Below are 171998 nucleotides of genomic sequence, written 5' to 3' on the forward strand. Positions count from 1 at the left end.
CCAGCCCGCGGTTTTTACGGACGCCAGGCCGCCGCAAAATACAGACTCTTACTAGTACAATCGGGGGGGGGGGGGGGGGGGGGGGGGGGGGCGGCCCCCCCCCCCCCCCCGCGACCCGTGGTTCGTCGGCGCCGCTCGCGCTATTCGACCCTCCGGATCTCGGTGAGCATGCGGACCGCGCCGAGGCCCCACATCTCGTTCCAGAAGGAGGGGTAGATGCCGGGTTCGCCCTCGTTGCCGGTGGGCCAGCCGGTCCAGACGGCGTTGGAGGCCTGGGACCAGGCGCCGTTGTACCAGACCGGGATGGCGGGGAGGTCGCGCATGGCGATGCGCTGGAGCTCGGCGATGACCTCGGGGTAGTGCAGGTCGTCGGCGGCGAGAGTGGCGAGCTCCTGGGTGAGCTCCCAGGCGGTCTCGTCCTCCCAGCGGGAGAAGTTCGAGAGGCGCTGGGTGTCGCGGACCGGGAGCTCGAAGAGGTGCCGGAAGTGGCTCCACGGCGAGTTGGTGAGGCCGCTGCGGTTGTTGATCTGCAGGTCGAAGTCGCCGCTCTCGCGGGCGGCGTCGACCTCGGCGGCGTCGAGGAAGACCGCGGTGGTGTTGATGCCGACGTCGCTGAGGTCGCGGGCCATGGCGAGCGCGGCCGCCTCCCAGTCGGTCCAGCCGGCCGGGACGACGAGCTGCAGGTCGAACGCCTCGCCGTCGCGGTCCTCGACGAAGCCGTCGCCGTCCTCGTCCTGGTAACCGGCGGCGGTCAGGATCTCGACGGCGCTGGAGGGCTCGAACACGAAGCCGTGCTCGCTCACCGCCCCGGCGTCGTAGTAGCGCTCCCAGATCGGGAGAAGTCCGGTCGGGTGGGCCTCGCTCACCATGGCGGCGTAGACGGAGTCGACGATCTCGCCCGGGCTGATCGCGTAGGCCATGGCCCGGCGGAACTCGGGGTCGTCGAGCGGCTCGCGCGTCGTGTTGGGAATGAGCATGGCGGTGTTCACCGGCGCCATGAACGGCGGCTTGTCGTAGAAGGTGGTGATCTCCGGTTCGCCGGTGAGGAAGTCGGCGATGCCCGGCATGAAGTTGTTGGCGAGGTCGAGGCGGCCTTCGATGAGCATGTTGAGGATCTCGTCGTTGCCGAGGGTCACGAGGTCCACGATGTACTTCGGCTTCACCTCGAGGCCGAGCGCCTCGGTGGCCCACCAGGACTCTCGCTTGACCCACGCGACCTGCCTCTCGTCGAAGCCGTGCACCGAGTACGGGCCGGTGACGACGGGGTTCGCGTCGAGGGGGCCGCTCAGCAGCTCTTCGGCGGTGTACGCCTCGAAGACGTGCTTCGGCACGATCACGTGCGTGTACAGGAAGTTGTCCCATTCCTGCTGCCGCGCCTCGGAGAAGCGGAACTCGACGGTGCGCTCGTCGACGACCTCGGCCGCGTCCAGCCAGTCCCACACGTTCGCGTAGGGCACGCCCTCGATCTTCCCGAGTTCGAAGGTGAACGCCACGTCCTCGGCCGTGAACGGCTTGCCGTCGCTCCACTTCACGCCTTGGCGCAGGCGCACCTCGAATTCGCGCGCGCCGGTCCATTCCCCGGATTCGGCGAGCCAGGGGGCGAGCCGCTGCTCGACGGTGTCGAACACGAACAGGTGCTCGTAGCCGAGGCCGTTGAGGCCGGTGACCCCGCCGGCGGAGATCGGGTTGAAGTCGCCGGGCGGGCCCCAGGCGGTGCCGGTCGAGTAGAGGGTCTTGGCGCGGGGGAACTCGCCGTTCGCGTCGCCGTTCACCGGGTTCTCGTCGTCGGTGCAGGCGGCGGTGGCCAGTGCTGCCGTGGCGAAGAGCGCGGGCAGGTGTCGCCTCTTGGTCATGTTCAGACTGCTTTCGATTCGAGGGATGACGCGCCTCGTCGAATGCTGGAGCAGGGATCGAAGGCCGGGAGGGACGGCATTCGCGTCCAGTCAGCGACGCCAAGGAGGCGCGGTCATTCTGGCCGGTCCTGGGCAGTCGGGTTCCGACCACGGACCGTGAGGAGCCTTCCCAGCGAGAACGCTCCGGATGCCGGTGCGCGAGGACGCGAGTGCGTACGGGGTCGCCGCGCTGCAGTGCGCGGCCTCGCATGGAATCAAGCTATCGCAGCCGGCCGGGGTGCGCAGAACACCGATTTCCGGCATGAGCGCCCAAGGCGCCCTTGCAAAAGCCAGATAACGCGCACAGCGGTGGAATCGCTCCCTCTCATCCGCGAACTTCGATATGAAATTGAGACAGTGGACGGTTTTCGCGACGGTCGCGGTTCGCCGTGAATGTTAGGGAACGCCCTGGTATGCGAGTGGGGTCCGCGCCGTTCGGCGCGGACCCCTTTCCTGTTTCCCGCAGGATCTAGCGGCCGAGGTTCTTGAACTTGCGCACGGCCAGCGGCAGGAAGATCGCCGTGATGATCACCGGCCAGATGACGGCGGCGGCGATCGCGTGCTGCTCGGGCCAGGAGGTGCCGGCCGAACTCGGGTTCCCGAAGAGTTCGCGGATCGCGGTCGCGGTGGCGGACACGGGGTTCCATGCGGCGATCGCGCCGAGCCAGCCGGGCATGAGCTCGGGCGGGGTGAACACGGAGGAGACCATGCCGAACGGGAACGCGACGGCGAAGAGGTTTCCGGCCTGCTCGACGCTCTTGACGAGGAGCCCCATCCAGACGCCGACCCAGATGAGCGCGAAGCGGAGCCACAGCAGGAGGGCGAACGCGCCCAGCGTCTCGCCGAAGGTGCCGCCGGAGCGCCAGCCGATCGCGAGGGCGATGAGGACCAGGACGAACAGGTCGACCGCCGCGTGCATGGTGTCGGCGATGTTGCGGCCCACCACGACCGCGGAGGAGGCCATGGGCATGGAGCGGACCCGGTCGATGAACCCCTTCTGCTTGGCCTCGGCGACGGCCCAGGCGGTGTTGGTGAAGCCGAAGGCCATGGTCATGGCGAACATGCCGGGCATGGCGTAGGCGACGTAGTCGACGCCGGCGCCCTCGCCGGTGACGTCCATGGCGGAGCCGAAGACGTACACGAACAGCAGCACCATGACGATCGGGAACCCCAGGCCCCAGGCGAAGTTGGCGGGCTGGCGCACGAGATGGGTGAACTCCTGGCCGACGATGGCGCGGTAGTCGTGGAGCGTCCACTTGACGCGACCGGCGAGGGTCTCGTCGGGGAGCGGGGCGATCGTGGTCACTGGTCCTCCTTGGCGATGAGTTCGAGGAAGGCCTCGTCGAGGGTGGGGCGGCGCAGGCCGATGTCGGCGACGGTGAGGCGCTTGTCCTGCACCGCGGTCGCGGCGGCGGTGAGGGCCGCGACGGGTTCCTTGACGCGCGCGGAGACGCTGGAGGCGCCTTCGTCGACGGCGGTCTCGCCGTCGGCGACCACCGCGATGATCTCCCGCAGGACGGGGAGGTCGGACTGGTCGGCGGCGATGATCTCGAGCCGGTCGGCGCCCATGCGGCGCTTGAGTCCGGCGGGGGTGTCGTCGACGAGGTTGCGGCCGTGGTCGATCACGGCGATGCGGTCGCAGAGGCGGTCGGCCTCGTCGAGGTAGTGGGTGGTGAGCACGACGGTGGTGCCGTCGGCGGCGAGGCCTTCGACGGCGTCCCAGACCTCGCGGCGCCCCGCCGGGTCGAGTCCGGTGGTCGGTTCGTCGAGGAAGAGCACCTGCGGGGCGAGGATCATGCTGGCGGCGAGGTCGAGGCGGCGCTTCATGCCGCCGGAGAACCCTTTCGCCTGGCGGTTCGCGGCCTCGGCGAGGCCGAACTGGGCGAGGAGCTCGTCGGCGCGTTCGCCGGCGCGGGTCTTGTCGAGGCGGAACAGCTTGCCGAACAGGACGAGGTTCTGGCGGGCGGTGAGGAGTTCGTCGACGGCGGTCTGCTGGCCGGTGAGGCCGATGCGGCGGCGCACTTGGCGGGCGTCGCGGGCCACGTCGAACCCGGCCACGGCGGCGCGGCCGGAGTCGAAGCGCAGCAGCGTGGTGAGGATGCGGACGGTGGTCGTCTTGCCCGCGCCGTTGGGGCCGAGGAGCCCCAGGACGGTGCCGGCCTCGGCGGTGAGGTCGAAGCCGTCGAGCGCGGCGGTGTCCTTGAATCGTTTGCCGAGGTTGCTGGCCTCGACGGTGGTGGTTCCCATGGACGGTCGCCCTTCAATCGGGTACGTTGTACTCAGTAATAGCATACGATGTACTCGATTAGCAAGCGCGATACGATGAGGCCCCTATGGCGACACCACAGACGGGGGCGGGCGACCCCAAACGAAGCCTCGAGCTGCTCTGGCGCGAGTTCGGGCCGCGGCTCAGCAAGCCCGGGCCGAAACCGAAGCTCACCGTCGACCGGATCGTGGAGGCCGCCATCGCGGTGGCCGACCGGGAGGGCAGCTGCTTCGGGATGCGCAGCGTCTCGGCCGAGCTCGGGGTCGGCGCGATGACGATCTACCGGTACGTCCCGGGCAAGCGGGAGCTCATCGACCTCATGGTCGACCGGCTCTCGAAGATCGGCCCCGGTGCGCCCGACCTGGGTTCACTCGACTGGCGCGAGGGCCTCGAACTGGTCGCCGAGAGCACGTGGGAGGTGTACGTCGACCACCCGTGGCTGCTGGAGATCAACCAGAAGCGGCCCGTGCTCGGCCCGGACTCGCTCGACGGCTACGACTTCGTGCTCGCCGCGTTCGACGCGCACGACCTGCCCGACCGCGAGGTCAACCTCGCCACCACGGCCGTGATGAACATCGTCACCGGCACGGCCCGGCAGTACCTCATCCGCGACAGCGCCGACGAGCAGCCGGAGACCGCCGAAGAGGAGTGGTGGTCGGCGCAGGGCCCCTACCTCGAGCGCGCGGTCGCGTCCGGCCGGTACCGGCGCATCGCGCGCTTCACCGACCCTGAGGCCTGGAACATCACCGGCCACGACGCGATGCGCTACGCCGTCGACCGCTTCCTCGACGGCCTCGCCCCGCGGATGGAGGCCAGCCGCAGGGCCTGAGGTCGTCCCCAGTCCACCTGCCGTGCCACCTGTTCCGCTGGGACTACGTCCATCGGAAGTACCAGGCCTTGGACCTGATCATGTGCTCGGCGAGGTCTTCGAGGGTCGGGACGCCGGAGTCGAGGAGGTCCGGGCAGTAGGCGTAGACCTCGCTCGCGACCGCAAGGGCCTCTTCGGCATTGGGCGGGTGCGGGACGTACAGCTCGATCACGTCGTAGGTCATGGCGACCAGCTCGGCCTCGAAGCGGCGGTGCCAGCCGTGCAGGACCGCGGCGTGCTCGGCGCCGTAGAGCTCCCAGTTCGTGGAGCCCTTCCAGGGGAACATGGCCGGGATCTTCCAGCCCGCGTCGGTCTGGACGAGCCCGAGGAGGCCGTGCTGCTCGTGCGGCGTGGCGAAGTCGGTGTCGCCGCGGCGCGGCAGGATCGGGACGCCGCGCGCGGGCTCGCCGGCCTCGGCGGCCTTGTCGTGCAGGAGCTCGGCGGCGTCGATCTCGTCGGCGCGGGTGAGCTCGTCGTCGCCCTCGTGGATGATCGCCTCGCCGTTGTCGCGCCACTCCTCGGCCGCGCCGAGGAGGACGGGCATCCAGCCGGTCTGCTCGGCGGCCTGGCGGATGTCGAGCCACCAGCGCAGGGCCTCGGAGGACCGGACGGCGAAGGCCCACATGGCGGTGTCCCCGCGGCGCACGAGCTGGTGCATCTTCGGGACGGCGAGCCCGGCGGCGCGCAGTTCGGCGCGCGGCGACCCGGCGATGTCGAGCGACTCGTCGTCCTCGATGCGGGGCATCATCTCGTCGCGGCCGGTGGTCGGCGGGCGCGGCGGGACGGGCTTGTCCAATGTGAGCAGTTCGCGGCGGGGCCGCTCGGGCACGAAGATCGCCGCCTCTGGTTCGGGATCGAGGGCCGCGGTGGCCTCGTCGGCTGCGGACGCGGACTCCCCGGGCTCGAGATCCGGGACGGCCGTGAGCATCGGGCCCGCGGGCTCGGGCTCCGGCTCGGGTTCGGGCTCGAGCGCGGGCACGAGCCGCAGGCCGGTCACTGGCGCCTGGGTTGCGATGCTGTCCTCCTCGGCGGCGTCCGGCGAGGGGGCCGGGCTGCTCTCGGGGGCGGCATCGTCAAGGGCGCCAGAAGAGGCGGCCGGCTCGGGCGCGGCGGCCTCGGGCGCGGAGGCAGGTTCAGGTTGGGCGGCGGGATCTGGCACTGAATCAGGTGTGTCCCGGCGCCCCAACAGACGCTGGAGGAGTCCCACAGTTCTCCATGATGCCCTGTCGCGCCGACAGATGAAACCCCGCCCCGGCGTTCGCTTCCGAGTTATGCTTTCAATGGCATATACCGTCGAATGCATGGAGGAAGGATTCTCGATCGAGCTCGAGCCGGAGGTCCGCACCTGGCTGGAGGGCCTGCCGCGCCGCGAATACGACCGCGTCGAGTTCTACGGCGACCTGCCGGCCGAACAGGCGGACGCCCTGGGGGGCCCTATTCCCGCCATCTCGGAGGCAAGCTGCGCGAGCTGCGGTTCCACCTGCCGCACCGGCAGGTCCGGATCACGTACTGGCTCGCCCCGAACCGCCGAGTGGTGCTGCTGACGGTGTTTCCGAAGACGCGCCGCCCGCCAGCGGTTCGAGGTCGACCGGGCACGGAGGGCGCAGGTCGAGTGCGAGTCGCGGCATCCGCACGCGGCCGCCGTTTACGATCGAGACAAGGAGGAGATGTGATGCGCAGGTCCGGAGAGCACGCGGTGTGGCGCCGCAGCGGCTCCCACTCCGAGGAGTACGAGGCCGCGCGACGCGGGTTCCTGCTCGGGAAGATGGTCTACGAGCGGCGGCGCGAACTCGGCCTGAGCCAGGTCGAACTGGCCGCCAGGGCGGGCATGACCCAGCCGCAGCTGTCCCGGCTCGAAGGCGGTGGCGTCACGCCGACGATCCCACTGCTCGAGCGGTTGGCGGCGGCGCTCGAGGTCGACCTCGTCATCGACTTCCAGCCGCACGCGGCCGCCTGATTCGGCCGCGCCTGGAATCGCTATTTGCCGCGGCCCTTCTTGAAAAGGAGGCCGAAGAAGAAGGCGCAGGTCAGGATGATGACCAGGACGGCCAGGAGTTTGAAGAGCAGGGCCATGTGAGATCACTTCACCTTGGTCAGTTCGGGGCGTTTGGGATCGACGGTGTCGCCGCTGGACTTGCCGGTGAGCCGGCGCTTGACCCAGGGGGCGAGGTGCTTGCCGGCCCACTGGACGCCGTTCATCTCGCGCCGGGGGCGGGGCAGGTGCGGGAGGGGCTCGCTCCAGGCCGGGTCGGGCTCGACGCCGAGGGCCTCGCACACGTCGTAGGCGACGCGCTGGTGCCCGAAGGTGTTGAGGTGCAGGCGGTCCTCGGACCACAGGCGCGGGTCCTCGAAGGCCTTGTCGCTCCAGAGGTCGACGAGGATCGCGTTGTGGCGCTTGGCGACGCGCTTGTAGGCGTCGTTGGTGGCGACGAAGCGCTTGCGCAGGACCGCGATGCCGGGGATGTGCGGGGTGATGTCGGCGCAGGTGAAGAGGATGACCTCGGCGCCGGAGGCTTTGAGGAGGCGGACCACTTCGTGCGCGCGGGTGGAGAGCTGCACGGGGTTGAAGCCGGGGCGGAGGGCGTCGTTGCCGCCGGCGGCGAACGAGACGAGGTCGGGGCTCTGCTTGATCGCCGGGACGACCTGCTCGTCGACGATGCGGTCGAAGAGGCGCCCGCGTACGGCGAGGTTGGCGTAGGCGAAGGCCGGCCACTGCTCGGCGGCGCGGAGGGCGAACAGGTCGGCCCAGCCGCGGTAGCGGTCGCCGCCCGGATCGGGGTCACCGACGCCTTCGGTGAAACTGTCGCCGATGGCCACGAAACTCGAGTACTCCGCCGCCACTGCACCCCACCTCCGTCTGAGCCGTCCCCAACTGACACGCCCTCAGCCGCGGTGACGGCGCGGGCGCTGACCAGCATGCCTCACTCAGATAACGATCGGATTTCGATCAGGTGGCGAGCACGGCCACAGCCGTCCAGGAGGTGTATCGGGCTCCCGCGCACGCTGCGCGAACGCCCTTCGGCCGCAAGCGAGAGCGGCGGGAGGCCGCCGGCCCCGAGACTGGCCGACCGCTTCCCGCCGCCGTGTTCCGCCCGGACCCGCCGGGCGCGCTCATCGGTCGCGTCTACGCGTGCTCGCGGTGGACGACGACCTCGCCCGCGGGCACGTCGATGAGGACGTCGGCGGCCTTGACCGTCGCGTCGGCGTCCGTGTGGTTGATGCAGAACAGCCAGCTGCGCCCGTCCTCGTGCGCGCGCCGCACGACCTCGACGCCGACGGGGGCCTCAGCCACCGCCGCGACGCCCGCGTCCACCGCTGCGGCAGCGACGATGCGGTCGAGGGTGTCGGGGTCGGGGAAGGTCGTCAGGTAGTGGGCGGTGCCCGCGCCGAAGCGGTTGACCAGCCAGGCCGGGGTCCCGTCGGCGTACGTGTCGCGGACCTCCGCGCCTCCCACTGCCTCGGCTGCTTCGCTCCAGATCGTCCCGAAACCGCCTGAGGCGAGTTCGACCCTGCCGCCGATGAGCGGGTGGAACTCCTCGCTGCGCACGCCCACGACGTCGCGGAACGCGCCCGGGTAGCCGCCCAGGTAGACCGTGTCGGTCTCGTCGGCGATCCCGGAGTACGGGGTCACGAGCACCGTGCCGCCGCCGTTCACGAACTGGCGCAGGTTCTCCGCGCCCTTGCGCGAGAGCAGGTAGACCGCGGGGACGACGACGAACCTGTACTTGGAGAGGTCGCCTTCGGGCTCGGCCACGTCGGCGGTGATGCCGGCGCGCCACAGCGCCGCGTAGTAGGCGTCGAAGATGCCCTGAGCGGTGAACTCGTTCGTCGGGCGGGCCTCGTGCTCCTGCGCCCACGCGTTCGGGAAGTCCCACAGGATCGCGGTCTCGGCCTGCACCCGGGAGCCCTCGACCTCGGCCAGGCTCTTCAGGGTCGCGCCGAGTTCGCACACCTCGCGCCAGATCTTGGAGTCGGTGCCCGCGTGCGGGACCATGCCCGAGTGCCACTTCTCGGCGCCCTGCTTCGAGGCGCGCCACTGGAAGAACATGATGGCGTCCGCGCCGCGCGCGAAGTGGGCGAGCGAGTTGCGCAGCATCTCGCGCGGGGCCTTGGCGCGGTTGCGGCCCTGCCAGTTGACGGCGGAGGTGGAGTGCTCCATGAGGATCCACGGCTTGCCGGCGCCGAGCGACCGCGCGTAGTCGGCCGCGAAGCCGAGGTTGACGTGCGCCTGCGGGTCCTCACCGGCCAGGTAGTGGTCGGTGGAGACGATGTCGACGGCGCCGCTGAACTCCCACAGGTCGACCTCGGGGTGCGAGCCGGTCATGAAGTTCGTGGTCATCGGCTTGTCGGAGTACTTGCGGATGACCGCGGCCTCGGCCCGGTAGTTCTGCACCAGCTGCCAGGACGAGAACCGCTTCCAGTCGAGGACCTGGCCCGGGTTGGGGATCGTCGGGGTGGGGAGCGGCGCGTACACCTGGTCCCAGGACGAGTAGGCCTGGGACCAGAACGCGGTGCCCCACGCGGCGTTGAGGCCGTCGAGGTCGCCGTAGCGGGCGCGCAGCCAGGTGCGGAACTTCGCCGTGGCGGCCTTCGTGTAGGAGCGGGTGTTGTGGCAGCCGTACTCGTTGTGGAGGTGCCACAGGCCGACCGCGGGGTGGTCGGCGTACCGCTCGGCGATCTTCTCGGCGATCTGGAGGGCCTTGGCGAGGTACACGTCGGAGGACGGGTCGAAGCCCTGGCGGGAGCCGTGCGTGAGCTGGCGGCCGTCGGCGTCGACCATGACCGCTTCGGGGTAGGTCGCGGCGAACCACGGCGGCGGGGACGCGGTCGGGGTGGCCAGGCAGGCCTCGATGCCGTTGGCGGCGAGGAGGTCCAGGACCTCGTCGAACCAGGCGAACTCGTAGCGGCCTTCCTCGGGCTCGAAGAGTGCCCAGGAGAAGATGCCGACGCTGACGCGGTTCACGCCCGCCTCGCGCATCAGGCGCATGTCCTCGGCCCAGGTCTCGCGGGGCCACTGCTCGGGGTTGTAGTCACCGCCATAGACGATCGCCATGCGGGGTGCTCCTTCGCTGGGGGAGGGTTTGGGTGCGCCCTCCAGGCTACGGGAACCCGCAGACGGCATCAACCCTATTGACCAGCTTTTTCGCCCCATCTTAAAAAGTTTTCCGGACGGGTGGCGAAGGTCTCGAAACGTTTCAATCGCGGCGGCCTGACCAGGCGAAACCGGGTCGGATGCCGTGCTCTCCCAGGGCGCCTACGCGCCCTCGTACCAGGCGGCGGCGCCCGGTTCGATCCACCAGGTGCGCTTGCGGCCGAGCTCGCTCACGAGCCCGTCCTGGATGAAGGTGACCGTGTCCTCCGGGTGCACCGCGACGGCCCGACCCCGCGCGCGCCGCACCTCGATGCGCAGGCGCTTTCGCAAGCGGCCCACCGTGACCGGCACCGCGACCGCCACGTCGATCTTCCCGTCGGCCGGGTCGGGCTCGGCCAGGACCATGTCGTCGGCCGCCGCGTACCCGTCGGCGTTCGCGACCACGCACGCCAGGATCTGCTCGCTGCCGTCGGCGAGCACCACGTCGTCGAGGTTCACGACCCCGCGCCAGGGCCGGTCCCCGCCGCCGAGCCGCACGCCGTCGACGGCGACGCCGCCGCCGTCGTGACGAAGCAGATCAGTGCGCTTCACCACTCCCTCGGCGACCGCCGCGGCGACCTCGGCCGGCTTCTCGGGCAGGCCCAGCCGCGCGACGATCCCCGGCGCCGTCCCCAGCGGCAGGATCGCGACCGCGGGCAGATCGGGGATCGTGCGCCCCTCCGGCAGGCCCTCGGGCCGCTTGCTCGGGGCCGGGATCGCCCGGCGCACGATGCGCGCCATGACGGCGTTGACCTGCTCGTCCGTGTCCGCGGCGAGCACGATCCGCTCGTCCGGGTTGCGCAACGCCTCGTCGACTTCCTCGGGTGTGGAGGCCTCGGCGGTGCGCACGACCGCGCCCCGCGCCTTGAGTTCGTCCACCAGGTGCAGCGCCTGAGTGCGCGGCCCGGGGTTGGCGCAGTTGGCTTCCACGAGTGTCAGTACGACGACGTTCACAGGAGCCCACACTACGGTGTGATGAGGGTCCGACTCATAGCGCTCGGGCCTGGTGAGACACGAGGTCACCGCATGCCAGTAGGCTTACCAGGTAATCGGGTGATCAACTTCCCGGGAGGATGGGCAGATGCCAGCGATCGCGGTCGTCGGAACGCAGTGGGGCGACGAGGGCAAGGGCAAGGTCACCGACCTGCTCGGCGCCGAGATGGACTACGTCGTGCGCTACCAGGGCGGCAACAACGCCGGGCACACGGTCGTCGTCCCTGACGGCACCAAGTACGCCATCCACCTGGTGCCCGTGGGCATCCTGACGCCGGGCGTCATCCCGGTGATCGGCAACGGCGTCGTCGTCGACCCGAAGTTCCTCATCTCCGAGCTCGACGAGCTCACCGCGGGCGGCGTGGACGTCTCGAACCTGAAGCTCTCCGCCGACGCGCACCTCATCATGCCCCACCACCGGGCCCTCGACCGCGTGGTCGAGCGCTACCTCGGCGGCGCCCGCATCGGCACGACCGGCCGCGGCATCGGCCCGGCGTACGCCGACAAGGTGGCGCGCCAGGGCATCCGCGTCCAGGACCTCCTGGACCCCAAGATCCTCTCCATCAAGCTCGAGCAGATCCTCCGCGAGAAGAACCAGATCCTCGTGAAGGTCTACAACCGCAAGGCGATCGACCCGCAGGCCGTGGTCGAGGAGTACCTGCAGTACGCGGAGCGCCTGAAGCCGTACATCGCCGACACCCGCCTGATCCTGAACAAGGCGCTCGACGAGGGCAAGAACGTGCTCCTCGAGGGCGCGCAGGCGACCATGCTCGACGTGGACCACGGCACCTACCCGTTCGTGACCTCGTCGAACCCGACCACGGGCGGCGCGGCGGTGGGCACCGGCATCGCGCCGCAGAAGATCACGACCGCGATCGGCATCATCAAGGCGTACACGACCCGCGTGGGCTCGGGCCCGTTCCCGTCGGAGCTGTTCGACGAGTTCGGCGAGTTCCTGCTCAAGAAGGGCGGCGAGTACGGCGTGACCACCGGCCGGCGCCGCCGCTGCGGCTGGTTCGACGCGGTCCTGGGCCGGTACGCGGTGCGCGTCAACGGGGTCACCGACCTGTTCGTGACGAAGCTCGACGTGCTCTCTGAACTCGAGCGGGTCCCGATCTGCGTGGCGTACGAGGTCGACGGCGAGCGCGTCGACGAGATGCCGATGACGCAGACCGATGTGCACCACGCGAAGCCGATCTACGAGTACCACGAGGGCTGGTTCGAGGACATCTCCCACTGCCGCAAGTTCGACGAGCTGCCCGCGGCGGCCCAGTCGTACATCGAGCGGCTCGAGGAGCTGTGCGGCGCCCGCGTGAGCGTCGTCGGCGTCGGGCCGGGCCGCGAGGAGAACATCATCCGCCACCCGATGATCTAGGGGCGCAAGCGAAAAGGGCGTCGGCCTCCGGCCGGCGCCCTTCACTGTGCCCGGGGGCTGGGGCGTGTCCGGTGATTGCCTGTGGCGAGCGCGCATCCAGTCCAAGATCGGTGGCGTGCCCGGGCCGATTCTCGCTTGGGCTGCAACCGGTCAACGATGGAAGGGCAGATCACTCCCGGGGATGCGAGGCCGGGGCCGGGCCGGGGCCGGGCCGAGGCCGGGGCCGGCGCTTGGTTGCGCTGCAACCGGTCAGTGACGGAAGGACCGGAGCGTTCCCCCAAGGTCGCGGGCCGATGACTGGTCCGTTTTTCTTGGGCCACAACCGGTCAGCGACGGATTGGCGTGGGCGGGTTCGCGGCGTGTGCTGCCCGGGGCCGGGTCGGCTCCGGGCGGCGAGGATCCCGGGCCGAGCGGTCCGGAGCGCCGTCAGTACTCGCAGGCGATGCGCCGGTATGGCCGTGGCCGGGTAGCCGGGGGCATCGAACCGGGAGCGTCGCGCCACCGCAGCCGCCGCAGTCGCGATCGGGCCGCGTGCGCGCATCGTGTGCTGAGCGCGTGCGCATGGCAGGGCCGGGCTCGGGTTCTTCATGGTCTGGTCACCTCCTTCCTCGCTTCTCGCTCCAGCATCCGCCAGAGGCCCTCGCGCCTTCGCCAGCTCGACACCGCCCGCCAGGGCCTCGCGCCTTCAAGCGTTCGCCATCGATCCAGGGTGCTTGTGCCCTGCGGTGCTCAACCGGCTTAGCGGGTGTTGCTGCCGCAGCCCGCCAAGAGCTCCTCCCCGTGTCTCTCGGGCACCCCGAAAGCGGGGCTGGCGGTTCATGGAAATGGCGGCCGGTATGCACGCGGTTGCCGCCCGCGCTTGGGCGGTCTTTGCCGCTGCGTTCCCTGACGCTGCCTGGTGATGTCCGGACTCCCGCTATGGTCGGCGTTGCATCCATCTGGACATGCTGTGCCTCGTTCAGGACACTTGCGGTCCAGTCGAGGTGATCCCGACCGGTCCGTCTCCCACCCAATGACCCCCGAGGGGGTCGGTTCGCTGCGGGAACTGATAGCACCAAGGGGCGAGACCACCGACCCCGTGAACGGGGCGGTGTGCTCGGAACCGTCTGGTCAGCCGGTCGGCCATAGGCTTGTCGTAGTCTGCTTGCACCTACTGGACTCCTGTACGGATTCCCAACCCTTGTGCGTACCTCAATGATCCCTCATCCCAACCGAGACCGCATCACCCGCAGGTGTGGAAACCACTCACATTCCCCGGCCGCCCCCCAAACCGGCTGCGCCCCAACGCCGCCGCGCCACCGGGTCCGGGCGGACCTGGCGGCGCGGCGTCGGCGGGTCTAGGCGTGGAGGGCGTCCTCGATCTTGCGGACCATGTCGGCCATGACGGGGCTGGGCTCGCCCTTGTGGGCGCGGTCAGCGGCGTCGATGACGACCTTGATGATGGAGCGGAAGTTCTCGGCCTCGGCGGGGTCGTGCGCTTCGAGGATCCGCACCGACTCGGTGATCGCGGGGAAGACCTGGTCGGCGAGCTCGGCGGTGGATTTGCCCTTGAGCTTGAGCCCCTTGGCGTCGGCGACGATGTGGCCGACGGTGCCGGTCGCGGCGGTCAGGGCCAGGGAGGCGTCGGTGCCGATCTTGTGGGCGGACCCGGCGATCCCGGCGGCGGAGAGCAGCGAGACGGCGCCGTAGGCGGCGGTGCGGATGGTGATCTGGTCCTGGGCGGAGAGGCTGGCGGTCATTTCGGTGCTCCTTCAAGCGTTTCGTCGAGGTGTTCCTCGTTGATGGAGCAACTATCGGCGCCCGCCCTTACGCGCCCCTGACATCGCGCTGACACGGTCGCTGACGCGACCATCGCGGGTCGGCGCGCCCGCATCCGGCTCCGCAAACGACAAGAGCGGCCCCCGGCATCAGCCGGGAGCCGCTGCTGCTCGTCTCGGTAAGCGGGCGGAGGTGGCGCGCAGGAGGCTCGCGAACTCGGGGGCGGCGAGCTCGAAGACAGGGGACTCGTGGCCGAGCTTCGAGTCACGGACCTGGAACTGGCCCTCGAAGGACCGGGCCTCGACGCAGTTCTGGTCGGCACCGCTGTCGCTGCTGCGGCTCGACTTACGCCAGGTCACGCGGCACTCGACGCAGTTCGGATTTGCGTTGTCGCTGCTCCGGCTCGACTTACGCCAGGAGGTTGCTTGCATCAATGAACTCCTTCATCGGGACGGCAGTCGGCGGCTGCTTCGTTTCCTGGAAAGCCGCTTCGTAGCGCTTGACGACCTTCTCAGAGTCCTCGTAGTGGCTCCCGTGGAGAGATTCTAGATAGACCGTCGTGGGGAACACATTGTCGGGGAAGTACATGATCCGGTAGGGACCGGGGACACTCGGGTAGTGGCCCGAGGCGAAAGGTACCACCCACATCTCGATGTTGTCGCGCTCGTTGAGTTCGAGGAGATGCCTCATCTGACCTCGGATCACCTCCGCGCCTCCGACCTCACGACGCAGTGCAGCCTCATCCGTGATGTAGGCGATCTTCGGCGGATTCTCGCTGTTCAGCACAGCTGCCTGCCTGTCCACCCGCAACCCGTTCCCGGGGCCACGATTCGCTCCGGAAGCATCCGCGCTCAGGCCCGCCATGTAGGCCTCAGTCTGGAACAGACCAAACACAAGGCTCTGCCCCATGACCCGAATGGTGCCGGCCGCCCCTTCCTGCTCAATGTAATGAACGAACTCCGGCGAGACGTCGTAGTCGTGGTACCAGCCGTGCGAGTCGGCCGCGTCCACGAGTGCGACCAGGTGTTGCGACTCAGCAGTCGACAGCTCGTAGATGTACGCCGCCGAGTAGGCATCCGGGAGTTTGAGCGAGTCATTCGTGCCCGCCTCCAACTTGCGGTACTTGGACTCTGACATTCCCATGCGTCGGGCCGCCTGGGCCACGCTCATGTTGTTCGCGCGCAGACGGAACTGCCGGATCTGCCTTCCGAAGAGGACCTTCGCGATATACGGAGAGTGAGTCATGCGTTTCAGATTCCCATGTCTCCCACCGATGTGGGTAGTGCAACTCAGTCGCTCAATTTGATCGGGTGAGAATGCCTGCACTGCAGGTCCTTCACCCGCAGGTCGGGTCGTCTTACCGTGGAATCGGGGGCGTGGCACCTCCCGCACAGGAAAGGGCTCCCTGCCCGGTGCAAGCGGGCAGGGAGCCCGTACCAACGGAAGATGGAGACTTCTGATGGCATCCACCAGAGTACGAGGGGCGGGTCCGCTCGGCCGAGGACCGGATCTCGATCGCGTCCCCGAGCGCATGGACTTCGTCGGCGGCTGGGTCACCGGTGAGGGCGAGAAGATCGAGCTGTGGACCGACAACCGGATCGGTGACGGCCTGCTGGTCCAGTCCGCGCCGGAGTGGGAGCGGCTGGCGACGTTGTATTACGCGGGCGGGGTCACGCGCGCCACGGTGTGGCACGGCGCGGCCAACGAGCGGTCCGAGGAGTGGCGAGAGGGCCAGAAGGCCCGGGTCGCCGCCGCGATCGCGGTGGAGTTCTCGAACGGTCCGGGGAGTTTCTACAAGTCGACTTGCGGCGCATGAGTGTCGTGGGGACATTCGACTTCCAAGGGATGACGATCGAGGTGCAGCGCACGCGCGTGCATCTCATCGGGGACGAGGTGTTCTGGCTGCACCGGATCGCACCGGATCCGCAGGCGACGATCGCGATCCGGCGCAACGGCAGGCTCGCGGTGAGCTGGGAGGCCGGATTCAAGGAGGAGAGCGTCGCCTACGCGGCGCTGACCATGGCCTTCGACGATTTCCTCGGGAAGCGCGGCAGGGCTTCCTGAGCCGTTCGCGAGGAGCGGGCCTCAGACGAGAGGCCCGCTCCGCAAGAGGCCGCTACTCGCTGAACAGCCGCTCGATGTCGTCGGTGACGGCTGCCTGGTCGAGCCAGTGATCGAGCTGCGACTGGTCCTGGCAGGCGAGGATCTTCCGGCTGATTCGATCGGGGACGGCGATGCCGCGCGCGGCGAGCACCCGCAGGATCGAGCGGGCCTCGCCCTGAGTCTGGCCTTCTTCGCGGCCTCGGGCGAGCAGCTCTTGGGCGTACTCGTTCTGGTACATCTGGTAGTTGCGCTTCATGAGTTCTCTCCAGGTGTCGGCTGCGTCCCCTCGCAGGCCGCCGAGCAGGATGTCAGCATACCGCTTGGCTTGGTCCGCGGGGATGGTCGCAAGTGCGTCGGCTAGGTGTTCGAGATTGTCTTGGGAGGACTTGTCCGCGAATGCGAACAGCAGGTTGAGTCCGAGGTCGGACTGAGGGTCGAGCTCGTCGAGGCAGATCACGATCGGCCGGACGAGCGACTGGCCCAGGCCGCCGTCGATCGGCTCGCGCGCCCATTCGGCGGTCTTGGCCGAGACGGTGAGCACGACCAATACGGTCGGGCACCCGTGCTCCACGCGGAAGCCGAACAAGAAGTGCGGCCAGTCGAAGAGCTTCTTCTTCGACGGTCGATGCTGCATCTCCACGATGACCGCCAGCTGGGGGCGTCCGTTCTTGCGGAAGACGCGCACCGAGTCCGCGAGCACCTCGATCGGTTCGCGGATCGTGGCGGACTCGCCCGCGCTGTCGACCGAGTCGTGTTCGGGGACCTCCTTTCCGGTATTGCGTTCGATCAGGCTTTCGAGCAGGCCGGGGACCTGCTCGACCAGCTCGAGTACATGTTCATGCCGGGAGCCGACAGGCATCCGGACTCCTTTCTTCGGGTGTTCCCCTCGCCTGTCAGAGCCGAGGGGAGACTGCCGCTCGCCATGCGGCGATCGGCAAGTGGACGAGCCGGGGTCAGCGCAGGGCGCTCGTGATCCGGCGGAGGGCGCGGAGCAGCGCGGCCTTGAAGCGGCCTTCGCGGCGGGGCTCGAGTTGGGCCTGCGCGAGGACCGCGGAGTGGTCGAGGAAACGGGTCCAGGCGTCCTCGCGGAGCTTGCCGAAGGTCACGGCCGGTTCGGGATAGGGCCGGGGGCGGCGGGGGTCGGGGAGTTCGCCGCGGCGGTGGCGGCCGGTGCGGCGGTCGGACTGGAAGGCGGGGTCGGCCTCCCACAGCCACGGCCCGGGGTCGAGCGGGTCGTAGGGCTTGCCGCCGATGAGGTAGGTGTCGCCTTTGCGGTGGCGATTCGAATCGCCCTGCCCGCCGTCCAGGGTCCAGGGTCGATTCTGGGGTACGCTCAAGCTGACCATAGGAGGGTTTCCCTTCTTGGTTTACCTTCAGCGGGCCGCCGAAAATCTTGCCGGATGTGCGGTGGCCCGCGCTTACGTTCTTCGCTTGTGAGTTCGAGTGCCGCGCACTGCGCGTGCAACAAGCGTTACATGAGACTCATGGGAACGGCATCCCCGACACGCCGTGAAATCCACTTCGACGCAGAAGCGTCTAGTTAGCGATCACTTTCGGGCGCATGCGACTCGGACGATCTCCTTGCACGCCCCGACAAGAGCGACCGGGACCCCTCCCGAAGATGCCTTGGTACAACACGGTTCTCGAGGGCTTGCCTGCGCCTTCGCCGTCGAGTCCGCTGAGGAGTCTGCGATGAACCGTCCCTCCCACCCCGCGCTCCCTCGCATGCCCGGCTCAGCGATCCTCGCCGTCGTTTTCCTTGGGCTGAAGTCGGTTGTCGGCCTGATCTTCGGTACCGTCACCGCCTCGATGATCCCGCCCGGCGTGACCGCGCTGTTGGTGCTGGGAGGCCTGCTCAACGCAGCGCTCGCCATCGGCCTCGTGATGCGCCAGAACTGGGCGCGGATCACCGGCATGGTGCTGTCCGGCATAGCGATCGGGATCGTGGTCATCGAGACGGCGGCGGCCGGAGGGGCCTCCGGTGGCAACCCCGCGAGCATCGGGCTCTCGATCCTGCTGCTCTTCGTGCTCTCCCACCGGAACACGCGCGCCTGGTGCGTGGGCCGCGGCCCGAATGAGACGCCGCTGGGAGCCGCCGGGCCGGAGCCGTTCACGTACCTCGACCGGGTCGTACTCCTCGAAGACATCGACGACCTCGGACTGCGGGCCGGTGCGGTCGGTACGGTCGTCGACCTCCCCGCCGAGCCGGACACCGTCCTCGTCGAGTTCGGCGACCACGCCGACCGCGAGCCGATCCAGGTCACGCTGCACGTCAGCGAGGTCCGACCGGCCGCCGAGGCCGGGTAGGGCGCGGGGCGGCGCAGGCGGCATATGGTGGTCGCCGCAACGCGATTCGACCGAGGAGTGGACATGTTCGAAGACCGACTCGCCGCATTCGCGAACCAGCACTTGGAAGGCCGCCCCGTCCCGGCCGACCTGCGCGTGATGCTGCTGGCGCAGTGGGAGGGCCGCAACGACTTCCGCGACCTGCTCGACCTCCAGTTCTTCGAGCCCGACCAGCTGAACCCGCTCTTCGACACCAGCTACCTGCGCCCCGAGGAGCTTGCCGATCCCGATATGCAGGCGGTCAACGCGGGCGCGGCGGCGACGGCCGAGTACGCCGAGCTCATCGCCGAAGGCGGCAAAGGCTGGATCGGCTACTGGTTCCACCCCGGCCAGCCCGCGGACCAGCCTGCTCCGCTGCTCGAACTCGACACCGAGTTCACGTTCTGGAGCCTCGCGGGCCGGACACTCGCCGAAGCATGCGCCGTCGAAGTACCAGGACGACAAACGCGCGGCGTTCACCCCGATTGGCGCCCCGGCTGGCAGAACTCGGCCTGCCCCTCGACACCGACGACTACGACGCGGTCGTCGAACCCGAGTACATAGTGGATCCTGGAGCGCTCATGGAGGAGTTCATGGACGCCGAGCGGGAGAAGCGCGGCCTCGAATGAGACCGTCCCCGCCGAGGCGCTCGCCGAGCGGCATGACCATGAACCGCTCGACCCCTGCCTCCGAAGCGACCTCGAAGCCGTTTCGCTGGTACAGGCGCAGCGCCGCCGCATTGTGCTCGTAGACCGCGAGTCGCAGCTCCGACGCGCCCTCGGCCCTCGCCCGGTCCGCGACCGCCCTGATCAGAGCGTCACCGACGCCAAGGCCCCTCGAGGCGGGTCTCACCCACATCGCGATCAGCCCTCGCGCCGCCGGATCCTCAGCGGGCACGCCGCTCGCCATCCCCGCCGGGGCACCGTCGACCTCGGCGACCAGGTTGTGCGAGCCGGGCATCGCCAGACGCGACCGCCAGCGCTCCTCCCGGTCGCCGTCGCCCTGCCAGTCGGCCAGGCGGGAGCCGAACGCGTCGGGCGCTTCGGCGAGCGCCGCGAGCCGCAGGTCCCTCCACAGGCGCCAGTCGTCGGCGCCGAGCGCGCGCATCTCGATCACGGTCGCAGTGTGGCAGTCCGCGGCGGCGGGCCGCCAGCGCATTACCGGTAGCCGTTGAGCCGCATGGCGGTCGCGTTGTCGGGCTGGTCCCAGAACAGGTCGTGGAGGTCGGGCGGGAGTTCGGTCGTGTGGGCGCCGGTGATGCCGGCGCGGAAGAAGCCGGGTTCGCGGGCGTTGAGCTCGCCGAAGGCGGGGATCGGGGCGTCAGGGTCGGGCCGCAGGCTGGGGGCGGCTTTGCCGACGGCGGCCTCGACGGTGGCGCGGGGGTCGGCGATGAGGTCTTCGAAGCGGACCCAGACCGGTTCGGGGCTGGTGGAGGAGCTCCAGGAGAGGACGTTCTGGCCCCAGCCGCCCGTGCCGCCGGTGCGGCGGGTGATGATCGCGCGGGCCTCGGCGGCGAACCGGTCCTCGTAGTCGGGTTCGCCCGCGAGGTGGGCGGTGTTGAGGCGCGCCCAGGAGACCACCGAGTCGCGGCCGTCGCGCACGAGGCAGATGGCGCGGTCTTGCTCGGCGATGACAGCGTCGCCGCGCTGGCGGTGGGTTTTGACGAAGTGGACTTCGTCGCAGGCGCGCATCTCGTCGAAGCCGGCGGGTCGTTCGCGGGCGTCCATGAGGGCGGTGCCGATCTGGGCGGCGACGCCGTCGACGTCGTAGACGACGTAGGTCGGCACCTGGTAGAGGCGGTGGAGGGCGATGCGGAAGAAGGTGTTGCCGGAGCGGGGATATGAAGCGAGCCAGACGATCACCGCGCCAGCGTACGGGCCGCCCCGGACACCGGGGGTTTTCGGGCGAACCGGGGTTCGTCGACACGGAGGGGTACCGCGCGGCCACTCATCGCCGCTATAGTGCGGATTGGACGCTGTTCGCGCCGATTCGCCCCTTAGGAGCGGCTATGAGGACAATGACGACCTGCGTAGCGGCCGCAATGCTGCTGCTCGCCGTATCCGCCTGCAGCCCAGAGGAGTCCGAGGAGGGCGACGGTTCGATCGTCTTCTGGACGCCGTACACCACCCCGGAGCGGATCGCGGCGCAGCAGCCCGTGATCGACGCGTTCACCGAGGCCACGGGTATCGAGGTGGAGATGGTCCCGCTCGAGCCGGACCAGGCCGGGCAGACGCTCGTCACCTCGGCCGCGTCGGGCGACGTGCCCGACGTGATCGCGCACAACCCGTCCAGCACGGCCGCGTGGGCGGCGCAGGGTCTGCTCGACGACCGAGCGCCGCAGGAGGTCGTCGACGAGCTGGGCGCGGACACGTTCAGCCGGGCGGCGCTCGACATGGTCACGATCGGCGGGAGACTGCACGCCGTGCCCTCGGACGGGTGGGGCCACACGATCGCCTACCGCACCGATCTGTTCGAGGCCGCCGGGCTCGAGCCGCCCGCGTCCGTCGCCGACATCGCGGCGGCGGCCGAGGCGCTCGACGCGGACGGCTTGGCGGGCATCGCGATCGGCACGACCCCCGGCGACGTGTACACGCAGGAGGGCATCGAGTCGATGCTGCTCCCGTTCGGCTGCCGGTTGGCGACGGACGGGCAGGTGACCATCGACTCGCCCGAATGCGTCGAGGGCCTGGCCCACTACCAGCGGCTCGCGACCGCGGCCGGACCGGCGCAAATGGACGTCGAGGCGGCCCGGGCCGCGTACCTGTCCGGGTCGGCCGCGATGGTGCTGTTCTCCTCGCACATCGTCGACGAGGTCGCGGGCCTCGACGTCGACAACCCGGTGACCTGCGCCGAGTGCGCGGACGATCCGCGGTTCCTCGCCGAGAACACGGCGTACCTGACGACGTTCACCGGCACCGGCGCCGAGGCGCCCGTCGAGTACGGGCAGACGACGAACTACGGCATCCCGGCGGGCGCGAATACCGCTGACGCCAAGGAGTTCGTGAAGTTCATGCTCAGCGACGGGTACGTGGAGAACCTGGCTTCGGCGACCGAGGGCCGCATCCCGGTGCGGCCGGGCCCCGAGGCCCGGTCGACGGAGTATCTGGACGCGTGGTCGGCGCTGCCGTTCGGCAACGACCAGGCGCAGGAGCTCTCGATCGAGCAGGTCTACGGCCCGGCGCTCGTGGAGCGGCTCGCAGCCGGGGCCGAGGAGTTCACGCGGTGGGGCTGGGGGACGCCGGACGCCGAGCTCGCCGGGATCGTCTTCTCGCAGACGATCCTCGCCACCGAGGCCGAAGCGCTCTTCGACGGCGCCCCGCCCGCCGAGGTCGCGGGCGCAATGGCCGCGAGTGTGGAAGCGGCGCAGCAGGACCTGGGCGGATGAGCACCGACGGGGCGGGACGCCAGAGCGGGCCGGCGGGCGGCCATGCCCCCGAGCGGCGGATCGGGCGACCCCCGGATTCGAACAGCGGCGCCGATCCGGTGTCGGACCCCGGTGGCACGTTTGAAACCGGGGGCCCTTCCCCAGCGGCCCCCAGCGCTGTCGGCGTGCGCGCCGCCGAACGCACCACCCGGCGGGCCGTCCCTGAACCGCCGCGCGATCGCCACCGCAAGCCCCTGACGCTCTCGCGCCGCGAGGACCTGCACGGGCGGCTCCTGGTCGGCCCCACGGTGATCGTGGTGCTGCTGTTCGCAGTGCTGCCGTTCCTGGCGGTCGCCCTGTTCGCCTTCCTCGACGTGCGACTGGTCGACATCCCGCGCCTCTACATCGACAACCTCGTCTTCACCGGCGACAACATCGCGGCCGTATGGAACTCGCCCCGGTTCTGGTCGGCCGCGACGACCACCGTCGTCTACGCGGCGGCGTCCTCGGCCGGGGCGGTGCTCGTCGGGCTCGGGGTCGCGCTGGCGCTGCGGCGGCCGTTCCGGGGGCGCGGGCTGATCCGGGCGCTCGTGCTCGTGCCTTACGTGCTTCCGGTGGTCGCGGCGGCCACGATCTGGAAGACGCTGCTCAACCCCGGGTACGGCCTGGTGAACGCGGTGGGCGTGGAGTGGCTCGGGTGGGCCGAGCCGATCGCGTTCCTGACGACCACGACCCGCGACCTCGGGCCGTTCGCAGTGCCGGTGGCGCTCATGTGCGTGATCGCGTTCGAGGTGTGGAAGACCTTCCCGCTCGCGTTCCTGTTCATCACCGCGCGGCTGCAGGTGGTGCCGGAGGACATCGAGGAGGCCGCGCAGATCGACGGGGCCGGGAAGACGCGGATCTTCCGGCACCTGCTGCTGCCCGAGCTCGCGGGGGTGATGGCGCTGCTCGCGGTACTGCGGTTCCTGTGGTCGTTCCAGAACTTCAACGACATCTACCTGCTCACCGGCGGCGCGGGCGGCACCGAGGTGCTGGCGGTGCGGGTCTACTCGGAGCTGGTGGTGCGCGCGAACATCGGCACCGCCTCGGCCACTGGACTGCTCATGACCGGGATGCTCCTGGTCGTGGTCGCGGTCTACGCGTGGATGATCAAGCGGGAGCGGGCATGAGCGAGACTCGCACTGAAGATTCGACTCACCCGATCGTGTCGGGGGACGCCGAAAATGTCGTACCCCCGAGGGAGCCTGGAAACCGGGGGTCCTCTCCCGGAGGTGCGCGGCGCTTCCGGCGTGCCCGCCTCACCGCCGAGGACCGCGTGCTCGGCGTCCTCCGGTGGGCCGTCATCACCGTCGCGGTAATCGCCACCGCCGGACCGCTGCTCTACGGCATCCTGCTCTCCCTGCGGCCCTTCCAGTCCGTGGTCTCCGAACCGCTCGACCTGATCCCCTCACTCGACGAGATCACCGTGGACTCCTACCCGACCACCATCGCCGAATACGGCCTCGGCGGCAACATGTGGAACTCCCTCCAGGTCGCGCTCGCCACCGCCGCGCTCGCGATCCTCTTCAGCGTCCTCGGCGCGTACGCGGCCGTGCGGCTGCGCTTCCTCGGCCGAGACACGGTCAACGTCGTCTTCCTCGGCGTCTACCTCCTCCCCGGCATCGTGCTCGCCGTGCCGCTGTTCGTGCTGCTCAGCCGGGTCGGGCTCACCGGTTCGCTCGGCGGCCTCGTCTTCGTGTACGTCGCGCAGACCGTGCCCGTGGCCCTGTACATGCTCCGCACCTACCTCGTCGCCGTGCCGTCCTCAGTGGAGGAAGCGGCGATGATCGACGGGTGCGGCCGCCTCGCCCTCATCCGCCGCGTCGTACTCCCCCTCGCCCTCCCCGGCGTGGCCGCCACCGCCCTCTACGTGTTCATGATCGCCTGGAACGAGTACCTGTTCGCGCTGCTCTTCCTCGTCGCCGACCGCGACCGCTGGACGGTCTCGCTTAGCATCGCGCAGCTCACCGAGTTCTCGGTGCCCACCACCGTGCTCATGGCCGGGTCGATCGCGATCACCGTCCCCGTGGTCGCCGGGTTCTTCCTGGCGCAGCGGCTGCTCGTCACGGGGCTCACCTCCGGAGCCGAGAAAGGCTGAGACACATGGCAATCCGACTGGGCATCCTGGGCGCGGGAGCGCGCGGCTCCGACACCTACGGCCGCTGGGCGATCAAGCGGCCCGACCGCGCCGCCGTCGCGGCCGTCGCCGACCCCGTCCCGTACCGGCGCGACCGGCTCGCCGACGCCGGGACCGTGCCGGCCGCGCACCGCTACGCCGACTGGCGCGACCTCATCGCCGACGCCGAGGCGATCGGCCTGGACGCGTTCGTGATCGCCCTGCCCGACCGGCTCCATCTGGACGCCGCGCTCGCCGCCATCGAGACCGGCCTCCCCGTCCTCCTCGAGAAGCCCGCCGCGACCACGGCCGGCGACCTCGAAGCGCTCGCGTCCGCCGCCCGGGACCGCAAGGCCCGCATATGGATCGGCCACGTGATGCGCTACCAGCCGTTCTGGATCGCGATCCGGCGGCTCGTCGACTCGGGGGCGATCGGCCGACTCGTGACCATGCGTGTCGAGGAGAACATCGGGTTCTGGCATTACGCGCACTCGTACGTGCGCGGCAACTGGCGCAACCTCGCCACCTCCAGCCCGATGGTGCTCGCCAAGACCTGCCACGACCTCGACATGATCCGCTGGTTCGCCGGCGAGTCGCCCGCGTCGGTCGCCAGCGCCGGGTCCCTGACCTACTTCCGGTCCGAGAACGCGCCCGAAGGCGCGCCCGGCCACTGCCTCGACGGCTGCCCGGCGGCCGACTCCTGCCCGTTCTACGCGCCCCGCTACTACGTTGAGGCCCTAGCGGACCGGGACGGCTGGCCGGTGGCGCTCCTCGGCGACGACACGAGCCCCGAGGGCCGCCTCGAGGCGCTGCGGGCCGGGCCGTACGGGCGGTGCGTGTTCCACTCGGACAACGACGTCGTCGACCACCAGCAGACCGTCGTCGACTTCCCCGGCGGGCTCACCGCGACCCTCTCGACCTCGGCGTTCACCGGGCAGAACACGCGGACCGTGCGGCTCACCGGGACGGCGGGGGAGATCGCCGGGAACCTGCGGACGGGCACGTTCGAGGTCGACCTGTTCTCGCCGGCCGCCGTCCTGCCGGTGCTGCCCGGTGCTCGGATCGGGCAGCGGTTCACGCGGCCTCCCCTGGGGCACAGGGTGTTCGAGATCCACGCCGGGCCGGCGGAGGACGAGCCGAGCCGCGGCCCCCAGCCGCCGGGCGGCGGCGCGCCGGACCACCGGGGGCATTCGGGCGGCGACGAGGCGCTGATCGACGCGTTCGTCACCGCGCTCGAGGGCGGCGAGTCGGCCGCCACGGACCTGGAGGCCGCTCTGGACAGTCACCGGATGGCGTTCGCGGCCGAGCGCTCGCGGCTCGAGCGGCGCACGATCCCTTGGGAGGCAATGTGACGTGGTGGCGGGGCGCAGCGATCTACCAGGTGTACCTGCGCAGTTTCGCGGACGGGAACGGCGACGGGATCGGCGACATCGCGGGCCTCGAATCGCGGCTCGGTTACCTGCGGGACCTCGGCGTCGACGCGCTCTGGATCAACCCGTGGTACGCCTCGCCGATGGCCGACGGCGGCTACGACGTGGCCGACTACCGGGCGATCGACCCGGCCTTCGGCACCCTCGCCGACGCCGAGCGCCTCATCGCCGCGGCGCACGCGGCCGGGCTGCGGATCATCGTCGACCTCGTCCCGAACCACACCTCGGACCAGCACCCATGGTTCCAGGAGGCGCTGCGCGACGGCCCCGGTTCGCCTGCGCGCGAACGGTTCCACTTCCGCGACGAGGTGAACAACTGGCAGTCCCGCTTCGGCGGCCCGGCATGGTCCCAAGTGGAGGACGGGCAGTGGTACCTGCACCTGTTCGACGCCTCCCAGCCCGACCTGAACTGGGACCACCCGGAGGTGCGGGCCGAGTTCCCCTCGATCCTGCGGTTCTGGCTGGACCGGGGCGTGGACGGCTTCCGCATCGACGTGGCAGCGCGCCTGGTCAAGCAGGCCGGGCTGCCCGACAAGCGGGGTCGGTTCGAGGGCGTGCCGACCTTCGCCGACCTCGACGAGGAGCCGGACAAGGACCGGCCCGAGGTGCACGAGATCTATCGGGACTGGCGGCTCGTCCTCGGCGAATACGGGCCTGAGCGGGTGTTCGTGGGCGAGATCTGGGTGCGCGACCCCGAGCGGTTCGCGCGCTACCTGCGCCCCGACGAGCTGCACACGGCGTTCAACTTCGAGTTCCTCAAGTGCGCGTGGGAGGCCGGGGCGCTGCGGGAGGTCATCGACCGGACCCTCGCGACGCATGCCGGTGTCGGCGCGCCGCCGAGCTGGGTGCTGTCGAACCACGACGTGACGCGGCACGTGACCCGCTACGGCCGCGCGCGCAGCTCGTTCCTCAAACGCGAGCACGGCGTCCCGACGGACCTCGCGCTCGGCACGCGGCGGGCGCGGGCGGCCGCGCTGCTGAGCATGGCCCTGCCGGGCGGCGTGTACGTCTACCAGGGCGACGAGCTCGGGCTCCCGGAGGTGTTCGATCTGCCCGATGCGCTCCGCGAGGACCCCGTCTTCGCGCGGACCGGCGGACTCGACCTGGGCCGGGACGGCTGCCGGGTGCCGCTGCCGTGGGGCGGCGACGCGCCGCCGTTCGAGTTCGGCCCCGGTGGCGCGTGGCTGCCGCAGCCGCCCGAATGGCGTGACCTCACCGCCGCCCGGCAGCTGGGCGACCCCGAGTCGATGCTGTCGCTCTACCGGCTCGCATTGCACCTGCGCCGCACCGAACCCGCGCTCGGCGACGGCGGGATGCGGTGGCTCGAGAGCGAACCGGGCGTGCTCGCGTTCGAGCGCGACCCCGGGTTCCGGTGCGTCGTCAACCTCACCGACGACGAGATCGAGCTCCCCGCAGGCGAACCGCTCATCGCCAGCGCGGTATTGCAAGGGCGCGAGGGGGATCGGCTCCCGCCGGACGCGGCGGTGTGGCTGCGCACGGCCTGATCGCGCCGCCGTTGACCGCCAGCGCACGGCAAGGACGCAAGGAGGACCAGGTCCCGCCCAACCCGGCCGTGAAGCTGCGCACGGCCTGATCCGCCACCGCTCACCCCCGCCGCTCACCGCGAGCACCACGCGATCGAAGCCCCTCTGAGCACTGCGATCACCGAAAGTGCGCTGAGCGCCAGGAAGCAGCCACCGACGTATGAGGACCCGTCGGTAAAGGCCTGGGCGAGTCCTCCGAAGAGGACGGCCGCGACCTCGAAGGCGATCGCGGTCCGCCGCGCCCAGCGGCGGCGGCGCAGCAGCGGCACGGACACCGCGATCCACAAGGTCGAGACAGCGGCAATGCCGATCGCGCCTGCCATGAGAGTGCCGGGGAACCTTTCGCCGGTTTGCCGCTGGATGTCGATGCCCGTCACGAAGAGTCCGGTGGCGGCCAAGACCCCGAGTCCGGCGCGGAACCATATGCATACGGCGGTGAGCCAGATGGTCCTGGGCGCGTGCTCGCGGGCGGGCGGCGATGCGGTCGTCATGGAGGACTCCAGCCGTGGTCGGGGTGCGACCGCAGGTTAGGCCCCTGCGGTCGGGACCGGTCCCAGTGCGGGAGGGCAGGCGATTCGGCAGTCCGTGGCGCGGGTCGCCGGGTCTGGTTAGCATTGCCGCCGAGGAGGTGCGGCGTGCGCAGGAACTCGGAGTGGGTGGCGATCGAGCGCAGTTCGCCGACCCGTCGGATCTCCTCGCTGGTGCTCTATTCGGTCGCGTGCACGGCCTTGGTCGTGGGCCTGTTCCTGCTGGTGCGCACCGAGCCGGAGACGCTGGACTCGGGGGAGCCGAACCCGGTGGCGGCGCTGCCGGGGTTCTTCACCGTGATGGCGCTGCTGGGGGCGGCGAGCTTCCTCGTGCCGCTGGTGCGGCCGCCGAAGCTGATGGTGAACCATTTCGGGCTGCGGGTGCGGGCGGGTTTCGGCAAGAGCCTGCTCATCCCGTGGAGCAACGTCGAGGAGCTGGCGGCGATCCATGTGGGGTCGAAGCGGCGGGGCGCGTCGTATCTGCTGTTCGCGGCGGACAGCTACCTGGGGCGCGGCGGGTCGGACCGGCCGGGGTTCCTGGGGCGCTCGGTGCTGCGGGAGGCGAACCGGGCCACCGAGGGCCTGGTGGCGGGTTTCGATCTCGCGGTGCGCTGCAAGGACTTCGCGCTCGAGCCCCAGCAGCTGCTGGCGCGGCTGGCGTCGTTCGCGCCGGGTCATGTGCAGGTCGTGGACCGGCTGTAGGGGACGACGCGCCGGTTTGTTCGCCCTGAGCGAAATCGGGCCGGGCCGCACGTCGCGGCCCTGGTGCTCTCCGAGGCGGGGCCGGGATGGGCGGGTTGCCCTAAATGCCGCTCCCTGACCCGCGCTGGTGATCCGTACACTGGAGGCGACCTGACGTTCCGCCCCTGAACGAACCGGTCACCTCAACCGCCCGGCCCCCCACGCCCGGCGGACCGTCCAGCATTTGGGGGTACCCGTGGCGTCGATCCCGGACGAGGGCCTGCGCGCGACCCTGGCCACCATGGCGCCCGGCACCGCGCTGCGCGACGGCCTCGAGCGCATCCTGCGGGGCCGCACCGGCGCGCTCATCGTCGTCGGCTGCGACAGCCTCGTCGAGGAGATCTGCACCGGCGGTTTCGAGCTCGACATCGAGTTCTCCGCGACCCGCCTCCGCGAACTGTGCAAAATGGACGGCGCGATCGTGATCACCACGGACGGCTCGCGCATCGTGCGCGCCGGCGTCCACCTCATGCCCGACCCCTCCATCCACTCGAACGAGTCGGGCACCCGGCACCGCACCGCCGAGCGCGTCGCCATCCAGACCGGGTTCCCCGTGATCTCGGTGAGCCAGTCGATGCACACCATCGGCCTCTACATGGGCTCGATCCACCACCTGCTCGAGCCCTCCACGCAGATCCTCTCCCGCGCCAACCAGGCCCTCGCCACGCTCGAGCGGTACAAGCTGCGGCTCGACGAGGTCGCCGGGAGCCTCTCCAGCCTCGAGATCGAAGACCTCGTGACCGTGCGGGACGCCGTCACCGTCCTCCAGCGCCTCGAGATGGCCCGCCACATCGCCGACGAGGTCGAAGGGCACGTGATCGAGCTCGGCACCGACGGGCGGCTCCTCGCCCTCCAGCTCGACGAGCTCATGGCCGGCGTCGACACCGACCGCGAGCTCATCGTCCGCGACTACCTGCCCGACGGCGAGGACTACCGCAAAGCCCTCCGCGCCGTCGACTCCATGCGCTCCCCCGACCTGCTCGACCTCATCGCGGTCGCGCGCTCGCTCGGGTACCCGAACTCGCCGGACGTGCTCGACCGGCGGGTGAGCCCGCGCGGCTACCGCATGCTCGCCAAGGTGCCGCGGCTGCCCGAAGCGGTGATCGAACGGGTCGTAGGGCACTTCGGGGCACTGCCGGAACTGCTCGGCGTCACCGTCGAAGAGCTGCAGGACGTCGACGGGATCGGCCCCGGGCGCGCGCAGAGCATCCGCGAGTCGCTCACCCGCCTCGCCGAGGTCTCGATCCTCGACCGCTACCTCTAGACCTCAGGTCAGGCGCAGCGTCGTCGGCGACGAGACCGCGTCGCCCAGGCGCGCCCGCAGCTCGTACTCGCCCGCGGGCAGCTCCCGGCGGGCGCCCGCGCACTCCGCCTCGGACGCCAGTCCGTCCACCGTGAACTCGATCGTCTGGCCGGCGCCGTCCGCGAGCTCGACCTGCTCGCCCTGCGGCGTCTCGCAGTGCGCGGTCGAGTAGACGACGTCCGCGCCGGCGGTCAGCTCCACGGCGACCTCGCGCAGGTCCGCGGTGCACGCGGTGTCCGCGCCGCTCGCGACGAGGACGCTCACCGGCACCTCCGAACCCGACCGCGCCTCGTCGAACGCGGCCACCACCTGCAGCATCAGGTCCTCGGCCGCGCAGGGCTCCACCGCCGGCTCCGTGGGCGACGGCTCCTCGCTCGGCTCGGCGCTCGGCGTTTCGCGCAAATACGGGCGGTTCACGGTCGAGTCCGACGACGGCGGCACCCACTCGTTCTGGGCCGCATCCGCTTCGGCCTCGGGCTTCTCCTCGCCGCCGCCGAGCGCGCTGAGGCCGACCACCACCAGCAGGACGAACGCGAGCACCGCCCCGGCCACGATCGCCCGCCGCTTCCAGTACACCGACTCCGGCTCCGAGCCCTTCACGAACCTGCCCCTGAAACCCTGCACGCCGGGACGCTAACGCAACGGAGTCGCATGAGAGCGGAATTACACGCACCCGGACCCGCAGCGCACCCGGAAATGTCGCACCCCGCTGCCACCGTTGCAACCGGGGGCCCTTCCCCGGCCGAGGCGAGTGCTCGTGGCGTGCCCGGCGGACCGGCCGAGCCCCGCGGAGTCCGGCTGAGTCCGGCCGAGCCCGGCCGCGGACCCTCCCGTCCGATCGTCGGACCCCGCACCGACAATGGGAGGCATGCTCGCCGCCGACACCGCACCGGCACTGCCGTCCCCCGCGACCCTCAGCGCCCGCCTGCTCCCCTGGTTCGACGCGCACCACCGCACCGAACTGCCCTGGCGCCGACCGGGAACCACCGCGTGGGGCGTGCTCGTCTCCGAGGTCATGAGCCAGCAGACCCAGGTCGCCCGCGCCGCCCCCGTGTGGGAGGCCTGGATGGCGCGCTGGCCGACCCCGGCCGACCTCGCCGCCGCCCCGACCGCCGACGTCCTGCGCGAATGGGGCCGCATGGGCTACCCGCGCCGGGCCCTGCGCCTCCAGGAGTGCGCGCGGATCGTCGCCACCGAGCACGGCGGCGTCGTCCCGTCGGACCCGGCCGAACTCGAAAAGCTCCCCGGCATCGGCGTCTACACCGCCGCCGCGGTCGCGGTCTTCCACTACGGCGGACGCCACGCGGTGGTGGACACCAACGTGCGCCGCGTCGTCGCCCGCCTCGGCGGCAAGAGCGACGCCGGCACCGCCACCACCAAGGCCGACCTCGCCGCCGCCGAGTCGCTGCTGCCCGACGACGCGCCGACCGCCGCGCGCGTCTCGATCGCGCTCATGGAGCTCGGGGCGCTGATGTGCAAGGCGCGCGCGCCCGAATGCGGGGCCTGCCCGGTGAGCGCCGTGTGCGGCTTCTCCGGGCAGGAGGTCCCGGCCGGGCCGAGCCGCAAGCGCCAGACCTACAAAGGCACCAACCGGCATGTGCGCGGCGAGGTCATGGCGCTGCTGCGGGACGCCGACGGGCCGGTCGGGCGCGACCGGATCGACGCGGTCTGGCCGGACCGGAGGATGCTCGACGAGGCCGTCGCGCAGCTCATCACCGAAGGGCTCATCGGCACCGACGAATCGGGACGATTCGAACTCCCGAGTCGGTGACAAATCGCACGGCCGCTGGTAGCGTCGAAATCGAGAGAACTTCACGATGCTCGGTCGGCGCCGATTCTCAAATCGGCGGCCCTGGGTCGAACCTCACTCGTCACCAAGTGAGGCGCCGGACGGACCAACGGGTCCACTCACCGCCGGTGCCAGGGCCGAATCGCCTACCGCAGGGCCGCCCCCGAGCGGCCGGCCGGAACACGACGACGCGGCTCGCGCCATGAACCGTCGCGTCGACCGCGGACCGGCCGCACGAAATGCGGGCCAGTGGGAGCGGACGCCTTGAGCGACGGACGCGACCGAGCACGGCAATGCCGTCTCGGTACCGCGCGCTCAGACCGGGGCGGCATTGTTACGTGCCAGCGCACGAATCCTTCTCGCATTCCCGCGCCGACCAGGCGATGTCGTACCCCTGTGGGACGCTGTCCTTTTTCACTGGTAGTGGTGAAGGTGGGACTGGGCGGGTACCCGGGGCCACCCGTATGGCCGCCCTGACCTGCACAGACACGCTCAGGCCGCCTCCGGCTCCCGCTCCACCGGCGCCTCCGCGCGCTTCGCCCACCGCACCAGCCACCATACGATGAGCACCGCCGGCAGGCCCTTGAGCATCACCCCGGCCAGCACGCCGAGCGCGCCCAGCCCCAGCCCGTCGCGCAGCAGCGGCGAATTCCACAGCGCGTGCAGCACGATCACCCCCGCGAGCGACCCGGCCGCGACCCACACCGACCGCGCCGTCCGGCGCGTCGCCGCGAACGCCACCCCCGCGCCCACGATCGCCGTGAACACCGCGTGGCTCCACAGCCCCGCGAGCACCCCGCGCACGATGAAGACCGCGATCACCGGCTCCACCACGTCCCCCGCCCGGTTCAGGACCGTGCTCGACATCGCGAACGCGTACCCCTCCACGATCTGGAACCCCACGCCGCAGAACGCCCCCAGCACGATCCCGTCGAGCACCCCGTGCACCCGCCCCCACGCCATCGCCACCACCAGCACCACGCCCGCGGCCTTCACGACCTCCTCCACCACCGGCGCCGCCAGCACCGGCGACCACCGCTCCGCCCACGCCGGGCCGTACGCGGTCGCCAGCAGGCCGTGCAGCGCCCGCGAACCGAACAGGGACGTCATCACCGCCACGGTCGCCCCCCAGGCGAGGCCGATCGCGAGCGACGCCGCCGGGAGCGAGAGCCGGTCGGCGACGCGTCCGCGCAGCCACCAGAACGGGATCGCGAAGAGCGAGAACAGGACCAGCGCGGTCGTCCCCGCGCGCGGGTAGGCGAGCGCCACCGGGAGCGTGTTGTACAGCAGCAGGATGCCCGCCGCGACGATGAGCAGCACGGCGGTCCACTGCACGGGCGAGGCGGGGTCGAGCCGCATGTCAGGCGGACCCGAAGGACAACTGGCCGATGAGCGCGTCGATTCTGTCCACAGTGTCCGAGTCTAGCGACGCGCCGGTGGCGGTGACCTCGGCGCGGATCGTGTCGTGGACGAATGCGCACGCGAAGCCCGCGCCGGTCTCGGTGACGAAGCTGCGGCCCGCGCCCTCGACGCCGTCGGCGGCGCAGTCGCGCGGTTCGGTGAGCTGGACGCCCGGCTGGACTTCGAGGAGACGCGACATCTCGGCGGCCAGGTACTCGGCGTCGAAGTCGTAGGGGCCCGCGACGGCGATGTCCACTTCGGCCTCGCCGACGAGGAACTCGATGCGGCCGGAGCCGGGCTGGTAGTAGCCGGGGCGCATCCGGACCTCGTCCGGGGCGGTGAGGGTGGCGCCCGCGAGGGTGAACGTCTGCCCGCCCACGTCGACCGTGGGGGAGACGGCCTTGTTCAGGAGGGGCACGGCGAGCGCGAACATGAGGACCACCGCTGCGACGGCGGTGGCGACGGCGAGGCTCTTCGTGCGGGTCACGCTTCAAGCGTGGCATGCGATCCCCGGCGGCGCATCGGGAACGCGCGCGTATGGGAGGGGGCGCCGGCTTCGCCGGGCGTTGCGGGGAGGCGGGCCCTGAGGGAGGGCCCGCGTCCTCGTTCGTCGGAGTCCGCGGCGCCGACTGCCGCGGCTTCGATGGGGCGGTGCAGACCCGGCTGAATGAACCGGGCGGTGTGGCCGGAAGGGTGGTCCGGCCTATTGGTTCCCTTGCCGTGCGACCACGGCGTTCGTGCTGGTTCCAGTGGCGGTGCCCGGTCGGTGGCGCCGCCGCTGCCGGTTACTCAGCGGCGACGCGCTGAGCGGGGATGTCACCGTTGATCAGGGCGCGGATCTCGGACTCGCGGTAGCGGCGGTGGCCGCCGAGGGTCCGGATGGCCGAGATCTTGCCGGCCTTGGCCCAGCGGGTGACGGTCTTGGGGTCGACGCGGAACATCGCGGCGACCTCGGACGGGGTGAGCAGGGCCTCGGATTCCACCGGAAGGTTCAGCTCTGTCGTCATCGTTCTTCTCCTCCACAGACGGGCTGCGAATCACCGGCGCCGAGCCTTGATTCGTTCCTTCTGCAATCGTCCGGCCTGTCGTAGATGTCCGACATAGTCCGAACGGCCGATTTTGCTTGGACTTTCCGGTCGCGTCGCTCATCCGAGTGATCACTCCACATGCGAACGTGCTGGCAGCGGCCGTGCGATGCCGCGGCGTCCGAGGTCAGTTGAGGCGCTCGGCGAGACGACGATCACGCCACCGGTCGACAAGGCGCGCATAGCAGTCCTGCGCCTCTTCGGGTTCGGAGGCGCCGAGGTGGTCGAGGGCCTGCCAGGTGAGGTCGACCGAGTCCTCGGCGCGCAGCTCCTCGGGGTCGAGCCGCGCGGCCAGGCCGCCGTAGTCGAGTTCGACGATCGAGTCGCGGTGGAAGCCGTCGAGCCACTCGGCGGTCTCGGCCAGGGCCTCGGCGAGTTCGGCGCCTTCGCCGAACTCGGAGCGCACGAGGTTGCGGGCGACGACGAGTCCGGTGCGGGCCTTGGTGATCGGGGTGCGGTAGCGCAGCTGGGCGACGCCGCGCTGGATCACCAGCTCGCGGTCTTCGGGTCGGACGCAGGCGAACCAGCGCAGCGGCACGGACCAGGAGGCGACGTGCTCGTGGGAGTCGGCGGGGGCGTCGTGGCGGTCGGTGCCGTCGTCCAGGGCGACCACTTCGGCCGCCGAGGACAGGAACTCGGGCGGGAACAGCGCCTCGGCGACGGCCTCGGGGGTCAGGCGCCGCACCTCGAGGGCGGAGGCGGCGACGCGGTAGCGGAGGTTCCAGGGGCACACGAGGGGGTCGGCCTGGCGGCCGCGGTCGATGACGTACGCGTCGCGCGGGAACGAGGGCACCCCGCGCCAGGGCCAGCCGATCCGCTCGTAGAGTGCCTCGCGGCGCAGCCGCGGCCCCTCGATGGGGTCGATCGCGCGCCCCGACGCCGCGTACGCACGCCAGTAGTCGGCGTCGGCGAACGCGCCCGCCGGCTCGTAGACGCGCAGATAGGACGCGTTCGGTGCGTACACGAGGCAGATACTTCCATAGTCATATGCTGGGGGCGTAGGCATACCCGCGCTACATCGAGAGTGTCGGCCGAGACCCGGCCGCCCCCTGGGAGGTTCCCGCAGCGACGGCGGCGCAGGGCACCCCCGCGAAACGAACTGGAGAGCAAGCCATGAGCATCTTCGACGGCAGCGGCCACGAGCAGGTCGTGTTCTGCCACGACCCCGATTCGGGGCTGCGCGCGATCATCGCGATCTACTCCACCGCCCTCGGCCCGGCCCTCGGCGGTACCCGCTTCTACCCCTACGCCTCCGAGGAGGACGCCCTCAACGACGTCCTGCACCTCTCCGAGGGCATGGCCTACAAGAACGCGATCGCCGGGCTCGACCACGGCGGCGGCAAGGCCGTCATCTGGGGCGACCCGGCCGTCGACAAGAACGAGGCGCTGCTGCGCGCCTACGGCCGCTTCGTGGAGTCGCTGGGCGGGCGGTACGTGACCGCCTGCGACGTCGGCACGTACGTCGAGGACATGGACCACGTCGCCCGCGAGACGCGCCACGTGAGCGGGCGCAGCCCGGAGGCGGGCGGGGCCGGGGACTCCTCGATCCTCACCGCGTTCGGCGTGTTCCAGGGGATGCGCGCCGCGGCCCTGCACCGCTGGGGCGCAGTGGACCTCGCGGGCCGCACGGTCGGCGTGGCCGGGCTCGGCAAGGTCGGGCGCCACCTCATCCCGCACCTGCTCGAGGCCGGGGCCGAGGTCGTCGCCTGCGACGTGAACCAGGCCGCGATCGACTGGGCGAGGGCGAACCACCCGCAGGTGCGGATCGTCGCCGGCGCCGACGAGCTCATCGCCTCGGGCATCCACGTGTACGCGCCCTGCGCGCTCGGCGGCGTCCTCAACGAGCAGACGCTCAAGACCCTCGACGCCGAGATCGTGTGCGGCGCCGCGAACAACCAGCTGGCCGAACCGGGCGTCGCGGCCGAGCTCGAGCGGGCCGGGATCCTCTACTGCCCCGACTACGTGGTGAACTCGGGCGGGGTCATCCAGGTCGCCGACGAGTACGACGGCGCGTTCGACTTCAAGCGGGCCGAGCGGCGCACCGCCGGGATCTTCGCGACCACCTCGCGCATCCTCGAGCGGGCCAAGGGCGAGGGCACGACCCCGGTCGCCGCCGCGGACGCCATCGCCGAGGAGCGGATGGCCGCCGTCGGCCGGCTCCAGCGGGTGCGCCTGTTCCGCTGACGGCGCGCGTCCCCCGGTGCGCGGACGTGCGCGCCGGGGGGCGCCACCGGTCACCGCCAGTCGTGGCGCCGCTCCGCAAAGTGAGAACACGGCTCACGTTTGGGGCGGTTGTTCGTCCCCGTCTGGTGGTCATCGCCGGTAATCTGTGGCATCCAACTCATGGGCCGGGATGCAGTCCTGCGCCCCAAGGCTGTACCGTAGGAGCCACGAAGAGATTGCAAGCATTCCGGGGCACCTTATCGGCTGCCCCGATGATTTCTGTGCGAGGGGGTCGAGCCAACATGGGGCGAGGCCGAGCTAAGGCGAAGCAGACCAAAGTGGCCCGGAAGCTCAAGTACCACACTCCGAACACCGACATCCGAGCGCTCGAGCGCGAACTCGGCGGCGGTCGTCAGGACGAGGTCGACATTGAGACTCCTGAAGAGGAATCGGACCCTTACGCCGCTTACGCCGATCGGTACGACGGAGACGACGAAGAGCTCCGTGAAGATGACTGGCTCCCGCCAAAGAAGCAGTTAGCCGGACGGCTCCGTGAGCCGACCGGGCGGGCCCTCCCGACCGATACCGCAATCTCCACATCCAGTGTGAGCTCAGCCAGTGAGCGCAGACGTCCCTAGCGGACCCTGCGCCGCGGCCAGAGGTCCGCTCCCCCACGAGCGGGCGCGAGGCGCTGGAGCAAAGACCTCGGGTACCGGTACCGATCATTCGGAATGCACCACTTCGGGATGCAAAAGCCAACCAGCAGAACACGAAGAGGCGGCGCGACCTGAGTCGCGCCGCCTCTTCGGCTGCCTTCGGCGGCGGTCCCTACTGGGGCGCCTGGGGCCACGGGTTCTGCTGGGTCGCCGGGGGCGCCTGCGGGGCCGCCTGTGGGGCCGCGGGCTGCTGCCCGGTCGGGTAGCCCTGCGGCGCCGGGGCGGCGGGCTGCGCGGTGGCGGCCGAGCCGGGGACCATCACCGCGCCGGCGGCGAACAGGCCGTACGCGGCCACCAGGAGCAGCGCGCCGATCCAGGCCGAGGCGTCCGAGCCGGCGTCGCCGTCCGGCAGCGACAGCAGGTCGTACAGGAAGCCGGCGAGGAACAGGCCCGCGCCCGCGACCGTCAGGGCCTTCCAAAGGGTCCGCAGCTTCTCTCCGGCGAACAGCGTCAGCGCGAACATGACGATCACGCCCGTCAGGATCGACGGGAGGCCGAACAGGTGGCCGGCCACGTCGACCTGCAGCTCGGTGCCGTCGCTCGTGCCGGCGATGAGACCGGCGAGGACCAGCGCGCCGAGGCCGCACAGGCCCAGGATCGCGGGCATGGAGGGCACGCCGAGCTTGTCGAACAGCGACGGGGCCGGGGGAGCGTACGCCGCGTACTGCTGCTGGGCCTGGTACTGCGCCTGCGGCGAGGCGTAGGGCGCCTGAGGGTACGCCTGCTGTTGGGGCTGACCGGAGGTCGGCTGCTGCGGATACCCCGCACCTGATTGCTGTTCACTCATGCCCTCATCATGCCTTGAGCGGGCAAATGAGCGCACCCGGGTTGCGAAGCCTCCACCCGGGAAAACACGCGCGGGCGCGCGGGCGCGACCGGACCCGTCTCAGGCCCTTCCGGTTTCGCGCCGCGCCCGGCGGCGATCGGATCGGCACGCCCCAACCGCAGCGCCGCACGCGCTCGAACCCGTAGGCTGGAAGCATGTCGCAACGTCTCCGTCCCGTTTCGCCGATTTGGGTGGCAGGCCGTCCGCAGCACGGCGAGGAGGAGTTCTTCGTCACCCACCCCTATGACGAGTCCCCTGTGGGCGCCACCTCGTGGGCGACCGCCGGGCAGGTGGAGGCCGCCGTCGCCGCCGCCTCGGGAGCCGCCCGCGAATGCGCGGCCCTGCCCGCGCACGTCCGGGCCGAGGCCCTCGAGCACGTGCGCCGCCGCCTCGACGAGGAGGCCGAGACGTGCGCCGAGCTCATCACCGCCGAATCGGGCAAGCCCATCGCGTGGTCGCGCGTCGAGGTGCGGCGCGCCGTCTCGACGTTCCGGTGGGCGGCCGAGGAGGCCCGGCGGTTCGTCGGCGACGTGCAGCGGCTCGACACGGACCCGACCGCCGAAGGCCGCCTGGCGCTGGTGCGGCGCTTCCCGCGCGGGCCCGTGCTCGGCATCTCCCCGTTCAACTTCCCGCTGAACCTCGTGGCGCACAAGGTCGGGCCCGCGATCGCGGCGGGCTGCCCGATCGTCGTCAAACCGGCCCCGGCGACCCCGCTCTCGGCGCTCCACCTCGGCGCCCTGTTCTCCGAGACGGACCTGCCGCCCGCGATGCTCTCGGTCCTGCCGGTGCCCGACCACCGCGCCGACCAGCTCGTGGACGACCCGCGCCTGCCCGTCGTCTCCTTCACCGGCTCCGGGCCGGTGGGCAAGCAGATCCTGCGCCGCATCCCCGACAAGCACGTGACGCTCGAACTCGGCGGGAACGCCGCCGTCCTCGTCAGCGCCGACTACCCCAAGCGGGACTGGGCGGCCGAGCGGATCGCGATGTTCGGCAACTACCAGGCCGGGCAGTCCTGCATCGCCGTGCAGCGCGTCTTCATCGAGGCGCCCGCCTACGCCGACATGGCCGCCCGCATCACCGAGCAGGTCAAGGCCCTGCCCTCGGGCGACCCGAACGACCCGTCGTGCAAGGTCGGGCCGCTCATCAGCGCCGACGCCGCCGCGCGGGTCGAGGCCTGGATCGAAGAGGCCGTCGACGAGGGCGCGAAGGTCCTGTGCGGCGGCGCCCCGCGCGAAGGCTCCCTCATCGAGCCGACCGTGCTCGCCAACGTCCGCCCCGACGCGAAGGTCCTGCGCGAGGAGGTGTTCGGGCCCGTGCTCGTCCTCGCGAGCGTCGACGGCTTCGAGACCGGGCTCGCCGCGATCAACGACTCCCGGTACGGGCTCCAGGCCGGGGTCTTCACCGAGAGCCTGCCGCAGGCGATGCTCGCCCACCGCACCCTCGACGTCGGCGGCGTCATCATCGGCGACGTGCCCTCGTTCCGGGCCGAACAGATGCCCTACGGCGGCGTCAAAGGCTCCGGCGTGGGCCGCGAAGGCGTGCGGTCGGCCATGGAGGACTACACGGTCGAACGCGTGGTCGTCCTTCCGGACACTCTTTGAGCCGCTGATTCGGGCGGGCGGGCACCGGCCGCCACGCCCGGGCCCGAACCCGATGCGCGGTGCGTTGCCTCGCACCCGGGCACGGGCGGGGGCGTTCGCGCACACGCGTCCCCGCTGAGCTGCGACATTCCTTACTCGGAGCCGACCCCGGATCGCCGGAACGTTGACAAGCCCCTATAGCGTGGCTGACATGACTGTCCCTCCGAATTACGGTCCCCCGCCGGAGCAGCCGCAAACCCCCGGCTACGGATACCAGTCGCCGTACGGCGGCGGCCAGAACCCTTACGGCGGCCAGCCCCAGCAGCCGGCCTACGGCGCAGGCGGCGGACAGCAGCCGCCCTACGGCGGCGGAGGGCAGCCCCCCTACGGCCAGGAATCCGGGAGCCCCTACGGCGGCCCGGCCCTCCCGCCCGAACCGCCCAAGCGGAACCTCGGCCTCATCGGCGGCATCGTCGTCGGCGCCACCGTCCTCGTGCTCGGCGCCGTCCTGCTCGTCACCATGAACATCAAGGGCAATGAGAAGGACACCGCCGAAGGCGGCGAGGACACCTCCGCGTCCGCCTCCGAGAACGAGAACACGCCCGACGACGAGGCGACCACGCCCGCCGAGGAGACCGACTCCGAAGTCGGCCAGTGCCTCCCCTACGAGTCGGAGGTCGACGGCAGCGGCCTCGGCCCCCTCGTCGACTGCGGCAGCGCCGACGCGTTCTGGGAGATCACCGCCCAGACCTACGACGCCGCCGACATCGCCGTCGACGAGGAGGGCAACCTCGCCGACGCCGCCCCCGTCTACGCGATGTGCGGCGACACCTGGGGCACCAACGTCCTCGGCGAGGCCTGGACGAAGTGGGACTACGTCTACTCCTCCGGCAAGCTCGACTCGCTGTACTGCCTCCAGGCCGTCGGCAACCCCGACCCGGCCGAACCCGCGCACCTGCCGGTCATGCCCGACGTGGGCGACTGCTTCGACGACAGCGACAGCTGGTGGAGCATCGACTGCGGCTCCGACCTCGCGCTCTACACCGTCGTCGACACGATCATGCTCGACGAGCCCGTCGCCGACATGAGCGACGACGACAAGGCCGCCCAGGGCGGCGAATGCGTCAGCGACTGGTACTGGGCGGTCACCGACATGGAGGGCCGCACCCACGGCTTCGTCTGCGGCGACGACCTCTAGCACCGCACGAGGGGGGCGGCCTGACGGCCGCCCCCTCTTCGTATGCCTGGCTCCGGGCACGGGAACGGCGGCGCGGACCCCTCGACCGCGCCGCCGTAAGCCCATTGCCGCCCTAGCCGAAGCGGCCGGTGATGTAGTCCTCGGTGCGCGAGTCGGACGGGTTGGAGAACAGGCGCTGCGTCTCGTCGAACTCGACGAGGAATCCGTACCGCTCGCCCGCGTCGTCGACCGCCGCCGAGAAGAACGCCGTCGCGTCGGAGACGCGCGCCGCCTGCTGCATGTTGTGCGTGACGATCACGATCGTGTAGTCGCGCACCAGCTCGGTCATGAGCTCCTCGATGCGCGCGGTCGCGATCGGGTCGAGCGCCGAGCACGGCTCGTCCATGAGCAGGACCTCCGGCTGCACGGCGATCGCGCGGGCGATGCACAGGCGCTGCTGCTGGCCGCCCGAGAGGGCCAGGGCGCTCTTCTTGAGGTTGTCCTTGACCTCGTCCCACAGCGCGGCGCCGCGGAGCGCCTGCTCGACGCGGTCGGCCAGGTTGTCCTTCATGCCGTTGATGCGCAGGCCGTAGGCGACGTTGTCGAAGATCGACTTCGGGAACGGGTTCGCCTTCTGGAAGACCATGCCGATGTGGCGGCGCACCGCGATCGGGTCGACGCCCGAACCGTAGATGTCCTGGCCGTGGAAGGAGATGGACCCGGAGACCTTCGCGCCCGGGATGAGGTCGTTCATGCGGTTGATCGACCGCAGCACCGTCGACTTGCCGCAGCCCGACGGGCCGATCATCGCGGTGATCTGGTTGCGCGCCACCGGCAGCGACACGTCGCGGACGGCGTGGACGCGCCCGTAGTGGATGTCGACGCCCTTGAGGTCGATGACCGTCTCGGTCTGCGTCGGGGCACCCGTGCGGCCCTGCGGGGCGAGGCCCGCGATGGGGGCCTGGGCGCGGGTACCAGTCTCGTTCACGGTCACGCGAACTCCAATCACCGAATGTCAACCGCCGTTAACGTGTCCTGCCCTCATGGAACGCCATCGAGGTGCACGCAGGTGAACGCGAAGGTGAACTGAGCGTGAATGGAATGCGGTCCGCGTCGCATCCGTCCAGTCGCCGTTCAGAGCGGACCGGACAACAGGGACGACTCAGGCGTGCTCGGGCGGCAGCAGCTCGTCGTTCGGGTAGCCGCCGAGCAGGTCGTCGGAGGCGGTGAGCGTGAACTCCTCCGCGATCCCGACCTGGCCCAGGTCGACCGACCCGGCCACGTCCCCGTCCTCGGCGAGCTCCATGAGCATCCCCCGGATCACCGGGGCCGGGACGCCCGCGTCCTCGGCGAGCGCGGCCAGGCTCACCTGCACGGTGGCCGACTTCGCGCCGCCGGGCAGCGTGAAGCGGCCCTCGTCGTCGAACTCGTACTCGATCCCCCCGACCCGGCGGATCGCGATCGCCGTCAGCTCCTCGAGGTCGCCGCGCTGGTCGGCGGCCTCCTCGATGGCCTCGACCTTGTCGAAGGCGAGCACGTCGAACGGGTTGATGTAGAGCATGGGCGCGACGTAGAGCTTCCCGTCGCGCATCTCGGAGCGGTACAGGCCCAGGGCGAGCAGGAACTCCAGGAGGTCGCGCACGGTGTGCGGCACGGGCAGGCCGGCGCGGCGGCAGTGGGTGGTGAAGGTGTCGATGCGCTCGCTGCGCTCGGCGGTGGCCCGGTCGTACTCCTCGCGGGCCTCCTTCTCGATGACCTCCTGAGACGCGCCCAGGTGGTGCTCGGAGGCCTCGGCGATCCAGTCGTCCACGTCGCCCGGGTCGCACCAGACGGGCTCGTTCCAAATGTCGTCCTCGGGGAAGGCGTCGGCCCACCAGCTCGCGGGGAACGGGTTCACGGAGGGGACAGTGCGGAACAGCTCGATACTGCACGGCATGATGCGGATCCAGGCTGGGTGCATCGGGGCTTGGACGGGGCCGTTCTCGTCGCCGAAAGGCCGCTCGAAAGATTCCACTCATCGACGGTATCAGCGCGGTGCGACGCGGCCGCGCCGCTGGGGCGCGACTTCGCTTTCAGCGTAGCGGCGCGGAGGGAGCCGTCCCGGCGCGGTGATGCCAGGTGCCGCTCAGTGCCCGTTGAGTGCCCGTTCGCGGCGCGCCCCTGCGGGATGCGCCGGCGCCGGGACGGCCCTTCGCGCGTCGGGCTTGCCGGCCCCGTCCGCGGCCGCTGCGGGCCGCCGGCGGAGGGACGCGCCTCTCGCGTCCGGGCCGACGTTACTCCGCGGCGAGCCCGCGGGATTCGGCCGGACGGCCCGCTCGGGCTAGCCGTTCAGGCGAGTGAGGTCGGGCTCGAAGTCGGCGAGGCTGCCGGCGTACTCCGGGGTGAGGTACTCGAGGGTGCGGACCTGCTGCTCGAGCAGCTTGCCCACGGTGACGATCTGATCGGCGGCGTTGAGCACCAGCCAGTGCTCGTGGTCGGAGTAGCGTTCTTCCACCGGCGCCAAGGTCACAGCGGTTTCCTCCCTGATAGGACGTGCTTCAGTGCGATCCGAACAACGTAATGCGCAATGAGGACCGTGCGGATCCATGACACGCGACGCGCAGGTGAAATACCTGTGCCGCAGGAGATCACACGAGTTCGGGGCTAGTCGCGCAGCACCAGCCGCAGCGTCGAGACGCCGTCCTCGGCGATCTCGATCGGGATGCCCCAGTCCTGTCGGGTGAGGTGGCACGCGGGGTGCGCCGCCTCGGCGTCGCACGTCGCCGCTTGGGCGACGACCTGCAGGACGCCCTGCCCCAGCCCAGCCGCGAGCACGAGGTCGCGGCCGAGCTCCTCGCCCTTGCCCGCGCCCTCGGCGAGGAGCTGGGGCGGGTCGGCCGAGACGCTGACCTGGATCGGGGAGCCGAAGGTGTAGTCGAGCTTCTGGCCCGCGGCCGGCTCGAAGAGGACCTCGAGGCGCAGCGCGCCGGGCGCGACCTTCGTGCGCTTGCGGGTGACGCGGTGGTGCTGCCCGGAGACGGCGGCTGCACCGAGGTCGGGCGCGGTGAGGCGGTGCGCGGCCGATTCGACGACGAACACCTTGCCGCCCAGGACGATCACGTCGCTGGGCTCGGCGAGGCCCGCGGCGAGGGTGGCGACGGTCGCGGTCTCCGGGTCGTAGGCGCGGAGGGCGCCGTTGTAGGTGTCCGCGACGGCGATCCGCCCGTCGGGGAGCACGGCGAGGCCGAGCGGGTGCTGCATGAGGGCGTCGGCGGCGGGGCCGTCCACATGCCCGAAGTCGAAGAGGCCTTGGCCGACAGCGGTGTGCATCGCGCCGTCCTCGACGTACCGGAGCGCGGAGGTCTCGGAGTCGACGAGCCAGAGCCGGTCGCCCGCGGCGGCGAGCCCGGACGGCTGCGCCATCCACACCTGGTCGAGCGGGCCGTCCTTGAGGCTCTCGACGGTGGTGCCCGCGTACACGCCCGCGGTGCCGGCGAGCGGGTCGAAGTACCAGAGCTGGTGGATGCCGGCCATGGCGACGACCAGCTTGCCCTCGAACCAGGCGAGGTCCCAGGGCGAGGACAGGTCCGCCTCGAGGGCGGCGCTGGTCCCGTTGTCCATGCGCCACTGCTTGCCGGTCCCCGCGACGGTGGTGACGGCCCCGTCGGCGAGGCGGACCCCGCGCAGGAGGTGGTTCACGGTGTCGGCGACGACGAGGTCGTACCCGACCTCGGCCGCGACTTCGGCGGGGAGGAGCGCGAGGCCCTGCGGTTCGTTGAACCGGGCCTCGGCCCCGTCGGCGCGGCCGCGCTCCCCGGTGCCGATCACCGACACGACGGTCTCGAGATCGGGGGCCAAGCGGACCAGGCGGTGGCGGGCCGAGTCGGAGACCAGGACGTCCCCGCCCGGCAGCTCGATCGCCTTGCCGGGGAAGCGGAGCGCGGTCTCGGCGGGCGGCGCGGCCACGTACGGGCTGCCCTCGGGGTCGAGGGTGCCGCGGGCGGTGTGGGTGGCGACGAGGTCGCCGATGATCGCGTCGAGGGCCTCGACGTGGCCTTCACCGGCCATGGTGGACACCGCGTAGCCCTCGGGGTCGAGGACGACGAGGGTGGGCCAGGCGCGGGCGGCGTAGGCGTCCCAGGTCTTGAGGTCGGGGTCGTCGAGGACTGGGTGCTCGACGCCGTAGCGCTCGACGGCCGCGGCGAGGGCCTGCGGGTCGCGCTCGTGCTCGAACTTCGGGGAGTGGACGCCGATGATGACGAGGGCGTCGCCGTACTTCTCCTCGAGCGGGCGGAGCTCATCGAGGACATGGAGGCAGTTGATGCAGCAGAAGGTCCAGAAGTCGAGAATCGCAACTTTGCCGCGCAGGCTCTCGAGGTCGAGTCGACGGCCACCGGTGTTGAGCCAGCCGCGGCCGACGAGCTCGGCGCCGCGGACGCGGGACTGCTTGCTGGGCTGTGCCATCGGGCGAGCGTAGCTCGCAAGCGGTCCGTGCTTCGTGCACGGCGGCCCATTTTGAAGCGGCCTCACATTACGTTTCGGGCCGACGGGGTTACCCCGTCGGCCCGAAACGATGTCGTACCCACCCGGTATTTTTGAACCAGGGGTCCCTTTAGGCCGGATTTATCATCTTTTATCGGCCCATCGGGTGGTTTGTGGTTAAGACTCGTCGTCGGTCGGTTCGCCGCCGCCTTCGCCTTCGGCGGGGGCGCCGAGGAGGGTCAGGCAGTAGACGTCCTCGCCGACGGTGAGGGTCTCGCGGCCCGCGTCGGCGCATTCCTGGCCGTCGCCGACCTTCTGGACGATCTCGTAGTCCTCGCCCTCCTTGGCGTCGGCGCAGTCGATCGCCTCGGCCTGGTCGCCGCTCGTGTGGCGGACGCAGCCGTTCTCTTCGAACTTCGGCGCGGCGAACAGCAGGAAGTACACGCCCACACCGGCCGCGACCACGACCAGCGCGGCCACGATCGCCAGGATCGGCAGCAGCTTCTTCTTGCCGCCGCCCTGCTCGGGCACCGGACCGGTCGCGTAGCCCGGGGGCACGGACCCGGGCGGCATGCCCGGCTGCGAGTACTGCGCGCCCATCGCGGGCTGCGACTGCGCGGCCTGGTTCGGGTCGTAGCCCGGGGCCATCGCGGGCGGCTCGCTGTGCGGGTTGTGCGCGCCGATGATGAGCTTCTGGGTGTCGTCCGACTGCGTCGGCGGCAGCGGGGCGGCCGGAGGCGGCGGGGCCTGGTAGGCCGACTGCGGCTGCGCGTACGGGTTGGCCGCGGGGGGCGGCGGGGGCGGGACCGCGCCGGACGACTGGACCGGGCTCGGCGCCGGCGGCTGCGGGGCGGCCTGGTTGGCGAGCGGGTTCGGCGGGGGCGAGGGCCATGCCGAAGAGGGCGTCTGGGCCTGCTCGCCGTAGGGCGCGGGGGCGTTGAAGCCCGAGACGCCTTGGGGCGGCAGCACCTGCGTGTGCTCTTCGTACGGGTCCGCGGCGGGGGCGGGCGGGGCCGCCGGGGCCGGGGTGGACGGCTGCGAGGGACCGAGGCGCAGGATCTGCGTGCCGTCCTCATCGAACTGCGCGCCCGACGGCGACGCCTGCGGGGCAGGCGGTTCCGGGGCGGCGGGGGCGACCTGCTCGGGCGCGGTGTCGGCGGCGGGAGCGGCCGGGATGTCGATGTTGATCGAGGCGGCGGTCGGGATCGCCTGCGTGGCGCCTTCATCCACAGAGGGCGCCTGCGGAGCGGCCTGCGGCGCTTCGGGTTCCGGCGCGGGGGCCGGGACGTCGGCGGCGGGGGCGGCCGGGATCTCGGCGTCCGCGAGAGCGGAGGTCGGGACTGCGGCGGTGACGCCTTCGTCGATCGAGGGCGCGGCGGGGGCCTCGGGAGCGGGGGCTTCGTCCTGGGGCGCTTCGGGTTCCGGAGCGGCCTCGGCAGGAGCGGGTTCGGCCGGAGCGGCCTCGGCGGGTGCGGCCTCGGCCTGCGGCGCGGGTTCGGCCGGGCGCTCGTCGGCAGCGGGGGCCTCGGGGGCGGCGCCCGCGTCGGGGCTCGCCGGCTCGGGGCTCGGGGCCGCGGCGTCGGTCGCGGGGACCGGTTCGGCGGCGTTCTGGTCTTCGCTGCCCTCGCCCTTTTCAGGCGGGTTGCCTTGCTCGGAGGTCACGGCTGCTCCTCAATGCTGCTTCCGGCCTGGCGTCTTGGGGGCACGCCAGACGCGTCACACGGTACCGCAGCGGCGCTTGCGATCACTCGACAGGGTTACTGAGCGGGAGCCGGAAGGCCTTGCGGGCGGGGAGGCGGCGCTCGGGAGTGGAGGGTGCGAAAAAGGCCGGGTGCCAGCGGTTGCCCACCCCTCATGGCAATCGCGGCACCCGGCCGGTGTGAGAACCCCCTGGAGAGGGTCTCAATGGTGCGGGAACTCGGCGCTGTCCTCCGCACCAATGGGAGGAGATAAAGTTCGCGGTCTCAGCTGTCTGAGACGGTCGGAAGCTTCGAAGTTATGTTTCCTCGTTGTTTCCGTGCCTCAATTACAACACCGAATGCTGGGATCCGCCAACGATTCGTCGGTGCCCTTGATCACGTCCAGGCGAGCAGTGTTTCCCCTGGATGCTGCAGGAACGCGCCGACGTCGGCGAGGAACTGCGAACCCAGTTCCCCGTCGATGAGCCGGTGGTCGAAGGACAGTCCGAGGGTGGTCACCTGGCGGACGGCGATCTCGCCCTCGTGCACCCACGGCTGCGGCCGGACGGCGCCGAACACGAGGATCGCCGACTCCCCCGGAGGGAGGATCGGGGTGCCCGTGTCGATGCCGAAGACGCCGACGTTGGTGATCGAGACGGTGCCGCCGGCCATGTCGGCCGGGGTGGTCTTCCCCTCGCGGGCGGTGCGCGCCAGCGAGGTGAGGGCCTCGGCGAGTTCGACCAGGGTCAGGTCCTGGGCGGCCTTGACGTTCGGGACGACCAGGCCGCGCGGGGTGGCGGCGGCGATGCCGAGGTTCACGTCGTGCTTGACGACGATCTCCTGGGCCGCTTCGTCCCACTGGGCGTTGATCATCGGGTGGCGGCGGGCGGCCAGGAGGACCGCCTTGGCCACGAACAGCAGCGGCGTGACCTTGACGTCGGCGAACTCCTTGCGCGCCTTGAACTCCTTGACCGTCTCCATCATGCCGGTGACGTCGCAGGTGAGGAAGACCGTGGCGTGCGGGGCGGTGAACGCGGAGGCGACCATGTTCTGCGCGGTGAGCTTGCGGACGCCCTTGATGGGGATGCGCTGGTCTTCCGCGGACGCCGTGATCTTCACCGGGGCCGCCGCAGCCGGGGCGGCCACGGCTGCTTCGACGTCGGCGCGGGAGACCGTGCCGTTCGGGCCGGTCGGGACGACCGTCGCGAGGTCGACGCCGAGGTCCTTGGCGAGCTTGCGCACCGGGGGCTTGGCGAGCACCGGTCCGGACGCGGCGGGTGCCGCGGCCGGGGCCGGTGCGGGGGCCGGCGGTGCGACGGGCGCGGGCGCCGCCGGGGCGGGCGCGGCGGCGGCCGCGGGGGCGTCGCCGGTGCGGCGCTTGCGGCGCTTCGACCCGGCCTCGCGGGCGCCGTAGCCGACGAGGTTCGGCGTGCGCTCGTCCTTCTTCTTCTCGGCCGGGGGCGCTTCGGCGCCTTCGACCTCGAAGCTGGCGAGCGGCTTGCCGACGTCGATGGTCTCGCCCGCTTCGGCGTGGTGCTCGGCGAGCACCCCGTCGTAGGGGCTGGGCACCTCGACGAGGGCCTTGGCGGTCTCGACCTCCACGAACGGCTGGTTGAGCTTGACCTCGCCGCCCGGCTCCACGAGCCACGCGGCGACTTCGCCCTCGGTGAGTCCCTCACCGAGGTCGGGCAGGTTGAACGTGATCCTCTGACCCATGTCCGCTCCTCAGTACTCGAGCGACCGGTCGACGGCGTCGAGCACCCGGTCCAGGTTCGGAAGGTAGTCGTCTTCGAGGCGGCTCGCCGGATAAGGGACGTCATAGCCGGTCACCCGCAGGACGGGGGACTCCAGGGAGTAGAAGCACTCCTCGGAGAGGCGCGCGGCGACCTCGGCGCCGACGCCGATGTTGCCGGGCGCTTCGTGCACGACGACGGCGCGGCCGGTCTTGCGCACGGAGGCGAAGAGCGGCTCCCAGTCGATCGGGGAGAGCGAGCGCAGGTCGATGACCTCGAGGTCGAGGCCCTCTTCGGCCGCCGCGGCGGCGGCGTTCATCGCCACGTCCACGGTGGGGCCGTAGGCGATGAGGGTCGCGGTGCGGCCCTCGCGGAGGGTGCGGGCGCGGTACAGGTCCAGGCCGGCGCTCTCGGTGTCGACGTCGTCCTTGGAGTGGTAGCGGCGCTTGGGCTCGAAGAAGATCACCGGGTCGTCCCCGGCGGCGGCCTGCTGGATCATCCAGTAGGCGTCGTTCGGGTTCGAGCAGGTGACCACCTTGAGGCCGGCGGTGTGCGCGAAGTACGCCTCGGGGGATTCCGAGTGGTGCTCGATCGCGCCGATACCGCCGCCGTAGGGGATGCGCACGACCACGGGCAGGCGCACGCGCCCACCGGAGCGGTTGGGGATCTTCGCGAGCTGGGATACCAGCTGGTCGAAGGCGGGGTAGACGAAGCCGTCGAACTGGATCTCGCAGATCGGCCGGTAGCCGCGCAGGGCGAGGCCGATCGCGGTGCCGATGATGCCGGATTCGGCGAGCGGGGTGTCGATGATGCGGTCGGACCCGAAGTCCTTCTGCAGGCCGTCGGTGACGCGGAAGACGCCGCCGAGGCGGCCCACGTCCTCGCCCATGACGAGCGACTTCGGCTGGTCCTCCAGGACGCGGCGCAGGCCTTCGTTCAAGGCCTTGATCATGGACATGGTGGTCATCGGACGTCGCTCCCTTCCTCGAGGGAGGCCTGGAACTCGACCGCCTCCGCCCGCTGGGCCGCGATGCCGGGGGGCATCTCGGCGTACACGTTGTCGAACATCTCGGTCACCTCCGGGTCGGTGAGCGCCATGACGCGGGCGCGCAGCGCCCGGACCTGCTCGCCGGCCTCGGTGTCGACCGCGGCGAAGTAGGACTCGTCGGCGAGGCCTTCGGCGCTGAGCCACTTGCGGTAGCGGACGATCGGGTCCTTCGCGCGCCAGAAGTCCAGCTCGGCCTCGTCGCGGTAGCGCGTGGCGTCGTCGGACGTGGTGTGGGGCTGCATCCGGTAGGTGTAGGCCTCCACGAGGCTGGGGCCCTCGCCGCGGCGGGCGCGGTCGAGCGCGGCCTGGGTGACCGCGTAGGTGGCCAGGACGTCGTTGCCGTCCACGAGGGTGCCCGGGACGCCGAAGCCCTCGGCGCGGCGGTACGGCGGCAGCCGGAACTGGCGGGCGTTCGTCTCCGAGATCGCGTACTGGTTGTTCTGGCAGAACAGCACCAGCGGGGAGTTGAACACCCCGGCCCAGATGAGCGCCTCGTTGAAGTCGCCTTCGCTGGTGGCGCCGTCGCCGTGGTAGACCACGACGGCCTCGCCGTCGTCGTTGCCGACCGCGCCGTCCATGGCCACGCCCATGGCATAGCCGGCGGCGTGGAGGGTCTGCGAGGCGATGACGATCGCGTACATGTTGAAGCGGTCGGCGGCCACGTCGCGGCCGCCGAGGTCGGTCCCGCGGAAGAGCGCGAACGACGAGATGAGGTCGATCCCCCGGCACCATTGGACGCCGAGCTCCCGGTAGGCCGGGAAGACCGTGTCCTGCGGTTTGAGGGCCCGGCCGGAGCCGACCTGGGCGGCCTCCTGGCCGAGGAGGCTCGGCCACAGGCCGAGCTGCCCCTGGCGCTGCAGGGCGGTGCCCTGGGCGTCCAGTTCGCGGGTGATGACGAGGTCGCGGTAGAGGCCGCGGTACTCGTCGTCGGTGAGGGTGATGTCGTAGTCGGGATGCTTGACGCGCTGACCCTCCGGAGTCAGCAGTTGCACGAACTCTGGTTCGTTCGCTGAGGCGGGTTTCGGACGGCTCTTGGCCGTCTTCTTGGCAGGACGCGGTGTGTCGCCCATTGATGCCTCCTCATATTCGTATTCCGGTGTATCCAAGCATCCCAAAGTCTTGGGTGGTGTGCGCCATAGCCGCCGTCCCATTACTATTCGGGACGAGAGACTGACGCACAGTAGTGATCGGTCGAGCCATCGACATCATCGGTCCTGAACGGCCGTTTCGTCGCACGGGGGTGGCGGGAAGGAGCGCGCGGTGCGCGGCAAAGGCAGCGACCAGGGGGGACACTGGCCGGTGGGCATCTGGTTCGCCATGGTCGGCGTGAGCGCCGGGACCGTGGCGGCCTTCTCGCTGATCGGTTGGACCTTCGCGAAGGACCTCTACGGCGGCGGCGACGGCATCGAGCCGCTCGACTACGAACCTCAGACGGTGGTCATCGAAGCCGAGACCCCCGACCCTGTAGGCGTGGCGGGCGGGGACGGCGGGCCGCTCGGCCCCGGCCCGGAACCGCGGATCGCCATCAGTCCGGCCGCCGAGCCGCAGGCCGAGCGGATCGGCGAGGCCGACGACGCGGGCGGCGCCCCGCGCGAACCGGACGACGGACGCGTCCCTGAGAGCGCGCCGCCGCAGCTGGTCCCGGTCGAGGAAGAGGACGGCCCGTGTCCGCCCGAGGAATCGGGCGAGGACGAGACGCCCGGCGGCACTGGAGACGACGAGTCGCCCGCCTGGCCCGACCACTGGAGCGGCGACTGGGAGGACCTCCGCGACTGGGACGCGATCGACCTCGACGAACTCGGACTCGACATCGAGCTCGACCTCAAACTCGACCGAGCCGTCGAACTCGAAGCCGAGGCCCGGAGCGAGGCCGAATCGCAGGAGCAGCCCGACGTCGACCTCGACGCGGCACTCGACGCCGAGACCCGGGGCGAGGTCGAAGCCGACCGCGAGACCCGTAACCGCGAGGCGCTCGTGCCCGAACTGGAACTCGAGCCCCTTGACCAGCAGGATCTCGGCCCCGACACCGGCCTCGCGCCCGAGGACTGAACCCTCGCTGGACGATCCGGCTCGCCCGAAGGAGTGAGTTGTGGGGAAGGCCACCTCGTAGCCGTAACTTGCATATGCGGATTGCCGTTACTCCTTCCGAGAGCGCGTCGCAATTGCGGGCGCACACGGATTTCTGTGGGGTGCAAGCAGATGGACCTTTTCTCCCGCACGATGCTCGCCTGTTCGGCCGAGGCGGGCCTGACCTCGACGGCACTCGCCCGGCACGTCCCGCTCCTGCGACGCAACATCGGGTCCGGAGACCAGGTGTCCCTGCTGAGCCGCTGCGTCGGCTCCGACGGCCTCGGCAGCGGCGACCACGTCCTGATGCTCACCGGCGAGCGCATGGTCGTCACCCGCCAGTCGCGACTCCTCGGCCGCGTCCGCCTCTGCCTCGACGCGCCCGTCGCCGCGATCGAGAACCTGCGCTGGTCGGCCGACCCGGCCGGACCCGGCGTCGAACTCAACTTCACCGTCCTCGAAGGACCGGGCGCGACCGAGCCGCACCGCTGGCACTTCTGGCTCCCCGCCACGCACGCCAAGCGGGTCTGGCGCATCGACGCGCTCCTGGCGCGCGCGTTCCGCCGTCCCAAGGCCGACGCCCGGCCCGCCGCCGACCGCCTCGGCAGCGCTTCGGCGTTCGCCGACCTCGGCCTGGTCGAGGACGCGGTGTCGCTGGACCACAACGAGGACACGGTCGCGCTGCCGCGGACCGAGAACACCGTCTCGCTCAAGCGGATCTCCCTGATGCGCACCGCCTTGGCCGACGTGCTCCCTGTCGGCGCCGGCCACCCGACGAGCCCGTTCCCCGCCCCGGACCCGCGCCTCACCACCTCGGCCGCGGTGCCCGCGCAGCGGCGCCAGCCGTCGCCGCGTTCGTTCCTGCCGCCGGTCGTGGCGGCCGAGGAGCGCCCGGCGCCGCCCGTGCGCGCCGTCGCCGACGACACTGCGATCAACGGCCCCCGGACCCGCGCGCCCCGGCCGACCGGCTTCCAGCCGAGCGGCCTCGAGACCACGATGTCCCTCAATCCCTGCTGAGACCGGGATGCGGGCGGCGGGGCGGCTCCCGCGCGCCCTGGCAGGTCGCGGCCCGCATCCTTGAGACCCGATCCCCCCCGAAGCCCGAGGGCCGGGCGCCAGCGTTCGCTGGCGCACCGGCCCTCGGTCGGTGCTACGGGGTTACGGGCGCAGTTCGGCGGTGCAGCACTTGACTGAGCCGCCGCCCTTCTTGAGCTCGGAGAGGTCGACGGGGACGGTCTCGTACCCGGCGTCGTTGAGCTTGCGGGCGAAACCGGCGGCCTCGGCGTTGACGACGACGTTGCGACCGTCGGACACGAAGTTCAGGCCGAACCCGGCGGCGTCCTCGGCGTCGGCGATCACCGCGTCGGGGAAGAGCCGCTCGAGCAGGAGGCGGCTGCCGGGGGCGAAGGCCTCCGGGAAGTAGGCGATGTTGTCGTCGTCGAGGGGCGCGAGCGCGGTGTCGAGGTGGTAGTAGCTCGGGTCGATCAGGCGCAGCGAGACGACGGGGCGGCCGAAGACGTCGGCGGCCTCGGCGTGCGCGCGGGCGTCGGTGCGGAAGCCCCAGCCGGCGAGGATGAGCTCGCGGCCGGGCAGGTAGGTGAAGTCGCCTTCGCCCTCGTTGATGAATTCGGGCTCGGCGTACTTCCAGCCGGAGGTGCGGTACCACTTCTCGTGGGCGTCGGCCTCGGGGCGGCGTTCGGGGTAGCGGAAGCTCGCACCGTAGGCGATGCCGTCGACGACGAAGGCGCCGTTGGCGGCGTAGACCATGTCGGGCAGGCCGGGCTCGGGCTCGAGGCGCACGACCTCGTGGCCGAGGGCGGTGTAGGCGTCGACGAGGGCTTCCCACTGGGCGCAGGCGAGCGCGGCGTCGACGGGGGCGGTCGTGTCCATCCAAGGGTTGATGGCGTACTCGACGGCGTAGTAGGCGGGGCGGCACATGAGGTACGTGCGGCGGCCGGGCGACCGGGTCGCGGGCGCCGCGGCAGGTGAAGAACGGTGTTTCTCCATGGCGCGAGTTTAGACAGCCGAAGCCTCGCCAGTCCCGCCCGAGGGCTAAGGACACACCGGAGAGTGGCCGACATGCCCCACCAGGCAACGTCGCCTCGACCGAACGGCGGGGGCGGATGGGCCGAAAGCACTGCCCCGCACCGCCGACTCGCCCCTCCTGCGCGGGATGGGGCCGGCCGGCGGCCGTTCTCCTCCGCCGCGGGCGGAGGTCTTCCGGGCCCCTCCCCTCCCCGTGCCCACCCTCCGCCTACCAGCACACCAATAGAGAAGCTGAAGACCTGTGTCGTTCTCGGTCCCGGCGGCCAAGGCCAGGCCGCCGGGACCGGTCTTTCGTCGTCGCGTGTGGTGCCCAGGCGCCTGGGCACCACACGCGGTGCGCCGCTATTCGACGGCTACCGGGCCTGCACGGGAGACCGCCCGGGCCGGGCCGAAGGCCCCGGGGAGGCCGTTCGGGTTCTCCTCGACGTGGACCGTCACCTCGAGTCCGCTCACCTCGCATGCTCGGAACTCGGCCTCAGAGCGCTCGACCATCGCCTGCGCCGCCGCGCACGCCTCGCCTTCGCCGAACAGGACCCGCGCGGCACCGGCCAGCGCCCCGGCGTCGGCCGCGCCCTGGGCCCGATGGCGGGCGGCGCTCGCTTGGCCGAGGGCCGTGAAGGCCACCGCCGCGGCCAAGAGCGCGGCTGTCACTCCGGTCGCCAGGACCGTCGCCGAACCTCGTTCCTTCCCTGCAGCGGCGGGTGCTCTCTTCCTGCTCCTCTCTTGCGCCGCAGTTCGGGCTCGGGCCTCGCACTTGTCCTTTCTCATTGGGGCAGGCCCGGTTCCATCGGTGCGGCCGCGGCGGCGGTGATCGTCATCGGCGGCGTGAGCGGGCCGAGCGGCCGGACCGGGGCCGCGACCGCGGCCCGTGCCACGGTGTCGTCGGTCGTGACCGTGACCGAGGCCCCGTCGGGCAGGTAGGCGGCCGCGACCGCTTGCGGGTCTTCGCCTCGGGCGGCGGCTATCGCCGCGCTGTTGGCGGCGTCGATCGCGCGGACCTTCATCCCGACCGTGGAGACGGCCCAGAGGCCGAGTGCCAGCATGGCGACCACGGCGGGCAGGGCGGCTGCCAGTTCGGCGGTCACGAAGCCGCTTTCGGGTCCTCGGCGTTCGACGCGATCGGCGTCGCGGGTCGGCTTGCGGCGTGTCGCTTTGCCTCGGCCGCGGCGCTTGAGCGCTGTCGCCGGGGCTCTGCGGTGTTCGACGGCCGGCGGCGCAGGCGGGTCGGGTCTGGTCCGGTTCCTGGGTGCGGCTCGGCGGCTCCTCATGACAGGGCCCGTTCGATGAGTTCGGACAGGGCGCCTTGGACTGCGCCGGAGGTGAGGACTTTGAGGAGGACGCCGGCGAAGGCGACGGCGGCGAGGGTGCCGACCGCGTATTCGGCGGTGCTCATGCCGCTGTCGCCGCGCATGCGGGAGGCGAACTGTTGGCCCCAGCTGGGTTTCGTGGTGCCGCGCATGCGGCCGGGGCTCCATTCGTCTCGCGGCCTCGGGCTCGGGCGGCGTTTCGCGGGTTGCGGTCGGTCGTCGGTGAGGTTCGAGGGTCCTGCGGTGATCGGTGTCCGGCTGCGGTTCGAGCCGGGCGACCAGGTTCGGGTCGCGGCTTTCGGGGCAGGGGTTCGTTCCGGAGCGGGCGGTGCGGTAGGTGCGGTGCTCCGGGATGCCGGGGCGGTGCGGACGGTCGCGTCGCGTCGCGGCTCGGTGCGGTCGGTTGCGGCGGTGCCGCTCGGGTCGTCGGCGCAGTGTCGGCCGCATGCGGGCCACGGGTGGGTGCCGCCGGGGCGGCAGACGGGTTGCCTGCGGCTTTCGGGGCGGCAGGAGGCGTTCGAGGTGCCGGGTCGTGACGGTGCCCGGCGGTCGCGGCGGGTCGGGAGGGGAGTCGTGGTGTGGGTGTTCGAGCGCATTGCGGTTTCCTCTCTTCGGTTTCCGGGCGGTGTGCCCGGGGGTCGGTTGGCTCAGAGGCCGGGGGCCAGGGTCTCGGTGACGATGCCGAGCACCACCGGGCCGATGCCGGCGATGACGAACGCGGGCAGGAAGCACAGGCACAGCGGGCCGACGAGGGCCACTGCGGCGCGTCCGGCGCGTTCTTCGGTGCGGGTGCGGAGTTCTGATCGCAGTGAGGTCGCGAGTTGTTCGAGGCCTGCGGCGATGGCGGCGCCGGAGTCGCCGGACCGGTCGAGTTGGCGGGCAAGGCGTGCGGCTCCGGGGAGCCTGCCGAGTTCCGGCAGGGCTTCAGCCGCAGTGGCGCCGAGGTGGATGGCTCCGGCGAAGCGGTTGAGGCGTTCGCCTATCGCGGGGTCGTCGGTCTCGGCGACGGCGAACGCGGCCTGCGGGAATGGCGTCCCGGCGCGCATGCAGGCGGCGAGGAGGTCGAGCGTCCAGGGCCAGGACGGGGCGAGTCGTTCGGCGGCGTTGCGCTCGGCGCGGTCAGGGTCGGCGCGGAGGAGGCGGGCGGTGATCCACCAGGCGGCGAAGCCCGCGATGACGCCGGTAGGGCCGCCGACCGCGATGGCGGCGGCGACGCCTGCGAGCGGGCCGATGAGTTTGCGCAGCATCAGGAGCTCCTCGGTGTGACGGCGTTGACGAGTGCGCCGGTCCAGGCGAGGCCGGCGGCTTGGAGGCCCATCGCGGTCGCGGCCGCGCCGAGGCCGGCCGGGCTGGCGAAGAGGAACGCGACGGCTTCGACGCCGAGCGCGACCTCGCCGAGTGCGACTCCGGCGACGGGCAGGGCGACGAGGAGTGCGGCGGTGGCGCGGATCGAAGCGGTTTGGGCCCCGGCGCGGGCGGCCGCTTGGTCGTCGTCGCGGAGGTGGTCGGCGAGCCTGCGGCAGAGTTCCGCGGCGGGTGCGCCGAGTTCGGCGGCGATGCGGAGTGCGGCCCGGAGGCGGCGCGCGGTGGCGGTGGCTTCGGCGGGCCATTCGGGTTCGGCGGCGGCGACGGCGCGGGCCGGATCGGTCCCGGCGGCGAGGTCGGCTGCCAGGTGGGCGACGGTGTCGGCGGCGGCGCGGCGGGCTTCGCGGAGTCGTTTGCGGCGCAGGGCGAGATGCCAGGCGATGACCGCGGCCGCGGTGTAGATCGCGGTGACCGCCCCGGCGGTCGCTGCGGCGAGCGGCCCGAGGCCGCCGTCGTGGCGGTATCCGGCGAGCCAGGCGGCGAGGCTCGCGGTGAGCAGGGCGGTGATCGACGCGGCGGTCTTCGGCCGGTGGGTGACGAGTGCGATGGCGACGGCGGTCATGCGGTGCCGCCTTCCGCGGTGCGGCGGGCGTCGCGCCGGTCCACGGTTGGCGTCGTGTCGTTGCACTGTGCCGAGGCGTGTAGCCGTGTTCTTGTGCGCGTCGCTTCGTGTCGGGTAGTCGCATGGGCCGTTCGCGCGCGGGCGACGGTGCTGCAGCGACGGCGTCCGGGTGGCGGCGCGAATGCGGTGGCGGTCATGGGCGGTGCTCCCTTGTGTTCGGTGGCGGCAGGGTCAGATTCCGGCCGCTCATGCGTTGCGCTCCTTCAGGAGGCGTTCGAGGATGCCGGCGCTGGGGCCCGGGCCGTGGCGGGTCCAGGCGGTGGAGACGGTCAGTTGCCGGGTTCGGGCGTCGCCGGTCTCGATCAGGGCTATCTCGGTGACTTGGCGGCCGGTGCCGTTGCGTCGCAGGTGGATGATGACGCGGAGTGCGGCCACGAGCTGGGCGTGGAGGCCTTCTCGCGGCAGCCCGTGCGGAAGCGCGAGCGCTTCGAGGCGCGCCGGCGCGTCCGCTGCGGCGTTGCAGTGCAGGGTGCCCGCACCGCCTTCGTGGCCGGTGTTCAGTGCGCCGAGCAGTTCGATCACCTCGGCGCCGCGGCACTCGCCCACGACGATCCGGTCCGGTCGCATGCGCAGCGACTGGCGGACGAGCGCGGCCAGGTCGACCGCGCCGGCGCCTTCGATGTTCGCCGGGCGTGTTTCGAGTGTGAGCGTGTGCGGGTGGTCGGGCGCGAGTTCGGCGGCGTCTTCGACGATGACGATGCGTTCTTCTTTGGGCGCGTGGGAGAGCAGGCTCGCCAGGAGCGTCGTCTTGCCGGTGCCGGTGCCGCCCGTGACGATGAACGCGAGCCGGGCTTTCACGATGCGCGGCAGCAGGTCGGCCATGCTCGCGGTCAGCGTGTCCGCCTCCACGAGCTGCGTGAGCGTGAACGCCTTGGACCGGTGGGTGCGGAAGGACAGGTACGGGCCGGAGGCCGCGATCGGGGCGAGTACCGCGTGGAACCTGGTGCCGTCGGGCAGTCGCACGTCGGCGTAGGGGCTTCCGGCGTCGAGGCGTCTGCCGGCCGCGGCAGCGAGGCGGCAGGCGAGGGCGCGGATCGTCTCGGGGCGGCCGAGGCGGACCGGTACGGGTTGGAGGCCTTGACCGCGGTCGGCCCAGACGCCGCCGGTGCCGTTGACGACGACGTCGGTGACCTCGGGGTCGTCGAGCAGTGGTTGGAGCGGGCCCGCGCCGACGAGGTCGTCGCTCAGGGCCGCCGAGAGTTGGAGGAGTGAGGCCTGGTCGGGTGGCGCGGCGCCGGTCGCGCAGAGGGCTTTCACGATGTCGGCCTTGGCGGAGCGGTGGGTCCAGCCGCGGGTGCGGCCGCGGTCGGCGCCCGGTTGGGTCTGGGCGGCGAGTTGGCGGCGGACTCGGGTGAGGAGGGCGAGGTTCATCGGGCCGCTCCGGTCGGGTCGGGGAGGGCCAGTTCGCCTCGCGGTCGCGGTTCGGCGAGTGCCTTGGTGAGGTCGCGGATGCCGCGTCCGGCCCGGCCTCGGGGCAGGCGGCCTTGGCGGAGGAGGACCGGGAGGCGTCGGTCGCTGGGGATGCGGCCCCACACGGGCGGTTCGTGCCAGTCGGCTTCGCGCGGGCCGTCCCAGGCGACGCCGGGTGGGCGCCGTTCGGCGTCGCCGCGCAGGACCGCGCCGATGTGGGCGCTGTGGAGGCCGTAGGCGGCGGTGACGCTGCGGGCGGCTTCCCAGGAGCGCGAGCCCGGTCCGATGGCGACCGCGATGGCGCGGGCGGCGACGGCGGCCGCTGCGGCCGCGTCGGTGCGGGTGCGCGGGAGGTCGACGATGACGAGGTCGGCGGCGAGGCGGGCGGCCCGCAGGACGCGGTCGAAGGCCGCGGCGGACACTTCGGCGGGGTTGCGCGGGTCAGGGGCGATCAGGTGCAGGCCGCCGCGTTTGGGGAGGCCGGCGAGGAGCCGTTCGGGGTCGAGCGGGCCGGTGCCCGCGGCGAGCGAGGGCCAGCGCCAGCCGGGTTGGGCGGCGAGGCCGGCGGCGGTGTCGATGCCGCCGCCGGTGTGGTCGAGGTCGATGAGGAGGGTGGTGCGGCCGTCGCGGGCGGCGTCGGTGGCGGCGGCGAGCGCGAGGGTGGAGGCGCCGGCCCCGCCGTGGCCGGCGACGGTGGCGATGACGGGTGCGGGTTCGGTGTCGCGGACGGTGCGGATGAGGAGGTCGGTGAGGAAGTCGTTGGCGTCGGGGAGGGCGATGACGCTGGTGGCGTTCATCTGGATGGCCATGGGCCATAGGAGTGAGGTGTCGTCGGTGTCGCCGCCGAGCCAGGACATGGTGGTGCAGAGGAGGATCGGGCCGCGGGCGGGGAGGTCGCAGGCGATGCATTCGGGGCCGAGGTCGGGGCCGACGAGGACGAGTGGGGCGCGTTGCCAGTCGGTGGCGGCGTCGTGGGGGTGGCGGATGCGGCGGAGCGGGTGGCCGGCGGTGGCGGCGAGGGGGGTGATGGCGTCGGCGAGGCGGTCGTCGGTGGTGACGAGGAGGGATTCGGCGGCGGGTGCGGCGGTGGTCGTGGTGCTGTGGAGTGTCGCGGCCATTGTTGCTCCTACGGTCCGTGGTGTTCGCGTGTCTTTCAGTAACGTTGACCGATGGCGCGACAGGTCGGCAAGGAGCAATTTTCCGGCTGTGGATAACTTCCGGCTTACCAGATAATTCGGGCATGGTTGGGCCGCAAGGCGATCGGGGCTCGGGTTCGCCTGTGGACAACGCGGCGTGTCGTCTGCGATGGACGCTCATATGCGGCGAGGGACCGCCCCGGTCGGGGCGGTCCCTCGTCTCGCGTTCGCGGCGGTGCTACTCGGGGCGGATGCCCCAGACGCCGAACCAGGCCTCGCTCGGGGAGAGCTCGATGAGGTCCTCGCCGGTTGCGAGGGCGTTCGGCGGGCAGGTCGTGGGCTCGATCGCGACGGAGCCGCGCTTGCGGTCGCCCTCGAGGCCGTCGGCGGTGTAGATGTGGACCCAGCCGAAGGACTCGTCCATCCACACGGTCACGGACTGGCCGGAGACCGGGTCGGCGAGGCGCACTTCGGCCTTGCCGTCGGAGCCGCGCTTGAGGTCGCCGTAGCAGTCGTCGATCACGAGGTCCTTGAGGACGGTCGGGTCGTCGAAATCCGCGGGGCCGGAGCCGACGGGGATGCTCTGCTTGTCGAGTTTGAGCTTCTTGGCGGCCGGGACGTGGAGGGTGGCCTCGTCGATCCGTTCGAGGGAGCCGGGGATGAGGTAGGAGTGGGTGCCCAGGCCGAAGGGGGCGGTCTTGGTGCCGGGGTTGGACACGGTGTGGGCGGCGCGCAGGCCCTGCGGGCCGACGGACCAGCGGGTGCGCAGCTGCAGCGTCCACGGGTAGCCGAGGCGCGCGGGCAGGCGGCATTCGAGGGTGACTGAGGTCTCGGTGACGTCGACGGCGGTCCACTCGGCCCAGGCGACGAAGCCGTGGAGCGAGGTGTTGGTCTCGATCTCGTTGATCGGGAGCTGGTACTCGGTGCCGTCGTAGGCGTACTTGCCGTCGCGGGTGCGGTTGGGCCAGGGCGCGAGGACGTGGCCGGACCAGCCGGGGGCGAGTTCCTCGTCCCCGTAGGACATGACGACCGGGCGGCCGCGGTAGGTGTACGAGCGCACGCCACCGCCGACAGCGACGATGGTGGCCTCGTGGTCGTTGTAGGCGATCACCCATTGCTCGCCGGACAGCGCCATAGGGGGTACCTCCGTGTCGTTATCGGTGGCCGGGATGTGCTTTGACGTTAGCTCATGTCCAATGACCTGCGGCACCCGTATAGATGTGGGCGAGATCGCAGGAAACCGTTGAAACCCACAAGTTCCGTTATTGAAAACCTCCCAACGAAAACGTCAAAATAGGACAAACCACTAACCTCACGATCGTTGTCTCACATTTTGCGCACCTTCTGTACCGCTGTTCAGGATCACCCCCGACCCGTGGCCACTTCCGTCCGCCATCGCATTGAGGCACCATTTCCAGATAACTACGAACCGTCGCCTCCCGGAAGCCCCCGGTCGGCAACCACAGGGACAACACACTCAGGAGTACAACGATGTCTGAGTTCAAGCCCGGCCTCGAGGGCGTCATCGCCTTCGAAACCGAGATCGCCGAGCCTGACAAAGAGGGTGGATCGCTCCGCTACCGCGGCGTCGATATCCAGGACCTGGTCGGCCAGAGCACCTACGGCGACGTATGGGGCCTCCTCGTCGACGGCAAGTTCGGCAACGGCCTGCCCGCCGCCGAGCCCGTGCCCGTGCCCGTCTCCTCCGGCGACACCCGCGTCGACGCCCAGGCCGCGGTCGCCATGCTCGCCCCCTACTGGGGCCTCCAGCCGCTGCTCGACATCGACGACGAGACCGCCCGGGACGATCTCGCCCGCGTGTCGGTCACCACGCTGTCGTTCATCGCCCAGTCGGCCCGCGGCTCCGGCCGCCCCGCCGTGCCCCAGTCGGAGATCGACAAGGCCGGCACCATCACCGAGCGGTTCATGCGCCGCTGGCGCGGCGAGCCCGACCCGGCCCACGTCAAGGCCGTCGACACCTACCTGATGTCGGCCGCCGAGCACGGCATGAACGCCTCCACCTTCACCTCCCGCGTCGTGGCCTCCACCGGCGCCGACGCCGCCGCCGCGATCTCCTCCGGCATCGGCGCGCTCTCCGGCCCGCTCCATGGCGGCGCCCCCTCGCGCGTCCTGCACATGATCGAAGGGGTCGAGAAGTCCGGCGACGCCGAGGGGTACGTCAAGAACCTCCTCGACTCCGGCGAGCGCCTCATGGGCTTCGGCCACCGCGTCTACCGCGCCGAGGACCCCCGCTCCCGCGTGCTCCGCGCCGCCGCCAAGGAACTCGGCGCCCCGCGCTACGAGGTCGCCGAGGCGCTCGAGTCGGCCGCCCTGGCCGAGCTCAAGGCCCGCAAGCCCGACCGCGTGCTCGCCACCAACGTCGAGTTCTGGTCCGCGGTGCTCCTCGACTTCGCCGAGGTCCCCGCCGAGCTGTTCACCCCGATCTTCACCTGCGCCCGCGTGGCCGGCTGGAGCGCCCACATCCTCGAGCAGAAGAAGCTCGGCCGGATCGTGCGCCCGTCCGCGACCTACGTCGGCCCCGGCCCCCGCAAGCCCGAAGAAGTCGAGGGCTGGCAGCAGTAAGCAAAAGCTCGAAGCGGCCCGCGCCGCCCCGGAAGGGGTGACCCGGGCCGCTTTTGCATACTCGGAATGGTCCGCGCGTCTCGTTTGCGCGCGTTCGGGTTACGATCGACCGGTCGCGGCGACGCTCTCCCTCCCGCCGGCGGCCGATCGAACACCCACACCACCCGAACGGGACGCGCCATGTCCTCCCCCCGGCACCTGCCGCTGCGCCGCCGCGACCTCTTGGTCGGCGGCGTCGCCGGGCTCGCCGTGACCGCCGCGGCCGCCGAGAGCGTCTGGTCGCTCCGCGAGGCCTCCGGCGGCGCCGCCTTCCCCGAGCCGGTGCGCGGCGGCCCGATCCACATGCAGATCGTCGCCCACCCCGACGACTGCCTCTACTTCGTCAACCCGCGCGTCGCCCGCGTCCTCGACGACGGCGCCGGGCTCTGCACCGTCGTCCTCACCGCGGGCGAAGCCGACGGGCGCAACAGCTGGGACGCCGAAGCCCCTGCCGACTTCGCCGGATACGCCGCCGCACGCAACAACGGCCTGCGCCGCGCCTACGCCGCCCTCGCCCTCGGCGACCCCGACGCGCCCTGGGACCGCTACCTCGCCCCGCTCGAATCCGGCCAGGACGTCGAACTCTGCGTCCTGCGCGACAAGCCCGAAGTGCACATCGTCTTCTGCTCACTGTGGACGAACCTCGGGCGCCTCACCGGCGAGTTCACCCGGCTCCTGGCCCTGTGGGAAGGCCGCCTCGACGACTCCCTGGTCCTGCCACCGGCCGACTCGCCGCTCACCGCCGAGTCCACCGTGGACCGCACGACGGTGCAGGCCACCCTCCTCGAACTCCTCGACCGGTACCGGCCCGTCGTCGTCAACACCCTCGACCCCGACCCCGACCCGATCACCGGCGAGCGGCTCGGCGCCGAGCAGCTCGGCTACTCCGACCACATCGACCACACCGCCGCCGCACTCTTCGCCTGGGAGGCCGTGCGCGCCTGGGGCGCGGCGCGCACCGTCGAGTCCTGGCGCGGCTACTACAACCGCCGCTGGCCCGGCAACCTCGGCGAAGCCGACCTCGCCCCCAAGGGGCGCGCGCTCGACGTCTACTCCTGGAACGACGGCGCCGACTGCGGCCTGCCCAGCGGCTGCGGCGACCGCCTCATCGCCGGCCCCGGCGCGGGCACCACCTACGGCCACGCCACCCACCCGCGCTACACCGCGGCCCTCGCCGCCGCCGAGATCGACGGCTCCATCCGCCCGGTCACCGTGCGCGACAACACCCTCCAAGTGCTCGGCGAGGACGGCTGGGAAGACCTCGGCGGGCCCGACACGCTCCCCTCGCTCGACCTGGCCGGCACGAAGGTCTACGCGATCAGCGCCGAGCACACCCACGATCCGGCCACCCATGTGCGCGACGTGCACTGCTACGACCTGGTCTCCGGCCAATGGCAGCTCCTCGGCAACCCGGCCGGGACCGGCCCGGGCGCCCGCATCGTCGGGCAGGTCGCCGGGGCCGACGACGGCCGCACGTCGCTCGCGTGCGTGCGCGACGCCCAAGGGCTCGCGGTGCGGGTGCGGCCCGAAGGCGGGGAGTGGGCCGACTGGGCGCGGCTCGAGGGCCCGGCCGTGCACGACGCACCGGCCGCGCTGGCCCTGGACGGGGCCTTCACCATCATCGCCGCGACCCCCGACAACGTGGCGGTCTGGGAAGGCGACGGGGTCGACTGGACGACCCGGATGCTCGACCTGCCCGGACCCGAGGACCTGCCGTTCTTCGCGCCCGCCAGCGCGGTCGTGGCCGCGCAGGCGCCGGACGGGCGGATCGTGCTCGCCTCGCGCGTGGGCGGGTGCAGCGATGTGGCACTCCACATCGGACGGGGCGAGACGTGGACGGGCGTGCGCGTGCCGCTCGAGGGCGGGGTGCTGGCGCCGACGCTCGCGATCGGCCCGGAGGGCGCGCTCGCGGTGGCGTGCGACGACGGGACGGGCGCACCGGCGGTGCTGGTGCTCAGCCTGGCGGATCTGGAGGCCGGGGACGGCGCGTTCGGGCTGCTGTCGCGGCCGTGGACGCGGGGCGACGTCACCCTGGTGAAGCGCCCGGCGGCGGCGTTCGGTTCGGATGGCGCGCTGCGGTTGTGGGCGGTCGCGGCGGACGGCGAGCTGTGGACGGCCGAGGCGGAGCCGGGCGGGGACGCCCCGGCGGGCTGGTCTCCAGCCACGTAAGGCGGCGGCGTCGGCGACGGCTCGGGTGGATCGCGCCGCGGCCTTGGGCGGTTCTCGGCGAGTCTGCGCGAATCGGGCGTCGCGAAGCGCCCCCGAATCAATGGTGCCTGCGGGGTACGACAATCCGTTGGCCGCGCCCGAGGCGCGGCGCGCGTTCGGCGAGATTCGGGGCACACGCGCGCGGCGATGGCCCGGCCTCGTCACGTCACGGCCCCGGTTCGCGGCGGCGGTGGCGCGCGGGAATCCCGTTCGGGGGGAGGCGGGTCGCGGTCGGCCGAAGGCGTGGGGCGCCGGCGTGCGGGGATCCCAGTTGGCGGCCGGGTCTGGACCAGGGAGCTGCGGCGCTGGCACGCGGGTTTACAGTGAGCCCAGGACCGACCAGAACGGAGCCGACAGTGACCGACCCGATCACCATCCCCGCAGAGCTGCTGCCCGCCGACGGGCGCTTCGGCTCCGGCCCCTCCAAGGTGCCGTCCGAGGCGATGAGCGCGCTGTCCGGACTGGGCAGGTCCGTCATGGGCACCTCCCACCGCCAGAAGGCGGTCAAGGCCGAGGTCGGGCGCCTGCGGGCCGGGCTGGCCGAGTTCTTCTCGCTGCCCGAGGGCTACGAGGTCATCCTCGGTGTGGGCGGCGCGACCGCGTTCTGGGAGGTCGCCGTGTTCGGCCTCATCGAGGACCGGGCGCAGGCCGCCAGCTTCGGCGAGTTCGGCTCGAAGTTCGCCAAGGCCATCAAGATCGCCCCGCACCTGGGCGAGCCGACGATCGTGACCGCCGAGCCCGGCACGGCCGCGTACCTGTCCTTCGAGGACGGCGTCGACGCGTACGCCACCCCGCACAACGAGACCTCGACCGGCGTGGCCGTCGACGTCAAGCGCGTCGCCCACGAGGGCGCGCTCATGCTGCACGACGCGACCTCCGCGGCGGCCGGCCTGCCGGTGGACCTCACCGAGACCGACTGCTACTACTTCGCGCCGCAGAAGGGCCTGGCCTCCGACGGCGGCCTGTGGATCGCGATCATGAGCCCGGCCGCGATCGAGCGCGCCGAGCGCATCGCCGCGTCCGGCCGGTACATTCCGGCGTTCCTGGACCTGAAGACCGCGATCGACAACTCGCGCAAGGACCAGACGTACAACACCCCCGCGGTGGCGACCGTGGTGCTCGCGGCCGAGCAGGTGGACGCGCTCAACGCCGCGGGCGGTCTGGACGCGGCCGCGAAGCGCTGCGCCGAGTCGGCCGGGGCGATCTACTCGTGGGCGGACTCGCGCGAGTTCGCGAACCCGTTCGTGGTCGACCCCGCGCTGCGCTCGAATGTGGTCGCCACGATCGACTTCGAGGGTGTGGACGCGGCTGAGATCGCGAAGGTGCTGCGCGCCAACGGTGTCGTGGACACCGAGCCGTACCGGAAGCTGGGCCGCAACCAGCTGCGCATCGCCACCTATCCGGCGGTGGACCCCGCGGACGCGGCCAAGCTGACCGAGGCGATCGACTTCGTGGTCGAGCGGCTGAGCTAGTACAAGCTTGCCGGCACCACCTCCTATGCAGTTCGGCTGAAACGTGTTCGGCCGGTCGGGGGAGCGGCACCCGCATGACGCTCCGCCCGACCGATTCGAAGGTATCGGCCGGGTATGACAAGACAGGGCCGGTCCCCGAGGGACCGGCCCTGTGTCGTGCGTCTCAGTTTTTAAAAGCCGAGGCGGCCGTAGTCCCCGAAGGCGGCTTCGACATCGTCGAGTTCGATGCCGTAGCGCGACAAGTGGTACTCGTGGGCGCGGCGCATCCCGGGGCGGGCCAGGACCTGCTCGAGGTTGGCCTCCTCCTTCTCCGTCCACGGAATCCCCAAGCGCGCGAAGAGCTTCGGCATCAGACCGTGCGGGTCGGCGGTGAAGGCGTGGTAGGGCACGTCCACGAAGCGTTCGCGCGAGGCCGCCGAGCGCACCGCGCGGGCCTGCGCGACGCCCTTGCCGAAGATGTCGAGCCATTCGGGGCCGATCTTCGAGGGGTCGTAAGCGCGGTGGTGCAGCGCCCGCCCGGTCTCCACAAGGGAGCACCAGGAGCCCATGACGGTGGAGGGGTCGCGGTGCATCCACACGATCGTCGCGTCGTCGAAGACCTTGAGCAGCACGTCGAGGTTGAACAGGTGGAACGGGGACTTGAGCACCCAGCGTCGGCGCGGCTGCTTCCACTGCAGCACCTGGAGGACGCGCTTGAGGTGCGTGTAGTCCTCGGTGTAGTCGCGCTCGTCGACCCAGCGGCGGTACGCGGGCATGGTCGCGCGGGTGATGAACTGGTACCCGTGCGGCAGCGCGAACACGCACTCCTCGGGCTGCAGCGCGTTCATCGGGTGGATGAGGTCCCACACCGGCGAGGCCTTGCTCGCCAGGGACGCCATGGTCTGGGCGTCCTTGATGAGCTTGTCGCGCAGCTTCGGGTCGATGTCGCCGCGGTGGGTGTTCATGAGCTCCCACATGAGCGGCGCCCGGGTCCCCTCGGGCTGGATGAGGATCTTGTGCGTGACGGTGGTGGCCGTGCGGGGCAGGCCGACCACGACGATGGGGCGCTCGATCGGTTCGGCGGCGATCTCGGGGTGCTCGGCGATGAGACGCTCGACGCGCAGGTGGTTGGTCATGCGGCGGGTGAGGTCGTCGATGAAGCCCTGCCAGCCGACCATCGAGAGCGTGTCCTGCTTGGCGACCTCGCGCATCAGGAAGCGGTAGGAGTCGACGAACTCCCGGGCCACGGCGGAGTCGGCCTCGGCCCGGTGCTCGGCCTTGTGGACCATCCGGTCGAACACGCCGTCCACGCGGGAGCGCTGGGCCGTGACCCTTGGGGCGCTGAGGGTGTTGACGGCGGTGAGCCAGCGGGCGGTGCGACGCATGGTGCCTCCAGAGGAAAGGGGTTCGACACGAAGAGTTTTTCATGCCCGTCAGGCCGTTCGCCTTCCGCTACATTGGGTCCGTGGACGAAGCCCCCGATCCCGAGCGCCTGCGGCTGCTGCCCGAGCTCATCGAGCACCAGCGCGTGCGCACCACCCCGGTGAAGGCGAGCGACTTCGCGATGCCCATGACGACGCCGCGCCCGTGCCGGGCCACCGCGCAGCGCCTCACCTTCGACGACGGCTCCCACCTGTTCGCCAAACTCGCCGAGCACGCCCCGTCCGATTACCTTGCGGCCGAAGTGAACGGGCTGCGGTGGCTGCGCGAGGCGACGCCCGCGACCGTCCCGCTGCTGTACGCCGACGACCGCCTGCTCGTCGAGCCGTGGATCGAGCCGGCCGAGCCGACCCGCGAGCACGCCGAGGCGCTCGGCCGCGAGCTCGCGGCCATGCACGACGCGGGCGCGGAGCGGTTCGGCGCTCCTTGGCGCGGCTACATCGGCGAGACGTTCCTGGACAACGGCCCCGCAGGGGAGACCTGGTCGGAGTGGTACGCCGCCAAGCGGATCGAGCCGTACCTCAAGCCCTCCCGCGACAACGGCGCGCTCGACGCGGCCGACGTCGCCGCGATCGAGGCCCTGGCCGCGCGCCTCCCCGAACTCGCCGGACCCGAGGAGCCGCCCTCGCGCACCCACGGCGACCTGTGGTGGGGCAACGTGCACTGGGGCGCCGAGCAGGCCTGGCTCATCGACCCGGCCGCGCACGGCGGCCACCGCGAAACCGACCTGGCGAACCTGCGCATGTGGGGCGGCGTCCCCATGTTCGAGGCGATCATCGCCGGGTACACCGAGATGCACGCCCTGGAGGCGGGCTGGGAGGCGCGGGTCCCGCTCCACCAGTTGTTCCCCCTCCTGGTCCACACGACCCTCTTCGGACGCGCCTACCGCGCCCAATTGCTGGGAAACGTGTCTCACTTTACGAAACTGTCATATTGACGAACTAGGCTCGACGCATGCCAGCACCGACTCCGACCCAGGGCACCGCGAACGCACCGTCCGCGGCCCTCGGACTCCGCGACAGGCACGGGCGCACCGCCACCGACCTGCGCGTCTCACTCACCGACCGGTGCAACCTGCGCTGCACGTACTGCATGCCCGAAGCCGGGCTCCCGTGGCTGCCCAAACCCGAGCTCCTCACCGACGACGAAGTGTCGCGCCTGGTCGGCATCGCCGTCCGCGACCTCGGCGTCACCGAGGTCCGCTTCACCGGCGGCGAGCCGCTGCTGCGCCCCGGCCTCCCCGCCATCGTCGCCGCCGCCGCGGCCCTCGAACCGCGCCCCGAGATCTCCCTGACCACCAACGCGATCGGCCTCGAACGCCTCGCTGCGCCCCTGGTCGAAGCCGGACTCGACCGCGTCAACGTCTCCCTCGACACCCTCGACCCCGGCACCTTCAAGGAACTCGCCAAACGCGACCGCCTCGCCGCCACCCTGCGCGGCATCGAAGGCGCGGCCGCCGCCGGGCTCGCACCCGTCAAGCTCAACACCGTGCTCATGCGCGGGGTGAACGACACCGAGGCCCCCGCGCTCCTGCGCTTCGCCATCGCGCACGGCTACCAGCTGCGGTTCATCGAGCAGATGCCGCTCGACGCCGCCGGGGTGTGGCGCCGGGAGGAGATGGTCACCGCCGCCGAGATCCTCGAGTCCCTCAAGGCCGAGTTCGATCTGGTCCCCGACCCCGCCCACCGCGGCTCCGCGCCCGCCGAGACCTGGCTCGTCGACGGCGGCCCCGCGAAGGTCGGCGTCATCGGCTCGGTCACGCGCCCGTTCTGCGGCGACTGCGACCGCACCCGCCTCACCGCCGACGGGCAGGTCCGCAACTGCCTGTTCGCGCGCGGCGAGACCGACCTGCGAGGACTCCTGCGCGACGGCGCGGGCGACGCCGAGATCGGCGCGCGCTGGCGCGAGGCCATGTGGGGCAAGCTCCCCGGGCACGGCATCGACGACCCGTCGTTCCTCCAGCCGGCCCGCCCGATGTCCGCGATCGGAGGCTGACGGTGGTGACGGTGCGGTACTTCGCGGGCGCGAAAGCGGCCGCAGGAGTGGGCGAGGAGCAGGTGGCCGCCGCGGACGTGGCCGAGCTCAAGGCGGTCCTCGGGCAGCGGCACGGCCCGGTGCTCGACAAGGTCCTCTCGGCGTCGACCCTGCTGGTGGACGGCCTGGCCGCGAAAGACCCTGCGACCGCGCTCCCCGCGGGCGTCACGGTCGAGGTGCTGCCGCCGTTCGCGGGAGGGTGAACCCGGTCGGCGCGGGCGCGGCGCGATCCGCCAGTGCCGCGCGGCTTCGAGGCGAGGAGGCAATGGAGAACGTGAAGGCGGATATTCCGGATTCGTCCTCGCGCAAGTCCCCTATCCATGCCCGTACGCCAAGGGTCCGACACCGATCGGAACCGGTGCTGCGACGAGCGAGCCGGCGACGCCTCGGACGCGAGCGCGTGTCAGTTTCGGCGACGCGACCGGACAGCCCGGGACGCGAGCGCGTGTCAGCTCCGGCGACGCGACCGGACGACCCGGGACGCGAGGGCGATTCCGACTCGGCGGCGCGACCCGCCGGGGCGGGAGCCCCTGCGGGGGGCGCGGCGTCTGTCTGCGAGGATGCATAGGTGCGCCGTCCTGATGAACGCAAGCAACCGCAGGTGGCGTCCCCGCTGTTCGAGCTCTCCGCCGACATGCGGACGACCGCCGAGCGGCGCCGCCGCTCGCACCGGTCCCACCACTCCAGGTACGTCCGTGAAGCCGTGCCAATGCCCGAACCGGCGCTGACGACCCGGACCCCTGACCCGTGGCTGGAATCCGCACCCCTGCTCACGGGCATGGACGAGGTCGGCGCGGGCCTGCTCGACTCCCTGGACGCGATGCAGCGCGTGGCCGCCTCCGCCGGCCGCGGCCCGCTGCTCATCAACGCCTCCCCCGGCACCGGCAAGACCCACCTGCTCATCCACCGGGTCGCCTACCTCGTGCAGGAGCTGGGCGTGCCCGCCCGCCAGTGCCTGGTCCTCGCCGCGTCCGCGCCCGGCGCCGCCCGCATCCGCCGCGAGCTCGGCGCGCTCATCGGCCGCGAGGCCGCCTCGATCACCATCGCCGAGTTCGACGACTTCGCCGCCGCGAGTCCGCCCGAGCTGGGCCATGTGTTCATCGACGACCTGCCGCGCATGCCGATGCGGCTGTTCCGCCAGGTCACCGAGCACCGCGGGGCCGAGGCGGACATCACCGCCACCGGCGACCCCGACTCGGCGCTGTGCACCGGCGAGCCCGCCGCGTTCGCGGCCTTCGCCGAGCAGTTCCCGCAGGCGCATGTCATGCGCCTCTCCCGCAACCACCGCAGCCCGGCCGCGGTGCTCGTGGCCGCCTCGCAGGTCATCGAGCCGATCAGCCGCGTCCCCGGCCGGCTCGTGCAGCCCGAGCGGCCCGCGCTCGAAGGCTCGGGGATCGGCCGGTACTTCGCCGTGGACGCCGACGACGAGAAGCGGTTCGTCGACGACCTCGCCGACCGGCTCGCCGAGCTCGGGGTCGCGCCCGAGGACTTCGCGGTGATCGGCCACGACGGCATTTCCGTGGCCCAGGCCGCCGAGGGCGAGTTCCGGGTGGTGTGCCTCACCGGGGTGACCGCCGAGGACTGGCCGAACACGGCCGCGGCCCGCCGCGAGCTGTACGTCGCGCTCGGGCGCACCCGGGACCTCGCCTACGTCAGCCACACCGGCGCGGGCTCGCCGCTGCTGGCCGATGTGGACCAAGGGCTCTTCAGTCCATTCGGGATGGTGCCCCAAGACCGTTCCGGCCCTGAGCAGCCGCGACTGCTGTGAGGGCCGCACCTGGGAGCCGAGCCGAGTTCCCACGCGATGACAGGCGTATGGGCCACAATAGTCGGGTAACCGCACTCTGACGCTGAGCGCACCCGCGCGCTGGGAGGCCCGATGGAGCACACCGAAGAGGACACCGTTCCTCTGCACCGGCCGGATGCTCCTGGGTGGTCGCCGTTCGCGCCGCCAGGCGCGAACCATGTGGAGAGCGCACCGCCAGGCGCGAACCATGTGGAGAGCGCACCGCCGGGCGCGAACCATGAACGCAGCGCCGCCCGTCCCGAGGTGAACGAGCAGTATCACGCGTCTTCGGAAGTGCATGACCGGCACGACTCTGAGGACGTCATGAACCAGCCCTACAGCGCCGGGCAGGAATCGATTCGCAACCCGCGCCAGAGCGACCACGTGCCCAGTGCCCCGCCGCCGCCCGCGACCCCGATGCCCGGCCCCGCCTCCTACGACGCCCCGCCGGCGCAGTACGGGGCGCCGCAGACCGGGGGTGACGGCTGGCCCGTCCCGCAGGAGGCCACCGAGGACGGCTGGCCGGTCCCGCCCGTCCCGGCCCCGATGGACCACCAGATAGGCGCGCCGCCCGCGCCCGCTCCGCGGCACGTCCCGGTCCCGGTCTTCCCCGACCACAAGGGCGCGCTCGAGCGCATGGGCGTGACCGCCGACGACTTCTCGTCCCGCCGGGTCGTGCCGCCGCGCCCGCCTGTCGCCGAGACCGGCCTGCGCGGCGCCCTGCACCGCTTCAGCCTCGGCATGGTGGCCCTCCCGCCCGGCCCGCGCGAACGCGCGCGCCAGCGCGCGGTCGAGACCGTGCGCCGCAACTTCGGCGGCCTGCGCCAGATCACCGTGGTCAACCCGAAGGGCGGCGCGGGCAAGACCGTGGCGGTCCTCATGCTCGCGATGACCTTCGGCCGCCACCGGGGCGGGTACGTGCTCGCGTGGGACAACAACGAGACGCAGGGGACCCTGGGCATGCGCGCCCAGCAGGACTTCCATGTGCGCACGGTGCGCGACCTGCTGCGGGACCTCGACCATTTCCGGGGCCCGACCGGGCGCATCGGCGACCTGTCGCAGTACGTGCGCGCCCAGGGCGGCGCGATGTTCGACGTGCTCGCTTCGGACGAGTCGGCGACGGCCGGGGAGATGCTCACCGCGCAGTCGTTCGGGGACCTGCGGGAGGCGGTGTCGCGCTTCTACAAGCTCATCGTCGTCGACACCGGCAACAACGTGCGGGCGGCGAACTGGCAGGCGGCGATCGACGCGACCGACCAGCTGGTGGTGACGATGTCGGCCCGCAACGACTCGGCGGAGACCGCGGCGCGGATGCTCGACCACTTGGAGCAGACCGGCCGCCGGGACCTGGTGCGCGGGGCGGTGTCGGTGGTGTCGATGCCCGCCCACAGGAAGGACGTGGACCTGCCGGCGGTGCAGCGGCACTTCGCGGCCCGGACTCGTTCGGTCCTGTTGGCGCCGTACGAGAAGCTGCTCGACTCGGGGGAGCCGATCCGCTACGACTCGTTGAGCAAGGCGTCGTCGGCGGCCTGGCTGCGGATCTCTTCCGCAGTCGCGGAGGGCCTGTAGGCGGCGAGGAGCCCGACGAGCCCGGCGGCGGCGTCGGCGAGGCGGTGGTCGTCCTCGTCGGCGTGGCCGAGGACGAGCGATCCCTGGATGAAGACGAGGACGGTGCGGGCCAGCCGGTCGGGGACGGCGGCGGGGTCCATCTCGCCGCGCTCGACCGCCCGTGCCAGGATCGCGGCGAGATCGCGTTCGAGCTCGGTCCAAGCCTCCTGGACGCGGCGCATGGTGGCGGGGTCGTCGGCGAGTTCGACCGCGGCGCGCACGACGAAGCCGCCTTCCTTGGAGTGGCGGGCGACGACGTCCAGGAGGTCGGCGACGACGCGGGGCGCGTCGGTCCGCTCGTCCTCCTTCTTCTCGAGGGCGCGGTGGGCGATCGAGCGCAGCTCGGGTTCGGTGTCCTCCCGGTAGCGGCCGAGTGCGGTGATGTAGAGCTGGTGCTTGGAGCCGAAGGCGGCGTAGAGCCCGGCGCGGTTCATGCCGGTCGCCGCGACGAGGTCCGACATGGAGGTGGCGGAGAATCCGCGTTCCAGGAAGACCCGTGTCGCAGCGCGTAGAACTCTGTCCAAATCGGCGTTCTTATTTCTGCTCACGTTGGCACCGTATCGACACCCGGTGCTACGGGTCAATAACCGCAAGGCGGGAGTTCACTCGCGTGGCGCGAGTGAACGGCTGCACTGCGCGACCGGTCGGCTTGACACCCAGCGAATCCACCCGCGAGAATGGCCCCAAACTGAACAGGCGCCAGGCGGGGGAAGTCCGGTGAAAGGCCGGCGCTGACCCGCAACGGTAGTCGCGGTTCGCTGTGCTTCGAAACACGGCCGAACGATGCCGAGCACCCTTCATTTCCGCTCGGTCCACCCGCGTGAGCCCGAATGCCCGCCGACGCCCATCCGAATTGTCAACGCCTGTCGTGGTCTACAGGCGCTTGCGGCGCCGCCGCCTGCCCGAAGACCCCACTCGCTCAAGGAAAGGTCAGGCAATTGCGCCACCTGCCCGCCCGACTGCTGGCCGCCGCCGCGGTCGTGCCCATCACCGTCTTCGCCTCCGCCGCGCCGGCTGAGGCCCAGGAGGCCCCGTTCGCGCAGCCCGCCCAGGCCGCCGCGTCCTGGCTGGCCGCCCAGTCCGACGGCACCTCTTGGAACGGCGGGGACGTCTCGTCCTCGCTCGACGCCGTCATCGCCCTCGAGGCCGCCAGTGTCGGCGGCGACCAGGTGCAGGCCACGCTGGAGTGGCTGAACAGCAACGAGACCCTGAGCCCGTACGTGTACCCCGCCGTCGAGGGCGCCACCGAACCCGCGCTGAACGCGGGCGCGGCCGGGAAGGTCATGTACGCCGTCGCCACCGCGGGCGGCGACGCGACGAACTTCGGTGAGATCCGCCTCGCCGACGAGGTCACCGCCTCGCAGACCGCGAACGGCACCTACGGCGACGGCACCGCGCCGTCCTCCGCGTGGGCCGTGCTCGGCCTCTCCCGCACCGACACCCCGGCGGGCGCCGAGGCCGCCGCCGGCCTGGCCGCGGTGCAGTGCCCCGACGGCGGGTTCAACTACGCCGACGTCGACGGCGGCGACGACTGCATCTCCGACCCCGACACGACCGGCCTGGTCGCTTCGGCCCTGGTGACGCTCGGCGACGCGGCTGCCGAGCCGCTGGCGTCGGCGGTGGCGTGGCTCGAGGGCGCGCAGGCCGAGTCCGGCGGGTTCGACAACGGCTTCGGCGAGAACGCGAACTCGACCGCGATGGCCGCGCAGGCGTTCCTGGCGGCCGGCAGCGCGGACGCCGCGAAGAGCGCCGTCGCGTTCCTGCTGACCCTGCAGTTCGACTGCACCACTGAGCAGCCGGGCGCGATCATGTACACCGCCCCGGAGGACCCCGAGTTCGGGGAGGCCTCGCGCCTGCTCGCCACCGCGCAGGCGATCGTGCCGATCGCGGGCCAGGACCTCGCGAACCTCGACGCGACCGGCATGGAGGCCGGGCTGCCGGGCACCGGCTGCGAGAGCGCCGACGCCGGCGGCGAGGGCACGGGCGAGGCGACCGACGCCGCCGAAGACGAGGACGAGGGTTCGGCCTCGTGGCTCCCGTGGGCGATCGGCGCCGCCGTGGTCGTGCTGGCCGCGCTCATCATCGCCTTCGCGCTGAAGTCCCGCCGCGGCGGCGACACCGCGGCCGAGGAGAAGGCCGACGCCGTGGCCGACGCTCAGTCTCCTGCGGCCGTGGACGAGCCGAAGGGCGAGTCCGGGGAACCGACTGCGGACGACGACACCGACAAGCAATAGTCGGCACGTGACCCCGAGCGAACGCAACCCAGGCAGCGCCCGCCGCGAAGGCGGGCGCTGCCTGCGCGCTTCCCAAGCCATGAGCGCCATCCGAATCGCGCTCGCGCGCGCGTTCGTCTTCACTGCCGCGCTCACCGACGACCGCCGGACCAGCGCTCAGCGGCATGGCGCTTCGCGAGCCTTCGCTGCCAGCAGCATCGCTGCCGCGCCCGCGCGAGCGTTCGCCTTCGCGGCTGCACTCGCCGACGACCGCCAGTCAAGCGCGCGGCTTGGCGCTTCGCGAGCCTTCGCTGCCAGCAGCATCGCTGCCGCGCCCAGGCGAGCGTTCGGCTTCGCGGCTGCACTCGCCGACGCCCGCCAGTCCAGCGCGCGGCTTGGCGCTTCGCGAGCCTTCGCTGTCGGCAACATCGCTGCCGCGCTCAGGCGAGCGTTCGCCTTCGCGGCTGCACTCGCCGACGACCGCCGGACCAGCGCGCGGCTTGGCGCTTCGCGAGCCTTCGCTGCCGGCAGCATCGCTGCCGCGCTCAGGCGAGCGTTCGCCTTCGCGGCCGCGCTCGCCGACGACCGCCGGACCAGCGCGCGGCTTGGCGCTTCGCAAGCCTTCGCTGCCAGCAGCATCGCTGCCGCGCCCAGGCGAGCGTTCGCCTTCGCGGCCGCGCTCGTGATCGCGGGCGATGTCGTACCCGCGTGGGACCATCGGTCCTGGGGGCGTCGCGATTGGACACACCCGACCGCGGGTAGCGGCCCCGGCCGCGCCCTCGCCTCGCTTCCGCTCGGGTGTCGTACCCCGGTGGGACCCTTGGTTTCAGGGGCGTCGCGGGCCGACACACCCGACCTCGTGGGGCGGCGACCCGCCTCACCGACGATCCGCCGCCTGGCCGCGTTCGCGGCCGCCCTGCTCACCGCTCTCTTCGTGCTTCCCGCCGCGCCCGCTGCCGCTCACGACGGCTGCCTCGAGGTCACCGTCGTGGTCGACTTCGGCACCCTCGCCTCCGAGCCCGCGACCGGGTGCGCCGAGAACCCCGCGAACGGGCTCGACGCCCTCGTCAAGGCCGGGTTCTCCGTCACCGAGGTCGCCTCGATCCGCGGGATGGTGTGCCGGATCGACGAACTCCCCGAATCCGACTGCGGCGGAGCGCCTCCCGCGAAGGAGTACTGGTCGTACTGGCGCGCCGACGCCGGCGACGCCGAGTGGTCGTACTCGCCCGTAGGCGGCGCGGACGCCAAGCCCGGTGCCGGCGATGCCGAAGGCTGGGTCTTCGGCGACGGCGCCGAGCCGCCCGCCATCGCCCCGGGCGAGGCCGCCGAGACGACCGAGGGGGTCGGCCCCGACGCCGCCGACGAAGCCTCGTTCACGTGGGTCATCGCGGTCGCCGCGCTCGCCGTCATCGTCGCCCTCGTGATCTGGCGCGCGCGCCGCAACAGGCACGCGTGAACCGCACGAGCACCGCCGTGCCCACCCAAGCCGCCCGCCGCGCCGCGCACCCGAGTGCGGCCCGGCACACCGCGCACCCCGTAGCCTGGTGGGCGTGGGCGCTGCTCCTCGCCACCGCCGCCGGGCGCACCGCGAACCCGTGGCTGCTCCTGCTGATCGTCGCCGTCGCCGGCCTCGTCGTCACCTGGTGCCGCGGCAGCGAGCCCTGGTCCGGCGCCTACCGGGTCTTCCTCGTCATCGGCCTCAGCGCCATCGCGGTCCGCATGGCGTTCTACATCGTCTTCGGCGGCTCCGACGGCCCCACCGTCCTCTTCACCCTCCCCTCCGCGACCCTCCCCGAATGGGCCGCGGGCTTCCGCCTCGGCGGGAACGTCACCGCCGAAGGCGCCCTCGCCGCCCTCTACGACGGCCTGCGCCTCGCCACCCTCCTCGTCTGCGTCGGCGCCGCCAACGCGCTCGCGAGCCCCCGACGCCTCCTCCGCTCGGTCCCGGCGGCGCTGTACGAAGTGAGCGTCGCGGTCGTCGTCGCCCTGTCCGTCGCGCCCCAGCTCGTCGAGAGCGTTGGAAGGGTCCGCCGCGCAAGGGCGTTGCGCGGCAACACGAGCCGCACCCCCGCGAACCTCATGCGCACCGTCGTCTCGCCGGTCCTGCACGATGCCCTCGACCGCTCACTCGCGCTCGCCGCCGCCATGGCCTCGCGCGGGTACGGCCGCGCCGCGGGCATTCCCGGCCCGGCCCGCCGCGCCACCTCCACATCACTCCTCATTGGACTACTCGGGCTGTGCGCGGGCGCCTATGCACTGCTCGGAACCACTACACCCGCGCCCCTCGCCTGGACCGCCGTCGCCGTCAGCGCCGCGGTCGCGGTCTTCGGGATCGCGTTCGCCTCCAAGCGGGTCCCGCACACCCGCTACCGGCCCGACCGGTTCGGCGCACGCGACTGGGCGGTCGTCGCCTCCGGTGCCGCCGCCGTCGCCGGGACCGTCCTCAGTGGCATCTACGAGCCGTCGGCACTGTGGCCCGCCACGAACCCGTTCGCGATGCCCGACCTGGCGATGTGGGCCGCGGGCGGCATCCTCCTCGCCACCGCGCCCGCGCTGCTCGTGCCGTCCGCAAGAGGAGGAACACCATGACCCCCGGCGGGATCGCCTTCGACCGCGTCACCTTCGCCTACGCGGGGACGCCCGTCCTCGACGACGTCTCCTTCGACCTTCCCGAAGGCGAGTTCTGCCTGCTGGTCGGCCCCACCGGCGCGGGCAAGTCGACCCTCCTCAAGGCGGTCAACGGCCTCGTCCCGCACTTCACCGGCGGCACCATGACCGGCCGGATCACCGTGGCCGGCCGCGACGTGCGCGGCTCGACCCCCGCCGACCTCGCCGACCTCGTCGGGTACGTCGGCCAAGACCCGTTGGCGGGCTTCGTGACCGACGAGGTCGAACGCGAACTCGCCTACACCGCCGAGCAGCTCGGCGTCGACCCCGCCGCGATGCGCAAGCGCGTCACCGAGATCGTGGACCTCCTCGGCCTCGCCGACGTGCGCGACCGCGACCTCGCCGCTCTCTCCTCCGGTCAGCGCCAGCGGGTCGCGATCGGCGCGGCCCTCGTCGCCGGCCCTTCGGCGCTCGTCCTCGACGAGCCGACCTCCGCACTCGACCCGACCGCCGCCGACGAGGTCCTCTCCGCGCTCCACCGCCTCGTCCACGACCTCGGCGTGACCGTGCTCCTCGCCGAGCACCGCCTCGAGCGCGTCGCCCAGTACGCCGACTCGGCGCTGCTCCTCAACGGCGGCAAGGTGACCGCCGGACCGGTCGGCGCCATCCTCGCCGCCTCTCCGATCGCCCCGCCGGTCGTGGAGCTCGGCCGCCTCGCCGGCTGGCCCGGCCCGCCCGTGACCATCCGCGAAGCCCGCAGGCACGCGGCCGCACTCCGGAGCGCCCTCGCCGACCTGCACACGCCCCCCGCGACCACCGAGACTCCGGTCGGGCCGCCGCTCCTCGAAGCCCGCGCGGTCACCGTCGACTACCCCGGCGGCGTGCGCGCGGTCAACGGCGTCGACCTCGTCGCCGCCCGCTGCGAACGCATCGCCCTCATGGGCCGCAACGGCTCCGGAAAGTCCAGCCTGCTGTGGGCCTTGCAGGGCACCGGGACCCGCTCGGGCGGCACCGTCACGATTGGCGGCGACGACCCCGCCGCCCGCAAGCCCGCCGAGCGCCGCACCCTTGCCGGGCTCGTCCCCGCCGAACCCGCCGACCTCCTCTACGCCGAGACCGTCGCCGCCGAATGCGCGGGCGCCGACCGCGACGGCCGCGTCCCGGCCGGCACCTGCGCGAAGATCCTCGACGACCTCGTCGACGGCGTGGACGAGGCCGTCCACCCCCGCGACCTCTCCGAAGGCCAGCGGCTCGCCCTCGCCCTGGCCGTGACCCTCACGGCCGCACCGCCGCTGCTGCTCCTGGACGAGCCGACGCGCGGCCTCGACTACCCGGGCAAGGCCGCCCTCGCGACCCGCCTCGGCCGCCTCGCCGAGGCCGGGCACTGCGTGGTCGTCTCAACCCATGACGTGGAGTTCTGCGCCGAGTTCGCCAGCCGCGTCGTGATCCTCTCCGACGGCGAGGTGGTCGCGGACGGCCCGGCCAGGCAGATCGTCGCGGCCTCCCCGATGTTCGCCCCGCAGGTCGAGAAGGTCCTGCCGGGATGGCTCACGGTCGCCGAGGTCGCGGCGGCGCTGGAGGCCGGCGATGCCGACGACTGAGGTTCACGTCGCCGCACCGCGCCCGCCTGTGCGGTGGAAGGCGGTGCTGTCGCTCGTGCTCGCGGCCGGGTTCGGACTGGTCGCGATGTCGTGGCCGCTGCTGACGGTTCCGGGCGGCGCGCTCACCGAGACGACCTCGGGCCCTTGGATGTTCGCGCTGCTGCTGCCGCTGGTCACCGCTGTGGTCCTGATGCAGTTGACGGACGGCGGCCTCGACGCCCGAGCGGTCGCGATGCTCGGCGTGCTCTCGGCGGTGGTCGCCGCGGTGCGCCCGTTCGGCGCGGGCGCGGCCGGGGTCGAGACGGTGTTCTTCCTGCTCATTCTGGGCGGCAGAGTGTTCGGGCCGGGATTCGGGTTCATCCTGGGCTGCACGGGCCTGTTCGCGTCGGCGCTGCTCACGGGCGGTGTGGGGCCGTGGCTGCCGTACCAGATGTTCGCGGCGGCGTTCGTGGCGCTGGGCGCGGGCCTGCTCCCGCAGACTCCGGACACCAAAGCGGGCAGGGTGACCGAGCTGGCGGTCCTCGCGGTCTACGGTGCGTTCTCGTCCCTGCTCTACGGGGTGCTGCTCAACTTGTCGTTCTGGCCCTTCGCGATCACGGGCGGGAACCTCGCGTACGTGCCGGGCGGCGGGCTCAGCGAGAACCTGTCGCGGCTGCTCGCGTACTCACTGGCGACCTCGCTGGGCTGGGACATCGGCCGCGCGATCACGACCGTGGTGCTCGTGCTGCTCACCGGCCCGCTGCTGCTGCGCGTGATGCGTCGGGCTGCAAAGAAGGCGAACTGGGCCTGATTGGCCTAGTACGGCAGGTCAAAAATGGTGACGAGGGCGCGGTTGAGGTGTTCCATGGTGCGGCCCGAGAGCATGCACGCGCAGTCGGCGAGGCTGCCGACGGACGCCTGGCCGACTTCGGCGATGTTGACATAGCCGCCCACGGGGTCTTGTTCGCCGCAGGCCACCGATGCCGGTCCGGCCTTGCGGGCCAGCGGGGCGACGAGCACACAGCCGGTGTGGGTGGCGGCGTTGAACCGGTCGTCGGAGAGTACGACCACCCGGACACCCGTTGGGATGTGGATGTAGACCTCGCCGCGTTTCAGCGTCCGCTGCGCTGACTTGGAACCTTCAAGTGACACAGATGCTCTACTCCTCGCCGTCCTTGGCCCACAGTTCGCGCGATTCGCGGCTGGTGGCCTCCAGCCAGTCCTGATTCTCGAGTGGGCCTCGCTCAACCCCTGCAAGCTCGGCGGCGAGCGCGGCACGGCGCGCTTCGCGGGCGATCCAAGTGGTCGGTTCCAGGCCTTCCCCAGCGGCGACCATGGTGATGACCTGCCAGTCGTGGTCGTCGATGCGGACGGTGATCGATCGTTTCGGCATGGCGGCGTAGCCCTTTCATGCGGCGAGAGACGCAGCATCGTTCGGTGCCCCGAAGATGCGGTGCGGGCCCATCGAGAATGGCATGAGGCGCGCTCGGTTTCGAGGCGGACCACGACGACATGAGTTCTGTTATATTTTCGTTATGTTGCACATGCATTTGCATGTGCCCCTCATGTATGGGAGAGAGCTTACCCCTCGGCTCCTCCGAGGTCAGTCCCACAGTGCGGTCTGTCGGGAACTTGACTCAAGTCGTTCGGCCTGCAGCCCTTGCCGTTCGGCGCCTCGATTGGTCGGTCAGTGGGTGAGTTCGGTCGCGAGCCTCTCGAACTCGGCAGCGATGTCGGCGTCGGCCTGGCTGTAGGTCTCGGCGCATTGGCGCAGCCCCTCGGCGTGGCGGCCGATGGCCGAGCCGAGCAGGCCGGTGAGGTTCGACAGCTCCGCACAGCCTTCCGTGAAGGCCTCGGCGAAGAACAGACCGGGCAGCCCCCAGGTCATCTCGGCCGCGCCCGCTTCGCCTGCAACAGAGGCGATCGCTTCGGCATTGGGCGCGAGGTCGTCGAGCGCTCCGGCCGCAGCTTCCAGCTCGCCCGGGTCGACCTGCCACTTGGCGGCGTCACCGACCATGGCCGCCATCGTGGGCTCGCCGCCTTCGAGCGCATCGGACACGTGCCCATAGATGTCGCTCGCCGCGCCTTTCACGGAGTCGACCACCGCAGTCCCCGCCACGCTCAACAGCTCCTTCCAGAGCCGGTACTCCCCGGCAGCGCGGTCGACGACCGGGTTCGCGCGGAGGAACTTGAGCAGCTTCATGAAGATCTGCTGCGCGAACTGGAACTTCCTGGTGGCCTTGAGGAGCATCCGCGACGCGGTGACCACGGCGTCCATGACGAACGCGACGACCGACGCGCCCGCGGTGGCCACGCTCGTCGCCAGAGCGACGACCCCGCGCGTGACCGCCCACGAGACCAGCTCCGTCAAGACCGCCTTGATGACCTCGTAGATCGTCTCGGCGAGCATGCGCGCCCAGTCGAGAAGGGCGGCAACATCCTTGGCGCGCTCACTCATCGCACCGGCGGTCGCCGCTAGTCCGCCGATGGCGTTCCCGGCCGCGGCGGCGGCCTCACCGTCCCAGGTGGTGACGTTGGCGTCGGCGGCGTTCGCGATCTCGCCGTCGAGCGCGCCGAGCGCCGCTTCGACCTGGCCGAGCACGTCGATCTGCCGCTGCATCTCGGCGGCGTCGCCAGAGACCATCATGAGCAGTTCGTCGAGCGGCTGCACGAGGTCGAGGATGATCGTGACCCCGGCGCTGACCAGCGTGCCGATCGGGTCGGTGAGCACGCCCATGACGTCCGAGCCGAGGCCCTGGATCTCACTCGCGATGGTCATACCAGTGGTCAGCGCGCTTTCGCTTCCAGCGCTCTTCACCGCCTCGGCGGTGGCGGTGTAGCGGCTGACGAACGGCACGTCGGTCCACTGCGACCCCGACTCCTCCGCTTCGACCTCCTCGTACCGGGTGATGTCGGAACCGTGAAGGTCGGTGTCGCTCAAGGCAAGTCCCATCGAGTGAGTGAGAAGGCGGAATGCTCACTCGAAACCCTATGGACTACTGGGCGATTTGCGGCGTAACGACACGTTCGGGGACGGTTCTGCCCGCAGACGGCCGGGCCGTCCGCGGGCAGTCCGTTCACTCCGGGACGGTCAGTTCCCCTTGCGCCTCAAGCGAAAGCTCCTGCCAGTCCGCCCAGTTCTGGAGCCTGTCGGCGTAAGCCTTCTGGAGCATCGGGTAGAAGCCCAGGCCCCACAGGACCCGCAGCGGCGGCCGCTCGAGGTCGACCAGCTTGAGCATGGCCTGCGCGGAGGCGGCCGGGTCGCCGGCGGGCTGGCCCTTGACGGCCTCCGCGAGCTTGGCGCGCAGCGGCACATATGCCGGGTGCGGAGTCGCCATGTGGCCGTTGTCGAGCGGGTCGGGGTTCTTGCCCTGCCTGGTGGCGAACCCGCCGGGCTCGACGATGGTCACCTTGATCCCGAATCCGGCGACCTCCGCCGCGAGCGCCTCGTTCAAACCTTCGAGCGCCCACTTGGACGCGTGGTAGGCACCGCCGAGCGGCATCGCGATGAGACCCGCCGCCGAGGAGAGCTGGACGATGTGGCCCGACCCCTGCTCGCGCAGGTGCGGCAGCACGGCCTGGATGACCCAGATCGCGCCGAAGACGTTGGCCTCCATCTGGTCACGGAGTTCCTGTTCGGACAGTTCTTCTACCGCGCCGACCTGTGCGTATCCGGCGTTGTTGACCACAACGTCGATTCGGCCGAAGTGCGCGACGGCCGCTTCGACTGCCGTGGCGACCGCGGCTTTGTCGGTGACGTCCATTGCGAGCGGCAACACCGCGTCGCCGTACTTCTCGGCCAGTCCGTCGAAGCTGTCGATGGTGCGGGCCGTGGCGGCGACTTTGTCTCCGCGCTCCAGTGCGGTCGTGGCGAACTCCCGGCCGAGACCGCGGGACGAACCGGTGATGAACCAGACCTTGTGCTGCATGATCGTGCACCTAACCGTGTGGCCGCGCTTCGGTTCGCGCGGATTCACGGGTTGAACCGAGCGGGGCCGCGATCCCTGACAGGTTCGCGCAGTGATGGCCCCCACAGCACGCGCAGATTTGGGGATCGCCTTGCGACACAAAGGATTCGAAAGTGGAGCGGTGCGGTGATTCGAACGCGTCTAGACGCTTTCGTACATGACGGCGTGTCGCGCTTGACCGGGTCTGGGTGCTGTGTCAATCTCGAAAAACCGCGCAGTGCGCGGATCATGAAACCCAACTGAAAATGGCCGGTGGGCCGCCATCAAAGATTAGCCGTCTCCGGCGGCCCACCTTTCATCCAAGGAAGGCGAGCCTCCCATGGCAGAGTCCACCCTACGCCAAAACAGGCGTAGCGCAACTCATCAACTCACGACGACCGTGAACCAGGCACGCATGCGCGTGCTCCTTCAACAGGCCTTCTACCGGCACGATCACCTCGGCCCGGGCGCGCCGCTGCGCGAGATCACCGGGCAGGGTGACGGCGACGGCTACTACGACTGGGCGGGCCGCCGCCTCTTCCTGGCCGATGGCGAGCCGGATCCGATGTGCCCTGGCGCCTACCGGTACCAGCACAACCCCGCATCGTGCGATGAGGAAGCACCCGACTCGGACCCGCGCAGCCCGCGCTACGAGCCGATGCACTTGCGCCACCGGCCAGGCGACACCTGGATCATCGACACCAACCGCCCCTACGACCCGTTCGACCCCGGCCCCTACGGCTCACCCGGCTGGTACAAAGACGAACGCACCGGCCGCCACCGCCGAGACGAAACCCCCGACCCCCTCCCCGCCGAAGACTGGGACGCACCGGTCAACGCATGGTTCCCCGGCACCGCCGACTGGCCCGAACCCGAACCCGAACCGACACCGGCTCGTGCCCGCTCCGACCGCCGAGGCGACCACGACCGAGGCAAGCATGACGGCACCGCCGGACGAGGCGGCTCCGACCATCGAGGCGAACACCAAGGCCGAGGCGGCTCCTCGGGCCGCGGCGGCGCCGACCGGCCCCCACCATGGGGCCCGCGCGGCGGCCGCCCGGTCCCCTCCGAACCCGACGATCCCCAAGGTCACGGAGGTACCGGCCACCGAGACGAACCTCAAGGTCACGGAGGTTCCGACCACCGAGGCGGCACCTCAGGTCGCGGCAGCTCCGACCTGCCGCCGCCGTGGGGCTTGCGCGGCCGTCCGGTTCCCGCAGAACCTGACGAACCCGATGCGCCGCTGCGCCCCTGGGACAAGCTCACTGGCCACCCGGTCGGCACCGAACCCCACGAACCTGAAGCAACCGACAAGCCCGAAGCGCGCGAAGAGGAACCGCGCCGTCCCCGGTTCTGGACCGACAGCGAAAACCCACGAGGCAGGGGCGGCTGCCGCGCATCGGGCGATCGGGGCTGGATCAGCGGCGCCTGCGACACCCCGACCGACCACGACACCGAACCCGACGACCCACCGCCGCACCGGTTCTCGAAGCTCCGCGAAGACGCCTTCGACCGCTTCATCGCCAACTCCGCCCAGCTCAGGGCCGCGCACTTCGCGCCCCAGAAGCCCTACCTGCGCGAACGCGCCGCCTGGGTCCTCCACTGGCTCGCCTGGGTCCTCACCTGCGGCCTCATCGCCATGCCCGCACCACTCAATCAGCAACAGCACCACCACACATCGCCTGCGGCGCATCCGATCCCGACACAACCCGTTCCTGCCACGCGCGAGAACCAGGCTCGACAAGCGGACCAGGCCTGGTCCGAAAACGACTTCCAGCACGCAGCATCACCGGCCGCAGGGCCGTCAGGGCCGCAACCGGTCGAAGCGAATACCTCGCCTCGGCCCGGCGCCGCGATCGCCGCCGCCATCAGCGGTGCCCGCGCCGCCCGCAGAGTCATCGCCGCCCGCGAGAACCGCACCGAACACGACCTCGCCCGAGCCGTCCGCAACAGCGCCACCAGGCGCCCCTCCCCCCGCCCCTACATGGCCACCTGGGAACACGCCTTCGACACCAACGCCACCTTCATCATCGGCGGTGGTATCGCGTGACCCCCGACCGCTACACCACCCGCCGCATCAGAGCCCGCTACATCAAGGCGCTCAACGCCATCCCGCTCCCCATCCGACACACCGACCCACCCGACGCGGCACTCCCCATCGACCTCGCCGGACTCCCCATCCTCGCCACCGCAACTATCAACGACCTCGCCGTCCAGTACTCACTCGTCCTCGGCCAAACCCGCTTCCGCCTGACCTTCAAAGACACCCGACCGGCCCTCATCGGCCACATCATCAACCTCGAAACCGACAACCCGAGACTCGTCATCGCCGAACCACTCCACACCGAATGGGCACTAGTCAACGAACCGGCCCTTACCGAACACGCCGCCCGCACCTGGGCCGCCAACACCAAAGCCTGCGGTCGCTAGCCGAAAAGGCGGTGTACCACCGGACTTCCCCGGTGGCACACCGCCATCGCGCGATCCCGAGACCGTTCGGATCGCATGCGCGATGGCGGTAGGTTGTCTCCCATGTCTGAGCTTGGACCGGTGGCCTGGCCGCCCGATCCGATCAAGACCGTGCGGCTCAATCCGTCCCGAGTAAACCCCGTTATCCCAGCGGTCGCCGATATCCGTTGTCCGCCTGCCCGCGTGGTCGATACCCCCGGGCCGGTGGTGATACCCGGTCGCCACCAGGCGCCCCTCCCCCCGCCCTTACATGGCCACCTGGGAACACCGAATGGGCACTCGCCCACGAACCAGCCCTCACCCACCACGCCGTCCGAACCTGGGCCGCGAACACTAAAACCTGCGACTGTTAACCGACAAACGCAGTGCGAAGGGGCGAGCGGCAAATGTCGCCGCACCTTCGCTCTCTCAGCCGATGATGCTCTTTATTCGGAACCGGAAGTCGGGATCCCGTGCCGTCCCCTGTACGGATGAGGCTCCTGCCAGGTCTCCTCCCAAAAGTAGAGGTACGCGAGATACTCTGGGAGATCGGGGCGGAGGTGCCGGGGAAAATTGGGATCATCGGGTTTTCTTAGGAGCACTGTCCAATACTCTTCAGCCGCGCGCTGAACCTCGACGACACCGTATTCGACAGACTCTTCGAGGTAATTGTGTTCAACTCGAACCACGTTGCCGAGGAATGTGGCGGTGTAGATATTCCCTGGATACTCTTGGGCCTTCTCCCCTGAAGCGGCTTTCGCGATACTGACCAGGACATCCAAACATCGACCAAAGTTGTTTCCAACATCGGATGATAGCCAAACCGCAAGGGGTACAAGCCGGTCATCCGAACAGCGGTACTCGATGTTTCCCTTGCTCAGGAAGAATTCTAGACCTTCCATCCCTGCCTCCCTCTAGAGCTTCGGCCAGCCATGGCCGATGTTACCGGTAGCCCGGTCGTACCAGCCCTCTACCCGAATGTCACCTGCCATGCCCTCCCATTTTCCGTCTTGTTTGCGGTAGGCGTTTTGGAATGCATCAGAGGTCGATCAACCTATCCTCAGGGACATGTTCACCATCGCTGATCGGGAGCGACTGCGCGAGGAACTGATCGATACGGCCCGGAAGGACGAGGAGGTCATCGGTGCCGCCCTCGTCGGTTCGGCCGCCACCGGCCGCGAGGACACCTGGTCGGACATCGACTTGATGCTCCAGATCCGAGACGGGGCCGATCCGGGCGCCATCGCCGAACAGTGGACCTCGGACTTCTACGCCCGGCATGGCGCCGTTCACCACCTCGACGTCTTCGCCGGCAACGTCCTGTACCGCGTGTTCCTGCTCGAATCCTCGCTTCAGGTCGACGTATCCTTCTGGCCCCACGACCAGTTCCGGGGCACCGAGCCGGGTTTCAAGGTCGTGTTCGGCACCCCGAATCCGTCCACTGAGCCGAACGCGCCCGACCCGGTGGGGATGATCGGCATGGGATGGCTCTATGCCCTGCATGCACGATCGGCCATTGCGCGCGAACGGCATTGGCAGGCGACTCTGATGCTCGACCACCTGCGGGACGAAATCCTCGCCCTCGCCTGCGCCCGCCTCGGTCTGAACCCCCACCACGGGCGCGAAGCCGACCGCCTGCCGCCAAACATCCTCGACGCCCTTCACCACGCCCGGGCGGTCTCGGTCGACAGCCAGGAACTCATCCGATCGAAGAGGGCACTCCTCGAATGCTTCGCGACGGAGGTCGCACTCCACGACCAAGCATTGGCCGACCGGTTGCGGCCCGCGCTCGACCACCTCGCCAATTGATCTGCCCCTGCGCGATCTGCCGGGTGGGCGCGTCTCCATGCCTTTGGATCTTGGGGTCGGCGTGAGCGCCAGGCGGGGTCCGCGCCGTCCCGCTCAAAGCCGCATGAGCCCAGCGGCCGTCGGCTGGAAACCGCACTGCTGGTAGAAGGCTTCAAGGTGCGGCTCATAGTCCACATGCAACCAGTGAGCGCCGCAAGCCTTCGCCTCGCGGGCCGCAGCTTCCACCAGCTGCACGCCCAGGCCCTTCCGGCGCTCGTCCGGGTGCACGGTCGTATCCAGGATGAAGGCGTGAGCGCCGCCGTCGCCGACCACGTTGACATAACCCACCAGCCGATCGCCGCGGTGCGCGGCGATCCAGGTCAGGCTCCGGGCCAGTTTCGGCTCGAACGAGGACGGCTGGTGGCCCGGCCACGACGCGCTGAACAGTTCGTTCAGATCGGCATCCGTCAAGTCCGGGCGCGCCGCCAAGACCAGGGGAGAGGAATCATCGACGTCCACACGACGCAGCCTGCCACGCATCCATAGCCGAGGCCAGCGTATTTGCGGGCCTACCGGCAGCGAGCACCACCGCCGCAGCATTACCCGGCACGAAATACCTGCGACTGAGTCAAGCCCTTAGGGTTGCGGCTTCTGCCAGGCGAGGGGGTCGGCGTTCAGGACGGCTTCGGCTATGGCGCGGGCGGAATCGGTCTTGAGGGCGGCCGTGCTGCTGGAGATCCACTCTTCGACTTCGGCACCGGTGTGGCGGTACTCGACGGCTTGGATGAGGCATTCGAGTCTGTCGGCGTCCCTGGCGCAGCGTGCTTCGGGGGTGTCGCCGGACTCGAATTCGGCTACGGCGCTCGAGATGAACGCGGCGACGGGCGCGGGTGTGTCGGCGACCTGGTCGGCGACGATGGCTTCGGGCGGGGCGGCGGTGAGGTAGCGGCGGCCGATGTGCGGGATGTCGCCGATGCGGGTCTCGGGGGTGTCATGGAGGGCGCCGAGGAGCGCGGTCCGGTTGGGGTCGGCGCCTTCGAGCGCGGCCAGGACCATACCGACGAGCGCGGTCCGGTGGGAGTGCTCGGCGACGCTCTCGGGGTCCTTGATCTGGGCGAACCACCAGCCGGTGCGCTTGATGCGCTTCAGGTTCCCGGCTTCCAGCAGGTACTTGGCGATGCCGTCCATGTCGGTCATGGTCGCTCCCTCGTCACGCGGCGCGGCCCTGTCGCCGAGCCGCGCACCGAGCGTAGCGGCTGGCCGTCCGCGGGTTCGGCTGTGGCCGGTCCAAGTCCGGAAAGTGACGCTCGCCGCAACCGATGAATCGGCCGTGCCGGTGTCGTCTATACGGGCATAACCCATCCACCACCTCAAGGAGCCCTCGTCATGAACGCCGCCACTGCAGCCCCTTCCGTCGCTGCTGCAACGAAGTCCGCCGCTACCCGCCGCCTGCTCGCGTGCGGCGTGCTCGCCGGGCCGCTGTTCGTCGCCACCACGATCGCGCAGGCGGCGACCCGCGACGGGTTCGACCCGGTCGTGCACCCGCTGAGCATGCTGAGCTTGAGCGAGCTGGGCTGGATCCAGATCGCGAACTTCATCGTCTCCGGGCTCCTGGCCCTGGTCGGGGCAGTGGGGCTGCGCCGCTCGCTCGGGGACGGTCCGGCCTCGAAGTGGGGCCCGAGGCTGTTCGGGCTGTACGGCATCGCGCTGGTGTGGGGCGGCGTCTTCGTCGCCGACCCGGCCTTCGGTTACCCGGCGGGGACGCCGGACGGCGCGCCGGCCGAGCAGAGCTGGCACAGCATCCTGCACGCGTTCGCGGCCCCGGCCGCGGGAATCGCGCTGCTGGTGGCCACGTTCGTGTTCGCCCGCCGGTTCGGGCGTGAAGGTTCGGGCCTGTGGCGCGCGGCCTGCTACGTCGTGGCCGTGCTGTATGTGGCGCTCACCGTCACCGCGTTCCCTGCGGCCGACTACCGGTGGATGCTCGCCGGTGGCGCGCTGACCTGGCTGTGGGCGGCCGCGGTCTCGCTGCAGGTACTCCGCTCGAACCGCTAGCCGCACGAACGTTGAGGGGCGGGCCGCGTCGCGGCCCGCCCTTCGCCGTGCCTGGGCGTCAGTCGAGGGTGGCGGCCAGGGTTTTGAGGCCGGCCGCGAGGGCCTGGGGGTCGGGGGCGCTGTCGGGGTATGACATCCATTGCATGACGACGCCGCTGACGAGGGCGAGCTGGACGGCGCCGACGGTGCGGATGGTGTCGGCGTCGATGGTCTCCTCGATGTCGCCGGTGGCGAGGGCGGCCATGGCGGCGAGGGCGCCGGGCTGGCCTTGGGCGTAGACCTCGGCGAGTTCGGGGGAGCGCTGGGCCTGCATGAAGAGCTCGAAGCTCGCCATCCACATGGTGCGGTTGGCCTTGACGTGGTCGATCAAGAGATTCCAGACGGCTTCGAAACGCTTGGGGCCCTTGGGTTCGTCGAGCTTGGCGAGTTGGGCCTGGAGGCCGGCGTCCCAGTCTTCGAGGGACGAGAAGAGCGCCTGCTGGAGGAGCGCCTCGCGGGAGCCGTAGTGGTAGCCGATCGCGGCCATGCTCACGCCGGCGGCGGTGGCGATGTCGCGGACGGTCGTGCGGTCGTAGCCCTTTTCCAGGAGGCACTGCTTCGCGCCGTCGAGGAGCGCTTCTCGGTTTCCCATGAGCGACATCCTAACAGTGACCTGCACGTTTGCCTAGCGCGATCGCCTTGCGCAAATTTCTTAGGCGATCGCCTTGCACGTTTGCCCAAATTCTTGGTACGGTTCTGCCAGACGCGAACGAACCCCGTTCCGCCCCACCCGAAAGCGAGCCCCCAATGGCTTTCTCCAAGACCGCCAAGACCATCGCCGCGAGTCTCGCCGCCATCGGCATCACCGCCGCCTCCATCGCGTACGGGACCACCGCCGCCAACGCCGTGCCGACCGCCCCGACCCTGGTCGACACCGACCTCGGCTCGCTCCAGGGTGCCGCCGACCACGGCGTCCGCTCCTGGCTCGGCGTCCCGTACGCGGCGCCGCCGGTTGACGAGTTGCGTTGGGCCTCACCGGAACCGGCCGAGTCGTGGGAGGGGGTGCGAGAGGCGACGGCGTTCGGGAACGTGTGCGCGCAGCCCGAGGCCCCGATGCCCGGCATCCCGAGCACCGACGAGGACTGCCTCTACCTCAACGTCTACGCACCCGAGAAGGCCCGAGACGACCTGCCCGTGATGGTGTGGTTCCACGGCGGCGGCAACTCGTACGGTTCGGGCGAGCAGTACGACCCGTCTCGCCTCGTGACCGAGGGCGACACGGTGGTCGTCACCGTCAATTACCGGCAGGGCCTGTTCGGCAGCATGGCCCACCCGGCGCTCGACGAGGGCGGCGAGATCACCTCGGGCAACTACGGTCTCGAGGACCAGCAGGCCGCGCTGCGCTGGATCGGCGCGAACGCCGAGGCGTTCGGCGGCGACGACGGCAACATCACGATCTTCGGCGAATCGGGCGGCGGCTTCGACGTGTGCGCCCACCTCGTCTCCGAATCCTCGGCGGGCCTGTTCGACAAGGCGATCGCGCAGAGCGCGCCGTGCGGATCCGACTGGGCCCCTTCACGAGAGGAGGGCCAGGCCCGGGACATCGCTACTGCTGAAGAGCAGCTCGGCTGCGCGGACGCCGAGGAGGCCGAGGCCTGCCTGCGCGCCCTCAGCACCGCGGACATCAACGCGGCGACCGCCGGGCTCCTCGAGGTGCAGCCGGTCGTCGGCGGCCCGGTCATGCCCGTCGCGACCGCCGACGCGATCGCAGCGGGCGACATCAACGAGGTGCCGGTGCTCATCGGCATCAACCGCGACGAAAACCAGCTCATGACCGGCGGCATGGAGGTCCTGACGGGCCATGTGATGACCGCCGAGGAGTACGTGCCGACGCTCGTCGCCCAGTTCGGGGAGGAAGCGGCCGACGCGATCGCCGCCGAGTACCCGCTCAGCGACTACGAGAACCCGGCGAAGGCCCTCGCGGCCGTGCAGACCGACGTCGAATGGGCCGCGGACCTCTCCGAGACCGTTGCGGCCCTGTCGGACCACACCCCGACGTACGCCTATGAAATGTCGGTCTCCGGCACCCCGTACTTCAAGGCGTTCGAAGCGCCGTCGTGGGAAATGGACGCGTTCCACATGGTCGATGTCGCCTTCCTTTTCGACACCACGATCTTCAACGACCGCAGCGCCGAGGTCGAACCGCTCGCCGACCTGATGGTCGAGTCCTGGAGCACCTTCGCCCGCACCGGCGACCCTGACGGCCGCGGCCGCTGGGGCCGGGCGCACGGCGACTGCGACGTCCGCGAGCTCTCCCCCGAGGGCGTGCAGCGCATCGACTTCGCCGGGGTCCACCACCTCGACTTCTGGGAGCAGCTGAACGCGTAAGGGTGTGCGGTGAGCGGGGCGGGCCGGTCGGTCCGCCCCGCTTCGCGCTTTTCAAGCGGCGTTGCGGGCCACGCGGAAGGAGAGGTCGTCGATCTGCAGGCTCGGCATGGTGCGGCGACGCACGCCCGCCCGGCAGGACCAGTGCTCGTCGAACCAGCCGCCGCCCTTGATGACCCGGTAGTCGCGGTAGACCTCGGCGTCGTAGATGTCGAAGCACCAGTCCCAGGCGTTGCCGAGCATGTCGTAGAGGCCCCAGGCGTTGGGCGCCTTCTCGCCGCCGCGGTGCAGCCGCTCGCCGGAGTTCCCTCGGTACCAGGCGATCTCGTCGAGGTCGCCGTAGCGCGGGCCGGACGTGCCGGCCCGGCAGGCGTGCTCCCATTCGGCCTCGGTGGGCAGCCGGTAACCGTCGGCGGCGCGGTCCCACTCGACCGCTTCACCGGTGATCGCATAGGCGGGCGCGAGGTCTTCGAGCTCGGAGAGGCGATTGCAGAAGTGGACGGCGTCGAACCACGACACGCTCGTAGCGGGCAGCAGGTCGTCCTCGGTGACACCGAATCCGCGGGCCTCAGCCATCGCGCGTCGCGTGACCTGCAAGGGCGCCAGCAGGAACGGCGCAACTTCCACGGTCCAACTCCGCTCAGTGCGCCGATCGGAGATGGTCGCGACCCCGGCCTCGATCCTCTGCATCGGGGCATCCTAAGCCGCCGAGCCCACCGGATCGAACACGTGATCCGCATCACTGGGCTACCTTCGCGGTCACGTTCGCGTGCTCGCTGGGTTCAACCGGGTGTCAGCGTCACTGCGAATCGAACCGGAGCACCGCCATGAACCTCGCCCACATCATCGTCACCATCGTCGCCGCCCTCTGGGTGGGCTTCTCGGCCTACTCACTGCTCGCCAAGGCCGCCTTCGTGGTCGAACCCCTGCAGCACTACGGGGTGCCGCAGTCGTGGTGGGTCCCGCTCGGGCTGCTCAAGGCCGCCGGAGCCCTCGGCCTCCTCGTCGGCCTGATGGTCCCCTGGATCGGGGTCGCCGCCGCGATCGGCATCATCCTCTACTTCAGCGGCGCGGTCATCACCGTCCTGAGAGCCCGCTCGTACGCCACCGTGGCCTACCCGGTCCTGTACCTGGTCCCGACCGCCGCAGCCCTCATCCTCGGGGCACTGGCGTAACCACGGCCGCCCTTGGCGCACTGGGAGCTCAGCGCCACTGCGGCTTCACTCTTGGGCTCGCAGCAGTTCCTCAGCAGCGCCGCGGCCTCGCTCGGCCCGCAACGGCCCATCTTCGCCGCCTCCGCTCACCTCCTCTCTGCAGTTGTCCGGCAGGGGCCGGCCCTCACAGGCCGACCCCTACCGTTTCCTCGCTACTTCTGCCACTGCTCGGCGAAGGAGACGCCGACCTTCGGGTTGCCGATCAGCGCGAGCGGCGTGAAGAAGCCGATCTGGCCGAGGACGCCGATGAGGACGACAATCTCCTTGTCGCTCAGATGCTCCCGGGCCTGCTCCACGAGCTCGTCGGTAACGCGCTCACCGGTCGGGTTCGGCGTGTGGACGGCCTCCGCCAGGGCGAGGGCGGCCCGCTCGGCACCGGTGAAGTAAGGCGAGGTGCGCCAGGTGGCGACCGCGCCGAGCCGCTCGGGGGTGTCCGCGGCGTCGCCGAGCTGGCGGGCCGTGAAGTACGAGCTGCCGAGGATCTGACCGACGCGCAGCAGGACGATGTTGACGAGCTCCTTCGGCAGCAGGCCTTCCTCGTTCACCCGGTTGACGACCGCGCCGATCTCGCCGATGACGGGGAGGTGCTGGACCGGGTTCTCGATGCGGGGGTAGGTGCTCATTGCGGTGTTCCTTTCGGTGGGTCCGTTACACCGCATTGACGAGAGCGAGGCCGAAAGTGTGACCGCAGGAGACCTCGAAAGAGATGAGTCGCGCGTCACACGGCATTTCAGCCGCGAACCGTCAGGAGCCAGCGCCAGCGAGGAAGCTCCGCGATGATGCTCGCGATCGTCAAGGAGCTCAAGGCGATCGCGCCCCACCAGGGCCAGGCGATCCAGGCGGCGGCGACGCCGCCGGCCATGGTGGCGGCGAGGATCACGAGAGTCGCCCAGCCGGGCACGGGGATGAGGGCCTGGTGTTTGTCGCCGGGGGTCGCGTACACCGCGGGGACGGCGACGGAGGCGAGGACGACGGCGATGGCGAGCGGCAGGGAGATCTGGGCGAAGGCCGTGCCGATGGCGGCCCAGGCGCCGACTTCGGTGGCGAAGCGCAGGACGGCGGCTTTCCGGCGGGTCGGGGAGGCCGCGCCGAGTTCATGGAGGGTCACGCGGCAATCCTGGCATCCGGCGGGCGGCGGCGCCACCGGCGTGCACGTCGGTCCGCGGCTGCGGTGACAACCCGCGGGCTCCCCGCACTGGTATTCCGTTCGTCAATGGCACCAATCGAACACGCTTCTTTGGAGACTCCATGCGATCACGCGCGATCCTCGCCGCTGCGGCGGCGGGGGTGCTCATTCCCGGAGCCGCCGCGGCGGCTCCGGACGAACCGGCATTCCCGCAGGCTCCCGGCGGCACGGCGGCGCCGACGGAGATCGTGCTGCCGACCGGGGAGACGCTGAGCGTCACGCCGAGCGGGGCGCTCGCGGCCGACGCGGCGGCGGGCGGCTTCATCACCTCATGGAACGAGGAGGGCGACCGGATCGCCGTCCCGGTCGACGCGCTCGACGAGGTCGCCTCGGGGGAACTCGGCGCCGATGAGTTCAATGTGGACTTGCTGCTGCGGGGCGAGCGCCCCGATGAGGGAGAGGACGAGGAACCGGGGGCCACCGCGAAGCTCACCGTCACCGGCACCTGGCTCGACGGCTCCGTGCCGGCCGCAATCGGGGTCTCGCTGGTGAACCTCAAGACCGGGGCGACGGCCGGACCCGCCTTCTTCGAGGGCGGGACCGCCACGGGCATGTTCGAACCGGGCCGCTACCACGTGCTCACCATGATCCACAGGAACCTCGACGACGACATCATCATGGCGATCGACGAGGTCGTGGTCTGCGAGGACGGCGCCACCGTCACGGTCGACGGGAGCGAGGCGCTGCCGGTCGGGTTCGACGTCGACCGCGACGACGCGGTGCAGCAGGGCGTCACGGTCGAGCTCATGAGCTACGAGCCGGGAACCCAGGACGGGGCGCGGCTCGGGGTCTTCGCGTACAACGACGAGCTCTTCGCCGTCCCCTCCGGGAGGCTCAAAGCGAACCGCGACGCCGGCTTCGTCCTGCGCCAGAGCTTCGCGAGCCCCGTGGGCGCGGCCGACCCCTACAGCTACAGCCTGTTCCGGGCCGAGACCGACGGCATTCCCGCGGACCCGCTCGAGACCGTGCGCGACGGCGAGCTCTCCCGGGTCGACGCGGCGTTCCAGACCCGGGGCGTCGCGATGCCCTTCGACCGCTTCGACCTGGTGGAGCACCCGGTCTACGAGGCCTGGGCGTGGACCGACTCGGGCGAGGTGCCGCTGCCCTCGTCCCGCACCGAGTTCTACACCGCCGACCCCGATCTGGCATGGAGCCACAAGGGGACCATCGGATACGAGGGGATCGGCAGGCCCTACGACGAGGTGTACCAGTCCAGTGCGGCGCTGGACGCCGGTGCGGTGCAGACGATGGCGTGGAACGACGCACCGGTGGGCGTCGGCCTGTCCGACACGAGCGGGCAGCGCCTGCTCCCGCCGAGGTTCTACCGCCACGACGAGGTGGGCGCCATGCTCTTGAGCCCGCACATGTTCAGCACCGAGGTGGGCGGCGAGAGCGTCTTGAGCGACTTCCACTCCGGCTCGTCCTCGGTCAGCCTGGACGGCGAACTCGTCTACGAGGACGCCGAGTACGCCGGTACCTCGGTCGGTCTGGACCAGCTCGGCGACGGCGGCCGGGTGAGATTCACGGCCGCGTCCGAACGGAAGGCGTCGTGGACGACGCTGGGCGCGGCGTCCAGCGGCACCTGGGAGTTCGACTACGACCCGGCCGCGAATCCGATCCTGCCGGTCGCGGTGGTGGCCTTCGACATCACCGGTTTCGAGAACGGCGCCGTGCCCGCCGGGACCACTCAGGAGGTGTCGCTCGAGTTCCGCAACCAGGTCGGTGCCGACGACCAGGCGTGCGCGGCGATGACCTTCGAGGTGTCCTTCGACGACGGCGCGACCTGGACCGAGGTCGCGATCGACCGTGACGGCGACGTCGCCGAGGCGGTGCTCGAACTGCCCGCCGACGCCGCGTTCGGGTCGGTCCGGTTCACGGCCGCCGACGAGCTCGGCAACACGGTCGAGCAAGAGACCATCCGCTCCTTCGCCGTCGGCTAGGCCACGGCGAACGCGCAGGCCCGGCCGCTTTGCGGCCGGGCCTGTCGTCGTCGCGGTCAGCCGACGAGGGCGCCGACGCCGAGGATCGCTTTGAGGTCGGCCGAGAGTTCGACCGAGGGCCGGACCCGCCACTGGTCGCCGAGGGCGAGCAGGGTCGTCTTGGGGCCGTTGGCGAGCTGGACGCGCACCTGGGCTTCGCCGCGGTGGGTCTTGAACGTGTCGGAGAGCTTCTCGATGAGGTCCTGGTTGACCGCGGCCGCCCTGAGCGCCAGCGTGATCGGCGCGGAGTTCGCCTCCGGGCCGGTCGAGGTGTCGAGGACGGCGAGGTCCTGGGCGATGAGCTGGGCGGTGCCGTCGCGGCGGTCGAGCTTGCCCTTGACGCAGCACACGAGGTCGTCCGCGAGCGAGTCCGACACCAGCTCATAGGTGTTGGGGAAGAACCGGACCTCGATCGAGCCGGCCAGGTCCTCCAGGGTCGCCGACGCCCACAGCTTGCCCTGCTTGGTGACGCGCTTGGCGACGTTCTGGAGGATGCCGGCGACGCGGACGTTCGCGCCGTCCGCGATCTCCTCGCCGTGCAGGGCCGCGATGGGGCGGTCGGCGTTGGAGGAGAGGAGCCGCTCGAAGCCGTTGAGCGGGTGGTCGGAGACGTAGAGGCCGAGCATCTCGCGTTCGAAGGCGAGCTTGTCGCGGCGGTCCCATTCGTCGTCGGCGATGGTGAGGTCGACGCCGAGGGTCTCGGTCGTATCCTCCATCATGCCGCCGAACAGGTCGAACTGGCCGCGGGCCTCTTCTTTCTTGATGGAGACCATCGCGTCGATGGCCTTCTCGTGGACCTCGGCGAGGCCGCGGCGGGCGTGCCCGAGCGAGTCGAACGCGCCGGCTTTGATGAGCGATTCGACGGTGCGCTTGTTGCAGACCGGGGCGGGGACCTTCTGCAGGAAGTCCTTGAAGTCGGCGTACGGGCCCTTCTCCTCGCGGGCTTCGATGATGCCGGTGACGACGTTCGCGCCGACGTTGCGGACCGCGCCCATGCCGTAGCGGATGTCCTTGCCGACCGGGTGGAACATGTGGCGCGACTCGTTGACGTCCGGGGGCATGACGGTGATGCCCATGCGGCGGCATTCGGAGAGGTAGATCGCGGCCTTGTCCTTCGAGTCGCCCACGGAGGTGAGCAGCGCGGACATGTACTCGGCGGGGTAGTTGGCCTTGAGGTAGGCGGTCCAGTACCCGACGAGGGCGTACCCGGCGGCGTGCGACTTGTTGAACGCGTACCCGGCGAAGGGCAGCATGATGTCCCACAGGGTCTTGATCGAGTCCTTGGAGTAGCCGTTGCCGAGCATGCCGGCCTCGTAGTCGGCGTACATCTTCTCCAGGACGTCCACTTTCTTCTTGCCCATGGCCTTGCGGAGCATGTCGGCCTGGCCCATGGTGAAGCCCGCGAGCTTCTGGGCGATGCGCATGATCTGCTCCTGGTAGACGATGAGGCCGTACGTCTCCGAGAGGATGTCCTCGAGGGCCTCGCCGAGCTCGGGGTGGAGCGGGATGACCTCTTGGCGCTTGTTCTTGCGGTCGGCGTAGTTGTTGTGCGAGTTCGCGGCCATCGGGCCGGGCCGGTAGAGGGCGTTCACGGCGATGATGTCGTTGAACTCGGTGGGCTGCATGCGCTTGAGGAGCTCGCGCATGGCGCCGCCGTCGAGCTGGAACACGCCGAGGCTGTCGCCGCGCGCGAGCAGCTCGTACGCCTTCGGATCGTCGGTGGGGAGGGTGTCGAGGTCGATCTCGACGCCCCGGTTGAGCTTGATCGCCTCGATGGCGTCGCCGATGACGGTGAGGTTCCGCAGGCCCAGGAAGTCCATCTTCAGCAGGCCGATGTCTTCGCAGGACGGGTAGTCCCAGCCGGTGATGATCGATCCGTCCGGCCGCGCCCACATGGGGATGCAGTCGATGAGCGGCTGCGAGGAGAGGATGACCGCGCAGGCGTGCACGCCGGCGTTGCGGATCAGGCCCTCGAGGCCGAGCGCGGTGTCGAAGATCTGGCGGACCTCGTTGTCGTTCTCGATGAGCGCCCGGACCTCGCCGGCCTCCTTGTACCGCGGGTGGTCGGGGTCGAGGATGCCCGAGAGCGGGATGTCGGTGGCGGCGACGGGCGGCGGGAGGGCCTTGGTGATGCGCTCGGCGATGGAGAAGCCGGGCTGGCCGTGGTGGACGCGGGCGGCGTCCTTGATCGCGGCCTTGGTCTTGATCGTGCCGAAGGTGATGACCTGGGCGACGAACTCCTTGCCGTACTTCTCGGTCGCGTAGGTGATCATCTCGCCGCGGCGGCGGTCGTCGAAGTCGATGTCGATGTCGGGCATCGAGACGCGCTCGGGGTTGAGGAACCGCTCGAACAGGAGGCCGTGCTCGATCGGGTCGATGTTCGTGATCTTCATGGCGTACGCGACGAGCGAGCCGGCAGCCGAGCCGCGGCCGGGGCCGACGTAGATGCCGATCGAGCGGGCGTGGGAGATGAGGTCGGCGACGACGAGGAAGTACGAGGGGTACCCGGCGTTGATGATGACGTTGAGCTCGAGGTCGGCGCGCGCGAGGTAGTCGGCGGGGACCTCCTGGCCCGGGAAGCGGTCCTTGAGGCCGTCGAGCACGAGGTGGCGCAGCCAGGAGCCCTGGTCGTGGCCCTCCGGGACGTCGATGACGGGCATGCGGTCCTGGACGGCGAAGATCTCGTCGTACGACTCGACCATCTCGGCGACGAGCAGCGTGTTCGCGCAGCCCTCCTGCCACATCTCGTCCGGGCGGACCCCGTACATCTGCTCGGCCGAGCGCAGGAAGTAGCCCTGGCCGTCGAACTTGAACCGCTTCGGGTCGTCCAGTGTGGTGCCCGACTGGACGCACAGGAGCGCGGCGTGCGTGTCCTTCTGGGCCTCGGTCACGAAGTGGGAGTCGTTCGTGACCAGGGGCGGGATGCCCATCTTCTTGCCCAGCTCGTACAGCTCGTTCTTGACGCGCTGCTCGATGTCGTTGCCGTGGTCCATGATCTCGAGGAAGTAGTTCTCGGCCCCGAAGATGTCGCGGTAGTCGGAGGCGGCCTGGTAGGCCTCGTCCATCTGGCCCAGGCGCATGCGGGTCTGCACCTCGCCGGAGGGGCAGCCGGTCGTGGCGACGATGCCCTCGCTGTGCTGCGCGATCATCTCGCGGTCCATGCGCGGCTTGTAGTAGTAGCCCTCGAAGGACGCGAGGCTGGACATGCGGAAGAGGTTGCGCACGCCCGCGGAGTTCTTGGCGACCATCGTCATGTGCGTGTACGAGCCGGCGCCGGAGAGGTCGTCGCCGCGCTGGGAGGGCTCGCCCCACCAGACGGGCTTCTTGTGGAAGCGGTCGTGCGGGGCGAGGTACGCCTCGATGCCGAGGATCGGCTTCACGCCGGTCTTCTTCGCCTGCTGATAGAAGGCGTACCCGCCGTACATGTTCCCGTGGTCGGTCATCGCGATCGCGGGCTGTCCCAGCCGCTCCGCCTCTGCGAACAGGGGTTTGAGTTTCGCAGCCCCGTCGAGCATCGAGTACTCGGTGTGCACATGCAGGTGGACGTACTGGTTCGACACGCTTCGCTCCCGCTCTGACCTGTGGTTTCAGCCTCGACGAACTTCGGCTCGCGCCCCCGCGGGCGACCCGGTTCAGACCCTCCACCCTATCGCCCCGCGCCGCGCGGCCGCGCCGACTCCGCACCCGCCATGCCCTCCGCCTCACCCCTCTCGGGCGGCCGTCTTGAAGGCCTCCGCGGTGGCTTCGTCAAGGGGGAAGAACAGCTCCACGGCGAGTTCGGAGACGGTGATGTCGCGGGGCGCGCCGAAGGTCGCGATCGTCGTGAACATCGACAGCTCGCCCCTCGCCGACCTCACGCGCAGCGGCAGCGCGAACGGGCTCGGGGCCGCCCCGTCCCACCCGTCGTCGTCCTCGGCGACCGGCTCGCGGTGGCGGACCTCCTCGATGAGGTCGGCGATCGCCGGGTCGCCGTCGATCGCCTCCTGCGCGCGCAGTCGGTCGAGGAAGTACTGCCGGACCTCGGCGAAGTTCCGCAGCCGCGGCGCGAGCCCGCGCGGATGGAGCGCCACCCGGGCCAGGTTCACGCGGCCGCGCAGGAGGTCGGGGTCGACCTCCTCCATCAGGACGCCCGCGCCCCCGTTGAAGTCGAGGAGGTTCCCGTACCGGTCGACGACGACCGCCGGGAGCGGATCGTGGTGCTCGAGGATCATCCCGACCGCCTGCCGGGCCGCGGCCAGCCGCTCGTCCCAGTAGTCGGTCTCGGCCCAGGCCGGCGCGTACCCGGCGGCGACCAGCAGCGCGTTGTGGTCCCGCATCGGCACGTCCAGCGCCTCGGCCAGGCGCAGCACCATCTGGCGACTGGGCTCGGCCCGGCCGGTCTCGATGCGCGAGAGGTGCCGCGCCGACACTCCCGTATGGACGGACAAGTCGAACTGGCTGACGCGGCGGCGCCCGCGCCACTGCCGCAGCAGCGCGCCGAAAGCGGTGAGTTCCGCGGTGGAAGAGGTGGTCACGGGCGCAACGATAACCACGAGCACGGCCGGAAGCCATGACCTCGGAGGTCATTGCCGACCCGACCCGCCCGGTCCAGGATTGGCGGCAAGCGGGGCGGCCGAGCCCCGCACGAACGATCGGGAGGAACCCCCCATGACCGCCACGACCGCCACCGCAAGCGCCCAGACTCGGCTCCGCGGCATCCTCCGCCTGGACGCCTTCGCCTGCGCCGGCTTCGGCCTCCTCCTGGCAGCGGGCGCGCCGCTCGCCGAACGGTTCCTCGGACTGGAACCGGCCTGGGCCGTTCCTTTCGGCGTCTACCTGCTGGGCTGCGCGGTGGCGCTGGGCCTGATCGCCGGGTACCCGGACCTGGTGCGCGGCCAGGTGATCGGGGTCGTGGCGAACAACGTCCTGGCCGCGGCGGCCATGGCGGCGCTGCCGTTCACCGGCCTGGTCGAGCTGACCTTGGCGGGCTACGCCTTGATGCTCGGCGGGGCGGCGCTGGTGGCCGTGTTCGCCATCGCGGAGGAGGCGGGACTGAAACGCCTGGAAGCCTGAAGCATCCCGAGATTGAGAGCCCGGGCCAGCGGCAGCGCCGGCCCGGGCTCTCTCCATATACCACGCCGGACAACGGGCCTCAAACAATCCACAGGGAGACTTTCGTCTGATTCGGTTATCCACAGGGCAAAAATCAATTCTTGCCAGCAGTGGGCATGTCACGGACAGTTGATACATGCACACGACACAAGCGAGAATCCGGCTCAACGGCCCCACAGATCTACTGACCACGATCCCGCTGCTCCTGGGATTCCACCCCGACCACAGCCTCGTCGTGGTGGGTCTGATCGACGGCGAGCTGCAATGCACCTTCCGGGTCGACCTGCCCGGCTCGGCCGACCACCTCGAGCACCTGGTGGACCTCACACAGCAGTTGAGCCTCAACGAATGCGACGGCTGCGTGGTCGTCGTCTACGGCGAGGCGGAACTCGCGCAGGCGGTCGCCGAGCGGCTGTCGCTCAGGTACCACGCCGCCGGGATCGAACCGCTCGACCTGCTGCGCGTCTCGGAGGGCCGCTGGTTCAGTCTCACCTGCCGCAAGCCCTGCTGCCCGGCCGAGGGCCTGCCGATCCCCGAGACCTCCCCGGCCTCTTGCGAGGTGGCGGTCGCGGGCGGCTACGCCGAAGCCGACCGGAGCGCGATCGCGGCCCAACTCGCCCCGGCCCCGCCGGGCCGGCGCGCGGCGGTGTCCCGGGCGGTCCTGGCGGCGCTCACCTCGGACGCCGAAATCGACTGGGGCGCACAGCGCGACCTCGACCTCCAGGCGATCGACCACTGGATGGACCAGAAGACCCTCCCCGGCCCGGAAGCCATCGCCGACGTGGGCCTGGCCCTCGGCGACCTGGACATCCGCGACTACGCGCTGCGGCGCATCAACTCGGGCCACTACGAGGCCAACCGAATCGACCTGTGGATCTGGGTCGCCAGGCACCTGGAGGACGACCTCCTCGCCCCGGCCGCGACGGTGGCGGGCTTCGCCGCCTACCGCTTCGGGAACGGTGTGCTCGCCTTGGAGGCGTTCGAACTCGCGTTGAAGGCGAGTCCGCACTATCGGCTCGCGCAGATGCTCATGGCCGCGCTGCAAGCCGGCATTCCACCGGGCGCACTGTCGCGCGTCGGCTGCGGCGACCGAGAGGAAGCCGAGGTCAGCGACTGATTCCCCGAAAACCCCAAGAGGGAGAACGAAACCAGCAGCGAGAAAGGAGAACGCGATGTCAAACGGCATCCGGAGGAAACCCGGCCGGGGCGACCGCGCCGCGGCACCCCGCGGGCGCGGAGTGATCGCTACGCTGAGGGCATGGTTGAGCACCAGGGCGGCTTCGCCGCGATCATCCTCATCGGCGGCAAGGCCCGGCGGTTCGCCGGGTGCGCTAAGAGCGAACTGGTCGTCGGCGGCTCGACGATCCTGGAACGGATGCTCGCGGCCGCCGAAGGCGCGGTGTCCCGCATCGTGGTGGGCACGCGGCCCTCCGATGCGGCTCCCCTCCCGCAGGGGGTGCTCCAGGTCCTGGAGGATCCGCCGGGCACGGGCCCGGCCCGGGCGGTGCAGGCCGGTCTGGCAGCAGTGCCGGACGACTGCGACCGGGTGGCGATCCTCGGCGGCGACCTGCCTTTCCTGAGCGCTGACGCGCTGGGCATGCTGCTCCAGCACGCGAGCGGGACCGGCCCGGAGAGCGGGGCGCTGTACTGCGACAACGCGGGGCGGCGGCAATGGCTCTGCGGCATGTGGCCCACCGACCTGGTCCGCGCCAACGCGGCCAAGGTCGAGCCGGGTTCCCCGGCGAGGCTCTTGTTCGACGGCATCGAAGTCAAGACCATCACCTGGGAGCACGCGAGTCCGCCCCCATGGTTCGACTGCGACACACCGGAAGACCTCGACCAGGCCCGAACCTGGGCCGCCGACCTCAAATAACGCCGACAGCACACGGGCCGAGCACCCGACACCACCCACCACCACCGGCGGCACCCGCCCCGGCCCGAACGCGCCCATGACGCAGTCGGTCGGCCAGGGAGCCACCCGGGCGGTCGAAGACGACCGCCGGCCAGTCGCCCACCAGCGACGGCCCAAACCACCGAGCACACCATCAACAACAGGGCGGGGAGGGGCGGGGGGCGGGGGGAGGGGCCCCAGGGGACGGAAAGCCGGAAAGCCGGGTCAGCGGACGGCCGCGAAGCTGCGGCCCGTAGCCCCCTGGCCCCGGGTTCAGGGTTCAGGGTTCAGGGTTCAAACGGCATGAGAGCCGGACCTCCGCGAAGCGGCGGCCCGTGGAGCTAAGGGACTCAGAGGGTCAGGCGTCAGGGGTCAAGCGTCAGGGCTCAGAGGGTCAGGCGTCAGGGCTCAGGGCTCAGGGCTCAGGGCTCAGGGCTCAGGGCTCAGGGCTCAGGGCTCAGGGCTCAGGGCTCAGGGTCAGACGATGTCGTATTGGTTGTCCAGCACGCCGGTCTGGAAGAACGTAGCCGCGGCCAGTGCCGCCAGGAGTACCGCGAAACCGACCCAGTGCAGGTAGCGCCGCTCGCGCGGTGTGAAGGTCAGGATCGCGCCGCAGATGAAGCCGCCGACCAGGCCGCCGACGTGGCCCGCGAAGCTGAAGCCCATGACGAGCGTCAGGACCAGGTTGAGGCCCAGGAGCACGTAGATGCCTTGGTTGTCGCGGCGGAGCTTGCGGTTGACCATGATCAGCAGACCGAAGAGCCCGTACACGGCGCCGGAGGCGCCGGCGGTCGAGGTGTCGAACGCGAACATGTAGACCGCGACCGAGCCGGCCAGGCCCGAGAGCATGTAGGCCGTGAGGAACCGCGCGGGTCCGAGGTCGCGTTCGAGGACCCGCCCGAGCATCCACAGCACCACCATGTTGAACAGCAGGTGGAAGACGCCGAAGTGCATGAACATGGCGGTGACCATGCGGTAGTAGCCGCCGTCGGCGACGAACGGCATCGACACGGCGCGGCCGAAGATGTCGACCGTGGCGGCGGTGTCGGTGACGAACCCGATGTTCCCCGGCAGCAGCGCACCGCTCTGGTAGCCGGGCAGGTAGCCGATCTGGGCGCCGAGCCAGTGCAGGGGGGTCGAGCCGGAGGTCGTAGCCGCCGTGAGGCTGCCGGCCGAGATGACCGCGAGCAGGAACACCGCGACGTTGAGTCCGATGAGGACCTTGGTCACGGTGCCCGCGGCGCCCGCGCGGGCGCCGCCGCCGAACGAGGAGCGCGTCTTGCGCATCGTCCGGCGGCCGGCGGCCACGCAGTCAGGGCATTGGAACCCGACGGGAGCGTCGATGCGGCAGTCGGCGCAGATCGGCTTGTCGCAGCGGACGCAGCGCAGGTACGTCTGGCGGTTCCGGTGGCGATAGCAGGTGGGGGCCGACTGCTCGTCGCTCATCGAGCAGTCGTTACTTCTCGATGACGACGGAGTTGATGACCACGTCCTCGACCGGGCGGTCCATCGGGCCGGTCGCGACCTTGCCGATGCGGTCCACGACGGCCTTGGAGGCCTCGTCGACGACCTTGCCGAAGATGGTGTGGCGGAAGTTCAGGTGCGGGGTCGGGCCCAGCGTGATGAAGAACTGCGAGCCGTTGGTGCCCGGTCCCGCGTTCGCCATGGCGAGCAGGTAGGGCTCGCCGAAGTGCAGGTCGGGGTGGAACTCGTCGGCGAACTGGTAGCCGGGTCCGCCGCGGCCGGTGCCGGTCGGGTCGCCGCCCTGGATCATGAACCCGTCGATGATGCGGTGGAAGATGACACCGTCGTAGTACGGGCCGGAGCCGGGCTGCCCGGTGCTCGGGTCCTTGTACTCCTTGGTGCCCTCGGCCAGACCCACGAAGTTCGCCACGGTCTTGGGCGCGTGGTTGTCGAGCAGTTCGATCGTGATGTCGCCGTTGTTGGTCTTCAGCGTCGCCTTCGTCATGGCGTCTATGGTGCCAGACCGCCGAGGTTCGTCCAACTTTCTCCCCCGTTTCCCTCGACGGGTGTCACACGCCGGGGCACGATGAGACCAACAGGCACCTAGAGGAGGCATTCACTATGGGCTTCAGCCGACACGCCACGACTCCCCGCAAGGAGGCCGTGGACCATTTCACGCAGGGTGTGACCTCGCTGAAGAAGGCGAGCATCGTTGCGGCCAAGGGGACGAAGGAGGCGGCCGCTCCGAAGGTCAACGTCGTCCTGACGAAGGTCGGGCTCCGCAAGCCGCCGGCCCGGAAGTGGCCGTGGGTCGTAGGGGCGATCGGCGCGGGACTCGCGCTCGGGGGCGCCGCCGCGTACCTGTGGTACCGGCAGCGGACCGAGACGATCGGGGAGGCGCTGCTCGCGGACGAGCTCCTGGACGACACGGAGCTCCGCAACAACAACGACCGGGCTCTCACCGAAGAGCTCGTCGACAGCGTCACCCGCTGACGGCCGCGCTCAAGAGGCGCGGCATCGGGGCGAGGCCGCAACGGCTGCGCCGCGGAGAAATGGATATCGGGGGTGTCCGGCCGGCGACGGCACCGGCCGGAGCCTGAGTGCGACGCGGGGCATGTCTTGAAAGGGCACAGCCGCGGGGGCACGAGCATCGGGGATCCGCGGCGACGCGGGTCCCCGCGAGCGTGTGAAGACAACGCCGGACCGGTGCCTCGCCTCGGGGGGAGTGGGCGAGTCCACCGATCCGGCGTCAATGGGGGCGGGATAACGTCCGCACCGCGGCGAACCGCGGTCACGCACCGATCTTCGCTCCCCGTTTCCGTTCTGGGAAGGGCACCGCGGTGGCGGTTATACGCCATGGCGCATAACCGCCATCCATTGTCGACGTAACGTTCCGAGTCGACCACGGAGGGTGGGGCTAGCGGCCCTTCGAGGCCTCGACGGCCCTCGCGAGGCGGCGCACGCCTTCGTCGATCCGGTCGGCCTTGACCGCCGAGTACGCCAGGCGCAGGCAGCTCTCGCCGCCTTCGAGCACGAAATCGGTGCCCTTGACGACCTGGACGCCCTCGTCGTTCGCGGCGGCCGCGACCTTCGCGCAGTCGACGCCCTCGCCGAGGTCGACCCACAGGAAGTAGCCGCCGTCGGGGACGATGAACTCGGCGTTCGGCAGGTGCGCCCGCAGCGAGGCGGAGAGCTGGTCGACGCGCTCCTCGAGGGCGGCCTTCACCGTCGCGATGGAGCGGTCGAGCGCCCCCGAGGCCGCGAACTGGTAGATCGTGGCCTGCGCGAACATGTTCGGCGCGATGTAGGTGTTGGTGGCGGCGGCCGCGATCTTCGCGATGATGTCGGCCGGGCCGACCAGGTAGCCGGTGCGCAGACCCGGGCAGACGGTCTTGGAGAACGAGCACGCGTACACGACGCGGCCGGTCGCGCCGTTCGAAAGATCAGTCTGCTCGAGCATGGTCGGGAACTGCTCGCCGCGGAAGCGGATGTCGTAGTACGGGTCGTCCTCGAAGATCGTGAACTCGTACTCGTTCGCGAGCTGCAGCAGCCGCGTGCGCTTCTCGCCGGAGAGCGTCACGCCCGCCGGGTTCTGGAAGTTCGGGATGATGTGCGCGAGGGTCGGGCGGACGCCGCCCTTGAGGATCCCCTCGAGCTCGTCGACGTCGAGGCCGTCGGCCTGGAGGCGCACCGGGTGCAGTTCGCCGCGGCGGTTGCGCAGACCCAGGAGAGTGCGGTCGTAGGTCGGGCGCTCGACGATCACCGGCGAGTCGGGCTTGACGAGCTCGTCGAACAGGAACGCGTCGGCCTGCATGGAACCGTTCGTGACCAGCACGTTCTCGGCCTTGACGCCGTGCTTGGCGGCGATCCACTCGCGCAGCGGGCCGTACCCCACTGAGGTGCCGTAGCCGGTGACCCCGGCCGGATCGGCTTCGAGCGCGGCCACGGCGGCGGCCTTGAGCCCCTCGGTGTCGACGATGTCGAGCGACGGGGCGCCCCGGGAGAAAGAGATGACGTCGGTGTTCGGCATGACACCAGCGTAAATGGCCCGCAGGGCGGACGTCGAGCGGCATATGGGCGGGCCACGGCGCGCTCACCGGGCGGCACCGCGGGACAGGTTCGGGCACACCGGCGCACGCGGCGGCAGCGCCCGCCGAACCGGTGTCCACGATGCGGACGCTGCGGTCCCGGCGGACGGATGCGAGGGGTCGCAGGGGCGCCGAGGGGGAGCGAAGCGGCGTGTGTCGGCCAGCCGGGCGGCCTCGCGCTGCGGTCGGATCGCGGGTGCCGGTTCGCAGCCGGGCCGCGCGGCCCGGTCGCGCGGGCGGCCGGACCGCGATACGGTGCAGTTGCGGGGTTCCGGCACCCCGCGAGGCACTTGACGGTTCCGTTGCATACGCGGCCCCGCAAGCGAAGACTGCCGTTCCGTCCGAACCGGGCGGCGGCCGGCGATGCGGGCCGAGAAGTTGAGGAGAACGATGACGTCGCTCGACCGCACCAGGGCCCCATGGCCCTACGATTTCCTGCCCCCGCTCCCGTCGTTCTCGGTCGTCTCGGACGACATCGCCGACAAGTCGACGCTCGACGACGCGCAGGTCGCGGGCCAGGACGTCTCCCCGCACCTGGCCTGGTCGGGCTTCCCCGAAGCAACTGCCGGGTTCGCCGTGACCTGCTTCGACCCCGACGCGCCGACCGGCTCGGGCTGGTGGCACTGGATGCTCCTCGGCCTCGACGCGTCCGTGACCGAGCTGCCCACCGGTGCCGCGGCCGCGCCGCCCGCCGGGACGGTGCAGCTGCGCAACGACTCCGGGACCATCGGGTACGCGGGCGCCGCGCCGCCGCCGGGGGACCCCGAGCACCGCTACCTGTTCGCGGTGCACGCCCTGCGCGCGCCCGTCGTGGTCGACGCGAGCGCCTCCATGGCGGTCGGGGCCTTCCATCTCACGTTCAACGCGATCGCGCGGGCCGTGATCGCGCCGGTGTACCGCAATGACTGAGGCCGTCATCCTCGCCGCCGCCCGCACGCCGCTGGGCCGGCGCGGCGGCGTGCTCGCGGGCGTCCACGCCGTGGACCTCGCCGCGCACGCGATGAACGCGGCGCTCGAACGCTCCGGCCTCGGGCCGGACGCCGTCGACGACGTGGTGCTCGGCTGCGTCTCGCAGGTCGGCGAGCAGTCCTGGAACGTCGCCCGCAACGCCGTGCTCGCGGCGGGCTGGCCCGACCGCATCCCCGGAACCACAGTGGACCGCCAGTGCGGTTCGAGCCAGCAGGCGGTGTCGTTCGCGGCGGCCGCGGTGCTGGCCGGGCACGCCGACGTGGTCGTGGCGGGCGGGGTCGAGTCGATGAGCCGCGTCCCGATGGGCTCGAGCGTGGGCGCCGACGCGGGCGAGCCGTACGGGCCGGTCGTGCGCGAACGCTATGCGGCGCATGTGGACGCGACGGCGCCGGTGCTGTTCAACCAGGGCCTGGCCGCCGAGCTGGTGGCCGAACGGTACGGGGTCTCGCGGGAGGCGATGGACGCGTTCGCGCTCGCCAGCCACGAGAAGGCCGCGGCCGCGAGCGACGGCGGCGCGTTCGCCGCCGAGATCGCGCCCATCGCGGGCGTCTCGGCGGACGAGGGCATCCGGCGGGACACGAGCATGGCGAAGCTGGCCGGGCTGAAGCCGGCGTTCACGGCGGAGGGCTCGGTGACGGCGGGGTCGTCGTCGCAGATCTCGGACGGGGCGGCGGCGCTGGTCGTCACGACGGACGAGCACGCGCGGCGGCTCGGGGTGCGGCCGCTGGCGCGCATCGCGGCGGCGTGCGCGGTCGGCTCGGATCCGGTGCTCATGCTGGACGGGCCGATCCCGGCGACGGCGCGGATCCTCGCGCGGGCGGGGCTGGACCTGGACGAGATCGACGTGTTCGAGGTGAACGAGGCGTTCGCCGCGATCCCGCTCGCGTGGCTGGCCGAGACCGGCGCGGACGAGGAGCGGCTGAACCCGCGCGGCGGCGCGATCGCACTCGGGCACCCGCTGGGGGCCTCGGGGGCGCGGCTGGCCGCGACGATGCTGCATTACATGCGCGACACCGGTTCCCAGCGCGGGCTGCAGGTGATGTGCGAGGGCGGCGGCATGGCCAACGCGACGGTCTTCGAGCTCCTGTGAGGCCTCGAATTCGGACGGATCAGGAAATATCCTGATATATCCACCCTTAAGGGACCCCTGGCACAACAGTACGCCAGGGGTCCGACACTTTCGTTTAGAACAAGTCGCGAGGGGTCTTCGCGTGCGCCGGGGTCAGCGCCACTTCGAGAGGACGAGGAGGGCCGCGACCATGCAGGAGAAGCCGACCGCGAGGTTCCAGTAACCCCAGGCGGCGACGGGGAACTCCATGCCCGAGAGGTAGAACAGGGTCAGCCAGCCGATGCCGATCACGATGAGGGCGACGGCGGTGATCGGCACCCACATCGGGCTCGGCTCGTAGCTCTCGCCCGAGGTCGAACTCGTACTCGCGGCGGAGCTCGAGTAGACCTTCTTCTTGCGCACACGTGACTTCGGCATCGACGACTCTCCAACTGAGGGACATGTCCGGCGTCCAGGGTACCGTCCGCCGGTGACGCGCCGTCCGCGCGGCATCGCGTAGCTCACACCCGCGAAGGTGAGCTGCCGAAGCGTCCCTGGTGGACGCGGTCGCGCCCGCCCCCGGAGCGATCCCACCGGGCCCGCGCACCCCTGCCCGTTCGGTTGATATTCGGGTTCGCGGAACAACCCTAGGATTGCCTCGCGCGTTATGGTTACGAGATCCCCCTACGAAGAGAACACCGGCACTATGGAGGCGAAGTTCCAGGTGAGCGATCAGGACTGGTCCCCCTTCGCGAACGAGCCTCCGCCGCCCCGGCGGCCCTCGCCGGGCCCGGTGGGGCGCCCCTCGCCCGCCCCGGGCCGCGCCAGCGTCCCCGTGCCGAACCCAGCCCCCGCCCCGGCCGCCGCCGACCCCGACCGGACCACCGCGCTCCGCCCGCCCGGGCTCGCCAAGAAGTCCCTCGTGCCCGAACCGGACGGGACCGCGATCCTCCCGGTCATCCCCGCCGCCGAGACGCCCGCGCCGCCCGGCGCCGACTCGGAGGCCCGCAAGAAGCGGTCGGTCAAGCGCCACCGCAACGACGGCGGCCTGCGCACCACCGTGCGGGGCCTCGGCGAAACCCTCATCACCCTCGGCGCGATCGTCCTCCTCTACGCCGGGTACGAGGTCTTCGGCGTCTCCGAGCAGATCAACAACGAGCAGGAGACCCTCTCGGGCGACCTCGACACGATCTGGGACGGCACGGTGGAGGAGGAGGGCGTCGACGGCGCCCCCGTCCCCGAACTCGGCGACGCGTTCGCGCGCATGTGGGCGCCCGACATCCGGGCCGAGTCGTGGACCCTCGTCGAGGGCACCGAGCCGGCCGACATCGAGTACGCGCCCGGCCGCTTCCTCGACGGCGCCTACCCCGGCGAGCAGGGCAACTTCACCCTCGCCGGCCACAACGTGCCCGCCATCTTCTCCGAGATCCGCTCCCTCGAGCCCGGCGACAAGGTCGTCATCGAGACCAAGGAGAACTTCTACATCTACGAGGTGCAGGAGCACGAGGTCGTCAACGAGACCCAGATCGACATCACCGCCCCCGTCCCCCGCGAGCCCGGCGTCGAGCCCGGCGACGGGGACTACTGGCTGACCCTGTTCACCTGCCACCCCAGGTGGGACAATTACGAGCGCTACGTCGTCTACAGCCAGCTGGTGGACACGATCAAGCGCGACCCCGCGGGCGACCTGCCCGACGCGGCGATCGACGCGGAGGCCTAGACGTGTACTCGTGGATCTGGCGCAAGCTCCCCGGGGGCCTGGCGGGTAAACTGATCGGCTCGGTCGCCTTGAGCGTCGGCGTCGTCGCGCTGCTGTGGTACGTGGTGTTCCCGGCGGTGCGGCCGATGATGCCGTGGAGCAACGTGGACTCGGGCGTCGTCAACGAAGAGGGCGGCGGCGAGAGCGGCGCTCCCGAAGAGGACGAGACGTGCGTGCCCGGCGTGAACTGCCAGGGCACCGGCTTCGACCCCGAGGACTGGCAGACCGCGGAGTCCCCGGACGGGGAGTAGACACTACGAACGCACTGGTGGGGGCGATGATGGAACATACCGATGGGTAGCGTGCTGGTCGTCGACTTCCGCGACTCGTTCGTCCACACCATCGTCTCCTACCTGCGGGCGCTCGGCGCCCGCGTGGAGGTGCGCCGCTCCGACCGGACCGATGTCGACGAAGCCGTCGCGCTGCGCCCGGTCGGCGTGCTCCTCTCCCCCGGGCCCGGGCGGCCCGACGAGGCCCGGCTCGGCCACGACCTGCTCGACCGGTTCGCCGGCGAGGTGCCCGTCCTCGGCGTGTGCCTGGGGCACCAGGTGATCGCCGAGCACTGGGGCGCGGAGGTGACGCGCGCGGCCGAGCTGCGGCACGGCGAGACCTCGCCGATCCGCCACGACGGCGAAGGCGTCTTCGTCGGGCTCGCGAACCCGTTCACCGCCACCCGCTACCACTCCCTCGCCGTCGAGCCCGCGACCGTCCGCGACCCTCTCGTAGTGACCGCGACCAGCGACGACGGCACCGTCATGGGCCTGCGGCACCGCGCCCTCGACGTCGAGGGCGTGCAGTTCCACCCCGAGTCGATCCTCACCGAGGACGGCAGCGCCCTCCTCGGGAACTGGCTGCGCCGCTTGGAAGACCGCACAACCGACTAGCCGGGCCGTGAGCGTGGAAGCCGCGCCCGGCGCGCCCCGTCGCCTAAGCTGTGTGCGCAAGCGGCGCTTCCGGCGCCGACCGGCGCCCCGGGGGACCGCATGACTCGAGAGGACTGGCTGCCACGCCGCAGCGCGGGCGGGTCCGCGCTCGCGGGCGTCCTCCTCCTGGCCATGGGCGCGTGGCAGATCGGCATCGGGTTCGCGATCGCGGGCGGCGACGCGTTCGTCTTCACCGGCGGCGGCTACTGGTACCGGGGCGACAACACCGGCTGGGGCTGGGTCAACCTCGCGATCGGCTTCGCGGCCTTCGTGATCGGGCTCGGCCAGCTCGGCATGGCGCGCCGCCTCGCGCACTGGGGCACGCACCCGGTACCCGCGCTCGTGATCGCCGGGGCCTGCGCGGTCAACCAGGTCCTCCTCGCGCCGCAATACCCATTGTGGACCTCTGTGGTGATCGCGATGGACGTCTTCGCGGTGTGGGCGCTCGCCACCCGCGCCCCCTCCCGGGACTCCGACCGGTTCGACTCCTAGTGCCGGTTTCTCCCGAACCGGCCCGCCCCGGCGCGGAGCCTGGCACGGTGAAACCATGTTCGCCCGACTCTGGAACGCCGCCAAACGGTACGGAGGCGGCAGCCGCGGCGATACGGCCGCGGCCCTCACCTACTACTCCGTCATGTCCCTGTTCCCCGCGATCCTCGTGGGCGCCAGCGTCATCGGCATGCTCGACGAGGACGCCACCGCCGCGCTCCTCGACGGCATCGCCTCCCTCGCCCCCGGCGCGAGCCTCGACATCATCGAAGACGCCGTCGCGCGCCTCCAGATGAACCCCTCCGCCGCGGGCCTCCTCGCGATCTTCGGCCTCCTCGCGGCCCTGTGGGCCGCCTCGAACTACGTCGCCGCGTTCTCGCGGGCCCTCAACGCGGTCAACGGGACCGGCGAGACCCGCAAATGGTGGACCGTCCTCATCGTCCGCATCGTGCTCACCATCGTCGTCGGCACGCTGACCGCAGTGTGCGGACTCGTCGCCGCCACCGGCGGGTCGGTCGCCCGCGCGATCGGCGAGGCCGTGAACGCGGGCGGCGGCGCGGTCACCGTGTGGGGCTGGGTGAAATGGCCCCTCGTGCTCGTCCTGGTCATCGTGATCGTGGCCCTGCTGTACTGGCTCGCCCCCGCCAAACGCTCCCGGTTCCGCCAGCGCGCGCCGGGCGCGGCGCTCGCGGTGGTGCTGTGGATCGCGGCGTCGGCGCTGTTCGGGCTGTACGCGGCGAACTTCGGGAGCTACGACAAGACGTACGGCGCGCTGGGCGGGGTGATCGTGTTCCTGGTGTGGCTGTGGATCACGAACGCGGCCTTGCTGTTCGGTGCGGAGTTCAACGCGGTGGAGGACCCGGAGTCGGACACGGCGGGGACCGCGGCGGGCGAGGCGGGGGAGCCGAGCGCCGCCGAGTAGCTACGCGGTTCCTTTGGGCTGCACGAGGCCCGATTCGTAGGCGAAGACGACGAGGCCGGCGCGGTCGCGGACGGCGAGTTTCATCATGGCGCGGTGGACGTGGGTCTTGGCGGTGGCGGGGCTGATGAAGAGGCGTTCGGCGATCTCGCCGTTGGTGAGGCCGCGGGCGACGAGGGCGACGATCTCGGTCTCGCGGGAGGTGAGGCCTTCGACCTGGCCGGCGAGGCGCGAGGGCGGGTGGGCGACGTATTCGGCGACGAGTTTCGCGGCGATCTGCGGGGAGAGGAGGGTCTCGCCGGCGGCGGCGGCGCGGACGCAGCGGAGGAGCTCTTCGGGTTCGGTGTCCTTGACGAGGTAGCCGGCGGCGCCGGCGCGGAGGGCGTCGAAGACGTAGGCGTCGAATGAGTAGTTGGTGAGCATGACGACGCGGAGGTCGGCGAGTCGTTCGTCGGCGGCGATGGCGCGGACGGCGCTGATGCCGTCGCCGCCGGGCATCTCGACGTCGAGGAGGGCGACGTCGGGCCGGTATTCGCCGGCGAGGCGGGCCGCGGTGGGGCCGTCGGCGGCTTCGGCGACGACGGTCATGTCGTCTTCGGCGTCGATGAGGGCGCGGAAGCCGCCGCGCATGAGGGGCTGGTCGTCGGCGAGGAGGACCCGGATCATCGCGTGCTCCTGGTGTCGAGGGCGGGGGCGGCTTGGGCGGGGACGGTACCGCTCGGTACGGCGGGTTCGGGGAACGGGAGCGTCGCGGTGATGGTGAAGCCGTGGTCGCCGGGGCCGATGTCGAGGGTGCCGCCGAGGGCGTCGACGCGTTCGCGCATGCCGGTGAGGCCGCGGCCGGGCGTGACGGTGCGGGCGCGGCCGTTGTCGGCGACTTCGACGACGAGGGCGTCCTCGCCGCGGCGCACGCGCACCCGGACGCGGTCGCCCGCGGAGTGGCGGACGGCGTTCGTCAGGGCCTCTTGGACGATCCGGTAGGCGGCGTGGTCGATCTCCTCGTCGAGGACGGCGGTCTCGTCGACTTCGCATTCGACGTCGATGGCGAAGCCGAGCCCCCGGTAGCGGTCGGCGAGGGGCTTGACGCGGGAGAGGCGGTGGCCTTCGTCGTCGCGGAGCATGGTGAGGGTCTCGCGCAGTTCGCGGGTGGCGTCCTTCGCGGCCTCCTCGACGGCGACGAGCGCGGGCGGCGGCTCCTCGCCGCGTTTGCGGGCGAGGTGGAGGGCGACGCCGGCCTGGACGCGGATGACGGAGATGGAGTGGGTGAGGGAGTCGTGCAGTTCGCGGGCGATGCGGACGCGCTCGTCGGCGGCCTTGCGTTTGACCGCCTCCTCGCGGGTGTGCTCGGCCTCGGCCATGTAGGCGTCCCTTTGGCGGCGGGACTCGCCGGAGATGAGGGCGACGTGGAGCCAGCCGATGACGAGCATGGACTGCTCGAGGACGTCTCCGGTGAAGTGGAACCCGGCGGAGCTCCAGTTCCCGAGCATGGTGACCGCGGAGACGACCAGGACGAGGCTGACGGTGAGCCGCCGGTGGCCCCGGTACATGGCGACGGCGATCGCGACCAGCGCCGGGACGGCGGCGAGGGGGCCGACGCCGAGATGTCCGGAGGCGACGAGCGCGGCGACGGTGACGAGCATGACCGCGCGGGGGTAGCGCCGCCACAGCGGGAACACGAGGGGGCCGACGGCGAGGAGCGGCCAGCCGTACCAGGCCAGGCCGTCGCCGACCGCTTTCGCGACGCCCGAGGTGAGCGTGTCGGTGAGGAGGACCGCGGCCACGACCAGGTCGAGGCGCGTTCCCGAGAGGCGGTTTCCGGCGGGGACTGACATGGCCCCAATCCTAGGGCGGGGCCGTCACCTCGGCGTCGGCCCGCAGTGCAGCCGCCTTGTACGGCGCAGGGTGTACGCCGGGGGCGCGGATGCGCCGCTCGTCGCGGCCCTGAATGTCGGCGCGGGGACGACGCGCGGCAGGGCTGCGGCGGGGAGTCTGGAGGCATGGCGCGCCGCCGGAACCCGGTGGGCGCGAAGCGAACCGAGGAGGACCCCATGCCCGAGATCAGATATGTGGCGCCGGTCGAGGCCAGACAGGCGGACGGCCTGGTGGCCGAGGTGTACGAGCAGGCGAAGCGGGAGCTTGGCGCGGTGGGCGCGCCGTTCCAGATGCTTTCGCCCGCGCCGGAGCTGCTGGCGTCCATGTGGTCGCTGCTGCGGGAGTCGCTGATGGTCGGCGGCCCCGAGGAGCGGCTGGCGAAGGAGGTCGTGGCGACCTCGATCGCGGTGCGCAACGGCTGCCGGTTCTGCACGGACGCGCACACGGTGCTGCTGCATGCGCTGGGCGAGTCGGCGCTGGCCGAGGGGCTGCGCGCGTCGAACCCGCCGCAGGAGTGGGCGCCGCTCGCGGCGTGGGCGTTGGAGCCGGGCCCGGAGGGGCCGTTCGCGGCCGAGGCCGCGCCGCGGTTCATCGGGACGGCGCTGGTGTTCGAGTTCATCACGCGGCTGGTGCAGGTGCTGGCGCACAACGAGTCGCCGCACCCGGTGACGGCGACGCGCCTGGGCCGGTCGGTGGCGTCGCGGGGGCTGCGCGCGGCCGTCGCGGCGGATCTGGAGCCGGGCACGAGCCTGGCGCTGCTCGAGGAGCGGCCCGGGTGGGCGCGGGGCCTGCGGATGCGCGAGCCCGCCTGGGCGGCCGGTTCACCGGTCGGGGTCGCGTACGCGCACCTGCGGGCGTACGCGTCGTCCGGTCCGGGCCTGCTCGGGGGTGACGCGGCCGAAGCGGTCGCCCGCACGATCGGCGCGAGCGAAGGCGCGGTCGGGGACGGCCTGCCGGAGCTCGTGGACGGCGACGGGCTCGAGCCCGGGCCGGCGCTCGGGGCGCGGCTCGCGGTGGCGGCGGCGCTCGCGCCGGCCGCCGTGAACGAGGCGCATGTGGACACGTGGCGGGGCGAGAAGCACTCGGACCACTGCGTGGTCCACCTGCTCGCCTACGGCACCATGACGGGCGTCGACGCCCTCCAGGACGAGATCGAGACGAGGAGCGTCAATGCTTAAGTTCTACCGGGTGTGGATCGGCGTCCTGCACATCCTGATCGGCCTGCAGTTCTTCCTCGCCGGGTACGGCGCGATCGGCTCCGGCTCCCCCGACGAGGCGTTCTCCCTGCACATCATGAACGGCCGCGTCATCGCGGTCGTGGCCCTGCTCGGCATCCTCTTCGCGGCGCTGGCGCGCTCGGGCGGGAAGCTCGTGGGCATGGCCGCGGGCGTCTTCGGCCTGGTCGTGCTGCAGTCGCTGATCGCGCTCGTGAGCGTCGCGGGGACGACGCCGGGGCAGATCATCTTCGGCTTCCACGCGATCAACGCCCTCATGATCATGGGCCTGGCGGAGGCCTCGGGTCGGCTCGCCAAGCAGCTCCTCGCCGACCGCAAGCCCGCTGAACCGGCCGCGACCGTGGCCGCCTGAACCCTGAAACCGGGGAACCCGGCCCGCGGCGACACCCCGCCGCGGGCCACTTCCCGTCCGGTCGGCGGAAACGGCTTGCCATCCGTCTTAGAGTGGTGCGCATGGCGAATCCCCCAGTTCAGGCGCGGCGGGTGTCGGCGCGCGTCCTTCTTGTAGACGAGGACGACCAGGTGCTGCTGTTCTTCAACAGCTCGGTGCAGGGAGGCGACTACTACTTCACCGTGGGCGGCCGCGCCGAGGAAGGCGAATCCCTCGCGGAGGCCGCGGCCCGGGAGGTCTTCGAGGAGACGGGCCTGCGGACCGCGCCGGAATCGCTGGGCCCGGTGGTGTGCCGCCGCGAAGGCCCGGGAGCGCACGGGGAGGTGCGCTGGTACGGGGAGGAGCACTACTACTTCTTGCGCGTCGATCACTTTGAGCCCGACTTCAGTGGCCTCGAGGAGGGCGAGCGCGCCGAGATCGCCCGGCACGCGTGGCTGTCGCTCGCGGACCTGGAGGCGACAGATGCGGTTGTCTTCCCGATAGGCCTGGCAGGCCTGCTCAAGCGGCTCCTCGACGGCGAGCGGCCTGAACCGCCGATCCGACTTCCCTGGGTCGACCTGACTTCCGAATGAAGGCCCGCATCCCCCGCGTGTCGTTGCGGCGCTGCCGCTTCGGGATGTAGTTCTATTGATACATGCCGAGGACCGTCTACGCATTCGAGCTGCATTTCACTGCGCCGCCCGGAGAGCACATCATCGACGCGCTTTACGAGGTCGGCTGGGACGACGCCCTGGTCGCCCTTGATCCGGATACCGGCGGGGAGGGATCAGCGCTCTTCAATCGCGAAGCGCAGTCGGCGCTGCAGGCGGTCGTGTCGGCGATCCGGCAGGGTCGCAAGGCAGGGGTGGAGCCCATCGGCGTCACCGAAGACTACGTCTCCTTGAAGGAGATCGCCGAGCGCACCGGCCGGACCGTCGGCGCCGTCGACCACTGGGTCACCAGTCGGCGCGGCCCGGGCGAGTTCCCCGAGCCGCGGGTGCCGCGTCCCCGGGTGAGCCTGTACTCGTGGGCCGAGGTGTCGATGTGGCTGGTGGCGAACGGACTGGCCGCGCTGTCGCCCGCCGATGTGGAGATCGCCCGGATCTGCGAAGTGACCGACGCGACGCTGCGGGCCAGGCGGCTGCAGCAGCAGCTGTCGGCCACCGACCGGGAAACACTCGCGCGCGCCGTCGCCTGAGGCTGAGTCGCGTCCACCCGTCGACGGGTGGATGCGGCGGTCCGGCGTTCCGGATACTCGGGGGCATGGATGGTCCTGGAGCGAGAGTGGTGCGGCGGCGGTGCGCGCGGGTGCTCCTCGTGGACGAGGAGGACCGGCTGCTGCTGTTCTACAGCCGCGACTACATGGGCCCGGGCGTGGAGTACTACGTGACGCCCGGCGGCGGGCTCGACGCGGGCGAGTCCCTCGCCGAGGGCGCGGCGCGCGAGGTGTTCGAGGAGACGGGCCTCAGGATCGACCCGGGCGCGCTCGGGCCGGTCGTGGCCGAGACCGAGGGCGACTGGTCCGACAGCCCCGACCTGGTCGTTCACTCCCGCGACTCGTTCTTCCTCCTGCGGGTCGCGCACTTCGACCCGGTGCGGGACCGGCTCGAGGCGGTCGAGCGGGAGGAGTTCACCGCCGCCCGGTGGCTCACACCCGCCGAGGTCGCCGAAGCGGACGGCCTGATCTTCCCCGCCCGCGTCGCGGCCCTGCTCAAGGGACTCTTGGACGGCGCGGTTCCGGTTGCGCCCGTTCAGGTCCCGTGGGGCGCGTGGACATGGGACGCCGATAGCGGGTGGACGGCTACAGAGCGTGCCCCCATACTTGACCGGTGAGCGCGACGAACGAACCCACCCAGATCGACCGCTACGGCGCGCGGTGCATCGTGATCGACGAACAGGACGCCGTCCTGTTCATCGGCCGGTCCGCGACCCCTGAGCGGCCCGCCCGCTGGTTCCTCCCCGGCGGCGGCATCGACCCCGGCGAGACCCCCGCCGACGCCGCCTTGCGCGAGCTGTTCGAGGAGACCGGCCTGCGCATCGCCGCCGGCGACCTGGTCGGGCCGGTCGCGCGCCGCGCCTTCAGCCGCCCCAAGTCCGGCGTGGTCTTCACCCAGGACAACTACCTGTTCTTCACGCGCGTCCAGCGGTTCACGCCCCACGTCTCCGGCGGCGACGCCTACGAGCAGGACCTCGAGTTCCGGTGGTTCCAGGTCGACGAGCTCAGCGACGACGGCGGCTTCGACACCCCCGGCGACCCCCTCGTGGACCTGCTCAAACGGCTCATCGGCGGCGACGTACCCGCCGAGGTGCTGCGCCTCGAACCGGCCGGGAACCCCGCGGTCGACACCTCCGTGAGCTGACGCCGTGATTCCTGAAGGCGACTACCGCACCTCCGCCCGCGTCATCCTCCTCGCCCCCGACGACACCGTGCTCCACATGGGCGGCGACCGCTGCCGTGACGGCGTCGTCCGCTGGTACACGCCCGGCGGCGGCGTCGAAGAGGGCGAGGACCCCGCCGCGGCGGCGCTCCGCGAGGTCCACGAGGAGACCGGCCTGCGCATCGACCCCGCGGCCCTGATCGGCCCCGTCGCCCGCGGCGTCTACGTGTGCTTCCCCGGCGGGCGCCTGTACGTCCAGCAGAACTGGTACTTCTTCCACCGCGTCGAGCGGTTCGCGCCGCGCATGACCGCCGGCGCGGGCTACGAACTGGACCTCGGCTTCGACTGGCTGCCGATCGACGCGTGCGGCTCCACCGACGGCATGATCGACCCCCACCTCCTGGTCGCGCTCGTCAAGCGCCTGCGCGACGGCGACATCCCGGCCGAGCCGGTCGAACTCGGCGGCTCCTACGGGCCCGTCTGGGACAAGTAGCGGAACGGCGCGGCCCCCGCTCGAGATCGAGCGGGGGCCGCGCCGTGCATTGCTTAGAGTTCGATCTCCGAGCGGTCGCCCGACCAGTCGGTGTGGAACGTGCCCTCGCGGTCGACCCGCTTGTAGGTGTGCGCGCCGAAGAAGTCGCGCTGCCCCTGGATCAGGGCGGCCGGCAGGCGGCGCGAACGCAGCCCGTCGTAGTACGCCAGCGCGGAGGAGAAGCCCGGGGTGGGGATGCCCGCGAGCGCGGCGGTCGAGACGACCCGGCGCCACGCGTCCTGCGCGTCCGTCACGATCTTCGTGAACTCCGGTGCGGCCAGCAGGGTCGGCAGCTCCGGGTTCGAGCGCCACGCCTCGGTGATGCGGTCGAGGAAGCGGGCGCGGATGATGCAGCCCGCGCGCCACAGGGCCGAGCACGAGCCGAGGTCGATGCCCCAGTCGTATTCGGCGCTCGCGGCCGCGATCTGGTCGAAGCCCTGCGCGTACGCGACGATCTTGGAGGCGTAGAGGGCCTGGCGGACGTCCTCGACGAAGTCGGCGGGGAAGTCCACCTTCGCGGTCGGGCCGGTGAGGAGGTCGACGGCGCCTTCGCGCTGCTTCGTGCCGCTGGAGAGGGCGCGCGCGAAGGTGGCCTCGGCGATGCCCGTGACCGGGACGCCCAGGTCGAGGGCGTTCTGCACGGTCCAGCGGCCCGTGCCCTTCTGGCCGGCCTGGTCGACGATGACGTCGACGAGGGGCTTGCCGGTGGCGGCGTCGGTGTGGCCGAGGACCTCGGCGGTGACCTCGATCAGGTAGGAGTCGAGTTCGCCGGCGTTCCACTCGGAGAAGATCTTGGCGAGGTCGGCCGGCTCGATGCCGACGCCGCGGCGCAGCAGGTCGTAGGCTTCGCCGATGAGCTGCATGTCGGAGTACTCGATGCCGTTGTGCACCATCTTGACGAAGTGCCCGGCGCCGTCGGGGCCGAGGCGGGTGCAGCACGGGGTGCCGTCGGGGGCCTTGGCGCTGATGGCCTCGAGGATCGGGCCGAGGGACTCGTAGGACTCGGCGGAGCCGCCCGGCATGATCGCCGGGCCGAGGAGCGCGCCCTCTTCGCCGCCGGAGACGCCGGTGCCGACGAAGTGGAGGCCCTTGTCGCGGAGGGCGGCCTCGCGGCGGCGGGTGTTCTCGAAGTGGGCGTTGCCGCCGTCGATGATCATGTCGCCGGGTTCCATGAGGGCGGCGAGCTGGTCGATGACGGCGTCGGTGGCGTTCCCGGCCTGGACCATGATCATGGCCTTGCGGGGGCGCTTGAGGGAGGCCACGAAGTCTTCGAGCGCTTCGGAGGGGACGAAGTCGCCTTCATCGCCGTGGGCCTCGATCAGCTCGGTGGTCTTGGCGTGCGTGCGGTTGTAGACGGCGACGGTGAAGCCGTGCCGGGCGAAGTTCCGGGCGAGGTTGGAGCCCATGACGGCCAGCCCGACCACGCCGATGTCAGCGGTGCTCATGCCTGTGTCTCCCTACGTTGCGTAAGAGGTGTGCGCCCCGATTGTCGCCGAGCGGTGCGGCGGGGGCGGTCCCACCGCCGATCGTATCCACGAGGCGGGACGGGGCGCGCGGCGACGCTGTGCGACATGGTCACCGCGCTGTCCCGGTCGCACACGCACCGGGCCTAGGCTGTGAGCATGCAGTACTACGAATCGGTCCTCGACCTCATCGGCAACACCCCGCTGGTGCGGCTGAACTCGGTCACCGAGGGCATCAAGGCCACGGTCCTCGCGAAGGTCGAATACCTCAACCCCGGCGGGTCCATCAAGGACCGCATCGCCCAGCGCATGATCGACGAGGCCGAGGCCTCGGGGGCGCTCGAGCCGGGCGGCACGATCGTGGAGCCGACCAGCGGGAACACCGGCGTGGGCCTGGCGATGGTGGCGCAGCAGCGCGGCTACCACTGCGTGTTCGTGTGCCCGGACAAGGTCTCGGAGGACAAGCGGAACGTCCTCAAGGCGTACGGCGCGGAGGTCGTCGTGTGCCCGACCGCGGTCGACCCGGAGGATCCGCGCTCCTACTACAAGGTGTCGGACCGGCTCATCCACGAGATCGAGGGCGCGTGGAAGCCCGACCAGTACTCGAACCCGGCGAACCCGGCCTCGCACTACCACCAGACCGGGCCCGAGCTGTGGAAGCAGACGGACGGGAAGATCACGCACCTCGTCGCGGGCGTCGGCACCGGCGGCACCATCACCGGGATCGGCAAGTACCTCAAGGAGGTCTCGGGTGGGAAGGTGCAGGTCATCGGCGCCGACCCGGAGGGGTCGGTGTACTCGGGCGGCACCGGGCGGCCGTACCTCGTCGAGGGCGTGGGCGAGGACTTCTGGCCGGAGAACTACGACCGGGAGCTGGCCGACCGGATCGTGGAGGTCACCGACGCGGAGTCGTTCGCGATGACGCGGCGGCTCGCGCGCGAGGAGGGGCTGCTCGTGGGCGGCTCGGCGGGGATGGCCGTGGTCGGGGCGCTCGAGGTGGCCCGCGAGGCCGCCGCCGGCGACGTGGTCGTGGTGATCCTGCCCGACGGCGGGCGCGGCTACCTCTCGAAGATCTTCAACGACGCGTGGATGACCGAGTACGGGTTCATGGGCGGCTCGGGCGAGACGACCGTGGGCGAGGTGCTGGCGAGCAAGGGCGGGGAGATCCCCGAGCTCGTCCACGTGCACCCGCAGGACACGGTACGCGAGGCGATCGACATCATGCGCCAGTACGGGGTCAGCCAGATGCCGGTGCTCAAGGCGGAGCCGCCGGTGACGAGCGGCGAGGTGGCCGGGGCGGTGGCCGAGCGGGACCTGATGGACGCCTTGTTCTCGGGGCGGGCGACGCTGCACGACCCGCTCGAGCGGCACATCGGCGAGCCGCTGCCGACGATCGGCTCGGGCGAGCAGGTCGAGCGGGCCGTCGCGGCCCTGCACGACCGGGACGCGCTCATGGTGTTCGCGGAGGGCAAGCCGGTCGGCGTGCTCACCCGGCAGGACCTGTTGAGCTACGTCGAGCACTGATTCCGGGTTTCCTGGACGTGGCGGCCGCACCCTCCTAATATAAGTTACAACTTATATCAGGAGGGGCCATGACCGACCCGTACGACCCGATCGCGACCGCCGGCATGGTGGCGCGCGAGATCCGCACCGGCGAACGCGACGGCGCCGCCACCAAAGTCCTCACCGCGCGGCGCTCGTACCGCGCCGAGCGCGCCGACGTGTGGGACGCGCTCACGAACCGCGACCGCATCCCGCGCTGGTTCCAGCCGGTCAGCGGCGACCTCGAAGTGGGCGGGCGCTACCAGTTCGAAGCCCAGGCCGGCGGCGTGGTCGAACGCTGCGACAAGCCCGAACTGCTGGCCGTGACCTGGGAGTTCGGCGGCAACGTCTCCTGGCTCGAGGTGCGCCTCAGCGAAGACGGCGGGCAGACGGTGCTCGAACTCGTCCACGAGGCGCCCGTCGACCCGGACCTGTGGACCCAGTACGGGCCCGGCGCGGTCGGCATCGGATGGGACGGGCTCCTGCACAGCTTCGGCCACTACGTCGAGACCACCGGCTCGCTCGACCCCGACGAGTGGGAGCAGTGGATGACCGGCCCCGAAGGCGCCGCCTACGCGCGCGTCCTCGGCGACGCGTGGGGCGCGGCCGCGATCGCCGACGGCGACGACCCGGAGGCGGCGAAGGCTGCCGTGGACGCGGTCGTCGCGTTCTACACGGTCCCGCCGGAACAGCCGTGACCGCGGGCGCGGCCGAGGGCGCCTTCGACGCCCTCGGCGACCCGATGCGCCGCCGCATCATGGAACTCCTCGCCGAAGGCGAACGCCCGGCCGGCGCGGTCGCCGCCGCCCTCGGCGAGCACTTCGGCATCTCGCAGCCCGCGGTCTCGCAGCACCTCAAGGTCCTGCGCGAGGCCGGGCTCGTGACCGTGCGCGCCGAGGGCGCCCGACGCTGGTACGGCGTGGACGACGACGGCCTCGCGGCCGTCCGGCTCTGGCTCGAGCGGTTCGCGGACGGCTTCGCCGGCCCTCTCGACGCCCTCGAGACCGAACTGGCCCGGGGCCGGCGCGAACGCCGCCCCGCCGACCGGCCCGCCCGCGAGCGCCGCCGAGGGGCCGCCTAGCCGCACGCCACCGAACAAGTGCATATCCGACCTGCTCGATCGCCGCCATTGCCGAGGTCCCTCGCAGGCCGGTCGAGTCGGTCCACGCGTTTCGGCGCGGGACCGCGGACCGGTCATCGCGGACTCCCGGGGGAGGGCGGCGCGGCGTGGACCTCTCGGCCCCTACGCGACACGTGCTCCCGGTTGCCGGACGCCCAGCATGGCCCGCAGATGCGCCATGCTCCGCGCCAATGCCTGCAGGTACCCGAGGACGAGCGCCCAGATCCCGAATGCGGCCCGGTACAGGCCGAGGACCCGCTGCACGGTCCACGGGACGGCTTCGAGGCCGACGGCCGTCAGCCGGTCGGCGAGACCGGAGACCGCTTCGCGCGTCGATCGCACCGCGCCCGCGACGCCCTCGACCGCGTGGCCCAGCATCGCGGCGGTCGCGGCGACCGCCGCGATCCCGGTGACGTTGTGCGCCATCAGCTCCTGGTAGGCGGTTCGGTCGGGTCCGCTCCACCCCTTGAGGTCGGCTTCGAGGCTCCAATCGAGGTCGGCGGCGATCTCCCGCAGTTCGGCCGCGATGAGCGCCCAGCGCCGTGCGGCGGCGGCAGCGGCCTCGCGGTCGACCTCCATGCGGTCGATGAGGGACCGGAGCGGGCCCGCCAGCGGCGCCGCCGGGTTCGCGTCGCTTCGGTGCGGCACGGGGGCGGCCGGACTCGGGGCGGCGGCGCGGCGCGCGAGCCGGTCGTCGATCCAAGTCCGCTCCCGGAACTTCGCTACCAGCGCCTCGCCGTCGACGGCCCGGCCGGGTCGCGACCGGGCGCGGTCCTCAGTGTCCTTGCGGCGCTCGCCGCGGCCGGCGGGCGCCCAGTAGTCGGCGCGGCGGTCCCGGTTGCCGTTCCGCTTGCCGTCCGCCATGCGGTGGAGCTTGCGCGTCGCGACATCGAATTTCCGGGGGAAGCGCCTGGTCAACTGATCCTGGTCCCGGTGCCGGTCTTCGATGAGCGAGGCCATCGAGGCGCACAGGTCGCCGAACACGCCGGTCCGCAGGGCCGCCTCGGCGCTCAAGTACCCCACCGATTCGATGCGGTAGCCGAGCAGCTCCAGGTTGCCGGCGTGCGTTCTGAGGATCCGCGGGTCCACAGGGGGTAGAGGGGCCATCGGCCTCACTGCTCCTCAAGGGACCGGCGGCGGCAGAGAAGCCGCCGCGCTGAACCTTTGAGTCTACGCCGTCCGCGCCGCCGCCGGGCGGCGCGGACGGTCGCTAAGCGAGCGTCAGTCCGGGTTTGCGGCCCACCGTGAGCACGGGCTTGCGGGTCTCGGCGTAGAAGTCGTTGCCCTTGTCGTCCACCACGATGAACGCCGGGAAGTCCTCGACCTCGATCTTCCAGACCGCCTCCATGCCCAGCTCCGGGTACTCCAGGACCTCCATCGACTTGATGTTGTCCTGGGCGAGCTTCGCGGCCGGGCCGCCGATCGAGCCGAGGTAGAAGCCGCCGTGCGCCTTGCACGCGTTCGTCACCTGATCGGAGCGGTTGCCCTTGGCGAGCATGACGAACGAGCCGCCCGCCGCCTGGAACTGCTCGACGTAGGTGTCCATGCGCCCGGCCGTGGTCGGGCCGAACGAACCCGACGCGTACCCCTCGGGGGTCTTGGCCGGGCCCGCGTAGTAGACCGCGTGGTCGCGCAGGTACTGCGGCATCGGCTCGCCCGCGTCCAGGCGCTCCTTGATCTTCGCGTGCGCGATGTCCCGGGCGACCACGAGCGTGCCCGTGAGGGAGACGCGGGTCTTCACCGGGTACTTCGAGAGCTCCTCGCGGATCTCCGCCATCGGCCGGTTGAGGTCGACGCGCACCACGTCCTCGTCGAGGTCGTCCTCCTCGACGTCCGGGACGTACCGGCTCGGGTCGGTCTCGAGCTGCTCGAGGAACACGCCCTCGGCGGTGATCTTGGCCGTGGCCTGGCGGTCCGCCGAGCACGACACGGCGATCGCCACGGGCAGGGACGCGCCGTGGCGCGGCAGGCGGATGACCCGCACGTCGTGGCAGAAGTACTTGCCGCCGAACTGGGCGCCGATCCCGAACTGGCGCGTCAGCTCCAGGACCTGCTGCTCGAGCTCGACGTCGCGGAAGCCGTGCCCGAGCGGGGAGCCCTCGGCGGGCATCGTGTCGAGGTACTTCGCGGAGGCGTACTTCGCGGTCTTGAGCGCGTACTCGGCGCTGGTGCCGCCGATGACGATCGCCAGGTGGTACGGCGGGCACGCGGAGGTGCCGAGCCCGCGCAGCTTCTCCTCGAGGAAGCGCAGCATCGCGTCGGGGTTGAGGATGGCCTTCGTCTCCTGGTAGAGGAAGGACTTGTTCGCGGAGCCGCCGCCCTTGGCCATGAACAGGAACTTGTACGCGTCGTCGCCCTCGGCGTACAGCTCGATCTGCGCGGGCAGGTTCGAGCCGGTGTTCTTCTCGTCCCACATCGTCAGCGGCGCCATCTGGCTGTACCGCAGGTTGAGGTCGCGGTAGGCCTGCCAGACGCCGCGCGAGAGGTGCTCGGTGTCGCGGCCGTCGGTCAGCACATGCCGGCCGCGCTTGCCCATGACGATCGCGGTGCCCGTGTCCTGGCACATCGGCAGGATCTCGCCGGAGGCGATGTTCGCGTTCTTGAGCAGGTCCATCGCCACGAACCGGTCGTTGCCGCTGGCCTCGGGGTCGTCGAGGATCGAGCGGAGCTGGGAGAGGTGCGCGGGGCGCAGGTAGTGGGAGATGTCCTTGACGGCCTCGGTCGCCAGCTGTGCCAGGGCCTCGGGCTCCACGGTGAGGAACCGCCGCCCGGCGGCTTCGACCGTGTTCACCCCGTCCTTGGTGAGCAGGCGGTACTCGGTGGTGTCGGGGCCGACGGGAAGCAGGTCGGTGTAGCGGAACTCCGATGTCACGCGTTCCAACTTAGCGCGCACGGTGCGCGGATCGTGTGTGAGGCGAAGCTCAGTCCGCGCCTGTCGTTCGAACACCGCGGACTCGGATGTCGCGCTCCGAATGTCGTACCCGGCCGGTAGCGTCACACCCAGGCGGCGCGACGCTGGCGCACCGCCTGCAAGCAGGTACGATTGCCCGGTTGTCCGCACCGGCCCGACCTCGGGACGGCGCGGCACGCGCAAGTGAATCCTCCTGCTGCGGAGAGACCGCAGCCGTTGAGACCAAAGGGGGTGGAGCGATCTTGCGGCACTATGAACTCATGGTGATCCTCGAACCGAACATCGAGGAGGCCCAGGTCAGCCCGACGCTGGACAAGTTCCTGAAGGGCGTCAAGGACGCCGGAGGGACCGTCGACAAGATCGACGTCTGGGGCCGGCGCCGTCTCGCCTACGAGATCAACAAGAGCAACGAGGGCGTCTACGCCGTCATCGACCTGCAGTCCGAGCCCGGTCCCGTCGCTGAGATGGACCGTCAGCTGCGGCTCAACGAGTCGGTGCTGCGGACCAAGGTGCTGCGACCGGAGCTTCGGTAACCCGACCTTGCAACTGCGAGACCTTAGGGAGAAGAGGTCATGGCAGGAGAGACAGTCATCACGGTTATCGGCAACCTCGTCGACGACCCCGAACTGCGTTACACGCCGTCCGGTGCCGCCGTCGCGAAGTTCCGTATCGCATCGACCCCGCGCACGTTCGACCGCGAGTCGAACGCGTGGAAAGACGGTGAGGCCCTGTTCCTCACCTGCAGTGTGTGGCGCCAGTACGCCGAGAACGTCGCCGAGTCCCTGTCGCGCGGTACCCGCGTGATCGTGCAGGGCAGGCTCAAGCAGCGCAGCTACGAGACCCGCGAGGGCGAGAAGCGCACTGTGTACGAGCTGGACGTCGAGGAAGTCGGTCCCGCGCTGCGTTTTTCCACCGCGAAGCTGAACAAGTCCGGCGGCGGTTCCGGCGGCGGCGGTCGCTCCTTCGGGGGCGGCGGCAACTCCGGTTCTGCACCTGACGACCCTTGGGCCTCGGCCGCCCCCGCTGGCGCTTCCGCCGGCGGTGGAGGCTTCGACGAGGACCCGCCGTTCTAACCGGCGCCCGCCGCTCCGCGGCGGCCCGGAACGATCTCGAGTAAGAGGCAAGACAACACATGGCCAACCCGAAATCGGCTCCCCTGCGGAAGCCGAAGAAGAAGCCGAACCCGCTTGAAAAAGAGGGTATCGAGTACGTCGACTACAAGGACACGGCGCTGCTGCGGAAGTTCATCTCCGACCGCGGCAAGATCCGTGCCCGCCGAGTGACCGGCGTGACCACCCAGCAGCAGCGCCAGATCGCCGCGGCCGTCAAGAACGCCCGCGAAATGGCCCTGCTCCCGTACACCAGCCAGACCCGCTAAGGAAGGAGCGCAACATGAAGATCATCCTGACTCATGAGGTGCCCAACCTCGGCTCGGCCGGCGATGTGGTCGAGGTGAAGAACGGCTACGGCCGCAACTACCTCCTGCCGCAGGGCCTGGCGATCGCCTGGACCAAGGGCGGTCAGAAGGAAGTCGACGCGATCCAGCGCGCCCGTGCGGCCCGCCAGATCCACGACCTCGACCAGGCCCGCACCGTGGCCGAGCAGCTGAAGAAGACGGACGCCCACATCGTCGCCCGCACCGGTGACGGGGACCGCCTCTTCGGCTCCATCACCGCGGTCGACGTGGTCAAGGCCGTCGACGAGGCCGGGGGTCCGAAGATCGACCGCCGCCGCGTCGAGCTGCCCGCCGCCATCAAGTCGGTCGGCACCTACGACGTCGCCGTCAAGCTGCACCCGGAGGTGACCGCGAAGTTCAAGCTTCAGGTGACCCCGGCCAAGCGCCGCAAGAAGTAGGGTCGCACCAGCGAACCCGAGAAAGGCCCGCGTTCGGTTCGAACGCGGGCCTTTGTCGTACCCCTGTGGGACGCTGTCCTTTTTCACTGGTAGTGGTGAAGGTGGGACTGGGCGGGTACCCGGGGCCTCCCGTACGCCCGCGCGGCAGCGGTCGAATCCGCAGGTCACGGTGTGTACACCGTCAGATCACCCAGCCGGCCGTCCGCAGCACCACCGTCACGAGCCCCGCGCCGAGGATCGCGGCCGCCGAGCCGGCGACGCCGGCGCGCCAGCCCGCCCGCGGCAGCCGCAGCAGGACCGCCACGAGGAGGCTCGCCGTGAACGCCGAGAGCGTCCACGCCCAGCCGCCCGCGATCGCCGCCGAGAGCCGCCCGGCCACCGTGCAGCCGCGCTCCGCGCACGTCGCGTCCACCGCCGGCTGCGAGACCACCCACGCCAGATAGACGAACATCGGCACCGCGTACCAGGCGAGCGTCACGAGCAGCGTCGGCGTGAACGCCCGCTCCCCCGGGCGGTCGTCGCCTTCGGGGTCGAGCCGGGGCCTGCGCTCGGGTTGCCGGGGGGCGTTCATGGGGTCTCGCTCCTCTGATCCGTGCCGGGGTCGCCCCTCACCTTAGCCGCAAGTTGGCACGAACGAATCTCCATCCACAGGCGGTGGACGGCGTCGCCACAGGTGAACACGGCAATTCGAGCCGCGTTCGCGTCACTGTCCACAGGTTGTCCACAGGCCGGACCCGGTTATCCACAGGTTATCCACAGCCTTGTCCACAGGGTTGTCCACAGGCCCGTTTGCAACCGTGCCCGGCGCGACATAGCGTCGTTGACGCCGCCGATCTGTCGTATCCAGGCGGTACATTCTCCATGAACGCACGGTGACCGAGGGGGTGGACGGCATGACCGACGTGTCGGCGGAAGGCGTCTACTCGAGGGTGAACGGCGCCAACGGCTCCCGCAGCAACTCCTATTTCGACACCCCGCCCGAGGACCCCTTCGCGGACGGCGGCGGCGGAGGCGGGGGCGGCGGCGCCCGCACCTACGAGCGCACCCCTCCCCAGGACCACCAGGCCGAGATGTCCGTCCTCGGCGGCATGCTCATGAGCAAGGACGCGATCGCCGACGTCATCGAAGTGCTCGGCCCGGGCGACTTCTACCAGCCCAAGCACGGCATGGTCTTCGACGCGATCATCGAGAAGTTCGGCAACGGCGAGCCCGCCGACGCCGTCACCATCGCCGCGGCCCTCGCCGACTCCGGCGACCTCGCCAAGATCGGCGGCGGCCCGTACCTCCACGACCTCCTCAACGCCGTGCCCACCGCCGCGAACGCCGGGTACTACGCCAAGATCGTCAAGGAGAAAGCGATCCTGCGCCGCCTCATCGAGGCCGGCACCAAGGTCGTCCAGTACGGGTACGGCGGCGGCCAGGGCGGGCGCGACATCGACGACCTCGTCGACCTCGCCCAGCAGGCCGTCTACGAGGTCACCGACAACCGCCAGAGCGAGGACTTCGCGGTCCTCTCCGACCTGCTCCAGCCCGCGATGGACGAGATCGAGGCGATCGGCGCGAGCCAGGGCCTCATGACCGGCATCCCCACCGGCTTCGCCGACCTCGACCGGCTCCTCTCGGGCCTGCAGGCCGGGCAGCTCATCATCGTCGCCGGGCGCCCCGGCGCGGGCAAGTCCACCGCGGCCATGGACTTCATGCGGCACGCCTCGCTGCACCACCGGCACGCCGCGGCCCTGTTCAGCCTCGAAATGAGCAAGCTCGAGATCGTGATGCGGCTCTTGAGCGCCGAGACGCGGGTGCCGATGCACGTCCTGCGCTCGGGCGACCTCTCGGACGACGACTGGACGCGCCTGGCCAAGCGCATGGGCGACATCTCCGAGGCGCCGCTGTTCGTCGACGACACCGCGTCGATGACCATGATGGAGATCCGGGCCAAGGCCCGGCGGCTCAAGCAGCGCCACGACCTCAAGCTCATCGTCGTCGACTACCTGCAGCTCATGACCTCGCCGAAGAAGACCGAGTCGCGGCAGCAGGAGGTCTCGGAGATCTCCCGTGGCCTCAAGCTCCTGGCCAAGGAGGTGCAGTGCCCGGTGATCGCGGTCGCGCAGCTCAACCGCGGCCCCGAGCAGCGCACCGACAAGCGCCCGCAGCTCTCCGACCTGCGCGAATCGGGATGCGTCCCAGCCTCGACTCGCCTGCTGCGCGCCGACACCGGCGCCGAGGTCACAATCGGCGAGCTGATGGCCTCGGACGCGAAGGACGTGCCCGTATGGGCGGCGGATGAGCGGCTGCGAATCGCACCGCACACCCTTACCCACGCGTTCCCGAGCGGTCGCAAGGAGGTCTTCAAGATGCGGCTGGCCTCGGGGAAGGAGGTCGAGGCGACCGCGAACCACCGCTTCCTGACAGTGGATGGCTGGCGCGAGCTCGGGGAGTTGGAAGTCGGTGCCCGGATTGCCACTCCGCGGATCATCCCCGAACCGCTGAAAGCCACCTCCTGGCATGACGCCGAAGTCATCCTTCTCGCCCACATGATCGGTGACGGCTCGATGGTGGCCCGCCAACCCATCCGCTACGCGAGCGTCGACCCGGACAACCTCGAAGCGGTCGCCAGGGCGGCATCGCACTTCGGCGTTACCGCGGTCCGCGACGACCACCCTGCCGCCCGGGTCACGACACTGCGGCTGCCGTCTTCGCAGAAACTCGCCCGCGGCAAGCGCAACCCGATCGCCCAATGGCTGGACTCCCTCGGGTTGTTCGATAAGCGCTCTCACGAGAAGTTCATACCCGCCCCCGTCTTTTCCCTACCCGACGATCAGGTCGCGATGTTCCTGCGACACCTATGGGCAACTGACGGCAGTATCACCATGAAGAAGGACGGAAAGAGCGGCACCATCTACTACTCGTCGACGAGCCTGCAATTGACTCAGGACGTCGGCACGCTCCTGCAGCGGTTCGGAGTGCAAGGGCGTCTGCGGGTCACGCAGAAAGCCGAGCACCGGCCCCAGTACTCGCTGCACGTCTCCGGGCGCGACAACCAGCTGCGATTCCTACGGGAGATCGGGTCTCACGGCGGTCGAGGCCGGTCCGGCGAACTGCTGAAGTCGATTCTGAGCGGCGTCAAGGCGAACACCAACGTCGACACGGTTCCGAAGGAAGTGTGGAACCGAGTCCGGTCCATCCTCTCGGATCAGGGGATCTCGCATCGAAAGTTCGCCGAGCAAATGGAGGTGCAGTTCTGCGGAAACGCCATGTGGCAGAAGTCGGTGAGCCGCGAGCGCCTTGCGAGGGCCGCCGAGGTCCTGCAGGATGAGGGCCTTGAGCTCATGGCCACGAACGACATGTTCTGGGATGAGGTCGTCGCCATCGAGTCAGTTGGCGAACAGGACGTCTATGACGCCACGGTCCTCGGTGTACACAACTTCATCGCCAACGGCGTCATCGCGCACAACAGCTTGGAGCAGGACGCCGACGTGGTCATCCTGCTCCACCGCGAGGACTACTACGACAAGGAGTCCCCGCGCGCGGGCGAGGCCGACTTCATCGTCGCCAAGCACCGCAACGGCGCGACGGACACCATCACCGTCGCGGCCCAGCTGCACCTCTCGCGCTTCGTCGACATGGCGGTCTAGGACGCACCCTGCGCGTCAGGGCGCGGCAGCGCCGCACGGCGGGCGCCCGCAGCCGCCCGATCGTCCGGAACCCCTGACAGAGCGCGACATTGCTACATTGGACCGGTCACTGCATCACCCCTGGAGGAGCCGGTGCACCCCGAGCAGGTCAACATCAACACGGGCGCAGGTCCGCAGTTCAACGCCAGAGAGCAGCGGATCGTCTACAACGCCGACGGCGGCGCCGCCCGCGCCGAAGCGCTCATCGTGCAGCTGCTCGACGAGCTGCGCTCCGGTGCCTACAGCGATCGGATCGCGCTGCCTGTCGCAGTCGAGTTGGAGGCGGCCAGGGAGGCGGCCGCCTCGGGCCGGCTCGACCGGGTCGGCGGCTTCCTGGAATCCGCCGCGAAGGCCGCCGGCGGCGCGACGAGCCTGGTCGCGTCCATCACCAAGATCGTGAGCGACCTCAACGGGCTCGGATGAGCGAGTTCGAGCAGGGCAACTACAACCTCGGCACCGGCGACCAGTTCAACGCCGATGAGCAGCACTTCGAGATCACCCGGTACGAGTACTACAACCTCGGTTCCGGCGGCCGGACCTGCCCGAAGGGCGCGAACCCGCCCGGCTGCGGCGGTTCGCTGAAGAAGACCGAACTCGTATGGCGCGAACACTCGCTGCACGGCAGGCCGCTCAACAACCTCGGGAAGTCCGTGGCGCCGCCGCCGCGGCCGCGGCTGGCCGAGACCGAACCGAAGCCGCCCGTCGAGCGGACGCCGCCCAGCAGGCCGCAACGGGCGGCCGAGCTCGAACGGCTCGCGGTCGTCCCGGTCCGGGCTCGCGCGGCCGCGGTGTGGTGGGGCGTCGTCAGCGGCGCCGCCTGGGGCCTCCCGGTGGGGGTCATCTACGGCCTGTTCGGCACCTTCGACCTGTTCGCGTGGCTGCCGCAGGTGCCCGGCGGCACCGTCTTCATCGGACCGCGCCTGCCGGTCCCGATCGCGCTCGTCGTGGTCGTGTGGCTGGGTGTCGGCTTCGCGGTCTACCGGTCCCGGTACACCGCACTCGACGCGCAGGCCCAGGCGCAGCAGCGGAAGCTCGCGAACCTCCTGGAGAACTTCGAACGGCGGCAGGCGAAGCACCGCCGCCTGGTGGAGGCCGACGAGCAGCGATTCCGGCGGGAGCAGCAGCGCTATCGCAGCGCCCGGCAGCGCTTCCAGGCGGCGCAGAAGCGCTACCGCAAGGAGAAGCGGGTCTGGGACCACAGCTGGACGTGCGTCGACTGCGGACGCAGCTGGCATGCCGACCGCGACCTCAAGGACCAGCGCTAAGCCTGCCGTTCCGTGCATCGTCGAGCCGGACCGGTCACCTGCGAGGGGGCCGCGGCGCGTACCGGCGCGCGTCGAGGCGTCCATCGGCGGTCCTCCGGGATGGCGGACGGGCCCTCAGTCGCCGAAGAGGATCTGCAGGAGGGTGCGGCGTTCGCGCACCTGCGGGGTCTCGCCGTTCGCGTACTGCGGCATCGGCGTCGTCGCGGCGCCGTCCTGCTGGACGCCGTTGACCCACTTCTCGGTGTCGATGAGGTGCTCGAGCTCGCCGCGGTCGAGCAGCACCGCGCGGCAGGCCGAGCACTGGTCGACGACGATGCCGTTTCGCTCGTACTGGCGCATGAGGGCAGCGCACTTGGGGCAGGTGAGTTGCATGTCGCTCACCGTACACGTCGCTTGCGGCCCTGGCGGTTCCGCTCGCGAGGGGCCCTCAGCGCCACCATTCGACGGCCAGGGACGGGCCGAGGCCGGTCTCCTTCTCGAGGTCGTCCACCGCCTCGTCCTCCTGGGCGAGTCCCTGGAAGAGCGTGCCGGTGACGGTGCCCGCCACGGCGTCGCGCAGCGGCAGCCACCAGCCGAGCAGGACCACGGGGTACAGGAGGTACCCGAAACGCGTGGACGGCATGAGCAGGAACGCCGCCGAGAGCCCGGCCGCGCACCACAGGGCCGCCGTGGCGGCCGTCGCGGGCGGGCGCGTCCACAGCAGCCCGGCGATCACGAGCGCGGCGAGGCCGAGCAGCGCCGGGGCGATGAGGTCGCCGGCCGGAACATGCCGGGCGATAAGGAATCCGGGCAGCGGGGACTGGGCGGGCGAGGTGACCACGCCGTGGCCGAGGCCGAACGCGATCACGTTGTCGAAGAACCCGCGGGCGTCCACGGCCAGGACCGGGAGCATCGTCGCGGCGACGGGGACGGCGAAGCCCGCGAGGTAGCCGCGCGCATTCGCGGTTTGCGGGCTTCGCCGAGGCTGAAGGCCGCCGTTGCGCCACAGCAGGAACGCGATCACGACGGCGGCGGGCCACGCGAAGAGCTTGAGGGCGGCGGCCGCACCGATGGCGAGACCCGCGGCGAAGGAGCGCTCGCGGTGGGCGAAGGCGAGCGCGAGGGCCATGAGGGCGACCACGGGCATGTCGTCGCCGCCGGTCGCGAACGTCAAGGCGCACACCGGGAACACGAACATGGCCTGGACGGCGCGCAGCAGCGGCCCCTTGCCCGCGCCGGTCGGGTTGAGGGCGCTGCCGGGGCCGCCGCGCAGGAGCCGGACGGCGGCGACCGCGCAGGCGGCGGCGGCGAGGAGGAAGTAGATGCGGGCGTCGGTCCACCAGTGCTCGCCGAAGACCGCGGCGGGGACGCCGAAGACGGCCATGCCGGGCTGGTACGGGTTGTAGCCGAGGAGGGGTTCGGGGAGCGCGGCGATCGCGTCGGCGTGCAGGTAGGGGCTCCCGGTGTCGAGGAGGCGCGCGCCGGAGGCCTCGACGACGAGGACCTCTTCCTGGGCGCGGCCGCCGGTGCCGGCGGCGCGCTCGATCGCCATGAGCACCATGGGGACCGCGGTCACGGCGAGGGCGGCGCCGGCGGCGATGAAGGCGCGGCGGCGCCAGACGGGTCCGGGCTGGGCGAGGAGGATCGCGGCGCAGATCGCGGCCGGGAGGTAGCCGCCGAAGGCGACCGCGCCCCACTGGGCGTGCGAGTCGAGGGTGGTCCACAGCGCGGTGGCGCCCGCGAAGAGCGCGGCCACGCCGTAGAAGGCGAGGTCGATGATGAGCGGACGGTTGGACACCCGCACAGCGTACGGGGACAGGGCGAGCGGGCCGGGGCGGCCGCCGCGCCCCGCGGCCGGGAGTGGCGCGCCGCGACGCCCCCGATCACAAGGGTGCCTTGCGGGTACGACAAGACCCGCGGGGCACGGTATCGGAGGCCGGAGGTTTCAGCGCGCCAGGTCCCGGATGCTTTCGGCGACGCTTGCGAGCCGTCAATGTGAGGGCCGCTGCGGGGTAGGACGATTCAGGTCCCGGATGCTTTCGGCGAAGCCATCGAGCCGCCAAGTGAGGGCCGCTGAGAGGTAGGACGGTTCAGGGCCGCCGGGCGGCCCGTTCGCCCTCACCGGACGGGGACGCGGGCCCAGACTTCCTGGGTGCCGTCGCCGAGGGAGCGAGCGCCCCAGTCGGTGGACAGCTTGGACACGATGAACATGCCGCGCCCGTGCGCCGAGTCGAGGTTGACCGCGCACACGTGCGGGTGGGTGCGCGAGCCGCCGTCGATCACGCGGACCTCGACATCAGCCGGACCGAGCTCGTAGCTGACGACCACGTCGCCGCCGGTGAGGGGCCGGGCGTGCCGCACGGCGTTGGAGACGAGTTCGGTCGCGCAGACAAGGAGGTCGTCGCGGACCTCGTCGGGAAGGTCAGGGAGGGACTCGCGCAGCCACCGGCGGACCTGGCTGGCGGCCCCGGACTGGTGGGGGACGCGCAGCCGCTCTGGTGCCGGTATCGCAGCGGGCATCGCGGTCCCCTTCCTTCCTCCGTGCCGTGGGGGAGGCTATACAGCAACCTACCTTTTACAAAGGGATGACACCAGTATTACCGGCGGACCCTGAGTCCGTCTTGCGGTGATACGGGCTCAGCCGGCCAGGGTCTGCCGGATCGCGGCCGGGCGGTCGGTGAACACGACGTCGACCTCGAGCCCGGCCATGCGGTGGGCGGTGGCGGCGTCGTTCACGGTCCAGGTGTACACCTGATACCCGGCGGCATGGCTGCGCTCGACGAACTCGGGCGCGGAGTCGAGGTAGTCGACCCGGGAGCTGAGGACCTGGACGCCTTCGGGCGGGCGCCGGAACGGGTACTCGAAGATCCACACGAGCGGAGTGTCCTGGTCGAGGCCGCGCCAGGTCTTGAGGGCGGCGCGCGAGAAGGACATGACCGTGGCGTCGAGGCCCGGCCAGCGGCGCAGGGTCTCCCAGAGGCGCAGTTCGAGCCGGGGACCGAACTTCGAGGGGTGTTTGGCCTCGATGAAGAGTTTGAGGTCTTTGCCCGAGTCGACGACGAGCGCGAAGAGGTCCTCGAGGGTCGGGATGCGCTCGGCTTCGGGGTTGCCGGAGCAGTCGGGGAACTGGTGGGCGAAGTTGAGGTCCCGCAACTGGGCGAGGGTGAGATCCGCCACTGCGCCTTTGGCGCCGGCGGTGCGCTTGACGGTGCGGTCATGGTGGAGGACGAGGTGCCCGTCGGCGGTCAGGCGGAGGTCGAACTCGAAGCCGTCGGCGCCTTCGACGATCGCCTGCCGGAACGCGGCGATCGAGTGCTCCGGGAGGAATTCGTTCGCGCCTCGGTGGGCGGCGATCAGCGGCTGGGACACCTCTTGACGATAGACGGTGGGGCCGACGCGGGGCCCCCTTCGCGGTGTCGGTTCGGGGTGGCGGCGGTGAACGCCGCGGTCCGCGGGCGGTGGGACGGGATCGATTCGGGTGGCCGGTGCGGCGGCCCGGATGGGAGTATCGAGGCGTGGAAATTGAGGAAGGCGGCTACCGCGACCTGGGCTGGGCCAAGATCGACACCGGCCGCCCGGCGCGGACCGGGACGGCTGAGGCCGTGTACGCGGCGGGGAAGACGCCCGAGCAGGTCGTGGGGGCGCTCGCGGCGCTGCGCGAGGCGCACCCGGGCCGGGTGGCGGTGGCGACCCGCTGCGACGACGCGTGCGTGGCGGCCGTGCGGGAGGCGTTCGGCGGCGACGTGCTGGTCGAGGCCGGCGTGTGCGCGGTCGGCGGGTTCCCCGAGGCCGAGTCCGGGCTGCTCGCGGTCGTGTGCGCGGGGACCTCGGACCTGCCGGTGGCGCGCGAGGCCGAGATCGTGGCCCGGGCCAACGGGATCGACACGCGCCTGATCGCCGACGTGGGCGTGGCGGGGCTGCACCGGCTGCTCGACAAGATCGGGGAGCTGCGCGAGGCGGCCTGCGTGATCGTGGTGGCGGGCATGGACGGCGCCCTGCCTTCGGTGGTGGCGGGCCTGGTGGCCGCGCCGGTGGTCGCGGTGCCGACCTCGGTCGGGTACGGGGCGGCGTTCGGAGGGCTCGCGCCGCTGCTGACGATGCTGAACTCCTGCTCGCCGGGGGTGACCGTGGTGAACATCGACAACGGGTTCGGGGCGGCCGTGGCCGCGTCCCGGATCCTCGGCGTGAAGGCGGACCGGTCGTGAAGGGCGGCGCGGCGCGGACGATCGCGTGGCTGGACTGCGCGGCGGGCGCGAGCGGCGACATGTTCCTGGGCGCCCTGGTCGACGCCGGCGTGGACCTCGCGGTGATGCAGGCGGCCGTCGATGCGCTCGGGACCGAGCCGATCCGGTTGCGCGCCAAGAAGGTCACCCGGCACGGCCTGGTCGCCGTGAAGGTCGACGTCGAGGCCCCCGAGGTCGCGACGGACCGGCGCTGGCGGTCGATCCGGGCGATGCTCGAGGGCGCGGAACTGGATGCGGCGGTGCGGGACCTGGCGCTGGGGGCGTTCGCGCGCCTGGCGGCGGCGGAGGCGGCCGCGCACGGGATCGCCGAGGAGGACGTGCACTTCCACGAGGTGGGCGCGCTCGACTCGATCGCGGACATCGTGGGGGCGGCGGCGGGCCTGGCGGCTCTGGGGATCGATCGGCTCACCGCTTCGACGGTGACAGTGGGCGGCGGCACGACGCGCGGCTCACACGGGTCGATCCCGCTCCCGGCCCCGGCGGTGCTGCGGGTCCTGGCCGACGCGGGCGCGCCCGTGGTCGGGGCGGTGCCGTACGAGGCGTGCACGCCGACGGGCGCGGCCATCGTCGCCGCGGCGGCCGCGGGCTACGGGTCTCTGCCGGAGCTGGTGGTCGACCGGATCGGCGTCGGCGCGGGCGGGCGCGACCCGCAGGAGCGGGCGAACCTGCTGCGGCTCATCGTCGGACACGAGGCAGTCGCGGCGCGCAGGACCGGTGCGGCCCATGTGCATCGCTCGCACGACCACGGCGGCGGGTCGGGGCACGACCATCACCGTCCGCACGGGGCGCACGGGCAGGCGTCCTCGGCAGCGGCGCATGAACACGGGCACGAAGCGCATGCTCGCGAACAGGCTCCGCTCACGGCGCAAGGGACTCCGGGTGCGAAGCCCGTCGTCATCGAGACCAATGTGGACGACCTTGATCCGCGGGTGTGGCCCGCCGCGCTGGCGGCGCTGCTCGCCGCCGGGGCCTCGGACGCCTGGCTGACGCCGATCCTCATGAAGAAGGGCCGCCCGGCCCACACGGTGCACGTGATGTGCCGCCCCGAGGTGGTCGAAGCGGTGCGGTCGGCCCTGGTCCGACACACGACCACGATCGGCATGCGCTCCTATGAGATCGAGAAGCACGCGCTCGAGCGGCAGTACACGCATGTCGATGTGGACGGTCACGAGATCGGGGTGAAGATCGCGCTCGAGCACGGCGAGGTCGTCAACGCCTCGGTCGAGTACGAGGACGCCGCCGCTGCGGCGCTCGCGCTCTCGCGCCCGCTCAAGGTCGTGATCGCGCAGGCCACTGCTCTTGCGGCCGAACGGTATTAGGCGGGCCGCGGCCGTGGGGCCGTACCGATATCCTGCCCGCATGATCGATTTCGAGAACGGCTCCATCTTCAAGCTCAAGCTCACCGACGACCCCGCCTTCACCGATGAGGTCCAGCCCCTGCTGGCCGACGGCGAAGCGGTCGCGCTGGCCTTCGAAGGCGTGCGCGACTACGTGGTCTTCACGAACAAGCGGGTCATCGCCGTCAACGTCCAGGGCATCACCGGCCGCAAGAAGGACTACGCCTCCCTGCCCTACAACAAGATCCAGGCCTACTCGGTCGAGACCGACGGCCTCATGGACAACGACGGCGAGCTCGACATGTGGTTCTCCGGGCTCGGCAAGGTCCGCTTCGAGTTCACGGAGAACGTCGACCTCCCGGCGATCGCCAAGCACATCGCGAACTGCACCCTCTGATCCGCAGCCTCTTCCCCCGCAACCCGATCGCGTAGCGGGACGGGACCCTGACCAGGGCTCCCGGCCCGCGCCGCCCGCTTCCGCGGGACCCGCCGGTCCACTGGCGTCAGTACGATGAGCCGATGATCGACTTCTCGAACGGCTCCCTCTTCAAACTCCAGCAGATCGACCCCGGCACGATCGCCGGGGAGCTGCAGCCGCTGCTGGTGCAGGGCGAGCAACTGGTCTCGGCGTTCAAGTCGGTGCGGGACTTCGTGGTCTTCACGAACAAGCGCGCCATCGCCGTCAACGCGCAGGGCATCACTGGCAAGAAGCGCGACTACACCTCCCTGCCGTACAGCAAGATCCAGGCATTCTCGGTCGAGACGGCCGGGAACTTCGACCTCGACGCCGAACTCGACCTGTGGTTCAGCGGCCTCGGCAAGGTGCGCTTCGAATTCAAGGGCAGGGTGGACATCCGCACGCTCGCGAACCTCATCGGCACCTACGTCCTCTAGGGGAAAGCAGTGCGGCGCAGGGCCGTCCCGTTCGTGGTGCCTACGGTCGGGACGGCCTGCGCCGCTGTCGTCCCCGGGCCCTGATGGCCCGGGGAGGGTCAGTGCCCGCCGTGGCCCGTGGCCGAGGCGCTGACCGGGACGGTGCCGATCTCCTCGCCCTCGCCGAGGACCACGAACTGGCCCATCATCCCCGAGTCCTCGTGGGCGAGGATGTGGCAGTGGTACATGTACGGCAGGTTCGGGTCGGTGTAGTCGGCGAAGCGCATCGCCAGCCGGTACTCGACCTGCGGGACCAGCTGCACGGTGTCCTTCCAGCCGCGCAGGCGCGGCGGCGGCTCCTCGCCGTCGACCGAGATGACCTGGTACTGGACGTCGTGGACGTGGAAGTTGTGCATGAAGCCGTCCGCGTTCTGGACCTCCCACACCTCGACGGTGCCCTCGCGGACGCCGAAGTCGATGCGCATGGGGTCCATGGACTCCCCGTTGATCTGGTTGAAGCCCGAGAGCGAGAACGAGCGCTCGGCGGCGATCTCGGCGTCGGCGAGGTCCGGCGCGGTGCCCATGGCCGATGGGACCTCGGTGGTGTCGGCGAGGGAGCCGGCGGCGCGGAACTCGCAGATGTCGAGCAGGTCCTCGCCCCCGTTGAGGCGCCCGAGCGGGCCTTCGTAGCCCTCGTCGGCGGGGTGGGAGCGGAGCACGACGGACTCGCCGGGCTCGAAGGCCACCACGATCTCGGCGCGCTCGCCCGGTGAGAGCTGGAGCCGGTCGGTCTCCCAGGCCTCGGGCAGCAGGCCGCCGTCGGTGGCGATGAGCTGGAAGGGCCGGTCGTCGCTGAACCCGAAGTTGTAGAGGCGCGAGACGGAGCCGTTGAGCAGGCGCAGCCGGACCAGGCGGGTCGTGACGTCGAAGTAGGGGCCGAGCGTGCCGTTGACCATGATCTCGTCGCCGAGGACGCCCTGCATGCTCATGAAGGGCGCCTTGTCGTCGAACTGGTTGTTCCCGTCGAACTTGCGGTCCTGCACGATCATCGGGACGTCGTCCACGCCGTACTCGGCGGGCAGGTTGAGCCCCTCGGACTCGTCGTCGTCGACGATGAACATCCCGGCCAGGCCCCGGTAGACGTGGTTCCCGGTGCGGCCGTGCGGGTGCGGGTGGTACCAGAGGGTCGCGGCCGGCTGGTTCATCGTCCACTGGGGAGCCCAGATGCCGTCGGGCTCGACCTCCTGGTGGGGGCCGCCGTCCATGACCGAGGGCAGGTGCATGCCGTGCCAGTGGATCGAGGTGCCCTCGTCGAGGCCGTTGTGCACCGCGAAGGCGACCTCCTCGCCGCGCCTGGCGCGGATGGTCGGGCCGAGGAAGGCGCCGTTGACGCCCCAGGTCTCGGTCTCACGGCCGTCCTTGAAGGCGACCGTGCCGGCCTGGATCTCGAGGTTGAAGACCCGGGCGCCGGAGGCGTCCTCGGTCGACTCGGCGAGCGGGGGGATGGCCAGCGGGGTGTCGAAGTCGACCTCGCCGGCGGTCTCGAGTTTGGACTTGCTCCAGAGGTAGCCGACGGTCCCGGCCCCGCCGAGGGCGATCGCCCCGACGCCGCCGCCGACGCCGACGAGGGTCCACTTGAGTGCTTTACGCCGCTTCATGGCTGCAATACTCGTGCGGCGGCCCCCCGGTCGCATCGGGCCGGAGAAGACAATCCGCGTACCACCCGGGGACTACACCGGGAGGCGGCGTCAACCTCCAGTAGCGGTGGCGCGACGAGCACCGCTCGCTTCCGTTCCCTCGTCCGCATGAACCTGCCGCAACCGAATCACCCGGTTCGACCGATTCGCCCGCCGGTGTTCGAACCCGCGGCCACGCCGCTACCTGCGAGTGTCGTACCCGTTTGGGAGCCTGGCCTTTTTCACTGGTAGTGGTGAAGGTGGGATCGGGCGGGTACCCGGGGCCTCCCGTACGGCCGCACGCGGCCGCTCCGGCGCCGCAGGCGCGGCACCGGCCGGTCAGTCCTCGGTGAGGTAGCCGCGCAAGTGGGCGGCGTTCACCGCCGCGGCGCGGCCCGCGACCTCGAGCTTCGCCATCGCCCGCGAGAGGTGCACGCTCACGGTCTTCTCCGAGATGTACAGCTCCGCGCCGATCTGCTTGTTCGTCAGCCCGCGCGCCACCTGCCGCACCACCGCCAGCTCCCGTGGCGTCAGCGGCGTCGAGGTGGGCACCGCCGAGGTCAGCCGCGCCCGCTCGGCCAGCGCGCACAGCTCGTCGCACAGCGGGCCCGCGCCGAGCCGGATCGCAGTCTTCTTGGCCTCGGTGAGCACCGCGGCCGCTTCGGCGCGGGCCTCCGCGCCCGGGGAGGCGAGGAGCGCCTCGGCCAGCCGCCAGCGGGCGTACGCCTGCCGGTAGGGCTCGGCCCAGTTGGGTTCGCAGGCGGCCGTGTCGAGGTCGCCGCTGCGGGCGGCGTCGATGAGCGCCAGGGTCTCGGACGCGATCGGGTCCTCGAGCGCGAGTTCGAGCCGCTCCTGTTCGCCGAGGACCGCGGCGGGCGTGAGGTGCGGTCGTTTCGCCTGCGCCGCTTTGGCTTCGTCCGATTCGGGGTCGCGGTAGTCGAACGCGTCGGCCGCGGCGCGCCACAGGGCCGGGTCGCCGTCGCCGTGGAGGCGGGACTCCTCGGCGTCGAGCTGGGCGGCCCAGGCGCGGCCCTCGGGGCCGAGGGTGCCGGAGAGCGGGCGGCCGTGCTCGAGGAAGAACCGGGCCCGTTCGGCGAGGCGCTCGCCGGCCGTGACGGCGTCTTTCGCGCCGGTCGCGTCGCCGTCGCGGCGCAGGCGCTGGGCGAGGTCGGCGGCCGCGCCGACGCCGGCGGCGCAGACGGAGACGCCGGCGAGGTAGTAGCCGCGCATGCGGGTCATGCGCTCGGTCGCGCGCTCGACGCGGTGCAGGGCCTGCTCGGGGCGGCCGCGCCAGCGGTCGAGTTCGGCGCCGCACATGGAGGCGAGGGCGAGGACCTGGCCGTCGAGCTGCCAGCGGTTGGCGAGGTAGTCGAGCCGCCGGTCGGCGGTCTCGAACCTGCCGCGCGCGACGTCGACGAGGAGCACTGCGGCGGCGAGGCGGGTGAGGACGACGCCGGGCAGGACGCTGGAGGCCATCTCGCCGTTCGCGTCCACATCGTCCCAGCGGCCGAGCATGTAGTTGCAGATGACCTGGCGGACAGCGGTCTCGAGGCCGAATCCGCTCCATTTGTGGCCGGTGCGGCGGGCGAGCGCCATGCCTTCGTCGAAGTGGGCGGCGGCCTCGGCGATCCGGGCGACCTCGACGAGGACGAGGCCCTGGTTGAAGTGGCCGCGGAGTTCGATCTCGTGCCAGCCCTTGCCGCGCACCAGGGCGAGCGCCTCGTTCTGGCGGGCGATCGTGCCCTCCAGGGAGCGTTCGCCGTTGCGGTAGAGGACGAGGCTCTCGGTGAGCATCGCGTCGGCCTTGGCGGCGTAGTGGGCGTCGTCGGGGTCGTGCTCGACGGCCTCGGCCGTGGCGATGGCCTTGGCCGCCCAGTCGAGGGCGTCGTCGTGGCGGCGCATGCTCGAGAGGGTGCGGGCGAGGGTGGCCTGGGTGAAGGCCTTGACGGCGCGCGGCTCGTCGTCCTTGACCAGTTGCCATGCCTCCCAGGCGATGCGGTGCGCCTCCTGCTCGTCGCCTTCGATGGTGAGGAGGTGGCGGGCGTATTTGCGGCGGGTGGAGGCGCCCATGATGCGGTCGCCGGAGGCGTCGGCGATGCGGACGGCGGCGGCCGAGTACGACTGGGCGCGTTTGATCTCGCCGGAGGCCTCGGCGTTCCCGGCGGCGCGGATCGTGAGGCGCAGCTCGGTGATGCCCTCGGGCCGCTGCTCGGGGGGGACCTTCCCGAACAGGGCCAGGGCCCGTTCGAGGTGGAGGAGGGCTTCGGCGGGGGCGGCGAGTTCGACGGCCTCGTCGGCGGCGCGCACGGACGCCGAGAGGGCGCAGGCGAGGTCGCCGGATTCGAAGGCGTGGTGGGCGAGTTCGGCCTCGGCGCCCTTGCCGTGGTCGTCGGCGAGCGATTCGGCGATCTTCTGGTGGTAGCGGATGCGTTCGCCCGGAAGGAGGTCGGAGTAGACGGCCTCGCCGAGGAGGGCGTGGCGGAACGCGTACGTGTCCGCGCTCTTCTGCACGATGATGCCGTGCGAGATCGCGGCGCGCAGGGCCTGGTCGAGTTCGCGTTCGTGGCCCAGGCCGTGCTCGTCGAGCATCGACCAGGCGGCGGCGTTGAGGCGGCGGTAGGTGAAGCGGCGGCCCATGACGGAGGCGAGCTGGACGACCTGCTTGGCGGCCTCGGGGAGGCGTTCGAGGCGGGCGAGGAGGACTTCGGCGAGTTCGAAGGTGACCGTGTGGGTCTCGGCGGCGGCGAGCTCTTCGGCGAGGAACGCGTTGCCCTCGGAGGCGGCGGCGATCTTGGAGACGGTCTCCTCGTCGAGCCCGGTGTTGAGCTCGCGCACGAAGTCGGCGGCGTGCTGGGCGTCGAACGGGTCGAGGTGGAGGCGCTGCACGGCGGGGAGGCGCACGAGTTCGGCCAGGAGGGGGCGGAGGGGGTGGCCGCGGTGGACGGCGTCGGCCCGGTAGGTGCCGACGATGAGGACGCGCTGGCCGGTGAGGCGGGAGGTGAGGAAGGCGAGGAGGTCGCGGCTGGAGCGGTCGGCCCAGTGGAGGTCTTCGAGGGTGAGGACGAGCGGCTCGGTCGCGGAGAGGTCGGCGAGGGCGGCGTGGAGGGCTTCGAAGAGGCCGAGGCGGCCGAGGTCACCTTCGGCGGGGACGGGGTGACCGGGGAGGAGCGGGCCGAGGCCGGGGTGGTTCGCGACGAGTTCGGGGTTGTCGCGGGCGAGGCTGCCGACGATCTCGGCGAAGGGGAGGTAGGGGAGCGCGGAGTCGGCGGTGTCGAGGCAGTGGCCGGTGACGGTGCGGACACCGTCACCGGCGTTGTCGTTGAATTCGTGGAGGAGCCGGGTCTTCCCGACCCCCGCGTCCCCGGAGACGAGGACGGTGGCGGGGCGGCCGGCGCGGGCGGCGTCGAGCGATTCGCGGAGCGAGGCGAGTTCGGCGTCGCGGGCGAACAGGGGGAGGTCGGAACCCAGGCGCGGCATGTCAGCAATCATGACACGCCCCTATGACGTTCCGCGCCTGTCATTTCGCGGCGGGGAAGTGCGCGGAGCCCCGTTCGGCGGTGCTGCCGCGCTGGTCGCCGCGGCCGAGGGCCTTGGCGACGCGGGCGGCGAGGCCCTCGTGCCGGACGCGGGTCCCGCCGCGGCGGGTCGCCTTCGCGGCCTTGACGAGCTCGCGCGCCTGGCGCTCGTTCTCCGCCTGCTGGATCAGCTCCTCCGAGCGGGCGTAGTGGAGGTAGTGGAGGTCGAAGTCGTTCATCTGAACTTCCTTTGGTGTCGGCGGCCGGCTTTTCCGGCCTGACACCAATGCTCCGGCTGAGGGCGGTGAGGGGGCATCAGGCGTCCGCGTCGAGCGGGCCCTTACCCGCCTTAGTTTCCGGCCTGACGCCCCCTCAGTCCCTTACTTTCGGCTGAGGGGCCTTACCCGGGAGAGCCGGGAGGGCCACCAGACGGCGCGTCCGATGTCGAACGTGAGCGCGGGGACGAGCAGCGAGCGGACGAGCACCGTGTCGAGGAGCACGCCGAAGGCGACGACGAACGCGATCTGCGCGAGGAACAGGATCGGCAGGACCGCGAGCGCCGAGAACGTCGCCGCGAGGACGACCCCGGCGGAGGTGATGACGCCGCCGGTGGCGACCAGTCCGCGCAGCGTGCCCGCCTTGGTGCCCAGGCGAACCGACTCCTCGCGGACCCGCGTCATGAGGAAGATGTTGTAGTCGATTCCCAAGGCCACCAGGAACACGAAGCCGAACAGGACCACGGTGGGGTCGGCGCCGGGGAACCCGAAGAGGTGGTTGAACACGAGCGCGGAGACGCCCATGGTCGCGCCGAACGAGAGCACGACGGTCGCGGTGAGCAGCAGCGGCGCGAGGATCGAGCGCAGCAGCAGCATGAGCACGAGCAGGATCACGGCGAGGACGATCGGGATGATGACCGCCCGGTCCCGCTCGGAGACGGTGAGCGTGTCGAGCTGGATCGCGGTGGGCCCGCCGACCAGGGCGTCCGCCCCGTCGACGGCGTGCACGGACTCGCGCAGCCGCTCCACCGTGGCCATGGCGGCGTCGCTGTCGGGGGCGTCCTCGAGGACGGCGGTGATCTCGATGCGGCCGTCGGCTTCGACGACCTCGCCCGCGGCGTCGACCTTCGGGGCGACTTCGGCGACGCCGTCGACCCGGGCGGCGGCGAGGACCGCGTCGAGGGCGTCCGCGTCGGCGACGACGACGGCGGGCGCGCCCGCTCCGGCGTCGAAGTGCTCGGCTTGGAGTTCTTGGCCCGCAACGGAGTCGACGTCGGTGAGGAACACGTCGGTCTGCGTGGTGCCGTCGGCTTTGAGCTGCGTCATGAACGCGGCCGCGACCACCAGGCCCGCGGCGGTCGTCATCCACACCAGGCGGGGGCGGCGGGCGACGAGCCCGGCGACGCCCGACCACAGGCGCGAGCGCGGGACCGCGCGTCCGGCGCCGGTGCGGCGCGGCCAGAACGCGGCCCGGCCGAACAGGGCGAGCATCGCGGGCAGGAACGTGGTCGCGGCCAGGAAGGACGCGCCGATGCCGATGGCGGCGACCGGGCCGAGGCCCCGGTTCGACTCGAGCTGGCTGAACAGCAGGCACAGCACGCCGAGGACGACGGTTCCGGCGGAGGCGGCGATCGGCTCGATGGTGCCGCGCAGGGCCTTGCGGACGGCCGTGAACCGGTCGGCGCCGGCGAGCTCTTCGCGGAAGCGCGCGACCAGGAGGAGCGCGTAGTCGGTGGCGGCGCCGAACACGAGGATGAACAGGATGCCCTGGCTCTGGCCGTTGAGGTCGATCACGCCCGCGTCGGCGAGGGCGTAGACGGCGGCGCTGGCGGCGGCGAGCGCGAGCCCGCAGGTGAGGAGCACCAGGATCGGCAGGAGCGGGGAGCGGTAGACGAGCACGAGGATCACCGCCACGACGGCGGCGGCGACGAGCAGCAGCAGGCCGTCGACGCCCGCGAAGGCCTCGCCGAGGTCGGCGCCGAGCGCGGCCTGGCCGGTGACGAGGACGGTGAGGCCGTCGGGTCGGCCGGTGTCGAGGACGGCGCGGATCCGCTCGACCGCTTCGGCGTCGTCGGTGCCGCCGTCGATGAGGACGACCAGTTGCGCCGCTTCGGGTTCGGGCTCTTCGGAAAGCTGCGCGGGGATCGGCGGCCCGGCGTTGAACGGGAGTTCGGCGAGGGCCGCGCCTGCGGTCTCGAGGTAGGCGAGGTCGGCCGCTTCGAGACCGCCGGGTCGTTCGGCGACGACGACCGCGGGGGTCGCGTCGGTGTCGTCGAAGGCGGCCCGCTCCTCGTTGACCTCGGTGGATTCGGCGGTGGCGGGCAGGAACGCGGAGCCGTCGTTGTCGGCGACCTCGCTGAGCTTGCCGGCGAACGGGCCCGCGAAGGCGCTCAGGGCGAGCCAGGCCAGGGCGAGCAGGGCCGGCAGGAGCCAGCGCAGCCGGGGCACGGGTCGGTCGGGGGCCATGGGCGGTCTCCTCGCGTCAATCGGTGATTCTATGACAGAATAGTTCGATGATCGAATCATAAAGGTGAGGCGTGGCCATGATCATGGTGGATGATGGTCGGCATGACCCGCGACACCGGCGATGCGCAGCCGCTCACCGACCTCGATCTCAGCCGCCTGCTGCAGACGCTGACCGTCGAGTCCGACCGGTACGCCGAGCGGTTCGGCGCCCGGCACGGCCTGCACCGCACCGATGTCAACGCGCTCGCGCTCATCCTCGCCGCCGCCCGCCGCGGCGACCCGATGTCGCCCACGTCCCTCGCCCGCGAGCTGGGGTTGAGCCCGTCGGCGACGACGGCGCTCATCGACCGGCTCGAGGCGGGCGGGCACGTCGAGCGGACCCGACCCGCCGGGGACCGCCGCCGGGTGGCGCTCGAGGTCCCCGAATCGTCCCTTGAAGAGGGCAGGCGGATGTTCGCCCCGCTCGCGGCCGCGTTCAGCGCGGCATGGACCGGATTCGACGCGGCCGAACGCGAGGTCGTGGCCCGCTTCCTGGAAGTGAGCACCGAGGTGATGCGCGAGGTCGGCGCCGACGGTCCTCACGGCGCCCAACGCCGCCGGTAGGCCCCTTCGGGGTCGAACCGGCCGGCCTGCCGCTCGTGGTTGAACCCCCGGTTGGGGCGGGTGTCGTTGCCGGTCCCGGCCGTCCACTGCCAGTTGCCCCAGTTGTTCGCCTCGTCGAGGTCCACGAGGTGGCGGGCGAACCAGGCGGCGCCCTCCCGCCAGTCGAGGCCGAGGGTCTTGACGAGGTATCCGGCGCAGATGAGGCGCGCCCGGTTGTGCATCCAGCCCTCGGTCACCAGTTGGCGCATGCCCGCATCCACGATGTCGACGCCCGTCCGCGCCTCCCGCCAGGCGGCGAGGACGGCCGGGTCGTCGTCCCACTCGTCGCGCGCGCCGCGCCGGTAGGGGGTGTCGGTGAGCCGCGGGAACGCGGCGAGGACCTGGCGGTGGAAGTCGCGCCAGCACAGCTGCCTGACGGCGGCCTCGGGGACCCGCGGGTCGGCGGCGAACGCCCGCGCCGAGAGGCAGCCCTGCGCCAGGTAAGGGCTGAGCCGGGAGGTGCGGTCGCCCGCGAGGTCGTCGTGGCGTTCGGCGTAGTCGCCCGCGTCGGCGGCCCACGCGTCGAGCCGGGCGAGCGCGGCCCGCTCCCCGCCTCGCGGCAGGCCGCTCGCGGCGCCGTCCGCTCCCGGCAGGTCGTCACTCCCCGGGACCTCGTCGGGAAGCGCGATGCGGTCGGGCTCAGGGGCCCCGGCCCGCCAGCGGGTCTGCGACCAGGCGCGCCAGTACGGGGTGAAGACGCGGTAGTGGTCGCCGCCGCCGCTGGGCAGGAGCCGGCCGGGGTCGACGACGGAAGGCCCGTGGGTGAGGGTGAACGCGGTCCGCTCGCGCTCGCACGCGGCGGCGAGGCGGTCGCGCACGCCCGTGGCGAAGTCGCCGACGCCGTCGGCGCACACGACCGCACCGGCGCCGGTCTCGGCGCGGACGCCCATGGCCTGCTCGGCGGTCGGGCCGCGGCGGACGACGAGGTCGCCGCCGAGGGAGCGCAGCGAGCGGCGCAGGTCGGCCAGGGACTCCAGGAGGAAGGCGCGGCGGTTCGGGTTCGCGGGCCGGGCCGGGTCGTCGACGTACAGCGGGACGACGCGGTCGGCCCTCGCGGCGGCGGCGAGGGCCGGGTTGTCTTGCACGCGAAGGTCTTCGGTGAACAGCAGCACTGCCGTCGTCATTGGCGGTCCTTCCTGGCTCGACGGCGGCGGGGCCGCCCGCGAAACGCGAGCGGCCCTGCCGTAAGGGGCCCTTACGCGGGCATCAGCACCCCGTCGATGATGTAGACGGTCGCGTTGGCGGTCTGGACGTTGCCGCAGACTACGTTCGCGGAGCCGTTCACGGTGAACGCCTCGCCGGAGCCGCTGACCTCGAGGGTGTCGCCCTGCAGGGTCTCGAAGGTTCCCGCGAGGTCCTCAGGGGCGATCCGCTCGCCCACGACGTGGTAGGTCAGGACGCTCGTGAGGAGGTCCTGGTCGGCCATGACGGCTTCGAGGTCCGCGGCGGGGATCGCGGCGAACGCGTCGTTGGTCGGCGCGAACACGGTGATGTTCTCGGCCGAGTTCAGCGTGTCGCCCAGGTCGGCCTCGCCGACGGCGGTGACCAGTGTGGACAGCACGGGGTTGTTGCTCGCGGCGGTGGCGACCGGGTCGTCGGCCATGCCGCTGAAGCTGCCCTCGCCGTCGGCCGGAACCGCGGCGCACGCGTCCCCGAACTCGCCGGAGACGGGCATCTCCTCAGTGGTCTCCTCCTGCATCGCTTCGGAAGAGGTGTTCTCCTCCGCGGCTTCGTCGGTGCCCTCGTCGGGCGAGCAGGCGGCCAGCGCGATGGCGAATCCTGCGGCGGCCGCGATCGCTCCGGCGCGGGTCAGCAGTCGGTGTTGCATGGTCTTGCCTCTCTGTTCGGTCCCGGGGATCGGTCCCCGGGCTTCGGTTCGGTGGCCTATGCGGCGGTGACGACGACGGAGTGCCAACCGGTGGCCCCGTCGGGAAACGGCGTGCGCCGCTCCTCGGTCTGGGTGTCGCCCTCGCCGTCGGTGGCGCGGACTTCGAGCTTGTGGCGGCCGGGCGGGGCGTCCCAGGTCCAGCGCCACTGGCGCCAGGTGTCGGGGCCGATGACGGGCGCGAGTTCGGCTTCGGCCCACGGGCCTTCGTCGACGCGGACTTCGACGCGCTCGATGCCGCGGCGCTGGGCCCAGGCGACGCCGGCGACGGGCACGGGCCCGGCGGCGACCTCCTTGAGCGGGGCGGGGGCGTCGATGCGGGAGAACGTCTTGATCGGGGCTTCGGCGGCCCAGTCGCGGCGGACCCAGTAGGGGTCGAAGTCGGCGAACGAGGAGAGTTCGAGTTCGACGAGCCATTTGGTGGCCGAGACGTAGCCGTAGAGGCCGGGAACGACCATGCGGACGGGGAAGCCGTGCTCGATCGGCAGCGGTTCGCCGTTCATGCCGACGGCGACGAGCGCGTCGCGGCCGTCGGTGCAGGCGGCGGTCGGGGTCCCGGCGGTCCAGCCGTCGGAGGAGCGGCTGACGAGCTGGTCGGCGCCGTCCTGGACGCCGGCTTCGGCGAGCAGCTCGGCCAGGGGGACGCCGAGCCAGCGGGCGTTGCCGGCGAGGTCGCCGCCGACCTCGTTGGAGACGCAGGAGATGGTGAACTCGCGTTCGACGAGGTCGCGTTCGAGCAGGTCCCGGTAGGTGAGTTCGAGGGTCCGGTCGACGCGGCCGGTGACGCGGAGGCGGTAGTCCTCCGGCAGGATCCGGGGCAGGACGAGCGCGGTGTCGACGCGGTAGAAGTCCGCGTTCGGGGTCAGGTAGGGGGTGAGGCCCGGGACGTCGAGCCCCGCGCCCGCGGGCCCGGTGGAGACCGGCTCGGGGAGCCGGACGGCGTCGCGGGCGGCGTCGACTTCCCCCGTGCCGCCCAGCCGCCATCCGGCCGCCCCGGCCAGCCCCGCGCCCGCGAGGGCGAGGAGGACCCCTCTGCGGTCGACCGCCCTGCCGGGCACGGCCGGTCCCGGTGCCGCCGTCTTCCGGAACAGCAGCGCCAGGACGCCCGCGCCGCAGGCGGCGCCGACCAGTGAGGGAACGGCCCAGGAGGCCTCCGCGGCCGGGCGGGTGAGCGCGGCGGCCGCTCCCGCCGTGCCGAGGAGGGCCAGGGCCGCGTATCCGACCGCGATCCGGCGCCGCGCGAGCACGCCGACGACCGCGGCGAGGACGAGGAGCACCGCGCCGATCCCGAGGAGGAGCACGAGCTTGTCGTGGACGCCGAACGCGCGGATGGCGAAGGCCTTGACCGGCTCGGGCACGGCGTCGACGACGGCGGCGCCCACGGCGGCGACCGGCGCGCTGGCGGGGGCCACCGCGGCGGCGGCCAGCTGGGCCGCGGCCAGGGCGGACCCGGCGCAGGCGATGCCCGCCAGGGCTGCGATCGTTCTGCCGTTCATGCCCGCTATTCGGAGCGGGTCCGCGACCGGATGGGTCGCGGGGCGAAAAAATTCGGATCAATGCCGTGGACAGGCAGAAAACAGGACGCGGGCCGGGTCCGCCGACCCGGCCCGCGCTCCTCCCCAGGCGCCTACGCGGACAGCTCCACGCCGGCGACCATCGGCTGGGTCGGGTTCGCGGACCCTCCCGCCGGTTCATTGGTGACACCCACGATCTGGGTGTCGCCGAGTCCTTCGACGACCATCGTGGCCGAGTCGTCGCCGGCGTCCATGACGCCCGCCGAGACGGCCCCGGCCTCGTCGACGAGCCACAGCTGGTAGGAGCGGCCGGCCCCGGGCGGGGCGAGGTCGGCGACCACTACGACCGCCCGGTCCAGTGCGGCGGAGGCGACCACGGTGACGCGGCCGCCGCCTTCGGCCTGCTGGAAGTCGACCTCGGCGTCGGGCGCCTCGAGCACGGCGGCGATCTGCTCGGACTGGTCGGGGCCCTCGGTCGGCTGCACCGCCAGGGTGATGAACACGCCCGCGAAAGCGGCGGCGGCGGCCAGTGCGGCGGCCCCGAGCGCCAGGCGCAGCCGCGGCAGCCGCCACCACCGGCGGCGAGGGCGTTCCGGCGCGGCCGGTTCGGCCGCTTCCGCGACGGGCGCCTCCTGGCGGGTGCGGCGCACCTCGGCGAGGACGCGGTCGCGCAGACGCGGGGGCGGTTCGGTGACGGTCACGTCGGAGAGGCGCCAGACCGCCTCTCTGAGCTCGGCGGCCTCCTGCGAGCACGAGACGCACGAGGTGAGGTGGTGGTCGACGCGGCGGCGCTCGTCGTCGTCGACCGCGTCGAGGACCCAGGCGCCGATGAGGGTGTGGACGTCGTCGCTCATCGCGCCACCTCCAGGCAGTCGCGCAGCTTGCCGAGGCCGTCGCGGATGCGGGTCTTGACCGTCGGCACGGCGGTCTCCAGCAGGGCGGCGACCTGCCGGTAGGTGTGGCCGCCGTAGTAGGCGAGGGTCACGGCCTGCCGCTGGAGCTCGGTGAGGGTCTTGAGGCAGCGGCGCACCTGGCGGTGCTCCATGCGGTTGGCGGCCGTCTCGGCGACCGAGTCGTACTCGGGCTCGGCGGCCTCGGCGGTGGCGCGCCGCTCGCGTTCGCCGGCGGCCTGCGCCGACCTGACGCGGTCGACGGCGCGGCGGTGGGCGATGGTGGTGATCCACGCGCCGGCGGACCCGCGCCGCTCGTCGAAGCGGGTGGCGGTGCGCCACACCTCGAGCAGGACCTCCTGGGCGACCTCCTCGGCCTGCGCGGGGTCGCGGAGGACCCGCAGGCACAGACCGTAGACGCGCGGCGCCATCAGGTCGTAGAGGTCCGCGAACGCGTCGTCCTCGCCGAGGGCGGTGCGGTGCAGCAGCGCCTCGGCCGTCAGCGGCTCCGCGGCGACGGCGGTCAGCCGCGGTGGCTCATGCCGGGGCGCGGCCCCGGCTCCGTTCTCGAACATCCCCACGCTCCCCGCGGTCGAAGTGGGCGGTCAATAGCGGTTCGGAGCCGCGGGGCGGCCGGATGGGTCGCCGATTGGATTTTTCTCGCGCCGTCACGCTCTCGGCGGTTCGACCTCCACTTGGGCCTTGACGACGCCCACGGGGCACGAGAGGCCGGTGGGGCCGTGGTTGCAGTAGCCGTTCGGATTGTGGTGCAGGTACTGCTGGTGGTACTCCTCGGCGAGCCAGTACGGCCCGGCCGGGACGATCGCGGTCGTGATCGGGCCGAACCCGGCCGCGCGCACGATCGGCTCGAAGACCTCCTTGCTCGCCTCGGCGGCTTCGCGCTGCTCGAGCGTGGTGGTGTAGAGGACCGACCGGTACTGGGTGCCCACGTCGTTGCCCTGCCGCATGCCCTGCGTCGGGTCGTGGTTCTCCCAGAACACCTTGAGCAGCTGCTTGTAGGCGACCGCGCCGGGCTCCCACACGACCTTGACGACCTCGGCGTGGCCGGTCAGGCCCGTGCAGACCTCCTCGTAGGAGGGCTTCTCAGTGTTGCCGCCCATGTAGCCCACGGAGGTCGTCCACACGCCGGGGACGCGCCAGAACAGGCGCTCGGCACCCCAGAAGCAGCCCATGCCGAGATAGGCCGTCTCGGCGCCGGCGCCGGGCGAGCCATCGACGGGGTGCCGCAGGATCGGGTGCGTCGTGCTCATCCGGCAAGTCTGTCACGGGGAAATAACGATCGCCAGCCGTCGCCGCGGGACGTTAGCGTATGCGCATGGCCTCATCTATCAACCACATCACGTTCGACGCCCGCGACGGGTACGCCCTCTCGCTGTTCTGGTCGAAGGTCACCGGCTACACCGAGAACCCCGAGGACCCCAACGAGCCCGGCCACGAGGAGCACTTCATCGGTCCCGCCGGGGGCGGCTCCGGGCTGCTCTTCATCAACGTCCCCGGTGACGAGAAGACCGTGAAGAACCGCGTTCACCTGGACCTCACCCCCGACACCACCCGCGACGAAGAGGTCGAGCGCCTGCTCGGCCTCGGCGCCACCGTCTATGAGGACCACCGCAGGCCCGACGGCACCGGCTGGGTCACCATGCTCGACCCCGAAGGCAACGAGTTCTGCGTCGAGCGCTCCAAAGCCGAACGCGCCAAGGCATGAGCGACGCCGCGGGCGCCCTTCGAGCCGTCGACCGGCTCGGTTGAAGGGCGCCCGCGGCGCGAAGTCTGACGGGCAGTCCTGCCGAGGAGAGCGGGGTTTCCTACTTCTCGGCCACGGCGTCGAGCTCGCCGTCGCCGTCCGCGTCCACCACGGCCGCGTCGTACTTGCCGTCGCCGTCGTGGTCGAGCAGCACGTGGTCGATGACGCCGTCGCCGTCGACGTCCACGGCCTTCATGTCCGCGGTGCCGTCGCCGTCGATGTCCACGTGGTACTCGACCGAGCCGTCCTCGTTGCGGCGCACGCCGACCGTCTCGTCGACGCCGTCACCGGTGATGTCCATCTTGTGTACTTCGTCGAAGCCCATGAGGCGCCCCTTAACTGAAGTGGGAAAGTGTTGTCTGCACGATAGCGTGCCTATCCATAGGCAGTGGTACTCGCGTCGGTTAGCGTAGGGACCATGCATGAGGCTATGGGGTTCTCCACACGCGCCATCCACGCCGGGCAGGAGCCCGACCCGCTCACCGGCGCGGTCGTCCCGCCCATCTACGCGACCTCCACGTACAAGCAGGACGGCGTCGGCGGCCTGCGCGGCGGCTACGAGTACTCCCGGTCGGGCAACCCGACCCGCACCGCCCTCGAGACCTGCCTCGCCTCGATCGAAGGCGGCAGCCGCGGCTTCGCGTTCGCGTCCGGCCTCGCCGCCGAGGACACCATCCTCCGGGCCCTCCTGGCCCCCGGCGACCACGTCGTCATCCCGAACGACGCCTACGGCGGCACGTACCGCCTCTTCGACAAGGTCGCCAAGCGCTGGGGCGTCGCGTACACCGCCGCCCCCATCACCGACGTCGACGCGGTGGCCGCGGCCATGAACGAGCGCACCAAGATGGTGTGGATCGAGACGCCCACCAACCCGCTGCTCAACATCGCCGACATCGAGCGGCTGGCCGACCTCGCGCACCGCGCGGGCGCGCTCGTCGTCGTCGACAACACCTTCGCCAGCCCGTACCTGCAGCAGCCGCTCGCGCTCGGCGCCGACCTCGTCGTGCACTCCACGACCAAGTACATCGGCGGCCACTCCGACGTCGTCGGCGGCGCGATCGTGGTGCAGGACGCCGAGATCGCCGACGCGATCGCGTTCCACCACAACTCGATGGGCGGCGTCGCCGGACCCTTCGACGCCTTCCTCACCCTGCGCGGCATCAAGACCCTCGGGGTGCGGATGGACCGCCACTGCGACAACGCCGAGACGCTCGCCGAATTCCTCGCCGGGCACGCGAAGGTCGCCGAGGTCCGCTACCCCGGCCTCGCCACCCACCCCGGACACGACGTGGCGGGCAAGCAGATGAAGCGCTACGGCGGCATGATCTCCTTCCGCCACAAGGACGGCGAGCAGGCCGCGGTCGAACTCTGCTCCCGCACCGAGGTGTTCACGCTCGGCGAATCGCTCGGGGGGGTCGAATCCCTCATCGAGCACCCCGGACGCATGACCCACGCCTCCGCCGCCGGCAGCGCCCTCGAGGTCCCCGCGGACCTCGTGCGCCTGTCCGTCGGCATCGAGGACGCCGACGACCTCCTGGCCGACCTGCGCCAGGCCCTGGGATAGCAGGACCGCACCCGCACCCCTGCGCTGTGAAGAAGCGCAGCCCCCGCGAGAAAGAGGAACGTGCAGTGAGCTGGTCGGGAACCACCGCGCAGCAGATAGCCAAGGCGGTCCGGCGCGGCGACGCCGACGCCGCGATCGTCGTCGACCACCACCTCCGCCGCATCGAGGACCACCGCGAGGCCGAAGGCGCCCTCACCAGCGTCCGCAAGATCGAGTCCCTCGCCGAGGCCGCGGCCGTCGACGAGATCGACAACCGCGACTCCCTGCCCGCCGCGGGCGTGCCCGTCGCGGTCTGCGAGCAGCTGGCCGTCACCGGGCACGCGCCCCGGCTCGGCTCCAACGCCGCCGTCCTCCCGATCGCCGACACCGACCACCAAGCGGTGCAGCGCATCCGCGGGGCCGGCGCCGTGATCGTGGCCTTCGGCCGCTCCTCCGAGCTCGGGCTCTGGCCCGCCACCGACGACGACGGGAACATCCCGGCCAACCCGTGGCGGCCCGACCGCGGCGTCGGCGGCCCCAGCGGCGGCACCGCGCTCGCCGTCGCCACCGGCGCCGCGCCGATCGGCATCGGCCTCGACGGGCCGGGCTCGGCCGGCGGCGTGCGCACCGCGGCCGCCGCGTGCGGCATCGTCGCCTACAGCCCCGAGCACGTCCCCGCCGACATCAACACCGACCCCGAGCACTGGCTCGGCGCCCACACCGGCGTCATGGCCACCACCGTCGAGGACGCCGCCCTCGCGTACGCGGCCCTCACGCACCGCCACCCGCGCTCCACCGGCGACCCCGGACGCCTCCGCATCGCCGCGACCAACGTCGCGCCGCTGCCCGCCCGCGTCGACGACGACGCCACGAAGTGGCTCCTTAAAGCCGTGCGCTCCCTCACCGACCTCGGTCACGAGACCTTCCGCGCCAAGCCCCGCTTCGGCGCCCGCCTCACCCCGGCCTCCTCCGGGGCCTGGACCTGCGCGGCGTACCTCCGCAGCCTCAAATGCGGCCCCGACGGGCTCCAGCGGCGCACCAAGCGGCTCGTCTCCGTGGGCGAGAAGACCTACCTGCGCGGCCTCTTCGGCGGCGTCCTCGGCGACGGCAACCGCGTCCGCCGCCACCTCGAGGACTGGTTCGACCTCGAGGACTACGACCTCCTCATCACCCCCGGCCTCCCCGCGGCACCGCCCGCCGCCAAGGAATGGTCCACGGAGACCCTGCGCGCCAACGTCACCCACCTCGCCAGCACCGCCGCCTTCACGGCCCCGTTCGGCCTCGCCGGCCTCCCGGCCCTGATCGTCCCGGTCGGCATGCGCAGTGACGGCGCCCCCGCCACCGTCCAACTCGTCGGCCCGCCCGGCTCCACCGGCCGCCTCTTCGACGTCGCGGCCCAACTCATCGCCAAACTCCGCCCCCGCCGCTACGCCCCCGGCCTCAGCTGGGACTGAGCAACCGGGAAGGCCCCCGCGCAGGACGCGCGGGGGCCTTCCCCTTACCCGAAGCAAACCCCCAGCTCACCAACGTGACCGCCGTCTCCAGCCCCTCCCTGGGGCGGCCCCCGAACACTGTGTAAACTAGTCCCGGTTCCAAGGTCTAAGACCTCTGGAACGCCAATCAAGGGGCTTTGGCGCAGTTGGTAGCGCGTTTCCATGGCATGGAAAAGGTCAGGGGTTCGAATCCCCTAAGCTCCACAGAATCGAACATTTAGAGCAGGAGCGGTCATCAATGTGATGACCGCTCTTTTGGTGTCATCGCGCGAATCAGCCAGGTTCTATCGGGAGTAACCGTCTACACATGTCGATGATGTGTGTACACTTCTTCCCATGGGTGCGGAGCGCGGACAAGCGCGGGAGCGGCTGCGCGAGCTGCCGCCCGTCTTCTCCTACCGCATGGCCATTGATGCAGGTGTCGCGAAGTCCAAGCTGTATCGCTTGCGGGACAAGGGGTTCATCGAGGCGGTCGGGCGCGGCCGGTTCCGCATCACCGACGCCGAGCTGCCGCCCGATCTCGAGCTTCATGAGATCGCCCAGCGGGCACCGGAGGCGACGATCTGCTTGACCTCGGCCCTGAGCCGCCACAACCTGACCGACCAGATCCCGGCTGCCATCGATATCGCGATCCCGCGTGGCCGACGCAGACCTGTCATTGAAGCGCCGGTGGCCTGGCACTCGTTCGACCCCGAGACCTTCGAGATCGGTCACACCGAGCTTGAGCTCGACGAGGAGACCGTGATCGGACTGTATGGGCCCGAGCGGAGCATCATTGACGCGTTCCGCTTGCGGCACCTCGAAGGCCACGAACTCGCCGTCGAAGCCCTCAAACGGTGGCTGCGCCGCCCCGGCTCCTCCCCTGCCGCCTTGCTCGCGATGGCCCGTGACTTCCCGAAAGCGCGGCCCGCGCTGCAGACCGCATTGGAGATCCTGCTGTGACCGAGCGACCGACCCGAGCGACCACGGCCGGCCGTGTCTACCTCGATCTGCAGAACCTCGCCCGCCGCGACCGTCGGCCGACCGACGAACTGCTGCAGATCTACGCGCTCGAAAGGTTCCTCGCCCGGCTCGCCGTCTCCGCGCACGCCGATCGACTGGTCCTCAAAGGCGGCGTGCTCCTGGCCGCATTCGACACGCGCCGCCCCACCCGCGACATCGACTTCCAGGGCCAGCACATGATGCTGGAGAGGCTGACTTCGTAGCGGTCGGCGAGGGCTTGTTGGCGGACGCCTTCTTGGTGCGCGGTCGCGATGACGCTCCTGACATCGTTGGATAGGCGGCGGTTCAGTGCCCAAGCCTTGCCGTTGTTCTGGGGTATTGGGGCGCGGGGTCAGGATTCGGAGCCGGGCGGGTGAGCAGGTCAGGGAGCTGGTTTGCGCGCGTGTGGAGCTGGGGTGATGGGTTCAAGTAGGCCGTTGCAAGCTCCACAGATTCAGACATTGGATGGAAGAGCGGTCACCAGGTTGATGACCGCTCTTCTTGTCGTTAGCGCCTCAGTCGCTCCGAGGTTTGGCTTGTCTTTGAACCGGAGCCGTCGCCCGGTCGGTGCGGCGGAAGCCGGGTCGCGATGTGGGGCGTTCGATGTCATCGGCTTCGCAGCGGGCGCTCATGCGTCGGGAAGCAGAGGGCCAAGCGGTCCCAGATCGAGGTTGAGATCCTCCGGTTTCAGTCCGAAATGGTCTCGGAGCTCGGTCATCTTCTGTTCGAGCGCCATCAGCGTGGCGCCGATCTCCTCGATCTGGGTCTCGGAGAGATCGCCTTGGTCGATGCGTCGGATCGCCTGCCGCTCCATCAGCTGGCGCACCAGCTCGACGATGGTCAGCACCAGCCCGGCGACGCCGCGCTCGACCGATTCGCGGTCGACTTCGATCCGCGGCCGGAGTGGGGCGGTGTCCGGTCGTTCATGCTCGGGCACATCGGGATCGCTCATGGGCCACCTCCGCCCGCTGTCATTGGCGCCGGCCCGGGTCCTCCGGCGCGTACGGACGATATGAGCGCCTGCAGCGAGATGTACACCAGATCGACGCCCGCGATCGAGATGGTCACCTCGCCAGTCACCACCACCCCCGTGGCGAGTACTCGGTCGAGCAGGTCGACCAAGGCGATCCGTTGGGGCACGACGGATTGGTCGGCTCGGTGCGCCGTCGGTGCGGGCGTCATTTCCGGTCCTCCGCCCTCCCCGGTTCCTTCCCCTCGCCGCCGGTGAAGGAATAGGGGGGCCAGGGGCCGGTCGTCTCCAGCCGGACAGCGGGGTTGGCGGCCGCCAACTTCTCGATCGCGTCGGCGAACTCGTCGGCCTGGGTCTCGTTCACCAGATACGCGCCGTTGAGCACCATCCACTCGGCCGATCCGGTCAGTTCGGCGTCCTGGGGGCGGTGTTGACGTGCCGCCACCGAGAGTCGGCTCAGCGCGCTGTGCACCAGCTCGGCACTCTTCACTGCCGCCTGCCGCGCATTGTCGACAGTCGCCAACTGCGCTCGGCGTTGGAGCAGATACGAGGTCCCCGGGCCGGTGCGGTCGCCGGGGGGCAAGTCGGAGTCCGGCTCAGGAGGCGATGTGGGCGCCGCGTACGCCTTCACGCCCCACTCGGCCCGGCCCGAGAACCGCTCCAAGGCCGTGGTGAAGTCGTCGTGTCGCTGCTCGAGGAGGTCGATGATCCCTGCGTCGTCTCGGTACACCGTGGCCAGGCGGATCGGCACGGTACTCGCACCGGCGGCTGCGGCCTCGACCACCGCGTGGTGGGCCCGGGCGATCGCCTCCAGCGACTCCAGATGGTCGAGCTTGCGGCGCAACGACGCCTCGCCGAACTCGTCGAGGTCCACCGAGCCGACGATCGCGACCAGCCCCCGCTGCTCCACGGTGCGCAGCCGCTCCCCGCCGACACCGACGCTGCCTCGCAGCACCTCGTCGGGGAGGCCGGCGGACACGGCGTACAGCCACACGCCGCTCTCGGACATCACGCTTCCTCCTGCTCCTCGTCCGACCGTTCGTCGGCCTCCTCTTCGTCATCGTCGCCGATCACGGCTTCGGCGTCCGGAGACGAGGCGATCTCGTCGCGCTCCGATCCCGCCTCCAGTTCCTGACGGGCGCGGGACGTGAGCCACGGGTCGTGCTCCCACCAGTCGATCCCCAACTGCCGGGCAGTGTCCACCGAGGCCACCAGGAGTCGCAGTTTGATCGTGAGCAGCTCGATGTCGAGCAGGCTGATCCGAATGTCGCCCACGATGACCAGGCCGCGATCCAGGACGCGCTCCAGGATGTCGCCGAGGTTCGTCGACTGCCCGCCTGGACCGGTCACCGACCCGCCGTACTGCGGCGAAAGCGCGGATTGCTCTCGCCCGGTCATCGCGGCCCCTCCTCGCTGCCGCTGCTGCTGCGGGAGTACCGCCGCGTGCGCTTGTACGCCTTGAGCGTCCCCGTCTCCGAGAGTTGCAGCTCGTAGAGGGCGAGCATGTCGGTCGAGGAGGGCACGCGGTGGTCTTCGACCACTTCCACCTCGACCCGCCAGCCGTCCTCCGCGGATTCCACTGAAGTCACGCCGGTCGCCTCTTTGCCGGTCAGCTCCGCGATCTGCTGCAGACCGACCTGCGCGACACGGGCGGCCCCCATCCCCTCGGATGCCTCGGCCTCGGACGTCTCCTGGTCGTCTTCCGATCCCCCCACGGCTACTCACCTCTCCTCGAACTTGTCTCCGCGTCCTGCTCCACGCCTACTGCGGGTTCGGCGACGGGCTCAAGGATCTCCTCGTGCCTCTGGGACGCCTCCTCCTCGGTGAGTTCTCCGGCCTCGACCGCGGCGTCCGTCTCCTCGATCTGCTGGCGCACTCGGGACGGGTCGTACAACTCGCGCTCTGCCTGCTCGCGGATGATGTCGGCGACAGCGACCACGCCGCGCAGCGGCAAGAGCGGCAGTTGCAGGATCATCGACACCAGGTTCATCTCAGCCTCCTGGCTTGAGCTGCACCACGAAGTCATACGGGGCGAGCGGCCCCCGCAGACTCAGGTCCATGCGGTCTTCCCAATCGTGGGCCAGGGCCTCGACGACTTCCTCGATCTCCTTCTCTTTGGAGAGTTCGACGAGGACGGCGACTTGGACGGCATCCAGCTCGTGGCTCGCCGGCCGGGCGCCAGTGGCGATGGCGTGCTCCTCGAGCGCTTCGACGGCCCGCCCGCTGTCGACTTCCCGCTTCGCCTCGATCGCGTGGCCGATGGTCTCGCCCAGCTCGATCCGCAGTTCTTTCGCCTCGTCCTCGGGGAGGTCCTTGATCTGCTCCTGCAGTTTCGCCGCTCCGCTGTTCTCCGACAGCACCTCCTGCAGCACCGCCTGTTCGCGGTATCGCCCGTGCACGATGTACTCTGCGCGACCTTCCAGCTCTTCGAGTGCCGAGGCGAACAGGTCGTGGTGCTTGGCCAGGAGCTCTTTGGAGACCGCCGTCTTGCTCTTCAGCACGGCGCCGAAACGCATGGGGAGCACCGGGATGTTCGCAGCGATGGTCGCATCCAGCAGGTGCTCGTGCAGCTTCAGCTCCTCCGGGCGCCCGAGCTTCTTGCCAAGCTCGACTTCGCTCACCAGAGCCGCGACATCGCCTTCCTGAACCAACTCGATATCGCCGGGCGGATCACCGACGCCTTTGGTGTCCGGCACGAGCTCTACATCGCCGGGGACGATGCCGTAGACATAAGTGCCGACGCGCGGCTTCTCACCGTTCCCGTCTTCCGCCTTTGACATGGCCGTGCTCCTTCATCTTCCCAATCTGACTAGTCCTCGGAGCGGGATGGTTCTCGCTCCTCGTCCTCACCGAGACCCACGATCCCGCGTAGCTGCTCGCCCGCCGCTTCCAGAGCCCCTTTGGCGGCGCCCTTCACCTTCTTCTTCGATCCGCCCTCTTGAACGCCCTCGACGATGTCGGGGAGTCCCTGGCCCTGGCTGGAGGACAGATCCACACGGCCCGCCGCCTCGGCGAACTTGAGATAAGTGTCGACGCTCGCCACCACGACTCGGGCATTGACGGTGAGCAGCTCGATGCCGACCAATGAAGCCGACACATACGCGTCGATCACCAGGCCCTTGTCGAGAATCGTGTCGACGACGTCCGCCAACCCTCCCGATTGCGAGCGTTGCACGCCGACCTCGCCAGCGCTGACGGGCTGGATATCGGTAGTCATAAGGTCCCCCTATTGGATGTTCGGCGCTCGACATCCCGAGGTCAGCCCGGGGCCTCTTCCTCTGCCGACGCCTGCGGTTCTTCCTCGTCCGTCTCGGGTTCTTCCTCGTCCGTCTCCGTCGGCTCCTCCTCGGCCTGCACCTGGCCGTCATGGATTTCCCCGCGCCAGCCTTGGAGCTCGTCGGGATGGAGCACGGACTGGGTCATCACATGCCGGGCGAAGTGCTTGAGCTCCAGCCGGGCCCGTCGGCCCTGCGCGCGCCAGATGTTCCCGGTGCGTTCCATGAGCCCCTGCGGGTGGTACTCCAGCACGAGGATGACGCGCGTCATTCCCGGCGTGAGCTCGTGAAACGTGACGGCTCCGTCTACATGTCCCTTATCGCCGGTCGATCGCCAGACGATGCGCTGGTCCGGGACTTGCTCGATGATCGTGGAGTGCCAGGTGCGGTGTGACCAGAACACCTGGGCCTTCCAGTCCAACTTCTCATCCGATTGCTGCTCGACGTTCTCGACCTTCTTCATGAATGTCGGGAACTCGGTGAACTGCGTCCACTGGTCGTAGCACAAGCGCACGGGCGCGCCGATATCGATTTCCTCGACGATGTTGGTCACCTTGGTCTCTGAGGCGCCCTCGCTCGCGGCCTCGCCGTCATCGCCGTGACCTGTCAGCGCATCCTTAAGCGTCTGGACGGGATGCCCGATGGCGTTGAGTCCCTTGCCGGCGAGCGCGGCCGTCTTCGCGAGCACTCCTGGCCCCGAGTGCTTCGAGCCCTTGGACGGTCCGGAGTGATTCGAGCGTTTAGGAGGTGATGAGCGCTTCGCACCTTTTTGAGACTTCTCGTGGGCTGAGCCCTTGTGCGACCCGGTGAAAGCGCTGATCAGCCCCGGTCCGCCGTGCGCAGCGTAGTCCGTCAGCCGGTCGGTTGCGGCATCGATCTTGTGCGTGACCCCTGCAAGGGCCCGGTCGCCGATCGCGCTCACCAGGTTGCGCATTTCGTCGCCCAAGAGCCCTGTGGCCGCGCCCCTGTCGCTTCCCTTCTCCTCGGCCATCGCCCTCACGCTCCCTTCCGTCGAACAGGCGCACCGGTCTTCTCAGACTCCTTCTTCTTCGAAGCCGCTGCGGTCTTCTTCTTCTCCTTGGCCTCGGGCTTCTTGGCGCCGGTGTCCTTGCTCCCCTGCGCCTTGGCTGTTCCCCGTTCGCTCTTGGGCTTCTTCGCCGCCGGTTCCGCCTCTTTGCTCTTGGGCTTCTTGGCCGCGGGCGCCTCTTCGGGACTGTCGTCCTCGGTTTCCTTCGCCTCGGGCTCGACCTCTTGAGCCTTGGGCTCTGCTTTCACCTCGGTCTGCTTCGACTCGGTCGCTTCGGCCTGGCCCTCGCCCTCGTTCGGGTGCCGCAGGACCTCGGCACGTTCGCGGAGACGGTCGCTGTACTCGCCGATCCGGCTCGTCACCGCAGCCATCGCGGCCGCCTTGCCGGCCTCCAGCAGACGCTTGCCCGGTTCGGCGAACTGTCCCAGGTCTCCGGACGAGGCGGCGTCGTCCGCCGCTTTCCCCTTCGCGCGGCGACGGCCGAGTCGGCCGGCGGCGGCAGCCGCGCCCAGCGTCAGAGCCATGCGCATCTTGTGATTGCGCCCCAGTAGGTAGCCGACACCGATGGCGCCGGCGACTTGCACTCCCGATTTCATGATGCCTACCTTCTCGACCCGTGACTGCCTCCCTGCCGCCTGCCGGTGGGATGAGTGCGGGCGCCTTTTCAACGGGCTCGGAATACCCGGCCGGTGACCCGCAAAACGACGAGTGGCAATTCGTGCATCCCGAATTTCCAAGTCGTGTGAGGCGTCGAATAGTGCGCATTCGACTCGGAGCAGCGCGGTGCTCGCGACAGGGCTGAAGAACCCGAGAAAAGACGAAGAGGGACGATCGGATGAGCGGTCGCGCGACGCTCGAGGGACCGCAGAAAGGCGGATCCCAGAGGTACGACTCAGATTTCGACGATCTTTCGCGATTCGGCGGAAGGCCCCTGGGCCTCCAGATAAGGTCGGCAGCGTATTCGCGAACGAAAGGGTCATGACCGTGAAGATGCCGAGGATGAAACCGATAGCGAAGAAGATCAGCAGGGCCACTCACCCCAACCGACGCAAGAAGACCCGGCGCCGGATCGCAGTGGGCGTTGGAGCCGCCACCGCCACCGGACTGGCCATTGCCGGGATCTCCCTGGCCGCCCGGCGTCGCCCGGGCCCCGACGAAGAGTCCGACACCGAGTGAGCGCAGCGCTGTCAGGCGGACCGGGAGCGGAACGCCTGCGCGTACCGGACCCGGCGGGGGACGATGTCCACCCGCCGGGTCCGGATCTCGCTTGCCATAACTGACGTTCTTCAGGCGGGACCATGTGCTGTCCCTGGGGCGTGCGTGTCTCGGCGCCGGTCGACGCACTGCCCGTCGTCCCTGCCGGGGATGCCTGTGTATCAGCCGCGGTCCCGTATCGCGGCGAAGCGTAAGGCTGTGACATCGGGCTGGCCGCGTCGCCCTGGCGCACGCCGCCCCTCCCCTTCATCCGGGTCGCTTCGCCTTCGGCGCTGTTGAGCATCCGTTCCCAACGCTGCCGCATCGGTCCGATCAGACCACCGCCGACACCGACCACGACCACACCCGCGATCATCGCCAGCACCGCCCAGAGGACGGGCGTGGTCACCGTCGTTGCGATGCCCACCTGCCCCAACGCGGCGACAACCCCGAAGAAGACGATCGCCACCTGAGAGATGCGGGCGACAGTCCGCCCGTACGACGTGTCCTCGAGCATGCCGCCCACCATGCGGTGCACGGCATTGGCGATCGCGAACGCCACCACCACGATGACGAGGGCGATGAAGAGCTGCGGCAGCCACCCGACGAGGCGGTCCAGCAGCGTCGATACAGGGTTGTTCCCGAAGGCTCCGAACGCCAGCTGCAAGGTGAACAGCAGCAGCGCGTAGTACACCAGCCTGCCGAGAAGCTCGCTCACTTCGAACCGGCCGGTGAACCGCCGCAGTCCGGATCGCTCTCCGACCTTGTCGAGACCGACCTTATTGAGCAGTTTTCCGACGAGCTTTCCGATCGCCTTACTGACGATCCAACCAATGAGCAGAATCGCTAGGAACGCCAGCGCACGCGGCAGAAATGCGACGACAGCGTCGAACATGTTCTGAAAACTCTGCGTGAAATCCATACCATCAGCGTAAGACTAATCACGCTCGGATTCAGAGCTTCGTATGAACGGAACATGCCGGGAACAGCGCCGGACTGGCGGGAACATTGACCGCTCTTCTTTGCACGGTTGCCCCGCAATGGAAGACGGAATCTCAATCCGGGCCTCGAGGCGGGCGATTCCGATAGCGCGGCCGTCTTCGCGTTCCTGGGCGCATCCCCGGTGACCGCGACCGTCGGCGGCCCGAGGCCGTACCGACGATCGCGATCACGGGGCTAATGCGACGTCGACTTCCTTGTCGTGCTTCACCGTCTGCGGGCCGGCTCCGTGGTTACCGCCTGGTCCACTGCTGGTTGGCCTGTCCGCTGCCGCAGGTCCAGAGCTTGACCTTCGTGCCGTTGCTGGTGCCCCAGCCCGAGGCGTCCAGGCACAGGCCGGACTGCACTCCGGTGATGGTGCCGTTGGCGTTGACGTTCCATTGCTGGTTGGGTTGTCCGTTGCAGTCCCAGATCACCACTGCGGTGCCGTTGCTGGTGCCCTGGCCTTGGGCGTCCAGGCACTTGTTGCCGTACACCATGAGCTGCTTGGCGGGGGTGTAGGTCCACTGCTGGTTCGAGCCGCCCCAGCAGTCCCACAGCTGCACGTCCGTACCGTTGGCGGTGCCGACCCCGGTGACCTCGAGGCAGCGGCCGGACTGGGTGCCCACGATCTCGGTGCTGTTCGCCGGCGTGCCGATGCTGCCGGGTACCGACTGCAGTGCGGCGTACCAGACCGCGGCCATCTTGTCGTATCCGGCGGCGGTCGGGTGGACGCCGTCGTCCAGGTCGGCGGTGGTCAGGGCGCTGTGCATGTCGACCATGTGCACGTTCTTGCCGGCGTTCACCTTGCTCTGCACCATGCCGGGGATCGTCGCGTTGAAGGCGTTCACCGCCGCGTCTCCCTCGGTCCACCCGAGCGGAGTGATCTGCGCGACGAACACTTCGGCGTTCGGCGCCGTCGCGGTGATGCGGTCGACCAGCGCGGACAGCCGGTTCGGGGCGCCGGCGACGTCGTGGTTCTGCAGGATGTCGTTGGTGCCGATGTGCAGCAGCACGGTCTGCGGCTGGTAGGTGTTGAGCCAGCCGACGATGTTCGCGTCGATCTGGTCGATACGCCAGCCGGGGTGGCCTTCGTGATCGTGGTCGCCGAGACTTCCCGGCCCGTTGAACTGCGACCCGACGAAGTCCGCGGTGTACCCGCCGTTGGCGAGGTGCTGCCACAGGCCGATCCGGTAGCCGCCCGGCGTGGCCGTGCCCTCGGTGATGGAGTCACCCAGCGGCATGATCCGGACCCCGCCGTTCGACTCCGCGCTGGCGGTGCTGATCGGCATCGCCACCAAGCCCGCCATGAGGCCGAGCGCCGCGATCCTTCCGAGCCACCTTGCTTTTGTTCGCATCTCTTGTTCCTTACATTCGTTGGATCATTTCCATTCCAGATGGCCGTGGGGATCAGGGCCCGGTCTCGCGCCGGGCCCGCCGCCTCAGGAACACCCGAGCCGCCGTCGCGGCCGGAGGCGCCCGGATCGCGCCGGGCGCCTCGGATCGCTGGTACCGGATCTAGGCGATGTCGCCGTAGATCAGGCCGCGGCCGTTCGTCGTGAGGTAGACCCGGCCGTAGATGAGCGGGTCGCCGGTGATGGCGGAGCCGGCGAAGGCCCACTGGTGGGCGTCGTCGTTGATGCGCTGCCAGGTGCCGCCGGCATCGGTCGAGCGGTAGATGGCGGCCTTGCCGGCGATCTCCGCCGAGGTGTAGAGCGCCGGATATGCGGTTCCGTTCGCGGCTTTGCCGAAGCCGACCGACAGCGCGGTCTCGATCGCGCTGATGCGGGTCCAGGTCGAGCCGCCGTTCTGGGAGCGCCACATGCCTCCGCCGATGCCCAGCTTCTCGTCGCCGCGTCCGGCGAGCCAGATGTGGCCCCAGTGGCCGGGGACGACCCGGAAGTCGTCGACCCCGGCGGTCGGCAGGCCGGACGCTCCGGTGTCGGTGAAGTTCGCGCCCCCGTTGGTGCTGCGGTAGAACCTGCCGCCGGAGAAGGCGTACCAGATCGGCGAGTCGACCCGGTCGGCGCGGATCTTCGCGCCCGCCGGGAGCCCTTGGACGGGGGTCCAGGTGGCGCCAAGGTCGGTGCTGCGGACGGGCGTGACGCTGGTGTCGCTGGGCGACCAGAGGATCACGGACGCGTTGGCGGCGATCGCGACGACGCCGGCGTGGCCGCCTCCCGGCACGCCCGCGAGCGGCGAAGCGGCCCGCCAGGTCCGGCCGCGGTCGGTCGAGACGCCGACGTGGCCGACCCCGTTGTCGTGGGGGTTGCCCGTGCCGACGATGACGTTCGGGTTCCAATGGGCGAAGTCGACGCTGGTGGCGGTGGACCAGTCGGAGCGGGTCATCGGCTCGGCCCGGTCGAGGTCGGTGTGGACGAACCCGCCGATGTCGCCGAACGCGGAGACGAGCGTCCCGCCGAGCGCCGCGACGTCCAGGACCGCGGTCTCCTCCACGCCTTCGGCGCGGACGCCGACGGTGAACTTCTGGACCGGCTGGGCCAACCGCCGACCGGACGCGTCCCGGCGGACCAGTTCGCCCTGGGTGTCCCACTGGGTCAGGTTGTCGGTGCCCCAGATGGTGGCGCCGGTGCCCCACATGATCCGGTCGGAGTCGTGCGGGTCGATCGCGAGCGCCTCGATCATCCAGCCGTGTTTGACCGCGTACGTGTCCCCTTCGTTCTGGCCGTTCCAGGACAGCCACGGGGAGCCGGTGTTGTCCATGGTGAACCGGTCGACCCGCCCGGCGTCGTCCGAGTAGTCCCAACTGGTCTGCCACGTGGCCCCGGAGTCGGTGGAGCGGAACAGGATCTCGTCGGGGCCCCAGTTGTTGCACGTGGACGCCATGAGGGTGCCGGGGTTCTGGCGGTCGACGGTGATGCCGCCGAAGCCGGGGATGGCGCGGCCGGGGTTGTAGGGCGGGGTGACGTCGGTCCATGCGCCGGTCTGCGTCGCGAGCCGCAGAAGCCTGCCGCCTCGGCCCGAGGCCGGGCCGCCGTTGTAGGGGCCGGGGTCGTAGCTGGTGATGATGTAGAGGTGGCCGTTCGTGTTGTCGACTGCGGCCTGCTTGGGGATGGTGCGGTTGCCGTCCGCGCGGCCGAGCGCCGCGGCGGCTCCGGGGACGGGCTGCCAGGTCGCGCCGCCGTCCCTCGAGACGTAGAGCGGGTCGTCGGGGTCCGCGACGCCCACATAGATGTTCCCGCCGATCTGGTCGAACTCGATCCAGAGCACGCCCTGGTTGTCGGCGGAGTAGGGGTTCGTGGGGTCGACGACGAAGTTGCCCGGGTTGGGGAAGTTCCCGACCTTGGACCAGGAGCGGCCGAAGTTGTGGGAGCGCCAGAGTCCGTTCCCCGAGGGGGTGCCCAGGTACAGCTCGTAGTTCTTGCCGGGGTGGACGGCGAGGCGTTCGCCCATGCCGCGTCCGGGCATGTTGCCGCCCTGCTTGAACGGCAGCTCGGCGGCGCCCCAGGTCTCGCCGCGGTTGTCGGAGTAGAGGACCGCGCCGTTGCCGGGGTCCCAGTCGGTGGTGTAGGTGCCGACCGCGGCGTAGACGCGGTTCGTGTCAACGGGGTCGGTGGCCATCGAGACGACACCGGACCAGCCCCAATTGTCGCGGCCGACCCAGTCCAGGAGCGGCTTCCAGGTCCGCGTCGCCTCCTGCCAGCGGTAGCATCCGCCGATGTCGGTGCGCGCGTAGATCAGGTTCGGCTCGGTCTCGTTGAAGACGATGCCGGGCACGAAGCCGCCGCCGTTGACCACGGCGTTCTTCCAGGTGTAGGTCTCGGCGGCCTGCTGTTGGGCGAAGGCCGGGGCGGGCAGGGCGCCGGCCACGACCGCGGCTGCGCCGAGGGCGGTGAAGGTGCGTCGTTGCACGTTGTTCTCCTATGGATGGGGTTATGGAATGCGGGGTCGCCCAGCGGCGCGGACCCGATGGGGATAGATATTGAGGTATGTAGATTCATGACCTATGCGGAGTACGGTACGGCCCGCAGCCGACTTTGTCAATTAGCGAAACTAAGTAGGCGGCCGTTCGTGGGAACCTAGGGCCGCGGCAGCGGAGGTGAACGCCGACCGCGATCGTTCAGACGGGCAGTGAGGTCGGCGCACTTCGACGTTCACGCAGGTTAGTTTCTTTAATTGACAAAGTATTGCGGCTGGTTCAGGGCTGCCGCTCGGCGTCGGTCGGTCTCCGCGGAGGGTCGGCGGGGACATGTGCCCGGCGAACGCGGCCGATTCGGCTCCGACCGGTATTCGAACCCCCGACCCGTTGCGGGGCAGGCGAAAAATCGGGACCGGTCCCGTCGGCGGGTTGGTAGAAAGGAAGTCCCCCTTTGGAAGGAGGCACGATGACGCACAGGACTCTGGTGGGCGCGGCGGTCATCGTGGCTGCCGTGGTCGTGCTGGCGGTGGTCGCGGTGATCGTGGTCGTGGTCGAGGACTTCAGGAACCCGCCGGAGGACCGAACGGGCGACTGCATGAGCCCGCGGTCCGTGAACCGGCGGGGCAGATTCGCGCTCACTGCTTGATTGGGAAGGCCTGGAGGCGGTTTCGCCTCCAGGCCTTTCGCATTCGAGCGCCGGACTGCCTAGAAGAGGCCGTTGCCGTGCGGCATTTCGGCGGGGACCTCCGGGACGACGTCCCAGTGCTCGACGATCTTGCCGTCGGCGACGCGGAAGAGGTCCCAGTAGGCGACCGGCCGGCCGAACTCGCCTTCGGCGTGGACGAGAACGAAGTCGCCTTCGGCGATCACGCGGTGGATGTGCCGGTAGACGAGGTTCTTGCCCTGCTCGCCCCAGGCCTCGGCGGCGGCGCCGAAGCCGGCGAGGCCATCGGCGGCTTCTGGGTTGTGCTGGTCGTACTGCTCGGTCGAGATGTAGTCGGTGAGCACCGAGTAGTCGGCTCCCTTGAGGACCTTCTCGGCGAACTCGGCGACCAGGGCGCGGTTGGCCTCGGTCTTGTCGAGGTCGGTGGCCTCGGTCGGGCCGTCGGTCTGAGAGCGTCCCGAGGCGGTGTCCTTGACGACCGGGACGAGGCCGTCCCAGTGCTCGGCGAGTTTGCCGTCCTTGACGCGGAACAGGTCGAAGCCGACGAGCGGGTCCGGGCCGAGACCGTAGTAGGTGCCGTGGAGGGCGACGAGGTCGCCGTCGGCGATGACCCGCGCGCCCTCGTAGCGGAAGTCCGCGGGCAGGCTCGCGACGAGGCCGCGGATGCCCTCGATGCCGTCGGGCGCGAGCGCCGAGTGCTGCTTGTAATCGGGTGCGACCCGGCGGTCGACGGCCGCCGCGTCCTTGTCGGCGAACAGTTCCTTCGCGGCGGCCAGCACCGTGTCCTTCGCGTTGCCCATGGCGTCCTCCCTTGTCGTCGCGCGCCAGCGGTTCGCGGCGCGGCTGCCTTGGCCACTCGAAACTATGCCCAGTACTGGGAAGTATCCCGATACACTCGAGACTCGTGATGGTGAAAAACCGACAACCTGACATCGTCGAGGTGGACTTCCAGGCGCCGGTCGGGTCGCCCGCGGGGGTGGAGGTCGTCGATCTCGGGGAGCTGCGGCGGCGCAGGGTCACCGCGGTCTCGCGACTGGAGCGGCCCCACTTCCACCAGCTCATCGCGCCGGTCGAGGGCCGGCTGCCGTTCATGGTCGACTTCGTGGATCACGAGGTCGGACCGGGGACGTGGCTGTGGGTGCGGCCCGGGCAGGTGCAGCGCTGGGGCGACCTCGCCGGGGTCGAGGGAGACCTGATCCTGTTCGAGGGCGACTTCCTGGACGCCGACACCGTCGAGCGGGCGCGGGTCGACGAGCCCGGCGGCCCGGCCGTGTTCCGGCCGCGGGACGGCGGCGCGGCGCTCGAGGCGGCCCGCGCGCATCTGGTGCGGGAGTTCCGCGCGCGGGGGGAGCTGCCGCCGGCGGCGCATCTGGCCGCGCTGCGGCATCTGCTCGCGGTGCTGGCGCTGCGGTTGGCGCACACGGGGACGGCCGATGCGCCGGCCGGGCCGATGAACGAGACGTTCCGCCGCTTCCGGTCCGCGGTCGAACGCGGGTTCGCGCGCACCCGCCGCGTCGAGGACTACGCCGCGCAGCTCGGCTACTCGCCGCGCACGCTCGCGCGGGCGGCGTTCGCCGCGACCGGGGCGGGCGCGAAGGAGTTCATCGACCAGCGGGTGGTGCTGGAGGCGAAGCGGCTGCTCGCGCATTCGGATCGGACCGCCGCGAAGATCGCCCGCGACCTGGGTTTCAAGGACGCCACGAACTTCTCGAAGTACTTCCATCAGCGAACCGGCCAGACGCCGATCGCGTTCAGAGCCGCCGCCCGGCGGAGGTGATCGGCGGGACCGGAGTGTTGGACGGTCCCGCCGTCGGCCCTCACGCCGCCAGCAGGTGCGCCTCGCGGTCGAGGCGGTTGCGGCGGCCGCCGGTGCGGCCGGTCATGCGGGCCGGGATCGCCTGCTTCGACCGGTAGAACTTGAGGGGGCTGGAGCTGACCGCC

The 171998-nt window shown here is 70.9% G+C and carries 171 protein-coding genes, 1 tRNA gene, 4 pseudogenes and 1 riboswitch; of the genes and pseudogenes, 83 read left to right on the plus strand and 93 right to left on the minus strand.

What is annotated here, in order from left to right; genetic code table 11:
- Positions 1-140: 140 nt before the first annotated feature.
- From AB0K52_RS17480 to AB0K52_RS17490, 3 genes are all read right to left on the minus strand, one after another.
- A complete protein-coding gene (locus AB0K52_RS17480; protein ID WP_363533019.1) occupies positions 141-1853 on the minus strand; it encodes an ABC transporter substrate-binding protein in 1713 nt (570 codons plus the stop codon).
- A gap of 508 nt (positions 1854-2361) precedes the next feature.
- Complete coding sequence (locus AB0K52_RS17485) at positions 2362-3198, minus strand: ABC transporter permease (RefSeq protein ID WP_363533022.1); 837 nt, start codon at positions 3196-3198, stop codon at positions 2362-2364.
- Complete coding sequence (locus AB0K52_RS17490; protein WP_363533025.1) at positions 3195-4139, minus strand: ATP-binding cassette domain-containing protein; 945 nt, start codon at positions 4137-4139, stop codon at positions 3195-3197. Before AB0K52_RS17490 ends, AB0K52_RS17485 begins: the two co-directional genes overlap by 4 nt.
- A gap of 86 nt (positions 4140-4225) precedes the next feature.
- Here AB0K52_RS17490 and AB0K52_RS17495 point away from each other — a divergent pair, with 86 nt between their 5' ends.
- Entirely contained in the window at positions 4226-4987 is a 762-nt protein-coding gene (locus AB0K52_RS17495; RefSeq protein WP_363533028.1) for a TetR/AcrR family transcriptional regulator C-terminal domain-containing protein, read from the plus strand.
- Between the two features lie 43 nt (positions 4988-5030).
- On the opposite strand, the gene AB0K52_RS17500 is transcribed toward AB0K52_RS17495, so the two are convergent.
- Positions 5031-6185: a DUF4253 domain-containing protein gene (locus tag AB0K52_RS17500; protein WP_363533031.1), complete on the minus strand. Its 1155-nt coding sequence runs from the start codon at positions 6183-6185 to the stop codon at positions 5031-5033.
- Positions 6186-6323: 138 nt separating this feature from the next.
- On the opposite strand from AB0K52_RS17500, the pseudogene AB0K52_RS17505 reads away from it, so the two are divergent.
- Positions 6324-6530 (plus strand): annotated as a pseudogene (locus AB0K52_RS17505) (hypothetical protein); the annotation flags it as partial.
- A 168-nt stretch (positions 6531-6698) separates the two neighbouring features.
- The gene (locus AB0K52_RS17510; protein ID WP_363533466.1) at positions 6699-6983 is read left to right on the plus strand and encodes a helix-turn-helix transcriptional regulator; all 285 of its coding nucleotides are present in this window, start codon (positions 6699-6701) and stop codon (positions 6981-6983) included.
- A 122-nt stretch (positions 6984-7105) separates the two neighbouring features.
- Here the strand turns inward: AB0K52_RS17510 and AB0K52_RS17515 are convergent, their stop codons facing one another.
- The 3 genes from AB0K52_RS17515 to AB0K52_RS17525 all read right to left on the minus strand — a co-directional run bounded on the left by AB0K52_RS17515 (position 7106) and on the right by AB0K52_RS17525 (position 11111).
- Positions 7106-7867, minus strand: a complete 762-nt coding sequence (locus AB0K52_RS17515) for an SGNH/GDSL hydrolase family protein (protein WP_363533034.1) — start codon at positions 7865-7867, stop codon at positions 7106-7108.
- Positions 7868-8150: 283 nt separating this feature from the next.
- Positions 8151-10079, minus strand: coding sequence for a beta-galactosidase (locus AB0K52_RS17520; RefSeq protein WP_363533037.1), 1929 nt, complete (start codon positions 10077-10079; stop codon positions 8151-8153).
- Between the two features lie 201 nt (positions 10080-10280).
- The gene (locus AB0K52_RS17525) at positions 10281-11111 is read right to left on the minus strand and encodes a diacylglycerol kinase family protein (RefSeq protein ID WP_363533040.1); all 831 of its coding nucleotides are present in this window, start codon (positions 11109-11111) and stop codon (positions 10281-10283) included.
- A gap of 127 nt (positions 11112-11238) precedes the next feature.
- On the opposite strand from AB0K52_RS17525, the gene AB0K52_RS17530 reads away from it, so the two are divergent.
- The gene (locus AB0K52_RS17530) at positions 11239-12525 is read left to right on the plus strand and encodes an adenylosuccinate synthase (protein ID WP_208497312.1); all 1287 of its coding nucleotides are present in this window, start codon (positions 11239-11241) and stop codon (positions 12523-12525) included.
- 1337 nt (positions 12526-13862) lie between these two features.
- On the opposite strand, the gene AB0K52_RS17535 is transcribed toward AB0K52_RS17530, so the two are convergent.
- The 3 genes from AB0K52_RS17535 to AB0K52_RS17545 form a co-directional block, all read right to left on the minus strand.
- On the minus strand, positions 13863-14264 hold the full coding sequence (locus AB0K52_RS17535) for a hypothetical protein (protein ID WP_363533043.1): 402 nt from the start codon (positions 14262-14264) through the stop codon (positions 13863-13865).
- A 168-nt stretch (positions 14265-14432) separates the two neighbouring features.
- Positions 14433-14642, minus strand: a complete 210-nt coding sequence (locus tag AB0K52_RS17540) for a DUF397 domain-containing protein (protein WP_363533046.1) — start codon at positions 14640-14642, stop codon at positions 14433-14435.
- Between the two features lie 49 nt (positions 14643-14691).
- Positions 14692-15528: a helix-turn-helix transcriptional regulator gene (locus AB0K52_RS17545; protein WP_363533049.1), complete on the minus strand. Its 837-nt coding sequence runs from the start codon at positions 15526-15528 to the stop codon at positions 14692-14694.
- 214 nt (positions 15529-15742) lie between these two features.
- Between AB0K52_RS17545 and AB0K52_RS17550 the strand changes: the two genes are divergently transcribed.
- Positions 15743-16099 carry a hypothetical protein gene (locus tag AB0K52_RS17550; RefSeq protein ID WP_363533052.1) on the plus strand — a complete coding sequence of 119 codons (357 nt, stop codon included), beginning with the start codon at positions 15743-15745 and terminating at the stop codon, positions 16097-16099.
- 29 nt (positions 16100-16128) lie between these two features.
- Complete coding sequence (locus tag AB0K52_RS17555) at positions 16129-16347, plus strand: hypothetical protein (RefSeq protein WP_363533054.1); 219 nt, start codon at positions 16129-16131, stop codon at positions 16345-16347.
- Positions 16348-16399: 52 nt separating this feature from the next.
- Here the strand turns inward: AB0K52_RS17555 and AB0K52_RS17560 are convergent, their stop codons facing one another.
- Both AB0K52_RS17560 and AB0K52_RS17565 read right to left on the minus strand, forming a co-directional pair.
- Entirely contained in the window at positions 16400-17245 is an 846-nt protein-coding gene (locus tag AB0K52_RS17560) for a hypothetical protein (RefSeq protein WP_363533057.1), read from the minus strand.
- A gap of 94 nt (positions 17246-17339) precedes the next feature.
- Positions 17340-17723, minus strand: coding sequence for a hypothetical protein (locus AB0K52_RS17565; protein ID WP_363533060.1), 384 nt, complete (start codon positions 17721-17723; stop codon positions 17340-17342).
- Between the two features lie 355 nt (positions 17724-18078).
- On the opposite strand from AB0K52_RS17565, the gene AB0K52_RS17570 reads away from it, so the two are divergent.
- Both AB0K52_RS17570 and AB0K52_RS17575 read left to right on the plus strand, forming a co-directional pair.
- The gene (locus tag AB0K52_RS17570) at positions 18079-18693 is read left to right on the plus strand and encodes a DUF4926 domain-containing protein (RefSeq protein WP_363533063.1); all 615 of its coding nucleotides are present in this window, start codon (positions 18079-18081) and stop codon (positions 18691-18693) included.
- Between the two features lie 63 nt (positions 18694-18756).
- Positions 18757-19275: a hypothetical protein gene (locus tag AB0K52_RS17575; RefSeq protein ID WP_363533065.1), complete on the plus strand. Its 519-nt coding sequence runs from the start codon at positions 18757-18759 to the stop codon at positions 19273-19275.
- Positions 19276-19302: 27 nt separating this feature from the next.
- Here the strand turns inward: AB0K52_RS17575 and AB0K52_RS17580 are convergent, their stop codons facing one another.
- Together AB0K52_RS17580 and AB0K52_RS17585 are read right to left on the minus strand one after the other, a co-directional pair.
- Positions 19303-19827, minus strand: coding sequence for a GNAT family N-acetyltransferase (locus AB0K52_RS17580; protein ID WP_363533068.1), 525 nt, complete (start codon positions 19825-19827; stop codon positions 19303-19305).
- Positions 19828-19868: 41 nt separating this feature from the next.
- Positions 19869-20573, minus strand: coding sequence for a sulfotransferase domain-containing protein (locus AB0K52_RS17585; RefSeq protein ID WP_363533071.1), 705 nt, complete (start codon positions 20571-20573; stop codon positions 19869-19871).
- Between the two features lie 146 nt (positions 20574-20719).
- Here AB0K52_RS17585 and AB0K52_RS17590 point away from each other — a divergent pair, with 146 nt between their 5' ends.
- From AB0K52_RS17590 to AB0K52_RS17610, 5 genes are all read left to right on the plus strand, one after another.
- Positions 20720-22096 (plus strand): extracellular solute-binding protein, encoded by a 1377-nt coding sequence (locus AB0K52_RS17590; RefSeq protein WP_363533074.1) that lies wholly within the window; start codon positions 20720-20722, stop codon positions 22094-22096.
- A gap of 164 nt (positions 22097-22260) precedes the next feature.
- Positions 22261-23244: a sugar ABC transporter permease gene (locus AB0K52_RS17595; protein ID WP_363533077.1), complete on the plus strand. Its 984-nt coding sequence runs from the start codon at positions 22261-22263 to the stop codon at positions 23242-23244.
- A gap of 146 nt (positions 23245-23390) precedes the next feature.
- Positions 23391-24212: a carbohydrate ABC transporter permease gene (locus AB0K52_RS17600; protein WP_363533079.1), complete on the plus strand. Its 822-nt coding sequence runs from the start codon at positions 23391-23393 to the stop codon at positions 24210-24212.
- A gap of 5 nt (positions 24213-24217) precedes the next feature.
- Positions 24218-25582 carry a Gfo/Idh/MocA family oxidoreductase gene (locus AB0K52_RS17605; RefSeq protein ID WP_363533082.1) on the plus strand — a complete coding sequence of 455 codons (1365 nt, stop codon included), beginning with the start codon at positions 24218-24220 and terminating at the stop codon, positions 25580-25582.
- Positions 25579-27165, plus strand: coding sequence for a glycoside hydrolase family 13 protein (locus tag AB0K52_RS17610; RefSeq protein ID WP_363533085.1), 1587 nt, complete (start codon positions 25579-25581; stop codon positions 27163-27165). The genes AB0K52_RS17605 and AB0K52_RS17610 overlap by 4 nt, the downstream gene beginning before the upstream one ends.
- Positions 27166-27278: 113 nt before the next feature.
- Here the strand turns inward: AB0K52_RS17610 and AB0K52_RS17615 are convergent, their stop codons facing one another.
- The gene (locus AB0K52_RS17615; RefSeq protein ID WP_363533088.1) at positions 27279-27695 is read right to left on the minus strand and encodes a hypothetical protein; all 417 of its coding nucleotides are present in this window, start codon (positions 27693-27695) and stop codon (positions 27279-27281) included.
- 144 nt (positions 27696-27839) lie between these two features.
- On the opposite strand from AB0K52_RS17615, the gene AB0K52_RS17620 reads away from it, so the two are divergent.
- Together AB0K52_RS17620 and disA are read left to right on the plus strand one after the other, a co-directional pair.
- Positions 27840-28433, plus strand: a complete 594-nt coding sequence (locus tag AB0K52_RS17620) for a hypothetical protein (RefSeq protein ID WP_363533091.1) — start codon at positions 27840-27842, stop codon at positions 28431-28433.
- A gap of 280 nt (positions 28434-28713) precedes the next feature.
- Positions 28714-29736, plus strand: coding sequence for a DNA integrity scanning diadenylate cyclase DisA (disA, locus tag AB0K52_RS17625; protein ID WP_208497420.1), 1023 nt, complete (start codon positions 28714-28716; stop codon positions 29734-29736).
- A 3-nt stretch (positions 29737-29739) separates the two neighbouring features.
- Here disA and AB0K52_RS17630 read toward each other — a convergent pair whose 3' ends face one another.
- The gene (locus AB0K52_RS17630; protein ID WP_363533093.1) at positions 29740-30399 is read right to left on the minus strand and encodes a hypothetical protein; all 660 of its coding nucleotides are present in this window, start codon (positions 30397-30399) and stop codon (positions 29740-29742) included.
- A 244-nt stretch (positions 30400-30643) separates the two neighbouring features.
- Between AB0K52_RS17630 and AB0K52_RS17635 the strand changes: the two genes are divergently transcribed.
- On the plus strand, positions 30644-31546 hold the full coding sequence (locus tag AB0K52_RS17635; protein WP_363533096.1) for an A/G-specific adenine glycosylase: 903 nt from the start codon (positions 30644-30646) through the stop codon (positions 31544-31546).
- Between the two features lie 510 nt (positions 31547-32056).
- Here AB0K52_RS17635 and AB0K52_RS17640 read toward each other — a convergent pair.
- The 4 genes from AB0K52_RS17640 to AB0K52_RS17655 all read right to left on the minus strand — a co-directional run bounded on the left by AB0K52_RS17640 (position 32057) and on the right by AB0K52_RS17655 (position 35014).
- Positions 32057-32923: a PrsW family intramembrane metalloprotease gene (locus AB0K52_RS17640; protein WP_363533099.1), complete on the minus strand. Its 867-nt coding sequence runs from the start codon at positions 32921-32923 to the stop codon at positions 32057-32059.
- Position 32924: 1 nt separating this feature from the next.
- Entirely contained in the window at positions 32925-33452 is a 528-nt protein-coding gene (locus tag AB0K52_RS17645) for a hypothetical protein (protein WP_363533102.1), read from the minus strand.
- 298 nt (positions 33453-33750) lie between these two features.
- Positions 33751-33972: a BldC family transcriptional regulator gene (locus tag AB0K52_RS17650; RefSeq protein ID WP_205328228.1), complete on the minus strand. Its 222-nt coding sequence runs from the start codon at positions 33970-33972 to the stop codon at positions 33751-33753.
- Positions 33973-34177: 205 nt separating this feature from the next.
- On the minus strand, positions 34178-35014 hold the full coding sequence (locus AB0K52_RS17655) for a hypothetical protein (RefSeq protein ID WP_363533105.1): 837 nt from the start codon (positions 35012-35014) through the stop codon (positions 34178-34180).
- Between the two features lie 149 nt (positions 35015-35163).
- Here AB0K52_RS17655 and AB0K52_RS17660 point away from each other — a divergent pair, with 149 nt between their 5' ends.
- Together AB0K52_RS17660 and AB0K52_RS17665 are read left to right on the plus strand one after the other, a co-directional pair.
- Entirely contained in the window at positions 35164-36234 is a 1071-nt protein-coding gene (locus AB0K52_RS17660) for a Glu/Leu/Phe/Val dehydrogenase dimerization domain-containing protein (protein WP_363533107.1), read from the plus strand.
- A gap of 281 nt (positions 36235-36515) precedes the next feature.
- Positions 36516-36689 (plus strand): annotated as a pseudogene (locus AB0K52_RS17665) (DUF3073 domain-containing protein); the annotation flags it as partial.
- A 352-nt stretch (positions 36690-37041) separates the two neighbouring features.
- Here AB0K52_RS17665 and AB0K52_RS17670 read toward each other — a convergent pair.
- Entirely contained in the window at positions 37042-37716 is a 675-nt protein-coding gene (locus AB0K52_RS17670) for a hypothetical protein (protein WP_363533110.1), read from the minus strand.
- Positions 37717-37910: 194 nt separating this feature from the next.
- Between AB0K52_RS17670 and AB0K52_RS17675 the strand changes: the two genes are divergently transcribed.
- A complete protein-coding gene (locus AB0K52_RS17675) occupies positions 37911-39356 on the plus strand; it encodes an aldehyde dehydrogenase family protein (RefSeq protein WP_363533113.1) in 1446 nt (481 codons plus the stop codon).
- A gap of 190 nt (positions 39357-39546) precedes the next feature.
- The gene (locus AB0K52_RS17680) at positions 39547-40533 is read left to right on the plus strand and encodes a hypothetical protein (RefSeq protein ID WP_363533115.1); all 987 of its coding nucleotides are present in this window, start codon (positions 39547-39549) and stop codon (positions 40531-40533) included.
- A gap of 112 nt (positions 40534-40645) precedes the next feature.
- Here the strand turns inward: AB0K52_RS17680 and pstB are convergent, their stop codons facing one another.
- The 8 genes from pstB to AB0K52_RS17720 form a co-directional block, all read right to left on the minus strand.
- A complete protein-coding gene (pstB, locus tag AB0K52_RS17685; RefSeq protein ID WP_363533469.1) occupies positions 40646-41467 on the minus strand; it encodes a phosphate ABC transporter ATP-binding protein PstB in 822 nt (273 codons plus the stop codon).
- A 207-nt stretch (positions 41468-41674) separates the two neighbouring features.
- Positions 41675-42526 (minus strand): DUF6042 family protein, encoded by an 852-nt coding sequence (locus AB0K52_RS17690; RefSeq protein ID WP_363533118.1) that lies wholly within the window; start codon positions 42524-42526, stop codon positions 41675-41677.
- A gap of 306 nt (positions 42527-42832) precedes the next feature.
- Complete coding sequence (locus tag AB0K52_RS17695; RefSeq protein WP_363533121.1) at positions 42833-43021, minus strand: hypothetical protein; 189 nt, start codon at positions 43019-43021, stop codon at positions 42833-42835.
- A 134-nt stretch (positions 43022-43155) separates the two neighbouring features.
- Complete coding sequence (locus tag AB0K52_RS17700) at positions 43156-44955, minus strand: NHL domain-containing thioredoxin family protein (RefSeq protein WP_363533123.1); 1800 nt, start codon at positions 44953-44955, stop codon at positions 43156-43158.
- Between the two features lie 195 nt (positions 44956-45150).
- Positions 45151-46635, minus strand: a complete 1485-nt coding sequence (locus AB0K52_RS17705; protein WP_363533126.1) for a hypothetical protein — start codon at positions 46633-46635, stop codon at positions 45151-45153.
- A gap of 413 nt (positions 46636-47048) precedes the next feature.
- Positions 47049-48368: a dihydrolipoamide acetyltransferase family protein gene (locus AB0K52_RS17710; protein ID WP_363533128.1), complete on the minus strand. Its 1320-nt coding sequence runs from the start codon at positions 48366-48368 to the stop codon at positions 47049-47051.
- A gap of 9 nt (positions 48369-48377) precedes the next feature.
- On the minus strand, positions 48378-49352 hold the full coding sequence (locus AB0K52_RS17715) for an alpha-ketoacid dehydrogenase subunit beta (protein WP_363533131.1): 975 nt from the start codon (positions 49350-49352) through the stop codon (positions 48378-48380).
- Positions 49349-50503: a thiamine pyrophosphate-dependent dehydrogenase E1 component subunit alpha gene (locus AB0K52_RS17720; protein ID WP_363533134.1), complete on the minus strand. Its 1155-nt coding sequence runs from the start codon at positions 50501-50503 to the stop codon at positions 49349-49351. Before AB0K52_RS17720 ends, AB0K52_RS17715 begins: the two co-directional genes overlap by 4 nt.
- 190 nt (positions 50504-50693) lie before the next feature.
- Here AB0K52_RS17720 and AB0K52_RS17725 point away from each other — a divergent pair, with 190 nt between their 5' ends.
- Both AB0K52_RS17725 and AB0K52_RS17730 read left to right on the plus strand, forming a co-directional pair.
- The gene (locus tag AB0K52_RS17725) at positions 50694-51482 is read left to right on the plus strand and encodes a hypothetical protein (protein ID WP_363533137.1); all 789 of its coding nucleotides are present in this window, start codon (positions 50694-50696) and stop codon (positions 51480-51482) included.
- Positions 51483-51632: 150 nt separating this feature from the next.
- A complete protein-coding gene (locus tag AB0K52_RS17730) occupies positions 51633-52517 on the plus strand; it encodes a hypothetical protein (protein WP_363533140.1) in 885 nt (294 codons plus the stop codon).
- Between the two features lie 141 nt (positions 52518-52658).
- On the opposite strand, the gene ddaH is transcribed toward AB0K52_RS17730, so the two are convergent.
- The 9 genes from ddaH to AB0K52_RS17775 form a co-directional block, all read right to left on the minus strand.
- Positions 52659-53507 carry a dimethylargininase gene (ddaH, locus tag AB0K52_RS17735; protein ID WP_363533143.1) on the minus strand — a complete coding sequence of 283 codons (849 nt, stop codon included), beginning with the start codon at positions 53505-53507 and terminating at the stop codon, positions 52659-52661.
- 381 nt (positions 53508-53888) lie between these two features.
- On the minus strand, positions 53889-54314 hold the full coding sequence (locus AB0K52_RS17740) for an Rv3654c family TadE-like protein (RefSeq protein WP_363533146.1): 426 nt from the start codon (positions 54312-54314) through the stop codon (positions 53889-53891).
- On the minus strand, positions 54311-54631 hold the full coding sequence (locus AB0K52_RS17745; RefSeq protein ID WP_363533149.1) for a TadE family type IV pilus minor pilin: 321 nt from the start codon (positions 54629-54631) through the stop codon (positions 54311-54313). The genes AB0K52_RS17740 and AB0K52_RS17745 overlap by 4 nt, the downstream gene beginning before the upstream one ends.
- Positions 54632-54810: 179 nt before the next feature.
- The gene (locus AB0K52_RS17750) at positions 54811-55005 is read right to left on the minus strand and encodes a DUF4244 domain-containing protein (protein ID WP_363533152.1); all 195 of its coding nucleotides are present in this window, start codon (positions 55003-55005) and stop codon (positions 54811-54813) included.
- 495 nt (positions 55006-55500) lie between these two features.
- Entirely contained in the window at positions 55501-56100 is a 600-nt protein-coding gene (locus tag AB0K52_RS17755) for a type II secretion system F family protein (protein WP_363533155.1), read from the minus strand.
- Positions 56100-56780 carry a type II secretion system F family protein gene (locus tag AB0K52_RS17760; protein WP_363533158.1) on the minus strand — a complete coding sequence of 227 codons (681 nt, stop codon included), beginning with the start codon at positions 56778-56780 and terminating at the stop codon, positions 56100-56102. Before AB0K52_RS17760 ends, AB0K52_RS17755 begins: the two co-directional genes overlap by 1 nt.
- A 246-nt stretch (positions 56781-57026) precedes the next feature.
- A complete protein-coding gene (locus AB0K52_RS17765) occupies positions 57027-58211 on the minus strand; it encodes a TadA family conjugal transfer-associated ATPase (protein ID WP_363533161.1) in 1185 nt (394 codons plus the stop codon).
- Positions 58208-59368, minus strand: coding sequence for a septum site-determining protein Ssd (gene ssd / locus AB0K52_RS17770; protein ID WP_363533164.1), 1161 nt, complete (start codon positions 59366-59368; stop codon positions 58208-58210). Before ssd ends, AB0K52_RS17765 begins: the two co-directional genes overlap by 4 nt.
- A gap of 256 nt (positions 59369-59624) precedes the next feature.
- Positions 59625-60521, minus strand: coding sequence for an aldose 1-epimerase family protein (locus tag AB0K52_RS17775; RefSeq protein ID WP_363533167.1), 897 nt, complete (start codon positions 60519-60521; stop codon positions 59625-59627).
- Positions 60522-60877: 356 nt separating this feature from the next.
- On the opposite strand from AB0K52_RS17775, the gene AB0K52_RS17780 reads away from it, so the two are divergent.
- From AB0K52_RS17780 to serC, 3 genes are all read left to right on the plus strand, one after another.
- The gene (locus AB0K52_RS17780) at positions 60878-61969 is read left to right on the plus strand and encodes a citrate synthase 2 (protein WP_208497271.1); all 1092 of its coding nucleotides are present in this window, start codon (positions 60878-60880) and stop codon (positions 61967-61969) included.
- 180 nt (positions 61970-62149) lie between these two features.
- Positions 62150-64177 (plus strand): PIG-L family deacetylase, encoded by a 2028-nt coding sequence (locus AB0K52_RS17785; RefSeq protein WP_363533170.1) that lies wholly within the window; start codon positions 62150-62152, stop codon positions 64175-64177.
- A 395-nt stretch (positions 64178-64572) separates the two neighbouring features.
- On the plus strand, positions 64573-65688 hold the full coding sequence (serC, locus tag AB0K52_RS17790; protein ID WP_363533173.1) for a phosphoserine transaminase: 1116 nt from the start codon (positions 64573-64575) through the stop codon (positions 65686-65688).
- A 170-nt stretch (positions 65689-65858) separates the two neighbouring features.
- Here the strand turns inward: serC and AB0K52_RS17795 are convergent, their stop codons facing one another.
- A complete protein-coding gene (locus AB0K52_RS17795; RefSeq protein ID WP_363533176.1) occupies positions 65859-67052 on the minus strand; it encodes a sulfotransferase in 1194 nt (397 codons plus the stop codon).
- An 80-nt stretch (positions 67053-67132) separates the two neighbouring features.
- Between AB0K52_RS17795 and AB0K52_RS17800 the strand changes: the two genes are divergently transcribed.
- The 5 genes and pseudogenes from AB0K52_RS17800 to AB0K52_RS17820 form a co-directional block, all read left to right on the plus strand.
- Entirely contained in the window at positions 67133-68044 is a 912-nt protein-coding gene (locus tag AB0K52_RS17800) for a fructosamine kinase family protein (protein WP_363533178.1), read from the plus strand.
- Positions 68045-68061: 17 nt separating this feature from the next.
- Entirely contained in the window at positions 68062-69102 is a 1041-nt protein-coding gene (moaA, locus tag AB0K52_RS17805) for a GTP 3',8-cyclase MoaA (RefSeq protein ID WP_363533181.1), read from the plus strand.
- 5 nt (positions 69103-69107) lie between these two features.
- Positions 69108-69344 (plus strand): MoaD/ThiS family protein, encoded by a 237-nt coding sequence (locus tag AB0K52_RS17810; protein WP_363533183.1) that lies wholly within the window; start codon positions 69108-69110, stop codon positions 69342-69344.
- 365 nt (positions 69345-69709) lie between these two features.
- Entirely contained in the window at positions 69710-70909 is a 1200-nt protein-coding gene (locus tag AB0K52_RS17815) for a UvrD-helicase domain-containing protein (protein ID WP_363533186.1), read from the plus strand.
- Between the two features lie 663 nt (positions 70910-71572).
- Positions 71573-72496, plus strand: a pseudogene (locus tag AB0K52_RS17820) (chromosome partitioning protein); the annotation flags it as partial.
- Here the strand turns inward: AB0K52_RS17820 and AB0K52_RS17825 are convergent.
- Complete coding sequence (locus AB0K52_RS17825) at positions 72424-73083, minus strand: TetR/AcrR family transcriptional regulator (RefSeq protein WP_363533189.1); 660 nt, start codon at positions 73081-73083, stop codon at positions 72424-72426. The pseudogene AB0K52_RS17820 and the gene AB0K52_RS17825 overlap by 73 nt on opposite strands.
- Positions 73084-73196: 113 nt before the next feature.
- Positions 73197-73392, plus strand: a riboswitch (cobalamin riboswitch).
- Between the two features lie 81 nt (positions 73393-73473).
- Here AB0K52_RS17825 and AB0K52_RS17830 point away from each other — a divergent pair.
- The gene (locus tag AB0K52_RS17830; RefSeq protein WP_363533192.1) at positions 73474-74769 is read left to right on the plus strand and encodes a hypothetical protein; all 1296 of its coding nucleotides are present in this window, start codon (positions 73474-73476) and stop codon (positions 74767-74769) included.
- Positions 74770-75025: 256 nt separating this feature from the next.
- Here the strand turns inward: AB0K52_RS17830 and AB0K52_RS17835 are convergent, their stop codons facing one another.
- Entirely contained in the window at positions 75026-75466 is a 441-nt protein-coding gene (locus AB0K52_RS17835) for a hypothetical protein (protein ID WP_363533195.1), read from the minus strand.
- A 141-nt stretch (positions 75467-75607) separates the two neighbouring features.
- Here AB0K52_RS17835 and AB0K52_RS17840 point away from each other — a divergent pair, with 141 nt between their 5' ends.
- Genes AB0K52_RS17840 through AB0K52_RS17855 form a run of 4 tightly spaced genes read left to right on the plus strand, consistent with a single transcriptional unit; the run spans position 75608 to position 79746 of the window.
- Positions 75608-76204, plus strand: coding sequence for a hypothetical protein (locus AB0K52_RS17840; protein ID WP_363533198.1), 597 nt, complete (start codon positions 75608-75610; stop codon positions 76202-76204).
- Positions 76201-77337, plus strand: coding sequence for a CbiQ family ECF transporter T component (locus AB0K52_RS17845; RefSeq protein ID WP_363533201.1), 1137 nt, complete (start codon positions 76201-76203; stop codon positions 77335-77337). Before AB0K52_RS17840 ends, AB0K52_RS17845 begins: the two co-directional genes overlap by 4 nt.
- Positions 77334-78956, plus strand: a complete 1623-nt coding sequence (locus AB0K52_RS17850; RefSeq protein WP_363533203.1) for an ATP-binding cassette domain-containing protein — start codon at positions 77334-77336, stop codon at positions 78954-78956. The genes AB0K52_RS17845 and AB0K52_RS17850 overlap by 4 nt, the downstream gene beginning before the upstream one ends.
- Positions 78943-79746 (plus strand): ECF transporter S component, encoded by an 804-nt coding sequence (locus AB0K52_RS17855; RefSeq protein ID WP_363533206.1) that lies wholly within the window; start codon positions 78943-78945, stop codon positions 79744-79746. The genes AB0K52_RS17850 and AB0K52_RS17855 overlap by 14 nt, the downstream gene beginning before the upstream one ends.
- A 5-nt stretch (positions 79747-79751) precedes the next feature.
- Here the strand turns inward: AB0K52_RS17855 and AB0K52_RS17860 are convergent, their stop codons facing one another.
- From AB0K52_RS17860 to AB0K52_RS17875, 4 genes are all read right to left on the minus strand, one after another.
- Positions 79752-80087, minus strand: coding sequence for a hypothetical protein (locus AB0K52_RS17860; RefSeq protein WP_363533208.1), 336 nt, complete (start codon positions 80085-80087; stop codon positions 79752-79754).
- A gap of 7 nt (positions 80088-80094) precedes the next feature.
- A complete protein-coding gene (locus tag AB0K52_RS17865; protein ID WP_363533211.1) occupies positions 80095-80328 on the minus strand; it encodes a hypothetical protein in 234 nt (77 codons plus the stop codon).
- Positions 80329-80622: 294 nt separating this feature from the next.
- On the minus strand, positions 80623-81876 hold the full coding sequence (locus AB0K52_RS17870; protein WP_363533213.1) for a hypothetical protein: 1254 nt from the start codon (positions 81874-81876) through the stop codon (positions 80623-80625).
- A gap of 136 nt (positions 81877-82012) precedes the next feature.
- The gene (locus tag AB0K52_RS17875; RefSeq protein WP_363533216.1) at positions 82013-82864 is read right to left on the minus strand and encodes an SDR family NAD(P)-dependent oxidoreductase; all 852 of its coding nucleotides are present in this window, start codon (positions 82862-82864) and stop codon (positions 82013-82015) included.
- Positions 82865-83282: 418 nt separating this feature from the next.
- On the opposite strand from AB0K52_RS17875, the gene AB0K52_RS17880 reads away from it, so the two are divergent.
- Entirely contained in the window at positions 83283-84932 is a 1650-nt protein-coding gene (locus tag AB0K52_RS17880) for a hypothetical protein (protein WP_363533219.1), read from the plus strand.
- The gene (locus AB0K52_RS17885; protein ID WP_363533222.1) at positions 84929-85312 is read left to right on the plus strand and encodes a hypothetical protein; all 384 of its coding nucleotides are present in this window, start codon (positions 84929-84931) and stop codon (positions 85310-85312) included. Before AB0K52_RS17880 ends, AB0K52_RS17885 begins: the two co-directional genes overlap by 4 nt.
- A 464-nt stretch (positions 85313-85776) precedes the next feature.
- Here the strand turns inward: AB0K52_RS17885 and AB0K52_RS17890 are convergent, their stop codons facing one another.
- Positions 85777-86232: a hypothetical protein gene (locus AB0K52_RS17890; RefSeq protein ID WP_363533225.1), complete on the minus strand. Its 456-nt coding sequence runs from the start codon at positions 86230-86232 to the stop codon at positions 85777-85779.
- Between the two features lie 166 nt (positions 86233-86398).
- Between AB0K52_RS17890 and AB0K52_RS17895 the strand changes: the two genes are divergently transcribed.
- Positions 86399-87139, plus strand: coding sequence for a nucleotidyltransferase domain-containing protein (locus AB0K52_RS17895; protein ID WP_363533228.1), 741 nt, complete (start codon positions 86399-86401; stop codon positions 87137-87139).
- Positions 87140-87232: 93 nt separating this feature from the next.
- On the opposite strand, the gene AB0K52_RS17900 is transcribed toward AB0K52_RS17895, so the two are convergent.
- A complete protein-coding gene (locus tag AB0K52_RS17900; protein WP_363533231.1) occupies positions 87233-87637 on the minus strand; it encodes a GNAT family N-acetyltransferase in 405 nt (134 codons plus the stop codon).
- Positions 87638-87754: 117 nt separating this feature from the next.
- Entirely contained in the window at positions 87755-88315 is a 561-nt protein-coding gene (locus AB0K52_RS17905) for an HD domain-containing protein (RefSeq protein WP_363533234.1), read from the minus strand.
- Positions 88316-88504: 189 nt separating this feature from the next.
- Here AB0K52_RS17905 and AB0K52_RS17910 point away from each other — a divergent pair, with 189 nt between their 5' ends.
- The gene (locus tag AB0K52_RS17910) at positions 88505-89170 is read left to right on the plus strand and encodes a DUF998 domain-containing protein (RefSeq protein ID WP_363533237.1); all 666 of its coding nucleotides are present in this window, start codon (positions 88505-88507) and stop codon (positions 89168-89170) included.
- A 58-nt stretch (positions 89171-89228) separates the two neighbouring features.
- On the opposite strand, the gene AB0K52_RS17915 is transcribed toward AB0K52_RS17910, so the two are convergent.
- Positions 89229-89801 carry a TetR/AcrR family transcriptional regulator gene (locus AB0K52_RS17915; RefSeq protein WP_363533240.1) on the minus strand — a complete coding sequence of 191 codons (573 nt, stop codon included), beginning with the start codon at positions 89799-89801 and terminating at the stop codon, positions 89229-89231.
- Positions 89802-89956: 155 nt separating this feature from the next.
- Here AB0K52_RS17915 and AB0K52_RS17920 point away from each other — a divergent pair, with 155 nt between their 5' ends.
- The gene (locus AB0K52_RS17920) at positions 89957-91537 is read left to right on the plus strand and encodes a carboxylesterase family protein (protein ID WP_363533243.1); all 1581 of its coding nucleotides are present in this window, start codon (positions 89957-89959) and stop codon (positions 91535-91537) included.
- Positions 91538-91588: 51 nt separating this feature from the next.
- On the opposite strand, the gene AB0K52_RS17925 is transcribed toward AB0K52_RS17920, so the two are convergent.
- On the minus strand, positions 91589-92224 hold the full coding sequence (locus AB0K52_RS17925; protein WP_363533246.1) for a formylglycine-generating enzyme family protein: 636 nt from the start codon (positions 92222-92224) through the stop codon (positions 91589-91591).
- A 137-nt stretch (positions 92225-92361) separates the two neighbouring features.
- On the opposite strand from AB0K52_RS17925, the gene AB0K52_RS17930 reads away from it, so the two are divergent.
- Positions 92362-92709 carry a DoxX family protein gene (locus AB0K52_RS17930; protein WP_363533249.1) on the plus strand — a complete coding sequence of 116 codons (348 nt, stop codon included), beginning with the start codon at positions 92362-92364 and terminating at the stop codon, positions 92707-92709.
- A 191-nt stretch (positions 92710-92900) separates the two neighbouring features.
- On the opposite strand, the gene AB0K52_RS17935 is transcribed toward AB0K52_RS17930, so the two are convergent.
- Both AB0K52_RS17935 and AB0K52_RS17940 read right to left on the minus strand, forming a co-directional pair.
- Positions 92901-93371, minus strand: coding sequence for a carboxymuconolactone decarboxylase family protein (locus tag AB0K52_RS17935; RefSeq protein ID WP_363533252.1), 471 nt, complete (start codon positions 93369-93371; stop codon positions 92901-92903).
- A gap of 107 nt (positions 93372-93478) precedes the next feature.
- The gene (locus AB0K52_RS17940; protein WP_363533254.1) at positions 93479-93856 is read right to left on the minus strand and encodes a hypothetical protein; all 378 of its coding nucleotides are present in this window, start codon (positions 93854-93856) and stop codon (positions 93479-93481) included.
- A gap of 140 nt (positions 93857-93996) precedes the next feature.
- Between AB0K52_RS17940 and AB0K52_RS17945 the strand changes: the two genes are divergently transcribed.
- Positions 93997-95874, plus strand: coding sequence for a hypothetical protein (locus AB0K52_RS17945; RefSeq protein WP_363533256.1), 1878 nt, complete (start codon positions 93997-93999; stop codon positions 95872-95874).
- Positions 95875-95930: 56 nt separating this feature from the next.
- Here the strand turns inward: AB0K52_RS17945 and dnaE are convergent, their stop codons facing one another.
- Entirely contained in the window at positions 95931-99473 is a 3543-nt protein-coding gene (gene dnaE, locus AB0K52_RS17950; RefSeq protein ID WP_363533259.1) for a DNA polymerase III subunit alpha, read from the minus strand.
- Between the two features lie 141 nt (positions 99474-99614).
- Positions 99615-100427 (minus strand): helix-turn-helix transcriptional regulator, encoded by an 813-nt coding sequence (locus tag AB0K52_RS17955; protein ID WP_363533262.1) that lies wholly within the window; start codon positions 100425-100427, stop codon positions 99615-99617.
- A gap of 133 nt (positions 100428-100560) precedes the next feature.
- On the opposite strand from AB0K52_RS17955, the gene AB0K52_RS17960 reads away from it, so the two are divergent.
- From AB0K52_RS17960 to AB0K52_RS17970, 3 genes are all read left to right on the plus strand, one after another.
- Complete coding sequence (locus AB0K52_RS17960; protein WP_363533265.1) at positions 100561-100965, plus strand: hypothetical protein; 405 nt, start codon at positions 100561-100563, stop codon at positions 100963-100965.
- Between the two features lie 175 nt (positions 100966-101140).
- Entirely contained in the window at positions 101141-102121 is a 981-nt protein-coding gene (locus AB0K52_RS17965; RefSeq protein WP_363533268.1) for a DUF4192 domain-containing protein, read from the plus strand.
- 141 nt (positions 102122-102262) lie between these two features.
- Positions 102263-102877, plus strand: a complete 615-nt coding sequence (locus tag AB0K52_RS17970) for a molybdenum cofactor guanylyltransferase (protein ID WP_363533271.1) — start codon at positions 102263-102265, stop codon at positions 102875-102877.
- A 495-nt stretch (positions 102878-103372) separates the two neighbouring features.
- Here the strand turns inward: AB0K52_RS17970 and AB0K52_RS17975 are convergent, their stop codons facing one another.
- Together AB0K52_RS17975 and AB0K52_RS17980 are read right to left on the minus strand one after the other, a co-directional pair.
- Positions 103373-104341, minus strand: a complete 969-nt coding sequence (locus AB0K52_RS17975) for a rhomboid family intramembrane serine protease (RefSeq protein ID WP_363533274.1) — start codon at positions 104339-104341, stop codon at positions 103373-103375.
- Between the two features lie 10 nt (positions 104342-104351).
- A complete protein-coding gene (locus AB0K52_RS17980) occupies positions 104352-104864 on the minus strand; it encodes a peptidylprolyl isomerase (RefSeq protein WP_208497228.1) in 513 nt (170 codons plus the stop codon).
- A gap of 116 nt (positions 104865-104980) precedes the next feature.
- Between AB0K52_RS17980 and AB0K52_RS17985 the strand changes: the two genes are divergently transcribed.
- Positions 104981-105352, plus strand: coding sequence for a hypothetical protein (locus AB0K52_RS17985; protein ID WP_363533277.1), 372 nt, complete (start codon positions 104981-104983; stop codon positions 105350-105352).
- A gap of 424 nt (positions 105353-105776) precedes the next feature.
- Here AB0K52_RS17985 and AB0K52_RS17990 read toward each other — a convergent pair whose 3' ends face one another.
- Positions 105777-106904, minus strand: a complete 1128-nt coding sequence (locus AB0K52_RS17990; RefSeq protein ID WP_363533472.1) for a PLP-dependent aminotransferase family protein — start codon at positions 106902-106904, stop codon at positions 105777-105779.
- A gap of 433 nt (positions 106905-107337) precedes the next feature.
- Between AB0K52_RS17990 and AB0K52_RS17995 the strand changes: the two genes are divergently transcribed.
- Together AB0K52_RS17995 and AB0K52_RS18000 are read left to right on the plus strand one after the other, a co-directional pair.
- A complete protein-coding gene (locus AB0K52_RS17995) occupies positions 107338-107856 on the plus strand; it encodes a YbhB/YbcL family Raf kinase inhibitor-like protein (protein ID WP_363533280.1) in 519 nt (172 codons plus the stop codon).
- Positions 107849-109006, plus strand: coding sequence for a thiolase family protein (locus AB0K52_RS18000; RefSeq protein ID WP_363533283.1), 1158 nt, complete (start codon positions 107849-107851; stop codon positions 109004-109006). Before AB0K52_RS17995 ends, AB0K52_RS18000 begins: the two co-directional genes overlap by 8 nt.
- 132 nt (positions 109007-109138) lie before the next feature.
- Here the strand turns inward: AB0K52_RS18000 and AB0K52_RS18005 are convergent, their stop codons facing one another.
- Positions 109139-109402: a cell division protein CrgA gene (locus AB0K52_RS18005; protein WP_363533285.1), complete on the minus strand. Its 264-nt coding sequence runs from the start codon at positions 109400-109402 to the stop codon at positions 109139-109141.
- A gap of 229 nt (positions 109403-109631) precedes the next feature.
- On the opposite strand from AB0K52_RS18005, the gene AB0K52_RS18010 reads away from it, so the two are divergent.
- The 5 genes from AB0K52_RS18010 (at position 109632) to AB0K52_RS18030 (ending at position 113057) form a co-directional block, all read left to right on the plus strand.
- The gene (locus AB0K52_RS18010) at positions 109632-110684 is read left to right on the plus strand and encodes a class E sortase (protein ID WP_363533288.1); all 1053 of its coding nucleotides are present in this window, start codon (positions 109632-109634) and stop codon (positions 110682-110684) included.
- Positions 110685-110686: 2 nt separating this feature from the next.
- Positions 110687-110974: a hypothetical protein gene (locus tag AB0K52_RS18015; protein WP_363533291.1), complete on the plus strand. Its 288-nt coding sequence runs from the start codon at positions 110687-110689 to the stop codon at positions 110972-110974.
- Positions 110975-111016: 42 nt separating this feature from the next.
- Positions 111017-111607: an aminodeoxychorismate/anthranilate synthase component II gene (locus tag AB0K52_RS18020; protein ID WP_363533294.1), complete on the plus strand. Its 591-nt coding sequence runs from the start codon at positions 111017-111019 to the stop codon at positions 111605-111607.
- Positions 111608-111706: 99 nt separating this feature from the next.
- Positions 111707-112138 carry a hypothetical protein gene (locus AB0K52_RS18025; RefSeq protein WP_363533297.1) on the plus strand — a complete coding sequence of 144 codons (432 nt, stop codon included), beginning with the start codon at positions 111707-111709 and terminating at the stop codon, positions 112136-112138.
- Positions 112139-112193: 55 nt separating this feature from the next.
- Positions 112194-113057: a YihY/virulence factor BrkB family protein gene (locus AB0K52_RS18030; protein ID WP_363533300.1), complete on the plus strand. Its 864-nt coding sequence runs from the start codon at positions 112194-112196 to the stop codon at positions 113055-113057.
- On the opposite strand, the gene AB0K52_RS18035 is transcribed toward AB0K52_RS18030, so the two are convergent.
- Both AB0K52_RS18035 and AB0K52_RS18040 read right to left on the minus strand, forming a co-directional pair.
- Entirely contained in the window at positions 113058-113720 is a 663-nt protein-coding gene (locus AB0K52_RS18035; RefSeq protein WP_363533303.1) for a response regulator transcription factor, read from the minus strand.
- Positions 113717-114886, minus strand: coding sequence for a sensor histidine kinase (locus tag AB0K52_RS18040; RefSeq protein WP_363533305.1), 1170 nt, complete (start codon positions 114884-114886; stop codon positions 113717-113719). The genes AB0K52_RS18035 and AB0K52_RS18040 overlap by 4 nt, the downstream gene beginning before the upstream one ends.
- Positions 114887-115102: 216 nt before the next feature.
- On the opposite strand from AB0K52_RS18040, the gene AB0K52_RS18045 reads away from it, so the two are divergent.
- From AB0K52_RS18045 to AB0K52_RS18075, 7 genes are all read left to right on the plus strand, one after another.
- Positions 115103-116104 (plus strand): DNA-binding protein, encoded by a 1002-nt coding sequence (locus AB0K52_RS18045; RefSeq protein ID WP_363533308.1) that lies wholly within the window; start codon positions 115103-115105, stop codon positions 116102-116104.
- The gene (locus tag AB0K52_RS18050) at positions 116097-116513 is read left to right on the plus strand and encodes a DUF6220 domain-containing protein (protein ID WP_363533311.1); all 417 of its coding nucleotides are present in this window, start codon (positions 116097-116099) and stop codon (positions 116511-116513) included. Before AB0K52_RS18045 ends, AB0K52_RS18050 begins: the two co-directional genes overlap by 8 nt.
- 101 nt (positions 116514-116614) lie before the next feature.
- Complete coding sequence (locus tag AB0K52_RS18055; protein WP_363533314.1) at positions 116615-117124, plus strand: NUDIX domain-containing protein; 510 nt, start codon at positions 116615-116617, stop codon at positions 117122-117124.
- 62 nt (positions 117125-117186) lie between these two features.
- A complete protein-coding gene (locus tag AB0K52_RS18060; RefSeq protein WP_363533317.1) occupies positions 117187-117729 on the plus strand; it encodes a hypothetical protein in 543 nt (180 codons plus the stop codon).
- A 65-nt stretch (positions 117730-117794) separates the two neighbouring features.
- Positions 117795-118364, plus strand: coding sequence for an NUDIX domain-containing protein (locus AB0K52_RS18065; RefSeq protein ID WP_363533320.1), 570 nt, complete (start codon positions 117795-117797; stop codon positions 118362-118364).
- Positions 118361-118891: an NUDIX domain-containing protein gene (locus tag AB0K52_RS18070; protein ID WP_363533323.1), complete on the plus strand. Its 531-nt coding sequence runs from the start codon at positions 118361-118363 to the stop codon at positions 118889-118891. The genes AB0K52_RS18065 and AB0K52_RS18070 overlap by 4 nt, the downstream gene beginning before the upstream one ends.
- Positions 118892-118895: 4 nt before the next feature.
- The gene (locus AB0K52_RS18075) at positions 118896-119402 is read left to right on the plus strand and encodes an NUDIX domain-containing protein (protein ID WP_363533326.1); all 507 of its coding nucleotides are present in this window, start codon (positions 118896-118898) and stop codon (positions 119400-119402) included.
- A 53-nt stretch (positions 119403-119455) separates the two neighbouring features.
- Here AB0K52_RS18075 and gndA read toward each other — a convergent pair whose 3' ends face one another.
- The gene (gene gndA, locus AB0K52_RS18080) at positions 119456-120886 is read right to left on the minus strand and encodes an NADP-dependent phosphogluconate dehydrogenase (RefSeq protein WP_363533328.1); all 1431 of its coding nucleotides are present in this window, start codon (positions 120884-120886) and stop codon (positions 119456-119458) included.
- 177 nt (positions 120887-121063) lie between these two features.
- Here gndA and AB0K52_RS18085 point away from each other — a divergent pair, with 177 nt between their 5' ends.
- From AB0K52_RS18085 to AB0K52_RS18095, 3 genes are all read left to right on the plus strand, one after another.
- The gene (locus AB0K52_RS18085; RefSeq protein ID WP_363533331.1) at positions 121064-122428 is read left to right on the plus strand and encodes a cystathionine beta-synthase; all 1365 of its coding nucleotides are present in this window, start codon (positions 121064-121066) and stop codon (positions 122426-122428) included.
- Between the two features lie 68 nt (positions 122429-122496).
- Entirely contained in the window at positions 122497-123144 is a 648-nt protein-coding gene (locus tag AB0K52_RS18090; RefSeq protein ID WP_363533334.1) for an SRPBCC family protein, read from the plus strand.
- A complete protein-coding gene (locus AB0K52_RS18095; protein ID WP_363533337.1) occupies positions 123141-123527 on the plus strand; it encodes a metalloregulator ArsR/SmtB family transcription factor in 387 nt (128 codons plus the stop codon). Before AB0K52_RS18090 ends, AB0K52_RS18095 begins: the two co-directional genes overlap by 4 nt.
- Positions 123528-123689: 162 nt before the next feature.
- Here AB0K52_RS18095 and AB0K52_RS18100 read toward each other — a convergent pair whose 3' ends face one another.
- Positions 123690-124673 (minus strand): hypothetical protein, encoded by a 984-nt coding sequence (locus AB0K52_RS18100; RefSeq protein ID WP_363533340.1) that lies wholly within the window; start codon positions 124671-124673, stop codon positions 123690-123692.
- A gap of 103 nt (positions 124674-124776) precedes the next feature.
- Positions 124777-126438: a fumarate hydratase gene (locus AB0K52_RS18105; RefSeq protein ID WP_363533343.1), complete on the minus strand. Its 1662-nt coding sequence runs from the start codon at positions 126436-126438 to the stop codon at positions 124777-124779.
- A gap of 281 nt (positions 126439-126719) precedes the next feature.
- Between AB0K52_RS18105 and rpsF the strand changes: the two genes are divergently transcribed.
- From rpsF to rplI, 4 genes are read left to right on the plus strand one after another with little or no spacing between them, the layout of a single operon-like run.
- Positions 126720-127010, plus strand: a complete 291-nt coding sequence (gene rpsF / locus AB0K52_RS18110; protein ID WP_208497184.1) for a 30S ribosomal protein S6 — start codon at positions 126720-126722, stop codon at positions 127008-127010.
- A gap of 39 nt (positions 127011-127049) precedes the next feature.
- A complete protein-coding gene (locus tag AB0K52_RS18115; protein ID WP_208497182.1) occupies positions 127050-127550 on the plus strand; it encodes a single-stranded DNA-binding protein in 501 nt (166 codons plus the stop codon).
- A gap of 59 nt (positions 127551-127609) precedes the next feature.
- Positions 127610-127855: a 30S ribosomal protein S18 gene (gene rpsR / locus AB0K52_RS18120; protein ID WP_030160643.1), complete on the plus strand. Its 246-nt coding sequence runs from the start codon at positions 127610-127612 to the stop codon at positions 127853-127855.
- Positions 127856-127869: 14 nt separating this feature from the next.
- Complete coding sequence (gene rplI, locus AB0K52_RS18125; RefSeq protein WP_208497180.1) at positions 127870-128331, plus strand: 50S ribosomal protein L9; 462 nt, start codon at positions 127870-127872, stop codon at positions 128329-128331.
- A 181-nt stretch (positions 128332-128512) separates the two neighbouring features.
- Here rplI and AB0K52_RS18130 read toward each other — a convergent pair whose 3' ends face one another.
- Positions 128513-128902 (minus strand): hypothetical protein, encoded by a 390-nt coding sequence (locus AB0K52_RS18130; protein ID WP_363533348.1) that lies wholly within the window; start codon positions 128900-128902, stop codon positions 128513-128515.
- A 301-nt stretch (positions 128903-129203) separates the two neighbouring features.
- Between AB0K52_RS18130 and AB0K52_RS18135 the strand changes: the two genes are divergently transcribed.
- The 3 genes from AB0K52_RS18135 to AB0K52_RS18145 all read left to right on the plus strand — a co-directional run bounded on the left by AB0K52_RS18135 (position 129204) and on the right by AB0K52_RS18145 (position 133270).
- Entirely contained in the window at positions 129204-131966 is a 2763-nt protein-coding gene (locus tag AB0K52_RS18135) for a replicative DNA helicase (RefSeq protein ID WP_363533350.1), read from the plus strand.
- Positions 131967-132098: 132 nt separating this feature from the next.
- Positions 132099-132428 (plus strand): hypothetical protein, encoded by a 330-nt coding sequence (locus AB0K52_RS18140; protein ID WP_363533353.1) that lies wholly within the window; start codon positions 132099-132101, stop codon positions 132426-132428.
- Complete coding sequence (locus AB0K52_RS18145; RefSeq protein WP_363533356.1) at positions 132425-133270, plus strand: hypothetical protein; 846 nt, start codon at positions 132425-132427, stop codon at positions 133268-133270. Before AB0K52_RS18140 ends, AB0K52_RS18145 begins: the two co-directional genes overlap by 4 nt.
- Positions 133271-133507: 237 nt before the next feature.
- On the opposite strand, the pseudogene AB0K52_RS18150 reads toward AB0K52_RS18145, so the two are convergent.
- From AB0K52_RS18150 to AB0K52_RS18165, 4 genes and pseudogenes are all read right to left on the minus strand, one after another.
- Positions 133508-133642: pseudogene (locus AB0K52_RS18150) on the minus strand (zf-TFIIB domain-containing protein); the annotation flags it as partial.
- Between the two features lie 55 nt (positions 133643-133697).
- Positions 133698-135047, minus strand: a complete 1350-nt coding sequence (locus AB0K52_RS18155) for a glycosyltransferase 87 family protein (protein WP_363533359.1) — start codon at positions 135045-135047, stop codon at positions 133698-133700.
- Positions 135048-135367: 320 nt separating this feature from the next.
- The gene (locus tag AB0K52_RS18160; RefSeq protein ID WP_363533362.1) at positions 135368-135769 is read right to left on the minus strand and encodes an ATP-binding protein; all 402 of its coding nucleotides are present in this window, start codon (positions 135767-135769) and stop codon (positions 135368-135370) included.
- A 117-nt stretch (positions 135770-135886) separates the two neighbouring features.
- A complete protein-coding gene (locus AB0K52_RS18165; protein WP_363533365.1) occupies positions 135887-136618 on the minus strand; it encodes a glycerophosphodiester phosphodiesterase family protein in 732 nt (243 codons plus the stop codon).
- A 146-nt stretch (positions 136619-136764) separates the two neighbouring features.
- Here AB0K52_RS18165 and larB point away from each other — a divergent pair, with 146 nt between their 5' ends.
- The 4 genes from larB (at position 136765) to AB0K52_RS18185 (ending at position 139724) form a co-directional block, all read left to right on the plus strand.
- Positions 136765-137454: a nickel pincer cofactor biosynthesis protein LarB gene (larB, locus tag AB0K52_RS18170; protein WP_363533368.1), complete on the plus strand. Its 690-nt coding sequence runs from the start codon at positions 136765-136767 to the stop codon at positions 137452-137454.
- On the plus strand, positions 137451-138812 hold the full coding sequence (gene larC, locus AB0K52_RS18175) for a nickel pincer cofactor biosynthesis protein LarC (RefSeq protein WP_363533371.1): 1362 nt from the start codon (positions 137451-137453) through the stop codon (positions 138810-138812). The genes larB and larC overlap by 4 nt, the downstream gene beginning before the upstream one ends.
- Positions 138813-138852: 40 nt before the next feature.
- Entirely contained in the window at positions 138853-139227 is a 375-nt protein-coding gene (locus tag AB0K52_RS18180; protein ID WP_208497168.1) for a PH domain-containing protein, read from the plus strand.
- A 122-nt stretch (positions 139228-139349) separates the two neighbouring features.
- A complete protein-coding gene (locus tag AB0K52_RS18185; protein WP_363533374.1) occupies positions 139350-139724 on the plus strand; it encodes a PH domain-containing protein in 375 nt (124 codons plus the stop codon).
- 98 nt (positions 139725-139822) lie between these two features.
- Here AB0K52_RS18185 and AB0K52_RS18190 read toward each other — a convergent pair whose 3' ends face one another.
- From AB0K52_RS18190 to AB0K52_RS18205, 4 genes are all read right to left on the minus strand, one after another.
- A complete protein-coding gene (locus AB0K52_RS18190) occupies positions 139823-141361 on the minus strand; it encodes a multicopper oxidase domain-containing protein (protein WP_363533377.1) in 1539 nt (512 codons plus the stop codon).
- A gap of 357 nt (positions 141362-141718) precedes the next feature.
- Positions 141719-144868, minus strand: a complete 3150-nt coding sequence (locus AB0K52_RS18195) for an AAA family ATPase (protein WP_363533379.1) — start codon at positions 144866-144868, stop codon at positions 141719-141721.
- A gap of 28 nt (positions 144869-144896) precedes the next feature.
- On the minus strand, positions 144897-145133 hold the full coding sequence (locus AB0K52_RS18200) for a hypothetical protein (protein WP_363533382.1): 237 nt from the start codon (positions 145131-145133) through the stop codon (positions 144897-144899).
- Between the two features lie 141 nt (positions 145134-145274).
- Positions 145275-147356, minus strand: coding sequence for an MMPL family transporter (locus AB0K52_RS18205; protein WP_363533385.1), 2082 nt, complete (start codon positions 147354-147356; stop codon positions 145275-145277).
- A 102-nt stretch (positions 147357-147458) separates the two neighbouring features.
- Between AB0K52_RS18205 and AB0K52_RS18210 the strand changes: the two genes are divergently transcribed.
- A complete protein-coding gene (locus AB0K52_RS18210; protein ID WP_363533388.1) occupies positions 147459-147959 on the plus strand; it encodes a MarR family transcriptional regulator in 501 nt (166 codons plus the stop codon).
- On the opposite strand, the gene AB0K52_RS18215 is transcribed toward AB0K52_RS18210, so the two are convergent.
- From AB0K52_RS18215 to msrA, 6 genes are all read right to left on the minus strand, one after another.
- A complete protein-coding gene (locus AB0K52_RS18215) occupies positions 147935-149122 on the minus strand; it encodes a deoxyribodipyrimidine photo-lyase (protein WP_363533391.1) in 1188 nt (395 codons plus the stop codon). The two genes, AB0K52_RS18210 and AB0K52_RS18215, sit on opposite strands and share 25 nt — an antisense overlap.
- 71 nt (positions 149123-149193) lie before the next feature.
- Complete coding sequence (locus tag AB0K52_RS18220; protein WP_363533393.1) at positions 149194-149826, minus strand: fasciclin domain-containing protein; 633 nt, start codon at positions 149824-149826, stop codon at positions 149194-149196.
- A gap of 56 nt (positions 149827-149882) precedes the next feature.
- Complete coding sequence (locus AB0K52_RS18225; RefSeq protein WP_363533396.1) at positions 149883-151379, minus strand: molybdopterin-dependent oxidoreductase; 1497 nt, start codon at positions 151377-151379, stop codon at positions 149883-149885.
- 131 nt (positions 151380-151510) lie between these two features.
- Positions 151511-152251 (minus strand): anti-sigma factor, encoded by a 741-nt coding sequence (locus tag AB0K52_RS18230; protein ID WP_363533399.1) that lies wholly within the window; start codon positions 152249-152251, stop codon positions 151511-151513.
- On the minus strand, positions 152248-152862 hold the full coding sequence (gene sigK / locus AB0K52_RS18235; RefSeq protein WP_363533402.1) for an ECF RNA polymerase sigma factor SigK: 615 nt from the start codon (positions 152860-152862) through the stop codon (positions 152248-152250). The genes AB0K52_RS18230 and sigK overlap by 4 nt, the downstream gene beginning before the upstream one ends.
- A gap of 93 nt (positions 152863-152955) precedes the next feature.
- Complete coding sequence (gene msrA, locus AB0K52_RS18240) at positions 152956-153558, minus strand: peptide-methionine (S)-S-oxide reductase MsrA (RefSeq protein WP_363533405.1); 603 nt, start codon at positions 153556-153558, stop codon at positions 152956-152958.
- A 65-nt stretch (positions 153559-153623) separates the two neighbouring features.
- Here msrA and AB0K52_RS18245 point away from each other — a divergent pair, with 65 nt between their 5' ends.
- Positions 153624-154013: a VOC family protein gene (locus tag AB0K52_RS18245; RefSeq protein WP_363533408.1), complete on the plus strand. Its 390-nt coding sequence runs from the start codon at positions 153624-153626 to the stop codon at positions 154011-154013.
- Positions 154014-154113: 100 nt separating this feature from the next.
- On the opposite strand, the gene AB0K52_RS18250 is transcribed toward AB0K52_RS18245, so the two are convergent.
- A complete protein-coding gene (locus AB0K52_RS18250; protein WP_208497153.1) occupies positions 154114-154377 on the minus strand; it encodes a hypothetical protein in 264 nt (87 codons plus the stop codon).
- Between the two features lie 93 nt (positions 154378-154470).
- On the opposite strand from AB0K52_RS18250, the gene AB0K52_RS18255 reads away from it, so the two are divergent.
- The 5 genes from AB0K52_RS18255 to AB0K52_RS18275 all read left to right on the plus strand — a co-directional run bounded on the left by AB0K52_RS18255 (position 154471) and on the right by AB0K52_RS18275 (position 158293).
- Entirely contained in the window at positions 154471-155616 is a 1146-nt protein-coding gene (locus AB0K52_RS18255) for a cystathionine gamma-synthase (protein WP_363533411.1), read from the plus strand.
- Positions 155617-155681: 65 nt separating this feature from the next.
- The gene (locus AB0K52_RS18260) at positions 155682-157049 is read left to right on the plus strand and encodes an amidase family protein (RefSeq protein ID WP_363533414.1); all 1368 of its coding nucleotides are present in this window, start codon (positions 155682-155684) and stop codon (positions 157047-157049) included.
- Positions 157050-157219: 170 nt separating this feature from the next.
- A tRNA-Ala gene (locus AB0K52_RS18265) sits at positions 157220-157292 on the plus strand.
- A gap of 132 nt (positions 157293-157424) precedes the next feature.
- Positions 157425-158030, plus strand: coding sequence for a hypothetical protein (locus AB0K52_RS18270; RefSeq protein ID WP_363533417.1), 606 nt, complete (start codon positions 157425-157427; stop codon positions 158028-158030).
- Positions 158027-158293: a nucleotidyl transferase AbiEii/AbiGii toxin family protein gene (locus AB0K52_RS18275; protein WP_363533419.1), complete on the plus strand. Its 267-nt coding sequence runs from the start codon at positions 158027-158029 to the stop codon at positions 158291-158293. The genes AB0K52_RS18270 and AB0K52_RS18275 overlap by 4 nt, the downstream gene beginning before the upstream one ends.
- A gap of 404 nt (positions 158294-158697) precedes the next feature.
- On the opposite strand, the gene AB0K52_RS18280 is transcribed toward AB0K52_RS18275, so the two are convergent.
- From AB0K52_RS18280 to AB0K52_RS18340, 13 genes are all read right to left on the minus strand, one after another.
- On the minus strand, positions 158698-159021 hold the full coding sequence (locus AB0K52_RS18280; RefSeq protein WP_363533422.1) for a gas vesicle protein K: 324 nt from the start codon (positions 159019-159021) through the stop codon (positions 158698-158700).
- A complete protein-coding gene (locus AB0K52_RS18285; protein ID WP_363533425.1) occupies positions 159018-159251 on the minus strand; it encodes a gas vesicle protein in 234 nt (77 codons plus the stop codon). The genes AB0K52_RS18280 and AB0K52_RS18285 overlap by 4 nt, the downstream gene beginning before the upstream one ends.
- Entirely contained in the window at positions 159248-160048 is an 801-nt protein-coding gene (locus AB0K52_RS18290) for a GvpL/GvpF family gas vesicle protein (RefSeq protein WP_363533428.1), read from the minus strand. The genes AB0K52_RS18285 and AB0K52_RS18290 overlap by 4 nt, the downstream gene beginning before the upstream one ends.
- On the minus strand, positions 160048-160437 hold the full coding sequence (gene gvpJ, locus AB0K52_RS18295) for a gas vesicle protein GvpJ (RefSeq protein ID WP_363533431.1): 390 nt from the start codon (positions 160435-160437) through the stop codon (positions 160048-160050). Before gvpJ (AB0K52_RS18295) ends, AB0K52_RS18290 begins: the two co-directional genes overlap by 1 nt.
- Positions 160434-160754 carry a gas vesicle protein GvpO gene (gene gvpO / locus AB0K52_RS18300; RefSeq protein ID WP_363533434.1) on the minus strand — a complete coding sequence of 107 codons (321 nt, stop codon included), beginning with the start codon at positions 160752-160754 and terminating at the stop codon, positions 160434-160436. Before gvpO ends, gvpJ (AB0K52_RS18295) begins: the two co-directional genes overlap by 4 nt.
- 2 nt (positions 160755-160756) lie before the next feature.
- The gene (locus AB0K52_RS18305; RefSeq protein WP_363533437.1) at positions 160757-161029 is read right to left on the minus strand and encodes a gas vesicle protein GvpG; all 273 of its coding nucleotides are present in this window, start codon (positions 161027-161029) and stop codon (positions 160757-160759) included.
- Between the two features lies 1 nt (position 161030).
- Entirely contained in the window at positions 161031-161819 is a 789-nt protein-coding gene (locus AB0K52_RS18310; protein WP_363533440.1) for a GvpL/GvpF family gas vesicle protein, read from the minus strand.
- A gap of 29 nt (positions 161820-161848) precedes the next feature.
- Positions 161849-162256, minus strand: a complete 408-nt coding sequence (gene gvpJ, locus AB0K52_RS18315; protein WP_363533443.1) for a gas vesicle protein GvpJ — start codon at positions 162254-162256, stop codon at positions 161849-161851.
- 41 nt (positions 162257-162297) lie between these two features.
- Positions 162298-163305 (minus strand): SRPBCC family protein, encoded by a 1008-nt coding sequence (locus AB0K52_RS18320; protein WP_363533446.1) that lies wholly within the window; start codon positions 163303-163305, stop codon positions 162298-162300.
- A gap of 5 nt (positions 163306-163310) precedes the next feature.
- Complete coding sequence (locus AB0K52_RS18325) at positions 163311-164375, minus strand: hypothetical protein (protein ID WP_363533448.1); 1065 nt, start codon at positions 164373-164375, stop codon at positions 163311-163313.
- Positions 164363-165457: a hypothetical protein gene (locus tag AB0K52_RS18330; protein ID WP_363533451.1), complete on the minus strand. Its 1095-nt coding sequence runs from the start codon at positions 165455-165457 to the stop codon at positions 164363-164365. Before AB0K52_RS18330 ends, AB0K52_RS18325 begins: the two co-directional genes overlap by 13 nt.
- Positions 165458-165767: 310 nt before the next feature.
- Positions 165768-166871, minus strand: coding sequence for a ricin-type beta-trefoil lectin domain protein (locus AB0K52_RS18335; RefSeq protein WP_363533454.1), 1104 nt, complete (start codon positions 166869-166871; stop codon positions 165768-165770).
- 160 nt (positions 166872-167031) lie between these two features.
- Entirely contained in the window at positions 167032-169386 is a 2355-nt protein-coding gene (locus tag AB0K52_RS18340) for a xyloglucanase (RefSeq protein ID WP_363533457.1), read from the minus strand.
- Between the two features lie 473 nt (positions 169387-169859).
- Here AB0K52_RS18340 and AB0K52_RS18345 point away from each other — a divergent pair, with 473 nt between their 5' ends.
- Positions 169860-170039: a hypothetical protein gene (locus tag AB0K52_RS18345; RefSeq protein WP_363533460.1), complete on the plus strand. Its 180-nt coding sequence runs from the start codon at positions 169860-169862 to the stop codon at positions 170037-170039.
- A gap of 59 nt (positions 170040-170098) precedes the next feature.
- Here AB0K52_RS18345 and AB0K52_RS18350 read toward each other — a convergent pair whose 3' ends face one another.
- On the minus strand, positions 170099-170857 hold the full coding sequence (locus tag AB0K52_RS18350) for a nuclear transport factor 2 family protein (protein ID WP_363533463.1): 759 nt from the start codon (positions 170855-170857) through the stop codon (positions 170099-170101).
- A gap of 107 nt (positions 170858-170964) precedes the next feature.
- On the opposite strand from AB0K52_RS18350, the gene AB0K52_RS18355 reads away from it, so the two are divergent.
- Complete coding sequence (locus tag AB0K52_RS18355) at positions 170965-171834, plus strand: helix-turn-helix transcriptional regulator (protein ID WP_363533475.1); 870 nt, start codon at positions 170965-170967, stop codon at positions 171832-171834.
- Positions 171835-171998: the final 164 nt, after the last annotated feature.

The sequence above is a fragment of the Glycomyces sp. NPDC049804 genome, assembly GCF_040674615.1.
GTDB lineage: Bacteria > Actinomycetota > Actinomycetes > Mycobacteriales > Micromonosporaceae > Glycomyces > Glycomyces niveus.

Bases quoted from the DNA above. Each gene is read 5' to 3' on its own strand.
- AB0K52_RS17715 (WP_363533131.1), bottom strand. From the start codon at position 49,352: ATGACCACCATGTCCATGATCAAGGCCTTGAACGAAGGCCTGCGCCGC.
- AB0K52_RS17650 (WP_205328228.1), bottom strand. From the start codon at position 33,972: ATGACGACAGAGCTGAACCTTCCGGTGGAATCCGAGGCCCTGCTCACC.
- AB0K52_RS18245 (WP_363533408.1), top strand. From the start codon at position 153,624: ATGGCCTCATCTATCAACCACATCACGTTCGACGCCCGCGACGGGTAC.
- AB0K52_RS17555 (WP_363533054.1), top strand. From the start codon at position 16,129: ATGACGATCGAGGTGCAGCGCACGCGCGTGCATCTCATCGGGGACGAG.
- msrA (WP_363533405.1), bottom strand. From the start codon at position 153,558: ATGAGCACGACGCACCCGATCCTGCGGCACCCCGTCGATGGCTCGCCC.
- AB0K52_RS17480 (WP_363533019.1), bottom strand. From the start codon at position 1,853: ATGACCAAGAGGCGACACCTGCCCGCGCTCTTCGCCACGGCAGCACTG.
- AB0K52_RS18160 (WP_363533362.1), bottom strand. From the start codon at position 135,769: ATGCCCGCTGCGATACCGGCACCAGAGCGGCTGCGCGTCCCCCACCAG.
- AB0K52_RS17780 (WP_208497271.1), top strand. From the start codon at position 60,878: ATGTCTGAGTTCAAGCCCGGCCTCGAGGGCGTCATCGCCTTCGAAACC.
- AB0K52_RS18335 (WP_363533454.1), bottom strand. From the start codon at position 166,871: ATGCGAACAAAAGCAAGGTGGCTCGGAAGGATCGCGGCGCTCGGCCTC.
- AB0K52_RS18040 (WP_363533305.1), bottom strand. From the start codon at position 114,886: ATGTCAGTCCCCGCCGGAAACCGCCTCTCGGGAACGCGCCTCGACCTG.
- AB0K52_RS18050 (WP_363533311.1), top strand. From the start codon at position 116,097: ATGCTTAAGTTCTACCGGGTGTGGATCGGCGTCCTGCACATCCTGATC.
- AB0K52_RS18310 (WP_363533440.1), bottom strand. From the start codon at position 161,819: ATGTCAAAGGCGGAAGACGGGAACGGTGAGAAGCCGCGCGTCGGCACT.
- AB0K52_RS18215 (WP_363533391.1), bottom strand. From the start codon at position 149,122: ATGACGACGGCAGTGCTGCTGTTCACCGAAGACCTTCGCGTGCAAGAC.
- AB0K52_RS18005 (WP_363533285.1), bottom strand. From the start codon at position 109,402: ATGCCGAAGTCACGTGTGCGCAAGAAGAAGGTCTACTCGAGCTCCGCC.
- AB0K52_RS18185 (WP_363533374.1), top strand. From the start codon at position 139,350: ATGATCGACTTCTCGAACGGCTCCCTCTTCAAACTCCAGCAGATCGAC.
- AB0K52_RS18305 (WP_363533437.1), bottom strand. From the start codon at position 161,029: ATGAACCTGGTGTCGATGATCCTGCAACTGCCGCTCTTGCCGCTGCGC.
- AB0K52_RS17890 (WP_363533225.1), bottom strand. From the start codon at position 86,232: ATGGAAGGTCTAGAATTCTTCCTGAGCAAGGGAAACATCGAGTACCGC.
- AB0K52_RS18010 (WP_363533288.1), top strand. From the start codon at position 109,632: ATGGTTACGAGATCCCCCTACGAAGAGAACACCGGCACTATGGAGGCG.
- AB0K52_RS18020 (WP_363533294.1), top strand. From the start codon at position 111,017: ATGGGTAGCGTGCTGGTCGTCGACTTCCGCGACTCGTTCGTCCACACC.
- AB0K52_RS18130 (WP_363533348.1), bottom strand. From the start codon at position 128,902: ATGAACGCCCCCCGGCAACCCGAGCGCAGGCCCCGGCTCGACCCCGAA.
- AB0K52_RS18270 (WP_363533417.1), top strand. From the start codon at position 157,425: ATGGGTGCGGAGCGCGGACAAGCGCGGGAGCGGCTGCGCGAGCTGCCG.
- AB0K52_RS17875 (WP_363533216.1), bottom strand. From the start codon at position 82,864: ATGCAGCACAAGGTCTGGTTCATCACCGGTTCGTCCCGCGGTCTCGGC.
- gvpJ (WP_363533431.1), bottom strand. From the start codon at position 160,437: ATGACCGGGCGAGAGCAATCCGCGCTTTCGCCGCAGTACGGCGGGTCG.
- AB0K52_RS17775 (WP_363533167.1), bottom strand. From the start codon at position 60,521: ATGGCGCTGTCCGGCGAGCAATGGGTGATCGCCTACAACGACCACGAG.
- AB0K52_RS17730 (WP_363533140.1), top strand. From the start codon at position 51,633: ATGGACCTTTTCTCCCGCACGATGCTCGCCTGTTCGGCCGAGGCGGGC.
- AB0K52_RS17640 (WP_363533099.1), bottom strand. From the start codon at position 32,923: ATGCGGCTCGACCCCGCCTCGCCCGTGCAGTGGACCGCCGTGCTGCTC.
- AB0K52_RS18045 (WP_363533308.1), top strand. From the start codon at position 115,103: ATGCCCGAGATCAGATATGTGGCGCCGGTCGAGGCCAGACAGGCGGAC.
- AB0K52_RS18200 (WP_363533382.1), bottom strand. From the start codon at position 145,133: ATGAACGACTTCGACCTCCACTACCTCCACTACGCCCGCTCGGAGGAG.
- AB0K52_RS17710 (WP_363533128.1), bottom strand. From the start codon at position 48,368: ATGGGTCAGAGGATCACGTTCAACCTGCCCGACCTCGGTGAGGGACTC.
- AB0K52_RS17550 (WP_363533052.1), top strand. From the start codon at position 15,743: ATGGCATCCACCAGAGTACGAGGGGCGGGTCCGCTCGGCCGAGGACCG.
- AB0K52_RS18090 (WP_363533334.1), top strand. From the start codon at position 122,497: ATGACCGACCCGTACGACCCGATCGCGACCGCCGGCATGGTGGCGCGC.
- AB0K52_RS18085 (WP_363533331.1), top strand. From the start codon at position 121,064: ATGCAGTACTACGAATCGGTCCTCGACCTCATCGGCAACACCCCGCTG.
- AB0K52_RS17720 (WP_363533134.1), bottom strand. From the start codon at position 50,503: ATGGGCGACACACCGCGTCCTGCCAAGAAGACGGCCAAGAGCCGTCCG.
- AB0K52_RS18145 (WP_363533356.1), top strand. From the start codon at position 132,425: ATGAGCGAGTTCGAGCAGGGCAACTACAACCTCGGCACCGGCGACCAG.
- AB0K52_RS18220 (WP_363533393.1), bottom strand. From the start codon at position 149,826: ATGCAACACCGACTGCTGACCCGCGCCGGAGCGATCGCGGCCGCCGCA.
- AB0K52_RS18345 (WP_363533460.1), top strand. From the start codon at position 169,860: ATGACGCACAGGACTCTGGTGGGCGCGGCGGTCATCGTGGCTGCCGTG.
- AB0K52_RS18250 (WP_208497153.1), bottom strand. From the start codon at position 154,377: ATGGGCTTCGACGAAGTACACAAGATGGACATCACCGGTGACGGCGTC.
- AB0K52_RS17545 (WP_363533049.1), bottom strand. From the start codon at position 15,528: ATGACTCACTCTCCGTATATCGCGAAGGTCCTCTTCGGAAGGCAGATC.
- AB0K52_RS17530 (WP_208497312.1), top strand. From the start codon at position 11,239: ATGCCAGCGATCGCGGTCGTCGGAACGCAGTGGGGCGACGAGGGCAAG.
- AB0K52_RS18355 (WP_363533475.1), top strand. From the start codon at position 170,965: ATGGTGAAAAACCGACAACCTGACATCGTCGAGGTGGACTTCCAGGCG.
- AB0K52_RS18115 (WP_208497182.1), top strand. From the start codon at position 127,050: ATGGCAGGAGAGACAGTCATCACGGTTATCGGCAACCTCGTCGACGAC.
- rplI (WP_208497180.1), top strand. From the start codon at position 127,870: ATGAAGATCATCCTGACTCATGAGGTGCCCAACCTCGGCTCGGCCGGC.
- gvpJ (WP_363533443.1), bottom strand. From the start codon at position 162,256: ATGACTACCGATATCCAGCCCGTCAGCGCTGGCGAGGTCGGCGTGCAA.
- AB0K52_RS18280 (WP_363533422.1), bottom strand. From the start codon at position 159,021: ATGAGCGATCCCGATGTGCCCGAGCATGAACGACCGGACACCGCCCCA.
- AB0K52_RS17995 (WP_363533280.1), top strand. From the start codon at position 107,338: ATGACGTCGCTCGACCGCACCAGGGCCCCATGGCCCTACGATTTCCTG.
- AB0K52_RS17750 (WP_363533152.1), bottom strand. From the start codon at position 55,005: ATGCGCGGCACCACGAAACCCAGCTGGGGCCAACAGTTCGCCTCCCGC.
- AB0K52_RS17570 (WP_363533063.1), top strand. From the start codon at position 18,079: ATGAACCGTCCCTCCCACCCCGCGCTCCCTCGCATGCCCGGCTCAGCG.
- AB0K52_RS17490 (WP_363533025.1), bottom strand. From the start codon at position 4,139: ATGGGAACCACCACCGTCGAGGCCAGCAACCTCGGCAAACGATTCAAG.
- AB0K52_RS18320 (WP_363533446.1), bottom strand. From the start codon at position 163,305: ATGGCCGAGGAGAAGGGAAGCGACAGGGGCGCGGCCACAGGGCTCTTG.
- AB0K52_RS18285 (WP_363533425.1), bottom strand. From the start codon at position 159,251: ATGACGCCCGCACCGACGGCGCACCGAGCCGACCAATCCGTCGTGCCC.
- disA (WP_208497420.1), top strand. From the start codon at position 28,714: ATGGCGCCCGGCACCGCGCTGCGCGACGGCCTCGAGCGCATCCTGCGG.
- AB0K52_RS18350 (WP_363533463.1), bottom strand. From the start codon at position 170,857: ATGGGCAACGCGAAGGACACGGTGCTGGCCGCCGCGAAGGAACTGTTC.
- AB0K52_RS17700 (WP_363533123.1), bottom strand. From the start codon at position 44,955: ATGGCACAGCCCAGCAAGCAGTCCCGCGTCCGCGGCGCCGAGCTCGTC.
- AB0K52_RS18255 (WP_363533411.1), top strand. From the start codon at position 154,471: ATGCATGAGGCTATGGGGTTCTCCACACGCGCCATCCACGCCGGGCAG.
- AB0K52_RS17680 (WP_363533115.1), top strand. From the start codon at position 39,547: ATGACTGTCCCTCCGAATTACGGTCCCCCGCCGGAGCAGCCGCAAACC.
- AB0K52_RS17930 (WP_363533249.1), top strand. From the start codon at position 92,362: ATGAACCTCGCCCACATCATCGTCACCATCGTCGCCGCCCTCTGGGTG.
- ssd (WP_363533164.1), bottom strand. From the start codon at position 59,368: ATGGCCGCGACACTCCACAGCACCACGACCACCGCCGCACCCGCCGCC.
- AB0K52_RS18330 (WP_363533451.1), bottom strand. From the start codon at position 165,457: ATGGATTTCACGCAGAGTTTTCAGAACATGTTCGACGCTGTCGTCGCA.
- sigK (WP_363533402.1), bottom strand. From the start codon at position 152,862: ATGTTCGAGAACGGAGCCGGGGCCGCGCCCCGGCATGAGCCACCGCGG.
- AB0K52_RS17925 (WP_363533246.1), bottom strand. From the start codon at position 92,224: ATGCAGAGGATCGAGGCCGGGGTCGCGACCATCTCCGATCGGCGCACT.
- AB0K52_RS17855 (WP_363533206.1), top strand. From the start codon at position 78,943: ATGCCGACGACTGAGGTTCACGTCGCCGCACCGCGCCCGCCTGTGCGG.
- AB0K52_RS17785 (WP_363533170.1), top strand. From the start codon at position 62,150: ATGTCCTCCCCCCGGCACCTGCCGCTGCGCCGCCGCGACCTCTTGGTC.
- AB0K52_RS18290 (WP_363533428.1), bottom strand. From the start codon at position 160,048: ATGTCCGAGAGCGGCGTGTGGCTGTACGCCGTGTCCGCCGGCCTCCCC.
- AB0K52_RS17795 (WP_363533176.1), bottom strand. From the start codon at position 67,052: ATGCGTCGCACCGCCCGCTGGCTCACCGCCGTCAACACCCTCAGCGCC.
- AB0K52_RS17760 (WP_363533158.1), bottom strand. From the start codon at position 56,780: ATGACCGCCGTCGCCATCGCACTCGTCACCCACCGGCCGAAGACCGCC.
- AB0K52_RS17865 (WP_363533211.1), bottom strand. From the start codon at position 80,328: ATGCCGAAACGATCGATCACCGTCCGCATCGACGACCACGACTGGCAG.
- AB0K52_RS17965 (WP_363533268.1), top strand. From the start codon at position 101,141: ATGCACACGACACAAGCGAGAATCCGGCTCAACGGCCCCACAGATCTA.
- AB0K52_RS17915 (WP_363533240.1), bottom strand. From the start codon at position 89,801: ATGGGAAACCGAGAAGCGCTCCTCGACGGCGCGAAGCAGTGCCTCCTG.
- AB0K52_RS17670 (WP_363533110.1), bottom strand. From the start codon at position 37,716: ATGAGTGAACAGCAATCAGGTGCGGGGTATCCGCAGCAGCCGACCTCC.
- AB0K52_RS17560 (WP_363533057.1), bottom strand. From the start codon at position 17,245: ATGCCTGTCGGCTCCCGGCATGAACATGTACTCGAGCTGGTCGAGCAG.
- ddaH (WP_363533143.1), bottom strand. From the start codon at position 53,507: ATGGAGAAACACCGTTCTTCACCTGCCGCGGCGCCCGCGACCCGGTCG.
- AB0K52_RS17895 (WP_363533228.1), top strand. From the start codon at position 86,399: ATGTTCACCATCGCTGATCGGGAGCGACTGCGCGAGGAACTGATCGAT.
- AB0K52_RS17675 (WP_363533113.1), top strand. From the start codon at position 37,911: ATGTCGCAACGTCTCCGTCCCGTTTCGCCGATTTGGGTGGCAGGCCGT.
- AB0K52_RS17975 (WP_363533274.1), bottom strand. From the start codon at position 104,341: ATGAGCGACGAGCAGTCGGCCCCCACCTGCTATCGCCACCGGAACCGC.
- AB0K52_RS17535 (WP_363533043.1), bottom strand. From the start codon at position 14,264: ATGACCGCCAGCCTCTCCGCCCAGGACCAGATCACCATCCGCACCGCC.
- rpsR (WP_030160643.1), top strand. From the start codon at position 127,610: ATGGCCAACCCGAAATCGGCTCCCCTGCGGAAGCCGAAGAAGAAGCCG.
- AB0K52_RS18230 (WP_363533399.1), bottom strand. From the start codon at position 152,251: ATGAGCGACGACGTCCACACCCTCATCGGCGCCTGGGTCCTCGACGCG.
- AB0K52_RS17970 (WP_363533271.1), top strand. From the start codon at position 102,263: ATGGTTGAGCACCAGGGCGGCTTCGCCGCGATCATCCTCATCGGCGGC.
- AB0K52_RS18195 (WP_363533379.1), bottom strand. From the start codon at position 144,868: ATGATTGCTGACATGCCGCGCCTGGGTTCCGACCTCCCCCTGTTCGCC.
- AB0K52_RS17520 (WP_363533037.1), bottom strand. From the start codon at position 10,079: ATGGCGATCGTCTATGGCGGTGACTACAACCCCGAGCAGTGGCCCCGC.
- AB0K52_RS18000 (WP_363533283.1), top strand. From the start codon at position 107,849: ATGACTGAGGCCGTCATCCTCGCCGCCGCCCGCACGCCGCTGGGCCGG.
- AB0K52_RS18065 (WP_363533320.1), top strand. From the start codon at position 117,795: ATGGATGGTCCTGGAGCGAGAGTGGTGCGGCGGCGGTGCGCGCGGGTG.
- AB0K52_RS18030 (WP_363533300.1), top strand. From the start codon at position 112,194: ATGTTCGCCCGACTCTGGAACGCCGCCAAACGGTACGGAGGCGGCAGC.
- AB0K52_RS17935 (WP_363533252.1), bottom strand. From the start codon at position 93,371: ATGAGCACCTACCCCCGCATCGAGAACCCGGTCCAGCACCTCCCCGTC.
- AB0K52_RS18205 (WP_363533385.1), bottom strand. From the start codon at position 147,356: ATGGCCCCCGACCGACCCGTGCCCCGGCTGCGCTGGCTCCTGCCGGCC.
- AB0K52_RS17590 (WP_363533074.1), top strand. From the start codon at position 20,720: ATGAGGACAATGACGACCTGCGTAGCGGCCGCAATGCTGCTGCTCGCC.
- AB0K52_RS17635 (WP_363533096.1), top strand. From the start codon at position 30,644: ATGCTCGCCGCCGACACCGCACCGGCACTGCCGTCCCCCGCGACCCTC.
- AB0K52_RS17765 (WP_363533161.1), bottom strand. From the start codon at position 58,211: ATGAACCTCGCCCTCCTCACCCGAGTCCGCCGCCAACTCGCCGCCCAG.
- AB0K52_RS18035 (WP_363533303.1), bottom strand. From the start codon at position 113,720: ATGATCCGGGTCCTCCTCGCCGACGACCAGCCCCTCATGCGCGGCGGC.
- AB0K52_RS17495 (WP_363533028.1), top strand. From the start codon at position 4,226: ATGGCGACACCACAGACGGGGGCGGGCGACCCCAAACGAAGCCTCGAG.
- gndA (WP_363533328.1), bottom strand. From the start codon at position 120,886: ATGAGCACCGCTGACATCGGCGTGGTCGGGCTGGCCGTCATGGGCTCC.
- AB0K52_RS17660 (WP_363533107.1), top strand. From the start codon at position 35,164: ATGAGCATCTTCGACGGCAGCGGCCACGAGCAGGTCGTGTTCTGCCAC.
- AB0K52_RS17945 (WP_363533256.1), top strand. From the start codon at position 93,997: ATGCGATCACGCGCGATCCTCGCCGCTGCGGCGGCGGGGGTGCTCATT.
- moaA (WP_363533181.1), top strand. From the start codon at position 68,062: ATGCCAGCACCGACTCCGACCCAGGGCACCGCGAACGCACCGTCCGCG.
- AB0K52_RS17960 (WP_363533265.1), top strand. From the start codon at position 100,561: ATGACCGCCACGACCGCCACCGCAAGCGCCCAGACTCGGCTCCGCGGC.
- AB0K52_RS17615 (WP_363533088.1), bottom strand. From the start codon at position 27,695: ATGACGACCGCATCGCCGCCCGCCCGCGAGCACGCGCCCAGGACCATC.
- AB0K52_RS18210 (WP_363533388.1), top strand. From the start codon at position 147,459: ATGACCCGCGACACCGGCGATGCGCAGCCGCTCACCGACCTCGATCTC.
- AB0K52_RS17740 (WP_363533146.1), bottom strand. From the start codon at position 54,314: ATGAGAAAGGACAAGTGCGAGGCCCGAGCCCGAACTGCGGCGCAAGAG.
- AB0K52_RS17755 (WP_363533155.1), bottom strand. From the start codon at position 56,100: ATGCTGCGCAAACTCATCGGCCCGCTCGCAGGCGTCGCCGCCGCCATC.
- AB0K52_RS18190 (WP_363533377.1), bottom strand. From the start codon at position 141,361: ATGAAGCGGCGTAAAGCACTCAAGTGGACCCTCGTCGGCGTCGGCGGC.
- AB0K52_RS17910 (WP_363533237.1), top strand. From the start codon at position 88,505: ATGAACGCCGCCACTGCAGCCCCTTCCGTCGCTGCTGCAACGAAGTCC.
- AB0K52_RS17605 (WP_363533082.1), top strand. From the start codon at position 24,218: ATGGCAATCCGACTGGGCATCCTGGGCGCGGGAGCGCGCGGCTCCGAC.
- AB0K52_RS17850 (WP_363533203.1), top strand. From the start codon at position 77,334: ATGACCCCCGGCGGGATCGCCTTCGACCGCGTCACCTTCGCCTACGCG.
- AB0K52_RS17575 (WP_363533065.1), top strand. From the start codon at position 18,757: ATGTTCGAAGACCGACTCGCCGCATTCGCGAACCAGCACTTGGAAGGC.
- AB0K52_RS18055 (WP_363533314.1), top strand. From the start codon at position 116,615: ATGGCGAATCCCCCAGTTCAGGCGCGGCGGGTGTCGGCGCGCGTCCTT.
- AB0K52_RS17920 (WP_363533243.1), top strand. From the start codon at position 89,957: ATGGCTTTCTCCAAGACCGCCAAGACCATCGCCGCGAGTCTCGCCGCC.
- AB0K52_RS18180 (WP_208497168.1), top strand. From the start codon at position 138,853: ATGATCGATTTCGAGAACGGCTCCATCTTCAAGCTCAAGCTCACCGAC.
- AB0K52_RS17835 (WP_363533195.1), bottom strand. From the start codon at position 75,466: ATGGTCCCACGCGGGTACGACATCGCCCGCGATCACGAGCGCGGCCGC.
- AB0K52_RS17985 (WP_363533277.1), top strand. From the start codon at position 104,981: ATGGGCTTCAGCCGACACGCCACGACTCCCCGCAAGGAGGCCGTGGAC.
- AB0K52_RS18100 (WP_363533340.1), bottom strand. From the start codon at position 124,673: ATGGCCCCTCTACCCCCTGTGGACCCGCGGATCCTCAGAACGCACGCC.
- AB0K52_RS18025 (WP_363533297.1), top strand. From the start codon at position 111,707: ATGACTCGAGAGGACTGGCTGCCACGCCGCAGCGCGGGCGGGTCCGCG.
- AB0K52_RS18060 (WP_363533317.1), top strand. From the start codon at position 117,187: ATGCCGAGGACCGTCTACGCATTCGAGCTGCATTTCACTGCGCCGCCC.
- AB0K52_RS17980 (WP_208497228.1), bottom strand. From the start codon at position 104,864: ATGACGAAGGCGACGCTGAAGACCAACAACGGCGACATCACGATCGAA.
- AB0K52_RS17510 (WP_363533466.1), top strand. From the start codon at position 6,699: ATGCGCAGGTCCGGAGAGCACGCGGTGTGGCGCCGCAGCGGCTCCCAC.
- AB0K52_RS18225 (WP_363533396.1), bottom strand. From the start codon at position 151,379: ATGAACGGCAGAACGATCGCAGCCCTGGCGGGCATCGCCTGCGCCGGG.
- AB0K52_RS17905 (WP_363533234.1), bottom strand. From the start codon at position 88,315: ATGACCGACATGGACGGCATCGCCAAGTACCTGCTGGAAGCCGGGAAC.